At 39.7% G+C, this 230686-nt stretch carries 210 protein-coding genes, 1 pseudogene and 1 riboswitch (1 of these 212 cut by a window edge); of the genes and pseudogenes, 79 read left to right on the forward strand and 132 right to left on the reverse strand.

Going from position 1 to position 230686, the window contains the following annotated elements; genetic code table 11:
- The first annotated feature begins 299 nt into the window (after positions 1-299).
- The 3 genes from R0J88_RS02840 (at position 300) to R0J88_RS02850 (ending at position 2339) form a co-directional block, all read left to right on the forward strand.
- Positions 300-1271, forward strand: a complete 972-nt coding sequence (locus tag R0J88_RS02840; protein WP_410899021.1) for an integron integrase — start codon at positions 300-302, stop codon at positions 1269-1271.
- A 241-nt stretch (positions 1272-1512) separates the two neighbouring features.
- Positions 1513-2031, forward strand: a complete 519-nt coding sequence (gene dsbB, locus R0J88_RS02845; protein WP_138740469.1) for a disulfide bond formation protein DsbB — start codon at positions 1513-1515, stop codon at positions 2029-2031.
- A 5-nt stretch (positions 2032-2036) separates the two neighbouring features.
- Positions 2037-2339: a DUF6170 family protein gene (locus R0J88_RS02850; RefSeq protein WP_010557081.1), complete on the forward strand. Its 303-nt coding sequence runs from the start codon at positions 2037-2039 to the stop codon at positions 2337-2339.
- A gap of 10 nt (positions 2340-2349) precedes the next feature.
- On the opposite strand, the gene R0J88_RS02855 is transcribed toward R0J88_RS02850, so the two are convergent.
- Positions 2350-2646 (reverse strand): ComEA family DNA-binding protein, encoded by a 297-nt coding sequence (locus R0J88_RS02855; RefSeq protein WP_138740467.1) that lies wholly within the window; start codon positions 2644-2646, stop codon positions 2350-2352.
- 317 nt (positions 2647-2963) lie between these two features.
- Here R0J88_RS02855 and R0J88_RS02860 point away from each other — a divergent pair, with 317 nt between their 5' ends.
- Positions 2964-3278 (forward strand): YebG family protein, encoded by a 315-nt coding sequence (locus R0J88_RS02860; RefSeq protein ID WP_008127619.1) that lies wholly within the window; start codon positions 2964-2966, stop codon positions 3276-3278.
- Positions 3279-3349: 71 nt separating this feature from the next.
- Here R0J88_RS02860 and putP read toward each other — a convergent pair whose 3' ends face one another.
- On the reverse strand, positions 3350-4828 hold the full coding sequence (gene putP / locus R0J88_RS02865; RefSeq protein ID WP_010557080.1) for a sodium/proline symporter PutP: 1479 nt from the start codon (positions 4826-4828) through the stop codon (positions 3350-3352).
- Between the two features lie 332 nt (positions 4829-5160).
- On the opposite strand from putP, the gene R0J88_RS02870 reads away from it, so the two are divergent.
- On the forward strand, positions 5161-6384 hold the full coding sequence (locus tag R0J88_RS02870; RefSeq protein WP_410899022.1) for an EAL and HDOD domain-containing protein: 1224 nt from the start codon (positions 5161-5163) through the stop codon (positions 6382-6384).
- Positions 6385-6447: 63 nt separating this feature from the next.
- Here the strand turns inward: R0J88_RS02870 and R0J88_RS02875 are convergent, their stop codons facing one another.
- The 10 genes from R0J88_RS02875 to ccmA are packed head-to-tail and all read right to left on the reverse strand — an operon-like array spanning position 6448 to position 14186.
- On the reverse strand, positions 6448-7179 hold the full coding sequence (locus R0J88_RS02875) for a VacJ family lipoprotein (protein WP_008127611.1): 732 nt from the start codon (positions 7177-7179) through the stop codon (positions 6448-6450).
- A gap of 9 nt (positions 7180-7188) precedes the next feature.
- On the reverse strand, positions 7189-8439 hold the full coding sequence (ccmI, locus tag R0J88_RS02880) for a c-type cytochrome biogenesis protein CcmI (RefSeq protein WP_410899023.1): 1251 nt from the start codon (positions 8437-8439) through the stop codon (positions 7189-7191).
- Complete coding sequence (locus tag R0J88_RS02885) at positions 8440-8901, reverse strand: cytochrome c-type biogenesis protein (protein ID WP_008127607.1); 462 nt, start codon at positions 8899-8901, stop codon at positions 8440-8442. It abuts the gene before it with no gap.
- Positions 8901-9470: a DsbE family thiol:disulfide interchange protein gene (locus tag R0J88_RS02890; RefSeq protein ID WP_006791390.1), complete on the reverse strand. Its 570-nt coding sequence runs from the start codon at positions 9468-9470 to the stop codon at positions 8901-8903. The genes R0J88_RS02885 and R0J88_RS02890 overlap by 1 nt, the downstream gene beginning before the upstream one ends.
- Positions 9467-11437 (reverse strand): heme lyase CcmF/NrfE family subunit, encoded by a 1971-nt coding sequence (locus tag R0J88_RS02895; protein ID WP_010557076.1) that lies wholly within the window; start codon positions 11435-11437, stop codon positions 9467-9469. Before R0J88_RS02895 ends, R0J88_RS02890 begins: the two co-directional genes overlap by 4 nt.
- 2 nt (positions 11438-11439) lie before the next feature.
- Positions 11440-11919: a cytochrome c maturation protein CcmE gene (gene ccmE / locus R0J88_RS02900; RefSeq protein WP_006791393.1), complete on the reverse strand. Its 480-nt coding sequence runs from the start codon at positions 11917-11919 to the stop codon at positions 11440-11442.
- Positions 11916-12119, reverse strand: a complete 204-nt coding sequence (gene ccmD, locus R0J88_RS02905; RefSeq protein WP_006791394.1) for a heme exporter protein CcmD — start codon at positions 12117-12119, stop codon at positions 11916-11918. Before ccmD ends, ccmE begins: the two co-directional genes overlap by 4 nt.
- A 2-nt stretch (positions 12120-12121) precedes the next feature.
- Complete coding sequence (locus tag R0J88_RS02910) at positions 12122-12859, reverse strand: heme ABC transporter permease (protein ID WP_410899024.1); 738 nt, start codon at positions 12857-12859, stop codon at positions 12122-12124.
- The gene (gene ccmB / locus R0J88_RS02915) at positions 12859-13545 is read right to left on the reverse strand and encodes a heme exporter protein CcmB (protein ID WP_277053468.1); all 687 of its coding nucleotides are present in this window, start codon (positions 13543-13545) and stop codon (positions 12859-12861) included. The genes R0J88_RS02910 and ccmB overlap by 1 nt, the downstream gene beginning before the upstream one ends.
- On the reverse strand, positions 13545-14186 hold the full coding sequence (gene ccmA, locus R0J88_RS02920; protein WP_336624182.1) for a cytochrome c biogenesis heme-transporting ATPase CcmA: 642 nt from the start codon (positions 14184-14186) through the stop codon (positions 13545-13547). The genes ccmB and ccmA overlap by 1 nt, the downstream gene beginning before the upstream one ends.
- A 92-nt stretch (positions 14187-14278) precedes the next feature.
- Here ccmA and R0J88_RS02925 point away from each other — a divergent pair, with 92 nt between their 5' ends.
- Both R0J88_RS02925 and R0J88_RS02930 read left to right on the forward strand, forming a co-directional pair.
- On the forward strand, positions 14279-16903 hold the full coding sequence (locus R0J88_RS02925) for a flagellar hook-length control protein FliK (protein WP_410899025.1): 2625 nt from the start codon (positions 14279-14281) through the stop codon (positions 16901-16903).
- 2 nt (positions 16904-16905) lie between these two features.
- On the forward strand, positions 16906-17214 hold the full coding sequence (locus tag R0J88_RS02930; protein ID WP_008127583.1) for an EscU/YscU/HrcU family type III secretion system export apparatus switch protein: 309 nt from the start codon (positions 16906-16908) through the stop codon (positions 17212-17214).
- Positions 17215-17245: 31 nt separating this feature from the next.
- Here R0J88_RS02930 and R0J88_RS02935 read toward each other — a convergent pair whose 3' ends face one another.
- Positions 17246-17782 (reverse strand): thioesterase family protein, encoded by a 537-nt coding sequence (locus R0J88_RS02935; RefSeq protein ID WP_006791400.1) that lies wholly within the window; start codon positions 17780-17782, stop codon positions 17246-17248.
- A gap of 107 nt (positions 17783-17889) precedes the next feature.
- Here R0J88_RS02935 and R0J88_RS02940 point away from each other — a divergent pair, with 107 nt between their 5' ends.
- Positions 17890-18384 carry a hypothetical protein gene (locus R0J88_RS02940; protein WP_008127581.1) on the forward strand — a complete coding sequence of 165 codons (495 nt, stop codon included), beginning with the start codon at positions 17890-17892 and terminating at the stop codon, positions 18382-18384.
- Positions 18385-18409: 25 nt separating this feature from the next.
- Here R0J88_RS02940 and tyrR read toward each other — a convergent pair whose 3' ends face one another.
- The 4 genes from tyrR to bcsE form a co-directional block, all read right to left on the reverse strand.
- Complete coding sequence (gene tyrR / locus R0J88_RS02945; RefSeq protein WP_006791402.1) at positions 18410-19966, reverse strand: transcriptional regulator TyrR; 1557 nt, start codon at positions 19964-19966, stop codon at positions 18410-18412.
- 171 nt (positions 19967-20137) lie between these two features.
- A complete protein-coding gene (gene bcsG, locus R0J88_RS02950) occupies positions 20138-21718 on the reverse strand; it encodes a cellulose biosynthesis protein BcsG (RefSeq protein WP_410899027.1) in 1581 nt (526 codons plus the stop codon).
- On the reverse strand, positions 21715-21891 hold the full coding sequence (locus tag R0J88_RS02955) for a hypothetical protein (RefSeq protein WP_006791404.1): 177 nt from the start codon (positions 21889-21891) through the stop codon (positions 21715-21717). The genes bcsG and R0J88_RS02955 overlap by 4 nt, the downstream gene beginning before the upstream one ends.
- A 3-nt stretch (positions 21892-21894) precedes the next feature.
- Complete coding sequence (gene bcsE, locus R0J88_RS02960) at positions 21895-23511, reverse strand: cellulose biosynthesis protein BcsE (protein ID WP_006791405.1); 1617 nt, start codon at positions 23509-23511, stop codon at positions 21895-21897.
- A gap of 115 nt (positions 23512-23626) precedes the next feature.
- Between bcsE and bcsR the strand changes: the two genes are divergently transcribed.
- The 12 genes from bcsR to R0J88_RS03020 all read left to right on the forward strand — a co-directional run bounded on the left by bcsR (position 23627) and on the right by R0J88_RS03020 (position 43635).
- Positions 23627-23821, forward strand: a complete 195-nt coding sequence (gene bcsR, locus R0J88_RS02965) for a BcsR/BcsP family cellulose biosynthesis protein (protein WP_006791406.1) — start codon at positions 23627-23629, stop codon at positions 23819-23821.
- A gap of 15 nt (positions 23822-23836) precedes the next feature.
- Positions 23837-24550 (forward strand): cellulose biosynthesis protein BcsQ, encoded by a 714-nt coding sequence (bcsQ, locus tag R0J88_RS02970; RefSeq protein WP_410899028.1) that lies wholly within the window; start codon positions 23837-23839, stop codon positions 24548-24550.
- A gap of 2 nt (positions 24551-24552) precedes the next feature.
- The gene (bcsA, locus tag R0J88_RS02975) at positions 24553-27225 is read left to right on the forward strand and encodes a UDP-forming cellulose synthase catalytic subunit (protein WP_410899029.1); all 2673 of its coding nucleotides are present in this window, start codon (positions 24553-24555) and stop codon (positions 27223-27225) included.
- Positions 27218-29464 (forward strand): cellulose biosynthesis cyclic di-GMP-binding regulatory protein BcsB, encoded by a 2247-nt coding sequence (bcsB, locus tag R0J88_RS02980; protein WP_203986435.1) that lies wholly within the window; start codon positions 27218-27220, stop codon positions 29462-29464. The genes bcsA and bcsB overlap by 8 nt, the downstream gene beginning before the upstream one ends.
- Entirely contained in the window at positions 29464-30594 is a 1131-nt protein-coding gene (gene bcsZ, locus R0J88_RS02985; RefSeq protein ID WP_058429549.1) for a cellulose synthase complex periplasmic endoglucanase BcsZ, read from the forward strand. The genes bcsB and bcsZ overlap by 1 nt, the downstream gene beginning before the upstream one ends.
- On the forward strand, positions 30585-34403 hold the full coding sequence (locus R0J88_RS02990; protein ID WP_410899030.1) for a cellulose synthase subunit BcsC-related outer membrane protein: 3819 nt from the start codon (positions 30585-30587) through the stop codon (positions 34401-34403). The genes bcsZ and R0J88_RS02990 overlap by 10 nt, the downstream gene beginning before the upstream one ends.
- A 248-nt stretch (positions 34404-34651) precedes the next feature.
- Positions 34652-36136 (forward strand): peptide MFS transporter, encoded by a 1485-nt coding sequence (locus tag R0J88_RS02995; RefSeq protein ID WP_039037791.1) that lies wholly within the window; start codon positions 34652-34654, stop codon positions 36134-36136.
- Positions 36137-36311: 175 nt separating this feature from the next.
- Positions 36312-39065 carry a metallophosphoesterase gene (locus R0J88_RS03000; protein WP_410899031.1) on the forward strand — a complete coding sequence of 918 codons (2754 nt, stop codon included), beginning with the start codon at positions 36312-36314 and terminating at the stop codon, positions 39063-39065.
- A 305-nt stretch (positions 39066-39370) separates the two neighbouring features.
- Positions 39371-40417 (forward strand): 4-hydroxyphenylpyruvate dioxygenase, encoded by a 1047-nt coding sequence (hppD, locus tag R0J88_RS03005; RefSeq protein WP_006791414.1) that lies wholly within the window; start codon positions 39371-39373, stop codon positions 40415-40417.
- Positions 40418-40552: 135 nt separating this feature from the next.
- The gene (fahA, locus tag R0J88_RS03010; RefSeq protein ID WP_410899032.1) at positions 40553-41866 is read left to right on the forward strand and encodes a fumarylacetoacetase; all 1314 of its coding nucleotides are present in this window, start codon (positions 40553-40555) and stop codon (positions 41864-41866) included.
- A gap of 142 nt (positions 41867-42008) precedes the next feature.
- Positions 42009-43169: a peptidoglycan DD-metalloendopeptidase family protein gene (locus R0J88_RS03015; protein WP_410899033.1), complete on the forward strand. Its 1161-nt coding sequence runs from the start codon at positions 42009-42011 to the stop codon at positions 43167-43169.
- Positions 43159-43635, forward strand: a complete 477-nt coding sequence (locus R0J88_RS03020; protein ID WP_010557060.1) for a polymer-forming cytoskeletal protein — start codon at positions 43159-43161, stop codon at positions 43633-43635. Before R0J88_RS03015 ends, R0J88_RS03020 begins: the two co-directional genes overlap by 11 nt.
- A gap of 1 nt (position 43636) precedes the next feature.
- Here R0J88_RS03020 and R0J88_RS03025 read toward each other — a convergent pair whose 3' ends face one another.
- On the reverse strand, positions 43637-44110 hold the full coding sequence (locus tag R0J88_RS03025) for a hotdog fold domain-containing protein (RefSeq protein WP_006791419.1): 474 nt from the start codon (positions 44108-44110) through the stop codon (positions 43637-43639).
- Positions 44111-44292: 182 nt separating this feature from the next.
- Between R0J88_RS03025 and R0J88_RS03030 the strand changes: the two genes are divergently transcribed.
- The 4 genes from R0J88_RS03030 to R0J88_RS03045 all read left to right on the forward strand — a co-directional run bounded on the left by R0J88_RS03030 (position 44293) and on the right by R0J88_RS03045 (position 48775).
- A complete protein-coding gene (locus R0J88_RS03030) occupies positions 44293-45468 on the forward strand; it encodes a multidrug effflux MFS transporter (protein ID WP_410899034.1) in 1176 nt (391 codons plus the stop codon).
- A 188-nt stretch (positions 45469-45656) separates the two neighbouring features.
- Positions 45657-47507, forward strand: a complete 1851-nt coding sequence (locus tag R0J88_RS03035) for a S8 family serine peptidase (protein WP_410899035.1) — start codon at positions 45657-45659, stop codon at positions 47505-47507.
- Between the two features lie 92 nt (positions 47508-47599).
- Positions 47600-48244 carry a LysE family translocator gene (locus R0J88_RS03040; RefSeq protein ID WP_276753311.1) on the forward strand — a complete coding sequence of 215 codons (645 nt, stop codon included), beginning with the start codon at positions 47600-47602 and terminating at the stop codon, positions 48242-48244.
- Positions 48245-48310: 66 nt separating this feature from the next.
- Positions 48311-48775: a methylglyoxal synthase gene (locus R0J88_RS03045; protein WP_410899036.1), complete on the forward strand. Its 465-nt coding sequence runs from the start codon at positions 48311-48313 to the stop codon at positions 48773-48775.
- Between the two features lie 10 nt (positions 48776-48785).
- Here R0J88_RS03045 and yegD read toward each other — a convergent pair whose 3' ends face one another.
- The 6 genes from yegD to R0J88_RS03075 form a co-directional block, all read right to left on the reverse strand.
- Positions 48786-50150, reverse strand: a complete 1365-nt coding sequence (yegD, locus tag R0J88_RS03050) for a molecular chaperone (protein ID WP_410899037.1) — start codon at positions 50148-50150, stop codon at positions 48786-48788.
- 63 nt (positions 50151-50213) lie between these two features.
- Positions 50214-51056: a DNA ligase gene (locus R0J88_RS03055; RefSeq protein ID WP_410899038.1), complete on the reverse strand. Its 843-nt coding sequence runs from the start codon at positions 51054-51056 to the stop codon at positions 50214-50216.
- A 33-nt stretch (positions 51057-51089) separates the two neighbouring features.
- The gene (locus R0J88_RS03060) at positions 51090-51746 is read right to left on the reverse strand and encodes an HAD family hydrolase (protein ID WP_410899039.1); all 657 of its coding nucleotides are present in this window, start codon (positions 51744-51746) and stop codon (positions 51090-51092) included.
- Positions 51747-51809: 63 nt separating this feature from the next.
- Positions 51810-52109 (reverse strand): hypothetical protein, encoded by a 300-nt coding sequence (locus tag R0J88_RS03065; RefSeq protein ID WP_006791428.1) that lies wholly within the window; start codon positions 52107-52109, stop codon positions 51810-51812.
- Between the two features lie 114 nt (positions 52110-52223).
- Positions 52224-54509, reverse strand: a complete 2286-nt coding sequence (locus R0J88_RS03070) for a TonB-dependent receptor (protein WP_410899040.1) — start codon at positions 54507-54509, stop codon at positions 52224-52226.
- A 416-nt stretch (positions 54510-54925) separates the two neighbouring features.
- Positions 54926-55786, reverse strand: a complete 861-nt coding sequence (locus R0J88_RS03075) for a mechanosensitive ion channel family protein (RefSeq protein ID WP_006791430.1) — start codon at positions 55784-55786, stop codon at positions 54926-54928.
- A 310-nt stretch (positions 55787-56096) separates the two neighbouring features.
- Here R0J88_RS03075 and R0J88_RS03080 point away from each other — a divergent pair, with 310 nt between their 5' ends.
- The 4 genes from R0J88_RS03080 (at position 56097) to R0J88_RS03095 (ending at position 61404) form a co-directional block, all read left to right on the forward strand.
- Positions 56097-58238, forward strand: coding sequence for a M3 family metallopeptidase (locus R0J88_RS03080; RefSeq protein WP_410899041.1), 2142 nt, complete (start codon positions 56097-56099; stop codon positions 58236-58238).
- A 110-nt stretch (positions 58239-58348) separates the two neighbouring features.
- A complete protein-coding gene (locus tag R0J88_RS03085; protein ID WP_410899042.1) occupies positions 58349-59188 on the forward strand; it encodes a carboxylate/amino acid/amine transporter in 840 nt (279 codons plus the stop codon).
- A gap of 74 nt (positions 59189-59262) precedes the next feature.
- Positions 59263-60588: a glycerophosphodiester phosphodiesterase family protein gene (locus tag R0J88_RS03090; RefSeq protein WP_410899043.1), complete on the forward strand. Its 1326-nt coding sequence runs from the start codon at positions 59263-59265 to the stop codon at positions 60586-60588.
- Positions 60589-60669: 81 nt separating this feature from the next.
- On the forward strand, positions 60670-61404 hold the full coding sequence (locus R0J88_RS03095; protein ID WP_008132282.1) for a dienelactone hydrolase family protein: 735 nt from the start codon (positions 60670-60672) through the stop codon (positions 61402-61404).
- A gap of 19 nt (positions 61405-61423) precedes the next feature.
- On the opposite strand, the gene R0J88_RS03100 is transcribed toward R0J88_RS03095, so the two are convergent.
- Positions 61424-62347: a LysR family transcriptional regulator gene (locus R0J88_RS03100; protein ID WP_248519210.1), complete on the reverse strand. Its 924-nt coding sequence runs from the start codon at positions 62345-62347 to the stop codon at positions 61424-61426.
- Positions 62348-62512: 165 nt separating this feature from the next.
- On the opposite strand from R0J88_RS03100, the gene R0J88_RS03105 reads away from it, so the two are divergent.
- The 5 genes from R0J88_RS03105 to R0J88_RS03125 all read left to right on the forward strand — a co-directional run bounded on the left by R0J88_RS03105 (position 62513) and on the right by R0J88_RS03125 (position 67853).
- Positions 62513-63196, forward strand: a complete 684-nt coding sequence (locus tag R0J88_RS03105; RefSeq protein ID WP_010557046.1) for a type 1 glutamine amidotransferase domain-containing protein — start codon at positions 62513-62515, stop codon at positions 63194-63196.
- A gap of 130 nt (positions 63197-63326) precedes the next feature.
- A complete protein-coding gene (locus R0J88_RS03110) occupies positions 63327-63908 on the forward strand; it encodes a rhomboid family intramembrane serine protease (RefSeq protein ID WP_410899044.1) in 582 nt (193 codons plus the stop codon).
- A 41-nt stretch (positions 63909-63949) separates the two neighbouring features.
- The gene (gene yghU, locus R0J88_RS03115) at positions 63950-64792 is read left to right on the forward strand and encodes a glutathione-dependent disulfide-bond oxidoreductase (RefSeq protein ID WP_058429568.1); all 843 of its coding nucleotides are present in this window, start codon (positions 63950-63952) and stop codon (positions 64790-64792) included.
- A gap of 159 nt (positions 64793-64951) precedes the next feature.
- A complete protein-coding gene (locus tag R0J88_RS03120) occupies positions 64952-66253 on the forward strand; it encodes an MFS transporter (RefSeq protein WP_410899045.1) in 1302 nt (433 codons plus the stop codon).
- A 223-nt stretch (positions 66254-66476) separates the two neighbouring features.
- Positions 66477-67853, forward strand: a complete 1377-nt coding sequence (locus tag R0J88_RS03125) for an FG-GAP repeat domain-containing protein (RefSeq protein ID WP_410899046.1) — start codon at positions 66477-66479, stop codon at positions 67851-67853.
- Between the two features lie 57 nt (positions 67854-67910).
- Here R0J88_RS03125 and R0J88_RS03130 read toward each other — a convergent pair whose 3' ends face one another.
- Positions 67911-68366, reverse strand: a complete 456-nt coding sequence (locus R0J88_RS03130; protein WP_008132298.1) for a hypothetical protein — start codon at positions 68364-68366, stop codon at positions 67911-67913.
- Between the two features lie 12 nt (positions 68367-68378).
- Positions 68379-68654, reverse strand: coding sequence for an EF-hand domain-containing protein (locus tag R0J88_RS03135; protein ID WP_008132299.1), 276 nt, complete (start codon positions 68652-68654; stop codon positions 68379-68381).
- Positions 68655-68946: 292 nt separating this feature from the next.
- On the opposite strand from R0J88_RS03135, the gene R0J88_RS03140 reads away from it, so the two are divergent.
- Complete coding sequence (locus R0J88_RS03140; RefSeq protein ID WP_008132303.1) at positions 68947-69801, forward strand: PA4780 family RIO1-like protein kinase; 855 nt, start codon at positions 68947-68949, stop codon at positions 69799-69801.
- A gap of 33 nt (positions 69802-69834) precedes the next feature.
- On the opposite strand, the gene R0J88_RS03145 is transcribed toward R0J88_RS03140, so the two are convergent.
- The 4 genes from R0J88_RS03145 to R0J88_RS03160 all read right to left on the reverse strand — a co-directional run bounded on the left by R0J88_RS03145 (position 69835) and on the right by R0J88_RS03160 (position 74741).
- Positions 69835-70506 (reverse strand): response regulator, encoded by a 672-nt coding sequence (locus R0J88_RS03145; RefSeq protein ID WP_006791444.1) that lies wholly within the window; start codon positions 70504-70506, stop codon positions 69835-69837.
- A 74-nt stretch (positions 70507-70580) separates the two neighbouring features.
- Complete coding sequence (locus R0J88_RS03150) at positions 70581-72023, reverse strand: ATP-binding protein (protein ID WP_410899047.1); 1443 nt, start codon at positions 72021-72023, stop codon at positions 70581-70583.
- A 140-nt stretch (positions 72024-72163) separates the two neighbouring features.
- A complete protein-coding gene (locus tag R0J88_RS03155; protein ID WP_410899048.1) occupies positions 72164-74089 on the reverse strand; it encodes a prolyl oligopeptidase family serine peptidase in 1926 nt (641 codons plus the stop codon).
- A 43-nt stretch (positions 74090-74132) separates the two neighbouring features.
- The gene (locus R0J88_RS03160) at positions 74133-74741 is read right to left on the reverse strand and encodes a flavin reductase family protein (protein ID WP_410899049.1); all 609 of its coding nucleotides are present in this window, start codon (positions 74739-74741) and stop codon (positions 74133-74135) included.
- A gap of 184 nt (positions 74742-74925) precedes the next feature.
- On the opposite strand from R0J88_RS03160, the gene R0J88_RS03165 reads away from it, so the two are divergent.
- From R0J88_RS03165 to R0J88_RS03175, 3 genes are all read left to right on the forward strand, one after another.
- Complete coding sequence (locus tag R0J88_RS03165; RefSeq protein WP_410899050.1) at positions 74926-76455, forward strand: deoxyribodipyrimidine photo-lyase/cryptochrome family protein; 1530 nt, start codon at positions 74926-74928, stop codon at positions 76453-76455.
- A gap of 2 nt (positions 76456-76457) precedes the next feature.
- Positions 76458-76595, forward strand: coding sequence for a DUF2256 domain-containing protein (locus tag R0J88_RS03170; RefSeq protein WP_006791449.1), 138 nt, complete (start codon positions 76458-76460; stop codon positions 76593-76595).
- Positions 76596-76720: 125 nt separating this feature from the next.
- A complete protein-coding gene (locus tag R0J88_RS03175) occupies positions 76721-77158 on the forward strand; it encodes an OsmC family protein (protein WP_410899051.1) in 438 nt (145 codons plus the stop codon).
- Between the two features lie 69 nt (positions 77159-77227).
- On the opposite strand, the gene R0J88_RS03180 is transcribed toward R0J88_RS03175, so the two are convergent.
- Positions 77228-77407: a 2TM domain-containing protein gene (locus tag R0J88_RS03180; protein WP_410899052.1), complete on the reverse strand. Its 180-nt coding sequence runs from the start codon at positions 77405-77407 to the stop codon at positions 77228-77230.
- A gap of 218 nt (positions 77408-77625) precedes the next feature.
- Here R0J88_RS03180 and R0J88_RS03185 point away from each other — a divergent pair, with 218 nt between their 5' ends.
- The gene (locus tag R0J88_RS03185; protein ID WP_277053491.1) at positions 77626-78390 is read left to right on the forward strand and encodes an EAL domain-containing protein; all 765 of its coding nucleotides are present in this window, start codon (positions 77626-77628) and stop codon (positions 78388-78390) included.
- Between the two features lie 87 nt (positions 78391-78477).
- Here R0J88_RS03185 and R0J88_RS03190 read toward each other — a convergent pair whose 3' ends face one another.
- The 4 genes from R0J88_RS03190 to R0J88_RS03205 form a co-directional block, all read right to left on the reverse strand.
- Positions 78478-83805 (reverse strand): DNA repair ATPase, encoded by a 5328-nt coding sequence (locus tag R0J88_RS03190; RefSeq protein ID WP_410899053.1) that lies wholly within the window; start codon positions 83803-83805, stop codon positions 78478-78480.
- Between the two features lie 80 nt (positions 83806-83885).
- Positions 83886-85988, reverse strand: a complete 2103-nt coding sequence (locus R0J88_RS03195) for a hypothetical protein (protein ID WP_410899054.1) — start codon at positions 85986-85988, stop codon at positions 83886-83888.
- Positions 85989-86050: 62 nt separating this feature from the next.
- Entirely contained in the window at positions 86051-86686 is a 636-nt protein-coding gene (locus R0J88_RS03200) for an OB-fold-containig protein (RefSeq protein ID WP_277053492.1), read from the reverse strand.
- Between the two features lie 366 nt (positions 86687-87052).
- Positions 87053-88540 carry a dipeptidase gene (locus tag R0J88_RS03205; RefSeq protein ID WP_410899055.1) on the reverse strand — a complete coding sequence of 496 codons (1488 nt, stop codon included), beginning with the start codon at positions 88538-88540 and terminating at the stop codon, positions 87053-87055.
- 170 nt (positions 88541-88710) lie between these two features.
- Here R0J88_RS03205 and R0J88_RS03210 point away from each other — a divergent pair, with 170 nt between their 5' ends.
- Positions 88711-88878: a DUF2986 domain-containing protein gene (locus R0J88_RS03210; protein WP_410899056.1), complete on the forward strand. Its 168-nt coding sequence runs from the start codon at positions 88711-88713 to the stop codon at positions 88876-88878.
- Positions 88879-88908: 30 nt separating this feature from the next.
- Here the strand turns inward: R0J88_RS03210 and R0J88_RS03215 are convergent, their stop codons facing one another.
- From R0J88_RS03215 to R0J88_RS03225, 3 genes are all read right to left on the reverse strand, one after another.
- Positions 88909-91038, reverse strand: a complete 2130-nt coding sequence (locus R0J88_RS03215; RefSeq protein WP_410899057.1) for a TonB-dependent receptor plug domain-containing protein — start codon at positions 91036-91038, stop codon at positions 88909-88911.
- A gap of 108 nt (positions 91039-91146) precedes the next feature.
- Complete coding sequence (locus R0J88_RS03220) at positions 91147-91338, reverse strand: helix-turn-helix transcriptional regulator (protein ID WP_006791459.1); 192 nt, start codon at positions 91336-91338, stop codon at positions 91147-91149.
- Positions 91335-91763, reverse strand: a complete 429-nt coding sequence (locus R0J88_RS03225; protein WP_410899058.1) for a hypothetical protein — start codon at positions 91761-91763, stop codon at positions 91335-91337. Before R0J88_RS03225 ends, R0J88_RS03220 begins: the two co-directional genes overlap by 4 nt.
- A 242-nt stretch (positions 91764-92005) precedes the next feature.
- Between R0J88_RS03225 and R0J88_RS03230 the strand changes: the two genes are divergently transcribed.
- Both R0J88_RS03230 and R0J88_RS03235 read left to right on the forward strand, forming a co-directional pair.
- The gene (locus R0J88_RS03230) at positions 92006-93922 is read left to right on the forward strand and encodes an alpha/beta hydrolase family protein (protein ID WP_410899059.1); all 1917 of its coding nucleotides are present in this window, start codon (positions 92006-92008) and stop codon (positions 93920-93922) included.
- 298 nt (positions 93923-94220) lie between these two features.
- The gene (locus R0J88_RS03235; RefSeq protein WP_410899060.1) at positions 94221-95423 is read left to right on the forward strand and encodes an MFS transporter; all 1203 of its coding nucleotides are present in this window, start codon (positions 94221-94223) and stop codon (positions 95421-95423) included.
- A gap of 58 nt (positions 95424-95481) precedes the next feature.
- Here R0J88_RS03235 and R0J88_RS03240 read toward each other — a convergent pair whose 3' ends face one another.
- The 4 genes from R0J88_RS03240 to R0J88_RS03255 all read right to left on the reverse strand — a co-directional run bounded on the left by R0J88_RS03240 (position 95482) and on the right by R0J88_RS03255 (position 100724).
- On the reverse strand, positions 95482-96528 hold the full coding sequence (locus tag R0J88_RS03240; protein ID WP_008132337.1) for an NAD(P)-dependent alcohol dehydrogenase: 1047 nt from the start codon (positions 96526-96528) through the stop codon (positions 95482-95484).
- 135 nt (positions 96529-96663) lie between these two features.
- Entirely contained in the window at positions 96664-97377 is a 714-nt protein-coding gene (locus R0J88_RS03245) for a DUF1499 domain-containing protein (RefSeq protein WP_410899062.1), read from the reverse strand.
- An 88-nt stretch (positions 97378-97465) separates the two neighbouring features.
- A complete protein-coding gene (locus R0J88_RS03250) occupies positions 97466-98806 on the reverse strand; it encodes a DUF1501 domain-containing protein (protein ID WP_410899063.1) in 1341 nt (446 codons plus the stop codon).
- Positions 98807-98816: 10 nt separating this feature from the next.
- The gene (locus R0J88_RS03255; protein ID WP_410899064.1) at positions 98817-100724 is read right to left on the reverse strand and encodes a DUF1800 family protein; all 1908 of its coding nucleotides are present in this window, start codon (positions 100722-100724) and stop codon (positions 98817-98819) included.
- A gap of 167 nt (positions 100725-100891) precedes the next feature.
- On the opposite strand from R0J88_RS03255, the gene R0J88_RS03260 reads away from it, so the two are divergent.
- Positions 100892-101107: a hypothetical protein gene (locus R0J88_RS03260; protein WP_006791468.1), complete on the forward strand. Its 216-nt coding sequence runs from the start codon at positions 100892-100894 to the stop codon at positions 101105-101107.
- Between the two features lie 62 nt (positions 101108-101169).
- On the opposite strand, the gene R0J88_RS03265 is transcribed toward R0J88_RS03260, so the two are convergent.
- From R0J88_RS03265 to hrpB, 6 genes are all read right to left on the reverse strand, one after another.
- The gene (locus R0J88_RS03265; RefSeq protein ID WP_410899065.1) at positions 101170-102720 is read right to left on the reverse strand and encodes a diguanylate cyclase domain-containing protein; all 1551 of its coding nucleotides are present in this window, start codon (positions 102718-102720) and stop codon (positions 101170-101172) included.
- A 98-nt stretch (positions 102721-102818) separates the two neighbouring features.
- Positions 102819-103790, reverse strand: a complete 972-nt coding sequence (locus R0J88_RS03270; protein WP_008132344.1) for a sensor histidine kinase — start codon at positions 103788-103790, stop codon at positions 102819-102821.
- Positions 103783-104334 (reverse strand): heme NO-binding domain-containing protein, encoded by a 552-nt coding sequence (locus R0J88_RS03275; protein ID WP_410899066.1) that lies wholly within the window; start codon positions 104332-104334, stop codon positions 103783-103785. The genes R0J88_RS03270 and R0J88_RS03275 overlap by 8 nt, the downstream gene beginning before the upstream one ends.
- 9 nt (positions 104335-104343) lie before the next feature.
- A complete protein-coding gene (locus R0J88_RS03280; RefSeq protein ID WP_410899067.1) occupies positions 104344-105459 on the reverse strand; it encodes an HDOD domain-containing protein in 1116 nt (371 codons plus the stop codon).
- 109 nt (positions 105460-105568) lie between these two features.
- Positions 105569-106033, reverse strand: coding sequence for a nuclear transport factor 2 family protein (locus tag R0J88_RS03285; RefSeq protein WP_410899068.1), 465 nt, complete (start codon positions 106031-106033; stop codon positions 105569-105571).
- Between the two features lie 94 nt (positions 106034-106127).
- Positions 106128-108554, reverse strand: coding sequence for an ATP-dependent helicase HrpB (hrpB, locus tag R0J88_RS03290; RefSeq protein WP_410899069.1), 2427 nt, complete (start codon positions 108552-108554; stop codon positions 106128-106130).
- A gap of 273 nt (positions 108555-108827) precedes the next feature.
- Between hrpB and R0J88_RS03295 the strand changes: the two genes are divergently transcribed.
- On the forward strand, positions 108828-109025 hold the full coding sequence (locus tag R0J88_RS03295; protein ID WP_002958133.1) for a CsbD family protein: 198 nt from the start codon (positions 108828-108830) through the stop codon (positions 109023-109025).
- Between the two features lie 57 nt (positions 109026-109082).
- Here the strand turns inward: R0J88_RS03295 and R0J88_RS03300 are convergent, their stop codons facing one another.
- From R0J88_RS03300 to R0J88_RS03350, 11 genes and pseudogenes are all read right to left on the reverse strand, one after another.
- Positions 109083-110015 (reverse strand): IS3 family transposase, encoded by a 933-nt coding sequence (locus R0J88_RS03300; RefSeq protein ID WP_410899140.1) that lies wholly within the window; start codon positions 110013-110015, stop codon positions 109083-109085.
- The gene (locus tag R0J88_RS03305; RefSeq protein ID WP_410899070.1) at positions 109925-110425 is read right to left on the reverse strand and encodes a transposase; all 501 of its coding nucleotides are present in this window, start codon (positions 110423-110425) and stop codon (positions 109925-109927) included. The genes R0J88_RS03300 and R0J88_RS03305 overlap by 91 nt, the downstream gene beginning before the upstream one ends.
- A gap of 90 nt (positions 110426-110515) precedes the next feature.
- Complete coding sequence (locus R0J88_RS03310; protein WP_410899071.1) at positions 110516-112777, reverse strand: molybdopterin cofactor-binding domain-containing protein; 2262 nt, start codon at positions 112775-112777, stop codon at positions 110516-110518.
- Positions 112774-113271 (reverse strand): (2Fe-2S)-binding protein, encoded by a 498-nt coding sequence (locus R0J88_RS03315; RefSeq protein WP_024034278.1) that lies wholly within the window; start codon positions 113269-113271, stop codon positions 112774-112776. The genes R0J88_RS03310 and R0J88_RS03315 overlap by 4 nt, the downstream gene beginning before the upstream one ends.
- A gap of 196 nt (positions 113272-113467) precedes the next feature.
- Positions 113468-114163: pseudogene (locus R0J88_RS03320) on the reverse strand (aspartate/glutamate racemase family protein).
- 79 nt (positions 114164-114242) lie between these two features.
- Positions 114243-114593, reverse strand: a complete 351-nt coding sequence (locus tag R0J88_RS03325; protein ID WP_410899073.1) for a hypothetical protein — start codon at positions 114591-114593, stop codon at positions 114243-114245.
- An 80-nt stretch (positions 114594-114673) separates the two neighbouring features.
- On the reverse strand, positions 114674-115042 hold the full coding sequence (locus tag R0J88_RS03330; protein ID WP_039037748.1) for a hypothetical protein: 369 nt from the start codon (positions 115040-115042) through the stop codon (positions 114674-114676).
- 242 nt (positions 115043-115284) lie between these two features.
- A complete protein-coding gene (gene metH / locus R0J88_RS03335) occupies positions 115285-117918 on the reverse strand; it encodes a methionine synthase (protein ID WP_410899074.1) in 2634 nt (877 codons plus the stop codon).
- 10 nt (positions 117919-117928) lie between these two features.
- Positions 117929-118999: a homocysteine S-methyltransferase family protein gene (locus R0J88_RS03340; protein ID WP_305472022.1), complete on the reverse strand. Its 1071-nt coding sequence runs from the start codon at positions 118997-118999 to the stop codon at positions 117929-117931.
- Positions 118989-119936, reverse strand: a complete 948-nt coding sequence (gene metA, locus R0J88_RS03345) for a homoserine O-succinyltransferase MetA (protein WP_006791480.1) — start codon at positions 119934-119936, stop codon at positions 118989-118991. The genes R0J88_RS03340 and metA overlap by 11 nt, the downstream gene beginning before the upstream one ends.
- Before the next feature lie 175 nt (positions 119937-120111).
- A complete protein-coding gene (locus tag R0J88_RS03350) occupies positions 120112-121413 on the reverse strand; it encodes a M24 family metallopeptidase (protein WP_410899075.1) in 1302 nt (433 codons plus the stop codon).
- Positions 121414-121588: 175 nt separating this feature from the next.
- Here R0J88_RS03350 and ettA point away from each other — a divergent pair, with 175 nt between their 5' ends.
- From ettA to R0J88_RS03375, 5 genes are all read left to right on the forward strand, one after another.
- Complete coding sequence (gene ettA, locus R0J88_RS03355) at positions 121589-123262, forward strand: energy-dependent translational throttle protein EttA (protein ID WP_410899076.1); 1674 nt, start codon at positions 121589-121591, stop codon at positions 123260-123262.
- A gap of 303 nt (positions 123263-123565) precedes the next feature.
- Positions 123566-123934 carry a PilZ domain-containing protein gene (locus tag R0J88_RS03360; protein ID WP_006791483.1) on the forward strand — a complete coding sequence of 123 codons (369 nt, stop codon included), beginning with the start codon at positions 123566-123568 and terminating at the stop codon, positions 123932-123934.
- Positions 123935-123987: 53 nt separating this feature from the next.
- Positions 123988-124896 (forward strand): histone deacetylase, encoded by a 909-nt coding sequence (locus R0J88_RS03365; protein ID WP_410899077.1) that lies wholly within the window; start codon positions 123988-123990, stop codon positions 124894-124896.
- Between the two features lie 62 nt (positions 124897-124958).
- On the forward strand, positions 124959-125456 hold the full coding sequence (locus R0J88_RS03370; protein ID WP_410899078.1) for a TlpA family protein disulfide reductase: 498 nt from the start codon (positions 124959-124961) through the stop codon (positions 125454-125456).
- A gap of 90 nt (positions 125457-125546) precedes the next feature.
- Entirely contained in the window at positions 125547-126215 is a 669-nt protein-coding gene (locus R0J88_RS03375; protein ID WP_410899079.1) for a hypothetical protein, read from the forward strand.
- Positions 126216-127201: 986 nt separating this feature from the next.
- Here the strand turns inward: R0J88_RS03375 and nqrM are convergent.
- From nqrM to R0J88_RS03430, 11 genes are all read right to left on the reverse strand, one after another.
- Entirely contained in the window at positions 127202-127414 is a 213-nt protein-coding gene (nqrM, locus tag R0J88_RS03380; protein ID WP_010557000.1) for a (Na+)-NQR maturation NqrM, read from the reverse strand.
- 101 nt (positions 127415-127515) lie between these two features.
- A complete protein-coding gene (locus R0J88_RS03385) occupies positions 127516-128544 on the reverse strand; it encodes an FAD:protein FMN transferase (protein ID WP_410899080.1) in 1029 nt (342 codons plus the stop codon).
- A 113-nt stretch (positions 128545-128657) separates the two neighbouring features.
- Entirely contained in the window at positions 128658-129881 is a 1224-nt protein-coding gene (gene nqrF / locus R0J88_RS03390) for an NADH:ubiquinone reductase (Na(+)-transporting) subunit F (RefSeq protein ID WP_010556998.1), read from the reverse strand.
- Positions 129882-129898: 17 nt separating this feature from the next.
- Positions 129899-130507, reverse strand: a complete 609-nt coding sequence (nqrE, locus tag R0J88_RS03395) for an NADH:ubiquinone reductase (Na(+)-transporting) subunit E (protein WP_006791490.1) — start codon at positions 130505-130507, stop codon at positions 129899-129901.
- Between the two features lie 10 nt (positions 130508-130517).
- Positions 130518-131150 carry an NADH:ubiquinone reductase (Na(+)-transporting) subunit D gene (locus R0J88_RS03400; protein ID WP_006791491.1) on the reverse strand — a complete coding sequence of 211 codons (633 nt, stop codon included), beginning with the start codon at positions 131148-131150 and terminating at the stop codon, positions 130518-130520.
- Positions 131150-131899 (reverse strand): Na(+)-translocating NADH-quinone reductase subunit C, encoded by a 750-nt coding sequence (locus tag R0J88_RS03405; RefSeq protein ID WP_010556997.1) that lies wholly within the window; start codon positions 131897-131899, stop codon positions 131150-131152. Before R0J88_RS03405 ends, R0J88_RS03400 begins: the two co-directional genes overlap by 1 nt.
- Positions 131892-133106, reverse strand: coding sequence for an NADH:ubiquinone reductase (Na(+)-transporting) subunit B (locus tag R0J88_RS03410; protein ID WP_006791493.1), 1215 nt, complete (start codon positions 133104-133106; stop codon positions 131892-131894). The genes R0J88_RS03405 and R0J88_RS03410 overlap by 8 nt, the downstream gene beginning before the upstream one ends.
- A 1-nt stretch (position 133107) precedes the next feature.
- A complete protein-coding gene (locus tag R0J88_RS03415) occupies positions 133108-134451 on the reverse strand; it encodes a Na(+)-translocating NADH-quinone reductase subunit A (protein ID WP_410899081.1) in 1344 nt (447 codons plus the stop codon).
- 510 nt (positions 134452-134961) lie between these two features.
- On the reverse strand, positions 134962-136155 hold the full coding sequence (gene fabV, locus R0J88_RS03420; protein WP_410899082.1) for an enoyl-ACP reductase FabV: 1194 nt from the start codon (positions 136153-136155) through the stop codon (positions 134962-134964).
- 113 nt (positions 136156-136268) lie between these two features.
- The gene (locus R0J88_RS03425) at positions 136269-136580 is read right to left on the reverse strand and encodes a BolA family protein (RefSeq protein WP_006791496.1); all 312 of its coding nucleotides are present in this window, start codon (positions 136578-136580) and stop codon (positions 136269-136271) included.
- A gap of 78 nt (positions 136581-136658) precedes the next feature.
- Positions 136659-137252, reverse strand: a complete 594-nt coding sequence (locus R0J88_RS03430) for an alpha-ketoglutarate-dependent dioxygenase AlkB family protein (protein WP_410899083.1) — start codon at positions 137250-137252, stop codon at positions 136659-136661.
- Positions 137253-137294: 42 nt separating this feature from the next.
- On the opposite strand from R0J88_RS03430, the gene R0J88_RS03435 reads away from it, so the two are divergent.
- Genes R0J88_RS03435 through R0J88_RS03450 form a run of 4 tightly spaced genes read left to right on the forward strand, consistent with a single transcriptional unit; the run spans position 137295 to position 141049 of the window.
- A complete protein-coding gene (locus tag R0J88_RS03435; RefSeq protein ID WP_008129536.1) occupies positions 137295-138437 on the forward strand; it encodes a methyltransferase in 1143 nt (380 codons plus the stop codon).
- Positions 138438-138439: 2 nt separating this feature from the next.
- Positions 138440-139000 (forward strand): YajG family lipoprotein, encoded by a 561-nt coding sequence (locus R0J88_RS03440; RefSeq protein ID WP_276753218.1) that lies wholly within the window; start codon positions 138440-138442, stop codon positions 138998-139000.
- Positions 139001-139002: 2 nt separating this feature from the next.
- The gene (locus R0J88_RS03445) at positions 139003-139623 is read left to right on the forward strand and encodes a peptidylprolyl isomerase (protein ID WP_410899084.1); all 621 of its coding nucleotides are present in this window, start codon (positions 139003-139005) and stop codon (positions 139621-139623) included.
- Positions 139624-139669: 46 nt separating this feature from the next.
- Entirely contained in the window at positions 139670-141049 is a 1380-nt protein-coding gene (locus R0J88_RS03450) for an AmpG family muropeptide MFS transporter (RefSeq protein WP_006791501.1), read from the forward strand.
- Between the two features lie 74 nt (positions 141050-141123).
- Here the strand turns inward: R0J88_RS03450 and R0J88_RS03455 are convergent, their stop codons facing one another.
- Positions 141124-141363, reverse strand: a complete 240-nt coding sequence (locus R0J88_RS03455) for a helix-turn-helix domain-containing protein (RefSeq protein ID WP_006791502.1) — start codon at positions 141361-141363, stop codon at positions 141124-141126.
- A 448-nt stretch (positions 141364-141811) separates the two neighbouring features.
- Here R0J88_RS03455 and R0J88_RS03460 point away from each other — a divergent pair, with 448 nt between their 5' ends.
- Positions 141812-142000 (forward strand): hypothetical protein, encoded by a 189-nt coding sequence (locus tag R0J88_RS03460; RefSeq protein ID WP_410899085.1) that lies wholly within the window; start codon positions 141812-141814, stop codon positions 141998-142000.
- Between the two features lie 44 nt (positions 142001-142044).
- Here the strand turns inward: R0J88_RS03460 and erpA are convergent, their stop codons facing one another.
- Positions 142045-142383: an iron-sulfur cluster insertion protein ErpA gene (gene erpA / locus R0J88_RS03465; RefSeq protein ID WP_006791504.1), complete on the reverse strand. Its 339-nt coding sequence runs from the start codon at positions 142381-142383 to the stop codon at positions 142045-142047.
- A gap of 322 nt (positions 142384-142705) precedes the next feature.
- Between erpA and R0J88_RS03470 the strand changes: the two genes are divergently transcribed.
- From R0J88_RS03470 to R0J88_RS03490, 5 genes are all read left to right on the forward strand, one after another.
- Positions 142706-144388, forward strand: a complete 1683-nt coding sequence (locus R0J88_RS03470) for a chloride channel protein (protein ID WP_006791505.1) — start codon at positions 142706-142708, stop codon at positions 144386-144388.
- Positions 144389-144403: 15 nt separating this feature from the next.
- Positions 144404-144838: a CopD family protein gene (locus tag R0J88_RS03475; protein WP_006791506.1), complete on the forward strand. Its 435-nt coding sequence runs from the start codon at positions 144404-144406 to the stop codon at positions 144836-144838.
- Positions 144839-144954: 116 nt separating this feature from the next.
- A complete protein-coding gene (locus R0J88_RS03480) occupies positions 144955-145971 on the forward strand; it encodes an aspartate carbamoyltransferase (protein ID WP_006791507.1) in 1017 nt (338 codons plus the stop codon).
- A gap of 33 nt (positions 145972-146004) precedes the next feature.
- Complete coding sequence (gene hemL / locus R0J88_RS03485) at positions 146005-147285, forward strand: glutamate-1-semialdehyde 2,1-aminomutase (RefSeq protein WP_006791508.1); 1281 nt, start codon at positions 146005-146007, stop codon at positions 147283-147285.
- Between the two features lie 179 nt (positions 147286-147464).
- Positions 147465-149306 (forward strand): methyl-accepting chemotaxis protein, encoded by a 1842-nt coding sequence (locus R0J88_RS03490; protein ID WP_410899086.1) that lies wholly within the window; start codon positions 147465-147467, stop codon positions 149304-149306.
- A 56-nt stretch (positions 149307-149362) separates the two neighbouring features.
- Here the strand turns inward: R0J88_RS03490 and mrcB are convergent, their stop codons facing one another.
- The 4 genes from mrcB to R0J88_RS03510 form a co-directional block, all read right to left on the reverse strand.
- Positions 149363-151705 carry a penicillin-binding protein 1B gene (mrcB, locus tag R0J88_RS03495; protein WP_410899087.1) on the reverse strand — a complete coding sequence of 781 codons (2343 nt, stop codon included), beginning with the start codon at positions 151703-151705 and terminating at the stop codon, positions 149363-149365.
- A 143-nt stretch (positions 151706-151848) separates the two neighbouring features.
- Positions 151849-153078, reverse strand: a complete 1230-nt coding sequence (locus R0J88_RS03500) for an ammonium transporter (protein WP_006791512.1) — start codon at positions 153076-153078, stop codon at positions 151849-151851.
- A 9-nt stretch (positions 153079-153087) separates the two neighbouring features.
- Positions 153088-153426, reverse strand: a complete 339-nt coding sequence (locus R0J88_RS03505) for a P-II family nitrogen regulator (RefSeq protein ID WP_004587162.1) — start codon at positions 153424-153426, stop codon at positions 153088-153090.
- A gap of 203 nt (positions 153427-153629) precedes the next feature.
- On the reverse strand, positions 153630-154853 hold the full coding sequence (locus tag R0J88_RS03510) for a diguanylate cyclase domain-containing protein (RefSeq protein ID WP_410899088.1): 1224 nt from the start codon (positions 154851-154853) through the stop codon (positions 153630-153632).
- A gap of 391 nt (positions 154854-155244) precedes the next feature.
- On the opposite strand from R0J88_RS03510, the gene R0J88_RS03515 reads away from it, so the two are divergent.
- Positions 155245-156756, forward strand: coding sequence for a S10 family peptidase (locus tag R0J88_RS03515; protein WP_410899089.1), 1512 nt, complete (start codon positions 155245-155247; stop codon positions 156754-156756).
- A 74-nt stretch (positions 156757-156830) separates the two neighbouring features.
- On the opposite strand, the gene R0J88_RS03520 is transcribed toward R0J88_RS03515, so the two are convergent.
- Both R0J88_RS03520 and R0J88_RS03525 read right to left on the reverse strand, forming a co-directional pair.
- Positions 156831-157523, reverse strand: coding sequence for an START domain-containing protein (locus R0J88_RS03520; RefSeq protein ID WP_410899141.1), 693 nt, complete (start codon positions 157521-157523; stop codon positions 156831-156833).
- Entirely contained in the window at positions 157523-159046 is a 1524-nt protein-coding gene (locus tag R0J88_RS03525; RefSeq protein ID WP_248519165.1) for a CYTH and CHAD domain-containing protein, read from the reverse strand. The genes R0J88_RS03520 and R0J88_RS03525 overlap by 1 nt, the downstream gene beginning before the upstream one ends.
- Positions 159047-159260: 214 nt before the next feature.
- On the opposite strand from R0J88_RS03525, the gene R0J88_RS03530 reads away from it, so the two are divergent.
- Positions 159261-159869, forward strand: a complete 609-nt coding sequence (locus tag R0J88_RS03530) for a TIGR04211 family SH3 domain-containing protein (RefSeq protein WP_006791519.1) — start codon at positions 159261-159263, stop codon at positions 159867-159869.
- A 77-nt stretch (positions 159870-159946) separates the two neighbouring features.
- Here R0J88_RS03530 and R0J88_RS03535 read toward each other — a convergent pair whose 3' ends face one another.
- Both R0J88_RS03535 and R0J88_RS03540 read right to left on the reverse strand, forming a co-directional pair.
- Positions 159947-161299: a magnesium transporter gene (locus R0J88_RS03535; protein WP_010556981.1), complete on the reverse strand. Its 1353-nt coding sequence runs from the start codon at positions 161297-161299 to the stop codon at positions 159947-159949.
- 256 nt (positions 161300-161555) lie between these two features.
- Positions 161556-162038 carry a winged helix-turn-helix transcriptional regulator gene (locus tag R0J88_RS03540; protein ID WP_410899090.1) on the reverse strand — a complete coding sequence of 161 codons (483 nt, stop codon included), beginning with the start codon at positions 162036-162038 and terminating at the stop codon, positions 161556-161558.
- Between the two features lie 168 nt (positions 162039-162206).
- On the opposite strand from R0J88_RS03540, the gene putA reads away from it, so the two are divergent.
- Positions 162207-166010, forward strand: a complete 3804-nt coding sequence (putA, locus tag R0J88_RS03545) for a bifunctional proline dehydrogenase/L-glutamate gamma-semialdehyde dehydrogenase PutA (protein ID WP_410899091.1) — start codon at positions 162207-162209, stop codon at positions 166008-166010.
- 118 nt (positions 166011-166128) lie between these two features.
- Positions 166129-167322, forward strand: a complete 1194-nt coding sequence (locus tag R0J88_RS03550) for an HD-GYP domain-containing protein (protein WP_410899092.1) — start codon at positions 166129-166131, stop codon at positions 167320-167322.
- Positions 167323-167368: 46 nt separating this feature from the next.
- Here R0J88_RS03550 and R0J88_RS03555 read toward each other — a convergent pair whose 3' ends face one another.
- The 6 genes from R0J88_RS03555 to R0J88_RS03580 form a co-directional block, all read right to left on the reverse strand.
- Positions 167369-168391 carry a general secretion pathway protein GspB gene (locus R0J88_RS03555; RefSeq protein WP_410899093.1) on the reverse strand — a complete coding sequence of 341 codons (1023 nt, stop codon included), beginning with the start codon at positions 168389-168391 and terminating at the stop codon, positions 167369-167371.
- Positions 168392-168402: 11 nt separating this feature from the next.
- Positions 168403-169320 carry an ExeA family protein gene (locus R0J88_RS03560; RefSeq protein ID WP_410899094.1) on the reverse strand — a complete coding sequence of 306 codons (918 nt, stop codon included), beginning with the start codon at positions 169318-169320 and terminating at the stop codon, positions 168403-168405.
- A gap of 173 nt (positions 169321-169493) precedes the next feature.
- Positions 169494-170009, reverse strand: coding sequence for a DUF1566 domain-containing protein (locus tag R0J88_RS03565; protein WP_410899095.1), 516 nt, complete (start codon positions 170007-170009; stop codon positions 169494-169496).
- A 9-nt stretch (positions 170010-170018) separates the two neighbouring features.
- A complete protein-coding gene (locus R0J88_RS03570; protein WP_410899096.1) occupies positions 170019-171674 on the reverse strand; it encodes a PKD domain-containing protein in 1656 nt (551 codons plus the stop codon).
- Between the two features lie 67 nt (positions 171675-171741).
- Positions 171742-172074: a hypothetical protein gene (locus R0J88_RS03575; protein ID WP_410899097.1), complete on the reverse strand. Its 333-nt coding sequence runs from the start codon at positions 172072-172074 to the stop codon at positions 171742-171744.
- A 22-nt stretch (positions 172075-172096) separates the two neighbouring features.
- Positions 172097-172804, reverse strand: a complete 708-nt coding sequence (locus R0J88_RS03580; protein ID WP_410899098.1) for a DUF2982 domain-containing protein — start codon at positions 172802-172804, stop codon at positions 172097-172099.
- 247 nt (positions 172805-173051) lie between these two features.
- On the opposite strand from R0J88_RS03580, the gene R0J88_RS03585 reads away from it, so the two are divergent.
- The 3 genes from R0J88_RS03585 to msrA all read left to right on the forward strand — a co-directional run bounded on the left by R0J88_RS03585 (position 173052) and on the right by msrA (position 177825).
- Entirely contained in the window at positions 173052-174104 is a 1053-nt protein-coding gene (locus R0J88_RS03585; RefSeq protein WP_008129354.1) for an efflux RND transporter periplasmic adaptor subunit, read from the forward strand.
- Between the two features lie 3 nt (positions 174105-174107).
- Entirely contained in the window at positions 174108-177206 is a 3099-nt protein-coding gene (locus tag R0J88_RS03590) for an efflux RND transporter permease subunit (RefSeq protein ID WP_410899099.1), read from the forward strand.
- An 82-nt stretch (positions 177207-177288) separates the two neighbouring features.
- On the forward strand, positions 177289-177825 hold the full coding sequence (msrA, locus tag R0J88_RS03595) for a peptide-methionine (S)-S-oxide reductase MsrA (protein ID WP_010556971.1): 537 nt from the start codon (positions 177289-177291) through the stop codon (positions 177823-177825).
- 45 nt (positions 177826-177870) lie between these two features.
- Here msrA and R0J88_RS03600 read toward each other — a convergent pair whose 3' ends face one another.
- Together R0J88_RS03600 and R0J88_RS03605 are read right to left on the reverse strand one after the other, a co-directional pair.
- Positions 177871-179697 (reverse strand): TonB-dependent receptor domain-containing protein, encoded by a 1827-nt coding sequence (locus R0J88_RS03600; RefSeq protein WP_410899100.1) that lies wholly within the window; start codon positions 179695-179697, stop codon positions 177871-177873.
- A 32-nt stretch (positions 179698-179729) separates the two neighbouring features.
- Positions 179730-179893, reverse strand: a riboswitch (cobalamin riboswitch).
- A 178-nt stretch (positions 179894-180071) separates the two neighbouring features.
- Positions 180072-180554 (reverse strand): YajQ family cyclic di-GMP-binding protein, encoded by a 483-nt coding sequence (locus R0J88_RS03605; protein ID WP_006791536.1) that lies wholly within the window; start codon positions 180552-180554, stop codon positions 180072-180074.
- Positions 180555-180707: 153 nt separating this feature from the next.
- Between R0J88_RS03605 and R0J88_RS03610 the strand changes: the two genes are divergently transcribed.
- Entirely contained in the window at positions 180708-181058 is a 351-nt protein-coding gene (locus R0J88_RS03610) for a VanZ family protein (RefSeq protein WP_006791537.1), read from the forward strand.
- Positions 181051-181953 carry a ketopantoate reductase family protein gene (locus tag R0J88_RS03615; RefSeq protein ID WP_410899101.1) on the forward strand — a complete coding sequence of 301 codons (903 nt, stop codon included), beginning with the start codon at positions 181051-181053 and terminating at the stop codon, positions 181951-181953. Before R0J88_RS03610 ends, R0J88_RS03615 begins: the two co-directional genes overlap by 8 nt.
- A 38-nt stretch (positions 181954-181991) precedes the next feature.
- Here the strand turns inward: R0J88_RS03615 and thiI are convergent, their stop codons facing one another.
- Positions 181992-183449, reverse strand: a complete 1458-nt coding sequence (gene thiI / locus R0J88_RS03620) for a tRNA uracil 4-sulfurtransferase ThiI (RefSeq protein WP_410899102.1) — start codon at positions 183447-183449, stop codon at positions 181992-181994.
- Between the two features lie 98 nt (positions 183450-183547).
- Entirely contained in the window at positions 183548-184201 is a 654-nt protein-coding gene (locus R0J88_RS03625; RefSeq protein ID WP_006791540.1) for a TetR/AcrR family transcriptional regulator, read from the reverse strand.
- Positions 184202-184389: 188 nt separating this feature from the next.
- On the opposite strand from R0J88_RS03625, the gene coaD reads away from it, so the two are divergent.
- Positions 184390-184881: a pantetheine-phosphate adenylyltransferase gene (gene coaD / locus R0J88_RS03630; protein ID WP_138740230.1), complete on the forward strand. Its 492-nt coding sequence runs from the start codon at positions 184390-184392 to the stop codon at positions 184879-184881.
- Positions 184882-184940: 59 nt separating this feature from the next.
- Here the strand turns inward: coaD and R0J88_RS03635 are convergent, their stop codons facing one another.
- The 14 genes from R0J88_RS03635 to argC all read right to left on the reverse strand — a co-directional run bounded on the left by R0J88_RS03635 (position 184941) and on the right by argC (position 195812).
- Positions 184941-185456, reverse strand: a complete 516-nt coding sequence (locus R0J88_RS03635) for a hypothetical protein (RefSeq protein ID WP_410899103.1) — start codon at positions 185454-185456, stop codon at positions 184941-184943.
- Positions 185456-185986, reverse strand: a complete 531-nt coding sequence (locus R0J88_RS03640; protein ID WP_410899104.1) for a hypothetical protein — start codon at positions 185984-185986, stop codon at positions 185456-185458. The genes R0J88_RS03635 and R0J88_RS03640 overlap by 1 nt, the downstream gene beginning before the upstream one ends.
- The gene (locus R0J88_RS03645) at positions 185986-186492 is read right to left on the reverse strand and encodes a hypothetical protein (protein ID WP_305401168.1); all 507 of its coding nucleotides are present in this window, start codon (positions 186490-186492) and stop codon (positions 185986-185988) included. The genes R0J88_RS03640 and R0J88_RS03645 overlap by 1 nt, the downstream gene beginning before the upstream one ends.
- A gap of 13 nt (positions 186493-186505) precedes the next feature.
- Complete coding sequence (locus R0J88_RS03650; protein WP_410899105.1) at positions 186506-187048, reverse strand: hypothetical protein; 543 nt, start codon at positions 187046-187048, stop codon at positions 186506-186508.
- A complete protein-coding gene (locus R0J88_RS03655) occupies positions 187048-187578 on the reverse strand; it encodes a hypothetical protein (RefSeq protein WP_410899106.1) in 531 nt (176 codons plus the stop codon). Before R0J88_RS03655 ends, R0J88_RS03650 begins: the two co-directional genes overlap by 1 nt.
- Positions 187578-188108, reverse strand: coding sequence for a hypothetical protein (locus R0J88_RS03660; RefSeq protein ID WP_410899107.1), 531 nt, complete (start codon positions 188106-188108; stop codon positions 187578-187580). The genes R0J88_RS03655 and R0J88_RS03660 overlap by 1 nt, the downstream gene beginning before the upstream one ends.
- Positions 188108-188617, reverse strand: a complete 510-nt coding sequence (locus R0J88_RS03665) for a hypothetical protein (RefSeq protein WP_410899108.1) — start codon at positions 188615-188617, stop codon at positions 188108-188110. The genes R0J88_RS03660 and R0J88_RS03665 overlap by 1 nt, the downstream gene beginning before the upstream one ends.
- A gap of 349 nt (positions 188618-188966) precedes the next feature.
- Positions 188967-189500, reverse strand: a complete 534-nt coding sequence (locus tag R0J88_RS03670) for a hypothetical protein (RefSeq protein ID WP_410899109.1) — start codon at positions 189498-189500, stop codon at positions 188967-188969.
- A gap of 16 nt (positions 189501-189516) precedes the next feature.
- Positions 189517-189723 carry a hypothetical protein gene (locus R0J88_RS03675; RefSeq protein ID WP_010556958.1) on the reverse strand — a complete coding sequence of 69 codons (207 nt, stop codon included), beginning with the start codon at positions 189721-189723 and terminating at the stop codon, positions 189517-189519.
- 258 nt (positions 189724-189981) lie between these two features.
- Positions 189982-191847, reverse strand: coding sequence for an argininosuccinate lyase (gene argH, locus R0J88_RS03680; RefSeq protein ID WP_410899110.1), 1866 nt, complete (start codon positions 191845-191847; stop codon positions 189982-189984).
- 48 nt (positions 191848-191895) lie between these two features.
- Entirely contained in the window at positions 191896-193098 is a 1203-nt protein-coding gene (locus R0J88_RS03685) for an argininosuccinate synthase (RefSeq protein WP_286890498.1), read from the reverse strand.
- A complete protein-coding gene (locus tag R0J88_RS03690) occupies positions 193095-194027 on the reverse strand; it encodes an ornithine carbamoyltransferase (RefSeq protein ID WP_410899111.1) in 933 nt (310 codons plus the stop codon). The genes R0J88_RS03685 and R0J88_RS03690 overlap by 4 nt, the downstream gene beginning before the upstream one ends.
- Before the next feature lie 7 nt (positions 194028-194034).
- Positions 194035-194802: an acetylglutamate kinase gene (gene argB / locus R0J88_RS03695; protein ID WP_410899112.1), complete on the reverse strand. Its 768-nt coding sequence runs from the start codon at positions 194800-194802 to the stop codon at positions 194035-194037.
- Positions 194802-195812, reverse strand: a complete 1011-nt coding sequence (gene argC, locus R0J88_RS03700) for an N-acetyl-gamma-glutamyl-phosphate reductase (protein WP_410899113.1) — start codon at positions 195810-195812, stop codon at positions 194802-194804. The genes argB and argC overlap by 1 nt, the downstream gene beginning before the upstream one ends.
- A 221-nt stretch (positions 195813-196033) precedes the next feature.
- On the opposite strand from argC, the gene argE reads away from it, so the two are divergent.
- A complete protein-coding gene (gene argE / locus R0J88_RS03705; RefSeq protein ID WP_410899114.1) occupies positions 196034-197179 on the forward strand; it encodes an acetylornithine deacetylase in 1146 nt (381 codons plus the stop codon).
- Positions 197180-197232: 53 nt separating this feature from the next.
- Here the strand turns inward: argE and panP are convergent, their stop codons facing one another.
- On the reverse strand, positions 197233-198861 hold the full coding sequence (panP, locus tag R0J88_RS03710; RefSeq protein ID WP_410899115.1) for a pyridoxal-dependent aspartate 1-decarboxylase PanP: 1629 nt from the start codon (positions 198859-198861) through the stop codon (positions 197233-197235).
- A gap of 274 nt (positions 198862-199135) precedes the next feature.
- Between panP and R0J88_RS03715 the strand changes: the two genes are divergently transcribed.
- On the forward strand, positions 199136-201019 hold the full coding sequence (locus tag R0J88_RS03715; RefSeq protein WP_410899116.1) for an EAL domain-containing protein: 1884 nt from the start codon (positions 199136-199138) through the stop codon (positions 201017-201019).
- A gap of 59 nt (positions 201020-201078) precedes the next feature.
- On the opposite strand, the gene trmB is transcribed toward R0J88_RS03715, so the two are convergent.
- From trmB to folB, 8 genes are all read right to left on the reverse strand, one after another.
- Positions 201079-201747 carry a tRNA (guanine(46)-N(7))-methyltransferase TrmB gene (trmB, locus tag R0J88_RS03720; RefSeq protein ID WP_410899117.1) on the reverse strand — a complete coding sequence of 223 codons (669 nt, stop codon included), beginning with the start codon at positions 201745-201747 and terminating at the stop codon, positions 201079-201081.
- Positions 201747-202514, reverse strand: coding sequence for an ABC transporter permease (locus R0J88_RS03725; RefSeq protein WP_006791561.1), 768 nt, complete (start codon positions 202512-202514; stop codon positions 201747-201749). Before R0J88_RS03725 ends, trmB begins: the two co-directional genes overlap by 1 nt.
- Positions 202515-203444 (reverse strand): ABC transporter ATP-binding protein, encoded by a 930-nt coding sequence (locus tag R0J88_RS03730; protein ID WP_006791562.1) that lies wholly within the window; start codon positions 203442-203444, stop codon positions 202515-202517.
- Positions 203444-204064, reverse strand: coding sequence for a flavin prenyltransferase UbiX (locus R0J88_RS03735; protein WP_006791563.1), 621 nt, complete (start codon positions 204062-204064; stop codon positions 203444-203446). The genes R0J88_RS03730 and R0J88_RS03735 overlap by 1 nt, the downstream gene beginning before the upstream one ends.
- Position 204065: 1 nt before the next feature.
- Complete coding sequence (gene mpl, locus R0J88_RS03740; RefSeq protein WP_410899118.1) at positions 204066-205421, reverse strand: UDP-N-acetylmuramate:L-alanyl-gamma-D-glutamyl-meso-diaminopimelate ligase; 1356 nt, start codon at positions 205419-205421, stop codon at positions 204066-204068.
- Between the two features lie 174 nt (positions 205422-205595).
- The gene (locus R0J88_RS03745; RefSeq protein ID WP_410899119.1) at positions 205596-206396 is read right to left on the reverse strand and encodes an undecaprenyl-diphosphate phosphatase; all 801 of its coding nucleotides are present in this window, start codon (positions 206394-206396) and stop codon (positions 205596-205598) included.
- Positions 206393-206881 (reverse strand): 2-amino-4-hydroxy-6-hydroxymethyldihydropteridine diphosphokinase, encoded by a 489-nt coding sequence (gene folK, locus R0J88_RS03750; protein WP_006791566.1) that lies wholly within the window; start codon positions 206879-206881, stop codon positions 206393-206395. The genes R0J88_RS03745 and folK overlap by 4 nt, the downstream gene beginning before the upstream one ends.
- The gene (gene folB / locus R0J88_RS03755) at positions 206882-207241 is read right to left on the reverse strand and encodes a dihydroneopterin aldolase (RefSeq protein ID WP_006791567.1); all 360 of its coding nucleotides are present in this window, start codon (positions 207239-207241) and stop codon (positions 206882-206884) included.
- A 244-nt stretch (positions 207242-207485) separates the two neighbouring features.
- Between folB and plsY the strand changes: the two genes are divergently transcribed.
- The gene (gene plsY / locus R0J88_RS03760; RefSeq protein ID WP_006791568.1) at positions 207486-208097 is read left to right on the forward strand and encodes a glycerol-3-phosphate 1-O-acyltransferase PlsY; all 612 of its coding nucleotides are present in this window, start codon (positions 207486-207488) and stop codon (positions 208095-208097) included.
- 8 nt (positions 208098-208105) lie between these two features.
- Here plsY and tsaD read toward each other — a convergent pair whose 3' ends face one another.
- The 3 genes from tsaD to R0J88_RS03775 are packed head-to-tail and all read right to left on the reverse strand — an operon-like array spanning position 208106 to position 210125.
- On the reverse strand, positions 208106-209137 hold the full coding sequence (tsaD, locus tag R0J88_RS03765) for a tRNA (adenosine(37)-N6)-threonylcarbamoyltransferase complex transferase subunit TsaD (protein ID WP_410899120.1): 1032 nt from the start codon (positions 209135-209137) through the stop codon (positions 208106-208108).
- Between the two features lie 57 nt (positions 209138-209194).
- Positions 209195-209785, reverse strand: a complete 591-nt coding sequence (locus tag R0J88_RS03770; RefSeq protein ID WP_410899122.1) for a YjaG family protein — start codon at positions 209783-209785, stop codon at positions 209195-209197.
- Positions 209778-210125, reverse strand: coding sequence for a DUF2007 domain-containing protein (locus R0J88_RS03775; RefSeq protein WP_006791571.1), 348 nt, complete (start codon positions 210123-210125; stop codon positions 209778-209780). Before R0J88_RS03775 ends, R0J88_RS03770 begins: the two co-directional genes overlap by 8 nt.
- A gap of 80 nt (positions 210126-210205) precedes the next feature.
- Between R0J88_RS03775 and R0J88_RS03780 the strand changes: the two genes are divergently transcribed.
- The 3 genes from R0J88_RS03780 to R0J88_RS03790 all read left to right on the forward strand — a co-directional run bounded on the left by R0J88_RS03780 (position 210206) and on the right by R0J88_RS03790 (position 212584).
- Positions 210206-210637 carry a DUF2721 domain-containing protein gene (locus tag R0J88_RS03780; protein ID WP_006791572.1) on the forward strand — a complete coding sequence of 144 codons (432 nt, stop codon included), beginning with the start codon at positions 210206-210208 and terminating at the stop codon, positions 210635-210637.
- A 345-nt stretch (positions 210638-210982) separates the two neighbouring features.
- Positions 210983-211867: a LysR family transcriptional regulator gene (locus R0J88_RS03785; protein WP_410899123.1), complete on the forward strand. Its 885-nt coding sequence runs from the start codon at positions 210983-210985 to the stop codon at positions 211865-211867.
- Between the two features lie 96 nt (positions 211868-211963).
- Positions 211964-212584: a 2OG-Fe(II) oxygenase gene (locus R0J88_RS03790; RefSeq protein ID WP_410899124.1), complete on the forward strand. Its 621-nt coding sequence runs from the start codon at positions 211964-211966 to the stop codon at positions 212582-212584.
- A 5-nt stretch (positions 212585-212589) separates the two neighbouring features.
- On the opposite strand, the gene ubiA is transcribed toward R0J88_RS03790, so the two are convergent.
- Complete coding sequence (gene ubiA / locus R0J88_RS03795; protein ID WP_058430194.1) at positions 212590-213468, reverse strand: 4-hydroxybenzoate octaprenyltransferase; 879 nt, start codon at positions 213466-213468, stop codon at positions 212590-212592.
- The gene (locus R0J88_RS03800) at positions 213465-214004 is read right to left on the reverse strand and encodes a chorismate--pyruvate lyase family protein (RefSeq protein ID WP_006791576.1); all 540 of its coding nucleotides are present in this window, start codon (positions 214002-214004) and stop codon (positions 213465-213467) included. Before R0J88_RS03800 ends, ubiA begins: the two co-directional genes overlap by 4 nt.
- A 167-nt stretch (positions 214005-214171) precedes the next feature.
- Here R0J88_RS03800 and R0J88_RS03805 point away from each other — a divergent pair, with 167 nt between their 5' ends.
- Complete coding sequence (locus tag R0J88_RS03805; RefSeq protein ID WP_006791577.1) at positions 214172-214570, forward strand: flagellar basal body-associated protein FliL; 399 nt, start codon at positions 214172-214174, stop codon at positions 214568-214570.
- Positions 214571-214572: 2 nt separating this feature from the next.
- On the opposite strand, the gene glpG is transcribed toward R0J88_RS03805, so the two are convergent.
- The 6 genes from glpG to R0J88_RS03835 all read right to left on the reverse strand — a co-directional run bounded on the left by glpG (position 214573) and on the right by R0J88_RS03835 (position 219834).
- A complete protein-coding gene (gene glpG / locus R0J88_RS03810) occupies positions 214573-215400 on the reverse strand; it encodes a rhomboid family intramembrane serine protease GlpG (RefSeq protein WP_410899125.1) in 828 nt (275 codons plus the stop codon).
- Positions 215397-215714 carry a thiosulfate sulfurtransferase GlpE gene (gene glpE, locus R0J88_RS03815; protein ID WP_410899126.1) on the reverse strand — a complete coding sequence of 106 codons (318 nt, stop codon included), beginning with the start codon at positions 215712-215714 and terminating at the stop codon, positions 215397-215399. The genes glpG and glpE overlap by 4 nt, the downstream gene beginning before the upstream one ends.
- A 67-nt stretch (positions 215715-215781) precedes the next feature.
- The gene (tdh, locus tag R0J88_RS03820) at positions 215782-216807 is read right to left on the reverse strand and encodes an L-threonine 3-dehydrogenase (protein ID WP_006791580.1); all 1026 of its coding nucleotides are present in this window, start codon (positions 216805-216807) and stop codon (positions 215782-215784) included.
- Between the two features lie 43 nt (positions 216808-216850).
- Positions 216851-218047 carry a glycine C-acetyltransferase gene (locus tag R0J88_RS03825; protein ID WP_410899127.1) on the reverse strand — a complete coding sequence of 399 codons (1197 nt, stop codon included), beginning with the start codon at positions 218045-218047 and terminating at the stop codon, positions 216851-216853.
- A 168-nt stretch (positions 218048-218215) separates the two neighbouring features.
- Positions 218216-218776, reverse strand: coding sequence for a D-glycero-beta-D-manno-heptose 1,7-bisphosphate 7-phosphatase (gene gmhB, locus R0J88_RS03830; protein WP_410899128.1), 561 nt, complete (start codon positions 218774-218776; stop codon positions 218216-218218).
- Positions 218773-219834: a glycosyltransferase family 9 protein gene (locus R0J88_RS03835; RefSeq protein ID WP_410899129.1), complete on the reverse strand. Its 1062-nt coding sequence runs from the start codon at positions 219832-219834 to the stop codon at positions 218773-218775. The genes gmhB and R0J88_RS03835 overlap by 4 nt, the downstream gene beginning before the upstream one ends.
- Before the next feature lie 123 nt (positions 219835-219957).
- On the opposite strand from R0J88_RS03835, the gene R0J88_RS03840 reads away from it, so the two are divergent.
- A complete protein-coding gene (locus R0J88_RS03840; protein WP_410899130.1) occupies positions 219958-220680 on the forward strand; it encodes a 3-deoxy-D-manno-octulosonic acid kinase in 723 nt (240 codons plus the stop codon).
- On the opposite strand, the gene R0J88_RS03845 is transcribed toward R0J88_RS03840, so the two are convergent.
- The gene (locus R0J88_RS03845) at positions 220669-221754 is read right to left on the reverse strand and encodes a glycosyltransferase (protein WP_410899131.1); all 1086 of its coding nucleotides are present in this window, start codon (positions 221752-221754) and stop codon (positions 220669-220671) included. The genes R0J88_RS03840 and R0J88_RS03845 overlap by 12 nt on opposite strands.
- On the reverse strand, positions 221751-222824 hold the full coding sequence (locus R0J88_RS03850) for a glycosyltransferase family 1 protein (protein ID WP_410899132.1): 1074 nt from the start codon (positions 222822-222824) through the stop codon (positions 221751-221753). Before R0J88_RS03850 ends, R0J88_RS03845 begins: the two co-directional genes overlap by 4 nt.
- Positions 222825-222993: 169 nt before the next feature.
- Here R0J88_RS03850 and R0J88_RS03855 point away from each other — a divergent pair, with 169 nt between their 5' ends.
- A complete protein-coding gene (locus R0J88_RS03855; RefSeq protein WP_410899133.1) occupies positions 222994-224538 on the forward strand; it encodes a capsule assembly Wzi family protein in 1545 nt (514 codons plus the stop codon).
- A gap of 83 nt (positions 224539-224621) precedes the next feature.
- On the opposite strand, the gene hldE is transcribed toward R0J88_RS03855, so the two are convergent.
- Both hldE and R0J88_RS03865 read right to left on the reverse strand, forming a co-directional pair.
- The gene (gene hldE, locus R0J88_RS03860) at positions 224622-226061 is read right to left on the reverse strand and encodes a bifunctional D-glycero-beta-D-manno-heptose-7-phosphate kinase/D-glycero-beta-D-manno-heptose 1-phosphate adenylyltransferase HldE (protein WP_410899134.1); all 1440 of its coding nucleotides are present in this window, start codon (positions 226059-226061) and stop codon (positions 224622-224624) included.
- Positions 226061-226651, reverse strand: a complete 591-nt coding sequence (locus R0J88_RS03865) for an SIS domain-containing protein (protein ID WP_410899135.1) — start codon at positions 226649-226651, stop codon at positions 226061-226063. Before R0J88_RS03865 ends, hldE begins: the two co-directional genes overlap by 1 nt.
- A 182-nt stretch (positions 226652-226833) precedes the next feature.
- Here R0J88_RS03865 and waaA point away from each other — a divergent pair, with 182 nt between their 5' ends.
- Positions 226834-228117 carry a lipid IV(A) 3-deoxy-D-manno-octulosonic acid transferase gene (gene waaA, locus R0J88_RS03870; protein ID WP_410899136.1) on the forward strand — a complete coding sequence of 428 codons (1284 nt, stop codon included), beginning with the start codon at positions 226834-226836 and terminating at the stop codon, positions 228115-228117.
- Complete coding sequence (locus R0J88_RS03875; RefSeq protein ID WP_039037688.1) at positions 228114-228662, forward strand: DUF1415 domain-containing protein; 549 nt, start codon at positions 228114-228116, stop codon at positions 228660-228662. Before waaA ends, R0J88_RS03875 begins: the two co-directional genes overlap by 4 nt.
- Positions 228663-228692: 30 nt before the next feature.
- Here R0J88_RS03875 and R0J88_RS03880 read toward each other — a convergent pair whose 3' ends face one another.
- The 3 genes in view from R0J88_RS03880 to R0J88_RS03890 are tightly spaced (at most 10 nt apart) and all read right to left on the reverse strand, a layout consistent with a single transcriptional unit that may run on beyond the window.
- Complete coding sequence (locus tag R0J88_RS03880) at positions 228693-229022, reverse strand: YdbL family protein (protein ID WP_006791592.1); 330 nt, start codon at positions 229020-229022, stop codon at positions 228693-228695.
- A 10-nt stretch (positions 229023-229032) separates the two neighbouring features.
- Positions 229033-229230, reverse strand: coding sequence for a YnbE family lipoprotein (locus R0J88_RS03885; protein ID WP_010556932.1), 198 nt, complete (start codon positions 229228-229230; stop codon positions 229033-229035).
- A gap of 2 nt (positions 229231-229232) precedes the next feature.
- Positions 229233-230686, reverse strand: partial view of a YdbH domain-containing protein gene (locus tag R0J88_RS03890; protein WP_410899137.1) — the 3' portion only. It continues 1003 nt past the right edge of the window; the window shows 1454 of its 2457 coding nt (coding positions 1004-2457); the start codon falls outside the window, past its right edge; it ends in the stop codon at positions 229233-229235.

Here is a 230686-nt window from a genome sequence, read left to right on the forward strand (position 1 = left end):
AAATACAGAAAATGAAAGACACAAAGTAAGCATCAAAACACTTTTCATAACAATTACACCTTCAAGTAAAACATAACATGTTTATAGCGAGCTAATCGCGTGTATTTCTACCATAGCGTAGCTCGTTTTCTTATTGGTTTATTTTTAACAAACTTGCCAACTAATTGCCAGTGTTATTAAAATTCATACATGCGCGTTTTCTTCTCAGTATAAAACGAGCGACTGGGTCGTTTTCTTGACTATGCGAGCGACTGAGCTATAACTGTATATACATACAGCACCAATTCTATGGATTGAAAATGAAAACTCGTTCTGCGTATTTAAATTACATTTCGGACTATATGCTCACTCGACAGTATTCACTAAGAACTATTAATGCTTATTTGAGTTGGATCGCAAACTTTATTCACTTTCACAACAAACGCCACCCAAGCTCAATGGGAAATTCAGAAGTCGAAGCGTTTTTGGACCATATTGTATTAAAACGTAACATGTCAGCTAAAACACAAAGTGCAGCTTTAAATGCGCTAGCTTTTTTATATAAACATATTGTCAAAAATGAACTTTCGTTAAACTTGAACTTTGCTCGAAGTAAACGACAACCCAAATTACCTGTTGTAATGACACCCGATGAGGTCAAACAATTGATGATTCATCTATCTAAGCGATATTACTTAATCGTGGGGTTGATGTATGGTAGCGGCCTGCGAGTGATGGAAGCTGTGCAACTGCGAGTAAAAGACATTGATTTTGATTATAAATGTATTCAAATTTGGAACGGGAAAGGCAATAAGCATCGTATTGTTACACTTGCAACTGAGTTACTCCCGTTACTTAGAAATCAAATAATGCAAGTTGAAGAATATTTGCAATTAGATTTACAAAACGAACAATACGCAGGCGTATGGATGCCAAACGCTTTAGCTCGTAAGTATCCGTCAGCTAACAAATCACTCGCGTGGCAATACTTATTTCCTTCCTATAAATTAAGTAGTGATCCAGAAACTGGCGAGATACGGCGTCATCACTTCCATCCTACATGTGTTAGAAAAGCGGTTAAAAAGGCATTAAAGCAAACCAATATTACAAAGATTGTGACGCCTCATACCTTTCGTCATTCTTTTGCAACACACTTATTACAAAGTGGAGCAGATATAAGAACGGTGCAAGCTCAGTTAGGTCATACAGATGTTAAAACCACGCAGATTTACACTCATGTTTTACAGCAAGGGGCAAACGGTGTTGTTAGCCCATTAAGCAAAATTTTCTAGCGTAAAACCCGCCATGAGGCAAACAAATGGACAAAACACATATTTTCCAGTAGTAAGAATGTAAATCCATCAAAACCACAATATGCATAAAAACATATCACAAAGTATTTCAATATAGCCATTTAGAATACTGAAACAATATTTGGAGGATATCTATAAAACTTTTTTATATACCTCTTTTTGTTGCCGCGTACTTTTTCGTGCGTCATAATCTAACGCCTTATTTATTAGCGGACTTTTTATGAACTGGCTTGCGCAATTACCGACTCAACGAACACCTTGGCTTTTATTCACTGCGATTGTTTTTATGCTAGAAGTAACCGCATTGTTTTTTCAATATAAAATGGGGTTAGCGCCCTGCATTATGTGTATTTATCAACGTACCGCGGTGTTAGGATTACTTGGCGCGGGTATTGTTGGGTCAATTAATCCACAAAGTAAAATAATGCGTATAGTTGCTTACATTACTTGGGGAGTATCGAGCATTTGGGGGTATTTAATTGCCCGTGAGCACATAGATATGCAAACAACAACAGATCCGTTTGCGTTTAGCTGCGAGTTTGAGCCTAACTTTCCATCGTTTATGCCGCTGCATGAATGGATACCGAGCTTTTTTGAAGCCACTGGCGATTGCGGTAACATAGATTGGGAGTTTTTATCGCTCAGTATGCCGGCTTGGATGGAAATTATTTTTGGGCTATTCGCTCTAACATTTTTTATTGTATTAGGTAGTCGCTTAATACTAAAAAGAACGGTTTAATAATTATGTTTACCTTTTTTTCTAGTCAACTTAAACAGTTGCAACATTTAAAAATACGCGAGAGACAGCTTGTTATAGCACGGTCTTTATCAATGCTGTCACCTACCGACCGTGTATTACTGCGTATTATCAAAATATTGCTATTAAGCCCGTTGTTTTTAATATTTACACTTTTTGAAGGTTGGATAATCATTCCCTTTTTAATACTCGGTGGGCTTTTTTATCCGTTATTAACCGCTCCGGTCGATATAAATTTTGCCAGAAAAAACTTAGACGAAGCACTACAACAACATGAAAAGGGCGCTTAGCGCCCTTTTGCTAAAGTTTAACTTTTCCTTCTAACTTAGCCATTACTTTTTTGCCAATCCCCTTCACTTTGGCCAAGTCCTCAAGGCTTGTAAATGAACCATTTTCATCTCGGTAATTTACTATTGCTTGTGCTTTCTTTTTACCAATTCCAGGAAGTTTAGCCAACATTTTTGCATCTGCATCATTAATACTTACCGCTTCGATGGGAGCCATAGATTTGCTCACTTCAGGTAATTGCGCGTAAGAGGTAGTAATGGGTAGGATACTTAGCAAACTTGCTATAAGTAAAAGTTTAAATATTTTCATTTATTCGTCCTTATTGTCCATTTTAGAACATATTTATTTTAATTATTAGGGAAGACCATAAATGACAAACGCGAGGCTAGCCACTTTGGAAGTACCTAAATGCATCATCACTTTTATCCGAAATCCTTAAAATGCAGCTGGTACAACCAAGTGATATATTAAATAAAGTTAAGTTACCGTTTTTTGTCAAATTTAAGACACTTAAAAATTACAACTCTGCGCTTGCATATTTACTTGCAAACCTTTACTGTATATAAAAACAGTAATCTTATGGTTTTTTATAAACCACAGTGCCAAGCAAGTTTGCAGGAGAAATCATGGCTGTTGTTGTTAAATATGTTGTAGAACGAAACGGAGTCGAGCGTATGACGTTTACTACTAAGAAAGAAGCTGATGCCTATGACAAAATGCTAGACATAGCAGAATCACTTGAGCTGATGCTAGAAAAAGTAGACGTGCCACTGAGTGAGCAACAAATAGAATCGCTTGCGTTAGAAATAGCAAAAAGTAAAGACGACTTTATGTCGGTACTTAAAGGTGCCAAAGAGCCTACGACTAAAGCGGCAAGTAAAAATAAAAAATCAGATAACGTTGCATCTATTGACGATAACAACGCTAAACAAGCAAGCTAAACATTTTGCAAATAAAAAGGGAGCAACTTAGTTGCTCCCTTTTTTATAGCTTTTATAAAAACGAATATTAATTAAAGCTCTTTTTCAACTTCATCAAATAACGTTGTTATATCTGAGTTAGGCTCATTGGTTGCTAAACTTACAACTACAATAGCAATACTTGCAAGTATAAAGCCTGGGACAATTTCGTACATTACGCTACTTAAACTTTCACCGTTGATTGTGAATGGGCCATAAATCCATAGTAAAACAGTAACTGCACCCACAACCATACCTGAAAGCGCACCCGCAAAGTTCATACGTTTCCAGTAAAGGCTAAACAATACAAGCGGACCAAATGCAGCACCAAAGCCAGCCCATGCATTACTCACTAAGTCTAAAATAGAGCTGTCTCTATCGTATGCGAGGTAAATAGCAAGTATTGCAACAATCGACACACTAATGCGCCCTACTAGTACAAGCTCTGCGTCACTGGCTTCTTTACGTAAAAATGTTTTGTAAAAATCTTCCGTTAGTGAGCTTGAGCTTACTAATAGCTGAGATGAAATTGTACTCATTATTGCAGCTAATATTGCTGCAAGTAAAAAGCCAGCAATAAGTGGATGAAACAACAGCTCTGACAGGATCAAGAATATAGTTTCAGGATCATCCACAACTATATTATTTTCATAAGTGTATGCTGCACCAAAAATACCCGTACCTACTGCACCAATTGCAGCAACAATCATCCAAGACATACCAATACGACGTGCTGTTGGCATATCTTTAACACTGCGCACCGACATAAAGCGAACAATGATATGTGGTTGACCAAAGTAACCCAAGCCCCACGCCATTGCTGAAATAATACCTAGCGCAGACCCTGCGCCTATCCAACTTAGCATGTCTGGATTAACACTGTTTAGGGTTGACTGCAGTGGTTGCTCTAATAAAGAGTAAGCTACAGCGGGTACTAAAATAAGTGCAATAAACATAATACAGCCTTGCACGAAGTCAGTTAAGCTAACCGCTAAAAAGCCGCCAAAGAGTGTATACAAAACAACAACACCCGTTGTGATGTATAGCCCCATTTCGTAGCTTAAGCCAAATGAGCTCTCAAATAGTTTACCACCGGCAACAACACCTGAAGAGGTATAAAGTGTGAAGAACACAATAATTACAACAGCCGACACAACTCGGAGTAAATTTGATTTATCGTTAAATCGGTTAGAAAAGTAATCAGGGATGGTAATAGAGTCATTCGCTTTTTCAGTGTAAACCCTTAAACGCGGCGCGACTAAAAAGTAGTTTAACCATGCACCGGCAATTAAACCAAATGCAATCCATGTGCTACTTAAGCCAGTAACAAACATGGCGCCAGGTAACCCCATTAAAATCCAGCCACTCATATCTGAAGCACCCGCTGAGAGTGCTGCAACACTTGGCGACAAGTTTCTACCACCCAGCATATAACCAGAAACATCACTTGTTGACTGCTTATAGGCATATAAACCAATACCTAACATAACAACAAAATATAGTGACAATGAAATGATCATTCCTGTTTCCAAATTCGCCTCCATAAAACAATTAAAAGTAGCAGGCTTTTGATCCGAATATTGACTCTTAAAATTTTATAATAAAGTCACTATTAGGATAAAAGCATTCCTTCGGACTATATCATGCTTGTAACAAAAATCTCTATTTGTTGTATTTTCTTAGTTTAAAAATAATCATGTTGAAAACAATTGCTAAAAAAACTTTTTTACACGCAAAAAAATAGCCAAACGCTTTTATTTAATAATGATATTTTATTATTTAGTAAAATATACAGCATGCTATTTTGTATGTTTTCTAATATATTATTACAATAGCGACTGACTTGACTGACACGGATTTTTTTATGTATTTTTATGCTGCGCGCCAACCTATTTTAAATCGTGATAAAGAGCTTATTGGTTATGAGCTTTTATTTCGTGATGGCGTGGATAATGTATTTCCCAATATAGATGGTGACGAAGCAACTACACGCTTAATTGAGGGCAGTCAGTTTAACTTTGGTTTAGAAGACTTAACCGATAACAAACCCGCTTATATTAACTTTACACTAGAAACCTTACTTAAGGGTTACCCTACCCTGTTGGGTAAAGACACCATTGTTGTAGAAATACTTGAGACAATTCAACCGGGTAAACGTTTACTTGCGATTGTTAAAAATCTCAAAGACAAAGGCTACACCATCGCGCTCGATGATTACATTCACCAGCCGGTATGGCGCCACTTTTATCCGTTTATCGATATTATTAAAATCGACTTTTTAACGTGTGATTTAGCAACAATAAAAACCATTATAAAAGAGCTAAAGGCGCACCCTCATATAAAGCTTTTAGCTGAAAAAGTAGAAACGTACGAAGCATATAGCTTAGCGTTAGATCTTGGCTTTGATTATTTTCAAGGGTTTTTCTTTTCAAAACCAGAAATGGTACAAAGTAAAGCGTTACCACCATCAGAAATGGCACTTGCAGAATTACTTTACCAAACGTCAAGCGTAGAGATGGACCTAAAAAAAATCACCGATGTATTTGAGCGCGACGTAAACCTATCTTACAAACTGCTCAGATACTCAAACTCAGCAGCCTTTACACGACGAGCTGAAATAAGCACAATAAAACAAGCACTTATTGTTTTAGGTGCTCAAGAGATCAAAAAACTTCTCTCTTTGTTATTTGCTGCACAAATATCGGCTGATAAACCGGTAGAGTTAATTAGGCTATCACTTACACGCGCTCGCTTTTGTGAGCTGTTAGCTATTTCACATGGCCAAATGAAAGACACCGGCATGGCATTTTTAACCGGTATGATGTCGTTAATGGACGCTATTTTAGATGAAAGTATGCAAAGCGTGATGCAAAAGCTTCCTTTGTCTAACGATATTAAGGCAGCTCTGTTAGATAACGAGGGGTTATTAGCGCAATACTTGAACCTTGTTAAACATTACGAAAAGGCTGATTGGTCACAAGCAAACGACATTTCAACAGCACTTAATATTGCCGATAAAGTACCTGATGCGTATCACGAGGCACTTAGTTGGGTGAACGAGCAAATGAGTTTGATGGTTAATACCTAATACTTGCTAAGCAATATTATAAAAAACGCCAGCATTAAGCTGGCGTTTTTATTTTGATTTGGCTTATAAACTTTCTAAAAAGTCTTCATCAAAGTCGGCAGGCTCTTCTTTAATTGGCGGGTTACCATCGTAAAGTTCGAATAACTGACGCTGAAAATAAATATCTTTTACAAATAAATACGGGTCAAGTGAGTCATTTAAAAGCCCTTCTTGCGCCATTAATGAAGCACGCGCTTCTACCGCTTTTAACGCAAATACTAGCACCGTTTGTGGCGTAGTTAAGGCAATTTCAGGCAAAACAAAGTTGTCTACTACGTCACCGGTTAAGTTTCTTGCTGTAGTAGGCCCCATTGCAGGTAGCATTAAGTATGCACCATCACCAATGCCCCACACACCCATTGTTTGGCCAAAATCTTCATCTACTCGATTTAAACCAAGCGAGCTAGCTACATCAAAAATACCAAAAATGCCCACGGTAGAATTCACTAAAAAGCGCGCAAGGCTTACACTTGCGTTACCCGGTTTACCCTGTAGCCCCGCATTTACCATATCAACCGGTGCAGTTAGGTTATCCGTAAAGTGAACAATGCTTTGACGCACAGGCACAGGAGTCACAGCAACATAACCAACCGCTGCTGGGCGAAGTATGTAAGCGTCTAAAACATCCATATTAAAGTCATACAACGGACGGTTAATACTTTGCAGTGGATCTCTTTCATCAACTTTGCTTTCTGGTACTTGCGCACAACCGGCCAGTATCAAAAAGCTTAAAAAAGCTAAACTTTGTCTTAACATTTTTCGTCCTTAAGGTATTAATGTATCTATTTTAAGTTGGTATTCACTTACACTTTCACGCTTTAATGAGCCAGAATGCCCTTCTAATTCACCTGAACTTGGCATAACAGAGTCATCAAGCGAAATACGCGCCGATATAATAATATCTTCTGCGCTAGATAAGTTCATACCTTCAACCATGGCAGTGCTGTCGTTTAACTCAACTGTAACAGGGAATGAATATGAAGTGAGTTTTACAGCAGCAATCGGCATTGGCGAACCATTTGCCGCTTTTGCAAATACAAATAAAGTCCCCTTTTCAGGCAGTTTATTTATAAGCTCACTGGCAACATTAACGGTAACAGCAATGCTGTTGGCTTTAGTTACTGGCATTACCGAGCCTTCGCTTTGCATTTGCAGTTCAATATCTGCAATACGCTGAGATATTAAACTATAGCGAGAATCATTTTTTTCCATACTGGCTAGTAATACTTCAAAGGCGGCTTTAGCTTGAGGCCAGTCTTTTCGCTCGTAAGCAATGAGCGCTAATAACGAAATAGCATCTAAGTTAGTCGGTTCTGCGTTTAATACTTTAGACAACATACCCGCTGCACGCGTCATATTCGCTTCGCTGCCTTCAAGTAGCAAAATTTGGCTGTAACTTATTAACACCTGTTTATTATCGGGGTTCATGCGCAGTGCTTTATCAAATGACTGCTGAGCCATATCAAACTCATTCAGTGACATAGCAACACGACCAAGTAACATCCATGCCATTTCGTCATCGCCTGAACGGCTTAACTTGGTGCGTAACGCCAGTGCAAATGCTTGTAACTCGTTTTGAGTAAGCTGCTCGCCTTTTTGCATCACAGCGCGCTCGCCGTATTCGCTCAGGTTATCCATGGCATCGTGCCATGCTGAAATTTGCTGTTGACTACCCGTTAAACTGTAAAATATACCGCTTAGTGCAATAACAAATGCGCCGCCTGTAAGGGCAAAAATACGGTTGTTACCTTTGCTAATTAATGATTTTTCTGGTGAAAGCTCATTAAGCAAACGGCGTTTTAGTTCAACTATCGATTCAGAATAGTTAGCATCATCTATTCGTTGATTATCTAAATCGGTCTTTAAATCAACCAAACGTTGTTCGTAAATACTTATAAGCTCGGCATTTGCGTTGTGAGTAATTGTTTTAACACGCTCTTTTTGTAAAAAAGGCAGCATAACAAACGCCAGTGCAATCAGTGTGAGTAAAGCAAAACACGCCCACATTAAAATCATTTAACTTTGCTCCTGACGTTTATTTTGTTCAATTAGCTTATTTAAAAGTACTTCATCTTGGTTGCTCCAAGTCTGCTTTACAGACGCTTTACGCTGACGAATTACAATAAAACCAAACCCAACAATAACAATTAATACCGGCAATACCCAAAGCACCAGTGTTGCTGGTGTCACAGGTGGGTCGTAATGAACAAAGTAACCATAGCGGTCAATCATGTAGTCAATTACTTCATCTTTGGTGTTGCCTTCTTTAACTAGCTCTACCACTCTTTCACGAAGGTCTTTGGCAACTATAGCGTCAGAATCAGCAATGTTTTGATTTTGACATTTAGGGCAACGAAGTTCTTTTGTAAGCTCTTCAAAACGAACCGCTTGCTCGTCGGTATCAAATACGTAGCGATCAGTTTGCGCTAATGCACTCGTAGTTAGTAAAAGGCTGAGTGAAAACAATAGCCACTTCATTATTTTAGCTCCTGCATCATAGGTGCAAATTTAGAACGCCATACTCGTGGATTTATATCACCGGTATGGTGTAGCAAAATAGTGCCGTTTTTATCGATTAAAAATGTTTCTGGCGCACCTGAAACACCCAAATCTAACGACAGCGTTCGATGTAAATCCAAAATATTAAACTGATAAGGGTTACCCGCACGCTCAAGCATATCTTGTACTTCAGTACGTAGTGCTTGCATGTCAAACGGGCCATCAAAGTCGGCGTCGTAACCTTGCACATAATACAAGCCAATAATTTTAACGCCTTGCTCTCGCAGCTTTGTTAAGTAACCCAGCTCAGCTAAACAGGTTGGGCACCAAGTGCCCCATACATTTAGTAAATATACCTCGCCTTTTAACGCTTCGTTGGTCCATTGCTTGTTGTCTTGCATTAAATCAGGAAGCGTAAATGCAGGCATTTCATGGCCTATTCGCCCAGTTTGTATTTCGCGTGGGTTTGCAAATAAACCTTGGTATAAAAACACACACACAAAAGCAAATACTAAAAGAGGCGCTATGGCTAACAATTTACGGTTCATAACACACTCTCCGCTGCTGCTTTTCGAGCTGTTTTTGCAGATGTACGGTAACGTTTATCAAACAAAATCATAAACCCTGCAAGTGAAATTAATACACCACCAATCCATAACCAACGCACAAACGGCTTGTGGTATATGCGCAGAGACCAAGCCCCTTGGCTTAATTGCTCGCCTAGAGCAAGGTATAAATCACGTGTGAAGCCAGCATCAATGGCAGCTTCTGTCATAAATTGCATGCCAATATCGTATTTACGTTTTTCAGCGTATAAACGAGTGACTACATCATCGTTTTTTAGCACCGTAACAACACCAGCATGGCCACTGTAATTAGGTCCACGGATTGTTTTAACACCTTCAAAGCGGTAGTTGTATTGATTAAGCTGCACTATATCGCCTTTCTTCATCGATACATCACGCTCAACAGAGTACGCAGAGGTTAACGCAACACCCGCAATAACAAATGCCATACCAATGTGGCCTAGCACCATTGCCCAATAACTAACACCTAAGCGTTTTAACCCTTCTTTTAATGTGCCATGCACTGCGGCTTTAGTGTAAATGTCAATCAAGGTTGAAACAGCAACCCACACACCCAGCGTTGTTGCTAATAGCGTAAGTGGTGTCACTTCGTCGTAAGCTGAGAACAACCATACGCAAGTAATCGCCACACTGGCCAAAATACCTACAACAATTTTATTTTGCAAAAACGCCCATTTGTTTTGCTTCCAGCGTAAAAAAGGACCAATGCCCATTAAAATAGCAAATGGCACAAGTAGTATTGCAAACATTTTATTAAAGAACGGTTCACCTATAGAAATACTGCCCAAGCCCATTTCTTTGTGCACCATAGGCAATAAAGTACCCAATAATACAATTAAGGTCGCCACAACTAAAAAGATATTATTTAGCCATAATGCCACTTCGCGCGATACAAATTTGTAGCGTCCTTCGCTATGAACTTGCGATACGCGTAATGCGTAAAGCGCCAAACCACCGCCAACAACTATTCCTAAAAAGGCGAGTATAAACAGGCCTCTGTCGGGATCTGTTGCAAACGCATGAACTGATACAATAATACCTGAACGCACAATAAACGTTCCCAGCAAGCTTAACGAAAATGCTGCAATTGCCAGTAATACGGTCCACGATTTAAAAATGCCGCGCTTTTCTGTCACGCTTAGCGAATGAAGTAAAGCGGTTGCAACAAGCCAAGGCATAAGGGACGCGTTTTCTACTGGATCCCAAAACCACCAGCCACCCCAGCCAAGCTCTGCATAAGCCCACCAACTGCCAATAGTAATACCTAAGCTTAAAAAGCCCCACGCGGTCATTGTCCATGGACGTGACCATTTGGCCCACGTGTTATCAAGCTTACCTGTTAACAGTGCTGCAATAGCAAACGAAAAAGCAACCGATAGCCCAACATAACCCATGTAAAGTAATGGCGGGTGAATGATCATTCCGGGGTCTTGTAAAAGCGGATTCAAATCTCGCCCTTCTACCGGAAAATAAGGAAGTAAACGTTCAAATGGGCTTGATAATAGTAAGGTATACATCATGAAACCAACACCTAAAAAACCAAGCACGCCTAAAACACGGGCACGTAGAACCCAAGGTAATGACTTTGAGCGAGCAGCAACAACAGCAGTCCAACCTGCTTGCATCACTAACCAAAGCAATATTGCTCCTTCATGGCCGCCCCATGTCGATGTTATTTTGTAATACCATGGCAGTGTGCTACTCGAATGATACGCCACATAAGATACGGTAAAGTCGTCAGTTAAACTTGCGTAAATAAGCGCAGCAAACGAAATTAATACAAACGCAAACTGGCCAATAGCTAAAGAGGGGGCAGCACGCATTAAGCGAAGATTACCTGTATGCGCGCCCCAAAGTGGAAAAATACATAATAAAACGCTCAGCACCATGGCAAGCGTTAAAGAAAAATAACCAATTTCTGGGATCATAGCTAATTACCACTATCTAAGTTGTATTTTGGTTTTTCATGCTTAATACCTTTAACCGCTTCAGCAACTTCTGCAGGCATGTATTCTTCATCATGCTTGGCCAGTACTTCAAACGCTTCAATGACATTAGGCTCAATTAAAACACCTTGCGCAACAATACCCTGCCCCTCACGAAACAGATCAGGTAATATCCCCTGATATTTCACAGTCACTAATGGACCTGTATCAATTAATTTAAAACTCACTTCTAAGCTTTGCTCGTTTCTTTCAACAGATCCAGGTACTACCATGCCGCCAATACGAAGCTTTTGACCAATAAAAGGTTTTTCTTTGTTTGGGCCTTTGCCATCAATCAATTCGCTTGGGGTATAAAATAGGTTTATGTTTTCTTGTAAAGCATAAAGCACTAAGCCTATGGCAGAACCCAAACCAAATAAAATAGCAACAATCACTAATAAGCGTTTTTTACGTCTAGGGTTCATGATGCTTGCTCCTGCTTGGCTTGTTTTATACGCTCTTCACGCACAATTTGTTGCTCTACTGAAGCCATAATATGCTTAGTATCTCTTAAAGAGCTCACTAAAATACCCAGTAGAATAAGTGCGCATGTGCCAAATGAAAGCCATACATAAAATCCATAGCCTCCCATTGCAATAAAATCAGAAAAAGAGTCAAACTGCATAATTACCCCCTATTAAGCAACTGGCGCACCCATGGGCGATGCTTTTCACGTTGCAAAATTTCATTTTTAAGACGAATTAAAGTGACTGTGCCAACAAACGCTGCAAAGGCTAAAATATTTACCATTAATGGCCAAAACATGCTTGGGTCAACTGCATTGGTATTGAATTTAGTGATGCTGGCTCCCTGATGGAGGGTGTTCCACCACTCAACCGAAAAGTGAATGATTGGTAAATTGATCACCCCTACAATCGCTAAGATAGATGCAGCACGGCCCGCTGATTTTTTATCTTCAAAAGCGTGGTATAACGAAATTACGCCCAAATATAAAAATAATAAAATAAGCTCCGATGTGAGTCGTGCATCCCACACCCACCAAGCGCCCCACATAGGTTTACCCCATGCAGCCCCTGTTATAAGTGCTATTGCAGTCATACATGCGCCAACTGGTGCAATTGCTATAACGGCAAGTTCTGCGTTTCTGAGTTGCCATACAAGCGCAACAATGGCGGCAATGGCCATAGAGGAATATGCTCCCATTGATAAAATGGCAGAAGGAACGTGAATAAAAATGATACGGTAGCTGTCTTTTTGTTGGTAATCGGCAGGTGCAAAACCAAGCCCCCACACCCAACCAACGAGCATACTAACAACCGTAACTACGGCAAAATAAGGCAGAAACGTATTGCATAACTGGTATGCACGCTCTGCTTTAGCATAGGGATGTAACCACTTCCACATTAACTTATACTCACTTTTAAAGCTGACGATATGGCGATTGGTGCGCTAATAATAGCGATGACTAACATAGCACCAAGGATGGCAAGTTGCCCGCTATAATCCAGCGACATAACACTGGTATCGATAGCCGACGTTGCAAAAATTAGAACAGGAATATACAAAGGCAGTACGAGTAAACTCATCAAAATACCCCCTTTTTGTAGCCCAACAGTAAGCCCAGCACCTATTGCACCAATAAAACTTAATAACGGTGTACCCAATAATAACGTTAAAACAGTGGCCACCAGCGCATTACTATCTAAATTAAGTAATAACGCGAATAACGGGGTCATTAATACAAGGGGCAAACCCGTCACAACCCAATGTGCAGCCACTTTTGCAAGCACTGTAAGTGACAATGGGTACGATGAGGAAATTAACTGCTCAAGAGACCCATCATTAAAGTCATCTCTAAACAGTTTATCTAAGCCCAACATGGTAGAGAGTAAAGCTGCAACCCAAATGATACCGGGCGCCATTCTAGCAAGCAGACCGGGCTCAGGACCTATTGCTAACGGAAACAAAGAAATAACAATTAAAAAAAACAATATTGGGTTTACAATTTCTGCTCGCTGGCGAAAAGCAAGCTTTATATCTTTAGTAAAAACCGCACTGAATAGTAACCAATAAGAGTGTTGACGAGTCATCAGTGGCGGTACTCCAATGTGATTGTTTGTAAATCACTAAAGTGAGTAGTTAGGTCTTGGTGGGTAGTTAATAATATGGCGCCATTATTATTTAAATGTTGAGTAAATCGCTGCTGCAAAAACGCAACACCGCTTTTATCGAGCGCAGTAAATGGCTCGTCTAACACCCATAAATTTGCGTCGCTTAGCCAAAGTCTAACTAATGCAACTCGTCGTTGCTGGCCTGCCGACAGCATTCTAACAGGCACATCTTCAAGACCGACCAAGCCTAGTTTTGCTAAAATTGGGTAAAGGTCAGGCTCATTTGAATAACCGTTGATCCGTAACCAAAAGCGTACATTTTCAACAGCGCTCAACTGAATGTTAACACCCGTTTTGTGGCCTATAAAAAGTAAGTCGTGGGCGAACTCTTCATAGTATTTATTTATTGAGCGTTCTTGATACAAAACCTCGCCTTCATCAGGCGCAGAAAAGCCAGCGATGATACGCAATAACGATGTTTTACCAGCCCCATTAGGACCCGCTAATTGCATGATTTGACCGCTTTTAAGGCTAAAATTAAGGTCCGCAAACAAACAACGTTCTTGCTTGATGCAGGAGACGGACTTAATGTGTAACAAGATGACGATTCTCTCTGCCAAAAATTAGGCGTTAGTCTACCATAATGATAGGGTAATACGAATATTGCTTTAAAATCGATTCACTTAAAATAGAGAAAACTTGATTTAAAATAATGAATACGCCAACGCAAATAACATTATCCAATTCATTGGTTATCAATTCATCAACTAATAACCAAACCAATGAGTTACCACAAATACCAAGTGAAGTACTTGCGGCTAAAAACATTCAATTTTCAAAAGACTCTATCACGCTAGAAGTGCTGGTTAATAAGCAATGGCAAACGCTCAGATTAGGCACAAGCAATGCCCCTCAATCTTTAGATAAAATTGCTAGCGCGCGCATTCAACTAAGCGAAGACGGAAAGCAGCTATCTATTTTGCCAAATGTAGCAACAATTAAACTTAACCAGCCTGCCCAATTACAACGCTTATTAAATTTTATTAGTACCGGTGCAGAGGTTGAAAGCAAGCCACTTTCAGTTCAGCTTGCTTTAGCGCCTGCACCAAAGCTAATTATTGATAAGCTCAATGCTAGTATTGCCATAAATAAAGATGTTGCTCAGCTACTCAGCACAGAGCAACCTTTAAAACTAGCCATAAGTACCAACAGTAAAGGCGCACAAATTGATGTTATTAACCGCTTTGCTGATACCGTTCACACCCAGCCTTTAAGCCAAACAAAGCTGGTTAAAATGCTAGCAAGCTTGTTACCCAATGCACAACTACAGGCAACGCCTAAATTAGCCATTTTAACGCATCCGCAAAAATCAGGCTCTTTCACCACGAAAGTATCAAACACGCAGCTTGCTGAACTGCCTAACTCGCCTGTGAAAGTGACTGTTGCAAATCAAGCCGATAAGCTTGTAATAACAACACAAGCTCAAAGCGTAAAAGTGATGCTGAGTAACTCTTTTACTAAACCTTTTAATGAATTACTTACTGCGCAACACGCTAATTTACAAACCGCGCCAGCGCAGATTAATAACACCGCTAAAGTAAGTCCGCTGGTGAGTAGCCATAGCCCTATAAAGTCTTGGCTGCAAACTAGTTTTAGTGATTTAAAAACACGAATCAATGATGCAGTAAATTATTTTGAAAACAAATCGTTTGCAAACGAAATCAAAACTCAAATCGCACCATCACTCACTTTACAAAAACAGTTTATCGCCCCGTCCTCACTAACAAGTAGAATTAATTTAATTGAAAATGCAGGTATACAAGTTGCTAATAGTGCGCAAAAGCCAAGTACTGAACTTGTTAATATTTTACCTAAGCATTTTTCTCAATTACCCCCTATTGTGCAGTTAACACAGCTAATAAAAGCAAATGTTGCTATTTGGCAGCCTCCTAGTGCCAAAGTTATCAGTAGTCATTTGCATATACCCAATGCTAATACAACAAATACACCAGAAAATAAGCAGCCACCAATCGAAAAAGTCTCAGCCCACAGTAAAACAGAGGTAGGTACACAATCAGGCGCACTGTTAAGTGCTCAAATAAAAGCAGAACCCGCAACCAAAAATACAGAGCAAGTATTAAAAAACCAAACAGTGCAAGTTCAATCCACCTTGAGTAACGACCTACAAAAACAAACGACAATTAAAGAGTTAAATTCTCTTCCTGTTACAAAAGTGGGGTTTAGCCATGCTCAACAATCTAATGCAGATAATAAACTGGCCACACTCCCCACCCTGAAAGCCAATAGCCCAGCAACCCAACAAACACATGCTGTATCTTCTACACCAGCAAGTAACACCCTATTTAATACAGTATTTAGTAACACAACAACTATTGCCTCACCGAGCCAAATGTTGCAACCTATTGAAGCTAAGATATTAACGCCGCTTTTAAAGCTGCCACCAACGCATGATTCAACTCACACACTCACTGAAGAAAAAATTTCATTGAGCAGTCAAATAGCCGATATTCAAGTTAAAGCGACTAAGCAAACACCTGACCTCAATGCGCTGGTTAATCAAGCTTTTAATCGTATGGTATCAAGCAGCAACGTTAGCCCGACTGCCGTACAAAGAGAGATATTAGCGACGCTGCAGCCTCACAGCCTCACGCATGACACCCTGCAAAGTAGCTTTACCAAAGGGCTTGAACAGCTAGCGGTTAGTATTTTGGCGGCGCCTATTATTAACCAATCTGTAGCCCCAATTACCTTTGACTCAAAAACAGGCATTGATGCATTACTACAGGTGCTTATGCCTACGTTTAAAGCTGGTAAAGCGAGTTCAAAAATACTAGAGCAACTTCAGCAATCACAAGTGCAAGCGCTTGCTGGAGAGCTTACTCAGGTTAAAAACACGCTCACACAGGTAAGTGTTTCAACACCAAATCAGCAACCCGAAAGTAACCCGCTGGCACAGTTTTTACTTCCGATGAAATTACCGCCAGAAGCAGCCCAAACAGAAATAACACTAGGGCAATATAAAAAACCATCGGCCGATAAGCTAGAGCCTAAAAATGTCTGGTTTGTTAGATTAAATTTTGATTATGCTGATCTCGGTCAACTACAAATTACCGCCGAGCTAATGGACAAATCGCTCGATTGCCAATTATTAGCATCAAGCCAAGAAGTGAGTGCCATTGCCCACCCTCACCTTGATAACCTGCGCTCAAAACTGGCTAAACACGGCTTACAAGTTGCTGAACTAAACCTAAAACGAGGGGAGGCAACCCATGCTGCTTTTTATAAATCCCATGCAATTATTAATATTAAGGTGTAGCTATGAGTGATTCCCCTAAGAGCAAGTCGGCAATTGGCCTTTTATACGAAGCAGGAAGCACGCCTTCAGTGAGCGTTAAGGGGTTTGGGGAGTTGGCGGAAGAAATAATCGCTGCAGCAAAACAAAAAGGGATCATGATCCACGAAGATCCCGATTTAGCTAAAACCTTATCGCACCTCGAATTAGGTGAAGAGATTCCAAAAGAGCTTTATTTTGTGATTGCAGAACTGATTGCGTTTTCGTATGTATTACGTGGGCAGTTCCCACCAGGGTGGCAGGACTTTCAAGGTAAGCTAAATATAAAAGCTTAAAATTGAAAAAGGCGCAAAGCGCCTTTTTCATTTACTTTGGTAAATTAGTCATTTTTTTCTGTTCAAGCATTTCTTTCCAGTGCATTACTTCGCTGGGTAAAATAGGAGTTTTACCTTCAAAGCCAGCCACTTCAAGCATCTCTTCAATACTTATAACACCTTTTTTACTTTTAAATACGCCACGTACGTACGCAATCGCATGCAAACCACGATCAGAATGAAATTTCTGCTCAATGTAAAAATACTTATGATCCCAGCCAACTAACTTAGTGCTAATAGTGTATTTTTGCATGGGTTTAATATCACGAATGTAAGTAATAGCTGTTGCATTAACAATAGGAAACCAACGTCGTTTCATTATTTGTTTTAGCAAACCTACTCGCTCAGTCATCCACGTACGCGACAAGTCCATCATGGCCAAATAGCGCGAATTAGTTAAATGTAAATTAATATCACAATCTGTAGGAAGTGCTTTGTAATCAATATCTACCGTATCGAGTAAATCTTGATAGTGTTTATTACGCTTAATTTTAAAAAATAATAATAGGAGTCGAATATATAAGTTCACAACAAAGGTCTTACCAGCAAAATTTTACTGAGTGTATCACAAGCACTTGCTAAGACGTATGTTCTCCCTTACTCTTTATTACTCATATATATAAAAAAAAAATGCTTATGAAACCTCTACTACATATAATTACGTTTATTGGATTACTAGTACCAAGCTATTCAGCGCTAGCTGATTTTTCATTACCCGGCAAAGGCACTATTACCTACTCAACGGGTATACAAAAAGAATTTGACTTTGGTTTTGCTTGGCAACAAAAAGCTGAACAATTTAAAATTGGCGCTAAAAGCTACAATATGCAAAGTATTCCAAGTTCATACTCAGTTGCAATTACACTATCAAAAGATGAAAGCCAGGTATGGGTTCAAGAGTTTAACAATGGTTTTATTGAAGGGTTTAATTGGCAAATTGGTGAGCATACTGTGTCACTAAAAAAACAAAAGTTTAGCGACCGAGTAAAAGGCGATTATGTAATCGAGCTTAACAACCGTAGTTACTTTTTTACCCGTAACAATGCCAGTATTGTTATTAACTTTAATGAAGACGGTATAGAAACGATTGCTATTGATGGTGTTACAAAAAACATGGGGACTAAAAGCTAGTCCCCTGTTTTAATTTTAGAGTCATCTAAACTTTAACAGTTTTTCTGTTTATACCGTAGTCACGCAACTTATTTGCCACTGCGGTATGACTAAGCCCTAAGCGTTTAGCAAGTTGCCTTGAGCTTGGGTAAGCAGGGTAAAGTTTACGCAGCAACGTTGCCTCAAAACGCTTCACAGCTTGATCAAGCGAGCCTTCAAAGTCTGACTCCAAATACCCTAACTCATGTGTAAACGTAGGTAGTTGTAAATGCTCTAAACGTAACTCGCTATCATCTAACAATGAGACTGCGCGATAAATAGCATTTTCAAGTTGGCGAACATTACCCGGCCATGGATATTCTTGTAAAAAACTCAAGCACTCTTGTGATAATAACGGAATAGCATGGCCATTTTGCTGGGCATATTTTTGGATAAAATGCTCTGCCAGAGGACCCACATCGGCTTTGCGATCTCGTAATGGAGCAATTTCGAGAGTTAATACATTAATTCGGTAGTATAGGTCTTCTCTAAACACACCTTCTTGAACCATTGCGGGTAAGTCTTTTTGAGTAGCGGCTACAATACGAACATTAACTTTTACTTCGTTCTCATCGCCTACTTTTCTAAACGTTCCGTCTTGTAAAAAGCGCAAAAGTTTAGTTTGTAGCTGGGTCGACATTTCACCCACTTCATCTAAAAATACGGTACCGCCGTCAGCTTGCTCGAGTACACCACGTTTAGGCGCTGCATTTTCTTCGTAGCCTGCATAACCAAAAAGTTCAGACTCCGCTACATCATCAGGTAACGACGCGCACGAAAGCGCAATAAACGGCTTAACAGAACGGTTTGACGCATAATGACACGCTCGCGCAAGTAGCTCTTTACCTGTGCCTGTTTCACCCGTAATGAGTATGGGTGCTTCTAACTGTGCCATTTTTCGTGCTTCACGTACAACACGGCGCATAGCAGTACTAAAATTATGAATGGTGGCAAAGCTTTCTTGTCCGTAGCGCCTAAATGCACTAACTTGCTGACCTAAACGACTTTGCGACTTAATGTTAATAACCGCACCAGCTAAAACATCGCCTTCACTGCCTTGTGGCACGGCAATTGGTAAAATATCTGCAATAAAGTCTTCGCCAGCTACTTCAACCCGAGTGGTTTGGCCTAACACTTCCTTGCCCTCTAACCAACGCGTAAAGTTAAAGCCCTTTAGTAGGTTATTTATGTTAGCGCCAATAACCTCTTTTTCACTTAACTGCAGGTCTTTACACGCAGCATCGTTGCATAAACGAACCCAACCCTTAGCATCAATAGAAATAACACCATCAGGTAATGCACGTAACAAGGTATTTAATTCGTTATGCTCTCGCTCAGAAGGGAGAAATGCGGTAGTGCGCACATCATGCACACCATCAATCAGACGGATAGAAGGCATGATTTTTTGAAACTGCTCAAACTCTATTTCTGGAAAGCTCACATACATACGGCAATTGACAGAATCGACCTCAATACCTTTTAAATCAACACTGTAGTTAACTAAAATATTAAGGATTTCTTGGGCTATACCGATCCTATCAGCACAGTGAATATCTAGACGCATACATCCTCAAAGCAGGAAAAACTAAATTAGCCGAATAATACGCTAAGTCGCTTTGATAAGGTAGCTTATTGTAAACATTTTTGGACAAGTCTGCGTTTTAATTAACACATAAGAATAACAACATAAACACGCTACACAGCAGAGCTAGCCTGCTGCATAGCTAAATTACTTTTAACCTTGAGGGTAAGCAGACCATTCTTCGCCATCAAGTTGTATGTAAGGTCGTTTATTCACATACATCATGATTGTGCCCGCATTTTCAGCAACTTTTGGTGCTTTTGGCAAGTTTTCAACTAAATTGGCAATGCTGTTATTACCCCCAAAAATATTTGTCTCAAGTGTTTTTGCAACAATTTCAGATAAGGCAAAGTAACTAGTCGATTCGTTAATCATAATCTGCGAGTAGCTTTTAACGTCTGGGCCAATAAATTTAATAGCAGCTGGTACAGATACAATAGTAGGGCTTGGTATTTCACGAAGGCCAGCAAACTGTACCTTGTCACCTTTTAATGCTGCACCATGTTCGGGTACTACCATTAACATGACATTACGGCCGCGCTTTTCAAGGTTTTGAATAAAACGCTTAATATCAGATAATAAATTAGCGTGCCTGATTGGGTAACTTTCAAGGCTATTCATGCGTTTTTTATTGGCAAGCTGGTTACCATCGTGAAGGCTTGTTGTGTTGTAATACATTGCACACGGCTCACAATCTTGCGCTTCATTTTTAAGCCAACTATCTAGCACTGCACCGTCAGAATAAATAGGACTGTCATCAAAGCCGTATTGCGCTACTGGAAGTGAATCAATATTAAGTGGTTTATCGTTTAGGCCACCAAAGCGATTAACCAAACCTTTAAAGTCATCGAAGTGGCCATCGTGGTTCATCACAACGCTGCTTTGATACCCTAATTTTTCTAAATTTTTAAATAAATAACATTGCTCTGGTGCATCACTAAATAAAGCTGTTTGGCTTGTTTGCCCACAACTTGCGCGTAAAAGCCTTATAGCTGCAGGCCCACTGTAAGATGTTGCTGAGTTAAAATCTGAAAACACCACATCAAAATCATTAAACATGTCTTCAACACTAACGCCAATAGCGTTCAAGTCATCAATCGCCATTGAACAAATATTTAAAACGATGACATCGAACAGTTCGCCATTAACTTGCGAAGGAAAATGGCTAATTAAATGGCTTTGTTGTTGATAAAAGTCTGACAATTTTTGATCAGGCGTTTGGCTTTCGCGCGTGATGACTTGTGTTTGATTAATAGGCTCATTTCTAATTGTTGTATTTGTAGAGTTGGCATTTACTACTGTGCCTGGTTGTTCACCCTCTCCTTGCCATCCAATCAAAAGCAGCCCAACAATTGTAATTGTTGTAAAACGTAACCACTGAGATGTATACCAAAAACACACGGTAATAACGAATAATGCCAATAGCATATCTACACTAATTACACGTGCTAAAAGTTCAAAAAAATAGCCGAAGCTGAAATCTTGAACATTACCAGCTTGCTTTGTCAGCCTATTTATTGGCGGCAACCAAGAGTCTTGGTAAAGTATGATAATCGCAAAAATACCACCAAGTACATGTTTTAACTTTTCAAAAGTCGATTTATTAAATTTGATTGCTAAAAGTGCTGCGAGGGCTGCATTGGTTAATACATTAAAATCAATTGCGCCGTAATAAAACAAGGCAAATTTAGCTAAGAAATAAAGATTCCACGCTCCTAAACCTGATAATTTCACTGCTCATCCTTCTTTTTTTTATTCGGTGTATAAGGTTCAAGTACTTCGTGTTTAAAAGTAAGCTTGTAATAATATGTTTTTACTCTGGCCAATATTTGAGTTGCCGACATACAAAGCACAATACCGACTATAATTGCCAAAATAACGGTAATAAAAAGCTGATTAATACTCATTGGTTAAGCCTTTAATCTCATTACAAATGACACAGCATCGGGGCGCGCATCATTTGTAAACTCAGGTGTGTCTAACGACTCAGTAATCCCTTTTGACACACCGGGTTCAAACTTATAGCTATCATTCTCTGTTAACTGTTTAGAATAATCAGTAACCTGTTTACCGCTATAAAGCCGCCTTAATTGCTTACATTCTTGCTGTATATGAAAATGATCTGAAATAACATTTTGCTGCACAAAAAAGTCACTCGTTTGTAGCTTGAATAAATGCTTAATTGCATTATTTACGTCGTTCTCTCTACACGCATGCAAGTACAAATACACGGTGTTATCTGCAAGGCTAAATACATCCCCTTCACGCTTAATATGAAACAAGTGTAAAGGGTGAATGGGCTCTATGCGGGGTAATAACTCAAGCTTAACCAATACGCCGCTAACACCCAGATTAACAGCAGAGTCACTATGAACCTCTACTTGGCGCGTAAATTCATCAAAAGGTAAATAGCCTTTAGAAAACGTATTTTCTGTATATTTAAGAACGTGCTCGACAGATGGCGGTAACGGTCTAGAAAATTGAAACCCTTGAATAGATTGAATTTGAGATAATAATCGCGAAGGTTCAGAAAAGCTATACAAAATAAGGTTAACGCCTAAAGTTAAAAATAAACATTCATCTTGATGGCGAATAACGCCATCAACATTTTGTACTACCAATTTCAACCAACGACCGCAGCTTTTCCTCAGTTCAAAGCACTGTTTACCAAGCAGTGCTAAATCTGTGTAACGCGTAACAGCAAACACCAATGTTGCCGCTTTTAATTTGGGGCCTTTGTCAAACAGCTCATTATTGTCTTTTGCGGTATAATAATGCGTAGGCAATTTTGTACCGATTGGCACAGCGCTTTGCACTAACCAAACATCGTCCTCATCTGGAAAATGCGAGCCATTGAATACTTTTAGATCGTTTACAGTTCCCTCTTGTACCAAAAACTGATTATCTTCAAGCGACAGTTGAAACTGCATATCAGCAAATACACCCGTAGTGTGGTGCCAATAATCGTACTCTAAAACGCGGGTAGCGGAATCATTATCTACAAAAATTAATCCATCAAAAGATTTATTAAGCTGCCTTATTAAAAATCGATAGTGTGTTACTTCTGGACCAGATAGCAAAAATAATAAGGTAACCCCTGTTTTTTTTGCAAACTCACTGTAATCGTTCATTATTGCTTTTGTGCTAGCTTCGGTTGCTGAACTAAGTAGCTCTGTGTTGAAGTGAATAAACACTAGCGCATTTTTTAATTTTTTATACGCGCCTATCTCTTTAATTATACCTTTGTTTATTCGCTCTATTGAGTAATGCTGTGTCTCAGATGAGAGAGAAAATGGATGAACTTTACTGCGTTTGTACGCAGTATTAATTGCTGCAGAAAATGACGACTCAAAAAAAGATTCAACATCTTGAGAAACAATGTAAATATCGTTTGCGCAATTTTGGTTAATTGCATGTAAAGCAAACTCAACTACAAAATTGTCTAAAGGCGCTAAAACAGCATAACTTGAAGCCGATTTTAACTCTTTTGCAGCCGGCTCTAAACCCGTTATGTTAAAGTTATGCACTTAAAAAGCCCTCAAAAAAAATACTTTTTTACTAGTTTTACCCGCTATTCTATATATAATAGCCAAATATTGTCCACTTTTAATAAAAATAAATATTACGCTTACAAAGGTTGTGATGAACAATTTAGCTACAAAAAGCTCACAAATACTCACATCAAGTGACATAGAAAACCTAGCTCGCCGTTTTGGTGGGAAAAGTGACGACTACATAGAAATTATGAATACACAAAAAAATCAAAAAACAATTAACAAGTATGCGCTATTGAAAGAAATTGATGACGCATTAAAAACATCTAAAGAAAAAAAATAAAAAAGGTAAACTCCATTGCAAAGGATTTTTATTAAAGGTATCAAAGGCGGCGTAGGTAGCACATCAGTTGTTGCAAACTTAGCGTGCGTTTTGAAAAAATCTGATGTTGATGTGGTTGCCATAGACCTAGATGCTAAAAGTGACCTTGGTTTGCACTTTGGCCTTAAGTGGACAGCCACAAAAGGTTGGAGCAACGAGAGTACTTTTGACGATGCGTTATTGCATTTTCGCAAAGACAGCGATGGCGTTCTTTTTTTACCCCATGGCGATAACGAAGCAACGTTAGATGAAATTATAGCCACAATTAACAATTGCAAAAAGCTGGACTATAAAGAATCTGCTTGGATAATATTCGACTGCCCTTCACACATTAATATTTCTCACTACCCGTTGGAAGAAAACGATATTGTTATTGAGCTAGTCACTTGCGATGCAATTTGTCATAGCCTCATATACAAGCGCCTACAAACCCTTAAGTCAGTAGAGTCAAGTTGGAAACACTTTTTTGTTGTTAATCGTTACAACGCAGCCTCAGTGTTAGAATTTGATCTATTTTCTCTTTGGCAATCTACATTGCCATTTATGGCGCCGTTTTTTATCAACAGTGATGAAGTTATTAAAGAGGCCACAGCTAATCGTAATGTAGCCCTTAATTGCGCACCATACAGTGTAGCGAACGATGACTTTGAAACACTGGCTGGTTGGCTTGTAAGTAAGGCGGCGAACTGACGATGAGCTTTACTCTTTTTTACAAAAGGCCCATACACAGTACATTGTATATTCTTTTGAGTATATTATTCACTGATAAGCTTGTGCGTTACATTTTATTTAAATTTCATAGTTACTTTAACCAGCACAAGGTTAATGTAATTGAAGCATTTTTAATGCCCTTCATAACTTTGTTCGGTTCATTATTTGTGAACATAAAAAAGAACAAAGAAAACTTTGAGTTAGCGTTATATAACTATTATCCACACTTAAGGTTACCATATAGAACTTATATCTATTCCAATATTATACGCTTTGTTATTCAGAGCATATTTTTGCTTTTTGCTGTTCATAAACCCAAAAAAAAATCAGTGTCTATAAAAAAGCATGCTGTAAATTATTTTTATGATGGAGTCAGTTACAGCCTAAGGCAACTTCGTTGGTACGACCTTAAATTAGGCCGATTAATAAGGCGCCTTTTTTCCAAAAACAACAAGCCTAAAAAAAGTGCTTTTAAAACAATGGCCGACGCTCGTATTTGGCAGAACAAACTTATTAAATACATCGTTGTTGCACTGATATTATTCTTGCTTGCCATATTTGTTACTATTCCCTTTAGCCTTGAAGCGCAAGCGGTGTTTATTAGCTTTATTTTACTGGTTGCTTACGCGCTCAAACGCGTAAAAGGCCACATGGCCACGATTGTAATGATCACCTTATCTGTCACTACATCTTCTCGATACTTGTGGTGGCGATACACTGAAACACTTAACTGGGATGACCCTTTAGCACTTACATTAGGTGCAGGCTTGTTACTAGCAGAAACATACGCATGGATGGTACTTATCTTAGGTTTTTTTCAAACTATTAACCCACTTGAAAGAAAACCTGTCATGTTGCCAAAAAATACTGACTTATGGCCAACGGTAGATATTTACATTCCTACTTACAACGAGCCTTTAAGTGTTGTAAGGCCGACTACCCTTGCCGCTTTAAGCATAGATTGGCCAGCAGATAAACTAAAAGTCTATATTTTAGATGATGGTAAACGCCCTGAGTTTGGTGAATTTGCTAAACAAGTTGGTGCAGGTTATTTAACAAGACCAGATAATAACCATGCAAAAGCCGGTAACATGAATAGTGCTATGCGCTACACAGATGGTGACTATATTGCCATTTTTGATTGCGACCACGTACCTGCTCGTTCATTTTTGCAAATGACTATGGGACAGTTTTTAAAAGACAGTAAAGTGTGTTTAGTACAAACACCACATCATTTTTTCTCAGCAGATCCATTTGAGAGAAACTTAAATAACCACAGTCAAATTCCAAATGAAAACATGTTGTTTTACGGGCTTATTCAAGACGGAAACGATATGTGGGATGCTACGTTCTTTTGTGGTTCGTGTGCGGTACTCAAAAGAGAAGCGCTTGATGAAATAGGTGGCTTTGCTTTTGAAACCGTCACCGAGGATGCTCATACTGCACTGCGAATGCAACGCGCAGGTTATAAAACTGCCTATATAAATATTCCTCAAGCTGCTGGCCTTGCCACTGACAGTTTATCGGCTCATATTGGCCAGCGAATTCGTTGGGCACGGGGCATGGCGCAAATATTTAGGCTCGATAACCCGCTGTTAGGCAAAGGCTTGAACATCCCTCAGCGACTTTGTTACTTAAATGCTATGCTGCATTTTCTATCAGGTATTCCGCGCATTGTATTTTTAACCGCGCCCCTGGCACTTATATACTTTAATGCATACATTATTTACGCGCCATTTTTAGCTATTTTTATCTACGTTGTACCTACACTTATTCAGATAAAAGCTACTAACTCACGAATACAAGGTAAGTATCGCTATTCGTTTTGGGGCGAAGTTTACGAATCTGTGCTTGCTTGGTACATATTAAAGCCAACAACAGTTGCTTTGTTTAATCCAAACAAAGGTAAATTTAACGTTACCGAAAAAGGTGGCTTAAACGATAAAGAGCATTATGACTGGGGTATTTCTAAGCCATATTTGGTTTTACTCGCCATTAATTTAGTAGGTATGTTAATCGGTATTTTGCGCCTGTTTTTTGGCGACCCTACGCAAGTTGGTGTACTGCTGATTAGTATGGGGTGGGCGCTTTATAATATTATCATTTTGGGTGCTGCGGTTGCCGTGGCAGCAGAAGCACGCCAAGTGAGGCATTCACACCGCATTAAAGCAAACTTCCCAGCGGGAGTTCGTTTAGCAAATGGCCACACATTAAAAGTAAAAATTACAGATTACTCCGATAACGGCGTAGGAATAGAAACCGACCATGCACATGCTTGTCGTGTAAACGATAAAATAGAATTATTAATGAGCCGCGGTAATAAGCAATTTTCGTTTACTACCCATGTTTGTAATACTCGGGGTAATCAAATTGGCTTAACCATTAAAGATTTATCTCTTGAAAAACAGCGCGCGTTTATACAATGTACATTTTCACGAGCTGATGCGTGGCTTGACTGGCAAAATAACTTTAGACATGACCGCCCATCTTACAGTTTTAAAGAAGTGCAAAAAACAAGCCTCAGAGGGTTTAGTAACTTGCTATTCCACGCACCAAGAGTGCTTCAACCTATCATTCAGTTTATGACTAATTTAGTTGTATACGTAAACTCATTTACTCCAAAAAGACCAATAGTGCATAATAATTATGATTAAAAAGTTGCTTAATATATCCCTAACATTGTCGCTTATTTGTTGCGCTTACTTTGCGCATGCAATTGAGCCATTACAAAATAAATCAATGTTCATTAATGGATACCCTGAGAGCGCTCAGGTGTCGAGTTTACGCTTAGAGTTTGAAGCGTTAGGCTTTACAGGTTTTAGGCTCAACGGGGTAAATAATAACTCCCGCGTTGACTTTACAAACCGAATAGATAAATTGAGCACCAATTTAAAGCTTAACTTTTCGTATACTAACTCGCCTTCATTAATCGCGAATGTTTCGCACTTAAAAGTATACTTTAATGATAATTTAGTCACTGTTTTACCTATTAACGAACAACTTAGTATTGTAAAGAACACAGTGCAGCACAGCCTCGATCTTAACGCTAAATACATTCAAGATTACAACCAAGTCCGCTTTGAATTGGTTGGTTATTACGACCTTAGATGTCAAGACTACTTCAGCCGCACCATTTGGACAGAAATAAATAAATCAAGCAACATAACGCTCGATCAAAAGCAGCTTGCTATTGATAGTCGTTTAGAATACCTCCCAGAGCCGTTTTTTGATGAAAAGGATTACAACAAGCTTAACCTTCCATTTGTATTTGCTAAAACACCCAATACCCAAGCTATTGAGGCAGCAGCAACGCTATCGAGTTGGTTTGGAGCCCAAGCTGATTGGCGTGGATTTAATTTTCCCGTAACGTTAAATAAATCGCCTGATCAACACAGTGTGGTTTTTATTACTAATGATTCAAAACCTGATTTTTTGAAAGATTACCCAGATGTTGAAAAACCAACGATTGAAATTATTTCAAACCCATTTAATCGTTACTATAAAATGTTACTCATACTGGGCCGTGATGAAGCTGATTTAAAAACAGCGGTGACTGGCCTTGCGTTTGGCCACAAAGTAATGACTGGAAGAAGCGCAAGTATTGAAGCCATAAATCAGTTGCCACTTCGAAAAGCGTATGATGCACCACGCTGGCTTAGAAGCGATCGTCCAGTGCATTTTGACGAGCTTATTGACTACCCTACGCAGCTACAGGCGCAAGGCCTTAATAATGGTCCAGTAAAACTAAACATTCGCTTTGCACCTGATCTATTCACGTGGCGTGAAAGAGGAATACCTATTACTCTTCAGTACCGTAGCACGCCAGAATCAGAAGCCATCGACTCTCGTTTAAATATGCTAATAAACCAAGAATTTATAAGTGGCTTTTTACTCGATAAAAACAACGATCTATTACAAACAACGCAAGCGTTGTTGCCACTAGTTGCCAATACCGACACCACACAAAGCACAGAAGGCTTTTCTGTCAATGGCATTAATTTGGCTAACAGAAATGAGCTTAACTTTGACTTTAGGTTTGGTGTACTCAAAAAAGGCGAATGTGCTGTTGCACCTCCTGGCGGTGAGTTTGGTGTTATTGATGGCGATTCAAGCATTGACGTAAGTGAATTTGATCACTATATCGCATTACCAGATCTGAACGTATTTGCTAATAGTGGCTTTCCTTTTACCAAATATGCTGATTTACAACAAACACTTGTGCTTATTGATGAAAACCCAACACCAAATGCTTTAACCGTTTTATTTAACTTAACGGGTCACTTTGGCGCGATCACCGGTTACCCAACCCACAGAATGAGTGTTGCTCATTTAAATGAGGACGCTGATTTAGATGATAAAGACATACTCGTTATTGCTAAACCTAACAGTATTGCTAATGACTTAGATGAAGATGCACAAACAAATGTTTTGCTTAACAATAATCAGCGCGCAATTAAACAAGCAATTTATAATGGTGCATACGACGAACAAACGACCGATAAAGTAGAGGTTAGTATTAAAAGTAGTGGCGATATGGCTGTTATAACAGGGTTTCAATCACCGTTTGACTCAGACCGCTCTATCGTCTCGTTGAGTGCTACGACGCAAAATGCATTTACTATACTTGACGATGTTCTAATGAATTCAGAAAAATTAGCTCAAGTAAAAGGTAGTGCAGCCATTATCAACTCACAGGGTATTAAAACCATTCAAGTAGATGAGCAATACTTTGTAGGCCATATCCCAGTCCATACATTAGTGTGGTTTCACTTATCTGATCATCCATTTATTTTGGCATTACTGTCTATTTTAACGCTATTGCTGATCTCATTTATCTTATGGCGATTATTACAAGCACTAACTTACAAGCGTTTAGCTGAAGGAGACGAATAATGAAATCACTCGTTAATATGTTTTTTACTGTGATGGCACTATTTGCTTTCAATGCCAACGCACAAGTTGAACAGTGCGAACCTTGGCAGTCGTGGCAAGTGTTTAAAAATCATTTTATAAGCCAAGACGGCCGCGTTATTGACTTGGGCAGTGATCAAAGTATCACAACCTCTGAAGGCCAATCATATGCACTATTTTTTGCGCTTATTGCCAACGATAAAGCCGCTTTTGATTCTGTTTTAAATTGGACCCAAGAGCATTTATCAGAGGGCGATTTAAGTACGCGTTTACCAGCATGGAAATGGGGACTAGATAAAAACCGCGTAGGGGGGATTTTAGATTCAAACCCTGCGTCAGATTCAGACCTATGGATTGCCTACAGTTTATCGCAAGCGGCAATTTTATGGGATGAACGCCGCTATAGTATTTTAGCCGCAGTGCTTGCTCAACGTATAATCAGAGAAGAAACCGCCTACATAACGGGCCTTGGCCTTTCTTTACTACCCGCACCTGCCGGTTTTGAGTTTGACAATGAGCGCTATAAGCTAAATCCTAGCTACTCGCCGTTATTTATTTACCAGCAATTTAAAAAGCTTTATCCACATTCACCGTGGCACCAACTGCACGAAGGATCAGCTAAGTTAATTTTAGATACCGCACAGCAAGGCGTTAGCCCTGATTGGGTTATGTTTGATTCAAACCGCGGTTTTTACTACGACAGAAAAAATACAGATTTAGGTAGTTATAATGCAATTCGTGTTTACCTTTGGGCAAGTATGATGGCAAAAGATGCACCCTACAAACAAGAGCTTCTTGCTCAGTTTGCACCATTTGTGGACACTATTGAAGAGCGCGGCCATGTTCCTTTAAATACGTACGCTCAATCAGGTAAATCTGAAAAAAGAGGACCTTTGGGCTTTAACGCTGCCCTGTTGCCTTTGTTAGCAGAGCAAGGTAATGATGAGCTAGTAATGGCCATTCAGCAAAAGCTAATGATTGATAAGTCTTTTACACAAACACGTTATTACGACAGTGTATTGCATTTATTTGGTGAAAGTGCTGTTAACAAGCGCTTTAAAATAACGGCTGATGGAACGCTACAACCTACTTGGAGCACTGAATGTCGTTAAGGTTGGCCTTAGCTTGTACATTGGCACTAAGCACTAATTTAAATGCCGCAACAATAAATGATATTGATACACAATCGGTTGATTGGTTATTAAACCAAATTAGTATTGGTGAAGCGCAACAAAACAAAAGACTTGTTGAAGATAGCCTGCAAAAATTGGTTGCAATTGCCCCTACGCGAATAGAAACGCAATGTGCGCTTGCACATTACGACTTTACCAATGGCAATACAGACCAGGCAAACTTGTTATTAAGTAAGCTTGATAACCAACTAACACAACAAACACCTTGCGTAAAAAAACTCAAGGTTATGTCTCGTATTCAAGGTAAAGACAAGGCAGTAATTCAAGAAGCAAAGCTCCTTGCTCGTGCCGGTAGATATGAACAAGCACGTCAAATTTACAATAAAATATTTAATGATGTTTATCCTACTTTAAACTTTGAGCTTGAGCATTTAAGCTGGTATGCACAAGACAGCGCTCAATGGCAAGGGGTTAAAAATGGTTACAAGCAATTATTAAAACGCTATGACAACCTAGGCACTATAGAAGTTGCTTATGCCAGACATTTGCTAAGACGTAACCCACGCGATAAAGCAGCTATGCGTATTTTAAGTAAGTATGGATCGACATCGGGTTTTAGTGATGAAGTTGAAGGTATTTGGCTCTCTGCACTAAAAAATATGCCCATAAACAGTAATACTGACAAGCAATTTCAGCAATACTTTATACTTTACCCGTTTAGTAATAAGGGAGAGTTACAGTATCAAGACTTTAAAAAGAAATTAAAAGCACGCCAAAAATTATTAGCCGACCCGGCTTATCAGCTTTGGTTAAAAGGCAATAAGCTACTCGAACAAGAAAGATTAAATGCAGCAGAACCTCTTCTATTAAAAGCATTAAAAGGCCGCCCTACTGACGGCGAAATAATGAACAGCTTAGGCATACTTTACCTACAATTAGGGGAGCATGGTAAAGCCTATAACTATTTTACACGTGCACAAAAATACACTGCCGACTTTGCAGAGCGAAATACCCTTAAAAGCATGGCTAAAACAGCTAAGTTTTGGCTGTATATTCGCCAAGCAAGAGACGCTATAGACAGCAGTGAATTTAGAGTTGCCAAATTAAAACTCGATTTAGCCGCCGCATTAGAAGAGGAACCTAATACCGTACTGGCAAATCGTGGCACCTTACAATTTGCCCAAGGGCTATATTCACAAGCTGCGCTTACCTACCAAGTGGTGCTTAAAAGCGAGCCGTTAAACGAAGGCGCCCTATTTGGCTTACTCGAAATTGCAAAGCTTGAACAAAGTGAAAAAACGCTCACCTCTTTTTTTAATCGACTTTCATTTTCACAAAAAGAAATATTAAGAGCGTCATATTTAAGCTCATTAAGTAGCGTGTATAGAACTAAGGCAACAAAGCTAACTGAAGCTGGTGAATTAGAAGAGGCTGAAAAAATATTAAAAGAGGCTATTCAAGCAACACCAGAAGAGCCTTGGTTATATTACGACTTAGCGTTCATATATCAACAAAAAGGACTCACCGACAAAGCCCGCTCATTGTTTAATAATGTATTGTGGCAATTTCCGCTAAATTCACAGCTTAGGTATAGCCATGCACTGTTTTTGCGTGCTTTAGACGATTACCAAGGTGCGCTTGCTACGCTTCAGTATATTCCATTTAAATCTCGCGATGCTGACATTGTATCTCTTGAACAACAGTTACAACTTAATGAGTCTTTAGCACAAAGCGAACGTTTTATTAATTCTCAAAATAAAGCGGCTGCTATTTATCACTTAAGTGCGTTAGAAGCACAAAATTTAACGCCACCAATGAAAGCGGAGCTAGCACGAAGCTGGTTTAGCATAGAAGAACAAAACCACGCTTTAAAACTCATGCGTGACGCATTAGCTGAAGACCCCTCATTATCAGCCTATTGGCATATGTTGTATGGAGAATGGCTTTTAGCACAGGGTAATAAAGCTCAGACTACGGATTGGTTCAATCGTTATCGGCTTCCTGAAAATGCCTCTGAGAGTGAAATAGACCAGTTTGTGCAATTACAAAATGCCTATTATTCTGAGTATTTTAGTGGCAGTGATCTTATTGCGAAGCTAAATCAGCTTGATCAAAAATACCCAAGTTCATCAGCAACAACAACTGCGCTAATAAATGCAAACTTAGCACTTGATCAAAACCAATCAGCGATTATTTTATACGAACAAAAACTAAAAAATAATCAGTTAATTGAACCTCAAGCTTTAATGGCAATATCCAAAGCCTATAGAGCACTTGGGGATGATTTCCAAGCAAAAGAGGTCACACAGCTCGCCATTGAACAAAGTACAACGCAAGAAAGTTATTTTCAGCGTCAAATTATGGAATCGTTAAACGATTTTAATTACGCAGGTGATGCCCTTTACTTAGCCGAGCAACTTATTCAAAAAGCACCTAATGATTTAGAGCTTCGTTATTTAGGCGCGCAAGTTGCTGCTAACTTTAATGAAACAGAGCAAGCACAAACGTGGTACGCACAAACGCTTTCACCTAATCGTCAACTGAATGAAAAAGAACTCTACGCATCACTTTCGCGCATTAATGAAAACGACGAGTGGTATATAAACGGTGCCAAACGAGAACTACTCAGCCAACAAAACAAAAACCAAGCCTACATTGCTGTTGGTGTAAATTTTAGCGGACAAGTAAGTACTGAAAGTGAGGCTACATTGGGCGCTGGTTTAGTCCCTATTGAAGCTTACTTTCCGCTTTGGCAGGGGCAAGGCTTTGTAAAAATAGATCCTACAAGTATTAGCGCGCAAACAACACGATTTGACGAGCAATTTGCTGGCAGTCGATACGGTCAAGGCGCTTTGTGTATATTTACCTGTGGTATTGACGAGGTAAGTCCCGAGCAAGATGGCGTTGATATTGGCATTGGTTGGCAGAACGAAAACTGGCGCGTAGATATTGGTACAACACCACTGGGCTTTTTAATCGAAGACATTGTATGGGGTGTTAATTACTCTGACGACTTTGGTGACTTTGGCTATAGCATTGAGTTAGAAAAACGACCAGTAACCAGCTCAGTACTCGCCTATGCAGGCCTTGAAGACGTTAATACTGGTAAAATTTGGGGGGGTGTTCGCTCAACCGGTTTAACCGCTAATGTTTCTCATGATTTAGGCGGCGATTGGGGATTTTGGTCTAGTGCTGACTTTACATTGTATAAAGGTCAAAACGTAAAAGATAACCAGCGCTACCGCTTGATGGGCGGCACCTATTATCGTGTGATAAGCAATCAAGACCGCGAATTTACAGTGGGTGCAAGTTTATTGCATTGGGCCTATAAATTTAATTTAAGTGAAGAAACCTGGGGCCACGGCGGCTACTACAGCCCACAGAACTATATTGGGTTATCGGTTCCTTTGACCTACGATGCACGATGGGGTGATGACTTTGTATACCGCGTAAAAACAGGCGTGTCGTATTCACAAACTAAAACGCAAGCAATCGACTTTTTCCCTAACGATCCTGACCTTCAAGCAGAGGCCTTTGTTCGTCAACTTGAAACCGGTGTAGATCCGGCCTTTGATTCAGATACCAGTGCGGGCGTATCGTACAACTTAGAAGGCAGCTTTGAATACAGAATAACCCCACATTGGTTCTTTGGTGGTTATTTAGCTATCGACCGTTCTGACTTTTACGAACCTAATTTTGGCCAACTGTATATCCGTTACTACTTCAATCCTGTTTACGGGACACTCGAATTTCCGGGTACACCTATTATCCCTTATGCTGAGTTCTAACTTAGCATAAGGTGATACACCGCTCAGTACTTCCCCTCGCCTTGAGGTGTATGTATACTTGAGCGCAATTGTAGCTAGGATAAGGGTGTGTCTCTTACCTTGTGGTGTTATAGCCATACAGCAAATCATTATCTTAGATACAAATAATATACTGGTGGTCGAGCACTTTAACCTTATAAATAGGCTAACTTAGCTAAAGCAAAAAATTATAAGGCCACCACAACAATTCTTTAAGTTAGGAAGTAAATATGAGTTCAGCTCCAGATAGTGGCTGGTTTGGCCACCCTAAAGGACTTTCGACATTGTTCTTCACTGAAATGTGGGAACGAATGAGTTATTACGGTATGCGAGCTATGCTCGTATTATTCATGACAGCAAGCTTACAACAAGAAGGCCTTGGCTTTACGGTTGCATCAGCGGCTGCAATTTACGGTTTGTACACAGGTGCAGTATACTTTTTAGGCTTACCTGGCGGTTGGTTAGCAGATAGATTATTTGGCGGCCAAAAAGCGGTTTGGTACGGTGGTATTATCATTATGTGTGGCCACATTATTTTGGCCGTTCCACATGAATATTCATTTTTTATTGGTTTAATTTTTGTTGCAACAGGTACGGGCTTACTCAAGCCAAATATCAGTGCAATGGTAGGCCAGTTATACAGCGATGCTGATGAGCGTCGTGATGGCGGTTACGCTATTTATTACATGGGTATTAACTTGGGTTCTTTAATAGGCTACTACGTATGTGGTTACTTTATGGAGAACGTAGGTTGGCACTGGGCATTTGGTGCAGCAGCTGTTGGTATGGCCATTGGTTTAGTACAATACAAACTTACCCTTAATAACTTACCAGAGCACAGCGCTTTACCTGCAAACCCATTAAGCGCTAAAGGCACTTCACGTACATGGGGTGCTATCGCATTGTTTGTGGCTGTTGTCGCGGGCGTTACCATAGCAGCTATGACGGGTGCCATTATTATAAACCCTTCAGTTGTAGCCGGTTATACAGCTGTTATATTTACTGTTATATTCTTTGTGTACTTTGGTCTTATTTATTTTAAAGGCAAATTAACAGGCGAAGAAAAACAAAGAATGTGGGCACTATTTTTAGTCTGTGTTGCTTCTGCATGTTTTTGGTCTGGTTTTGAGCAAGCCGGTTCTTCATTAAACCTATTTGCCCGCGATTACACTGACCGACTTATTGGTACTTTTGAAATTCCAACTACGTGGTTTCAATCTTTAAATTCAATATTTATTATTGTTTTATCGCCATTTTTTGCTGCGCTTTGGATAAACCTATCTAAAAAAATGATATCGCCTACTTACAGCGTAAAATGTGCATTTGGCTTGATCATCATGGCCTCAGGCTTTTTAGTCATGTTTATGGCAGCACATTATGCAGCAGAAGGCTTAAAAGTAGCGCCTTACTGGTTGGTTACTACGTACTTTTTACACACAGTGGGTGAGCTTTGTTTAAGCCCTGTGGCATTAAGTGCAGTGAGTAAACTGTCGCCTCGTCGCTATACGGGCCAGTTAATGGGTGTGTTTGTTTTAACTTACTCTATTGGTAATGTTATCTCGGGCATACTTGCAGGTAACTTTGATCCAAATAACGTTCAAGAAATCCCTACCCTATACTTACAAATTGCATTATTTAGTATTGGTGTAGGTATTGTTTTAGTGCTTATGAGCTTTAAAGCGAAAATATGGGAAAAACAAGGATTAGAGACCTAATTCGGTTAATCCTTTTGTACTAATAATTATTTACTGCATATTCTAAATGTAGTAACAAATAAAAAATGCCCCCATAATTGTTATGGGGGCATTTTTATACAGCTATGCTCCCATACTTTTAACTGATATTATGCATTAATAAATTGTTAAATTAGACACCCGAGGACTGCTGTATATGTTATTGGACAAGTTATTAAAAATAGCTGCAATACCATTTTTACTCTTTATGTTAAGTGCATGCGGTGGTGCGAGTGATGCAGTAACGGTTAATCCAAATGATCCTGTTGAACCCGAGCCAACCCTACTTTCTTTAACTGCTGCTAACGGCTTAAACTCAACGTTAGATAACGGGGGTTTTGAATTAATTATCCCTGCAAATATAGCTTCATCAAATAGCGAAATCACTTACGAAAAAACGACGCTAGATGATGCCAACGCACAGTTAAACATTATCTCTGATTTACACACCCTTATACCCGACCCTGACATTTCATTTTCAGACTCCTTTACTATTAGAATAAAAATACCTGAAGACTATGTACTCGGTGGGCAATTATTCATAGCCAGACAGTTAGGTCTAAATAGTTGGGAAACGATTATTAACTCAACCGTAAGCGATGATTATGTCAGTGCACAAGTGAATCAAGTCGGCACTTATGCAATTCAAATGCAGCGTAAAGAAGCATTCGCCGATATTGGTCCAACATGTGAAGCGAGCGCAACAACACAATCGGTACGCTTTGTTCATGTAGCAGACTTACATGCTCGTTTTGGGTATCAGGAACAATACTTTAGCCGTATTAAAGCCTATTACAATCAAGTCGCCAACCAAACACCACATACCCTATTTACCAATGGTGGTGACGATTATGAAAAAGGCACGGTAGCAGAGCAACTTTCACAAGGTACAGCAACCGAAGAAGCCATTAAAGCGATGCAGTTTGACATTCGTGTTGTGGGAAACCACGACTATGCATGGGGACCAGAAAAACTACTGAGTTATTCGCAAGATGATAAAGCGATTGTGCTTGCAAGTAACACTCGCTATGAAGGGGAGCAACTTCAAGATTTTGCCGCTGTGAGTTTTGCAAAAGTGCAAGTGGGCTGTGTTACCTTAGGTGTATTTGGCATGACGTCAGTGCCATGGAATGAATTAGATGAGCCACAGCAAGACGATCCAATCCCAGATTTTATAAAACAATTTAAAATGAGCTGGGAGTGGCAACAAGTCGCACAAAGCATTGTAAACCAATACCGTGATGATGTTGATTACATGGTAATGCTAAGCCATTTAGGAGTAGGCCTAGATACAGATATGGCAACTGAGGTTGCAGGTATTGATTTAGTATTAGGGGGCCATACCCATGGCGGCGAAAGCTTTGATACACTAGAAAATGGCGCCATTGTTATTCAACCTGACTTTTATGCAAAAGGGATAACCGACTTAACACTTGAGTTTAATTTAGCTGATAAAACATCACCTGTTGTGAACTATCAAACGATTGCCACTGAAACTATTACTGAACGTGATGAACCGACAAAGCAAGCCATTGATGAAATTATGGGCCGTTACGCGCCTGATGCACAAACCGAAATAGCTATTTCAGAAAACTACCCTAGTGCAATTGAGTTAGCTGAAATAACAGCATTAGCCGCGCAACACGAAAGTTCAATCACAGCTGCACTTTTAAACCCCGAACTGGTTCAAAAGCGTTGGACACCCGGCACGCTCACACAAGAAGATTTTCACGAAGCATTTTACGTAGAAAGACAGCCTTCAAATACACCCGGTTTTAACGCAATATATAAAGTGACAGTAACAGGTACAGACTTAACATCTATGTATGCAAGCCAACCTGACTGGTTTTTACTCACACCCGAAAACATTCAAGCAACCAGCAATTATGATGTCGCTTTATTTAAAGGCGCAGCGCTTAACCCTGAATTATTTTTTAATGGTGTCACATTTTCAAACGTAGAACCCATTGCCGAAGCATGGTGGTTACTAGATCAGTACGCCCGATTTAGAACAAGCCAGTGCTTATACCTAGATACCAACAGTCAACTGTTTTCATGTACAAACGAAGAAAACATAACGGTATGGAATTTTGATAATACAGCAAGCCCACTTACAGCAGATTTTGGACCTTCAGTACTCAGTTACTTCGATCCTGAAGAAAAAGACTGGGGCCCAGAAGAAACTCAATATAAAACCACTACCGAACTCGGCATTAGTGATTTGAGTGATGGGCCGTCAGGTGTAATGGCATTTTCAAGGCATGCACCAACCGAAGGCCTACATATTAACTTAAACACACCCGCTAACGGCGATTATGCCGCCGATGGCATGGTTTCAGACTACACACTTGTAATGGATTTATACTGGCCAGCAGAAGGCCAAGATATTTACCGTGCGGTTGTTCAAGCGGATACCGTTAACTACTTAACCGACGATGCCGACATATTTATTGACCCAAGTGGTGGTTATGGTAAATCAACCAGCGACAGCGGCTATTTTGGCAATACACAACCAGACTCTTGGCATCGTGTCGCTTTAGTATTTTATACTGCACCTACCAATGGCGTATTTGAAGTGTACATAGATGGCGAACTAGTGGGTGTAAAGGAAGATGGAGAAATAAACAACCGCTGGGCACTCAAAGACGCAGTACTGCTGTTTAATGATAACAACTTTGAAACCGAGCCAGGCTACTTAAATGCCATGCTTTATGCCGGCCGTGCAATGAGCCGCGACGAAATAAAAAGCTTAGGTAATGCGCAGCAAAAACTCACTTACGAGCAAGCAACACGCGTACTTAATCAAACCATTGAACGCCATTACCAAGCTGCGCCTGAAATAAAACCAAACGTGTGGTTACAACAGCGTAGCAAGTTTTTTGGTGAACGCGTCAAAAATGTAAATAATTAATTACACTTAACCCTATTTCATACCACTTCAAGAAAGAGAGTTTAACTACTTAAACTCTCTTTTTTATTACTATAATTCATAAACTTAATCAAAAAACAGTCACTAAAACTGTTTACTTTTACAGCGTAAAAATTTTCTACTGTATTGACTCAAAACAACTTGGACACAAACGTCCTATAAAATTTACACACCACTCAATTACTAAATACCCGGCTGCTCTTCCCCTAAATCTAATTCTGGTTAATTATCTTGCCATTAACACAACAACAAATAATCACAGTGCTTACATTGTGGGAGTAATTAAAATGAGTGAAGTAACTAACTATTTAGGTTTAGTCGGTATTGAATTTACTGAATACGCCACGCCTGATGCAGATTACATGGACAAAGTATTTACTGACTTTGGCTTTTCAAAGCTTAAAAAGTTTAAAGGCAAAGACATTGTTTATTACAATCAAAACGACATTCACTTTTTACTGAACAACGAGCGTGAAGGTTTTTCAGCCGAATTTGCTAAAAGCCATGGCCCTGCAATTTGTTCAATGGGTTGGCGTGTTGAAGATGCTCAAAAAGCATTTGAAACTGCAGTAGAGCGCGGTGCAAAACCTGCAACCGATTCTACACACAAAAACCTTCCTTACCCTGCAATTTACGGTATTGGCGATAGCCTAATTTACTTTATTGACCAATTTGGCGATAAAGGCACCATTTATGAAAGTGACTTTGAAGATTTAGCAACGCAAACGGTTGTTGAAGACAAAGGCTTTAAGCGCATCGACCACCTAACTAATAATGTTTATAAAGGCACAATGGAAACATGGGCAAACTTTTATAAAGATGTGTTTGGTTTTACAGAAGTACGTTACTTTGACATTAAAGGTCAAAAAACGGCGCTAATTTCATATGCGCTTAAATCTCCATGTGGCACCTTCTCAATTCCAATCAATGAAGGTAAAGGCAACGACAACAACCAAATTGACGAATACTTAGGTGAATACAATGGCCCAGGCGTTCAACATTTAGCATTTTTAACTGATGATTTAGTTAGCTCGCTAGACAAGCTAGATAAATCAACTATTGCAACGCTCGATATTATTCCTGAATACTACGACACCATTTTCGACCGTGTGCCGTGGGTAAAAGAAGACAAAGACAAAATTCGCGAACACCAAATACTGGTTGATAGCCAAAGCGAAAATTGTTACCTACTACAAATTTTCTCTAAAAACTTATTTGGCCCAATTTTTATAGAGATGATTCAACGCGTTGATGATGGCGGTTTTGGTGAAGGTAATTTCCAAGCGTTATTTGAATCAATTGAACGCGATCAAGAGCGCCGCGGCGTTTTATAATCTTTTTGAGTAAATTAAAAGCAGCGACCTTCGCTGCTTTTTGTCGTTTTAATATTTAAAATGTATGGCTTAAAGTGCAAGTATGCTTAAATAAATACTCCATTGTTGCCATACAGTTAAACCAAAGGAAATGTAATGAGCCTAATTAACGAAACCCATGATATTAATTTAACAAGCTGGGTAGAGTCAGCGAATGTTGCCAATTGCGACTTCCCTATTCAAAACTTGCCATTTGCCGAGTTTCGTCGCAAAGGCACTAACGAAGTATTTCGTGGTGGTGTTGCGATAGGTGATCAGGTTATCGACCTTGCAAAACTAAATGAGCTAAATATATTTACAGGCGACGCTAAAATAGCACTCGATGCAGCGAGCGAGTCAACGCTAAATACATTTATGGGTTTAGGGCAGCAATACTGGTCAGCACTTCGTTTAGCCCTTTCAAAAGCATTACGCGAAGGCGCTGAATGTCAAAAAGATATTGCGAGCGTATTAATATCGCAAGCTGAAATTGAATTTTCATTACCATGTCGTATTGGTGACTACACCGACTTTTACACCTCTATTTATCATGCTACGGCAGTAGGTAGTTTATTTCGCCCTGATAACCCACTATTACCAAACTATAAATGGGTACCAATTGGTTACCATGGCCGCTCTTCATCTATTGATGTGTCTGGGCAAACATTTCACCGTCCTAAAGGACAAACTAAAGCACCCGATGCAGATGTGCCCTCGTTTGGTCCATGTAAACGCCTTGATTACGAGCTAGAGCTTGGCATTTACTTAGGTAAAGGAAATGCGCTAGGCGATGCAATTGCAATCGAAAATGCAGAAAACCATGTATTTGGTTTTTGTGTATTTAACGACTGGTCTGCCCGCGATTTACAAGCTTGGGAATACCAACCATTAGGTCCGTTTTTAGCGAAAAACTTTGCATCAACAGTGTCTCCTTGGATTGTTACAACAGAAGCACTCGCACCGTACAGAACAAGTTGGACTCGTGATGAAAACGATCCTCAACCTATGGAATATCTAGAGTCTGCCGCTAATCGCGAGCAAGGTGCATTTGATATTCAAATGGATGTAAAAATTCAAACCGAAAAAATGCGTAGCGAAGGGCACTCTCCTACCCGCGTATCTACCTCTAGCTTTAAGCACTCTTACTGGACTGTAGCTCAAATGGTAACTCACCACACAGTTAACGGGTGTAACTTTATGCCGGGTGATATGCTGGGTTCGGGTACGCAATCGGGCCCAACACATGAAGAAGCGGGTTCTTTACTTGAACTTTCTCGTGGCGGTAAAGAAAAAATAACGCTAAGCAATGGCGAACAACGCAGCTTTTTAGAAGATGGCGATAACGTTATTATGCGCGGCTGGTGTGAAAAAGAAGGCTTTGTGCGTATTGGTTTTGGTTCAGTTGAAAGCACGGTTTTAGCCGCAAAATAATCTCAATCAAACATACTTAAATGAAAGGGCTGCTTTTAAAAGCAGCCCTTTTTTATTAATTTTTGAACAGTTACAATTTTTTTCTGGCTTTTTAAGCTCAGATTGATACATTATTCCGGTTAGTAGCCAGTGTTTATATGCCATGTCAGTATTTATAAAGTCTTACAAAAAACTTTTTCCAGCTCGCCAACTCCTTATTCGTCAAAATGGCGAGGTTAAGCATGTTGTTTTAGCGCCTTGGTTACAACTTTTTGCAATAGTGCTTATTTTAGCAACACTTGTCTGGGTGAGCATTTCTAGCTTTCGTGTATACACACAAACTAACCATATCTCTGACATAGAAATAAATCAGCTTAACAAACAAGCACTATGGGAACAAAAAGTTAGCGAGCAACAACGTCTTCACGAGCAACAACTCAAACAGCTAGTAACTCTTGAACAAAAACAAGCGCTACTTCAAAGCATGATCGAATCTTTACCTGCCTCAATTAGCCAAGACGTTATTCAGTTGAGTGAAGAGCTTGAGTCACCTATTAACGAAAATAAAAACGAATTTCATGAACCTTTAGTAGATGAAGACCCGAATGCTAAGCAAGTTAATTTAGGTAAGCCTATTAGTTTTGAAACACGTTTGGCACATTTAAATGAGCAATACGAACAAAGCTTTAATTACCTAGACAAAAAAATAAACGAACGACATAACGCTATTTTAGCCATGCTTAAAGGCGCAGGCCTTGATGCCGCTTTGGAAGAACACCTAGCAATTAACTCTTTGCATATTGCTCAAGGTGGCCCGTTTGATGTATTCGATGAAACAAATATACCCGGTCATTTTTTGGCTATAGTTGATAAGTTAGTCGCGTTAAATAATCTAGAAAATTTATTAACTGAATTACCTATCACCCTGCCCTTACCCGCTGCAAAATATTATATTTCAAGTAGCTTTGGCTTACGTAAAGACCCAATGAATAACCGCCGAGCATTTCACAAAGGCGTAGACTTAGCGGGTTGGCACAAAACCGAAATTTTTGCTCCGGCCGACGCTGTGGTTCTTCGTGCAGGGCGTAATGGCGGATATGGTAACTTTATTGAACTTGAACACAAAAATGGCTTAGTAACTCGCTTTGGCCATTTAAATAAAATAAAAGTAAAAAAAGGTCAGCACATTGCCAAGCACGATGTAATTGGTTTAATGGGGAGCACTGGTAGAAGTACTAGCACTCATTTACACTACGAAGTATTGGTTAATGGCGAACAAGTCAATCCTCTAAAAATAACAAAGGCGCTTTCTCGTGTTCGGTAGAAAAAAATCAACAAGTACTAATCTAAGAAAGGTTAATCATACCCCCTCTATTATTTCTGAAGATGTGCGCCTTACTGGCACTTTAATAAGCCAAGGTGAGGTTCAACTTGATGGTCGCATAGATGGCGACATAAAAGCCGAGCAATTGGTTATAGGCTCCTCCGGTGTAGTTGAAGGAATTGTTGAAGCAGTAGGCATTGTTGTTAAAGGCACTGTTATTGGTTCTATCAATGCAAGCGAAGTAAAAATACAAAGTGGTGCTCACGTCCATGGCGACGTATTTCATGATTCATTGAGTATAGATGCTGGCGCTATAATTGAAGGCAACTTAAAGCAACGCACTGAAAAAGAGACAGTAGAGTTAACTGCTGAACCAACTGAAAAAGAAGTTAAAACACTGATTGAAGAAGATGACAGCGGCTTGTCGTTTGTAAATAAACAAGCCACGGATAAAAGCGAGCGGTAGGCTATTTTTTCTCAGTAATATACATTGTAATATCTGCAGTGAATACGAGTTCGTTGCGGGTATTATAAAGCTTTACTGGTACTACTAAATCTTCTTTATCAATCCACTGGCGTGGCAAATCAATTTCAGCAATAGCCGTAACGTCTGTATCAACCTTTGCCAAATATTGTACGGTCATTCCCTTTGGTATCCAACGATGGGTTTTTACCGGTACAGTCGCGTCAACCATCACCCCTGCACATAACTCAGCCAAATTACACTGCGCAATTGCATGAATGGTTCCAATGTGGTTATGAACACTACGACGATTTTTAACAACAGCACTACAGTGCCCTTCTCGCAGATCTAATACGTAGGGCTTCATTGAGCCAAAGTAAGGTGCTTTAAAACAAACAGCTTTAGTAAAAAGCCAATTGCCAAAGGGTAAGTTTTTAAATTTATGCCACGTTTTAACTAGTGGTGATTGATTTGCCATTTTTATTATCCAGTTACAGTTACTTTATTAACGCTAACACATCAGACCAGTTAAAAAAAGCCGTTTTAATTACGGCTTTTATTATGTGTTTAACAAAAAATACGAATGACGACGTATGCATAGGCCAAAAGCCCTTTCTTTTTTACGAGTGCCCCCCTAAAATACGCGAAAAAGGAGACTCAATGCATACACAGCCCGCAAAACCTAATCTAACTTTATTACTTATCTTAGCGTTGCTCGTTATTTTTTGCCCTATGGCTATTGATATTTATCTGCCCGCTTTTCCTACCATAGCAGAGCAATTTTTGGTGACTGAGCAACAAGTGCAGCAAACTGTTGCCATTTTTATGTTAACCGTTGGACTAGGTCAATTAATTGCAGGGCCATTAGCAGATAGATTTGGCCGAAAGCCTGTCGCATTAGTGGGTATTAGCTTATATGCAGGCTCTGCGTTACTTGCTTACTGTGCCCCTTCGTTTGAAGTATTACTTTCTGCTCGTGCATTACAAGGGTTAGGTGCATGCGCCACATTTGTTGTCGCTTTCGCTATTGTAAGAGATAAATTTGGTAGCGAACGTAGCGGCCAAATTATTACCTACTTAAATGGCATTGTGTGCTTTATTCCTGCGTTAGCGCCCATTTTAGGTGCTTGGTTAACTGTTAAGTTTGGCTGGGAAATGAACTTCTTATTTTTAACTGGGTTTGCATTGGTAGGCTTTATTGTTACGTTTTTCTTTTTTAGAGAAACACGACCAGCCGATAGCGTTTATCAGGGGCATATTCTCGATTTAAGACGCTTTATACCTATTATTTCAACGCCACTATTTTTATTTAATAGCTTGCTTTGCATGGTTACTATGTCGGTTATTTTAGTGTTTGTCACCCTCGCACCTGGCTGGATAATTACTGAGCTTGGCGGAAGCGTAGCTAATTTTACATTTTGGTTTTCACTTAATGCCGTTTTAAGCATTATTGCCAGTTTTATTATGCCACTGTACATCAAACGCCACCCCAAACGAGCTTTAAAAATAGGGTTACTGCTATTGGTTGGCTCGGGATTACTTATGCTCCTGTTTAGCCAATATAAATCAGCTTTGGCGTTAATGATCCCCATGTTTGTGGCTGCATTTGGTTTTGCACTAACTCTTGGCTCTGCAGCAGGAAGAGCATTAAGCTTGTTCCCTAAACAAGCGGGCACAGCTTCAGCGTTGCTTGGTGCAATGCAAATGAGTGGGGCAAGTTTGCTGGTATTTATTACTCAATTTTTACAGTTGCAGACCCCTATATTAATTGGCGTCCACTTTTTATTATTGATCCCTTTTAGCTATTTATTGTTTCGCAAAGCGCAGTTTTCATAACCCCCCCCCCAACAAAAATTCATCATTAATGGGTAAGTAATTTTTATTTACCCCTTTCACTGCACATTAATCACCCAACCAGAATTATTTCATTTTTATTAACAATTTACTATTGCAATCTAGGTACAACTGCTCTATCGTTGAATTAAGTTAACACGTGGTTAACAAGATAATTCTAGGATGTAAAAATGAAAAAAAATAAACTTGCCTTAGCATTAATTTTATCTGGTCTATGTACTGCAGGTAATGCAAGTGCACAAAACGATCGTTTCATAATTCAAGTCGATAACAACAAAAAAGGTGTGGTAAAAGCACTTACTAAAAAACTCGGTGGTGATATAAAAGTTGACGGTAATGGGTTTATTGCCGCTAAATTTACTGGTCACGATTTAACAAGCTTAAAAGGTTTACTAAATAACCCTCACATAAAACTTATTGAAGAAGACCAAAAACGTGTTCCTTTATCATTATTCAATGATGACGCCGGCAATGCAATGCAACAACAAATTACACCGTATGCTGTTTATCAATCTCAAGCTGATCAGGTAACATTTGACGCGAATGCGGGTATGAAAGTATGTGTTATTGACTCCGGTTTAGACAGCACAAACCCTGATTTCATATGGGGAAATATCACTGGCGATAATGACAGCGGCACAGGTAACTGGTTCGATAATGGCGGACCACACGGGACTCATGTGGCGGGTACTATAGGTGCTGCAGATAACAACTTAGGTGTTGTAGGCATGGCACCAGGCGTTGCTATGCACATAATAAAAGTGTTTAACGAATCTGGCTGGGGTTATTCATCAGACTTAGCACAAGCTGCTAACTTATGTTCTCAGGCAGGTGCAAATATTATCAGCATGAGTTTAGGTGGTGGTGGCTCAAATAGTACTGAGTCAAACGCTTTTGCTAATTTCACTAACGCTGGAGGCCTTGTAGTTGCAGCGGCAGGTAACGATGGCAATAACGTTCGTTCATATCCAGCTGGCTATCCATCAGTTATGATGGTAGGCGCAAATGATGCAGATAATCAAATTGCTGACTTTTCACAATTTCCAAGCTGCTCATCAGGTAAAGGTAGACGTGTTACAACTGACGAAACAGTATGTGTTGAAGTGACTGCTGGTGGTGTAGATACGCTTTCAACATACCCTGCTGGCATGGCATCCGCAGCAAATATGTCTGCTGACGGCACACCCTTCGCTTCATCCGCAATGGAAAATACTGGTCAAGCATCAGCATCTGCGTACTTTATGGGAACTGCACAAAATATTGATAATGGTGCTGCTGGGAAAGTATGTTTAATAGACCGTGGTGTCGTTTCTTTTTATGACAAAGTAGCAAACTGTGAAAACTCAGGTGGAATAGGCGCTGTTATCATTAACAACGAAGCTGGTATGCTTTACGCAACACTAGGCGATACAAACAATACAACAATTCCGGCTGTGGGTGCCGCATTTGAAGATCGCACTGCACTGCTTGGCAGCACAACGATTACAATAGATATTGGCGCATCAGATTATGGATTCATGAGTGGTACATCAATGGCAACGCCTGCAGTGTCGGGTATTGCTGCTCTTGTATGGTCAAATCATACTGACTGTACGGGTACAGAGATTCGTGATGCTCTAAAAGCAACTGCACAAGATCAAGGCGCAACAGGGCGTGATGATTACTTTGGACACGGTATTGTAAAAGCAGCCGATGCTGATGCCTATTTAACTGCGAATGGTTGTGCAGGTAGTGGTAATGGGGGCGGGGGCGGCGGTACCGACCCAGAGCCTGTAGGTGACATAACGCTTTCTGCTTCAGGTTATAAATCAAAAGGCACCAAGTATATTGACCTTAATTGGGCTGGCGCAGCAACAAGCCAAGTTGATGTTTACCGCAACGGAAGCAAGGTGACAAGTACAGCTAATACTAATAGCTTCACTGATACAATATCTACCAAAGGTGGCGGCACATATACCTATCAAGTATGTGAAGCTCAAAGCACAAGCGCTTGCTCTAACAACTCAACCGTTACTTTTTAATAAAACGTAACTTAAAAAAGCGGGCAACAGCCCGCTTTTTATTTACCTAGTTGCTTGATAAACTCACTCATATTTAGCAATCAATTCTAATAATGATTAATCCCGATTTTCTCTTCTCTTTTTTAATTGCTAGTTTTTTAATGGCGGTTGCCCCAGGCCCTTCGAATGCATTTTTAATGGCACAAACATTTGCAAATGGCCGCACTGCGGGTATGCAAAGTGCATTTGGTTTTGCATTAGGTGGTGTTGTGCATACCTTTTTTGCCGTAATAGGCTTAAGTGCTATTTTAAAAGCATCACCCGCTGCCTATAGTGCTGTTCAATATACAGGTGCAGCTTATTTGTGTTATTTGGGCTTTATGATGATAAAAAGCACGCTAAAAAACACGACTACTGCCACACAAACACAAAGTGAAGATAAGCCACACGTAAGCACTGCTAAAAAATCTAATGTGATGTTTCAAGCCATGATGACCGAGGTACTTAACCCTAAGGTCGCTTTATTTTTTATTGCTTTTATTCCACAGTTTGTAGACCCGAGCTTATCATCAGCCACTTTTCAGCTCGCATTTTTTGGCCTGCTATATCCTATTTTTGCTTTTCCAATAGACTGCACGTATATTTATTTTGGCGACAAAATCGCACAGTTTTTTAGGCAGCATCCAAACAGTCAACTTTGGATTGATAGAGTAACGGGAATGATATTTATTGCCCTCGCTATTAATCTACTATTATAACTTTCCTAAATTTTGCTAACAGTTGATGTAACTATGAGCATTTAGGCACAAATAAAAAGAATTAATATGGAACAAAAAACGCAATCTCTCCCTGCAAAGAAAAATATTGCCCTTGTTGCTCACGATGGCAAAAAAACCGCGCTAAAGCTTTGGTGCGACAAACATAAAAATACACTTAGCAAGCACACCTTATACGGCACAGGTACAACGGGGCATTTAATTCAAAAAAGTACAGGGCTTGATGTTGTTCAGCTTTTAAGTGGCCCAATGGGTGGCGACCAACAATTGGGCGCAAAAATAGCAGAGCATGAAATTCATGTTTTAATATTTTTTTGGGACCCTTTAGCTTCTCAGCCTCATGACCCTGATGTAAAAGCATTACTGCGCTTAGCGGCAGTGTGGAATATTCCTGTAGCGTGTAACGAGGTAAGTGCTGATATGCTGTTAAGCTCTCCTTTAATGGAAAACGAGCTTGAGCGTACCTTGCCAGATTACGAAAAATACCTCGCAACCCGACAAATAAGTCTTTAAGCCTTTTAAGTTACTTGTAAAGCATGCTGGCCCATTTCGTCAGGCCAGCAGTTACACTACCAAAATGGTCACCATTAACCATATTAATATTACCTAAGTGCTCGCTAAGTGCTGCTTTAATTAGTGGAGACTGCGCACTGCCCCCCGTTAAATAAATAACGTCTGGTGTTGTTTGTGCATCGTTTATTGCTTGTTTTGCCAAAGTGACTATTTGGCTAATATTACTTTCTACAGCTAACGATAAATCATGAACAGATAAGTTTTTACTAAGTTCAGTATCTAAAAAGCGCAAGTCACAGTTAAAGTCATGTGTTGACGAAAGGGCTATTTTTGCGGCTTCACCTTGTTGAACAAGTTGATGCCCTTGCTTATTTTGTTGTAAGTGAATTAAGCGTTTATATAGGTCTGGTGCACTTACATCTCGCAACTGTGCATTAAGTTCACGCGCCTGACTTTCACTGTAAAATTGGCTTTGCAAATTAACATCGTTAATTTTACATGCCTGCCAAAACGGCTGATTTGGCAAAGGTAATCCCGATTTAAATGTGCTGCCAAGCCCTAATAAGGGCATTAACCCATGAAAGCTCAATGCAATATCTAAATCGTTTCCGCCAACGCGTTTACCGCTGTGAGCTAAAAAGTCGTTATCGCGCTGACTATTTCCTCTAAAACTTGGACCCATTTGCACAAACGAACAATCACTGGTTCCCCCACCAATATCTATAACCAACACTTTCTGATCGTGTGTTAAATCACTTTCGTAATCGATACCTGCTGCTAGCGGTTCGTATAAAAAATTAACGTCTTTAAAGCCTGCACGTTTTGCAGCTCGCTCTAAAATACCCACAGCTTGCTGGTTCGACTGTTCACCGCCTACCGCCTGAAAGTTTACAGGGCGGCCAATAACAGTTTGAGTAAGTACTTTTTCTAAAGACTGCTCTGCGCGTTGTTTTATTTTTAAGATCATTGCCGTTGCAATGTCTTCAAAAAAGTTAATTTGGCCTTGCTTTAAACCGGTTGCACCAAAAAACGATTTGGGTGACTTAACAAAGTATCCTTCCTCAGGAAATTGAACGTATTCACTAATTGCTTCACGACCAATAAATAAGGTCTCATCTGAAGGTTGTAAATCAAGGTCTGATTTAATTCGAGGCAGTGAGTTTAAAAGGGCTTGGCGCTGAGATTTAAAATCTTGTTCATGCGCGGTTCCTTTTAAATGCTTAGCAACAAAATCAACCACCATAGCACTGTGATGCGTATAAAGTGTAGAAGGTAAGTAATGCTTGCCTTGCTCTAAAGGCACTAACTGAACATTATTATTGTTCATTACACCCATAGCACAATTTGAACTACCGTAATCAAAACCTACAAACATATACCACCACACATTACCAAAAAGGCCGCGCAATTTAGCATATTTAAGATCACTTTTAAATTGCTATATGCTTTCTCGCACTCTTAAAAAGCTAGCAAAGCGAGGAAGGCCATTTTTAGTCAACCCATGAAAACGATAGGTAACGGTGCTACCAATGGCCGGTGGGTTTTGACGTTGTGCATCGCTAAATCCTGTACCAATTGAAAATAGCTGCCCAGAGGCTGACTTAACGCGCAGCGCACCCAGCATCCCCGTGTATTTCCCTTTACCCGGCAAATGAGCTATGACAACCGCCTCAGCATCAAGGTAAGGCTTTAACTTTAACAAAGCACCACTTCGTCCACTTTTGTGTTTAGCATCAGCTAAGTGCAACACAACGCCTTCTGCACCCTGCGCAGTTATGTTATTAAAATAGTCAGAAAGCTGTTTGTTATTTTTAAATCGACGCTGTTTAACAGCTTGGATATGGGGCTGATTAATGTGTGTAACAAGTTGGGAATAATTTTTATAACGCTCGCTAAAAGCTAAGGTTTTATCTGGCATATCAAATATCTTGTAAGTGACGGCTTGCCAGTCTTTGTTATTTGGGATTTTAGTTCTTACTATACCGCTTAATGCAGCAAAGTGTTCTCGTTTAGTCCAAAGCTCGCCATCTAACCACGTATTGGGCAGGGATGCAGTAAACCAATGTGGTGCATTAATTATATTCCCTTTGCGAGTAACAAACTGTGTGCCCGTCCATATGGCTCTTACACCGTCAAATTTTTCGCTGACTAAATACGCACTAATATCATTGTGCTTTTCTTCATCATACACTTTGGCTAATAATACAGAAGGCTGAGAAGTATAAGCCGGGCAGCTAAACAAAATAACCGTAATAAATAACATCCATTTTATAGCAATCATTAGCGCATCCAAGCTAGGTAATAGTGACTTACACTATAGTTGAGATTGCACCCATTGCCAAAACTCATCAAGGTTACCCATGCAATAGGTCGCTTTGCTAAAGTCATGATCTTTGGTGTGGCTATTAGCAATAGCAACCACCCTTAAACTTGCATTATTTGCGGCGCTTACGCCTGTAAATGTATCTTCTACGGCTATCGCATTTTCTGACTTTACGTTTATTTGCTTTAAAGCGAGTAAATACGGGTCGCCTGCAGGCTTAGGGTTAATTACATCGTCTTTAGTAACAAGAGTATCAAACAGCTCATAAAACCCTAACCCTTTTAGAATTGGCATAGCTTCGCTTGTTGCACTTCCGGTGACAAGCGCCATTTTTAAGCCACTATTTTTAACCGCTTTTAGCGTTTGTTCTACATATGGCATAAGCGGTGGTAAGTTCGTTTTGACGTATTCACCAAATAATCGATATTTTTCAGCAGCTAAAAACTCAGCACTGACTGATAAATTATTCTCACTTTTAATTTCAATTGCCGCTTCTAGTGTAGGACGCCCTGAAAAACGCTGACAAAATTCATCTTCTAAATAACTTACCTCAAATGGCGCTAACAATGTGCTCCAACATACAAAATGCATCGCTTCAGAATCGACTAGCGTGCCATCCATATCAAATAAAACGGCCTGTAAGCTCATGATCTCTCCTTAAATTAAAGTGCTAAAAAAAGGTGCTAGAGCACCTTTTTTGTTTTTTCATTATTACTGCGTTAAACCCGCCGGCGGCTCACCAAAAGCTTCTTCACCGGTTTCAATATCAACTAACTCATAGCCACGGGCTTTACGAACCACCTTAAGCACAGGTTTTTCAAAAGCAGTTTTTAAGCGCTCCGAGTCATCTTTTAACTCATCAAGGGTTGTACCAAACGGTGCTGCGCCTGTTTCTGACCAGTTAGTTACTTTACCATTTAGGTTATATTCTACTTCGTGTATTTGATATTGCGCCGCTTCATCTTTTGTTGCTTCACAAAAAATCACACGGTAATTCCAAAATCCAGCCATTATATTTCTCTATCAATAAACCAATTATGCGCTACTTTAACAGCTCTAAAAGGGATCACAAAATAAAAAGCCTGCACAAGGCAGGCTTTTAAATGTAAATTTCTAATCTATTAATTAGAAAAATTTAACTTTAAATTCAGCACCAACATAACGCTCTTCATTAACAATACCCGTGTTATTGTTAAAGTCGATAGCGCCTATTGCTTGTTGCTCATCAAATAAGTTACGAACAAAACCAGCAACTTCATATTCGTAGTCACCTTCTGCCCATCTGTAACCTGCACGAAGACCAACTTCAGTTAAAGGCTTGCCTTCAAACTCTACCGATTCATATAAGAACATGTTAATTTTGCTGCGGTAAGATATATCACCGTTTGCAAAGAAATCACCATCTTCAAGCTCTTTAGTGTAACGAAGCGTAAAGTTAGAGATCCACTCTGGTGCATGCGGTAAGCTGTTACCGTCTAAAATTGCACGAGCTTCTGGACCAAAAGGACCTGCAACTTGGAAAGTTGGATCTGTCACTGTACACTGGCCACACACAGCTACAGCTAGGTCATTATCTTTAAGCTCAGTTTTGTTATAGCTTAAGTTAAATGTTGCATTAAGCTCATCACTTAATACCCACTCAGTGTCTAACTCAAAACCGTAGCCCGTGGTTTTATCTGCATTGATTAAGCGGTTAAAGTTTGCACCACCACCTACAGCAGTCAATTGCTGATCGCTCATTGTGTAGTAGAACACAGTTGCATTTACACGACCTTGTCCGTCTAGCACGTCTGATTTAATACCTGTTTCGAATGAAGTCACTGTTTCAGAATCAGCGGTTGTTACTTCATCACCAAACAAAATACGACCTTGCAAGCTTGGTGCACGGAATGTGTTAGCTACACGGCTGTACCAGTTTACGTCTTCGTTTACTTTGTAGTTAGCAGATAAATCCCAGCTCACGTGGCTATCGCTAACATCTTGCTCGATAAATAAAGCACCACCGCCAATAGGGCTTAGTGTACGATCTGCAGAGAAGTCTTTTTCATCATCAGAGTAACGAAGGCCCGCTGTTATTTTTAAATCATCAGATACAACATAATCAACCGAGCCAAATACTGCCCAAGCAGTTGTATCTTGTTGCTGTTTTACATACCCGTTTAAGGCGCCAGCATTTGGTGATGAAAACGTGTCATAGCTAAAGTTTTCAATTGTTAGCTCTTCGTCAAAGTAAAAAACACCTACTTGATAGTTTAAGTCGCCATCAAAGTTACTTGATAAACGAAGCTCTTGAGTAATTTGATCTTGCTCAGGAATACCATCAGCACTTTCTGAAGGGAAAGGAATAAAGCCAGGCCCCATGTAATCAGGAAGGAATACAGCACCGTAACCACCGTCAATATCACCACGAGAGTATATTTCAGCGCTTTCCCATGCAGAGATAGACGTTACAGTGTGGTTTTCAAGATCCCATTCAAGTCTTAGGCTCATACCTTCAGATTCTACTTGTTGAGTAGAACGAGCACCGGCATCTTGGTATACAACATCGTGCTCGTAGTTATCGACTAATTCGTTAGAACCAGACTCAATAACATTTGCACGGAACGCGATAGGTGAACCATCTAAATCACGTGTGTGATAGTTTAATAAAGCAGAAAAATCATCGCCTTCGTATAAAAACTGAATACGTGCTGCTTTTTCAGTATAACCGCCCTGTTGATCTTTAGCTTCAAAATTAGGTGCTTGGTTATCAATGTAATCATCTTTATCTTGCCATAATAATGAAACGCGAGCAGATAAACGATCTGTTAACGCACCACCTACAGCACCTTCAGTATCTACAGCGCCACGGCTACCGTATGAAACCGCACCGTAACCGTCAAACTCTTGGCTAGGTTTAACTGAGTCAAATTTAACAAGGCCTGCAGGCGTATTACGGCCAAATAAAGTACCTTGCGGACCACGTAATACTTCTACGCGTTCAACATCAAATACAGGAAAGCCTTTTAAAATCGCATTTTCTTGAACAACTTCATCAACTACTAACGATACAGGTTGAGACGCATTTAAATCGAAATCTGTGTTACCTAAACCACGTACGTAAAAACGTGGGAAAGAACGGCCAAATGAAGATTCGATAGACAAGCTTGGAATTTTTGCGTTCATAAAACGAATATCCATGCCTGCCGAGCTGTATGCATCAAGGTTATCACCTTGCAGTGCAGATACAGCTACAGGAACCTCTTGAGCATTTTCTACACGTTTACGCGCAGTAACTTGAATAACTTCTAATTGGTTATTTTTTTTAGCCGTTTCTTCTTCAGCAGCAAATGAAGAAACAGAAGTGCCAGCAGCAGATAATAGTGCGGCATTAATGATTGTCGCTATTGCAGATTTTTTAATTGCTTTCATGTCGGGTTTTAACCTTTTGTATGCACTCTTGTTCAACGGTTTTTTGTGTTGCGCAATGTATTCATTGCGGGCTCGTACAATTTTTCGCGACTTGGCTATATGCGCGCGGACCTCATTATCGAGAGTACAAAAACGAAATAATAAGGCTGAACGAACGTAAGAGATTATACCACTGTGTAATAAATTTACTGCATAAAACTTTTCAATTTCTGAAACTTTTTTGCAACATTTAACCACAAGATAGCGACTTTTTATTACTTTTTAGATGTAAAAACCCAAATATAAGGACATATGTCCTTATCAATAAAACTACAAATAAAGTAGCAGTTTTAACGTTTTAACTAAAAAACCTAACTTAGGAACAGTTTTTGCTTATGTGAAAAACCGCACTAGCCGGTTTTTTCCTCAATGCTTTATCACGTTCGTTTTAAGGCTATTTCTCCATCTATGTGAATGTCTCGTTGAGGGAACGCAATCACTACATTATTTTGCTCAAATACATCGTACAGACTAAAGCGAATATCACTGCGCACGGTTCTAAGCATGGTTTCAGATTCAGCACATACCCAAAAAACAGCGTTAAAAACTAATGAGCTATCGGCAAAGTCGTCAAATAGCACTGCCGATTTTGGTGTTTTTAAAATCGCTTTATGCTCATCAAGCACCTGTTGGATGAGCTTTTTAACTAAAACTACATCCGATCCATAAGCAACACCTACGCTTACCGACGAGCGTGCATTCCCATCAATTAACGTCCAGTTTGTTACGGTGTTTTCTAATAATTGGCTGTTGGGGATCAACATATGTACGCCATCATTTCGACGAATCCGCGTTGAACGTGTATTAATAGTTTCGACGACACCCTTGGCACTGCCTACTTCTAAAAAGTCACCTATTCGAATAGGACGCTCCCACATTAATATCCAACCGCTTATAAAGTTATTAATTATATTTTGCGCACCAAACCCCACACCTATTGCAATAGCACCCGATACAAATGCAAAAGCCGTCAATGGAATATTTAATACTTCTAGCGAGGTAAAAACTAATATGGCGATACTTAAAATAAAATAAATACGCGTAAATAAATGAACAGCATCTTGGCTTATTTTTTTGGCGAGTAAAGTTCTTTTTATTAACTTACCAATGTGTGTCACCACAAACCACATTGCAAATAAAATAAGTGGCACCTGAATTATTTTTGCCACTGTGAGTTGTATATCGTTGTAACTAAATACAACAAAAGAAAGGATTTCGTTTATTTGTTCTAAATTCATTTATTTTCCAATCAGGGGGTCTTTAATATTATTATAGAGTGAATGTGTTTTAATTAACTAACATTAGCACGCCACAATGCAATTTAACTGACTTTAAAAATTACACTTTGTTATTTTGCAGTACTTGTGCCACCAAAAAACAAACAACACAAGCTACTTTTACCTACCTAAACATCTATTTTTAGCTAATTTGCGTTTAAATCCTGCATAATCTCGATAAACTTTATTGTATATAAATCAAAATTTGGTAAGTTAAGTGGGTTTTTCGACTCGAAAAGCCTATTCCGGCTAATCTTTCTATGGAGTTATTATGCGTAAAACCCTAATCGCCACTACAATTGCTAGTGCATTATTACTATCTGCCTGTTCAGAAAATAAATCAGAAACACAAACAATGGCAAAAGAAAGCGCAGCACAAGTGCAAGACGTAAACGCAAGCAATGTGTTATTCAAACCAAGTCCTTTACAATACATGGCACCTGAGTTTGATAAATTTGGTACTAAAGATTACGAAGCTGTATTCGACGCGGGTATTGCAGAGCATACAACTCAAATTCAAGCAATTGCTAATAACCCAGAGCCAGCAACATTTAAAAACACATTAGTTGAAATGGAACTATCTGGTGAGTTATTGAACCGTGTATCAACGGCATTTTATAACTTATCGGGCTTAATTTCAGATGACGAATACCAGCGCATTAGTAAAAAAATGGCGCCAGTATTATCGGCTCACTCTGATGACATTTATTTAAACGGTGCTTTATTTGAGCGCGTTCAAACAATCTACGATAACCAAGCAGCACTAAGCGCTGAAGATCAACGCCTTGTTGACTTTTACTACAAGCAGTTTGTAAAAGCCGGTGCTAAATTAAGTGACGAAGAAAAAGCAAAAATGCGCGAAATTAACGCACAACTTGCTAACTTATCTACTGCGTTTTCGCAAAACGTTTTAAAATCGTTTAAAGAAGATGTGATTGTTGTTACTGACAAGTCTAAACTTGCAGGCCTTTCTGAGGGTGAAATTGCAGGCCTAGCAGCTGCAGCTAAAAAAGCAGGCAAAGAAGGTTACATGATCACGCTTGTGAACACCACGCAACAGCCTATTTTATCAAGCCTTGAAAACCGCGAGTTACGTGAGCAAATTTTTACTGCCTCAGCAAACCGTGCAGCACAAACAAATGGCCCTATCATCATTGAAGAAACAAACTTACGTGCACAAAAAGCAGAGCTTTTAGGCTACAAAGATTGGGCTTCGTATGTAATGACCTCGCGTATGGCGCAAACAACTGAAAATGTATACGGCATTTTAGATGACCTTGCCCCTAAAGCAGTTGAAAAAGCGAAAATTGAAGCCGCTGCTATTCAAAAAGTAATTAATGATTCGGGCGAAAACTTCGAACTTAAACCTTGGGATTGGGCATTTTACGCTGAAAAAGTACGTGCTGAAAAATACGACCTAGACCCTGCGTTAGTTAAACCTTACTTTGAAATGAGCTCAGTAATTAACGATGGTTTATTCTTTGCGATGAATAAACTATACGGTATTACGTTCAAAGAACGTCAAGACTTACCGGTTTACCACGAAGATGTAACCGTTTATGAAGTATTCAACGCTGACGGCAGTGCAATTGGTTTATTTTACATGGACCCATACGCACGTGAAGGCAAGCGTGGCGGCGCATGGATGAGTGCATACGTAAGCCAAAGCGGCTTAAAAGGCACTAAACCTGTTATTTACAACGCGCAAAATATTCCAAAGCCTGCTGAAGGCGAGCCAACGCTTATGACCTTTGACGAAGTGTCGACTATGTTCCATGAATTTGGTCATGCGGCTCACGGTTTATTCTCAGATGTTAAATACCCAAGTCTTGCAGGCACTGCAACAGCGCGTGACTTTGTTGAGTTTCCATCTCAAGCACATGAAGATTGGATGATTGAGCCTAGCGTACTTGCTAATTACGCTAGGCACTACAAAACAGGTGAGCCAATTCCACAAGCATTACTTGATAAAGTATTAGCATCGCAAAAATTCAACCAAGGTTTTGGTACGACTGAATATTTAGCGGCTGCTTTACTGGATATGGAATGGCATTCATTTGGTTCAGATAAGAAAATCAATGATGTTCAAGAGTTTGAAAACGCAGCGCTAAAAGCTCATGGTATTGATTACTACCCTGTACCACCGCGTTATAAATCAAACTACTTTAGCCATACCTTTGCCGGCGGTTACTCTGCGGGTTACTACGCCTACCTTTGGACTGAAGTATTTGCAGCCGATGCATTTGCACACATGGAAAACAACGGTGGTTTAACACGTGAAAACGGCGATAACTTCCGTAAAGAAATCTTATCAAAAGGTAATAGCCGTGACTTAATGCAAAGCTACATTGAGTTTAGAGGTCAAAAACCAACAACCGACGCACTACTTAAGCGCCGCGGTTTGGTAGAATAATAACTTAACTTATTATTTTTAATATAAAAGCCCGCTTGCGGGCTTTTATTGTTTATACCTTAATTTATAACAGATAAACTTAGCCAATTAGTTATTACACAATGATGGTTATGGGCTATTTATTTGCAGTGACCCTACTTTGGGCATTTTCGTTTAGTTTAATTGGCGTATATTTAGCTGGGCACGTTGATGCATGGTTTAGCGTATTAATCCGTGTTGCGCTAGCTACATTGGTATTTTTACCGTTTATCAAACGCCTTCCTCCCGCTACCGCAATCAGGCTTATGTTGATAGGCGCTGTGCAACTTGGGATTATGTACAGTTTTTACTACCACTCATTTTTGTTTTTAAGCGTCCCCGAAGTATTGCTTTTTACTGTTATGACGCCGCTCTATATTACTTTATTAAACGATACCCTTAACAAACAGTTTAATCCGCAATTTTTTATTGTTGCCTTAATTGCCGTGCTGGGTGCAGTAGCAATTCGTTATGAAAATCTCGACAATGACTTTTGGCTAGGGCTGTTGCTTGTGCAAGGAGCCAATTTAAGTTTTGCAACCGGTCAAGTTACTTACAAACGGTTAATGCAAGGCAGGCAGCTTGACGACAAGGTGGCATTTAGCTGGTTTTTTATTGGTGCGCTTTTTGTTGCAGGCTTATGTTACGTATTATTTGGTAACCCGAGCAAGCTGCCAAGCACAAATACACAATGGGGGATTTTAATTTATTTAGGGATAGTGGCCTCAGGCTTGGGTTATTTTTTATGGAATAAAGGCGCAACGCTTGTCAATGTTGGGGCGTTGGCGGTCATGAATAACTTACTCATCCCTGCCGGTATTATTGTTAATATTGTTATTTGGAATAGAGATGCCGATATTTTTAGGCTAAGTATTGGTGCAGCAATAATGCTTTTAGCGTTAGTGGTTAATCAGATAATGACGAAAAAATAAGTTCACTTTTCTGTCGTTTAATTGTCATTAAGAGTTACTAAGGTAGTGCAACTTTTATTTTTTAAGGATAAACAATGAAGCGTATTACCTTATCTGCCAGTTGCCTTCTAATTGTTGCACTTACCGGTTGTGACGATGAAGTTAAAGTAGTCGAAAAAGACGTTTTAGTAACTAACACTGAAGTTGAAATTGTAGAAGTACCCACGCCAGTCGTTGTAGAAGTTGCCCAAGGTAGTAATGTTCAACTAGGCACACGCCCTGATTATTTAATTAACGACATGGCGCCAAGCGAGTTAAAAACACAATTAGCATCATGCCAAGATGGCCCATTTTATACGACAGACTTTTCAATTGGGCATCGCGGTGCGCCAATGCAATACCCTGAACATACTAAAGAATCTTATATTGCAGCAGCGCGAATGGGCGCAGGTATAGTAGAGTGCGATGTAACGTTTACAAACGATAAAGAACTAGTGTGTCGCCACTCACAATGTGACTTACATACCACCACTAATATTTTAGCTATCCCAGAACTTGCCGCCAAATGCAGTGTGCCATTTACCCCAGCCAATCCAAATACCGGGACTCCCGCTTCAGCAAAGTGCTGTACAAGCGATATTAGCCTGAGCGAATTTTTAACCCTTGAAGGAAAAATGGATGGTGCGAATCCTAAAGCCACCACAGTGGCAGAATACCTTGACGGCACCCCAAATTGGCGTACCGATTTATACTCAAAAACAGGAACGCTATTAACCCATAAGCAAAGTATTGAGTTATTTAAAGAGTTGGGTGTAAAAATGACCCCAGAGCTTAAGTCGCCTCAAGTTAGCATGCCTTTTGATGGTATGAGCCAAGAACAATACGCACAAAAAATGCTTGATGAGTACACGCAATTAGATGTCCCCGCAAATCAGGTATACCCACAATCGTTTAATTTAGACGATGTAAAATATTGGATTAACACCAACCCTGAATTTGCAGATCAAAGTGTTTATTTAGATGGTCGCGATAGTGAAGCTGGTTTTGACCCGAGCAATCCAGCAACATGGCAACCAAGCATGGCTGAACTGGTTGCTGACGACGTTAAAATACTTGCGCCTCCCATTTGGATGATGCTTACCATCGATAACGATAACAATATTGTTCCTTCACAATACGCAATTGAAGCAAAAGCGGCAGGTTTGAAGCTCATAGCATGGAGCCTTGAGCGCTCAGGGCCGCTAAATGAAGGGGGTGGTTATTATTATCAGTCAATTGCTGATGTAATCAATAACGATGGCGATATGATGACTGTAGTTGATGTTTTAGCAAAACAAGTGGGTGTAATGGGTATATTTTCTGATTGGCCGGCCACGGTAAGCTACTACGCAAGCTGTAATAAAATGCCAGCCAGCATTTAAAAACGCATTTCAGCGGTCGTTTATTCTGCTGCGCTCAGTTACCATAAAGGAATTACCCAACCTTTTTAACTGAGCGCTTTTATGATCATCCAACAACATAATACCGACTTACCAACGCCAACAGGCCTAATGCGAACCACAGTGTATCGTCCACAAGCCGATGGGCAGTTTCCTGCCATTGTTTTTTATTCTGAGATTTTTCAGCAAACGGCTCCTATTGCTCGAAGTGCCGCACTTTTGGCAAGCCATGGTTTTGTTGTACTCGTGCCTGAGGTATTTCATGAGTTAAACCCTATCGGAACTGTACTTGCTTACGATGATGCAGGTAAAGACAAAGGCAATGCGGATAAGTGGAAAAAACCGCTTGAGCATCACGATAGCGACACACAAACATTAATCGATTTTGTAAAATCGCAGCAGTATTGCTCAGGTTCAGTGGGAGCGATGGGTGTATGTATTGGCGGACATTTAGCTTATAGAGCTGCACTTAATCCCCAAATTAAAGCAGCGTTTTGCTTATACGCAACGGATATTCACAGCAATACATTACCAGCTCAAGAAGGAAACAATTCATTTGAGCGCATGGCCGATATACAAGGTGAAATACATTTTATTTGGGGTAAACAAGACCCTCATGTACCACAAGAAGGCCGCAGTAAAATTTATCAGCAATGTGTAACGACAGGCATTAACTACCAGTGGCAAGAAGTTAACGCGCAACATGCCTTTATGCGTGATGAAGGTGAGCGATACGACGGTGCATTGGCAATCGCAATGTACCAACAAGCCGTGGCGCTATTTAATCGCACTTTATAAACACTTAAAAAACGTCTTACTAAGTACTTTTCAGCATACCCAGCGCGGTATGCTGCTTTACAAAGTAGGCTTTTAAATAATCAATAAATAACCTAAGTTTTTTAGAGCCTGTAGCACCTGGCGGAAACACCCCGTAAAGCTCAATATCTTTAGTTTTGTAATCGTCTAATATGATCTCTAGTAGCCCAGCTTGCACCTTTGGCCAAGCATCATATAAGGGAATACGGCCAAGACCATGCCCTGCCTCTACAAATGCCGTGCGTGCTGCCGCATTATTTGTGCTTAAACCACCTTGCATTGTAATGTCGTGCTTTTTGCCATCTTTTTGAAGCGTTAAAGTTTTACTCCCCAGCTGATACACAACCCATTTATGCGCTCTTAACTCAGCTGGCGTTTTAGGTTTACCAAAATAGTTAAAGTAATCTGAAGAACCACAAATACAGGTACTCATTGTGGTCAGTTTTGTCGCTTGTAAGTTTGAGTCACTTAACGCAACACCACGAATGGCAATATCAAAACCATTTTTTATTATATCTACTACGTCGTCGGTTAGCTGTAGGTCGATCTCAATTTTTGGATATTGGCGCTTAAACGTATTTATAGCGGGTACAATTAATTGCATGCCTACATTAACGGGGCAACTCACTTTAAGTAAACCTTGCGGCTCGCTTTTTATATTCTCTATCTGTTGATTAGCGGCATTGGCTTGCTCAGTAATAACGCGACAACGCTCGTAGTACGCTATACCGGCCTCTGTAAGTGTCATTGTGCGAGTAGAGCGGTTTAAAAGTGTAACTTCAAGCTGGGTTTCTAATTTTTTTAAGTGATAGCTTGCCACAGCGCGTGTTAAACCTAATTGCTTAGCGGCGGCTGTTAAACTTCCCTGCTCTACAATTTGTGCAAACACCACCATACTTTTTAATTGCTCGAACGACACTTTCATGGCTTTTCCGCCTAGTTAAAATTCAACCCATTCATTGTATCAATTATTAAACCAATAAAGTCAAATTTATCATCGTTGTTTAAAGTAATTTAAATGCATATAGTAATAATACGAGTTTGGTGAATACCAAATACTAATTAACTCAATTATCGAAGGAATATAGTTATGGCTAAAAAAATACTTATGGTACTTACTTCACATGCGGATCTTGGTAACACAGGTGAAAAAACCGGTTTTTGGGTTGAAGAATTTGCAGCACCTTACTATGCATTTGTCGATGCTGGCGCTGAAGTGACACTTGCATCTCCTGCTGGTGGCCAACCGCCAATTGACCCTACAAGCACACTTGCTGATTTTCAAACCGATGCAACTAAGCGTTACGATGCAGACAGCGCAGCACAAGCGCTAATGGCCAACACACATGTACTAAGTGAAGTAAACTCAAGCGATTACGACGCAGTATTTTACCCAGGCGGCCACGGCCCATTATGGGATTTAGTAGATAACACCGATTCTGTATCACTAATTGAAAGTTTTGTTAAAGAAGAAAAACCAGTTGCTGGCGTTTGTCATGCAAGTGCTGTGTTTTTAAATGTTAAAGATGCAGACGGCAACGCATTAGTAGCAGGTAAAAAAGTAACTGGTTTCACCAACAGTGAAGAAGAAGCTGTACAACTGACCGACGTAGTTCCTTTTTTAGTGGAAGACGAGCTAATCAAAAAAGGTGGCGACTACCAAAAAACTGAAGATTGGGGTGTACTTGCCCTAGAAGATGGTTTGCTGATCACGGGTCAAAACCCTGCAAGTTCAGAGCTTGCTGCTAAAAAACTATTAACTAAATTGGGTTAATAGCATTTAAATACTAAAGGCCAACGCGGCCTTAATTAAGCACAGCATTTGAGCTGTGCTTTTTATTTGCTTTTCATTACCAAATACAATTCCTATACTGGCAACTGTTTAAGGTCAATTAGGGAAATTTATGACAACCAAGCCTACGTCTCTGTCATTACTAACAACGACTCGCTTTGCTATATTTAGCATTGTCGCTGCTTGCTTTGTACTTCAAGTTATTAATAGCCTTCCTGGTATAAACCTTAATGGTTTAGGTATTTACCCGCGCAGCATACAAGGATTAATAGGCATACTTTGCGCTCCCTTTTTACACGGTAGCTGGTGGCACTTTGCCAGTAACATGCTGCCTTTTGCGGTGCTCAGCTGGCTCATTTGTCAATACAGTGTTAAACGGTTCTACTCTGTATTTATTTTCACCGCACTTTTGGGCGGGTTATTAGTCTGGGCATTTGGCCGAAGTAGCCTTCATGTTGGTTTGAGCGGCGTAATATACGGGTTGTGGGGTTTTATTCTATGCTATGGCGTTGTTAGGCGTTCGCTAAAATCAATCGTAATCGCTATCGTTGTTGCCATACTTTATAGCGGTTTTATTTGGGGCGTATTGCCGCAACGCTTTCATATTTCGTTTGAAAGCCACTTATTCGGAGCCCTAAGCGGGTTGTTTTTAGGTTATAAATTAGCAAGAGCAGATAGACAAAAAGGTTTGTAAAAAACGATTTTAAGTGAATCAATTTAACAGTGAGGTTATTTATGAGCGATACAAACGATTACACACCAGCCAAAGTGTGGACGTGGGAAAGTGAAAGTGGCGGTAAATTTGCCAGTATTAATAGACCCATAGCAGGGGCAACTCATGACAAAACCTTGCCTATTGGCGAGCATTCATTTCAACTGTACTCGCTGGCAACGCCTAATGGCCAAAAAGCCGCTATTATGTTTGAAGAACTTTTAGAGCTTGGCCTTAATGATGCGCAATACGATGCTTATCTAATTAATATTGGCGAGGGAGATCAGTTTGGTTCTGACTTTGTTGATATTAATCCAAACTCAAAAATTCCTGCGTTACTCGATCACTCAACAACACCGCCAACTCGTGTATTTGAGTCTGGCTCTATTTTACAATATTTAGGTGAAAAGTTTGACGCACTTATACCCAAAAGCCTTGTAGCAAAAACCGAGTGCCGTAATTGGTTATTTTGGCAAATGGGATCAGCTCCCTATTTAGGTGGCGGTTTTGGCCACTTTTATAGCTATGCGCCAAGTAAAATGCAATACCCCATTGACCGCTTTACTATGGAAACCAAACGCCAACTCGATGTACTTAATCAGCATTTAAGCAGTAACGACTACATGGCGGGTGATGAATATTCTATTGCCGACATTGCTATTTGGCCTTGGTATGGCTCACTTGTTTTAGGCGACTTGTACGATGCTGCTGAGTTTTTAGACGTTGCCTCTTATACGCATGTTGTTAGGTGGGCCAAACAAATCGCTGAGCGTCCAGCGGTTAAAAGAGGTCGTCGTGTTAATCGCACATGGGGGCCCGAGGAAGAACAGTTAGCCGAACGACATAGCGCAGACGACTTTAAATAAAGTGCTATAACGCACCAAAAAAACCAGCTTAAATGCTGGTTTTTTATGTCCGCTATAAATATGGCGCTACTAAAATGATCACCTCACCCTGCCTGAAAGTAGAATATTTAATCATATCAATCTAGTATAAATTTACTTACCTAAAAGCAGTGAAAAGCCGTGTTCAAACTAACAAAAGAGCAAATTTATAAGCGCCTTAACAATGAAGAAGATGCTAAAGCTTGCAAAGAAATTGATGAGTCTGCATGTAAAGAGGTGCCCGGTAACTTCATTACTTTATTACTAAGCCAGCTGTTTAGTAAGTTTGCAGACGCACTACTCAACCCCAAAGTTACGCTTCCCTGGTTAATGCACAGCTTAAACGTACCTGGCAGCTTTATAGCCTGGCTTGTGCCAATAAGGGAGTCTGGCTCTTTACTTCCGCAGTTGGCCATTGCCGATGTGATCCGCAAATTATCTGTTCGTAAATGGGTGTGGGTAATTGGCGCTATTGCGCAATCGATATGTATATTAGCCATGGTAGGCGTTGCTTTTGTATTAGAGGGAAAACAAGCAGGCTTCGCTATTTTAGGTTTGTTAATATTATTTAGTTTAGCGCGGGGCTTTAATTCAGTAGCAGCAAAAGATGTACTGGGTAAAGTAATTCCAAAAAAACAGCGAGGCAATATTAGCGGCTTAGCGGCAAGTATTGCAGGTTTGGCAACCCTAACCTTTGGGCTACTGATGTGGTTTTTTTCACAGCAGAAAGAACAAAACACAGTATTAATTGCCTTGGTATTGGGCGCAATAATGTGGATTGTGGCGGCCTTTTTTTATAGCCGCATAAATGAATACAAAGGGGCAACCGACGGTGGGAAAAACGGGCTACTGCATGCATTTACAAAACTTAAACTCCTTTACCAAGATAAGCAATTTTCCCACTTTGTTGTCACACGTGCTTTTTTATTGTGCTCAGCTTTAAGCGCGCCATTTTATATTATTTTAGCGAGTCGCCAATCGTTTGAGTTTTCGTTACTTGCAACATTTATTGCTGTATCGGGGTTAGCCAGTTTAGTGTCCGCGCCAATTTGGGGGCGATTAAGCGACCTATCAAGCCAACGAGTTTTAGTGCTTAGTGCCATGCTTGTAACTCTTAATGGCTTAACGGTATTTGTTATTGCAACCTGGTTTAACCATTTATTGAGTGCTTGGTGGCTGCTGCCTACGCTTTACTTTTTACTCTCTGTTGCTCACCAAGGTGTACGCCTTGGCCGCAAAACGTACTTAGTCGATATGGCACAAGGAAACAAGCGCACCGACTATGTTGCAGTAAGTAACACGGTTATTGGCGTGCTTTTACTCCTGTTAGGCAGCATTGGATTGCTTGAGAGCTTTTTATCTACCGCTGAACTTATTTTGCTCTACAGCCTGCTTGGGTTTTGTGGCGCCATTAGTGCATTATTTTTACCTAAAATAGAGTAACCCTAACCATACCAACTTGCACTAATACCTAAAACAACTTAGTTGATTAAACTGCACTCTGGACAATAAACCTATCTTTAGCAAATATGTTCAGCGCTTAGGTTAATTAAGCTAACTAGCATAAACATTTTATTACAATTACTTACACCCTTACGTTAGTTTTTGCCGTAGGCTGAAAACAGTCAAATATTCGCCTACTTAAAACTATACAAAGGGATTTACCATGTTAAAACCGTTTAGTGCATTACTTATATTGCTTGCGCCTAGTACTTTATTAGCGCAAACCATGTCGATTAAAACCACTGAAGGGTTAGTAACAACCGACTCGACAACATTATTTGCTTTTAACAAAGAGCTTAAGCAGCTAGAGCGCATTGATTTACTATCAGCACAAAACTCTCAGCTCGTTCTGCCTGACAATGCAATTGGTTTTGACGTGGCAACACTTGCGAATACAAATGATAAGCAAGCGCTTGTGGTAGCAAGTGACGGCATTTACAAAGCGGATAAAGAAAAACCTTCACTTTTATTTGCATATACATCAGTAATAAACCAGTTAGAAGTAACAGAGTTTGAAAAAATAAACTTTATCATTGATGCCAACAAAGATGGCCTGAGTGATATTTTGCTCCCAGACTTAAACCAAACAACCCTTTATATTCAAACTAACAACGGCCAATTTACCCCTCATACTTTTGAAAAAAAGACGCAGTTTACTGGTGACTTTTCAAAAGATGGTCTCACCCTTGAGGTTGATATTAATAACCAACCTACAATTACGGATTTTAATCACGACGGCCTAAATGACTTAGTGTTTTTAAATAAAAAAGGCGCCGATGTGCTTTACGCAAATACTAATGGTTACAACAAAGCCATGGCTGACGTTAATTTTAATATTGAGTTGGGCGAGCTTAGTAACGGTGAAAAACGCAAAATAAAGCAGCTTCTTGATATAAACAACGATGGCTATTTAGACTTTATTACCAAGCAATATAAACCAGTGGAAGGTATGGATTCGCTCGATATTGACATAGCGCATAACCTTTACTTAGGTAATAAAACAGGGTTCAGTCAAACACCTATTAAATTGTTAAATACCAGCGGCCCTAGTCAGCTTGTATTTGAAACAGACTTTAATAACGATGGCTTAATAGACCTGCAAACAATGGACTTAGACATTGGCCTTGGCACTATTGCCTCTATGGCTATGGGCGGTGGTAAAACTGACGTAGATGTAGAAATGAATATTTATAAGCAACAAACCGATGGCTCATTTGCTAGTAAATCAAGTATAGAAATTGACCTTGAGATGGAAATAAATATGAGCAATGGCGATGCAACCCCACCCTTATACATAGGCGATATAAACGGGGATGACAAAACTGATGCGGTATATAAATACAGCAAAAAAACGCTCTATGTTTACTACGGCGAAGAGAACAATTTGCTGAACAAAAAGCGTAAAAAAATAAAATTAACCCTACCTAAAAAAAGTAAAGATATTTTGTTAGTTGACATTAACCAAGACGGTAAAAAAGACTTTGTATTTAAATTTACCGAAGAAGATGGCACCAGTAAAATTAAAACCCGCTTAAACTAACCACCTACACAAAAAGCCCAGTATTACTGGGCTTTTTGTGTCAGCTTTTACACATATTTACGCTTTAATACTGAGTAACGAATCAGATTCAGACAAGCCAAACTTTTCTTGAACAGCCGATAGTATAGCGTCTTTATCTTCATCGTTTATTTGGCTTGAATACTGCTCGAGTAATTCATCAAGGTAACTTACTACATCTTCTGTATTCACTTGCTCTAGTGAATTTTGTGGCGGTGGAGGCGGTCTTTGCCCTTCAGGTCGGCCAGCATCACCAATACTTTTAGCATCAAATTCAAGCTCGCTCATTAATTCTGCTAGCTCTTTAGTGGGTGAAATACCCTGCTCTTCAAACGCAGCTTGAATGCTCTTTGCATCTTCAGAGGTTAAGTTTTCGGGATCAAATTGCGCTAGCGTTTCTTTTACAAAATCACTTTGTTCTGATGTTAGCGATACAGCTTGGCTTTTTTGCTGCGGCATAAAATTAGTAGCGTTATTGTTTATTGAATTGATCATGTAAGTTTCCTTTCAACGTTCACGACGAGGTGGTTTATGTTCACTTAATTCTTGCTCGCTGATTTCCCCATTACCGTCAGCATCAATTTCATCAAAAATAGTCTGAGCGTCACCGTGAGGTGGCTTTTTAGTATTAAATTCATCAAAACTAATTGCACCATTGCCATCGGTGTCGAGAGTTGAAAAGTCTGGCTTAGGCGGTTTGTTATTACTTCCTTTTGCAGCAATATTGGCCGAAAAAACAATGCTAAGTAATACAATCATTGCCGTTGATGTTAAATGCTTCATAGTAATAACCTTATATTTAGGGCGTGTTGATACCGTAAACTTACACCTTAAAAACGCAAAAAATGTGCAAATAATAAGGAAGTATTAAATAATTTAAAAAATTGATGTGTTCTAGGGCGTTCTGGTTGCTCAATTTACAATCAGCAGATAAGCTAACGCAAGCATGTGTAAATGCGCGTAATACTGCCCTTAATTCTCAAAGCTGATATACTGCTTGAGCATATAAAACAACTAATTACAGAGCACTTTCTTAAATAATGATTAATAACCAACTCCACTTAGCAGGCAAGCTGTGAAAACACCAAAACGCTTACAACCCCTTATCGATGACGGTTTAATTGACGAAGTACTTAGCCGACTAATGAGCGGTAAAGAAGCCGATGTATTTGTAGTTCGCTGTGGTGAACACATTCGGTGTGCAAAGGTTTATAAAGATGCTGTTAAACGCAGTTTTAAAAAAGCCGCACAATACCAAGAAGGCCGAAAAGTTCGCGGTGGTCGCCAAGCTCGCGCAATGGGAAAACGCTCAAGTTACGGGCGCCAGTTAGAAGAAGAAATTTGGCAAAATGCTGAGGTTGATGCTCTTTCTCGTTTAGCTAGAGCCGGTGTGCGTGTACCCGATACATATTTTTGTGTTGATGGTGTTTTACTTATGGAGCTTGTGTCTGACAGCGAAGGCGATGTTGCGCCGCAGCTAGGCCATGTAAGTATGAGTAAAGAGGAAGCTATAAAACAACATACACTGATGATGCATTACATTATGCTTATGCTGTGCGCGGGTATTATTCATGGAGACTTATCAGAGTTTAACGTGCTTGTTGACGATAAAGGCCCTGTGATTATTGATTTACCGCAAGCTGTAAATGCGTCTGCTAACAATAGCGCTGAAGCCATGTTTGCTCGTGACGTAAACAACATGCGTCGTTACTATAGTGAGTTTGCACCTGAGTTGTTAAATACCCAATACGCTAAAGAAATGTGGGCGCTATTTGAAGAGGCAAAACTTACACCTAATTCTATACTCACCGGTGAATTTGAAGATGACAGCGAAGAAGCAGACGTTGATTCAGTACTAGACGAGATACAAGCTGCAGCCGATGAAGAGCAAGAGCGACTAGCGCGCATTAACTTTTCAGACGAAGAATAAAACGCCAACGTTTTTGTTAATCGCTTTGTTCCCTTATTGCGGGTGTACAAAGCGATAACCTACCCCATAAACAGATTGAATCACACTCTCTGTTTTAGTTAATTCATCCAGCTTTTTACGCAATTTTTTTATGTGGCTGTCAATCGTTCTATGACTCACAATACGCTGATCGGTGTACATGGTATCCATTAAGCTATCTCGTGAATAAATTCTACTCGGGTTATTAAACAAAGGTTTAAACAACTGAAACTCAAAGTTAGTTAGCTCAATGTCGTTATCTTGGTATTTTACTTTATAGGTGGTTTCATCTAATTGCATTACCGATGTTTGTACTGCTGAAACGTTGAGACGCCTTAAAATAGCTTTTACCCGCGCAACCAACTCTGCGTAACTAAACGGTTTACAAATATAATCATCTGCGCCTAACTCAAGCCCTAGCAAGCGATCTATTTCTTCCACTTTGGCCGATACCATAATAATAGGCACATTAGAAAAACGCCTAATCGCTTTACATAATTCGATTCCGCTTTGACCTGGTAACATTACGTCTAGCAAAATAAGGCTTGGCCTATTAATTTCAAGCCATGGAAGTACGTCATTCCCATGGTGTATTTGATGAGTATTAAAATGATGATTCATTAAAAAATCACTCATTAGATTAGATAATTTTTCTTCATCTTCAACTATCAAAATGTGTTCACTCATTGGCACCTCTATTCGTAACGTAAATTCAAACCACTTAATAAAGTAGGCAATTTAAAGATTAGGTTTAAACATTGTTAAATGGTTGGCAGGCGTATAATAATAGCTAAACCACCTAGGTCCGCTTTTTCTGCGACTATCTCACCATTATGACCTTCAACTATATGTTTACAGATTGATAAACCAAGGCCTGAACCACCTTCTTGGCGGTTACGCGCACCATCAACTCGATACAGGTATTCAAACAAATGCGCTAAATGTGAAGACTCTACCCCAACCCCATTATCCTCAATACTCAGCTCAATAAATGACTGCCCTTTTTTACTTATGTTTTTAGCAGTTATTGAAATAGTCGTGCACTGAGCATAATGAACTGCATTCATTAAAATATTATCAAACAACTGCAGTAGCCGTGTTTTATCAGCCTCAACATTGGCGTATTGAGCACTATTTAATAGATAAAGTTTGATTGTATGCTGCTCAAATATAACCTGATATTTTTGCTCGATTGTATTTAACAGTATTGTTAAATCGGTTGGCTGCATGGTGTAATGCATCCCCCCTAATTCGGCACTATTTAGCATATGTAAATCATCTATTAGGCGCTTTAAATGCATCGCCTCATCATTAGCTGAACTAATATTTTTGGTATTAGGCTCACGTACCCCAAGTAACATTGCTTCAAGTTCACCCAGCAAAATACTCATTGGTGTTCTTAATTCGTGAGAAATATTAGCTAACCACCGTTTACGTACTTGCTCATCTTTAGCTAGTGTAAAGGCCAGTGTATTAAAATCTTCACTTAATTGGCCTAATTCGTCTTTTCTATCAAGAGTCAGCTTAGTAGTGAAGTGACCTTGCGTAAGCTGATGCATCCCGGTTGCTATTTTTTTTACCGGGCTTACTAAATGCCGTGATAGTAAAAAAGTTAACAGCAACGTAAATAACGCAGCAGCTATAGCAATAAACCATAAGTAGTCTGTTTGCTGTTCTAAAAAATCAAGCTCGTAGCCATCAACTAAATTATCTCTTTTTGAAACAGCTAAATAACCAATGACTATATTGTTAACAGTAATTGGCGTATTGATATAGGTGAGTTCATCGAGATAACGCCCTCTTATCGGTTGCTTATTTTTATCAAGTAACGCGTAATGAGCAATATCGTTTGGTCTGGGAGGGCCTTTCATATCAAAACGACCGCGTTCAGGTGGTGGTGGCCTCATTGACCGGCCTCTAGGACTTGGGCGCTCTGCAAATTCAGAAAATTGGCTGCTTTGTAACTCGGCTTCAACAAGGCGTCTAAAACTTTTATTGTCACGGATGACTTCGTCCCACGAGGCACTGCTTTCATATTGCTTTGCGAGCTTTGTAACAAGCGGCTCAAGTGCTTTTATTTCTTTTGCATTCACATAATCAATAACACCTTGGCCTATGCTCCATTGTATGAGCACCACCAGCCCCGCAATAATGCTAAAGGTAAAGCTAAACAAAATTAAAAAAAGTTTATTGTGAATTTTCATTGGGAAGCGTTCACCTAAAAATTAAACCGCCATTTATAACTTGGCCATATTTAAATAAGTTTAACAACTAAACGTGCAAACAATGTGCACCTACTTAAAAAATTGTACAAAAAAGGCGACCTAAGTCGCCTTTGTATTGTTTAGTTTTTTAAATGTTTATCAAAAAAATCTAAAAAAGCCTGCAGCGTTTTAACGCGATGTGCTTGATGCGATAAATAATGATCGCCATCTTCTAACTCAATATAAGTAACGTCTTTATTTTCATCGTCTAATTCATCTTCCATTTCCCGACTATGGTAAACAGGCACTACACTGTCATCACTGCCATGAACCAATAATATAGGTCGGTTAATCTGCTTTGCATACGTTACAGGAGAGTTAGCTTCTAGCATATCGTCGTCTGTACCAAACTGTTTTCTGACTATTTCTTTATTGGTAAAGTAACGCGCTTTAAAAACAAGGTGTTCTAAATCACTTACGCCTGCAAAACTGGCAGCACATTTAAATGTTTCAGGGTGCTTAACAACCGCCATTAACGCTGCATAACCACCATAACTTGCGCCACCAATACAAATTTTTTCAGGTTGTGCAATACCTTGTTCAATAAGCCAATTGGCGCCATCTTGTAAATCGTCTTGCATGGCTAAACCAAAACCCTGAATAGATTGCATTAAAAACTCATAACCATATCCGCTTGAGCCTCTAAAGTTTGGCTGTAATACAGCGTAACCATGATAAGCCAATAATGCAGTCCAATAATCAAAGTTAGCGTAATCTCGCGCCATTGGACCACCATGCGGAAATATTATAGTGGGTAATTTGTCGCCCTTTTTATACCCTACAGGCAACGTTAAATAACCTTCAATGGTTAATCCATCTCTCGCTTTGTAACTAATGCGTTCTTTACCGCCGTATACTGTTTCATCAATTTGCGGATAAGCATGAGCAAGTAAAGACAATTCATTTTTAGTTCTATCGCCAAGAAGGTACATGCCAGAGGTGCTGTCTGAGGTAAAGTAAACAATATACTTTTGTTGGTCTTCGGTGGTGCTTACAATGTCAAGATCGTACTCATCTTTAGCGAGCGATGCACGTAGCGAACGGTACAATTTATCTAAATCTGCATCCCAGTAGTTTACCCCGTCCTCTAAATGAGAATCAGTAAAGCCTGCAACCTCACCTGTTTTGCTAGAATAAAAAATAGAACCATCAAAGTCGTATTTATCATTACTGTAAATTAACTCGCGCTCTTTAGTAGTTAGGTTAAGTCTAAACAATGCATCTCGCCTGTTGTGCAAAGCCGAGATATATAAAAGGTTAGGGTTTTTATCAAACCCTAATATAGAAATACTTTGCTCACTAAATACTTCGTAATCAAATAACGTGTCCCAGTCTCCGGTCTCAGCGTTAAGTAATTCATAAGTAAATTGAGTATCGTCCATTATTTTAGCGATTCGCACATTGCCTTGTCTGTCGGAAAACCACGCTGTAACATTATTACGAGGCCTTTGTATTTGCGTTCTGCGCAATGTGGTTAGGTCTAACTCGTATACCGCAGGAGTATTAGCTATTTTAAAGTCACCCTGCACTAAAATTTTATTTTTTTGCTTAGGTAAAAAACTAACAATTTTATCGGCAAACTGTGGCTGTCTCTCGCCACGAGCGGCATTTCCCCTCATAGCCAACTTAATGCCTTTATCGTTAGTTAAGTTATAAGCATACATAAGTGTTGAAGTATATTTAGCACCACCAAATTGGTACTTTATATGGCGTGCACCAAGCAACAGAACATCATCATTCGCCCAACTATACCAGTCAAAAAATACAGTTTGGTTGTCAGACTGTAAAATAGGAGTAATAACACCTGTTTTAAAGTTTTTTACCATTAAAATTAAAGTGCCTTTGTTGTTTCTTACAAAGGCAAGGTTTTCACCATTAGGCGAAAGCTTTACTTGGCTAAAGTCTTTTAAGCCCGCAAAGGCTTCTATCGGCAATTTTTTATCTTGTTCGGCGAGAGTATTAAAGCTAATAAGAGTGATCAATGCAGCAGCAATAAGTTTACGCATCAAAAGTCCTTTTATTTTTATGTTTTTAAATCAGGTCCGTATTCTATAACTGAGGGCGCTTAAGAACAAATTTATCTTTTGTCGTACTAAAGTAATCGCCACCCATTTTCCCTACAGCCTCTAATCGAGCAGGATCAATATAACCGTTTACTAATATTTCATCATCAACACATATACCAACAATATCCAATAACATCATTTTTCCGCCACCGGCTTTTTCTGAAACCGTAATTACATCACGCAAGGTACATTCATAGCGTACTTTAGAAGCCTCTACACTTGGCGGGCTCACTAATGTACTTGGCGCCTGTTGTATATTTACTTCATCAAACTCGCTCACGTTATTGGGGTAATTGGCACAGCTTTGGTTCATTTGTTTAACTAAGTTATGGCTAACAATATTGACCACACACTCTTTAGTAGCCAGTAAATTAGTTAACGTGTCTTTGTTAGCGTGAACACGCGGATTTACCTGAGTAACACTTAATACAGGGGGATTACAGCTTGCTACGGTAAAAAATGAGTAAGGGGCAATGTTCGCAATCCCTTTTTCGCTTAACGTGCTGATCCATGCAATGGGGCGCGGGCTTATACCGCCCACTAAATATGAATATACATTGTGATCAGCATTACTAGTTAAATCTAAAAACATATTTTTCCTTATTCTTATTAAAACTAAATCGCAATTTAAAACCTTTACGTACTAACAACTTTAACTTTTTATTTTATTGCGTTTTTTGTAGCAAACAGTACCTGTTAATGAAAATACAAACGCAATAAAAAACCAAATAACGTGAACATTAATATACTAATTTAAGCTAAGAGTCGTAAATTAAATGCGTGAAAAAATAAATATAGTGTGGTTTAAACGCGATTTACGCCTAAGCGATCATCAGCCATTAAAAAGTGCGTTTGATACTGGCCTACCTACCTTACTAATTTACAACTTTGAACCACTTCTGCTTGAGGATGCACATTATAATGAACGACACTGGCGCTTTGTGTACCAGTCTATTGTTGATTTAAACTCTCAATTAGCGCGCTTTAATGCAAAGGTGTATATATTCAATGAGAACATGCAAACTCTGCTTCAAAGGCTTAATAAGCAGTTTGAAATATCATATATTTTTAGCCACCAAGAAATAGGGCTAAATAATACCTTTGAACGCGATTTAGCAATTAAAGCTTGGTGCCACCATAACCATATTAACTGGCAAGAATCGCCAACAGGCGCTGTTATTCGTGGTAAAAAAAACCGTGACAATTGGAACGAACGCTGGCAAAAAACAATGCAGGCTCCGCTTGCTATACCCAATTGGAAGAATGTTAATACCGTCAAACTTAAAAATTATAACAATCCAGAATTACCTGAAACTTACACTCAAGATGATGACAATTTTCAGCAGGGCGGCCCGCTTCATGCAAGAGAAGTTATGCAAAGTTTTTTTACCCAGCGCGGTAAAGGCTATCAAAAAGGAATATCTAGCCCTAGCTTAAGCCGCACCCATTGCTCTAGACTATCGCCATATTTAGCATGGGGAAATATAAGCCTTAGGCAAGTTTATCAAACTGCGATTGACGTTTATCATTCAAACCATCCCGATAAAAAAGGTTGGAAGCGCCCGCTTGCTGCTTTTGTATCTCGTTTGCATTGGCATTGCCACTTTATGCAAAAATTTGAAAGCGAATGCACTATGGAGTTTAAAGCATTAAACCCGGGCTATCATTCATTTCCGTATCGTACCGATAAACATGTAAAGCGTGACATTGAGCGCTGGGCGCAGGGGCAAACAGGCGTGCCTATAATAGATGCATGCATGCGCTGCTTAAAGGCCACCGGTTATATTAACTTTAGAATGCGCGCTATGTTGGTGAGCTTTGTAACACACCATTTAAATATAAGCTGGCAGCAAGCAAGCTTTCCATTAGCTAATTATTTTTTAGACTTTGAACCAGGTATTCATTATCCGCAAATTCAAATGCAGGCATCGGTTACGGGTATTAATACCATTCGCCATTACAACCCGATAAAGCAATCTGAAGATCAGGACCCAACAGGCGCCTTTATAAAAAAGTGGTGCCCTGAACTTGAAAAGCTCCCTATTGAATATTTACACGAGCCGTGGGAGCAAACACCAATGGAAGCGCTTTTTAACGATTTTAAACTGGGTGAAGATTACCCCGAGCCTATGCTTGATTTAACACTCGCCTCAAAAGACGCCCGCGAGCGATTATGGCAATACCGAGATCGTCCTGAAGTTAAACGTGCCATAGGGAAAATACTTAGAAAGCATGTTGCAATCACACCAAACACAAGCAAAGTAAAAAATAAAAACACCGCTAAAAATAACACTCAGGTTAAGTAACTATGGCGCATAAAAAACTAAACCTACCGCAAAAAATTTGCCCTATCTGTAATAAACCGTTTGCGTGGCGTAAAAAATGGCAACGAGATTGGGACAATGTCATTTATTGCTCAGAGCGGTGTAAACGAAATAAAAAGTGATTGCAATTTACTGGCGTCTATTTTGCAACATCATCTGAAATTAATGTTTTTTCGGTTTTATTTAAGCTTTTTGTAAATAACGCTTACCTAATCTGAAAAACTTACATTTAAACAAGGAGAAGATGATGACGATTAAAAAAACGGCAAACTCAACCTGGTCTGGCGATATTAAAACAGGCAAAGGCAGTATTTCAACGCAAAGTGGTGCACTTGATAAACAGCCGTACGGCTTTAATACCCGTTTTGAAGATGAGCCAGGCTCAAACCCTGAGGAGCTAGTAGGTGCCGCACACAGTGCCTGTTTTAGCATGGCGCTGTCGCTTGCATTAGGTGATGCTGGTTTTACAGCCGATAAAATTGATACCAAAGCAACGGTAAGCCTTGATGAAGTAGGCGATGGCTTTGCAGTGACGCATATAGCACTTGAAGTAAAAGCACGTATTAGTGACATAGCTAATGAGCAGTTTCAGGCCTTATGTGAGCAAACTAAAAAAGGCTGCCCTATCTCAAAGCTGCTTAATACCGAAATTTCACTTAAAGCAACACTCGATAGCGCCTCATAACCGACTCATAGTTATTTTCAATAATATGCAACTTAAGCCAAGTGAGTTTTTTACTTGGCTTTGCATTCATTAGCCAACCCTTTTTGAGTTGTTTAAATCTAATAAATCGTTAAGTAGTGCAATCCCCATACCCAACGCCGGCCATATTACCCATAAATAATTTGGCGAGGAAATTAAATTAATGACTGTTAACAATGCTAATACAGCTAAATAACGCTTTAGATTTTCAAAAAATGTTGATGTATTCATATTTACTCTCCTCTTTGTGTATAGGGTTATTTTTAAGCATAAACAAAACAAATACAGCTGTTAAAAGTCACTCAATATTATGACAAGTGTCATTAATTAGGGCTTACTTATTAGTTACTTCTTACTACTTAAAATATAAAAACTCATACTTTAACTTGTTTGTGTTAAGATCGAACTTAAACTAACCTTAAATGCTTATATTAAAAAGGCCGAACTAAATGAATGAAAAATCAACAAATTGCACAAAAGTTACCTGCAGTAACTGTGAAGATGCAAACACACTTGGGTTTGATTTTTCAATGGCGTTTCAACCGATCATAAATTGCCAAAGCAACAATATTTTTGGCTACGAGGCATTAGTGAGAGGACTAAACGGCGAATCTGCTTATTCTATTATTTCTAAGGTAAACGAAAGTAACCGCTATGCGTTTGACCAGCTTTGCCGTATTAAAGCAATTGAACTTGCAGCCAAACTAGGCATTACCTCAATGCTAAGCATTAACTTTTTACCCAACGCTATTTATAAGCCTGAGCGCTGCATACGTACTACATTAGAGGCGGCTAAAAAGTATAATTTTCCTATTAAAAACATCATGTTTGAATTTACCGAGGTAGAAAAAGTAGAAGATACTGCACATATAAAGCGTGTAGTTGATTATTACCAATCATTAGGCTTTAAAACCGCCACAGACGACTTTGGTGCAGGTTACTCTGGCTTAAATCTACTTGCTGACTTTCAAACAGATATCATTAAGCTAGATATGGCACTTATACGAGATATAAACAGCGATAAAAAACGCCAATTAATAGTAACCCACTGCTTAAATATGTTTAAAGATTTAAATATTACAGCACTGGCTGAAGGTATAGAAACAGTAGAAGAATACGTGTGGCTTAAACACGCGGGGGTTGAGCTCATGCAGGGGTATTTATTTGCAAAGCCTGGCTTTGAGTGCTTACCCAATGTGAACCTTGATTTGTAAAGTAGAGAATAATCGCACACCTTAAATTTATACAAAGCTTGATTAATGCCGCTCATTGTAAAGCGGCATTAATCTATTAAGTCTAACCTACTGCTTACCTGACCATGCCTGCACTAATTGGGTTAATTGCTGTTTTATATCATTACTAGCAATTGCCTGACTTAGGGTTTCAGTTAACACTTTAATTTCGTCCTGATTACTATTTTGTGCAATAACCTCACCTAACTGCTGCCCAAACATCGTAATTGTTTGATTAACATTGTTAGCATTGAGTGTTTTATTGAGATCGCTTAACTGAGAATGTGCGCTACTTTTCTCAATGACACTAACTAGCTCTGCAACACTGCTTTTATCTGGCGCTTGGTGTAATAAGCTTTGAAGTGTTTCATTAAGTACATTAAAGCCCTGAGAGCTATCTAAATTGGCCAAACCTTCGCCAACCGTGCCAATTGATGCATTGTAATCATAACTTAAGTTACTTTTACTAAGCTTACTTGCAATGCCCTCTAACGCCTCATGCAAATATCCCATTTGCTCAACCGCCATCATTACCGGGCTACCTGCACCATCAAGTTTATTTAACCTAACAAAGTCACCTTTAATTTGCTCATAGCGCGCTTGTTCTTGCGCTGTAGCAGTACCACGCAGTTCACCTAACTTAAGTAGATTCTCTTCAGAGCCTTTACTGAGTGTTTGAGCCTCACCTCGGTAATGATCGTAAATTAAATTCTCGAGCTCTTCGTCATTCATAGCTGCTACAACTTTTTCAGCCATTTTATTCATATTACGGTAGCTACCTTGTAGCTTGAACGGCGGCTCTGTACGGTAGTTGTTGTCTTGCGCAGCTGAAGCAATATATTGCGCATTTACTTTTAATACGGTGTCTCTAATAGTGATCAGTTTATTAATTACCGCTTTAATTTCGTTGGCCTCAGCTTGTGAGTAACCATACTCAAGCTCGTTAAGTGGTATATCTTCACCTTGGCAAATACGCACAAATTTGTATAAATCGTCCATATTTCTGTTTGCCAGCGGTGCAAGCACGGAGTTAGATGTAAGGGCATTTTCTATAAAGCTCATTGCAAACTCTTGCTCGCACCCTGCTAACTTATCACCTAAGTTATAAATATCGGCCCTGTTAGCAAGCATATCCGGTATTTTAAAGCTCTCACCCGATTCGGTATAGGGGTTACCCGCCATAACCACAGCAAACTTTTTACCACGTAAATCATACGTTTTACTTTTGCCATTCCACACGCCATCAATTCGACGCGAGCCATCACATAGCGAAATAAACTTTTGTAAAAATTCAGGGTTTGTATGCTGAATATCATCTAAATAAAGCATTACGTTATTGCCCATTTCAAAGCTTTGATTGATTTTAGCAATCTCTTTTTCGGCAGTTGCGTTAATGGCTTGAGATGGGTCAAGTGATACTTGGTCGTGCCCTATTGACGGGCAATTTACTTTTACAAATGTTAAGCCTAGGCGGTTAGCCACGTATTCAACTAACGTAGTTTTACCATAACCAGGCGGCGATATAAGTAATAGCATCCCCATTAAATCGGTGCGTTTGTTTTTACCCGCTGAGCCAATTTGTTTTGCTAAGTTATCGCCAATAATTGGAAAGTACACTTTATTAATAAGCTGGTTTCGCACAAATGAACTCAAAGGCCGCGCTTTAAACTCATCTAATTGTAAGCGCTCTTTTTGCTCAGCTAAAATTTCACTGCGTAGAGAATGGTATTGCTCAAAGGCAGGGACTTGTTCAGTAATATACTCTCGCGTGCGTGCATAAAACGACGCATAATCAACTTGAAGTGTTTGCTCACTTATTTGCTTATGCTGCCCCATTAATCCACTAACAGTGTAATCGGCATTTACATCTAAAACGCTGTATTTGAAAGAAGTAGAGGCTGTTAAATGAAGGTAATTCGCAGCTTCAGCTTGAACTTCAGCGCTAATATTACTGTGTTGTAAACAATAGGCATTTAGCCAACTTAAATAAAGTAGACCGCGCTCATCTGTGCTATTAAGTGTGGTATTAGCTTGGGTTAGCTCTTTGCTAAACCCCTTACTATTTGCATCACTATTAAACTGCTCGGCAAGGTTTTTAGCTTGCTGAGATACTATAAACAGAGGCTCATCTGCACTTTTTTGCTGCGCCAATTGCTTAATTAAATATGCTGCGCTGAGCTCACTTGATAAATTACTAAAGTGCACAAGCATACGAGGTATCGTATTTAAAAACTCGCTGATATATTCACTCAGTTGAGATGTTAAAGCGCTAATAAAGTTAATTGCACCAAAGTGCGTTTCCATCAACAATGCATTTTTTGCTTGGTGATAAAAAGTAGCCAACTGTTCTGCTGACAATTGTGCGCTGTAAAGCTGCGCTACTACCCTACAACTCACTGGGTAAATGAGTAAATCAAGGGTGCTTTTTTGATTAAGTAACGACTCTATTATTGCGCTTGCGTCATGATCGTGAATGCCCTTTTCGTAACCTTCTTGGTAACGGGGCTCTGCAAATTTTTGCACTACATTTAAAAGCGTACCGTTGTCTTTAGCTTGCTGTAATTGTGTAAATGTAAGTGCATGCTCACTATTTTCGCAGACTAATAAAATTTGCGCAGCTAAATATTCACCACGATAAATAGTGCTGTTTTCAGACACGAGCGCTTGCTGCCACAAGTGACGGCTTTGCGCTAATGTTTCAACACTTTTTGCGTCGGTAATCGGCTCAAAGTAATCGGTCCCTGTTAAATGCAGCATTAGCTGCTCATCGCGAGGCAGTAACGTTAAATCAAGTAATTGCTTATTAACACTAAATGCGTGTTTACCTATACTTACCGTATTACCGCCATCGGTAAATATATCTTGTTTATCACGTAATGAGCGAATGCCCTGATCTTTACTTGCTTTTAGTTTTGACTGAATATCATCGGCACGTATTTCGTCGCCAATATCTTTTAACTCTTGCGTAAGTGCTCGTAACTTGCTGATCATCGGATCAGCTGCAAAGTAGGTGTTTAACGCATCTAACTCAGTGAAGCTTTGCGAACGTCGATTAACGCCCTGTAAAATACGCTCTGCGGCATTTGCTAAATTAAGCGCACGTCGCTGACGCGCATCAATTAAGCTTTGCTTATGTGCTTCAAAGCTTTCGTAAACGTCGTCTCGCTTGGCTATTATTTCGCTGAGGTATTCATCAAAATCGCTAAATTGCGACTCGAGCTCTTCTAGCTGTATTAGCAAACGCGATAATTGATCGTCACACGCCTCAGGGGTTTTTGCATTATTTAATGCATTAGTAATACTTTGTGAAAATAGTTTAAAACGAGCGGCAAACTCAGCTTTAGCCTCAACACTGCCTAAGCTTTTTTGACGTATTTCTATGCCTGCTTTTGCCCTATTAACTAACGCATATACACCGCTAATATCTTCTAAAATTTGGGTGCGAATACGGCTATCGTCTATGTCTAAATCAAGCATTGTGTGGTTAAGTAAATCAAGTTCCACACTTTGTTTATCAAGCTCAGCAACATAGGTTTTGAGTTCGGTTACGCTTTCACTCTTAGCACTTAACTCTTCGAGCTCTTTTAACTTTTTATGATACGGTTCGAGTGCTGTTGATTGCTGCAAAAAAGCTGCAGTAGCCTGGCTTACACCGCTCAAATGCTCATCTACATCAGCTTGTAACTGGTTAAGCGCATCTGTGTCTATGTACTTAATATCTTCAAGGCTGATTATTTGCCCTTTTAGTACTTTTAACGCGTCTATTGCCGTAACAAATTCAGACACCGCTTTAAAGCTATCGGGGCGGACCTCTCGTGTTACTTCTGTGTACTGTTTAGTTATATCTGCAAGTGCTTGCTTAGCTTTGTTCTGTATTTCAGTTACTTTTTCAAACTCATCAAGTACTTGTTCAGCTGTCTCAAAAATACTGTGCAAGCTTTGCGCTATGTCAGCAAACTCATTTTCATTAAGCCAATGATAGCGATCAAATATATTTCGACTCAGCGATATCATATCTTCGTAGTGAAACAAACTTGGGCTTTGCTCGTTAATCGCTTTGCATACACTATATAAATCTGAAATACCGCGTACTAAATCGGGGTTACCAATTTTTCCAAAAAAACTCGTTAAAGCAGGTGCATTGGCGGCAAACTCAGCTGATACAAATGGGCTTTGCCATATTTGGATTGGGTGTACGCGTTCAGCTTGTTCGTTATCGGCTTTGAAGGTTAACGCTATGCCATCGTTGTAAATACCATAACCGTGACAGTAAATTGGGTTTTGTAAGTTTTTATCAATAATATTGTAAGCAAATAAAGCATAGCGTCCTTCGCTTGGCTCATAAAATACATACAATACATCTTCGCCATTGGGCGATTTAACTTGGCGATGAAATTCTAAATCATCAATTTGTTCTTCAAATGAGCGAGCCTGTCCCGACTGCAAATAGTAACCACCGGGGAAAATAATACCGTGGTCTTCGGGCAGCGTAACACATGCGCTACCAATGGCATCTTGACGCGTAACCTGCAAAGTGCGGCTGTTAAAAATAAAATAGCGCCACTGCTTTTCTCGGTATGGCAAAATTTTAAGTAAAATCAAGTCACCCACTTGCGCATATTCAACCTCGCTATCAGCAAGCGATTGGTTTTTATCTTCAACGGGTTCTTGATGAATACCTTCACCGGTTTCGGTGCTGTTTTCTATTTTTATGGTGAGCGTGCCACCAATGGTTTCAACAAATACGGTATCAGCAATATTTATATGACCGTGACGCCCTTCAACATGATCACTGCGGTCTGTTTCTTGCCATTCAAAATCATAATCGTGTGCGTGCTTTATATCGCGTTCACCGCGATTATCAATATAATGAATAGTGTTATCTGAGTGTATCTCCCATCTAAACACTCGTACGTCAGAGAGCTTTTCACCAATCTGAAACAACGCAAATAACTTGCCGTTTTGCTGATATAGGTGCTGCAACTTGGTTTGCTTGTAGTAAGTATAAAGCTCTTCAAAATCGCGAATAAAACGGGTATCGGTTAAAAATAAGGTTTTTTCTGGGTAGGGTTCAATCTCAAAGTGGTCCTCTTGCTGAACCAATTTGTGCACACTAAATACATCATCAATTGAGGTTTCTTTTTTCAGACCCAAAAACACGTTGTAAGCAAAAATAACCTTGTCGCCTACAATCACAATATCGCGAGGCGTACAGTTTTGCTCGGTTCGCGCACGCACGCGCCCTTTAACTTGAAGCTCTGTACTACCAAACTCGCTAATACGCTGCGAATTAACGTTATCTGTTTGCGTTTTGAGTGTTGCGCCAAAATTATTTAAGCGACGCTTAATTAAATCGTACGATCCCTGCTCTAAAGCATGTTGTGTTGAGTCCGTCATTAAACCTTTCCTGCAGTATTACTTTTGTATGTGTGATCAAAAAAGCCGTAAATAAATTACGGCTATAGATTGAGAGGGAGTTAGTCTTGCGGATCGAGTTTTATTTTCTCGTCAAGGCCGCTGCCCATATTGCCCCCTAGCATACTTAGTAATTGGCTTTTTTCAGCAGCTGTGGTGTTACTCAATTGCTTTAATAATTTACTCATATTAAGGTTTTTCATGGTTTCAGCTGAGCCGTTAGCGCCCGCTAATACTCCTTTCAAATCCTCAATTAAATTGCGATCGCCATTTAAGTGATCTTTAAATACAGTTTGTACTGTTTTGCTTTCATCTACTAAACCATCTATTGATTTACCTAAGCTAATAGCACTCATAAACTGGTTAAAGAACTGGCCATCGCCGCCCATAATATTAATATCGGCATCGCCTAGTGCTTTGCTCATCACTTGAGCTTGATGCTCTGCTATATCTTTGCCTGCCTCAATTTTAGCCAGCACTAGCTCTTTTTGCTGGTTTAGTTGCATTGTAAAGCTTTCGTAGTCACGGGCATCTTGGTCCATCGCATTTAGCGCCTGTAGTTTTTCTTCAAGACCTTTGGCCTCAGCAAGCATCTTACGCTCAAGGTTAATGGCTTCAACTTCACCTTGTTTCTCATTCGCATCAGCCATGGCTGTTTGTACTTGTGCTTGAGACAAGCCAATCTCACGGTTACCTTGCGCTTCGGCTTCTAATTTTTGACGAAGTACCTTGGCATCCACTTCACCCTGCATTGCGTTTGCTTGTGCTTTAGCTGTAATTACGTCTGCTTCAGCTAAGCCCTGTGCCGCTGTTTCAACTTGTTGTGCTTGAGCAAGTATCTTTTTAGACTCAGCTTGCTGATTAGCAATACGCAGCTCTGCATTAGCCATTGTTTCAAGTTCACGGGCTTTAAATTCAGCCGCTTGATCTTGCGCTTTTGCGGCTTCAATATCTTTAACTAGTGCTTCTTCTGCCTCCGCTTTAGCTCGGATTATAATGGCGTCTTTTTCACGTTCTGCACCTGCTAAAACCTGCACATCTTTAATACGCTCTTGCTCTTCAGCTACCGATTTTTCGACTATTACGCGATCGCGCACTACATCAGCAATTTCTTTGCGTTCTACTTCAAGTGCTTTTTCTTTGTTAATACGTAAAATTTCAGTTTCTCTTTCTCGTTCAATCACTTCTATTTCACGAGAGCGTAAAACTTTTTCTTCTTCAATACCTAGTACTCGCAGTCGGTTTTGCTCTGCAATATCAAGTTCACGCTGCTTATTTTGCTCGCTAATTCCAATTGATTCTTCAGATTGAATTCGAGCCTGCTCTGATTTTAAACGCTCTTCGTGGCGTACTTTTTCAGCTTCGGCGTGTTCACGCGCTTTAACGGTTTCAATTTCACGAACTTGACGCGACATTGCATCTTGCTTTTGGCGTTCTATTTCAAGTGATTTCTCAGTGGCTTCTTGGTTTTGTATTTCTACTTTTGCGCGCTCATCACATTTTAACTGATTGGTTAATACATTTTGCGCTGCCGTCATTTCGGTAATACGACGAATACCTTCTGCATCAAGAATATTTTGTGAATCAAGCTTTTCAATCGACGTTTGTTCTAGGTAATCAATGGCAACATCTTCAAGTGTATAGCCAGATAAGTCCTGCCCTATCACTTCTTTAATGTTGTCCCTAAATTCGTTTCGGTGAGTAAATAACTCAACAAAATCCATTCGCTTACCAACCGTTTTAAGTGCCTCTGAAAACTTAGCTTCAAATAATTCTTGCAGCGTTTCATGCTCTGATGCACGTGCACAACCTACTTGCTTTGCTACACGTAAAATATCGTCTTTGTTTTCATTAACACGAATATAAAACGTAATGGCGATATCGGCACGTATATTGTCTCTACAAATCAAGCCGCCTTTGTCTTTACGTTCAAGTACCATGCGCTTTGTTGAAATATCCATCACTTCCATTTTATGGATAACAGGGTAAACAATGCCACCGGTAGTGGTAACGTCTGGCTCACTTTTCATTTTATTTATAATGAGAGCTTGGCCTTGTTCCACTTTGCGATAAAACTTGCCAACAATTAACAAAATAGCAAAAATGACCGCTATCGCTATACCTACAAACGTTAATATAGGTAGTAAGTTATCTAAAAATTCCATGTTATGTCCTAACGTAATTATCGATTTATTATGTGTTATTTACAGCAAAAAACGGCGTTGTGTTACCAAGGTTTGGCAGTAACAATATAACAATGCTGCTTTTTTATATGCTCAAGTAATATTACCGTATCACCTGCGCTGAAGGGGTATTCATCATGAGATCTTATTTCAATGAGTTGCTCAGTGCCTTGAAAATTAACTCTGCCTTGACCAAACGTTGGCGTCACCTTTCCAGTAACAACCGTGCATTCAAGACCCAATAAGTCGCTACTGCGAGAAGTTTCTACACTTGAGAAAAAGCGTTGTAATGGTTTTGAAATAATAACTGCAATTGGTAAAGCAATAATCGCGCTTACTACCAGCATCGCTAAGCCAAACACATAAAATAAAACACCATCACCAAGTAGGTAAGCAAAAAACTTATGTGCATAAATACTAATTAGCCAGCTAAGCATAACCACTAAACTAATTGATACCGTAATAGGAATACTGCCAAAACCAAAGTTTGACGCTGAATGGGCGCTATTTGAGCTAGATGAACCGGGCTCTATGTCTAAATCAGATTCAAACATATCAATGTCAGCAAACCCTAATAAAGTGATCACCCAAAAAAGGATTACAACCAAAAGCAGGGCCGTGAAAATAATGGTAGGAAACGTAAGTGCTAAATTCAAAAAGTCCATATTACTGCTATCCATCTGTATTAATACATTTACACAGTATGATTTTTACCATTTTGAAGAGAGTTTGTTAAGTTTTTTATAATAATTAGCCAGTGGTTTATAAAGAATTGTAAATAGCTCACCTCTATTTTAATTACCTCATTATAAACCCACTATTTGTAGGCATTTTTCAACGGTCAATTTAGCTCACTTACTTTTAGATTGAAGTATTCTATCTGCACGTATGACTTTTTAACGATAGCTACTATATCACTGCAAGTTACACTGATAATAATAACTACGATCAATACAATATTCGCTTCGTGTCCCAACTTTAACAGATACAAAAAAGCCGCCTTACTAGTTAAGCAAGGCGGCTTTCATATTAAAACACTTATGAGCTTACATATTACCTAGCTCTATCATCATCGCGGTATACATGCGTAAATTAAGCTCCAATTGCTCAAGCGTAATAAATTCATGCTCAGAGTGGCCTGTATAACGTTTACCAGGCATTGATGGGCCAAACGATACGGCATTATCAAATAGTTTTGCGTTAGTGCCTCCGCCAATTGATACAAAATCGGCTTTTTCGTCGCCGGTAAAGTGCTTAAATATATCAAGTAGCTTTTGTGCATGCGGCGCATTGTCTAACAGCATAGGGTTGCCTATCACTGTATCTATACTCTCGAGTGTAATTTTATTGTTAGCTTGCCATTGATTAACGGCTGTCTCTATTTGTTGCTTTAATACACCTTCACTTTTACCAACAGGGCGACGAGCATTAACAGCTAATGTTAGCTTATTCCCGCTGCGCTCAATGACGGTTGGAGCTACGGTCATTGGGCCCATAAAGTCATGCTTATAGGCAATATCGCCAAACTGCTTACCGTGAAGATCTAGCCCTATCAGTTGATTTACAAATTTAATAAGTTGTCCATCGCTATTGTTTTCAAGTGCGATTCCATCAAATAGCTCGGCTAAATGTGCAATGGCGTTCACACCAGATTCGGGCTCAGAAGAATGGGCAGACATGCCCTTTACATTAATGGCAATGGCGTTATTTTTTTTACTAAAGTTAAATTCAACTTTATCTAGTTGCTTGGCTTTTGTTTTTAATTGGTTTACTAGTGCGTTGTTTGCATTATGCAGTACTAAGCTTGCGTCTTCTGGTATTTGGCTTTTGAAAGCACCACCAGCAAGGTCGCTTACATACACTGCTTTTTGATCTGATATGGCGTTAAATGTAGGAGAAATTAAGCTCCAACCTTTTTCAGCAACCACTACCGGGTATGATGCATCAATGGTTACTGCATACTTTGGTTGCTCGTATGTTTTCATGAACTCAGTAAGTGGGCCCCAATCAGACTCCTCAGCCAGATAAATCATCAGCTCAATGCGGTTATCAAGCTCTATACCTTTATCTTTAATCGCTTTCATGGCGTAAAGCGCAGTAGCGATAGCGCCTTTGTCATCTTCGGTACCACGGCCAACTAATTTACCTGGCTCTGAGGTATCAATAATAAAGGGGTTTTGCTTCCACTTACTCGCATTAGCTGGCTGTACATCACCGTGTGTTACCACTGTTACCTTGTCTGTTTGTTTACCCATGCCAATAAGCACAGTGTAACCGAGGTCTTGATAGTCGAACCCAAGCTCTGCAGCTTTCATTTTTAATACCGATTTAAAGTTAATAAAATCTGGGTTTTGTGGTGCGGGTATTGAATCTTTATTTACTGTAGGAAAAGCAACTAAGTTAGTTAGCGTGTGTACTTGCGCATTTTGGTAGGTATCTACAGCGTAATCGGCAACATTATCAATATTTTTATGTAACTGTGCGTGCGCGCTAAACGCGAACAAAAGAGCACTTGCTAAAGCTAACTTTTTCAAAACTTATTCCATTTAATTAATAACTAAGGGCTTTAATTATAGCGCCCGCATAGCGTTACAAATAGCGCTTTGCGGTAATTTAACAAACTATTAAGTGTAAATATTTATATGGCAGCTTTAATATGGATAGCGGTATAATAGGTGGCTTAAAATAATTGGGGTAAATCAGTGTGAATCGTCGTAAAAAAATAGTCACTAAGTTTCAAAAGAAAGACAAACGCGCTAACGCTAAATTACATAAAAGTAATAAGCCTGCGTATGTGTCAAAAGCTGATCGAGAAAAGCTTGAGCAGCAAAATTCAATAACTCAAAGCGATGATAACCAAGAGCAGGAATAACCGACTCTTGGTTATAGTTATAAAATCACATTAAAATGCGACACTCATCCCAATATTAAACGAACGCCCCTGCCCTGCGAGCTGTTCAAAACCAGTACTTTCGCCTTTTTTAAGCTGCGCAATACTCACCCCACCAAGCGGTAGTTGATAGTACTCATCAAATAAATTACTCACTTGTGCACTTAACGTTAAGTCGCCCCATGACGCTTTTGAACCTAAATTTACAATATTGTAGCTGTCGGTTTGGTTTTCTAATCGGTTGTTATCGACGCGTGTTTTAGCATCATTCCATTGCCACGATAGCGTATTTTCAAAGCGGCCGAGTTGATGGTTAATTGCAAGCTTGGTATGCAGTGGTTTTATTTGATAAAGCGGCTGGTTGGTATCATTTCGCTTTGCGCGCGTATTGGTAATATTGGCATTTAATTGCCAATTACCAAGTGCTTTAGACTCATGTATATTCGCGGTTAAATCTAATTTAACGCCATACAATACCGCATCTGTATTTGTAAATTTAAGTATATTGCGTGTCGTATTTTCTAAGCCAAATCGATTGAAAGACCTGACGAGATCTGCGTCAATGTAGTCAGATGCATTGGTATACCAAATGTTAGCACTGACCCGCCAGTCGTCGTTTTGAGCCGATTTAATATAAGTAGAGCTTATTGTATGCGCGGTTTCTACTTCTAAATTTTGGTTGCCTATATAGCCATTGCCATCACCGTACCAACCAATCATGGTGGTTGCCATATTGCTCACACCCCAGCTGTATCGCTCATACAAATTAGGTGCTCTGTTTTTGCGAGCAAGACCAAGCTGTAGCTCGTCAGTATGAGTAAGCTGATAATTAAGTAATACACTGATATCAACCACCGTGTCTGATTTATCGTGCTCTTTGCTATTAAAAGCAGCAGCGGCACTTGCGTTACTGGGCTGCATTGGCATGGCGCTCATAGTCATCATTGCCATACCTTCGTTATATGGCTGAACATCGTCAGCACGAGTATTTACATGCTCAACACGTATACCTGAATTTAACCACAACTTAGTATTTATTTGGCTCTCAAATTCTGCAAATGCTGCAATACGCTTACGCTGACCATTATTTATATTAATGTAATCGTTAGGGCCCATCATGGCGGAACCTTCAACAGCAGACCACCAATCATCAATTCGGTAATCATAAAATGCTTGCCCAAGTAATAGGCTACTATTGCTATCTAGGTTTAAACGCCATTTAATTTGCGAGCTTATATCGCGCGCATCGGTATTCATTGGCATCATGCCGGTTTTCTCAAGGCTAAAAAAGCCCATTTCGTGTTTAACATCATGCCAATTAAGTTGGGCTTCCAATTCACTGTTTTCCAATACACGCTTGTATTGGGCTGTAGCGCCATAACTTGTATTATCAGTCATATCCATATACTGATTAGCAAAGCCCTGATAAGGTATTTTTTGATGTGTAAGCTTAATAACAAACTGTTGTTTTTCGTCTCGTATTGCTGCAGATAGCGTGTGATTTTGCACGCGATACAAGGTATCTAATACCAAGTCTCCATTTCCGTCGTCGTAACTTTTGGCATCACTAAACGCACCTTGGTAATTAAAACTCAGGGTATTGCTCGCAATACGTGCTCCTACCCCCACTTTTCGCGCATTGCTTACGCTACTATATTGAGCAGATACATAGCCTGAGTGCCAGTTAAGCTCATTACTTTGGCTATACTGTGGTGAAATAGTATTTACGCTTATCACCCCTGCAATATTATCGCCACCGGCACTTACCGCTGATATACCCGCAATGACATGATAAGACGTAATTTGATTAGCAGAAACATACGAAAGTGGTGGGTTCATATGATTAGCACATGCAGCGGTTACATCTGCGCCATCTACTAATACTTTTACTCTATCGCCCATCAGGCCATTTAAAATAGGTAAGTTTGACACCCCACCCGCAGCAGAAAAGTCTACCCCTAAGTTGGTTAATAATGACTCTGCTGAGCCAAGTGCAAGATGTTTATTTTGCGAATGTCCCTGAACTTCAATAATTTCTAAGGAGGTGTCGTCTGCAAAAACTACAGGAGAAAATATACTGCTTATAAATAAAGCCAAGGGGGTTAATAAATGTGTGTTTGGAGTCGTGCTTAAATCTGCCATTTTATAATTATGCCACTGTAATAGTTGAACTAATTATAATTCGTGTAGCCATATTAAAAGCGCGACAAATTGTCGCACTTTACTCATTTTATTTTAAATACGACGGCGTTATTCATCATCAAAAATATCTTCTATTTTTAATTCAAATAACCGCGCTGCTTTAAACGCCAGCGGTAAACTGGGATCAAACTTACCTTTTTCAATTGCATTAATGGTTTGGCGCGATACATCTAATAATTCGGCTAGTTTAGCTTGTGTTAGATTTTGCTCAGCCCTGAGTACTTTTAAGCGGTTTTTCATTCTTCGCCCTCATCACAGCTATAGCGTTTGTTAAGTATATAGATGCTAATTAAATATACTGAGCCCATTAAAAACATCAAGTCAGGTATGTCAGCCCGCACGTCGATAATCCCACTTAGCTGCAAATTACTATATGCAAGCCCGCCAACCACAACCGCCCCAAGCGTAAAACCCATTGCACTTAAATGTATTTTTTGCTGTAACTCATCAAGCCCCTGTAAGTTGCGTTTATTAGCTATGATCATTGCAATGCCCACAACAACATTTACGACAATAAAAAAGCCACTCATTGCGTTATTATGATCCCAAATTAAAACCGGACCAAACGAACAAATGGCTAGCGATAGTAACCAAATAAGCGTCCACTTAGCTAAATTAGTCGTGTTTATTTTTTGACGCTGCTTTAACGTTAATTGTGTTTGCATTTTTTAACCCTCTCAAAAAGTAAAGTGTACTTTACTATACTTGTACAAAAACAACCGCAAGTCAAATAAGCTTTACATAAAGATTGGCTTTATTGACATTACAATGTGTTACAAATCTCCAGTAAAATGTATCCAGCAGCACTTCTAAAAAGATAAAAATAACAATAGAATTACGTTATTAAATATTAAGTAACAAATAGCCATGATATTTAATAAATACTCTAAAAAATTAAGGATATAAAATGTTAATTACAAGGCTTATAGTTTTATGCTTATTGTTATTAAGCTTTAACTCATATAGTAAAAATACGTTAGAAGATTTTTTTGATAAAAGCGGATACGTTCAGGTTAAAATCTCACCTAGTGGTAAATATTATTCAATCACTTACAGAGAAGATACTGAAGTAAAGCTGGTTATTCTTGAAAGGGAATCAGGGAAAACAACAGCCGCATTTGCATTTGGTGAAAATCAAAAAATACGTAATGTTACCTGGTTAAATGACGAAAGATTTATGATGTCAGTAGCTAAAACAGTTGGCTTTTTAGATACCAAAGGCGGACGCCCATATTATGTTGTTGCTAATTACGATGGTTCAAAAAGACGTGAAATTCTATTCTCAAACACGTCAGTTTTAGAAGTCATTAGCACCCTTCCAAATGATAAAGAAAACATTCTAGTCGCCAAAGGTCACTTTAATGATGACTTTGCCGTTAATGTTCATAAATTAAATATTTATAACGGGAAAATGGATTATGTAGGCGGCCAACCCAAAGACGACGTATTTGGTATAACTACCGATATTTCGGGTAACCCTAGATTGGCATTTCATTATGAAGAAGATGAAGAGCAAGAGCTTGGCAAAGGCGATTTAAGTGTTTATTTTAAGAAAAAAGTGAACAGCGATTGGCAGTCTTTAAATCTTGCTAAACTAAGCTACGAAAAAGGAGATGCGCTAGGTTTTTTAGGTATGAACCTAGAGGGTAACGAGGCCTTCTTAATGAGTGACTCGGGCAGAAAAACTACTGCTATTTACAGCCTTAACTTTGAAAATGAAGAACTTACACTTTTAGCGGCAAATGACAGTGTTAATATTACAACGCCAATATTTGGCCCTAACAGAGATGTTATAGGGGCTACGTTTGACCCTGATTACCCTCAATATCAATACTTTGATGCAAAGGGTGAAAATGCGATATTTAAAGAGCTAAGTGATACTTTTAAAAATTACCGATTACAATTTACAAGCCACTCTAAAGAAAAAGGTCTCTCTGTCTTTTCTGTAGAAGCAGACAATTCGCCAACTACTTTTTACTTGTACGATACTAAAAATAAAAAAGCGACTTTTATTGCCTCAAGTGCTCCTCAGATAGATAAAAAAAGCCTCTCTATGACTGAACCTTTTAAAATAAAAGCAAGAGATGGCGTTGAATTAAACGGCTATTTAACCATACCAAAAGGAGCTGCTGATAAAAACTTACCTGCAATTGTTTACTTGCATGGCGGCCCACATGGACCTAGAGATTTCTGGCAATACAACCCTGAAACTCAGTACATGGCTTCATTAGGTTACGCTGTGCTTCAAGTAAACTTTAGAGGGTCTGGTGGCTATGGCAGCGAATTTCAGGAAAGTGGTTATAAAAAATGGGGACGCGAAATGCAAGACGACGTCACCGATGCCACTTACTGGGCTATTAATGAAGGGATAATAGATAAAGATAAAATATGTATCTATGGTGGTAGCTACGGTGGTTACACTACGTTAATGGGCGTTATTAGAGAGCCAGACCTTTATAAGTGTGCAATTGGTTATGTGGGTGTATATTCAATTCCAGAAATGAAAGAAAGCGGCGATATCCCCACCAGAGAGTCAGGTCGAAAGTATTTAGACATGGTTCATGGTACCGACATGGAAGATATGCAAGCTCGCTCTCCTTCATTTAATGTTGATAAAATTAAAGCCAAGCTGTTTATTGCCCATGGCGAGGACGATGTAAGGGTTCCTATGGAACAATATGAAGCATTAACATCAGCGCTTGATAAAATAGGCTATCCATATGAGTCAATGGTTAGAGATGAAGGACATGGATTTCATCAACCTAAAAACATCACTGATTTCTACACAAAAATGGCTGAGTTTTTTGCAGAAAGCCTAAAATAATACGCTAATAAAATTGTGCCAGCATAAACGCTGGCACTTATATCCGCACCACTAAAAAAACAATTTTACGTAGCTTCCACTGTTTTTAATTGCATCCAACAGCTATGCCCACAAGCATTAAATAATATAAATCGTATTTATTTAACTCTATCTAATGACTTAGCCTACCGCTTCACTTAAACTAATTGCCTCAAGTTTTTCTATATTCATTTCATAAATTTTTGCATTTATAACCCATAGTGCTTTTTTGCTCTGGCGTTACTTTTTTATATTTAAACATCTAATTCAAAGGGGGTTTATGAAACCTGATGTTACATCTATACCCAATCAGCTAAATAAAACGGCTATTTTAATTGTGCTGGCGTTAGGCACCTTTATTTTAGGTTTATCTGAATTTTCGATGATGCCAATGTTGCCCCTTATAAGCGAAACATTTAGTACTACACCTTCTCAAAGTGGTTATGCTATAAGCGCGTATGCTATAGGCGTAGTGGTTGGTGCACCTGTGTTAATGCTTACAACGGCTAATATGCGAAAACGAAAAGCACTGCTGATTTTTTTAAGTTTAATGTGTGTATCAAATGGGCTTAGTGCATTGGCTACGTCGTTAGAGCAGTTAATCATATTTAGGTTTTTGAGTGGATTGCCTCATGGCGCTTATTTTGGTGCTGCCATTTTGCTTGCATCTGATATTGCGCCACAAGGTAAACGAGCCAGCTTTATGTCAAAAGTATTTATGGGATTGACCATTGCAACTATTGTTGGTGTGCCCGTTGTAACATTGGTAGGCCAAAATTTAAGTTGGCGTTACTGTTTAGCTGGTGCTGCAGCGATTGCTTTTGTTGCATTTATTTTAGTTTATAAAGTCGTGCCCAACATAGACAACGCTAAACCCTCTAACTTATTAAACGAGTTTGGTGTGCTCAAAAACAAGCTCGTATGGTCAATTTTAGGCATTGTTATTATTGGCTTTGGTGGTGTTTTTTGTATTTATACCTACATTGCTGACACCATTTTAGATGTAACAAATACAGCGCCTTATACTATCTCAGTGGCAATGGTAATGTTTGGCATTGGCTGTACACTGGGTAATTACGTTTTAGGAAAAGCTGCAGACAAGTCGGCAATAAAAACGACTGGCTTTGCGCTTGTATGCACCATTATTTTTGCATTTGCTTATGTTACGGCAAGTTATAGTATTTGGGTGCTTTATGCGGTTATTTTTTTCATCGGTTGTAGTGTCGGTTTAGCGACATTAATTCAAAGCCTACTAATGGATGTAGCACCTGAAGGTCATGCGATGATAGGCGCATTAGTTCAATGTGCATTTAATACAGCAAACGCAATTGGCCCGTGGGTAGGTGGAATCGCGATTGCCAAAGGGGCTGCGCCAAATCAAACTGGCTATGTCGCTGCGGTATTATTTTTAGGTGGCTTAGGAATGTGGTTGCTGAGCTATTTACAACTTAATAAGTCACCCAATTTAAACACAGTTAATTAATCACAACACAAAAAGAGCGACTGATAAGCCGCTCTTTTACTTTCATATCAATAAATTTTTACGAATCTAACGACGCCATATCAATGACAAAACGATAACGTACATCTGAATTTTCCATACGTTCGTATGCGGTGTTAATTTCGTCAATGTTAATCATTTCACACTCAGGCAATACATTGTTTTCACCACAAAAATCGAGCATTTGCTGAGTTTCTGCTATACCACCTATAAGTGAACCTGCAACCTGACGTCGTCCCATTAATAATGGCACTGTATTTAACTCTTCAACAGGCCCCACTTGACCAACAATAATTAATGCTCCATCTATGTCTAATAGCGGTGTATAAATTGATAGGTCGTGCTTAACAGGCACTGTATCAATGATCACATCAAATGCTGACTGCGACTCTTTCATTTCGTCATCATTTGTTGAAACCAAGTAATGTTGGGCACCAAGTTTAACAGCATCTTCTTTTTTAGATTCGCTTCGGCCAACAACAGTTACCTCAGCACCCATTGCTACGGCATTTTTTACCGCCATATGACCTAAGCCACCCAGGCCTACAACTGCAACACGGCTGCCTTTTTTAACGCCCCATTTATGTAGTGGAGAATACGTAGTAATACCTGCACATAACAACGGTGCTACGCGTGAGAGATCTAAATTCTGTGGTATTGAAAGTACAAACTCTTCACGAACTACAACATGCTTAGAATACCCGCCTTGGGTCATTTCTCCGGTTTCTCTGTCTTTACCAGCATAAGTGCCAACCATGCCCTCACGGCAAAATTGCTCTTCATTATTGTCGCACTGATCGCAGCTTTTACACGAATCAACCATACAGCCTACGCCAACGGTATCACCTTGTTTGTATTTTTTAACATCGCTACCAACCGACTTAACTTTGCCAACAATTTCATGGCCTGGCACGAGTGGGTATTTTACACCGCCCCAATCGTTTCTAACGGCGTGTAAATCTGAATGGCAAACACCGCAGTATAAAATTTCAATTTCTACATCGTTATTTCGTAAATCGCGGCGTTCAAACTCAAACTCTGTAAGCTCAGACCCTTGGCTTTTTGCTGCATATCCTACTGTTTTCATCATAACTCCATAGTTGTTTAAAAATTTAAAACGCATTGAGTATGTACTTTGAGGAGTGAATACAAACTGAAAAGCAGCCACAAAAAAGCCCAAATATTATTTGGGCTCAATCACATACTACTATTTAAGGCAGTGTTACTTAGTAAGCTCTGCGTTAATTTCGTCAATTAAAGTATTAATACGCTCGGCATTTTTACCTAAATCGCTGCGACCAACACGTGATTTACTTCTTATATCAACAAAGCGCTCAGTACCTTCATCAACAATACGAACAACAATATCGTCTTTAAAACCAAACCACGTTGTGGTGTCTGTTGCTTCTATTAAACCAAGTGATTTATTAGCGCTTACCAATTCCCAGCCTAAATTTTTAATTGCTTGCTCGGTTGCTGCAATTACATCACTTTGCGACTGTGCAAAGTTAAGGGTTGTTAGTTCAGGGTAAGCTTTACGTTGTTGTACCGCGGTTTCTTCCCCTGCGTATTCAACTGGGTTTGGTGCGTCAGCGCGAAGTGGTGCAATAGCAACAAATTTAGGCGGGTTAACTAAGTCGGTTGAAATATCATGAATTGGCGGCACATTTTTGGCTTTATTCATCATGTTAAGCGGCATAGCAATAGCAACCACAGAAAATACTACAGCAACGATAGCACTACCAAATGAAGCGGTTTTACGCATAAATATTAACTGCACTAGTAGTAAAACAAGTGCTGCACCACCCACATACACGCCGTATCTAAAACCTGTAAAAGCAAGGCCTAAATCAACCACGCCATACTTGTATAAAGGGCCAGGTAATACAACCAGTAAAAAGGCGATTAAACTCACCAAGCTGACTAAAATCTTCATTCTTGTGCTCCATTTTGTGTGTAATTGTTATTTTGTAAACAGCACTTATACTGCACGTGCTTGATTTTGGTTTACCATTAGCAACTAATTACATAAAAAAGTCCAATGTTGTGCGATCAAAGTTAGTAAGATTAGGAAAAATATCGCTCAATTCAGATGATGGAACGCCAAACCATTGCGCCAATGAGGCAAAGTATTGCTCATTTGCCACGCTTGGGATGAGCCTGCCACTGCCAACGTCTTGCGGGCCGTCTAAATGCTGCGTTAAAAATTCACCATAAATATCGCCTCCTTTAACCGCTCCTCCCATTACTAGTTGATTGCCAGCCCAACCATGATCGGTGCCATCACCATTTGAGGTCAGCGTTCTACCAAAGTCCGACATCGTAAAGGTCGTTACTTTGTCTGCCATATTTAGCTCTTGCATTGCGCTATTAAACTCGCTCAAGCTTTGCGCTAATGAATTTAACAAAAGCGGGTGGGTTTCTAATTGGTTGTCGTGGGTGTCAAACCCGCCCATTGAAACAAAAAACACTTGGCGCTGTGTTGCTAAAGTAGACTGCACACTAATTGCTTTTGCCACTGCGGCCAATTGCTGAGAAACACTAGAATCGCTGAATGGTGTTATCAGCTCTGGGGCAGTCTCTAACGCATTGTTCATAGTTTGAGTATTGTTAATAGCCGAATTAAAGCTTTTTGCATAAGCATCACTAAGCGGATGATGAGTATTGCCCATTATACGATTCATAATGTTAGTTACGTGGTCTGTGCGTGGTTGATAACCGCCAAATGCATTTATACGACTAATCCCACTTTTATTTAGTGCAAACGCTTTTGTTTGGCTGCCTGTTTGCCACAGATTAGTTCCATCTAACGACACATTGGCAGCAAACTGATCCTGCTGATTTAAGCGCTCTAACAAACGTGCTCCCCAACCACTGTTCAGCGACTGTTTTTCACGGCCATACATCCAAGATGCTTGCTGATCATTATGAGAAAATAAGTGCTTAGGTAATGCCACTGCATTATTTTTGTAATCGTTATAAGTTGTTGGCGCAAGCAAGGTACCCACCCCACCAACAAACGCTAAATTAGATTCATTAAAAACACGTTGAATAGGCGACAATGATGGATGCAACCCTACACCACCTGCAAACTGGGTTGCAGTATTTAAAGTAATTGGCGATGCAACCGCTAAATTTTGTCGGCTTTGTTCGTACAAACTACGCTGCTCACCTTCAAGGGGTACCAACATGTTGAGTGAATCGTTACCGCCGTATAAAAAAATGCATACTAGTGCTTTGTAGTCGCCTAGTTCAACTGCATTAACAGAGCCTGTAAGCGCTTGTAGTTGCAAACTAGTCAGTGCGGCTGCCGATACACCGCCTTTTAAACATAACGACAAAAATTGCCTTCTATTAATGCTCATTATGTCTCTCCTAATACTGCAAATTAAATTCAGGTGAAATAGCAATCATATAAAGTAAATACGATACCCGTTCGCGATATTGATCGTCATCAAAATAAGCATCTAAATCTAATAATGCTTGGCGTGTATCACTACTCATAGAACCTGCAAAATACAGTACGTTGTATTGATCGAGTAAGTAGTTAATCCCATTGTTTTGCAAGGTATTCATATCGTTAATGATGTAAACATAAATACCGCTTGGATTTAAATCGGTGTGCGCCTCTGCAGTACTCCACACTAAATCGGCAAAGTGTTCATTCATGGTGCCTATAATCGTTGCATCGCCGGCTATTTGTAGCTCAGGAGCCACTAATGAATTTGTTCGCAACTGAGCAGGCTGGTAGTCAGGTCTAAAAAAGTTAAACACCGAACTCGACTGCATAGGCCCTTGCCCATATCGGTCAACTAAATTCCATGTTTTGTAATAACCTTCGGGTGACCTTGCGTTTAGGTTTCGCCAAAATTGGACTGTTTTAAGAAGCGGTTCTTTTATTTTACCTTGGTAGCTTAATACACTGCCATAATGACGAGCTTCATCATCTAAATATATAGCTTTTACTACTGCTGCTAGATCACCTCGAACGCCTTCGCCATTATCATTAAATACACTGGCAATTCGCTCTACATATTGCGGCGTAGGGTTTGATGTAATTAGTCGTTGTATTAACTGCTTACAGATAAAAGGCGCTACATTTTGATGGTTAAATAAATTATCAAGCGCTAGTTGTAACGACTCTTGCGCACCATACCCTTGGGGAATAATGTCGCCGTTTAATAACATTTTTTGCTTTTGTGAATGGTACTCTTCAAATGCTTGCATGGGCGCAACATAGTCGCGACTTTTGCGCTTAAATGTTTCACTGCCTGCAAATGTCCACCCTGTAAATACACGAGCAAACCCTTCTATTTCTGCTTGGCCATACGTTGCAATAGTATTACCGTTAGCGTCTAATTTAGCGGTACCGTCTTGGTTTAGCTCATCAAGCCCGATAGTAAATAACTGCATAACCTCACGGGCATAGTTTTCATCGGGGCGAATATTAAGTGCATCATCGGCCTTTTCGTTACCCAAATGGCTAAGATAAGTGCCCATGATTGGCGATAAAGTTACCGCCTCAAGTAAATCACGAAAATTACCAAATGCATGCGTTAGCAGTAAATCGTAATAGGTCACCATGCCCTCAGGCTGAGAGCGTAAATCGTTATTGAGATCAGACACTACAAGTATTTCACTCAGCGCAAAGGCCACGCGCTGGCGTAGTTGATCGTCGCTTTGCATTACGGCTTTCCACCACGCGTCTATTCGGCTTATATACCTAAAATCTTCATCGTCATTAGTAAACACCATATAGTCACGATGATAGTTAATGGGCAATGCCAGTTGGGCATCAAGCCATTGCAGCTCACTTTGACCTTGCGCGTTTTGTATTTCTACAAGCGTTGGCCCCATGCTTCCTTGATGCAACAACCGAGCTGCAGAAAATGCATCCATGCTATTGCGGGCAAAAAAATTGACCGTTTTAACGGTAGTGGCCCCTTCGTTATCGGTCGCGGTAACATTAAACGCATACTCTGAAGGCGTGTAAGTTAGTGCATCAGCCAATTTAACGCTAACTGAGCTTGCGTTTACTGACTCACTTAACACCGTAGGCCCCGAAGTTTGTTTCCAAATTACACTTGCGATGCTGCCGTCAGCATCGCTGGCTGTTGCTTTTAGCTCAATAGTTTGGCTTTTTGTGATATCACTGGGTAAGCCCGACAGGGTTAAAGAAGGAAGTTTGTTACCATTAACGGTTGGGGTATCATCTGAGCCAGAACCACCGCAGGCACTAAGAAAAAAGACTGAACTTACTATCAAAACTAATTTATAATGCATGTTAAATCGCCATGATATTTTGGTTTAAGTAAGCAATTGCCTACTTAGTTTAATGCATTAATTGAAACACAAAATTTACATTTTTTCCTTTTATTTTTTGTAATCGAAACTTGACTAACGTTCAAAATTGCACAAACTACGGGGGTTAAACAGCCAGAGACTCATACATGAAAACAGAAATTAGTTATCGTTTTGAATCATCGCAAGTGGCCAACCGTTTTTTACATGAGTTAAAAAACTGGCCAGTGAACGATGTTAAAACACGTCTTTTTAATGGAGGGGATAGCGTAAAAGTAAGCTACGATTACGACGAAACAGGCTTCGATTATACCATTGCCGAGCTTGATGATTTAGCCGAGCAACATGGAGGAAAAGAAGTTTAGTGCAACGTAATATGTATTAAACTTTTTAGCATTAATAGTAACAATTCGCGATGCTGGTTTAATTATATTGATTTAATTAAGGCTCTGTCTCTTCCGGTGTTTTTTGCCTCGTACAGCATAACGTCTGCATCTTTAATTAATGATTTGGCTGTGATGCTTTCATTATCCATAGCCTTTGCCGTTGCAAAAGCACAGCCTACACTTATAGTTAAAACATCACTTACTTTAGAGCCTTTGTGAGGTAATTTAAGCGCATTTACATTTTTTCGTAATTGTTGAGATATTAGTTCAAATTGCTCAAACGAAAGCTGGTTAAACAGCATTATAAATTCCTCACCTCCATAACGTGCTGCTATACCATTATTTGATTGGGCAGTTTCTTTTAAAACACCACATAGTGCTTGTAAGGCACAATCTCCTTCTTGATGACCATAAAAGTCGTTGTACAACTTAAAGTAATCAACATCAATTAGCATTAATCCCAACGTTGTTTTTTGATTGTGGGCATCATGCCACTGTAATGTGTAAATTTCTTCAAAGGCACGTCGGTTATAAATTTGCGTTAACTCGTCTATTTTACTTATTTTTTCAAGTTGTTCGTTTTGTTTTTTGACCTCTTTTATTAAGGAATTAAAACCATTTATAAGTACACGCATTTCTAAAAACTGATTTTTAAAATGAAGCGGTTGAAGGTCATTTTTAAGTAACATTAAATTGATTGCCGATGCACCATTAATTAATGGTGTAATAAAAAAACGATTAACAACAAAAAAACCTATTAAAGAGGCTACAAAAAACATTATTAAAATAATAATTAAATACAAGTCAAATAACACAGGCAACCTTTGATGGTGATGCTCAATATTCATTGTCAGTAATGGGTTACCATTTATGTCTAGCAATATTCTTTGTCGCTCAGTGGCTATTCCCTCATTTTGGATTCCACCATTTAAAACAAGTAAATTTTGTGTTGCGCTATCGTCATTTATTATTGAGTAGCTAAGTTTTACTTGCGCCACTTCTGCCATCATAGCAACTTGTGATTTCCTTACTTTTTTAATAAAAACAATACTACCAACAGGCTCTCCTGTTTTATTTGTTCGTTGAATTACGTGCGATGCAAACATAACAGGACCATGCTCTGTTCTTAAAAAACCGAAGCGTTCTGACGTATTTTTTTTATAAGGTAGGATAGTACGGGTAGGTAAATGAGTATTTAGATCAAATTCTGGCAGCTCAAAGGATTCCTCCTGAATGTAATCAAAAGTATGCCCATAAACTTGTTTAAAGTTCATGTCGTAAATAAATACACCATCTATTTTGAGTGATTTAAAGGTATCGTCCACATAATTTGACTCAATATAGTCTTTATCAAAGCTCGTCATGAAATCGTAAGAGTCATCCCACACCGCATAATCGTAATTTAGGGTTTTTAAGAAAACAAACTCTCTGTTTAATGCAATTTCTAGGCTCAATAGCTCTCTATTTTGGTAGTCTTTAATGTTTTCATTTATAGTTGGTAACGTAAAAAAGTATCGATAGCTAACCAATAAACTAGTTACAAAGCACATTAAAATTAAAGTACCTATTATTACAAAAAATCTTAATGTCATTATTAGGCCCTAGGGTGTGAAGTAGCTTAATTCATTTTATAAATAGCGCTTATCTATAGTTTTTTAAGTGTGCTTGGGTTTATTCTGCGCCAATATAACTAGTTTAATGATGATTCCGGCATTAATGTTATTGGCATAGTACAGCGCATTAGCGTACCTTCGCCAAGCTCACTTTCTACCTCAATTGAACCATTATGCTCTTTTAGCACGTTATAAACGATGGCCATTCCCATCCCCGTTCCCTTCCCTACTGGTTTTGTTGTATAGAATGGTTCAAAAATATGGCTTTTAGTTTGCTCGTCCATTCCACAGCCATTATCTGCAATTTCAATATAAATATTTTTTTCGTCTGAAAATAACTTGATGACTATTTTACCTTGCTTGCCATCAACTAAATCACACGCATATTTTGCATTTAGCAGTATATTAACAAACACTTGGTTAATTGCCGATAAATTACAATAACTCAATGGCAGCTCTTCATAATCACATTCCACCTGACAACTTTTTAGCTGATTGGCGAGTAACTTAATGGCACCATTTAATGACTCAGTAATATCAGCCATAGCCAATAAGTTATTTTTCGGTCTGGCAAAGTTAAGCAAATTATTTACTATGGCAGCGATACGTTGAAGTCCCTCATGAGTGTCGCCGAGCAGTTCATCTAAATCTTCTAAAATAAAATCTATATTCGTTTCTTGGTCGAGCTTTACCAATTGTGCTTCAAGCTCCGAAGCCGAGATAGACTTATCTATAAACTGCTTAGATATCTGCATTAATGAATGAAGTGTTGGTTTAAAGTACTTAATGCTTTCTACATTACTCATTACATAAGCAAGCGGGTTATTTATTTCATGTGCTACGCCTGCCGATAACGTACCGAGTGTTGCCATTTTATCGGTTTGCATTATGGTTACCTGCTGGCTTTTTAGCATGCTCAGCTTTTCTTTTAACTCTTGATTAGCGCAAAATAACTTACGTGTTTTATCTTCAAGTAAAACTTCTAACTGATCTCTTGCCGCTTTTTCACGCAAATACGCTTTTTTGTAGTTATAGTCGTCTTCAGCCATTTAAAGCCTCATACTTCACTTCAATAACGCACTTGTCGCAGCCGTCGTGCATACATTCAACATGGTTTAAAGAAACATCAATACCGTAATGCGAAGCCGCACCATAAATAAGCCCTTCTGCGCACATACATAACTGCCTTTTAGAACGGTAATGCATTAAAATAAATCCATCTTCAATCAGTTTAGACTCTATTTCTGGTAAGTTTGGTTCATGGTATAGCTTAGCGACTTCAACATGAATGACCTTATCAATCCCCATTATTAACTCTGCAAAACTATTAAAGCCTTTCGCAACCGTTGGGTGGCTTCTGTTTAAGTGGCCAAACAAATACTCACCAAATGCTTTTAATACTTCGGGCATAGTCATCGATAGGGCTGTCGCTACATCCTGGGCTAAACCAATTACCTCTTCATCTGGGTAACTTTGTGCAGAAATATACACACGGCCATCAGGGGCGTTTTTTTCAAGTAACTCATCCCATGCCGCCATACCGCACTTTTCAATAACCAGTGCCTCTAAGCCTCTAAAAATTATGCCTTTCATGTTTTATCCTTATTTATTACTTAACCACCATTGCTCTATGTCGGGAAATAGCTCTAAGTCATCTATAAAATCAAACTCTTCAAGATTAAAGTTAAACGCATTATTGCAAAACACATGTTCAACAATCATGTGAATCACGGTTAATGATATGCTATTTTTTGAGGGTAATTCATCAATCAATTGCGCATCGACTATTTTTTGTTCAAACCCCCAAAGTGCCAGTAAATAAGCACTTAACACAAACTTAGGTACAACTTCACTATCTAAGTCGCCATGAGGATCACTCGTTATAATTAACTCACCTATTACACTTAATAACCCTACAGCACATGCGAGTAATTGAGTTTGGCGATCTTGCTTTATATATTTTGCTAACGATTGCGATAACTCTGCTTTTTTATAGCCTTTGTCTATTAAGTGATTAATTGCTTTTTGTTTATTTTTACTAAGTAACTGATGAGATAACTCTGAAAAAACCACGATTGCTCTAAGGTTTATTAAGCCAATCCTTACAATCGCTTCTTTAACACTCGAGGTAGTACTATCAAACCCCATAAAAGCCGAATTAGCAATTTGTAAAACCTTACCAGCCAGTAAAGGGTCGTGCCTAACATCTTTTTCTAAAATAGAAATATTAGGCTCATTTTTATTAAGTTCATTGAGTAGGTTTTGCGTTACCTCACCTAAAAACGGAAGCTCAGAGAGTTGCCCTAAAATAATGCGATGCTCACCGCTAATAGGAAGTGTTTTTAAAACAATAGCACTATTTATTACGCTCTCTAAATGTGACTGAGCAAAAGGCTTAACTAGGTGAAAATGGATTACATTATTTAATTGTAGCTGGTAATTCCCACTCATATCACCTGTTAATAAACACCTTAGCGCAGATGGACAGAGCTCTTTAGCTTGTTCTAAAACGTTTTTCCCCGTGGGAAGTTGCATCATCGAATCACAAAAAATAATATCAGGTAAGGCGTTGTTATTTATTTGCTGTTCAAATTGAGTAGCAACTTGAACTGTGCACACATGAGCACTGGGGCATAAACGGTTAAGCGTGCGTATTAACGCACGTAACAGCAGTTCGTCGTCATCAATAATAAGAATATTGATTTTTAAATCATGCATCTACTACACCTAAAGCTATAACGTACTAGTTTATAATTAAAGCGTAGTATATTTTTATCAATACCCCTACTTTCAAAGGCGCTAATTAATAAAAAGTAAATGCATGGTTTTATTCATGATATTTACGGATCATCGCCACTTTACCGTTTTCAACTTCTATTACTTCCATCATTACTGATGTGTACTCTATTGGCTGCTTACTTTGTGGGTGAATGCCTTTAGCGTGGTTTTTATAACGAATCGCAAAACCGCTATCGTTAAATATAAAAGTATTGAGTAGCTCACTTTCATAGTGGGTATGCGCGCCTAAGTAAAAGCTCATGCCTTTGCGCATTAGTTTTTTACCCTCGGCAGTGCGAGAGTCATCTATTTGATACGGTATGTGCTGACTGCCAACATCGTCCGTTAATAAGCTAAGGTAGGCTTCAAGCTCTTTTTCACTTGCGTTAGGCGCTTGCGTGGCGGTCATTGTGTTGTAGTAATGCTGTGCAAATTTGTTTAAGTCCAGTGCCTCTTCAGCATTAACCGAAAAGGTACTCACTAATAGCAAAGCTAATGTAAAAAGTCGTTTCATCACTTCTTCCTTGTAGTTAAAAATATTGATTTATTTATAGGTACACTATATTCATATGCTCAAAAAAAAAACAAATACTTTTAAGTTAATAAACCTACATTTTGCTTTTTACTCTATTGGTTGCCGCGCTGTTGGCTGGATCGTCGGGCCAAAAATGTTTAGGGTAACGACCCTTCATTTCTTTTTGAACATCGCGATAACTACTAGCCCAAAAGTGCGCTAGATCTTGCGTAAGTTGTAAAGAACGCTTACCTGGCGAGAGTAATTCCATAAGCAGTGGCAGCTTGCCATTTGCAAGTATTGGCGTACTTGTTAAGCCATACACTTCTTGCATGCGCACGCTAAGTTTTGCGGGGCCATCTAGCTGGTAATTAATTTTTATATTTGAGCCACTCGGTACCATTAACCTAAGCGGTAACAATGTTTTTAGGGCTGTTTGCTGTGTCCAGTCAAAACAATTTTGCAGTGCTTCAAAGTAGTTAAACTTTTTAAGCTGCTCCAGCGTTTTTATATCCTGTAAATATACGCCTAACCAATCATCAGCTGTTTTGATAAGTTGCTGCTCGCTTATTGCCGGAAACGTATCGGGCATAAACTGACTGGCTAAACTCATGCGTATTAATAATTGCTGTGCATCGGGTTGTTCATTAAATAATGCAAAGCCGTGTTTAGTAAATAAATTAAGCCACGCTTTAGTGCGCTCGGTTTTATCAAGCTTTTGCTTGCTTGGTTGGCTTGTAAGCGTAATGGCGCCGAGCTTTACTTCGTCTTGATGGATAAAGCGCGCGGTTTTTTCATCAAACTCACAGCGGGTAAGCGTAGTAAACAAGTGCGGTAAGTAATCTTGTAGCTCAAATGGGCTAAGTGCGGTGGCTGCAAAAATACGTGCGCCTTTATGGCCGCCCATGCTTGCAATAGCAAGGTAGTCATCGTTATGCCAGTAATCGGTGTTTAAATCAGCGCCCGCACCATTGGCAAGTAAGTAGCCATTACCGCGTTTTTTTGCAATGCGATCGGGGTAAGCTAATGCCACCAGCAAACCTAAATACTCGGTGTTTAGCTCACTGTTACTGTCGGTTACTTTTAAACGGCTTTGCCAGTATTTTAACTGCTGTTTAAATACTGGGTGTGGCCTTTGCTGTTGGCTATGTAGCGCCAAGCTTAGCTCGTTGGCACTGTTTATTCGGCTCTCAAGCAGCGCCACTAAATAAAGTGCTAAACGGTAAATACCAGGGAGTTCTGTCTCAAGCGCCTGCGCTTTTAAAAGCATATGCGCTAAGCGAATATCCGCCCCAAAACCCAACATGTTGCTGCCCAACTTGGTTAGCTTGCCTTTGCCGTCGATGGCTTCAAGCATAGTTAGTAAGCTCATTGCTTGTGTGCATTGCTGCGCTGTTGGCGTATCAAGCAAGGTGAGTTCGCTAATATTTGCGCCCCACTGCTTTGCTTCAAGCATAAGTTGGCTTATGTCTGAGGTGAGTATTTCGGGGCTATCGTGACTATTACGTCGCTCAAAGGTTTGCTTTGAGCCAAGCCTGTACACCACACCTGGTTCTATTCGCCCTGCACGCCCTGCACGCTGCACGGCAGAGGAGCGCGATATACTTTGTGTTGTAAGCTCCGTTACACCTGTTTTTAAGTTAAACATTGCGGCGCGGCGTTTACCGCTATCTATAACAATACGAATGCCTTCAATGGTTAAACTGGTTTCGGCTACATTGGTGGTAAGCACTATTTTGCGCATCCCCTCAGGCGCAGGAGCAATCGCCGCTTGCTGATTGGCTTTATCTTGCTCACCAAATAACGTTGCAACTAGGCAATTACTTGGCAAATCATTAAGGGCCTGTTGTACGCGTGATATTTCAAATTGCCCAGGTAAAAACACCAGCGCACTGCCGCTTTGCTCTTTTAGTGCTTGTTTTATTAAAGGTGCAATAGCATCTAACCAGCGGCTTTCATCTTTTATGGGTACATATACTTCATCTATGGGGTAGCTACGCCCGCTTGATTGTATAACCGGGCAATCAAAAAACTGCGTATAGCGCTCAGTATCAAGGGTGGCCGACATAAGTAGTATGGTTAAATCGTCGCGCAGCGCACTTTGGGTCTCTAAAGCAAAGGCCAGTGAAGTGTCGGCTGCAATTGAGCGTTCATGAAATTCATCAAATATCAGTAAATCAATGTCGCTTAATTCTGGGTCGTTTTGTAGCATGCGGGTAAGCATGCCCTCGGTGACTATTTCAAGGCGCGTATTGCTACTTACTTTGCTTTCACCGCGTACACGAAGGCCAACGCTTTGCCCAACATTTTCGTTTTGGCACTGCGCTAAGTAATTGGCAATATTGCGTGCAGCTAAGCGGCGCGGCTCCAGCATTACAATACGTTTAAAATGGCCGTCGCGCATAAGCTGTAGCGGCAACCAGGTTGATTTACCTGCACCAGGCGGTGCTTGTAATAACGTTATAGGGTTACTTTGTAATGTAGTTAGAAGTTGTTGATATATGTTTTGAACCGGCAGCACTGCTATTTACCCAAAATTGCTTTGCACGCATTGTAACAAAAACCAAAAATAAACGCGCCGCTAAAGCTGTGTGGTTATAAAGGGCATCATAATCAGAAATAATTACAGACCGCTCTGTACATTTTTTAAGGACATGCGCGCTATATTAATTACTACTGCCTCAATAAAAACATAACAGTATGATTATAAATACAAAATTTAAATTTAACTTATTGGTACACGCCTTGCTCCTTTTATAGTGAACGTTAAATAAATCTAAGTAAGGAGAAACTTATGAACAGCGATCGTATGAAAGGTAATTGGAACGAACTTAAAGGTAAGGCGCAACAAAAATGGGGCGATCTTACTGACGACGATTTAGACAAAATTGAAGGTAGCCGTACAGAGCTAGTGGGTAAAATTCAGCAGCAGTACGGTAAATCTAAAGAGGAAGCAGAGCGTGAAGTAGATGAGTTTGAAAAAACTCACTAATCGCTAACTTCTAAAAAAACCGCCATTTGAAGTGACCCCAATAAGTTGGACTCATTTCTAAGCGGCAACCAAGGCCTGATTTCGATATTGTATCGGACTCAGGCCTTTTAGTTTTAGCTTAATGCGTTCGTTGTTGTAATAATCGATGTATTCTTTGATGTTTTCAATGAGTTCATTTGCGTCCTTGAACGTCTCATTGTGATACATCTCAGTTTTTAATATGCCGAAGAAGTTTTCTGCAATGGCATTGTCTAAGCAGTTTCCTTTTCGAGACATACTTTGAATTAGCCCATGCTTTTTCAGGTGTTGTTGATATCGTTTATTTTGATATTGCCAACCTTGGTCTGAGTGGATGAGTGGTCTCTCATGCTTCAACAGCTTTGCTGTTGCGGCTTTAAGCATGTCAGTCACTAGTGGTAGCGTGACAGATGTCCTTACCTCATAGCTGACCACTTCTTGGTTAAATAGGTCTATTACCGGTGACAGGTATACCTTTTCTCCATTGACCTTAAATTCAGTGACATCGGTCACCCATTTTTGATTGGGCTTCTTTGCCGTAAATTCACGCTTGAGAACATTTTCAGCGATTCTACCGACTTCACCTTTGTAAGAGGTGTAGCGTTTAGGTCTGACTTTTGATTTCAAGCCAAGTTCGCCCATCAAGCGTTGCACGCGCTTATGATTAACCATCAAACCCATTGCTCTTAGCGTGCAAGTTACCCTACGGTAGCCGTATCGTCCTTTGTGCTTGTGATAGATATCACGTATTCTTTCGCATAAGTCAGTGTTGGAACAGGGCTGAACCAGTGTATTACGATGGTAATAATACACACTCTTGGGAAGCCCTGTGACCTTTAATAAGTGTTGTAAGCTGTATTTTGCCTTGAGCTCTTCGACAACTATAGTTTTGTCTTTGCTTTTTTCTTTCTGGCCTGAGCCAAGGCTTCTAACTTTTTTAAGACTGCGTTCTCTGCACGTAGATAATCCAATTCTTCCCTGAGCTCTTTTTCAGACATGTCTGCTGATGGTTTAGGAGTTGAAGAATGATTCGTCACGCGAGGCCTACCTTTTTTCTGTGGTTTTAGTTGGGTTATACCCCCGTGAGCATAAAGCTTTTGCCATTGAAATAAAATACCTGGGGATGATAAGTCGAAATAGGCGCTAGTATAACCCAAAGACCAATCATTAATTTCCATCGTCTCGAGCACATGAATTTTGAACTCGCCTGAATAAGGTAATTGTTTATGTATAAAACTCTTTGACCCATTAAGCAGGTAGACCTGAAACCAATAACGAATAAGCCGAGCGCTAATATTGTACTTTCTACTTAATGCTTCAGAGTTTTCCTGCTCAGCAAGTTGTGCGAGCTTTAACTTAAATATTCTTTTGTGCTTGGACATAAAAAGACCCCCAGTAATTGGATTGTCCAACTATTGGGGGTCACTTCAATTTGGCGGTTTTTTTTGTTTAATGGCTAAAAAGCACGCTAGTTACGCTTTTAATTGATTACCAATAGGCAGTTGCCTAATGCGCTTACCACAAGCGGCAAAAATAGCGTTACACAGCGCAGGGGCATAAACCGGTGTTGCGGGCTCGCCTACACCTGCTGGTGGTGCATCGCTTTGTATTATTTCTACTTCTACCTCTAAAGGTGAATCGCTCATACGCGGTACGCGGTAATCATGAAAATTACTTTGCTGTACGCGACCTTTATCAAAGGTAATACCGTCGCTAATAGCAGTGGTAATACCGTAAATAGAACCACCTTGCGTTTGGTTTTTAACGGTATCGGTGTTTACTACCGTACCCGCATCAATAGCCACCCACGATTTAATCACGTTTAAATCACCAGCGTCCGATACCTCTACCTCAACCACCGTAGCCACATAGGTTAAAAAGCTGCGGTGCGCAGCAATACCTAAGCCGCGCCCTTTTGGAAGTGTTCTCCCCCAATTTGCCATACTCGCTGCTTTTTCAATAACATGACGCAAACGGCTTGTTTCAAGTGGATAAACCGCTTTATCGCCACCGTAGTTATTATAGTTTGCGTTCTGGTTTGCAAAATCGATAGTACGCGCTGGCCCAATGGTTTCCAATAAATAATCTTTTGAGTCTTTACCCGCCTTGTGGGCAGCCTCATTTATAAATGACTGCACGGCAAACGCATGAAAAATATTTGTGACCGAGCGCATCCAGCCTATTCGGGCTTTTGCTGGTGCTTCACCTCGTTCCAGTTTCATATTGGGTGCTAAAATTGGATTATCAGTAAAACCTAGGTCTAGCTCAAAGCCACCAGGTGCAGATGCTCCCTCTTGAAAGGTAGACATAATTGGCGAAAACGCCGTGCGATGTAAGTAAGCCTCAATATTACCTTTTTCATTGAGTGAAGCTTCAATATGTTGAGCCGATACCGCATGATAAAAACTGTGCTGAATATCATCCTCTCGCGTCCACTGAACGCGAATAGGTTTTCCAGTTTTCATTGAAATGTAGGCGGCCTCTGCTGAAAAATCAGGTTTTGATTTACGCCCAAATCCGCCACCTAACATGGTGACATGCACGTTAATTTTACTCTCGTCCATACCCAGTAATGCAGCCACAGTTTTCATATCGGCTTGCGGGTTTTGCGTTGCAGCCCAAATATCTACACTGTCTTTATTGTACATTGCCGTGGCGCAAGGTGGCTCCATGGGTGCTTGAGTTAAGTGCGGCGCGTAATAGTCGGCTACAAGCTTATTGCTCGATTTAGCCAACACGCCCATGGTATCGCCTTTTTCGCGCACATGCGCTTGCGGCTCATTCACTGTTTGCAGTAACGACTTTTTAAAGTTTTCTGAATTATAATCGCCGTTTTTACCATCATCCCACACTACTTTTAGTGCTTTACGCGCCTGCCATGCAGCCCACGTATTTTTAGCAACAATAGCAATGCCGCCTTTTGGCTGAAATTGCGGCGCACCTTTTGGTACAGGCATTTCAATAACATCAACTACGCCATTAATTGCTTTAGCGGCGCTGGCATCAAACGATTTAACCACACCACCTACTACCGGCGGACGCTCAATAATAGCCACCAGCGCTTTTGGTTCGCGTACATCGGCAGCAAATGTGGCTTTACCGGTTACTAAATCGGTTAAATCTATGTGCGCCATACCGGTATTTATATAACGCCATTCTTTACGTGTTTTGAGTGTTAGCTTATCAGGCTCTGGCGGGGTAATGCCAAGCGCGAGGTCAATTAAATCTTTATAAGCCAGCGTTTTACCCGAGCTGTGGGTAACCACGTGCTGATTAGCTGTACAGGTTTGTGGGTCAACCTTCCAATACTTAGCGGCTGCGTGCTGCATCATATAACGTACGCTTGCGCCCATTTCGCGCAAGCGCTGCATGTTGTATCGAATACTGCGCGAGCCATCGGTATTTTGATCCCCATATTTAGGGTCGCCCTTACCTTGAATAACCACTACTTTGTCCCACGCAGCTTCCATTTCGTCTGCCACAATTTGGGCAATGGCGGTACGAATTTGTTGGCCCATTTCAGAGCGGTGACAGGTTATTTCAACCATGCCATCGGGGCGCAGAGCTATAAATAAGTTAGCGCGCTTTGCTTGCTCAGAGGGTTGCTCTAACATGCCAGCAAACGCTCTTGGTGCACTGCCTACAAAATAAGTGCCTAATACTAATGCGCCTATTGCGCTGGTTTTTAAAAATTCACGGCGGTTTAGGTCAAAGTACGTATTGTCGTTTTTCATACCTCTTCCCCTTGTTCATTTGGGTCAAAATACTCAACGCCCGCAATGGTTTTAGCCGCCGACTTAATCGCTTTATGAATACGCGGATACGTGCCACAACGGCAAATATTGCCCGACATATTACTCACTATTTCATCATCAGTGGGGTTCGGGTTAGCTGCTAATAAGCTTGCCGCTTGCATTATTTGCCCGCACTGACAAAAGCCACATTGCGGTACTTTATGCTCAACCCACGCTTTTTGTACAGGGTGGTCGCCTTGCTCGCTTAACCCTTCAATAGAGGTAATAGCACGCCCAGCCACAGCCGATACAGGTAATATGCACGAGCGCTGCGCTACGCCATCAATGTGTATGGTACATGCACCACATTGCGCCATACCACAGCCAAATTTAGGTCCGGTTAAATTTAATTCATCTCGAAGATACCAAAGCACCGGCGTTGACGGATCGCCTGTAAACTCATGTTTATTACCATTAACGGTAAGCGTGATCATATTTAACTCCTTGGCAAAGCGCTTTAAAGGAATTCCTTGTTGCGCGAGAACGGTTTGAATACTTGCTACTTTTTTAGCCTACCACTTAGATCAATTTTATTGAAATTTTTATCGGTAAGTGGCTGTAATAAGCTTTGATAAGTCGCTAAACGCAAAAACCGCCCTATGGCGGTTTTATGCATAAACTAAATGCTAGTTATTTAGTTAGTGCTAATTTAACCGCGGCCTGTGCATGAATTGGGGTGGTATCGTAAAGGGGCACCGTTGTATGTTGCGGCTCTACCAATAAGGCAATTTCAGTACAGCCTAAAACAATAGCCTGTGCACCTTTTTCAAACATACGCTCAATAATATTTATAAACTCAGCTCGGGCTTCATCATTAATAATACCTTGGCATAACTGATTGTAAATTATGTCGTGAACACGCGCTCGCTCATTAGGCTCGGGTATTAACACTTCAATGTTATGCCTATCGGTTAACCGCCCTTTGTAAAAGTTTTGCTCCATTGTAAATTGCGTGCCCAGCAACCCTACTCGCGTTATTTTATCGTGTTTTAACTGATCTGCGGTAGCATCGGCAATATGCAAAATAGGAATACTAATATTGCTGGCGATATGGTCAGCCACTTTGTGCATGGTGTTTGTGCAAATAAGTAAAAAATCAGCCCCACCAGCCTCTACCGATTTAGCCGCCTAGGTAAGTAACTTAGCTGTTTGTTGCCAATCACCTTGATGCTGCAGCGTTTCAATTTCGGCAAAATCAACACTCATCATAAAAACTTTGGCACTATGTAGCCCGCCCAACGCATTTTTTACACCCAAGTTTAACGCTTTGTAATAACTAGTGGTTGACTCCCAACTCATACCACCAAGCATGCCAATCGTTTTCATAAAATTGCCTTTTTAGTTTACTAAAAAAACTAAGCAGTTATCCTAAAATATCTTGATGAGCTGAGGGAGTAAGCTATAGCTATTTTTTAATGCCTCTTTCGGTTTTACAAACGATTACAATAGCGGTAATAAAGTTAAAGAAAATACCAAGAACAAACCAAAGTAAAGCACTTCGGCCTGTAGATTTAGCCCACCAAGCACTGAAAAAAGCAAAAAATAATACAGCCAATACACTACGATTAAATTCCTCTTCTAACTTTTCTGTGTCGTAAGACAAGCTCGATAACTCATTTTCTAACTCGTTGACCTTTTTAGTTAATAGCATAATTTCTTCACTTTGCTCATTTTGTGCAGTGACTGTTTCTATAGGCTGAGCGTATGCCAATAATGAGCTTGCAACCCACATCATAATGCAGAGTATAAATTTCATTTTATTCCTTTAAATTATTTTAACTTAAACAGGCAATTAACCAAATGACGTTAATTGAGGTTGAGATAAAAAACCAGTATTTAAAGCTTTTCTTTGTTTATTAAAGCTCTTTCTTTAACTGCAGATTGGCGAATAAAAAACATTATTACGCAGCCTGCAATATTCCCACCTATTAATAAATTGAGTATGGCTAAAGTAGTTATTTGATTAACTTTTCTCTTAGATACAGCCCATAAATGCCAAAAAGCATAACTACAAAGGCCAAGTACTGCCAAAACTAGCGCAAATGGATGTACACTCCCTTTTTTGAGAACAATAAATACCATTCCAGAAGCAAGAATTAGTGACAAAACGCAAAGTCCGACCAGAAAAAGCTTTACGAAAAAACCCAGAGTCGAAAAACTAAATTCATGTTTAGTTTTATTTAATTGAATAGTTTCTTTAGTCATAATATCCCTTATTAATAAAGTATAAACAGCTTATCAAATACCATTTGAGGTTCCTTCAAAATGGTTTCCATTTCCTCACCCAATAATTTCACTTAATAAACTTATTGTAAACAAGTAATTACCTAAATTTGAAAAGATATTAGATAGTGCTACGTAATAAAAAACGAGCCTAATTTGGCTCGTTTTTCTTTTACTGATAGCTGACAGCTAAAAACTAACCGCTTCACTATTCAACCACTTCGTTATGATTCCGGCTCATACCCCAAATTAGGCGATAGCCACCTTTCAGCCTCTGCGAGCGTCATATTAGTTCGCTTGGCGTAGTCTTCTACCTGATCCTTTTGCACAGCGGCTACGGCGTAGTATTTTGCCTCTGGGTGTGAGAAATACCAGCCCGAAACAGCAGCTCCTGGCCACATGGCGTATGAGCTAGTGAGCTGCATGCCAATGCGTTTTTCGGTATCGAGTAACTGCCAAATTTTCTTTTTCTCGGTGTGCTCTGGGCACGCTGGGTAACCCGGCGCTGGACGAATACCTTGGTAGTTTTCGCGAATTAGCTCATCGTTACCCAGGTTTTCATCGGGTGCGTAACCCCAATACTCTTTACGCACTTGTTCGTGCAGGTATTCAGCAAACGCTTCTGCGAGCCTGTCGGCAACCGCTTTAATCATTATTTTATTGTAGTCGTCTTGCTGTGCGTCAAACGAATTAGCTAAATCGTCTTCTTCAAGACCGCCCGTTACTGCAAACGCACCAAAGTAATCAGGTGTGCCTTTTGGCGCAATGTAGTCGGCTAAACAATAGTTAGCAAAGTCGGTTTTTTCAGTTTGCTGGCGTAAATGGCACGAGGTGCTTAACAGCTCTTTGCGGGTTTCGTCGGTGTAAATTTCTATGTCATCACCTACACGGTTTGCAGGGAATAAACCAATTACACCTAAAGGTTGCAAAGCACCTGACTTTTCGAGGTCGTCGAGCATGTCGTTAGCGTCTTTAAATAAGCTTTGTGCTTGTTCGCCAACGACTTCGTCGTCCATTATGCGCGGGTATTTACCAGCGATTGACCACGTCATAAAGTATGGGGTCCAATCTATATACTTACGTAACGTGGCTATTGATACATTTTTAAATTCGGTCACGCCCAGCTTTTTAGGCACAGGTGGCGTGTAGTTATCCCAATCAAGCTGGGCTGCGTTATCGCGAGCACGCTGTATGGTAACTGGCTTTGAGCGCGGCTTTTTGCGCGCTTGTTGCTCGCGTACTTTTACGTACTCGGCTTTAGTTTTTTCTAAAAAAGCTGGTTTTAGCTCTTTTGATAATAAACTCGATACTACGCCCACTGCACGGCTGGCGTTATTTACGTACACTACACCTTTGTCGTACTGTGGCTCAATTTTAACGGCAGTATGCGCTTTAGAGGTAGTAGCGCCGCCAATCATAAGTGGGAGCTCAAAGCCTCGGCGGGTCATTTCTTTGGCTACGTGTACCATTTCGTCAAGCGATGGGGTAATTAAACCCGAAAGGCCGATTATGTCTGCTTTTTCGTCAATGGCTGTTTGCAGTATTTTTTCGGCAGGTACCATTACACCTAAGTCGATTACTTCGTAGTTATTACATTGCAGTACTACGCCTACAATGTTTTTACCTATGTCGTGCACGTCGCCTTTTACGGTGGCCATAACCACTTTACCGTTAGTCGCGCCTTCTTCTTTTTCGGCTTCAATAAATGGGTCTAGGTAAGCCACTGCGCGCTTCATAACGCGGGCCGATTTAACAACTTGCGGTAAAAACATTTTACCTGCGCCAAATAAATCCCCTACCACGTTCATGCCATCCATTAATGGCCCTTCAATTACGTGAATAGGTTTATCGGCAGCTGCGCGGCATTCTTCTGTGTCTTCATCTATAAAGGTGGTTATACCTTTTACTAGAGCGTGTTCTAGGCGTTTTTCAACAGGCCATGTGCGCCATTCTAAATCTTCTACCCGCTCAGCTTGTGCCATACCTGAATATTTAGGTGCAAGCTCTACTAAACGCTCACCTGCACCGGGGTCGGTGTTAAGGATTACATCTTCTACGGCTTTGCGAAGTTCCTCGGGGATATCGTCGTAAACTGCAAGCTGGCCTGCGTTTACAATACCCATATCCATACCCGCTTTTATTGCGTGGTATAAAAACACCGAGTGAATGGCCTCGCGTACAGGGTTATTACCCCTAAACGAAAACGATACATTAGACACCCCGCCCGACACTTTACAGTGCGGTAAGTTTTGTTTAATGCGGCGTGTGCCTTCAATAAATTCTACGGCGTAGTTATCGTGCTCTTCTATACCGGTGGCTACGGCAAATATGTTAGGGTCGAATATAATGTCTTCTGGCGGGAAGCCAATCTCTTCTACTAATATTTTGTAGCTGCGTGCACATATTTCGTATTTTCTATCTGCGGTGTCGGCTTGGCCGTCGGTATCAAACGCCATAACAACAGCAGCTGCACCAAAACGTTTAATAATTTTAGCTTGGTGTTTAAACGGCTCCTCCCCTTCTTTAAGCGATATTGAGTTAACAATAGCCTTGCCTTGAATACATTTAAGGCCTGCTTCTATTACTTCCCATTTAGAAGAGTCGACCATAATAGGTACTTTAGAAATATCGGGTTCTGAGGCAATTAAATTTAAAAACTTAACCATGGCCGCCTTTGAGTCCAGCATGGCTTCGTCCATGTTTATATCAATAACTTGGGCGCCGTTTTCTACCTGTTCGCGGGCAACATTCAGGGCGGTCTCGTAATCTTCTTCCATGATTAGGCGTTTAAACATGGCAGAACCGGTTACGTTGGTACGCTCGCCGACATTGGTAAATACTGCAATTTGTTGGGTCATTGGCGGCTCCTTAATTTAAGTTACAGGCTTCAAGGCCTGATAAACGCATGCGAACATCAAGCTCTGGCAATGCGCGAGGTTTTACCCCTTCAAGCCCTTTAGCAAATGCACGAATATGCGCAGGCGTTGTACCACAGCAACCACCCACAATATTAATAAAGCCCGATTTGCCCCAATCTATAATCTCGGCTGCCATATCGCCCGCTTCTAGGTCGTACTCACCAAATTCGTTAGGTAAACCGGCATTTGGGTGCACTGAGGTAAATGTTTCGCATACGCGCGAAAGTTCCTCTACGTATTGGCGCAGTAAATCTGGCCCAAGGGCACAGTTAAGGCCAATTGAAATAGGCTTAATATGGCGAATAGAATTATAAAATGCTTCGGTTGTTTGCCCCGAAAGCGTACGCCCTGAGGCGTCGGTAATTGTGCCTGAGATCATTACGGGCAGTGTGCGCCCGGCTTGCTCAAATGCTTCTTCTACTGCGAATGAGGCTGCTTTTGCATTTAGGGTGTCAAATATGGTTTCAATAAGTATTAAATCAGCGCCACCTTCCATTAATGCAAGGGTAGACTCTACATACGCAGTAACCAGCTTATCAAACGTTACGTTACGGTAACCTGGGTCGTTTACATCTGGCGAGATAGAACAGGTTTTAGATGTTGGCCCTAAAACACCCGCTACATAGCGTGGTTTTTCTGGATTTTTAGCGGTGAACTCGTCACATATTGAGCGCGCAAGTTTGGCCGACTCTAAGTTTACCTCACGGCTTATACTTGCCATGTCGTAATCTTCCATCGAAATAGTGGTTGAGTTAAAGGTATTGGTTTCAATAATATCTGCACCGGCAGTTAAAAAGCCGCGATGTATATCGGTTATTAGCTCGGGTTTGGTGAGGCTTAATAAATCGTTATTACCTTTAATTAGTACGTGCCAATCTTTAAAACGCTCGCCTCGGTAGTCTTCTTCTTCAAGTTTATGAGTTTGGATCATAGTGCCCATAGCGCCGTCTAAAATTAAAATACGCTCTTTAAGCGCTTCACTTAGTTCGGCTTGTTTGTTGGCGGCTGTATTATTCGGCATAGTTGTTAGTCCTCACATCTTGGCTAACTAAATTAATATCATACGGTGTGGTTTGATACACGTAGTAATTTAACCAGTTCGAAAAAAGTAAAAAAGCATGGCTTTGCCACGTTTTTGACGGTTGCTTGCTTGCATCATCATCGGGAAAATAGTTTTCAGGTTTTGGCGCATCTGGGCTTTTTTGTAAATCACGCTCGTACTCCCCTTTTAGGGTGTCGGCATCGTATTCTGGGTGGCCTGTTATAAATACTTGGCTACCCGATTTGTTTTTTAATAAGTAAGCACCCACTCGTTCAGAGCCTGCTAATACAACGAGATCGTCACACGCATTTATTTTTTTTATATCAATGTGCCCATAACGTGAGTGTGGTACTAAAAAGGTATCATCAAAACCGCGGGTTAATGCCCCGTGTTTAAAGTGGCATTGATGAGTAAATACACCACACAGCTTATTGGGTTTTAAGTCGCGCTTTAAATTGTAGCTATGGAATAGCGCTGCATGAGCCGCCCAACACGAAAACAACGTAGAGGTAACGTGCTGCTCTGCCCAATCAATAATGACTTTAAGCTCTTCCCAGTAGGCAACATCTTCATACTCTAAATGCGCAAGCGGTGCGCCTGTAACAATAAGCGCATCGTAATTGTTATTTTTTACCTCTGAAAAATAGCGATAAAAGGTATCTAGGTGTTCTTCTGAGTTATTACTACTACGGTGAGTGTCTAGGCGCAGCAGCTCTACGTTTACTTGCAAAGGAGAATTTGCAAGTAAGCGAATAAACTGTACTTCGGTTTCTACTTTATTAGGCATTAAGTTTAATATAGCCAAACGCATTGGGCGGATTTCTTGCGTTTTTGCACGGCTTTTTGGCATTACGAATACGTTTTCTTGGCGCAAACGTGCAATTGCTGGAAGCTCATCCTTTACGGTAATTGGCATATTTTTAACTCCTACTCATAAAAACTTGTGCTAATTATGAACTGAAAGCAAAAAATATCAACCTCTAGATGTATAGATGTCTAAATGAAATTTATTCATTATTACTTAAGTATGTGGCAAGCAATGAGTCACCCCCTTAAAAAGAGGCTTAACTCACTGCATTTAAAATAATGAACTAATTATTGCTCACTAATATTAAATTTTGCTGAGGGGGAATTAAATACTCAGCGCCGTTTTTGGTAATTACAGCCATTTCTTCAACAGAAATGGTTTTAAACTCGGTGTTGTTTAAAGGCCAACTAAAAAAGCCATCAAAAGCAAACACCATTCCTTCTTTAAGTTTACGATGAGCAGCAGGCCTTACTTGGGCACTGCGAGAGCCACCTAAATTGGGCCCGGTATCGTGTGCAACATACCCTACTGGGTGGCCGGTACTCCATGGCACAGGCTCTGAGTTGTATTTATTCATTAATACGGTTTGAGCTTGATCCACGTCTATACCCCTTACGCCGGGTTTCATTGCATTAAATGCGGCAAAACCGCTATCTCGGGCATTAATCCAATATTGCTGAATGTTGGCTGGTGCAGAGGTTTCCCCTTCTTTAAGTACATAAGCAAAACGCTGAATGTCACTTACCCAGCGATTGTAGAGCTTTACGCCAAAATCAATTTGAATTACGTCGCCCGGCATAATGACTTTATTTGTAGAATGCGAATGCCCGCGATCGGGACCTGAATTTACGTTAGGATTTTGATCGGCAGCCCATGCATCGGTTACACCTTGTGCTTTCATTTTAGCTTTTAAAAATTTAGCTACATCGGCATCGGTGGTTTTACCCGGAATAATAGTTTTATAAGCCTCTATTTGCCACGTTGCTGAAAGCATTGCGGCCTCTTTCATTATTTCAACTTCAGCAGGTAACTTAATTGAAAGCCATTGATAAACAACTTCTTCGGAAGATACGAGCTTTGCTGTTTGCTTTGCGCCTAATAAGTTAGCTAATTGCTTGTATTGCGAGTGCGATAACCCATCTGCCTGTGCATTAAGATCAGAGACATTTATTGCTATACGCTCAAAGGGTTGTTTTTTTATAAACTCAGCCGCGTATTTTAACGCAGACACACTGCGTGGCACCGAGATCACTTTTTCATGTATGTTTAGCTCGTCGAGTGCTTTTGCTTCGCTTGAAGGTGAGTAGGCTACCGAATGAAACGCCCCTTTATTAAAATAAAATAAATATGCCGCTGGCGAACCTGCGTTTTCACAGCCAATATGGTCAGCCAATGGGTCGTTGTTATTTTCTCTACAAACAATAAGCCAAGCATCTACCTTAGCTGCTTTTAAAGCGTTTGGCAGGAGTTTATTTATTCTTTGTTTTCTTATTTCGGGCCAAGGAGAATCGACTGCGTTAGCTTTGGGGTTTGTGGTAAATAACGTAAGTAAAGCCAACATTGTTATTACTTTTTGTATAGTCATGGGTTTTTCTTATTTTTACTATGGTTTAAATACGTTAGCACACCCAAATAAAACTATACATTTAACGAGATAAAACGATAAAGATATATTCCCACCCGCCATTCGTTGACTGTTTCACCTCTCAACAACTACAATACAACATTAAAATTTTTTTATTATTTGAAGGCTTTCCTCCATGGTTTTACCTGATAAGTTTATTTTCTCGATGAGTCGAGTATCTAAAGTTGTGCCGCCTAAGCGTACAATTTTAAAAGATATTTCGTTGCACTTTTTTCCTGGCGCCAAAATTGGTGTGCTTGGTTTAAATGGTTCTGGTAAATCATCATTGCTACGTATTATGGCCGGTGTTGACCAAGACTTTGAAGGTGAGGCACGTCCTCAGCCTGGTACTAAAATTGGTTACTTACCACAAGAGCCAGTACTAGACGAAAGCAAAACAGTACGAGAAATAGTTGAAGAAGCTGTTGGCGAGGTAAAACACGCCCTTAATCGCCTTGACGAGGTGTACAACGAGTACGCAATGGAAGGTGCTGACTTTGACGCACTGGCTAAAGAACAAGGTGAATTAGAAGCAGTTATTCAAGCGCACGATGGCCATAATATCGATAACGTACTAGAGCGCGCTGCCGATGCACTTCGCTTACCTGAGTGGGATGCTAAAATTGAGCACCTTTCAGGTGGTGAACGCCGCCGTGTTGCTATTTGTCGTTTGTTACTCGAAAAACCAGACATGCTTATTCTTGATGAACCAACTAACCACTTGGATGCAGAGTCGGTTGCATGGTTAGAGCGCTTCTTACATGATTACGAAGGTACTGTTGTGGCAGTAACGCATGACCGTTACTTCCTTGATAATGTTGCTGGCTGGATATTAGAGCTTGACCGTGGTGAAGGTATTCCATGGGAAGGTAACTACTCTTCTTGGCTTGAACAAAAAGACGCGCGCTTGCAGCAAGAACAAAAATCTGAAAAAGCACGTCAAAAATCAATTGCGCAAGAACTTGAATGGGTGCGTTCAAACCCTAAAGGTCGTCAGGCTAAGTCTAAAGCTCGTATGGCGCAGTTTAGCGAGCTACAACAATCAGATTACCAAAAACGTAACGAAACAAACGAGCTATTTATTCCACCTGGCCCACGTTTAGGCGACCAAGTATTAGAAGTGACTAACTTACGTAAAAGCTTTGGCGACCGCGTATTAATAGACGACTTAAGCTTTACCATGCCTAAAGGCGCTATTGTGGGCATTATTGGTGCCAACGGCGCGGGTAAATCTACACTATTTAAAATGTTAAGTGGCGAAGAGCAGCCAGATAGCGGTAGTGTTAACATTGGTGAAACCGTACAACTAGCAACGGTTGATCAGTTCCGCGACGATATGGACGAAAGCAAAACAGTTTTTCAAGAAATATCTGACGGACAAGACGTTTTAAAAATTGGTAACTTTGAATTCCCAAGCCGTGCTTACGTTAGCCGTTTTAACTTTAAAGGTAACGATCAGCAAAAGTTTGTAAAAGACTTATCGGGCGGTGAGCGTAACCGTTTACACCTTGCTAAATTATTAAAAGCCGGTGGTAACGTAGTGCTACTGGATGAGCCAACCAATGACTTGGACGTTGAAACATTACGTGCACTTGAGAATGCTATTTTAGAATTCCCAGGCTGTGTAATGTGTATATCGCATGACCGTTGGTTCCTTGACCGTATTGCTACGCACATTTTAGATTACCGCGACGAAGGACAAATTAACTTTTTCGATGGTAACTATACTGAATACGAAGAGTGGCTCAAAAAGACCTACGGTGCAGAAGCTGCACAACCTAAGCGTATAAAATACAAAAAAATTGGTTAATAGCTAAATTAACTGAAATACCTTTAAAACCCTGCTTTACGCAGGGTTTTTTATGCCTTAAATAAACTATGTGTGTTTGTAGCTAGCAACTGTGTAATTTAAAGCTATGCTTATACCAATTTTATTTAAAATATTATGCATTTGATTGATGTTGAATCACTCGCTAACTAAATAAAAAATTATTTACATAGAACAACCATATGCCGTAATTTTAATGATTTTTAATGAGTTGTTTTATTCGCACTATTACTGAACACTAATTTGATGCTATTGATATTACTAAAAAAACAATAAGGCAGAGTCATGCAAGAACGTCGTCAATTTTCACGTATTTTATTTTCAACCGATGCGCACATAATTTTTCAAGAAAATGAGTACCCATGTACTTTGCTTGATATTTCATTGCACGGCGCTTTAGTCAGTAAATGTGATGTGTTAAATGATCAAATAGAAAATGATGCCATACTACGTTTTATTTTACCCGACAGCGAAATTGAAATAAAAATGGAGACAACGATTTGCCATATAGAAGCCAATCACATTGGTTTAAAGTGTAAGCATATTGATATTGATAGTATTACCTATCTAAAAAGACTCATTGAACTCAACTTAGCGGACGATGAATTACTTCACCGCGAATTAGCCATGCTTATTCACGACTCACAAAAATAGACACTTTGAGGGGAGTTGATTACCATAGGGAAAACTTTATAGCCTGTGTGAATATGACTCTAAACCCTCATTTACCGTTAGTTTACCATCCAAACTACTCGTTTAGTTTTGATCCTAAGCACCGCTTTGCAATGAGTAAGTTTGCTAATCTATACACACACGTTAAAAAACTAGGCTTAATTGGTAATAACCTCACACAACCTGTTTTAGGCTCTCCCGAGCCTTTAGAGTTAGTGCATTGCGACAACTACATTCACGATTTATGGAACAACCGCTTAGACGATAAAGCCATGCGTCGTATAGGATTACCTTGGTCAGCTCAATTAATGGCGCGCACATTTACTGCCCCGCAGGGCACATTACAAACCGCTCGCTTAGCACTAAAACACGGCATAGCCTGTCATCTAGCAGGAGGCACGCACCATGCGCACTTTGATTTTGGCTCAGGATATTGCATGGTGAACGACTTAGCCTTTACCACCCAGACCTTGATTAATAGCGGCGAAGTAACCAACGTGCTTATTTTTGATTTAGACGTACATCAAGGTGATGGCACCGCTGCTATGCTTGCGCATCAGCCCTATGCTTATACCTGTTCAATACACTGCGAAAAAAACTTCCCGTTTAGGAAATCGGCTAGCGATTTAGATATTGGCTTAGCAAATCATATGCAAGATGCCGAATACTTAGCCATTGTTGACGATACCTTAAGCTACTTACTTAAAGAACTGAACCCAAGCTTAGTACTGTACGATGCCGGTGTAGATATTTGGCAAAACGATGGCTTAGGTAAATTAGATATAAGTTGGGATGGGATAGCTAAACGCGATCATTTGGTTTTAAAACGCTGCCTTGAGCACAATATACCAGTGGCAACAGTTATTGGTGGTGGTTACGATAAAGATCATCTTCGCCTTGCACAGCGCCATGGCATTGTAGTTGAACAAGCGGCACGCTTTTAATATGAAATAAAAACTTAATATTGTCGTTCTTATTTGCTAACTAGAATAAAAACGACACCACAATGAAACACATTTTTATAGTTATAACACTTACCATTTTTAGTTTTGCGGTATTTGCAGAGCAACCTATTCAAGACTCAAACCATCCTGAACTCCCCCCCTTAACATTAAACATGGCCGATGGTACAAGTATAAAAACACAAAACCTATTAGGCGAACCTTATATTCTGCACTTTTGGGCTACATGGTGTCCTTATTGCAAAAAGTTACAACCCGCCCTTCAAAAAATACACGACATGGGCTTAAACGTAATAGCGGTAAGTTTTAAAGAAGATGATAACGCCTTCCCCGCCAAAGCATTAACCAATAGAGGCTATACATTTAAAACCGCAATACAAGCAGATAAAATTGCGACACAACTAGGAATACACGGCACACCAACTACGTTATTTATAAATGAAAAAGGCCATGTTGTTTGGGCTACTAATTCATCAGACCCAGATAATGCAAATATACATTTAAAAGCCCGGACTCTACTAAACTCAATTAAAGCTAAATAGCTTAATAATTAAGGGAGTTAATGTGTATTAAAATATGAGTTATATAAACTTTATACTACAATTTAAGCTCATAAATTGATTGGGGTTATTATGCGTTTACTATTTACTTTATTATTGCTTTTGCTAAGTACTACAGCGTTTGCTGAAGAAGAAGAAAAAGTAGAACTTCCACCATTAGACCCTAGCTACAATGCAGTTCACCCAATGGCACTTGTGAATAGAGGGTCTTCTATTTTTGCTATTAATCTTCCTTCTTATAGATCGCCACATGACTTGCAAGTTGTCTACGAAGTTAAAAATTCAAACGTTGCTTTTTTAAACTTTGCGAAAAATGCCGACATGATCACTATTAAGCCGCAAAAGTTTAATATTCAACATTTAATGCGCGGGGATGAAATAACAATTACAGCCGACATATACGAAGGTGATTACCGCCAAGGGGGCACTTTAATTTATGAAGCTAAACAACTTGAGCTTGATAAGCAACTGTACGCCAGAGAACTCAATGAGCTAAGCGAATCTTCGCAATGGCATGAGTACGATATGATTGAGCTAAATGGTACAGAGCGTATTTATGTACATAAAATTCAAAAAGCACCAAGCTTTAACCACCTAATTTTTGTGGACCTGGTTAATGCCTGTATGCAGAAAGTTCGCACATCAAAACGAGTTCCTCCTGAAAACGAACTTACTTATAAATTTATAAACTGCGGAACCTTAAAGCCTCTTTTTTACGATAGCGAAAGTTTACTTAAATAAAATAATTATGCCTAGGTATGATTGATAGGTACGAAGTTAATAAGAAAAAATGAAAGAAAAGGTATTTAAAACTGTTACATATACTGTTGATTAGTAGCTATAGGGAACAAAACTTAGCTTTGGGGCAGCAAAATAAAAACGGCTTAAACTCAACATAATTGAATTTAAGCCGTTTACACACTAATAATATCTTCACACACAATATAAAGATTCTGGTTTTAACTGCGTGGCAATTGTAGGGAAATAAAAACAACCCAAGCTAAGTCACCACCGAACTTGAGTTGCCTTTCACACTGACAATATCTTCACACACAATATAAAGATTCTGGTTTTAGATTGCGTGGCAATTGTAGGGAAATAAAAACAACCCAAGCTAAGTCACCACCGAACTTGAGTTGCCTTTCACACTGACAACATCTTCACACACAATATAAAGATTCTGGTTTTAACTGCGTGGCAATTGTAGGGAAATAAAAACAACCCAAGCTAAGTCACCACCGAGCTTGAGTTGCCTTTCACACTGACAACATCTTCACACACAATATAAAGATTCTTTGTGTTAGTTATACACTAACGAATTCTGGCCATTGCCTATAAACACATTTTACTTTGCTAAAGCTACTGATTAAGCTCTTAGCCGTCTCTATGGGTTAACTTTAGAGTTATTACTCAAATTTCACAAGCGATAAAAATAAACCTGATAGATGAAAAAAACTAAACTATAGACCTTAGTCTAATAGCCATGCTTTAAGTAACGATATATTTGCCTGTAAGGCACTCGGTAAATCTTTACTCTATTAGGCATAGAACAACTCAATGCCTCTGTATGAAACTAAGTAAACCATTATTCTTTAATGTTATTTATGACAAAACTAGTCTGTTTCTTATTAAGTAAAATGAATTTTTTAAGTTGAATGTGTATTCGTTCCCTGAACAGCAGGCACAAAAAAAGCGCTATAAAAGCGCTTTTTGTTCTAAAAAAATATTTAAATTATTTGGTTTTCTTTCCAAGCTTGCTCTTTAGCTAAGCGCTTTTTGCGCTTGTCACAAGGATCATCGCAATCACAGGCTTTATCGATGCCTACCGAGCCTAATCCACCGCAGCTGCTGGCCATCGATTTTCTTTGCACGATCATACCTACAGCCATTGCTGTAACAATTAAAATTAGTAAGCCAAAAGTAAGAAAAAAAAGTGACATTGCTTAGCCCCTATTGATCAGCAATAAATTAAGCCCAAACTATTTTTGAGCAGTTGTTATTATATACCCAACCTCTATGGAAATAAACCAGCTTTGAATACTTACAAGTAGGGTTCAAATGCAGGGCTTGAATACGTAACTAAGCCATCAGGCGATTTAGCAATTAGATAAACTGCTAAGTTATTAGCTTGTGCATAAGCTTGTGCTTTTTCCATACCCATAACTGTTAAAGCAGTTGCTAAGCCATCTGCGGTCATTGCACTTGGGTGTAATACTGTCACAGAAACTAAGTCGTGCTTAATTGGCATTCCTGTTACAGGGTCAATCAAATGGGTGTATGTTTCACCATCCATTATATAAAAGATGCGGTAATCCCCAGATGTAGCAATTCCCATTGTGCCGGGTAGTAAAATGCGGTGCACTTCACGCTTACCTGGCTCTGCGTCTGGTTGTTCTATTGCAATTACCCAGCCTTGTCCATTTGGCTTTTCGCCAGACATACGCAGCTCACCGCCAATCTCAACCATGTAATTAGTAATGCTATGGCTTTCTAGTAATTGCGCTACTTTGTCTATGCCGTACCCTTTAGCAGTTGCAGAAAATGATAGTTCTAGTCCATCAACTGTTTTTGCTAGACCTTGTTCATTTAATACAAGCTTATCTACACCAATATTTGCAACCATTGCCTGAAGCTCATCATCAGTGGGTCGTTTGGTCGGCTTTTTATCAGGGCCAAATCCCCATAAATCAATCAATGGTCCCATTGTTACATCAAGTGTATTAGTAGACTCACCGATACGAATGGATTCGCTTATAACGGCTCTGAAGTCTTCACTTATTGGCATAAATTGATTTGCTGGCAAGCGATTAAATGTATTTATCTCCGAGTCTTTAATGTATGTAGACATAGACTGGTTTACATCGACTAATACAGCATCTATTTGTTCTTGTATTTGAAGAGCAGATATTGCCTCTTGCTCGTCATAATATTTAATATGATAGGTAGTCCCCATGGTTTTACCTTCTAAATAGGTTTCCTTTGGGACCGATTCTGCGCATCCAGATAACAGTAAAGTCAGCGTAATGATAAATAAGGCGATTATGCCCTGGGGAGTATTTACTTTGTTCATAACAACCCTACTTAATAGGTTAAAAATTAATATATAAGAATAAAAAAACCTCGTAACACAGAGTGCTACGAGGCTGATATTTTAACCAAAACTAATCTGTTTTGATATGCGTGTTAGCCACCGAAATCATCTAATAAGATATTTTCGTCTTCAACACCTAAGTCTTTAAGCATATTGATAACTGCCGCGTTCATCATTGGAGGACCACACATGTAGAACTCACAATCTTCCGGCGCTTCGTGGTCTTTAAGATAGTTCTCAAATAACACGTTATGGATAAAGCCAGTATAGCCTTCCCAGTTATCTTCAGGTTGTGGATCTGAAAGCGCTGTGTGCCAAACGAAGTTATCGTTTTCAGCAGCTAGGCCGTCAAAATCTTCAACGTAGAACATTTCACGCTTAGAACGCGCACCATACCAAAAACTCATTTTACGCTTAGAATTTAAACGTTTAAGTTGGTCAAAGATATGTGAACGCATTGGTGCCATACCTGCACCACCACCTACAAATACCATTTCAGCGTCAGTTTCTTTAGCGAAGAACTCACCAAATGGACCTGAAATAGTAACCTTGTCACCTTCTTTAAGTGACCAAATGTACGATGACATTTTACCACAAGGTAGGCTTAGGTTTCTTGGCGGCGGCGTAGCGATACGCACGTTAAGCATGATGATGCCTTCTTCTTCTGGGTAGTTAGCCATAGAGTAAGCACGAATTGTTTCTTCGTCTACTTTTGACTCCAGGTCAAAGAAACCAAAATGATTCCAGTCGCCACGATACTCTTCAGGAACATCGAAATCGGCGTATTTAACATGGTGAGCTGGTGCTTCTATTTGGATGTAACCACCCGCACGGAAAGGCACTGATTCGCCATCTGGAATTTGTAGCTTAAGTTCTTTAATGAAAGTTGCTTTGTTATCGTTAGAGATAACTTCACAGTCCCATTTTTTAACACCGAAAATTGACTCTTCAAGTTCAATTTCCATGTCATTTTTAACATTTACCTGACACGCTAAACGACAACCTTCGCGGGCTTCACCTTTAGAGATGTGATCAAGTTCAGTTGGTAGAATATCGCCGCCACCTTCTTTAATGTGAACGCGACACTGACCACAAGAGCCACCGCCACCACATGCAGAAGATACGAAAATACCCGACTCAGATAGTGCACCTAATAGCTTACTACCTGCTGATGTTTTAATGGCTTTGTCTGCATCGCCATTAATACCGATGATGATATCACCGCTTGCAACTAGTTTAGACTTAGCACCAATGATGATTAAAACTAGTATTACAACGATAGCGATAAAAACACCAACGCCTAAGAAAATATCCATGATTGACCTCGCTATTATTACAGTGAAATACCAGAAAATGACATAAAGCCAAGACCCATCAAGCCAACAGTGATAAAGGTAATACCTAAACCACGTAAACCATCTGGTACGTCTGAATACTTCATTTTCTCACGGATACCTGCAAGTAATGTAATTGCAAGCGCCCAGCCCACACCAGCGCCAATACCATATACAACAGACTCGCCGAAGTTATAGTTACGCTCAACCATGAAGGCTACCGCACCAAAGATTGCACAGTTAACTGTGATCAATGGTAAGAAAATACCTAATGCGTTGTATAGTGGTGGAAAGAACTTATCTAATGCCATTTCAAGAATTTGCACTAGTGCTGCAATAACACCAATGAAAGTTAAGAAACGTAAAAAGCTAAGATCAGCTTCTGGGTAACCAAGCCACTCAAGTGAACCTGGAGCTAATACCGCGTGGTAAACCAAGTTGTTAACTGGTACAGAAATACCAAGTACAACAATAACCGCTACGCCTAGGCCAATTGATGTAGTTACTTTTTTAGACACGGCTAAAAATGTACACATACCTAGGAAGAACGCTAAAGCTAAGTTTTCAATAAAAACGGCTTTTACAAATAAACTAATATAATGTTCCACTTATCGCCCCTTACGCTTTAGCTTCTACTTGGTCTTTCTTATAAGTACGAAGTACCCAAATGAATAAACCAATGATGAAGAATGCACTCGGTGGTAAGATCAATAGACCCATAGGTTGGTACCAACCACCATTTTGTACTAATGGAATAATATCAACACCGAATAGTGAACCCTTACCGAATAGCTCACGAATGAAACCAACAGTAAGAAGAACTACAGAGTAACCTAAGCCGTTACCAATACCATCAAGGAAAGACATTAATGGTGGTGACTTCATCGCGTATGCTTCAGCACGACCCATTACGATACAGTTAGTAATAATCAGACCAACGAATACAGAAAGCTCTTTTGCCGTAGCATAAGAGAAAGCCTGCAGTACTTGGTCAACAACGATTACTAATGACGCAATAATCGTCATTTGTACGATAATACGCACTGACGATGGGATGTGATTACGAATAGTCGAGATAAAAAGGCTTGAAAATGCGGTTACCAAGGTCAATGCGATTGACATGATTAATGCGTTTTTTAAGCTAGACGTTACAGCCAACGCAGAACAAATACCGAGTACTTGAAGTGCAATTGGGTTGTTAGCGAAAACTGGCCCGAACAGGACCGCCTTCATTTCTTTAGTATCAGCCATTATTTCAATGCTCCATTACGTACTTTAGCAAGGAAAGGGCCAAAGCCGTTTTCGCCAGTCCAAAAATCAACCGCGTGATCAACACCGTTAGATGTTAATGTAGCACCTGAAAGACCATCGATTTTATGCTCATCACCGCCCGCAGTTCCTTTAACGATCTGGATTGGTAATTCTTTACCTTCCCACGTTGCAGTCCACTGTGGGTTTTGAATTTCACCACCTAGACCAGGTGTTTCGTTGTGCTTATAAAAGATGATGTCTTTAATTGTTTCACCATCGCTTTCAAGCGAAATAAAACCGTACATCAAACCCCATAAACCATAACCCTGGATAGGAAGAATAATTGCATCTGTAGAGCCATCGTCTTTTTTAGAGATGTAAACAGGTGCACGCTTAGTGATACGTTGTATACCAGCGATGTCCTTAATTCCATTCTCTTTTAAGGATTTGCTCAGCTCTGCATCATATTTGCTTTTTTCAAAGTCAAAGTCTTCTACAGGGTCTGCAAAATCACCGCTTTGCATATCAATAAAGCGTGTTTCGATTTTAGCTTCAAACGTTTCAGCAACGTTATCAACTTTGCTAATACCCGCGGCTGCTAAAATATTGCTTTGAATATCTTTTGCTTTGTTTGCTTTTTGCAAAGGGCGAAGTTGCACTGACGTTAGCGATACAATTACTGCACACACCAAACATAATGAGACAACAACAGCTAGCGTTTTGCCAATTGATTCGTTATTACTAGACATTACGTGCCAACCTCCGCTTGATATTAGCTTGCACTACAAAGTGATCGAATAATGGTGCAAACAAGTTAGCAAACAAGATTGCCAGCATGATGCCTTCAGGGTATGCAGGGTTAACAACACGGATCATGATAACCATAAAGCCAATAAGCGCACCGTATGCTAATTTACCTTTATCAGTAAATGCAGCAGATACAGGGTCAGTAGCCATAAAGAACATACCAAATGCAAAGCCACCTAGCACCATGTGCCAGTACCAAGGCATAGCAAACATTGCATTAGTTTCTGAGCCAATTGTGTTTAGTATTGATGAAGTAATCACCATACCTAGGAATACACCTAGCACAATACGCCAAGAAGCAATGCGCACGTAAATTAAGAACAAACCACCAATAAGTACAGCAAGCGTTGACGTTTCACCCATAGAACCTTGGATAAAGCCGTAGAACGCATTCCACCACATTTGCATGTTAGCGTAACCTAAGTCACCACCTAACGTACCTGCAAATGCTTGACCTAGCATTGTTGCACCAGAGAACGAGTCTACGGCAGTCCATACTGTGTCACCTGAAATTTGCGCTGGGTATGCGAAGAATAAGAACGCACGACCTGCAAGAGCAGGGTTTAAGAAGTTACGACCAGTACCACCAAATATTTCTTTCGCGATTACAACACCGAAAGTAATACCTAGTGCAACTTGCCATAAAGGAATTGTGGCAGGCAAAATTAGTGCAAATAGCACTGATGTTACGAAGAAACCTTCATTTACTTCATGCTTACGCACAGAAGCAAACAACACTTCCCAAAAACCACCAACAACAAACGTTGTTGCATAAATAGGTAGGAAGAAACACGCTCCGTAGAACATTTTTGCGCCCCAACCTGCATCGGCAGTCAAATCACCACCTAGTAGCTGGAACAAACCTACTTGCCAAATGTTAGCTAGCTCAAAACCATTACCAAGCGCCATAGCTGCTTGATGACCGATGTTGAACATACCAAAAAACATGGCAGGGAACGTCGCCATCCACACTAAAATCATCATACGTTTTAGGTCGATGTTATCGCGAACGTGAGTTGAACCTTTGTTTACATAACCTGGGGTGTAAAAAATAGTCGCGGCTGCTTCATACAGTGCGTACCATTTTTCGTGTTTTCCACCTGGTTCAAAATGCGGCTCGATATCTTCTAAGAAAGTTTTTAAACCCATTTTAGCCTTCCTTCTCGATCGTAGTTAAGCAATCGCGTAGGGCTGCGCCGTACTCGTATTTGCCAGGACAAACGAAGGTGCATAACGCTAAATCTTCTTCATCTAATTCAAGCGCACCTAATGAAATTGCACTGTCTAAATCACGAGACAATAAGTCACGTAGTAATAGCGTTGGCAAAATATCAAGTGGCATAACACGCTCGTAGCTTCCAAGTGGAACCATGGCACGTTTTGAACCACCCGTAGACGTTGTCATTTTGAATAAACGACTCGGAGTAAGGTGAGACAAGAATGTACGCGTTACAGAGAATTTATCACTACCTGGTGCAATCCAGCCAAACAATTCCTTTTCGCGACCTTCAAGTAAAACAGATACTTGAACATGGTAACGACCTAAGAATGCATGAACACCAGACGACGTAGCACCTGCAAGTACAGAACCAGAAATAACACGGTTATCACCGTCTTCTAATTCCCCTGCCACTAAGTCATCTAATGAAGCACCTAATTGTGTTTTCACTAAACGTGGATTTTTAACGCGAGGACCTGCAAGAGAAACGACACGATCTGTGTAAATTTCACCAGTAAGGAATAGGTGACCATACGCAATAACGTCTTGGTAACCGATATGCCAAACTTGCTTGCTAGCAGATACTGGGTCAAGGTTGTGAATATGAGTGCCTACAAGTCCAGCCGGATGCACACCACCAAACTCATGTACTTCTACTTGAGTAATAGATGAGCTAGGGATTTGGCTGCCAGCTTGCTTACAAACAAATACTTTTCCATCGGTCAAACGCGATACAACAGCTAAGCCAGCTTCAAACGCTTGCGCATTTTCAGCAATAATCACTGCAGGATCTGCAGCAAGAGGATTAGTGTCTATAGCGGTAACAAATATAGAGCTAGGATTTGCATCCACAGCCGCTACTTTGCTGAATGGGCGAGCACGTAGTGCTGTCCATTGACCTGACTGAATAAGTACTTCTTTAGCTTTTTCACGATCTAAGCTTGTAAGCTCAGATTCAGAGAAAGAGTCAAAGGTGATTTGCTCACTGCCGTTTACTTCAATAACAACAGATTGCAGCACACGTTTAGCACCACGATTTATTTCTTTTACAACACCAGAAGCTGGTGCGGTAAACAGGACGCCTGGGTTCTTTTTGTCTTCAAAAAGTACCTGGCCTTTTTTAACTTGGTCATCCATACGAATATGCATGGTTGGACGCATACCTATAAACTCTTCACCTAGCACGGCTACTCTTTTGACGGGTGAACCGTCGTGAATAACTTGCTGAGGTGCGCCATCTAATGGTAAATCCAGACCTTTTTTTATGTTGATCATACGCACTTGCACTACATTAACGGAAAGAAACTGAAAAATCGTACCAACCACGTCGCCATTTAAGCTACCCCAAGTTATTTCAATGTATAAAAGAAAAACTCGCTTTGGTTATTAAACAGGCAACGCGGTAAAAACTCTTCACATATTGCCTTAATTTTAACACCATTGTGGGTGACTATGCGAGTGTATTTATGAAAATTATACGACTGAAACGCTTATTTGGTTTTGTTAGCTAGATTTAATAAAATTTAAGTTAGACCAAAGTGGTAGCTTAAGCAAAGAATGAGGTTTTTTAATTGATAAAAGTCGCATGAAGCGACTTTTAAATTAGGGCATGTTGAATTTATAGGATTAAAGCTTACTGAATCTTAGGGCGGTACCTGTTTAGCAATAATACTTATTTATGGGCAATAACCACACAACATCAGTTCTGTATTACCGAAATGCCAAACAGGTTACTTAACATTTTACCAAAAAAGACAAGCAAGCCCTGACTATTCACTTAATTGATTAATCAATCATATTTGCAATTGCTTGAACTGGCTCTACATCTTGGTCGTAATCAACTGACTCAATGCCAAAACCAAATAAGCGTAAAAACTCATTGTGATAACCAACGTAATCTGTCAACTCGTCAATCGTGCTGGTATCTACTTTGTCCCATACTGCTTGGATACGTGCTTGAACATCGTCTTCAAGTTCTTTGTAGTTTTGAAATAAGTGTCCACCATCATCAAAACGCGGCGTTTCACCGTACAGGTTTTCGGTAAATAAACCATGAATTTGCTCAATGGTGCCTTCGTATGTTCCGTCCGCCTTCATTACCTTGAATAAAGCTGAAATATACAATGGCATAATTGGTATAGCAGAACTCGCTTGTGTTACAACAGCATTAAGTGATGAAACATACGCTTGACCATTTAACGCTTTAGTTGACTCTTTTATCGCAACCGTTGCACGGTCTAAGTCTTCTTTTGCTTTACCAATAGTCGCGTGCCCGTAAATTGGCCACGTTAACTCTTTACCTATGTAGGTGTAAGCTGTGGTTTTAAAGTCATCTGCTAGCACCTCAGCGTCTTGAAGGGCATTAATCCACATTTCCCAATCTTCACCACCCATTACTTTAATGGTGTTGTCGATATCGTCTTGTGTTGCTGCCTCTACAGTAATTTCGTCAATTTCACGCTTTGACGTATTTAGATTTTTTGTTGTAACTGCGTTGCCGATTGGCTTTAACGTTGATGAGTAAACTTCACCCGTATTTGGGTCAGTACGACGAGGCGACGCTAAACTGTAAATGACCAGATCAACCTTGCCTAAATCTGCTTTAATTGTATCAATTGCTTTTTGTTTTATTTCGTTTGAGAAGGCATCACCGTTGATATTTTTAGACCATAAACCGGCTTCGTCTGCCGCATTTTGAAAAGCAGCCGTATTATACCAACCTGCTGACCCTGTTTTACGCTCGGTACCTTCTTTTTCAAAGAAAATACCCAATGTTTTAGCGCCGCCACCAAATGCTGCCGTAATACGCGATGCCAAGCCGTAGCCTGTAGATGCACCAATAACTAACACATTTTTTGGTGCGTTTTTTAATGCACCTTGTTGTTTTACATAGTTAATTTGTTCTTGCACATGTTCACTACAGCCTACTGGGTGAGCGTTTGTACAAATGAATCCACGAATTTTTGGCTTAATGACCATTGATGATCCTATATCTTTTACTATAAAAATTAGCGCTAGTTTAAAGGCTAATACTTAAAACACTGATCTGATCAGTTAAATACGGTTGTAAATAACTGTCAAACCTCAATTAATCAATCTAATTTAGATCCACCTAAACAGTTTGGCGATGCTGGCGCTTCGCTGTCATGTTCAGTGTATTCGTCAGGAGTGTAAGTATGAATAGCCAATGCATGTATATGGTTTGCAAGCTCTTCTTTTAAAATTTCATTAATTTGACGATGGCGCTGCAAAAGGCGTTTACCTAAAAACTCTTCGCTTACCACAATAACCTTAAAGTGCGAATCAGTGCCTTTGCTGTGCATATGACTTTCGTTAATAACATTTAAATGCTTACACGCAATAGCATTGCTGATTTTTTCTTGGATTTGTTGCTGCATTGACATATAAAACCATTATTTATAGCTAATTTATGAACTTATCATAGCAAGCAGCCCTGCCCGTTGGCTAACTAAATTACGCAACTAGCCTTGTTTTATATACCTAAAGGTTAAACTTATTCGCGGGTGCACTAAGCTGGTTTGCTTTAAAATAGCATGCTGAAAGTCTCGCTGGCTATTGCCACTCATGACCAAACAACTACCACTGTGTAATTTTAGATCCGTTATTTTATTACTGGCCTTATCTTTTAGCTTTAATACTCGCTCTGCCCCAAGTGATATGCACACAATAGTGGGTTGCTGACCCAACTCTATTTCATCATCACTGTGCCACCCCATAGTGTCGTTGCCATCGCGATAATAGTTGACTAATAAAGAATTAAAAGGCTGCTTTAAATGTGCCTCTAACCTTTTTCGCATTGCCATTAATGTACTAGGCCAGGGTTCAGTTATTAACTTACTGCTTGAATAGCCGTATTCAATTTTATGGTCGCCAATAAAGCATTGCAGGCGTGGGATTGGTCCAGTTTTAGAGTAAACCGTGACTTCTGGCTGCTGCCACTTAAGTTTTTTTTGCAGATAATAAAATAAATCGAGGCTTTTTTGTGCGCTAAGCGCCTTTGTTTGATAAGAAAAGCCATTAGGCAACTGTTGGGGGTTGGCGTTTTGCCGTTGCATGTTAGAATTTACCTACATTAGTTTACTGATACAAAAACCACTATGACGACGCAAGCCCAGCTAGGCGATAAAACTTTTACTCTTGAACGCTTCCCTTTGGATCAAAAAAACCGCAGTTTACAAGCGTGGGATTCGGGCGATGAGTACCTTATCAATTATGTTAACGAACATCATCCTGATTGTCGCTCATTGCTTATTTTAAATGACAGCTTTGGTGCTCTTGCCTGTAGTTTTAATCAATTAACGGTTTGTTCAGTTAATGACTCGTATATTAGCCACCAAGCCGCAGCATATAATTTACAAGAGAATAAGCTGTCTACTGTGCAATTTACGCAATTGGACAGCCTCTCGGCACTTCCAGAAGACGTAGATTTAGTGTTAATCAAAATACCACGTAATGTTGGCTTTTTGCAGTTTCAATTAAGTGAGTTAAGCGAAGTTCTTGCACCAGGCACACCTGTTATTGCAGCTGGTAAAACGAAAGATATTCATAACTCAACAATTAAGGCGTTTGAACAGTTTATTGGTGAAACTAAAACAAGCTTAGCGGTGAAAAAGTCACGCCTTATTTTAAGTAGCGCAAAAGGCGGCTATAAAGCTGCTGATTACCCTGTTTCATGGCAACTTGAAGGCACCGAGTTTAATATTACAAACCATGCAAATGTATTTTCGCGTGATTCGTTAGATATTGGTGCGCGCTTCTTTTTTAACTACTTGCCGCAAACACCAAAAGCTAAACAAATTATTGATTTAGGCTGTGGTAATGGCGTAGTTGGTGTTATGACCTTAGCGCGCTGCCCTAAAGCCTCTGTAACGTTTGTTGATGAATCGTACATGGCGGTCGAGTCTGCACGACTTAACGTAGAGCAAAACATGGCAGAACGATTTGATGATTGCGAATTTATCGAAAACGATTGCCTAACCGGCTTTGAAAAAAACAGTGTAGATATGGTGCTATGTAATCCACCATTTCACCAAGCACAAGCGGTTACTGATCACATTGCTTGGCAAATGTTTAAACAAGCTAAAGACACGTTAAAAGAAGGTGGTGAGCTGCGTATTATTGGTAATCGTCATTTAGATTATCATGACAAGTTAAACCGTATGTTTGGTAACTGTAAGCTATTAGGTTCAAACAAAAAATTTGTGGTTTTAAGTTCAACTAAAAATAGTGGGGTGTTATAACAATGACAATAATAAACCGTATATTTGGCTGTGCTGCATTTTGTATTTTAGCAGGCTGTGCAAACCAACCAAGCCAAGTCATACTTAACCCGGTTTACCAAAATGGCCAAGTGAGCACTATAAATAGTAGCCTGAGCACGAGTGTTATTGATGTACGTGGCGATACTTCTACCCTGACTCTAGTTGAGTCAGACAAAACCAAAACATTTGCAAGCCAAGGTATTACAGAGTCGATTAAAAGTGCACTAGACAGTGCACTTAGTCGTAATGGCGCGAGCATTTCAAATTTAGCCACCACTCGATTTGAGCTAGATATAAATGCCTTACAAGCAGTGGTTACTGAAACCTTAGTAAGCCATAAAAGTGAAGCAAAAATTGAACTGAGTGTTCGCGTAATCCGTGCTACAAGTAATTTTACAAAAAAGTATAGCGGTAATGCAGCGCTAGAAGGCCCGCTTGGCCATGACAGGGCTAAAATAGAAGGTCAACTCAATAAGTTGACTGAACAAATGATAACCCGCATTGTGTCAGATCCTGAATTAATACAGTTTTTAGAAGGTTAACCATGAAACGACTTTTTATACTTTGTTTAGCTCTTTGTTTTAGCGCAGCAAGTTTAGCATCCCAAGAGGGCAGATTTGTACAAAAAGACAATATGTTTCCACGTGTTGAAATAGTGACATCACTAGGCAGTATTATTGTTGAGCTAGACCGTTCTCGAGCCCCTATTACAGTTAATAACTTTTTAACTTATGTATCAGATAAAAGTTATCAGGGTAGTATTTTTCATCGTGTTGAGCGCGACGAAGAAAACGAACGCGATTTTGTTATACAAGGTGGTGGGTATGATAAAGACATGGAAGGCTTACATCAAAACGATCCTATTTTTAATGAAAGCGGGAATGGTCTAAAAAATGATATGTACAGTATTGCCATGGCATACCAAGACAGACAGCCGCATTCAGGTACTCGTCAGTTTTTCTTTAATATGGATAACAATGACCATTTAAATCCTGGAAGAGACTGGGGATTTGCGGTGTTTGGTACTGTAATGGATGGATACGAAACCCTTGATAAAATTATGGCTGTTAAAACAATTTACAACGAAAAAATTGGTTATGACTTTGTGCCAGAAACACCAGTGGTCATTTTAAATATTAAAATGATTGAGCCAACACCATTATAATTAATGAGGTGCGGTATAGCTGCACCCACTCGCCAATGAAGGCCCTATGAGCAACACTCTCTCTTTCAGCGAATACTTTTCGTATTTTAAAGATAAACGTTTAATTAATGTGTTTATTTTTGGTATTAGCAGTGGTTTTCCCTGGGTATTAATTGGCTCTGTAATGTCGGCATGGCTAAAGGATGAAGGCCTGAGCCGAAGCATGATAGGCTTATTTGGTATTGTATTTGGTGCCTACAGCATCAACTTTTTGTGGTCGCCCTTAATCGATCGTACAAAACTGCCTATTTTATATAAGTGGCTAGGCCAACGCCGTAGCTGGATATTGTTTTGCCAAAGCTTTATGTTTTTAGGCACATTACTTCTTGCTGGCCTTGACCTCAAAGCTAACTTGGCGATTGCTGCAGCACTGTGTTTATTAATTGCAATTGCATCTGCTACACAAGACATTGCGATAGACGCATTTAGAATAGATACCCTAAGCGAAAGTGAATCACACAAAGCAACGGCTGCCGCAGCCATGGCCACCTCAGGATGGTGGACAGGCTACGCGTTATTGGGTGCGATTCCATTTTATATGGCAGATATTCCTTCACTCGGTTGGCCACAAGTTTACTACTTTTTAGCTGCTGTAATATTGGTATTAATGGGAGGAGTGCTATTTGCTAAAGAGCCCGCCTCTAATAGAGAAGCCGTTCACGAAGAACTAGAACGTGTTTACATTGAAAAGCTTGCTACTATTAATCAAACACCTCTCAATAAAGTCGTTGCCTGGTTGGTTGTTACAGTAATTGACCCTTTTAGAACATTTTTTGCAAAGAACGGGGTTAAAACTGCACTCGCATTACTTGCTTTTATTTTCTTATTTAAAATTGGCGAAGCGTTTTTAGGACGAATGTCGATTGTTTTTTATAAAGAAATAGGTTTCAGCAATAGCGATATAGCTACTTTTTCAAAAGTTGGCACCGCAGTGCTCACCATTGCCTTTACCTTTGTAGGCAGCTTATTTAATCAAAAATATGGCATTGTGAAAGGGTTATTTGTTAGTGGTGTAGCCATGGCTGCATCTAATTTAGCTTTTTCTGCTATTGCATTAGTGGGCCCTAACTTAGGTTTATATGCTTTTGCTATAGTAATTGATGGCTTTACACAAGCATGGTCTCTCGTTGCTATGGTCGCGTTTATATCTATGCTATGTGACAGAGCGTTTAGTGCAACACATTATGCGTTGTTGGCGTCGCTGGGGAATTTAGGAAGAACATTGCTTTCGAGTTACAGTGGGGTTGTAATTGATGATTGGCTAATGGGAAATTGGTCGTTATTTTTTGTATTAACCGCTTTAATGGTGCTCCCCTCTTTACTATTTTTGTATGCAATAAGACACAAATTGTATGAGCTTGAGAAAAACTACCATAGTAGCTATTAAGCTTAATGCATCCATGCATTAATATTTTGCTTAGCACATTTAATATGCCCCTGAATGAACTAAGCAACACACTATTAATCTACTTTAAGCAGGCTTAGTGCTTCATGTGGGTCAACTTCTAGCGCTGTACAATAACGAACAAACTCAACTACATCTAAACGGCGTTCTTGATTTTCAATTTTGCCGATAAACGAGTGAGGCGTTCCAAGCACCTGTGCAAGGCTTCTCATTGTATGGCCTTTTTCATGGCGTTTGCTTTTAAGCCATGTTGTTAACTTAGCGTTCTCTTCTGAAGAAACAGTTTTCCCCATCATTTTACATCTCCTACTAGACGATTAGACAACACCACAAAAGCAGCAGTCGTTACCATAGCTGTAGGCAAGTAAGCAGTAACTTATGTTTTAAATAGCAATCTATCGCTTCTCAAAGCACTGGTTGCTACTCACTCCCACCCACATAGCTAAAAACGACGCTTAAAATGTGGTAAAAGGTTTTTGTTATTAGAATGAAATTTTGCCCGTCTCATTCTTGGATACATTATATACTATTAACACTTTGGTTAAATAGTTAATTGCTCGCCTTAGTCAAAATCAACCCCAGTGAACATTTACAAACACTGAATATTTCAGCTAAGTTATCAAAAACATTAAAAATAATATTTTTATTATAAAAATATAAATAGGCATTTTTATAACAAATTTATTTCATGTTAATGTTATTCGTTTAATATTAGGCAATAATCAACACAAAAAAGGTTACATAATGTTCAGGCTTCTTTTTTTATTACCGATTATTTTATGTGCAGGGTGGTACTTATTCTTGCGCTATAATGGCGTGCCAATTAAGCAAGGTAAAAAAGGGTTTATGTATATTTTAGTACTATCTGCATTTGTACTGGGCTTTTTTGTATTGATGATGCAGATCACAGAGTATGCCCCCTCTAATTTATAGGCATAAAAAAAGCCGCTAATGCGGCTTTTTTTATTAGTCTGTGTTTACACACTAAAACTTGCACCACAACCACATGTGGTTGTTGCGTTCGGGTTAGATACAAAAAAGCGTGCACCTTCTAAGCCCTCAGTATAGTCAACTACACCGTCAACTAAATATTGAATACTCATAGGGTCAACCACTAGCGTTACGCCATTTTTTACAATTTCTAAATCGCCAGGATTTGCTTTTTCATCAAAAGTAAAACCGTACTGAAAGCCAGAACATCCACCACCCGTTACGTAAACACGCAGTTTTAGTTCTGGGTTTTCTTCTTCATCGATTAATTGTTTAACACGAACAGCTGCTGCATCGCTAAACTGAATTGGTAATTCTTCTGACATTTTAAAACCCTCAATATCGTAATGGCGTGATTATCTAATACCCGAGTGTTTTAATCAAGTATAGTCAATTAACGCTTTGCTCTAAGTTATACCCATAAATACATTAAAAATGACTGTATATCGCTTATATTGACTGAAAAAAAACAGCACTTTAATATGCAACTAGTGGCATGTTAAACAAGTAATTATTTTAACTAAAAAAACTTCGTTTTATTATTTGCCATAAATAGCTAATTTAAGTTAATAATTTTATAAAATCACAAGGACTTAGTGGTTGGCTTTTGCTAAAATACAGCTGAAAAATGCACTGAGGAAAAAATGCATGTGGCTGGAGCAGCTCAGGCGTCGACTCGCACAACCTAAAACATCTGTACAATTATGCCTTTTAGGCGTAGTTGCTGGGTTAATTGCTGCATTTTTTATTATTTTATTCCGCTTAACAATTCTCTTTTTTCAAAGTTTATTTTTAGAAACCCCAGACGACTTTACAACCTTGCCAACTCTTGAACGTGTTTTAATGCCTTTAATTGCAGCATTTTTAATTGCGTCATTTGCCGCTTTTACTGGTTTCAAACATTATCGGTTAGGTATTCCATTCGTTATTCATCGTATTAAACGTCATTACGGGCAAATGCCTTTATACAATACACTCAACCAATTTGTTGGGGGGGCTTTGGCATTAATCAGTGGTTTTTCGGTTGGGCGAGAAGGCCCATCGGTACATATGGGAGCAACGGGCGCCAGTATTTTAGCCGATAAACTCCACTTACCCCACAATGCCATGCGTACATTAAGCGGCTGTGGTGTTGCTGCGGGTATTGCAGCATCCTTTAACACGCCTCTTGCCGCCGTTATTTTTGTTATGGAAGTCGTGTTAAGAGAGTACAAAGTTCATATTTTTGTCCCTATTATGCTTGCTGCAGTAACAGGTGCACTTGCTACTCAGTTCGTATTTGGGGGAGGGTCAGAACTTGCACTCATAACAATTGCTCCTTTGAGTGGTTGGCACTATCCATATTTAATTTTATGCGGTATGGCACTGGGCGCTATTGCATACAGCTTTAATCAAAACTTAATGTTAATTATTAAAACATTTAAACCTTTAAGTATGTTTCCTCGTTTACTCATTGCAGGTTGTATCGCAAGTTTAATTGCTTATGCCGTTCCCCAAGCAATGGGATCTGGCATGAGCGCGATAGCTATTGCGGTGGAGTCGCCAGATAATGTGCAATTACTCACCACTATTTTAATTGCTAAATTACTAGCAACTTTATTTGCTATAGGTTTGGGTATACCGGGAGGGTTAATTGGTCCTGTTATTGGGTTAGGTGTTTTAGTTGGGACTATGATGGCGTTTTTTGCTCAGTTTATTAGCCCTGGTACTGATATTGCCGGAACTTATGGTGTATTGGGCATGGCGGGGTTAATGGCCGCCACATTACATGCACCACTTGCAGCGTTAACAACAGTAATGGAGCTTACATCGTCGCCAGAAATAATTGTCCCAGCCATGCTTGTGATAACAACAGCTTATGTAACCGCATTACAAGTGTTTGGTAATCGCTCTATATTTTTGCAGCAACTTGATTTTCAGGGACTTCCCTATCATGTTTCCCCTGCCACAGAGGCGCTGCAAAAGGTGGGAATTATGGATGATATGGATGAAAACTTTAAATTGCTTTTTTCAAACGACAAAGAGCAAATAAAAAATACACTCGATGCCATGGACAGCCAAACGCCATTGATTGTGTTTGACGAAGAAAACGGGTATCGACTTGCAGAATACGATTTAAGCTTAATGTCTGATCAAGCAATCAACCTGAACTATGTAAACTTACAAGGTATTAGCAGTCAAGCAACGTTAGCTGATGCCTTTGATATACTAAAAGATAAGCGCAGTGGCGCTTTATATGTATACAACCTGTTAGATAATCAACAAATAATGGGGCTGTTACGTTGGGATCAAATTCATCATATTTTAACCATCCGTAACAGCTTACTATAAATAATAAGGGTTATTATGAGCGCATTACTGATTTATAAAACGCTGCATATATTTTTTATGATTGCATGGTTTGCAGGCATTTTTTACTTACCACGGTTATTTGTTTACCACGCAATGAGCCAAGAGCGTGCATGTAACTCTATGCTAAAAGTAATGGAACGCAGGCTCCTTTATTTTGTAACGCCATTTGCTATTTTAACGGCTGTTTTTGGTGTACTAACGATTGTGGAATATGGCCGTGAATGGTTTAAATACAGTATGTGGCTGCACTATAAACTAGTGCTAGTTATAATTTTATATTTATACCACGCGTACTGCTTTAAATTACTAGCCGACTTTAAACACGACAGAAATACTAAAACAGATCGTTTTTACCGAATTTTTAATGAATTACCTGTTATTGCATTACTTATTATAGTTGCACTGGCAGTAATTAAACCGAGCCTTTGAGTTATTTGGTATAAAAAATACCGCATTAATTACACACGACTTAAAATCTAATATGCGCGATTGCGTGCCCCATATTATGGATTATCGCGCCCTTTTGAAAAACTAGGAATAACCCCATGTTAAGTTTCCAAGGTGAACATATTCTGTCTGTTAATCAGTTAGACAGAGACTGCATTGAACGTATTTTTGCAGTAGCAAAAAAGATGGAGCCTTATGCTAAAAAGCAAAAGCAAACAACGGTGCTTGAGGGCGCCATTTTAGCTAATTTGTTTTTTGAACCCAGCACACGTACGCGCGTTAGTTTTGGTACCGCGTTTAACCTGCTTGGTGGAGGCGTGCGTGAAACAACAGGCATGCAAAGTTCAGCTCTTGCTAAAGGTGAATCTTTATACGATACAGCCCGTGTTATTTCAGCCTATGCAGACGCGGTAGCTATGCGCCACCCAGACGCAGGCTCGGTTAGTGAATTTGCCGAAGGCTGTACCGTACCTGTAATTAATGGAGGTGACGGCCCAAATGAACACCCCACTCAAGCACTGCTAGATTTACTTACTATTGAACGTGAATTACACCGCTTTGATCAAAACATTGATGGTATGCACATCGCTTTGGTTGGCGATTTAAAATACGGTCGAACTGTTCATTCGCTATCAAAACTATTGTGTCATTACAAAAACGTTAAATTTTCAATGGTGGCACCCGATGGCTTGCAAATGCCAACCAGTATTTTAGATGCAGTAGAAAATGCTGGTCATAAAATAGAACTAGTGAACAAAATGGAAGGTAACTTAGCGGCCGATATCGTGTATCAAACACGTATTCAAGAAGAACGCTTTCCATCTCAAGAAGAAGCAAATAAATACCGTGGCGGATTTAGAATTAGCCAGTCAATTTATAACGCTCACTGTAAGCCTAATTCAGTGCTTATGCATCCGCTTCCTCGTGATAGTCGTACTGAAGCTAACGAGCTTGATAACGACTTAAACAGCAACGACAATTTAGCTATATTTCGCCAAGTACAAAACGGCGTATTAATTCGTATGGCATTGTTTGCTTTGACACTCGGCGTAGAAAACAAAGTTGAGCAATATGAAGTAGACGTGCCTTGGTTTAGCCGTAAACGCGACAGCTAACCCTTTTTTAAGTGACAATTTATAGGATTTTTCATGACAATTAGCCAAGACTTATTTGAACGCGCTCAAACCTCTATTCCTGGTGGCGTAAACTCACCAGTGCGCGCTTTTAATGGCGTAGGTGGCACACCATTATTTATCACAAAAGCAGAAGGTGCATTCACCTTTGATGCCGATGGTAATCGCTATATCGATTACGTAGGTTCGTGGGGCCCAATGATCATGGGCCACAATCACCCTGCTATAAAAAAAGCGGTTCATGAAGCAGTTGAGAACGGCCTTAGCTATGGCGCGCCAACTGAAGCTGAAATTTTAATGGCTGAGAAAGTAAAAGCGCTTGTACCATCAATTGAAAAAGTACGCATGGTTAGCTCAGGTACCGAAGCAACTATGAGCGCAATTCGCCTAGCGCGTGGTTTTACTAATCGTGACAAAATTCTTAAATTTGAAGGCTGTTACCACGGCCATGCCGACTCACTTTTAGTTAAAGCGGGCTCAGGTGCATTAACTATGGGCGTGCCTAATTCACCAGGTATTCCTGAAGACTTTGCTAAACACACATTAACAGTATCGTTTAATAACATTGAAGAAGTGAAAGCTATTTTTGAAAAATACGCTGACGAAATTGCCTGTATTATCGTTGAACCGGTAGCGGGTAACATGAACTGTATTCCACCTGTTGAAGGCTTTTTAGAGGGCCTGCGCGCAGTATGTGATGAATACAAATCGGTGCTTATATTTGATGAAGTAATGACCGGTTTTCGTGTAGCTCTTGGTGGTGCACAAGCGTATTACAACATAAAACCTGACCTAACATGTTTAGGTAAAGTAATAGGCGGCGGCATGCCGGTAGGCGCATTTGGCGGCAAAACTGAAATTATGGATTACATTGCTCCTGTTGGCCCAGTATATCAAGCCGGAACACTGTCTGGTAATCCAATAGCTATGGCTGCAGGTTTAAAATCATTAGAGCTATTAAGTGAGCCTGGATTACACGACAAACTAGAAGCTATTTCAAAAGCAATATGTGAAGGCTTTGAAGCAGGCGCAAAAAAAGCAGGTATCGCACTTACAACAAACTACGCGGGCGGCATGTATGGCTTTTTCTTTACTGATGCTGAAAAGGTAACCACATACAAACAAGCGACTGAGTGTGACCTAGAGCGTTTTAAACGCTTTTTCCATCTTATGCTTGAAGAAGGCGTATACCTTGCGCCATCAGCATTTGAAGCTGGTTTTGTATGTGCTGCGCACACGGAACAGGAAGTACAAGAAACTATAGCTGCAGCAGAGCGCTGTTTCGCAAAACTTTAATCGCAAGCATTGCCTAAACGGGGTTTATATACCTACTTTTAAAACAGGCAATCAATACTAAAGATTGAAAAAGCCCTTTAAGGGCTTTTTTTATTTGTAAATATATATAATTGAATGATAATTAAGCATAACAAGGTCTACTTATTTTCACCCTACTTTATTAAATACAAGAGAGTCTTATGTCTGGATTACGGCAGTTAGCTGCGCCTGCAATGCGCTTAATGGCGAATCTAAAATACAAAACTAAAATAAGCATCACGTTTGGCATTCTCTTGATCCCACTAGCACTAAGCATGTTTTTTTTGGTGTCGTTATTGAGTAAAAGTATTGATGTGTCGAAAATGGAACAGCAAGGTTTAAAAGGCTATCGGGCAATACTTACCAATCAAATACAAGGGACAACCGATAAAAATATAGATGTGGCACGCTCGCTGGGCTTTAAAATTAAAGACAGCGAAGTAGACGATGTCCTTGAACTTATGTCTATTCAATCTAACTTAGCGCTAGATAGCGAACTTGCCAGCGCCTATTTAAATCGTGCATTGGTAACCCGTGTCCCTGCTTTTATCACTCAAATAAACCTAACTGCCGTGAGCGCAAATACAGTACTGAACAATAACCAATTTACACCAGATACCTTTATTGCACTTTCAAACCTAAGTAAATCGTTACCCCAATTTGAGCAGCAACTTTTAAAAACACTAGCTATTGCAACGTCAGCGGATAAATCGGTAAATAAAGCGCTTTCTCCCACTTTAAATGAACTACAAAAATCAGTCTCAGCATTTAAGAACGCGATAGATAAAAAGCTACTAGAACCCGACGATATAGAGTTAACTCAGCGTGAATTTTCAGCACTCACTGACGAGGTTCAAAAAAATATTAGCACTTTAATCAACATCAGTATTCCAACTCTAGAATCCTTAATTAGTAATAAAATACAAACCCAGCAGTGGACCCGAAACACCGTATTAGTTGCCTCAATAGTGAGTTTATTATTTGCACTTTATTTAATGGTTGGGTTTTATTTTGCAGTCGTTGATACCATAAGTCGCTTCACTAAAGCAGCCACTAAAGCGGCTAACGGTGACTTAAAAGCAACCCTTAACTCAATCGGGAATGACGAAATGAGCGTTATTGCTGAGCAATACAACGCCCTACTCAATGCCTTTTCACATCTACTTTCAGATGTTAAAGCCAGCACCAAAGAGTTATGCGATGCCACTCAGTCTCTTTCGCATGCCAGCAGTCAAACCAGTGACGACGTAATAAAACAGCAAACACGGGTAAATGCAATTAGCCATGCATTAAGCGATATGGCGCAAACTGCACATACAATTGAAGAATCGGCTCATCAAGCAACCCTCACCGCTCAAAATGCCGCAGAGCATGTAAAAGAAGGGTCGAGCAATACCATGGAGCTTGCTCAATATATGCAAGATTTAAAAATGGAGTTTACCGAAAGCCAACAAGCACTCGACCGACTAGCCCAAGATAGCCAAGAAATAAGCAAAGTCAGTAAAGGGATCAGTGAAATTGCCGACCAAACAAACTTATTAGCGCTAAATGCAGCAATTGAAGCGGCCAGAGCCGGTGAACACGGACGAGGTTTTGCGGTAGTCGCAGATGAGGTAAGAACACTTGCGTTACGTACTCAAACACAAACACAAGAAATTCACCAAATTATCAGCTCTCTGCAAAAAGCATCTGACGATACACAAGTTAAAATGCGTTCAAGCGTTGAAAAAATGGAGTTATCTGTTGAAGCCGCAAACCAAACAAATACGGTACTGCAAAGTGCGGAAAGTAGTATGGGTGATATAAAGCATCAAGGCGAGGTAATCGCTGAACGAGTTAAACAACAAGCCAATGCGACAACTCAGGCTCTAAATGACTCGCAAGAAGTTAATAACTTGGCTGACCATACACTCGTCTCAGCACAATCAACGCTGCAAGACGCGGAGCAGCTCTCACGCTTATCGAACGACTTAACAACGTCAATGCGCTTTTTTAAATCTTAGTTATTAATATCTATAAACAACACAGCCGCTAAATAGCGGCTGTGTTGTTTGGGTTGTCATTTTATACAGCGCGGCCTTGGCTCAAATTCACTCACTCTTAATGGAAGCTGTATCACTTTGCCACATCCTGGCGGAGCTTGTTTACCTGTGTGTTCGTTTACAAAAGCCCAACGAATTGAAGTTGGACGAGTATCAGCAATAGCTTGTGGGTTAAGTGGTTTTAAATAACGAATATAAGCCTCAAGTGCCCCTACGCTGCCAGTTAAACCTGTGCTTTTATTATCATCGCGGCCAAGCCATGCAACAGTTACCGTATTTTGATCAAATCCAGCAAACCAGCTGTCGCGCAAATCGTTGCTGGTGCCTGTTTTGCCAGCTAATTGAATAGACGGAAAGTGTAAGTTTAACCGCCTTGCTGTCCCGTCTTTTGTTACACGCTTCATTGCATATTTGGTCATGTACACAGAAGCTTCATCAAAACGAGGCTCTGCACTCACCTGATGTTTATATAGCACGTTACCTACCGAGTCGGTAAGTGCTGATATAGACGTCAACTTCTTATATTCGCCATCATTTGCTATGGTGGTGTAAAGCTGGGCAACATCAAAACTAGATAACTCTAAAGCACCTAAGAGTAAAGACGGGTATTCATCTATTTGATCTTCCACTCCGAGTGATTTAAGCGTGTTTGCAACTTTATCCACTCCTATATCTAAGCCTAAATTAACAGCAGGTATATTAATACTATTACTAAATGCTTGATAAAGCGGGATTGCACCACGGTATTGGCGATCAAAATTTTCAGGCTGCCATACATTACCTTCTTCGTTTGTTACCTGTAACGGCGAATCATCAAGTAATGTGGCTAAATTATAATTTGATGATTGTAGTGCCGTTAAATAAACTGCGGGCTTAACCAAGGACCCTATATTTCTTTTTGTATCCAGTACTCTATTAAAGCCTGAATATCGAACGTCACGCCCTGCTACAAGGGCCGATACGCCACCTTTATCTGAATTCACAGAGATCATAGCAACTTCAAGCTTATCTGTTTTAGGGCGTTTCTCTAAATACGGTAAGCTTTTCTCAACCGAATTTTCCATTGCTGTTTGTTTTTGTAAATCAAAGTAAGTAAACACCCTAACCCCAGCATCTAGTATTTGCTGGTCGGGTAGTAATTTATTTAATTCACGGTTCACCAGTTCTAAATACCCTGGGTATGATTTTTGTAAACTTTCTTTCATTGGCGCAATATCTATTGAGCGCTTAAGGGATGCTCGGTATTCTTTTGTGCTTATTAATTTATTTTCCACCATGAGGCGAAGTACTAAATCGCGACGCTCCATAGTGCGCTCTTTGTAGCGGCGAGGATTGTAATAAGACGGCCCTTTCACCATAGCTACTAGCAACGCTATTTGGTCGTATTCAAGCTCATCTACTGGTTTTGAAAAATAAAACTCAGACGCCAAGCCCATGCCATGCACGCCTTGGTTATAAGATTGACCTAAATAAACCTCGTTTAAGTAGGCCTCTAATATTTGGTCTTTTGAGTAACGATAATCAAGAATAAGCGCAATAAACGCCTCATTGATTTTTCGCAGCAGCGAACGTTCACGGGTTAAATATATATTTTTAGCGAGTTGCTGCGTTAATGTACTACCGCCTTGGACTGTTCGCCCTGCTCTAATATTGGTATACAAAGCGCGTAAAATAGAAAAAACAGAGACACCGTGGTGCTCATAAAAATTACGGTCTTCCACTACTAGCAAAGTGTCTTTTAACATAGCAGGGAACTTATCAAGGGGAACAAATTCCCTATCTTGCTTCGAATCGTTACCAATGCGGGCTATTTGAACAGGCTCTAATCGAGCGTTGTTCAAGCGCCTACCAAATTTATCTTTTACAGAGGCTACCTTTTGCCCTGCAAAACGCAGTTCAACAACCTTAGACTCCTCCAGCCCATCATAAAATTCAAACTCACGCCGATAAATTTTAATGCTATCGGCCGTTTTTACGTATTGGCCGGTCCGGCTGAGCCTATTAACAGATGAATAATTTAGACGTTCGAGTTCAAATTCCACTTCTTGACTTGATAAGAATTGCCCTGGGTAAAACTGCATTGCACGCGCATACACTTGAGCGGGGAGTTGCCATTTATTTCCTTCAAATACACGTGTGGTTTTTGAATCTAAATAAATAATGTACATGGCCATAGCAATAAAAACAGCCAAACTCAGCTTCCAAAAAACTGACCATGTTTTTCTCATAAATGAGCGTTTAACAACAGTAGTTGCCGTTTTTTTTGTAGATTTGGGTTTAGCTTTACGTGGCGAACTGCTTGCTTTCGTTGCACGTTTAGAAGGTGTTTTACTACTAGGTGTTTTTTTATTATCAGCCATGTAAGTGTAATGTGTTCCAACGGTTTATTTACAAAGGGGAGCTTAGCATATTGGCCATAACCCTAACACCTGAAAAATTAACCTTCCCTGAAACGAAAAAAGCTCTACCTAAAGTAGAGCTTTGATGAACACACTATATAAATTTAGTTATTACGAACAGATACAAACTCAGGGTAAGCTTCTACACCACAGTCGTGCTGATCCATACCGTTTAGCTCTTCTTCTTCTGTAACACGTATACCCATTGTGTATTTTAATATAGCCCACACAATAAGTGATGCTACAAAAACAAATGCCAAGATAGTTACTAAACCGATTAACTGATTGATAACGCTTGCATCACCGTTTGAAAGTGGAACCAGCATAATACCTAATGCACCACATACACCGTGTACAGAAATAGCACCTACTGGGTCATCAATCTTAATTTTATCTAAAGCTATAATGCTAAATACAACTAATGAACCACCTAGTAAGCCTAGTAAACAAGCCATTAATGGAGAAGGTGAAAGAGGGTCTGCGGTAATAACAACTAAGCCCGCTAACGCACCGTTAAGTACCATTGTTAAATCTGCTTTGCCCCATAATACTTTACATACAAATAGTGCTGCAATTGCACCCATTGCCGCAGCCGCGTTAGTGTTAAGTAAGATTTGACCTACAGCCGTTGCGTTTTCTTTATCAGATAGTAATAACTGCGAACCACCGTTAAAACCAAACCAACCCATCCACAAAATAAATGTACCTAAAGTAGCAAGCGGTAAGTTAGAACCTGGAATTGGGTAAACTTCACCATTTTTACCGTATTTACCTTTACGGGCACCTAGTAAAATTACACCAGCGAGTGCTGCTGCTGCACCTGCCCCATGAACAATGGCAGAACCTGCAAAATCAACAAAACCCATTTCAGACAAGAAACCACCGCCCCATGTCCAGTAACCTTCCATTGGGTAGATAAAGCCAGTTAAAACAACAGTAAATGCTAAGAAAGCCCATAGCTTCATTCGTTCAGCAACCGCACCCGATACAATTGACATGGCTGTTGCAACGAAAACTACTTGGAAGAAAAAATCAGACTCTAAAGAGTGGTCGGCATCAGCTGCTTGCGTACCAATTAACGCACCCAGTGATGGCATGATTCCGCCCTCAGCGTTGTCTACATACATGATGTTGTAGCCAACTAACAAAAACATGGTACATGCTATTGAATAAAGCGCGATGTTTTTAGTTAAAATTTCAGTGGTGTTTTTAGAGCGAACTAAGCCTGCTTCCAACATGGCAAAACCTGCTGCCATCCACATTACCAATATACCCGATATTAAAAAGTAAAATGTATCGAGTGAAAATTTAAGTTCTACGATTGTATTTTCCATAAGCCCCTCTTAAATTGCCTCTTCGTCAAGTTCGCCAGTACGGATACGAACAATTTGATCTAAGTCGTACACAAAAATTTTGCCGTCACCAATTTTGCCTGTTGATGCAATTTTAGTGATAGCTTCAACTACGCGTTGGCAATTTTCTGTACGAGTTGCAATTTCAAGTTTGATCTTTGGAATAAAATCGACTTGGTACTCTGCACCACGATATAACTCTGTATGACCTCGTTGACGTCCAAAACCTTTAACATCAACTACAGTCATCCCCTCAATTCCTAAATCAGCGAGTGCTTCACGCACATCATCTAATTTAAATGGTTTTATGATTGCACTAATCATTTTCATAGCGGCCCCCTCGGACTCTTTATTGTTATCCTGTTGGGTTACATAATCCAACCTTTGTGCCACTATTTAATCTAATTTAAAAACAACAACTTAATTAATACACTTTGCTTTACCACAAAAAAAACGCACCATTTAGGTGCGATTTTTTAACAACTTAGCTACATTGGTGCACATGTCACACTGCACCAAAATTTAACACGTATTTATCCTATGCAATTTCTACCTTTACTTTTTGCTTCATATAACGCCTTGTCGGCAACACGCATCGCATCTTTTAAATTGGTATTTTGAAACTCTGCAAGCCCAATACTCGCTGTTATCGTGCATGGCTTGTCACTGATAGAAAAATCGTAACTCGCCATTTTTTTTCTAAATGCTTCAAGGTACTCGTGAGCTCTCGCTAAATCTATGTCAGGTAACACAATGGCAAACTCTTCTCCACCGACTCTTGCTACCGTAAATTTTGCAAAGGTTGAGCGAATAAGTGAGCCAACCTGTTTAAGCGCCTGATCGCCCCCTTCGTGACCAAATGTATCGTTTATACTTTTGAAAAAGTCCACGTCGAGTAAAGCAAGCGTATTATTTTGATTTTTATTTTTTAATAACTTTTCAGCATATTGATAAAAATAACGTCGATTGTATAAACCGGTTAAGTGATCTCTAAAAGCACTTTCTTTGATATCTGCAATCAGTGATAACTGCTCCATTGTTTGCAACACCCTGCAATGAAACTCTTCATTCATAAAGGGTTTAGTCAAAAAGTCGTTTGCGCCATATTTTATAAAGCGTGCTGATAAACCGTGCTTGCCCGCTCCAGATAAACCAATTACAGCTAAATCGTCTCGTCCTCTAAAATTACGAACTGCTTTAACTAGTTCAAAACCATCCATTGTTGGCATGGCGTAATCGGTCATAAGCAGCTTTATGTCTGGATCAGCTTTTAATATTTCAAGTGCTTGCTGCCCGTCATTCGCGGTGCTTACATCAAACAATTGCTTTTCGAGCATTTGCTTCATTAACGAACGACTCAACATAGAATCGTCCGCAATTAATGCCTTACAACCTTGGTTTCTTAAAAGTTGAGAAACCAACTTAACGGCATAATGATAAGAATCACGGTTATCTTTTATAACGTAATCTACCACACCATCTTCTAGCATTTGCTGACGTTTGTACTCGTCTATTTTTGATGTAAGCACAACCGTAGGAATTGCTTTAGAAAGCGTATATTTGGCAACTTCGCCATTTGGGGCATCGGGGAGAGTCAGGTCAACAAGCGCTAATGAATAGTCGAACTTTTCTACGTGATCCTGACATTCAGCTAATGACCAGGCAAAATCGACGGCAACATCTAAATACTGGGCAGTTAAGTGGCGTAAAACCTGTTGGACTACTTTACTGTCTTCAACCACTAATACTCTTTGCATAGACCTTCTCTTTGTTCTCATTATTTTTGCAGCATCTGCTGCAAATACAAAATAATAAAACTTACTGGTACCACACTTTAAGCAGCAAAAATAAGTAAATAAAAAACATCCCAGAGTCATTGTTATTTAACACTTTAAATATTAAAGCACATTCCATTTACCAGCTTGTAAATCAATAACCGTAATAAAAACAAACTTGCTGGCAAATATACCCGATTTTAATTCTTAGCTAAATAATTAAACAAAAATTTACACCATAAATAATTGATTATTTTACTTATCGGGTTATGTTAATTAACTCAACCATTAATATCGGCAGCTAGTCTCATTACTTTTGTTATTTAGCTTATTTTTATCTTTAATAGGTTATCAACTATAATAAGGACACCTCATGAAGCTTAGTCGTATTTTACCAATCACGGTTTTTGCATTAATGCTCAGCCCGCTTGCTGATGCTAATAATCAGCGCCGTATTGATGTAGACAGTAAAGTAGTCACCCAACACAAAGCTAAAATTAATGGCCAACGCTTTAATTATACGGTTGCCACAGGCACTCAACCCGTATGGGACGACAAAGGTGATGCCGTTGCTACGCTTCAATACACGTATTACACGCGCGATAAAGTTGAAGATAGAGCCAAACGCCCATTGCTCATTTCTTTTAATGGTGGCCCTGGCTCAGCCTCAGTTTGGATGCACTTAGCCTACACAGGCCCTCGCGTATTAAAAATTGATGATGAAGGCTACCCTATTCAACCCTATGGTGTTAAAGACAACCCGTACTCTGTGCTTGATGTTGCCGACATTGTTTACGTAAACCCAGTAAATACAGGCTATTCGCGAGTTATTGAAAACGAAAAAGGCGAAATGCTTTCGAAAGCTCAACAAAAAGACATGTTTTTTGGCGTTAACGCCGACATTAAATACCTTGGCGAGTGGTTAAATACTTTTGTAAACAGAACAGAACGTTGGCGCTCTCCAAAGTTTTTAATTGGCGAAAGTTATGGCACAACACGCGTATCAGGCCTTGCACATGAATTACAAAATAGCCAATGGATGTATATCAACGGTGTTGTATTAGTGTCACCAACAGACATTGGTATCAAACGCGAAGGCCCAGTTAAAGCGGCAAATCGCTTGCCGTACTTTGCAGCCACAGCGTGGTATCACAAAGCACTAAACGCCGACTTACAAGCAAAAGACTTAGATGAACTCCTTCCTGAAGTTGAGCAGTTTACTTTAAATGAACTAATACCAGCATTAGCAAAGGGCGGTTTTTTAGCGCAAGACGAAAAGCGTCGTATTATTAAAAAAATGGCTGAGTATGCAGGCCTTTCAGAAACCTTTGTCGATCAAAACAACCTCGATATCCCTACACAATTCTTCTGGAAGGAATTATTGCGTGACCGAGGACAAACAGTCGGCCGTTTAGACTCTCGCTACCTAGGTATAGACAAACGCGATGCTGGTGACTCACCTGACTACTGGGCAGAGCTGACTTCATGGTTGCACTCATTTACGCCTGCGATTAATTACTACCTACGCGAGGAGTTAAACTATAAAACCGACATCAAATATAACTTATTTGGTAACGTTCATCCTTGGGATAGAAGTGGCAATAATACCGGTGAAAACCTTCGTCTTGCGATGGCTCAAAACCCTTACTTGAATGTAATGGTACAGGCGGGTTATTACGATGGTGCAACTAATTACTTTGATGCCAAATACACAATGTGGCAATTAGACCCAAGTGGAAAAATGAAAGACCGTCTAAGCTTTAAAGGCTACAGAAGTGGGCACATGATGTATCTTCGCCACGCTGATTTAGAAAGCTCAAATAACGACTTAAGGGAGTTTATACAAAACTCACTACCTAAAGAATCTAGAGCAGCCAAATATTAAAATATTGATCAACCACCTATAAATGGCTTACCTGAGTCATTTATAGGTGAACACCCTTCCAGTTTTGCAATAACTTATTTAACGGTTAGTTCGCGTAAATTACAACTTCCAACTTTAATAACCGGTTCGATTGCGGTGTAGCTTTTAGTTTCTAACATTGTGCGTAAATTAACGAGCGTTTTAAAGGTACTTTTAAGCCCCACTTTATTGTATAGCCACGTTGGTATATTTCCCCCTGGTAAAGCATAAACCTGATACTCAACATTTAAATCTTCGCCCTTTTGTGTAAGTAACCAATGTGCATTTAGCGTTTTTATTCTAACTACCCGCTTAGTTAACGGTAACTCTTCAGGACGCGATTCAATAGAAAGCTTAGTTTGCTGAGGAGATAATCTTGAATAACACGAATAGGTAACGGCATCACGGTTTGCCACAGGCCAAGGGGAGTCGATATAGCTATAAACGAGGTTTTCTGAAGGGCTTAAAGCTTTAATTACACGTACCTTAGACGTGTTTTCAAGCCAGCTTGAAGCAATACGCGTATCACTTAATAGATCTAAAAAGTCATTGGCTGTTACATCTTCAATATTAAGCTGACCTTTTACAATAAACGTATCATCAGAGAATTGCTGATATTCAATGCTTACTCCTTGCTCGTTTTTATATAAAAACCAACTGGGCTCAGAGTAAGCGTTAAAGCTTAACAAAATAATTAATAAACTAATGCACTTTTGCATAGGGGTTAATTTGCAAAAGTGCTTTATCATCATTTTTGCCAATAAGGCGCTATGTCATAAGAAGCAAGTCTACTTTGCTCCATTGCACTGACTAAATATTCAGACTTTTGCTCAAGCCAAGATTGAATTTTTGCAAGTTGCTCATCGTCTTGGCCTGCGCATAATTGCTTTAAGTACTCAAGGGTACTGAGTTCATAAACACCATGCGAAATATCTAACCACGGCAACCTAAACTCAAGACGCTCTTCTTTATCGAACATCGATCCTAAGCAGTTACCACTTAGCAAGCTGTTTTCAAGCTGCATTCGTAAATTAAGGTAGTCAACTACACCTAGCGTTTGCTCTTTAGGCAATAATTGATGCAGGTTTTTCCAGTCTTTATTAAACAATCTTTCAGCAATAGAAGACACTGGATTTTCTGCAGCTTGGAGCTCTACCTGCCCCCAATCTTTTCGCCATTGCTTGTCAATCAACCACGTTGTTAACGAGAGCAATAAACGATTGTAACGAGCACTATGAAAAAGCGCATTAATGTCATCAATACTAGGCTGCAGCTCTTTTAAATCGTTAATAACTTGCGCCAAAGCTGGCGCCGCATTTATTTTTTTATAAAATGCATGGCGTTTTGACGTATAAGTTTTTAACTGAATTGCATTTTCTACCCATGCTAACTCACTCAAAAGCCACTTAAGCTCAGTACGAAGCTGTTCAGTACTGTCCTTAGAGACTATATCGTCAAACAACCAAAAGGTATGACGAATTAAACTAATACCATCAGTTACCCTTTTTAAGGTTTTTAAACTCGGTTTATCGAAGTAACACTGTTCATGCTTTTGCACAAACCGAATACCAAAGTTCATTGCTTCTTTTAAAGCGCTTTCTTGGGTTGCAGAGCGAGGAAGCTTAACAAAGCCAATCGACTTACTAGGCTTAAGCGGATTGTCGTCGGCTAAACGGTAGCCACGTGCTGCTTTTGAATACAAACCGAGTCGGATACAGTTTTGGCTAACTAAGATATCAGCCAAAGCAAACAGCTCATTGCGGCTGCCTTCAATTAATTCTATTTCCAACTCGCTGATCATCTCAACTTGCCCAGAGGCTGCGATTTCGCCTTTATCAAGCACCACTTCAATTTTTGCACCAGCTTGCGTTTCAATTAACCACGTACGGCGAATAAAGTTAGTGCTGAAAATAGGATACAAATTTTGTGAAATTGCATCTACTTGCATGCCATGTGGCCAAATATCAGCACTAAACGCCATTAAATTAGGGCGGCTGGAATCAATAGGTAAGTTATATTCTGGGCGCTGATGAAGGCCACCTACAACTTCGCCGGCAAGCTTGATAGTTTGTTCGCACTGATTGTCAGAACAACGGGTTCTAAAGCCAATATCAAGTGCTCGTAGTTCACGGCTTGGCGTATCATAATAGGCATTTTGCAAACTACGGGATGGTTTATTTATAACCGTTTTAGCAAATTGAGTAATTAGTGAGGGGATCAGTGGGACAACGGCATCTGATACCAAAAATTTCAGTTCTATCTCAGTATCCATTCGGTCTGCGGATTACCTTTAAAAAAAATAAGTAGTCAAAATAAACAAAGCGCTCTAACAATGCAAATTTTTTAGGCTTATTAAGTGCTTTAATCATGTCAGGGTTACAATATCAGCCTTGCTTTTAAAAGGCTAAATCCCTACTATCTTGCATTATATGTGAATTAAAAAACCATGTTCATAACGGACTCAGTAAGAACAACAAGGTAGATAAATGCTAAAACATTGTTTATTCGGGCTACTTTTAACAGCCACTACGTTTATAAGCTACGCACAAGATGAAGCACAAACAGCGAGCTCATCAGATGCAAATACCGCTTACGTTATTGATAATTTGTATACATTTATGCGTTCAGGCGCGAGCAAAAATTATCGACTACTTGGCTCTGTAGACGCAGGAACAAAAATAACCGTACTATCTAGCGAAGAAAACGGCTTTATTAAAATAAAAGACGATAAAGACCGCGAAGGTTGGATTGAAACTAAATTTATTTCTACTACACCTGGGTTACATCAACAATACCAAGTTTTAAGCAGCGAAATGAGCACCATGCAGGAAAATTTACGCCTTGCTCAAATAGAACTACCGCAGCTACAAAAACAAAACCAAACTTTAACCGATCAAAACCTGCAATTATCTGCGCAAATTACAAGCCTGCAAACAACACTCGCGCAAGAGCGCACGCAAAAAGAAGCCGCCAGTTCAAAAGAAAAACGCCAACTACTAACCTATGGCGGTGCGATTGCATTTTTGGGTCTGTTTTTGGGAATTATTTTAACCATTGTTTTGTCGCGCCGTAAGCGTTACGAAGGTTGGGCATGAATAAATAAAATGAAAATTGTTTAATAAAAAAGCCGCTACTTGCGGCTTTTTTATGGGTTTTTATTCGGCTAGAAAGTTTAAAGCAACAACAAACTACCTAAACCTAAAAAGGTCACAAACCCAACAATGTCGGTAACCGTAGTTAAAATAACAGAGCCTGATAACGCTGGATCTATTTTCATTTTGTCTAAAATCGATGGTATTACAACTCCCGCGAGCGAGGCCGCTACTAAGTTTAATAAAATAGCGACTGTAATCGTTACACTTAACATCAAATCGTTAAACCATAAGTAGGTAAGCAAGCCAATTACAAATGCCCACACTAAACCGTTAACAGCCCCGACTCTTAGTTCTTTTTTAAGTAACGCATTGCGGTTTGAATCAGTCACCTGCCCCAAAGCCAAACCACGCACGATAACGGTTAATGTTTGGCTACCCGCAATTCCCCCCATTGAGGCTACAACCGGCATAAGTACCGCTAAAGCAACCACTTGTTCTATAGTGGCGCCAAATAAACCAATAAACCACGATGCTAAAAATGCAGTGGCCAAGTTTATACCTAGCCAAATACCACGGTTTTTGGCACTTTTTCGCACACTGGCAAATAAATCTTCGTCCTCTCGTAAACCACCGGCCTTTGCGGTGGCTTCATCGGTTATTTCTTGGCGAAGTTCGTAAGCAGAGGCAATTGTTAATCGCCCTAATAATTTATTATCTGAATTTACAACCGGCATAGCCATTTGCTCAGAGTGAATCACCACTTCAGCAGCTTCATATAAATCATCGTCTGCATGCAACGATGAAAAATCATGATTTGCTAGTGTCATTAAATTATCGTTATCGTGTGCTTTGATAAGATCGTTAATGGCCACTTCACCAATCAAACTGCCTTTGCGGGTCACTAAATAAATGACTTCACTGTATTGCGGTACACCTTTAAATAAAAGCTTTTTTGCGCCACCAGCTGTTAACTTGTCAGACACTTTTAATATATCAAAACCTAGCCAGTGACCGAGTTGTTCTGGTGGGTATTGCTGTGCTAAATCGTACTGCTTGGTTTGCGCTTCATCTAATTGCTTTTTTGCATAGTCGACAAACCGCTCAGGTATAACTTCTTCTAATTCGAGTAGCTCTTCTACATTTACTTCATCAAGTAATTTAAATGCATCACTGTCATCAAGTGTTTGCAGTAACCATAAACAACTGTCAGGGCTTAAATTTACAAAAATTTCATGCTGTGTATCTTCGTCAAGCAATTGCCAAATTTCGAGTCGCTGCTCTTTGGGTATTGCTTCAAACAATAACGATAGATGCTCTGTAGAAAGTGTGCTTTGTGCGTCGATCAACAGTTTATTCTTACGTTCTGTGGTGTCGCATTGCAGTAAGTCGTTTATGAGCTGTGGAAGCTGATCTACCGGATACTCAATCATTAAAAAAACCTTAAAATTAAAAAGCACATTATTTACAGTTTACCTTCTCAATTAAAAATTGCAGGAAAAACCGTACTTTATTAAAGATGTGCATGCTATTTTTCGCATTGTATGGGCAAAGCAAAGACGGTACTAATTATTTTTATATAAATTAAAAATATGAAATTAAGGTATTAGAAAACATAAAGGGAAAGAAGTTGAGAAACTATGAATACTAAAGTACACAACCATTATGTATGTTCTAAGATGAGTGAGATTAAATTTCGATTAATAACCCTTCATCTTTTTTTACTTTTTCAATAACCATATAAGTATGGTGTGTGCCTACACCGGGGATATCAACTAAGTCTCCCAACACTTGTCTGTACTCTTCCATATTAGATACACGTATTTTTAATAAGTAATCGTAACCGCCTGCGACCATGTCACATTCTACAACTTGATCTATCCTTAATATGTGTTCTTTAAATACTTTAAATACAGCAGTATTTGAGGTAACCAACGACACTTGAACATGAGCCACTAAGCTTTGGTTTAACTTAGCTTCGCTTAATTTAGCATAATAACCCTCAATATAGCCTTCTTGCTCTAATCGCTTTACGCGATCAAGGCATGGGCTTGGGCTTAAATTAACCTGTTTTGCTAAGTTAACGTTAGAAATTCTGCCGTTTTTTTGCAAAACGTCTAAAATTGCTAAATCAATGCGATCTAGCATGCGTAATCTATTTGGATTTGTCATACAGAATTTTATGCGGATAAGTTAAATTTATGCCCTGTAAATTATCGTAAATCGACAAATTTAACCAGCATATTCTGCTGAATTTTATTTAGAATGCACTCTCAATATCACTGGTATTTTATTGGTAATTAAATTTACTTTAAATCTTAACACTGCTAAGGGTTGCTTATGTTATTCAACGGCGATTTAACAACTGACTGTCCTATAAGACAAAAAATCCGTGACTTTTACCGCATAGACGAAAATGCGGTTATCGATCATATTTTACCGCTTGCAGAAGTAGGCGTTAAAGCACGAAGCCGTGCTTGGGAAAGAGCTCGCCAAATTGTTTTAAATATTCGTAAAGAACAAGATGGTCAAGGCGGTGTAGATGCGCTACTTAATGAGTTTTCGCTTTCAAGTGAAGAAGGCGTCGTGTTAATGTGTTTAGCCGAAGCGCTGCTTCGCGTACCAGACAAAGAAACCCAAGAAGCCCTTATTCGCGACAAGTTAGCAAAAGGTGATTGGAGCTCTCATTTAGGTAGTAGCGACTCTTTATTTGTAAATGCATCATCTTGGGGTCTATTAGTAACCGGTAAAATGGTTAACTACACAGATAAAACCAAAGACCAACAGTTTGGTATGCTTAAAAAGACCATTGGTCGTTTAGGTGAGCCAGTTATTCGCAAGTCTGTGAACTTTGCAATGAAAATTATGGGCAAGCAATTCGTTATGGGTCGTACCATAAACGAAGCAATTGAACGTGCTGCCGATACAGAGCAAAAAGGCTATGTATACTCTTACGATATGCTTGGAGAAGGCGCACGCACAAGTAAAGATGCTAAACGCTACTTTGACAGCTATATGAATGCAATACACTCAATTGGTAAAGCGGCAAATGGCCGTGGTCCTATTAAAAGTCCGGGTATTTCTGTAAAACTTTCAGCTATTCATCCGCGCTATGAGTTCACTCATAGAGACCGAGTAATGTCAGAAATTGTACCTAAGCTAAAAGAGCTTGCTCTGGCTGCAAAGCAGTACGATATTGGTTTTACAGTAGATGCTGAAGAAGCTGACCGTTTAGATATTTCACTGGATATCATCGAAGCCGTATTTAGCGATAAAGATTTGGATGGCTGGCAAGGGTTTGGCTTAGCTGTTCAAGCGTATCAAAAACGTGCGATTTTCGTTATTGAATGGCTAACAGAGCTTGCTACGCGTGTAGGTCGTAAACTAATGGTGCGCTTGGTTAAAGGTGCCTATTGGGATACTGAAATTAAAACTACACAGCAAGATGGTTTAGATCACTACCCTGTATTTACCCGAAAAGCCACAACCGACGTATCATACAAAGCCTGTGCAATTAAAATGCTAGAAGCACGCGATGTACTATACCCGCAGTTTGCAACCCACAACGCATACACAGCAGCAACTATTTTAGAAGTTGCTAAAGGCGATAACACAGGGTTTGAATTCCAGCGTTTACACGGTATGGGTGAATCGTTATTTGACCAGATTGTAACTGAAGAAAAAATTCAATGTCGTGTATACGCTCCCGTTGGCCAGCACGAAGACCTATTGGCCTATCTTGTTAGACGTTTGCTAGAAAATGGTGCAAATTCATCGTTTGTAAATGCCATAGTTGATACCTCTAAGCCGGTCGAAGCACTGCTGCCAGATCCGGTAGAAACGCTGCAAGGGCTTCGCAACAAATACAATACGCAAATTAAAATGCCAATTGATTTATACGGCGAAGAACGCGCCAACTCTAAAGGCATGGACTTAACCGATATAAACGTTATCACCCCGTTTAAAGAAAACCTAGACAACTGGTTTAACGAGCACCTAATAGATCAAAGCCAAGTCCCTGATGGATCACTTGCTGTTAAAAACCCTGCAAACCATAAAGAAATTATCGGCCATGTAAAACTACAAAGCAGCGATGAAATGAAAACACTGCTTGCTAATGCAGAAGCTGCGTTTGAGCCATGGTCGCAAACACCGGTTAAAGACCGCGCTAATTTATTACGCCGCATTGCTGATATTTTAGAGCGTCATCACGACGAGCTCGTTGCTATTTGTATTAAAGAAGCGGGTAAGGTAGCACAAGATGGCATAGACGAAGTACGTGAAGCAGTCGACTTTTGTCGTTACTACGCTGCACGAGCCGAAGAACTCTCAGAAGATGAGCGCTTTGAAGCACGGGGTGTAATTCTGTGTATTAGTCCATGGAACTTCCCACTCGCTATATTCTTAGGCCAAGTGGCTGCTGCCATTGTTACGGGTAACACTGTTATTGCAAAACCGGCTGAACAAACAAGCTTAATTGCACTGCGTACCATTGAACTTATGCTATCGGTTGGCTTACCTGAGCACGTTGTGCAACCTGTTATTGCACGCGGTAGTGAAGTGGGTAAAACAATTGTTCCTGATGAACGTATTCAAGCGGTTATGTTTACAGGTTCAACTGAAACCGGCACACTAATTTCTCAAACGCTTGCAGCACGAAACGATATACAAGTGCCATTAATCGCCGAAACAGGTGGTCAAAACTGTATGATTGTTGACTCAACAGCACTGCCTGAGCAGGTTGTTGATGATGTTATAAGTTCTGGTTTCCAAAGCGCTGGTCAACGCTGTTCAGCACTGCGTGTATTGTTTATTCAAGAAGACGTAGCCGACGGCATCATTGAAATGATTAAAGGTGCCTTGGCTGAATTACATATTGGTGATCCGTCATTGTTATCTACTGATGTAGGGCCTGTAATCGATGAAAAAGCACTTAAAAACTTAACCGAACATGTTGAGTACTTAAAAGGCAACGCAACACTTCATTACGAATGTAAAATTCCGGACAACAGTGAAAATGGTGCGTACTTCTTTGCTCCTCGTTTGTACGAAATAAAAGACCTTTCTGTACTTAAGCGCGAAGTATTTGGTCCATGTGTTCATATTATTCGCTTCAAAGCGAATCAACTTGATGACGTAATTGATCAAATAAACAATACAGGTTACGGCTTAACAATGGGTGTGCATTCACGTATTGAAGAGCGTTGCGAGTACCTTGCTAAAATGTCTCGTGCAGGTAATGTATACGTAAACCGTAATATGATTGGCGCAATTGTTGGTGTGCAGCCATTTGGTGGCCGAGGTCTATCGGGCACGGGCCCTAAAGCCGGTGGCCCTAACTACCTACAGCGTTTGGTGAAAGAAAAAGCATCACCAGAAAACGTGCAAATGACAAACCTCACCCCAGATGAGCTTGACTTACACCACTACAGCGGTGCAAATGCCCAAGTAGAAAAGCTAATGGCTAATTCAATGCGCGATGAAAAAATTTGGCGAGCAACCCCGCTAAACGATCGTGTATCTGCTGTTCGTCAGCTACTAGCCAAAATTGCTACGGTTGAAATTATTGATGACCTTGCTGACGATTTAGCTTTAACGCTAGCAGATGCGCGTGCACAGCTTAATCGCCTCGAAAAGCATATGCGTAAATTTACAACGCTGCCTGGGCCTACGGGTGAGTCTAATACTCTTCATCTAGAAGCACGCGGCTGTGTTGTTTGTTATGCCGATAAGAGCACGTCTTTTAACTTTTGGGCGTTATCTATCATTACAGCCTTGGCCGCGGGTAATACGGTAATTACAGTTGCCTCTGAAATGTTTTACGAAGAAGCCGAAGCATTCAGAGAGAAGTTTATTGCTACAGGTGTTGCCGAAGGGGTGTTTCAAGTAGCCAAGCCTAATCAGTTACAAGCTATTTTGGCCCACCCTCATTTAGCCGGCGCAGTTGTTGCAGCGCGTTCATCTCGTTTAGGTTACTTCAGCCAACAACTTGCGCAACGTAAAGGCGCTATATTACCGGTGATCAGTTCTGAGTATTACGACACATTAATCAAACGTCTTATCACTGAAAAAACAATTAGTGTAGATACAACGGCATCGGGTGGAAATACATCCTTGATGACTTTAGTTGAAGATGATGATTAATTAAGCTAGTACTAATTACTTAATATGTATATAAAAGGCACCTTTAGGTGCCTTTTATCTATTTATAACGCGTAAAGTTTGTTACATTTAATACAGATTTGTTAGTTAAGCAGTAAAATTGAAAAAGCTCCCTGTTTCTAAATTACTCCCCGGAATGTTTGTGCAAAACGTTACAAAACAAACGGGCAGAGTAAAAATAAAAAGCCAAGGCTGGGTAAAAACCCAAACCAGTATTGATAAGCTAATTAAAGCGGGTATTTTAGAGGTCGAAATCGACCCAGATAAAACACTCACCGAAACAGTACCTGAAAAAGAACAAACCAAAGTACCTGCCACAAAAATAAAACGCGACCCTTGGCAAAAAACGCATAGTGCAGCTCAAGAAATGAATAAAGCTAAAAAGCTTTATGACGAAGCTAAAACACTGCAAGTAAAAGCATTTAAAGATATAAAGTCTGGCCTGAACATCGATATTGCTCCATTTAGAGAGCTTGCTAATGGGTTTATGGATTCAGTTTTTAGAAACCAAGATGCCCTAGCCTGCCTTACGCAAATGCGCCAAAAAGATGCATATTTGCTTGAGCACTCCATTAACGTATCTATTTTAATGGGTATTTTTGCAAAACACCTTAATATTGAAAAAGATATCATCGTTGAGCTTACAACGGGGGCCTTACTTCATGATATTGGTAAAATAAAAACGCCAGATGAAGTCCTCAATAAACCTGGGCGCTTAACCGAAGCCGAATTTGAAATAATGAAGCAGCATGCGGTTTACTCTAAACAAATTTTAGAGGAGTCAGGTTTAACTGGTATTGCTGTAGATATTGCAGGCATGCATCATGAACGCATAGACGGAACTGGTTACCCTTTTGCCAAAAAAGGAAGTGAAATAAGCCAGTATGTCCGCATGGCTTCTATTGTAGATGTATATGACGCCCTCACAGCAGAGCGAGTTTATAAATCGGGCATGGAACCCATCAAGGCATTTAAAATATTAAAAGATGGCTGCCCAGATAGCTTTGACGGCGCTTTACTAACTAAGTTTATTCAGTGTATTGGAATTCACCCTGTGGGCACATTAGTAAAGCTTTCAAGCCAAAAAGTCGGGCTTGTGACAGAAAGTAATCCCGCGATGCCATTAAAGCCGATTGTTAAAACCTTTTATAGTGCAAAGCACAGCCGTTATACAGAAGTGCTCGATATTGATTTGTCGAACAAGCGAATTGAAGACTCACTCGAAACAACCGTAAAAGCCGGCGATTTCAACATTGATTTAGAGCGTTTTTACAAAAACTCTGTATTACCTTAAATAGTAAAAATAAGCTCAATGTTACTCATTGAGCTTATACTTTTTGTTACTCTGGCCAATCCTGCAAGGCTTTTAAACTAAACTCGTAACCGTCAAAATCTATTACGCTTTGCTCAGGTGTAATTTCTTTTACCATTAATGCACCAATGCTCTCACCTTCGTGAAGCTCTCGCCCATTTAACTTTATCCAGCGTTTATCTGCACTTGATGAATAAATATGTGCTTGATACTTTATGCTAGGTAGCATGGCTTGTAGGCCATCTGGTAACAATTCGATAGGCTCTACCCGAGATGACGATTTAGAGGCCTGAGTTACCTCATAATCTTGGTTCTTATCGACATCTTGCACTGCCTGCGCAAACGCATTTTTAAGTGTAGTTGGCACAGCATCAAGCTCAGGGTCACTTTTAGGTTCAGCTTGCGTTACACCACTAATTGGCTTACCCAACACTTTATATTTACTCATATCAATAGTTGCTGACGACGTACTTTGAGTTTGTTCAAAACCGCCTTGGTTATAAGTTAACTGTGTATTTGAATTAAGTTGACCTTGGTTTGGCTGATTATAATTTTGCGTATTTACAAGCGAAGGTTGATTAAAAGTTTGTTGAATGCCACTGGCTGCAACTGTTGATGGCATTGGAATATACTGCCCAGTTGGCGTTAACAACATTTGCTGAATACCCGTTGGTGTTTGCACGTGCACTAACTGCCCTTCAATAGTCGCTGTATTGCTTGGCGCTTTTTCAGGTTTAGGCTTTACATTCACCTCAGCTTGTTCAGTGGCAGGTAATGCTGCTGTCTGTAACTCAGTCGATACTTGTTCATTACTTTGAGTGCTAACTACATTTGAGGGTTCAACAGAGCCAGGTGATTGGACCCATTTACCAAAAGTAAATCCGGCCGCCACCGTTACAAAGGCAACCAAGCTGCCCCCCAAAACAAAGGCTATACGGCGGTAGCGAGCGAGTGCTTGTTGCTGTTTTAACTGCTCCGACTGTAAATCGTATTGCTCGGCGCTCATATCAGCTTGTTGAGATTGCTTTAACGCATCTAATAAATAAGACATAAATCACCTAACTATAAAATAAAGGAAAGCCCAATACCTGCGGCAAACAAAACACCAAAAGCAAAGCAATAAATTAAAATCGATGGCGACTGCTCAGGCTTATTCGTTGTTGCAACAAAGTCAGAAGGTAGTGACTCTTGCGCAGATTGTTTAACAATTTCAGCATCAACAACAAGTTGCTGCTTCGAAAAAGTCCCCACTAAAGCTCGTTCACACACTAGATTCATCAAGCGAGGTATACCGCCTGTCATTTTATGAACCATCTGCATTGCATCAATCGAAAACAATCCTTTATCGCACCCAGCAATGTGTAACCGGTGCTTGATATACGCCACTGTTTGGCCTTGTGTTAAAGGTAATAAGTGATAACGCGCGGTGATCCGTTGAGCAAGCTGCCTTAACTCATTACGTTTTAGTAAATCTTGAAGTTCTGGCTGACCTACAAGCACGATTTGCAATAGCTTTTTGTGGTCGGTTTCTATATTAGTCAATAAACGAAGTTGCTCAAGCACATTGGGGGCTAGAAGCTGTGCCTCGTCAATAATTAAAATAGTATGGCCACCCGCCTTGTTATTACTCTCTAAGTGTTTTTTTATTATATCGGTTAAACTTTTAAGCGTCGCATTTTGTGCGTCATAACTAATTTTCAATTCATCGCAAATACTGGCTAACAACTCAAGTTCTGACAGTGCAGGATTATGAATCATCGCTACTTGTGTATTTTCAGGTAATTGCTCTAGCATGCTGCGGGTAATTGTTGTTTTTCCGGTGCCTACTTCGCCCGTTAGTAATACAAAACCACCGTCCTCACCCAATCCATAGGTTAAGTGTGCTAAGGCTTCTTTGTGGCGCTCGCTTAAAAATAAATAATGAGGGTTAGGCGAAATCGAAAAAGGTTTTTCGTTCAGGCCAAAATAGCTTAAATACACCGCGATGTTCCTTCGTAATTAAATCACCGCCTATAATGGCAAAAAAACGCGCACAGTAACATCGTTGTGGGCGCTTTATTGTTGAAATAAAGTAAATTTATGTAAAAACAAAAAAGCGCAGCTACAGAAGTGACCTTCAATAACTACGCTTTTTAATCAAACTTATTTGGTCTTTATTTTTCGTAGCGAACTAGGCGTAAATAAACATCACTGGTTTTAGAGCGTAAACTATTTAGCCCGCTGTCAAACTGATACACCCAGGCCGAACTCATATTGCTAACACCCGATGTGCTAGACCAATAGTTTTGAGATTTAGTGCCTAAAAAAACAACTTCATTTATGCTTGGCTCTGTACAACTGTGCTCTAAAATACTGGCTAGCTCTTTAATATTAGGCACCTGCCAATCATCATAATTTGCAGTTGTATCGTTAGTCGCGCCTCGTAAAGCTTCTTGCCACGTCACTGCAGGCGTAGACCCTTCGCACAGTAATGTTTCTGTATTATAGGTTTGAGAATAACTACAACGCTGCCACATTAGGCCAGTTTCAGTGTCAGATACTGTACCATCGGCATTAACGGTAAACCTATCGGTTGGGGTTGTTGTGTCAGCACCGCCATAACATGTTTGCGCAGCAACATTAAAACTAAAGCCAAAAACTATAAACGTATTTAATAATTTTAATTTCATAACGCCCTCCTATCGGCTTCTGACTAAACGAACATACGCGTTGTTTTCTTTTGGATAGGCAAGATCATTACCATTGCTCATATCAATAATATAAGCTTGCGATAAACTGGTGCCATCTGCTGCAGTTTGAGATGTCCAATAAGGTAAATTAACATTATCGATAGCACCCGCTTCTGGCATATTTGGAAAGAAAGCTAAGTCAATTAAAACGCTTTGCCCTTGTTTCCCATAATCAATTAACCCCAAAAGCTCTGTATACGTGGGTACTCGCCAATTTGTTCCCCCACAAAAATCGATAGCATTAACTTCATTTATATAGGTTTGTAGGCCACAGCTTGTGTCGTTAGGGCATGTTGTATTTGCTGTGCTGTCTGCATCGGTAGTTGTGTCGCCAATGTCCCAGTAATAGCTGTTTTGTGCATCCCGTAACGTTGTGTTTGGTAAGGTACCAGACGAAGGTGATTTAACTTCCCAAACAAGCCCTGTTACGTTGTCACGAATACAGCTAAAGTCTTCACTTGAGTCATCAACTTCATCGGCAAACTGATTAAGTTTTGTATAATCAAACGCGAGATTTCCAATGCCTGCTTTATCTATGCGGTTAGCAAAGCTATCTCGACCGAGCTCTGCGTCTTGCTCAGGAAAGTCATCACTGCCACAATTTATGCGCTGCGTATTGTTGTAACATTCTCCCATACCACTATCGTTTATCAGACCAAGCGCCTTTGGCGTTATATCAATAAACACAGTATCTGTATCGGTTCGTCCTTTCGAATCGGTAACGGTTACTTCAAAGCTAAGCGTGGTATTGGTGTCCACATCGGAGGCAAAAAAGCTAGATACACACTGTTTGCTATTGCTGAGTGTTTCGGCATTTCCGGTTAATTGTTGCCATTCACACTGGTATGTATCAGTAACTGTTTCGCTATTGCTTGCATCTAATGTTACCTGATCAAATTCTTCAACATTTTGATCATCCCCTGCATTTGCCGCAACCAATTCATTGGTTTTATTAAGGCTCATCGTGAATTGAGTACTGGCTTCACCACCCTCATCGTCTGTAACCGTTAAACGCCAAAGCAATGTCGTGTTTGCTTCTAATAAAGGGTGAGTAAAGCTTAATGTTGAATCATCAAAACTGGAAATATCTAAGTCAGGGCCTGATATAAGTTCCCAAAAATAGCTATTAACCATCCCATTTTCATCCGGATCACTGGAATCAACGCCGCTCAGTATAATGGTATCTTGGTATACAGAAGGGAGTGTATCTGGTGCTGTTTGTGTTATTACAGCAATAGGGAGCTGATTATTAGAGCTAACCGAAATTAAAACGTCGTCACTTACTGTGCTATTGCCAGTGCTTTGATAGCTGACCCTTAGTACAATTTCACTGTCTGCTTTAACATCAGGTGCCGTAAGTGTTTGCTCTGCGCCTTCAAGTGGAAAGCCGTCTATACTTGGCCCACTTACTTGCTGCCACGTAAAAGTACCGTCGGCAGGAGAGCCTTGGGCGGTAATTGTAAAATCAATTTTTTCGATTACTTGTATGTCTGGACCAGCATTCACAGAGGATTCAATATTTGTGGTACTGTCACCACCGCCGCCACCGCCGCATGCTGTAATAAAAATGCAGGAAAAAAGAGGGATTAACGCTAACGCTTTCATTCGTAGCACCTTGTGTGTCAAATAATTACCATGAGGTAATCACAAGCAAAAAAGGTGCCACTAAAGCTTACATGTAGGCGTCTTGATGGATACGAACGAACAATTTAGTGCCAACTTTGCTGTAATCAACTTTATATTCACGACCATCTAACGACTGAATAAATACTAACTGTTTTTCTTCACCAAATACTTCAGCGCTGGTTATATATACCATTTCTAGGTAACGGTCTTTTGCGTCGCGTCTATTTTTTGGTAGCTCCTCTTTAAACGGCTCTAATCCGTTTTGAGTCACTTTAATTCGTGGCTGATTTTCAGCGTTAACAATCACTAAATCAAGTTTTTTGTCTTTATGTATTATGGTATTACGACCACTTTTTAAAAAGGCTCTTTCTTGGCTCATTGTCTTTTCCTACAGTCGCAGTTTAATCTTTAAGCTGCGACGCTATAAACTGATGTGGCTCGCGCTTCCACTTATTTAAATTAGCGCTAAAAGCCCAAATATCTGTATCTAGTACACTGGCAGGTAGTAATAAATCATACCCTGTTAGCAGCTTGAGGTGCTTAGTTCTGTTTGCAAACATTGCTATTAAACCATTATAGCTAATTCCGCGCGCAGATCGATGTTGTGTATCTTCTACTAACCATTCTGATGGGCAATTGCCATTTTTGCAATGATTTTGAACAACCTGCATAAAAAAATGTCGTTGTTCTATAAGTAATTTACCCGCAATTCTAGGAGTTATACTCATTAAAAACTCATCAATATCATTTAGCTTTAGCCCAACCGCGTTTAGCTCTAAGTACTCAAGGCCTTTTTCTACTTTTGGAACACCACAAGAATGAAAGTTTTTATAAGATAAACACCAGCCCCCATATTTATGCCTATATTCAATAGCAGACTCGCTCAAAATTAAGCTGTAATAAGGTTCTTGGGTTTTTAAAAAACCCACAAAAGTAGCCCCAATGCAGGCACTGACTAAAAAAATTTCAACAATGCTAATAGTGCCTGATTTTAGTAAATTAAATGCCATAATAAATACTAAGCCAATAGCGCCTACTATCAATATTTCAATGCCATTGCGTGCACCTTTCGCACGGTAATTAATACGCTTTTTAGTATGTTTATCCATATTGATAAAAAACCATATAAAATATAAACATAATAATAGCCCATAAAATCACTTTTCTGGCTGTCATACAGGTCTTACAAGATGTTTTAAAATTCATATATTTATCGCTTTAATTAAACAAAAACCGGTACACCTCTTTAATATTACTTACTTTTACGCTTAACGCACAAAATTATGAGACACATAACAGACTTTATCCGGTCTTATTTCGTACAATACTTATAATTAATTTTCAGGTATGAAAACGATGTACTCTAGACAATCAGGCAAAGCTCTTTTTCCATTCATTATTACACTACTTTTAATATTTAGTGTTTATTTATACTTACCCTCTAGCCATGGCGAACAAGCTAATTTTTCTAACATGTCTACACAGGTTTCTGCACATACAGTAACTTCGCAAGAAAACGCTGTAATGATAGAAGCAATTGGTAGCGCACGCGCAAATCAAGCTATTTATATCAAAAGCGCACAAAACGACTACGTTACCGACATATTTTTCAAAGATGGTGACTTAGTGAGTAAAGGTCAAAAACTTGTGCAACTGCAAAGCAGACAAGAAGAATTGGCCGTTGAAGAACTCAGTATCAATTTACAAGAAGAAAAGCGTCAGCTTAACCGCCTTACAGAACTATCACGTACACAATCTACAGCAAAATCGCTTTTAGAAGAGCAGTTATCTGTTGTAGACGCGACCAAGTCACAATTAGAAAGTGCTAAAACAACGTTAAGCGAAATGACCATTCGTGCACCTTTTTCAGGTTTATTAGGAAAACGCGAAATATCTATAGGCGCTTATGTTAATAATGCAACCATACTCACTACCCTTGATGATATTAGTATTATAAAAGTAGACTTTAAAGTTCCTGAAAAATATTTAGCGCAACTAGCCATTGGCATGAAAGTATTAACGCAAAATGACGCTTACCCTGGCCAAACATTTACAGGCAAAGTCACGCATATTAGTTCGCGTATTGACGCTGTTACACGCAGCATTGAAGTGACCGCTAGTTTTGCCAATAAGTCTGGCTTATTACGCCCAGGCATGCTGCTAAATACCGCACTTGAGTTAAGTACAAGCCAAGCACTTATGGTGCCAGAAAAGGCCGTTATACCACTGCAAGATAAACACTATGTGTTTAAAATTACAGATGGCGTAGCCAACAAAATAGAAGTACATGTTGCAAGCAGAAATAACGGTTGGGTAGCTATTGATGAAGGCTTAACCGATGGCCAGCAAATTATTACTGAAGGGCTGATTAAAATTCGCTCGGGCAGTAAAGTTAGCGTTAAGGGGTAATACGTGAAAATTACCGACACTAGCGTTAAACGCCCCGTTTTTGCGATTGTAATTAACTTATTGCTACTAACCTTTGGTTTAGTAGCATTTAGCATGTTACCGCTACGCGAATACCCTGACATTGAAACTCCGATTGTAAATATTAGCACCTCATATACCGGGGCATCAGCGGAGATAATCGAAACTAAAATAACCCAAGTTATCGAAAACCGTATATCGGGTATTGAGGGTATTAAAAGTATTAATTCGTCGAGCCGTAATGGTCGCTCAAACATTACTATTGAATTTAATATTAGCCGCGATATAGATGCAGCATCTAACGATGTACGTGAACGTGTTGCACGTGCACTCGACAGCCTACCTGAGCAAGTTCGTCCGCCTGAGGTATCTAAATCAAACAGTGATGAAAGCCCTATTGCATGGTTTGTACTTAATAGTGAAACCATGGACTCATTACAGCTTTCTGATTATGCACAGCGCTTTATTGTTGACCGCTTAGCCGTTGTGGATGGCGTATCTAATGTGCGAATTGGCGGCGAGCGTCAATACGCTATGAAAATTTGGTTAAACCGCCAAGCAATGGCTGCGCGCGGCATAACTTCAAGCGACATAGAAAACACTCTGCGCACAGAAAATGTTGAGTTACCTGCTGGTGAAATTGAATCAATTGATCGCGACTTTACGGTACGTACGGCCCGAAGCTACAAAGATCAGCGCGACTTTAAAAATTTAGTTATTAAACGTGGTGAAGATGGCTATTTAGTTCGCCTTGGCGAAGTAGCTGATGTTCAACTAGAGGCCGCCGACGACGAAAGTTTGTTCCGTGGTAACGGCCGCAACATGATTGGCCTGGGTATTGTAAAACAAGCTAAAGCAAACACATTAACCGTGGTAGACAACGCACGTAGTGAGCTTGAAAAAATCAAACGAAACCTACCTGAAGGCACAACAATTCAAGACAGTTACGACTCGTCTGTATTCATTAAAGAATCGATTAGCGAAGTATATAGCACGCTTGCCATTTCAATGGGCTTAGTTGTTTTAGTGATATTTTTGTTTTTAGGCAACATTCGTGCAACGCTTATTCCTGCTGTTACTGTACCGGTAGCCTTGGTAGGTAGCTTTATGTTTTTGCTCGCTATGGGGTATTCTATCAACTTACTAACCCTACTTGCGTTAGTTCTTGCTATTGGCTTGGTTGTTGATGACGCCATAGTAATGCTTGAAAACATTCACCGTCGCATAGAGCTTGGTGAGCCACCATTGCTTGCAGCGTACAGAGGCGCACGAGAAGTAGGTTTTGCAATTGTAGCAACAACATTGGTGCTTATTTCGGTGTTTGTTCCTTTAGTATTTATGGATGGCCGAATAGGCGCGTTATTCACCGAATTTGCAATGGCTGTAAGCGCAGCGGTTTTTTTCTCAAGTGTGACCGCGCTTACGCTTGCACCAGCATTGTGTTCAAAAGTTCTAAAAAGCGCCGACAAGCCTAATAAATTCAGCCAATGGATGGACCGCCAGTTTACTAAATTAGAGCGCAGTTACCGTCATTCACTTTCAACAAATATGACCAAAAAATGGGGCTTGTTAGTCAGCTTAGTTTTAGCGGGTTTTGTGAGTTATTCACTTTTACTGCAAGTGCCATCAGAGCTAACACCTAAAGAAGACCGCGGCACCTTTTTCATTATGATGAGCGGGCCTGAGGGTGCTAGCTACGAAAATAATGCCGCCAATATGGCAAAAATTGAAGAACGCCTTATGCCTTACTCTGAGTCTGGCGAGCTAAGCCGTGTGCTTGTTCGTGTTCCTGGCTGGGGCGGTAGCGGCGGTGTTGCTATTGTTGGTATGGCTGATTGGGACAAACGCAAGCGCTCTACGTGGGAAGTAATGGATGAAATTAGTGGCAAAATGCGCGAAGTCACCGATGTACGTGCGTTTGCTATTATGCGCAGAGGTATTGGCGGTGGCGGTTCATCTCGCCCTATTGAATTTGTTCTACAAGGTAATGATTATGCTCAGCTTGCCGATTGGCGTGACCGCATTATCAAACGTGCAGAACAAAACCCAGGCCTTGTTAGAATCGATCATGATTACAAAGAAACATTCCCACAGTTTTTAGTAAGCATTGATAAAAATAAAGCGGCCGATTTAGGAGTGTCTGTGTCTGATGTTGGTCGTACACTCGAGACCATGCTGGGTCAGCGTCGTGTGACAACCTTTATAGATAGAGGTGAAGAATACGATGTCATTTTGAAAGGTACTAAAGAAGACTTTAATAACCCGACCGATATTTCAAATATATACCTTAAATCACGCAGTGGTGAGCTTGTTCCGCTAGACAGCCTAATTAGCTTAAAAGAAGAAGCAACGGCCTCACGCTTAAACCGTTACAACCGTATGCGCTCAATAACCTTAAGCGCAAACTTAGCCGATGGTTACACACTCGAACAAGCACTTAACTTTTTAAACAATGTTGCCGCAGAGGAAAATGATATTGACGGCGCAATAGACTACAAAGGTGAATCTCAGCTTTATTACGAAGGCGCATCAGCAATGACCTACGCATTTGTATTAGCGCTAACAGTCACCTTTTTGGTATTGGCAGCGCAATTTGAAAGCTTTATGCACCCATTTGTAATTATGCTAACAGTACCGCTTGGTTTAATGGGCGCGATGTTTGGCCTTTGGTCTACCGGACTTACGCTTAATATTTACAGCCAAATTGGTATTGTTATGCTCATAGGGTTAAGCGCTAAAAATGGGATACTCATTGTTGAATTTACCAACCAATTACGCGACAAAGGTGTAGAATTTAGCGAAGCAATATTACAAGCGGCTACACAACGTTTACGCCCAATAATAATGACATCGCTAACAACGGTTATGAGCTCAGTGCCATTGGTATTAGCATCAGGCCCTGGCGCTGAAAGCCGTATGGTAATTGGTGTTGTGGTATTTACCGGGGTTATTGTTTCAACGCTACTTACTTTATTTGTTGTGCCAGCAGCGTATTATGCGCTTGCTCGTAACACACAATCGCCTGAATATTTACAACAAAAACTTAATAAACAAGCAGCCGAAAAACCGCTTGAAGAGATCTAAGCAAGCTAACGCGTCGTAACCTTGTTGTTATGGCGCTAAGCTTTAAGCTTTGCGTGACCTTTGTCAAATATTAGGAATAATTATGAGTTCAACAACGCAAGTAGCAACCTTTGGTGGTGGCTGTTTTTGGTGTATTGACGCAGCATTTAGGCGTGTAAATGGCGTGTCTGATGTAAGCTCGGGTTATACCGGTGGCAATACTGACAATCCAACATACAAATCAGTATGCAGTGGTACAACGGGCCATGCCGAAGTAGTAAAAGTTGAATTTGATAGCACTATTGTAAGCTTTGAAACATTGCTCGCTATGTTTTTTACACTGCACGATGCTACGCAATTAAATCGCCAAGGTAACGATATTGGCACACAATACCGAAGTGTTGTTTATTACCATAATGACGAACAACTTGCGCTTACTAACACTATGATTGAACAGCTACAAACCCATGTTAGTGAGCCTATTGTTACCGAAGTCAGCCCGGTGACAACTTACTACCCTGCTGAGCACTATCATCAAGATTACTACAACGAAAACCCACAACAGGGTTATTGCAGTATGTTAATCGCACCAAAATTACATAAGTTTGAAACCGTATTTAAAGAGTTTTTAGCTGAGTAAAAACACAAAAAAGCCCGGTAAAACCGGGCTTTTTATTTAGATTATTTAAAACTGGTAATCTATGCCAGCAAAAAAGCGGCGCTCTGGCGTGTTGTAGTAATACACCTGCCCTGTTGTAAAGTCAGCGTTAGAATCAACTGCGTTGTATTCCTTATCGAATACGTTTTCTATACGAAGCGACACCGTAATTTCATCATTTACTTGGTAATTGCCTGCTAAATTCCAAAGCGTATACGAGCCCAATTGCGAAACCGCTCCTGCTCGCTCACCGCGATATTGCATTGCAAGGCTTGTATCAAATGCACCAAACTGTTTTGCAAGCTCCCAATTAAAGGTTCGTTTGGCAACGTTTCTAAGCGCTTCGCCTGTTTCTTTATCTTCGGCACTTAGGTAAGCAAAATTCACATTACTATCAAAACCCAAAATTTGATTGGCTAAACTAAATTCAACACCTTCATATTGGGCCTCATTAATATTGGTGAGTGCAAAATTAGCGTCATAATCAATTTTATCTTCAATTTCATTTCTAAAAATAGCGACATCGACACGTACAGTATCAAAGTCGACGTTTAAGCCAAGCTCACGATTCACTGACATTTCAGGTTGAAGATTAGCATTGCCGTAAAGTGGAAAATATAAATCATTAAAGGTAGGTGCTTTAAAGCCCGTGCTTTGGCTTATTCTAAATGTAGCGTTTTCGGATAAGTGATAGCCAGCTGCCGCTGTGTACGTTGTTTCATGACCAAATTGCTCATCGTCATCTTGACGAACGGTTAAATTAGCAAGCAACTCGTCCGCATCGTAATATGCGCCAACAAATACCGCTAATACATCACGTTCCTCTACTTCAAACATGGTTGAGCTTTGTGATACGTCATCATTGTACCAATTAATACCACCACTAATGTTTAACGTGTCGTTTAAGCGGTATTGACCGTTATAGTCAATTTGTGATCGCTTAGTAACAAAGGTACTTGTTGTTGGCCCTTGAGAAAAATCAACATAACGGTTGTCTGAATCATCCGTTGCAAATGCTATATCAAGGCTGTGAGTTTGATTTTTATAGTCTTTATTCCAACCAGCCGAAAGCTGGTAATTTTTAAAACCCCCTCGCTCAATCGTACTATCGGCAGGACTAAAGCGGCTGTCGTAATCAGCAAAGCCTTCGCTGTATTGCCCTAGTAACTTAAAGTTACCGAAATGTGTGTCGGTATAGTTTACTTTAAAGCCAAGGTTTTTGTTTTCAAAACCGTCTTCATCGGGAGCAACACCTTGGAGTACATCAAAGTTGTCTGTTTTTTCAAATCCTGCATTAAAAGCCGTTGTTACATCGCCTGCTTTTACAGAGCCAGCAATCTGGTAGTCTTGGTACGCGTCAGATCCAAACGTAGCGCTAACCGAAAGGTTATCTGACTCCCGAGTAATAATATTAATAACACCTGCTAACGCATCAGAGCCATAAATAGCAGCACGTGAACCTTTAATTATTTCTATGCGTTCAATACTGTTTAATGGCACATTACTTAATGCTTTTTGACCAAGCGTTGCCGAACCAGTGCGTACACCGTCTATTAAAATGAGCGTATCACCTGACCCTGTACCTCGCAATGAAACACCGGCATTTTGGCCAAAACCGCCGTTAGGGTTAACCTGAAACCCAACTTGAGTGGTTAGTAGCGTTGGTAAGTCGCGAACATTACTGGTTTCAATGTCATTACGAGTTATAACATTTACACTCGCTAATACATTAGTAATTGATTGTTCAAACTTATTAGCGGTTACCGTAATGGTTTCGATTGATTGCTCTGCAGCAGATACAGATAGTGACAGCGCAGCAGTAATTGCAACGCCAAGAGTTGTTTTTTTTAACATGAAGTTCCCCTTCTTTGCCCACCGCAAAGAACTAAGTAAGATTACATCAAGGCCGGTCTCCGGACTCAGTAAATACATAGCTTTATGTATTACTTTACCGTTGCGGGGGCAGTGTTGGGATTGTAGTCATCATGAAAACGCACCAACTTCCCGATTATCTTATTAAAAAAATCAAACCATTGAAAAGATTAATAAGCACCTTGAAAATAGGCCGCTATTGTGAGGAGTTTAATAAAAAATGTCAACGGACGTCTATACAGCTAAAAAGCGAATCAATTAAAAACAAAAACTATGTAGCGTTTATAAAAAAAGCCAAATAACCTGCGCGGCTATTTGGCTTTTTATTTATAAAGCGCCCAAAAAGGCTTTTATAATTAATCGCGGAAGTTTTTAAACTGAAATGGCTGACCTAAATCGGCAGTACGCACCACTTGCATAGCAGCTTGTAAGTCATCACGCTTTTTACCCGTTACGCGTACTTCCTCGCCTTGAATAGCCGCTTGCACTTTTACTTTAGAATCTTTAATGGCTTTTACTACTTTTTTAGCCACATCTTTTTCAATACCTTGCTTTAGCGCAACGTTACGAAATACATTTTTACCTGCACGGCTAATATCTTGCAACTCTAAGCTCGCTACATCCATACCACGCTTAGAAACTTTACCCGCTAAAATATCAAACAATTGCATAACCTGTGAATCAGCTTCAGCTTTAAGTTTAATTGTTTTGTCGTTTAGCTCAATAGATGCATCAACACCTCTAAAGTCAAAGCGAGTCTCAAGTTCACGGTTTGCGTTATCAACCGCATTTTGTGCTTCGTTCATTTCTACTTCAGATACAATATCAAATGAAGGCATTGGTTTTCTCCTAACTATTCAATCTTAATTTTTATGACGCAATTATAACGCTAAAACTATAAATCTTTACATTTTTCTGCATCTTGTTCAGGTGCGATACTCATTTAGTTTGATATACTCAAGTTTCTTTTTTAAGCGACTCTAGGATTTTACGTGACAAGGCGTGTTTACCAAGCTGTTTTTTTGCTCAGCATCGTGGCGTTTACTTTTTTATTTGCCAAAGAAATAAAAGGCGCAGCTAACCTATTTCCACACATTGATAAAGTAGCCCATTTTGGGATTTTTTTTGTGCTTGCCATTATTATGGATAAAGCGTTTAAGCTTCCCTTATACGCACAAATTTTGTTATTGGCCGGTTACGGCGCATCAATTGAAATAATGCAAGACGCACTCCCCTACAGGCAGGCCTCTATTGGCGATTTTATAGCTGATTTTGCTGGTGCTGCTAGTTACTTTTTACTAAGAGTTATTTTTACACCTCGAAAAAAGAATCCCTATGACTAATATTTTAATTGTAGGCGATGGCGCTATTGGCTTGTTACTAAGCCACTTTTTAAGTCACAAAAATAATGTTCATGTTTTAACACGCAAACCAACCTGCAATACGCGTTTTTATAGCCGTAAAAATGCCCCGTCACATAACATTAATGCACGCTTTATTAATTTAAGCGATCTGGCGCAACAACCTAATTATGATGTTGTTATTTTTACAGTTAAAGCTTTTCAGGTCCAAGATGCGTTTTCACAAATAAAACCTTATCTTGCTGCAAATTCAATATTAGTCGTTTCTCATAATGGAATGGGAAATATTGAAGAGCTTATTCCTCAGCTGAACACTCAGCAAGCACTATACTTTTTAACCACCAGCATGGCCGGATTTAAGTCTACCCAGTACATAGTGCAACATACCGGTGAAGGGCAAAGCGTGATTGGTGGCTGTAATAAACTTGCAGCTAAAAATCCACAATTTATATCACCACTACTTCAAGCAATTCCTAATTTAAAAATGGTCAATAACATTGAGCAACTTCGCTTTGAAAAGCTGTTGGTTAATGTGGCTATTAACCCACTAACTGCACTTCACAATATAAAAAACGGCCAATTGCGTGCCCCTGCATTTAGCGCAACGATAATGAGTTTACTCTATGAGGGCTGCAGGGTTGCTAACGCAAAAGGGTTGAATATTGCTTTAGCTGATGCGTTAAATAACGCTTACACCGTAATGTCGCTTACCGCTGAAAATTATTCTTCAATGCAGCAAGATATTGCTAATAACAGGCCAACAGAAATAATGGCTATTTGTGGGTATATTAGCGAGCAAGGCAAACGTTACAACATCAAAACCCCAACTAATAATGAGTTACTTGCTAAAATTCAGGCAAAAAAAAGCGTGGTTTAAACCACGCTTTATAAACTATTAACGTATTTACTTACCCTTTAAGGACGATACACTTTTACCGTTGTAAAGCCTTGCTCGTGTAAAATAAGCGCTTGCAACTGGCTCATTACACCTCTATCGCAATACAGGTAATAATCTTTATCTTTTGGTAGGTCGCCAAATTTAGTAGCTAAGCGGAAAAACGGTAAGTGGATTACTTCAATACCTTCAATTTCAAGCGGCGCGGCGTCCTCTTCTTCTGGTGAACGAATATCAACAACCACAGAGCCAGGCGGTAAATCGGCAACCGACTCAGCCTCTTTAAGCTCTTGCTTAGCTTCTACGTCGATATCACGAACATCCATAACACGCGCGTTATCTATAACGGTATCAAGTACATCAAAGTCGAACTTTTCTTCTTCGCCTTTAATCACGTCTATTTTTGCTTTTACCGTTGGCTTTTTAGATATAACACCACAGTATTCTGGCATAGTTTCGGCCATTTCAGCGGTACCGATTTGGCGCGCAATGTTTATAATCTCTTGCTTATCATGCTGAATTAGCGGGCGTAAAATAAGGGTTTCGGTTACGCGGTCAATCACACTTAAATTAGCCAACGTTTGGCTAGATACCTGCCCTATACTCTCACCCGTTACAAGCGCTTGAATATTTAGCTTTTCGGCCACTGCGCTACCGGCACGCATCATCATACGCTTGAGTACAACGCCCATTTGGCTGTTCTCAACGTTTTCTAAAATTTCGGCAACAACAGGTTCAAAGTCGACCGTAATAAATTTTACTTTATGAGTAGAGCTGTATTTTTTCCATAAAAAGTAACTCGCTTGTTTAACGCCAATTTCGTGGGCAGCACCACCTAAATTAAAGAACAAAAAGTGCGTACGCGCGCCTTTTCGTATCATTTGGTAGCTAGCAACACCTGAGTCAAACCCACCCGACATTAACGACAGCACATCTTCTTGAGTTGGCAAAGGGAAGCCCGCCATACCCAAATGTGTTTGCGTTACAATGTAGGCTTTGTCATCTTTTACTTCTAGACGAATAGTCACCTCTGGGCGGCTAAGTTTTACGCGGGCACCTTCAACGTGTTGGTTTAAACCACCACCAACGTAACGCTCTAAATCAGTTGAAGTAAAGTCGTGTTGGCCTATACGTTTTGCACGTACACAAAATGTTTTACCCGCAATTGTGTGGCCAATTAACTCAAAGGTTTTTTGATAAATTTCGTCCAACGTACTAAATTCGACTTCGGTCACTTCAATAAATTGCACTATACCTGGAATGCGTTGCAAACCATCAATAAAGTCTAACCGAGTTTGCGAGTCAGTTAATTTAGTGACAACTGAAATGTTATCCCAGTTGTTTCTTACTTGTACTTTTTCGTCAATACGACGCAATACAATTTTAATGTTATTTTCTAACACTTTAGTAAAGCGTTTACGAACCGAGCGGCTTTTGATAGCTATTTCGGGGTGTAGTTTGACGATAAATTTAAGCATAGTTCACTCTTAGACTGCGGGAATTCGCGCTCCCAGGCATTTGGCGCGCGATTATAGCAAAAATTTTAACGTCTAGGAAACAGCCAATAAATGAAGCGTTATGCTACTGCCGGTGCTTGCTGTGCAAGTGCCGTGTACTTTTCGCGAAGTTGGTTCATCTGTACGCTGCTTTTTTCTGTACTGTAAGCCCTAAATAAAGCCAATACTTTTAAAATACCATAATAAATATCTTGCTCAGCCAACGAGCCACTGGGTCTTCGTGCTTTTATGTAAGGGGTCCAAAAGCTAACAGTGAGTTTAAGTGTGTGGGCTAATTCGGTCACGTCTTGTTCGTCAATGGCGATCATGCCTTTATCGCGCAATCCCAAAATAACGTTACGAACTTGCTCTAATAACTCAAGCTGAAAATCAATATACGCTTGTTTTAAGTCGGTATCTCTAGAGAGGATATCGCCAAGGTTGTCGTAAAAAAAGTGAAAACGCCACATAAGTTCAAATAGCGAGTCGAGATAAGCAGTTAAATGACTAAATGCATCGTCGTCTTTATCAATAGGCTTAAAATGTGTACTTAAGTGATCACGGTAAAGCGCAAAAATATGGCGAATAATATCTTCTTTATTTTTAAAGTGATAATAAAGATTACCCGGACTCATCCCTAAGCTCGATGCAATATGGTTCGTTGTGATTGCACGCTCACCATTTTCATTAAACAACGAAATACTGGTGTGTATTATTTTTTCCTTGGTATTCATATGCTAATACTCAAATAGTCTATTGGCTACATTACACTCAAATTTGGATAGGCAGTATAAACAAAATTAACAATTAAAACACGCCCTAAACAACGCTTAAAATTACCGCTAATGGCAGCACTAGCAACTGGGCTGATTTGTTCTGTAAACACTGTTAAACTGCTACAAAATTATAATTTGTGAACCTTATGAACGTTACTGCAATTTACCCCGGCACTTTTGATCCACTTACTAATGGGCATACAGACCTAATACAGCGTGCTGCCAAAATGTTTGATACTGTTTTGGTTGCTGTTGCTAATAACCCAAGTAAACAGCCATGTTTTAACCTTGAAGAACGTGTTGCGCTAGCAAACACAATATTAAGCCACCTAGATAACGTAAAAGTTATTGGTTTTTCTGGATTACTGGCCGATTTAGCACGCGATCACAACGCACACGTACTTATTCGCGGTATAAGGGCGGTGTCTGACTTTGATTATGAATTTCAATTAGCCAACATGAATCGCCGCCTAAACCCCGATCTTGAAAGTGTATTTTTAACACCGGCTGAAAAAAATTCTTTTATTTCATCTACTTTAGTTAAAGAAGTGGCGCGTCATCAGGGTGATGTAAGCGAATTTGTAGACCCTATTATTGTAAAAGCACTCAAAGAAAAAGTAGGCTGCAATACTAATTAAGCCTAGTGAGTGCTTTACCAAAGCAAAAAATATAGGGGTATTAAGCCTCTAATAATACATTAAGCACGTGTGGTTAGTTTTTTAGTTAACCACACCAGTTTTAACAAATCTTTATTAGTAACAAGTACGACAGCCATTGTTATATCAACAAGCGGCATCACTAACCCGTAAACTCCCCATAACCACCAATAACCGAAATATGGGTTTACTATAAAATCAACATGCATTGCCAGAAAAAGCGTGGCGTTAATAGACAACCCCCCTACCAAGTAGTAAAAGCTGACAGGGATCACTTTTCCTAGGCTGTAACGCCAAATAATAAAAGTCGCAATCGTAACCGCATCAAAAATAAATAACTGTAAATGCCTAAGTGGTGTATACATATCTATGTATAAACACAAAGTATACGAAACCATCATAATGAATGAGAGTTGAGTTCGGCTATTATCGGTTTTATTAATAGCCGCAGACAAGTTATATAAAAAGGTGAAAACAAATAGCCACGTTATAAAAATACCAAAAGGTTCAGCTATTGAAACCATCATCCAAAAGTAATCTTCCAAAAAACTACCCATTAAACAGAAACCTGTTTTTTACGATTGAGTACACTGTTTTTTAATTTAACCAAGCCTAAAATATCTTTATTGATAATAAGTACTAAAGCCATTGTTATATCAACAAGCGGCATCACCAACCCGTAAACTCCCCATAACCACCAATACCCATCATATAGCTTTACAATTGATTCAATATATACCGCCATAAAAAGTGTCGCATTTATAGTGAGGCCTACTATTAAGTAATAAAAACTAATTGGTATGATTTTACCAAAGCACAGTCGCCAAATAAAAATAACGATAATGGTTGCGACATCAAAGGCAAATAACTGTAAATGAACTGATGGCGTATATACATCTATGTACAAACTCAACGAATACGAAATCATCATAATGAATGACAGTTGAGTGCGGCTATTGTCTGATTTATTAATGGCCGCAGACAAATTATATAAAAATGTGAAAACAAATAGCCATGTAATGAGTATGCCAAAGGGCTCAGCAATTTCAGCGAGGTTAAAAAAGTTGTTCTCCAAAAAACTACCCATTACCTAGCCACCGGTACTTTTCGATTCAACACAACATTTTTCAATTTAACCAAGCCTAAAATATCTTTATTGATAATAAGTACTAAAGCCATTATGAAATCAACAATAAGTGTTGAGATACCGTAAACCATCCACAACCACCAATACCCGAAATTTGGATTTATAATACTATCAATATGCATGGCCATAAAAAGCGATGCATTAATACACAGCCCTACGATTAAATAATAAAAGCTAACAGGGATAAATTTACCTAAGCACAGCCGCCAAATAAAAATAACAGCAATGGTGACGACATCAAAGGCAAATAATTGAAGATAAGGCGCTGGAGTATAAGCGTCTATGTATAAACTCAACGTATAAGAAACCATCATAATGAATGACAGTTGAGTGCGGCTATTATCAGGTTTATTAATCGCTGCAGAAAGGTTATATAAAAAAGTAAAAACAAATAACCACGTAATAATTATACCTATGAGCTCGCTTATTGCAGCGAGACTCCACATAAAATCCACCAAACTACACTTTCCTTATTTCACCGGCTTTATTTTTACGATTTATTACTGTATTTTTGAACTTAACTAACCCTAAAATATCTTTATTGACAATAAGTACTACAGCCATGGTTAAATCAACAAGTGGTACCACTAATCCGTATACCCCCCATAACCACCAATATCCATCATAAGGCTGTATTATTGTATCAATATGCATAGCCATAAAAAATATTGCATTAGTAGTGAGCCCTACGATTAAATAATAAAAGCCAATTGAAATTATTTTACCAAAGTACTTCCGCCAAATAAAAATAACTATAATGGTAGCGACATCAAAGGCAAATAGTTGCAAGTAAACTGATGGCGTATATGCATATATATACAGTGTCAACGTATAGGAAATCATCATAATGAATGACAATTGAGTTCGGCTATTATCAGGTTTATTAATAGCCGCAGATAAATTATATAGAAAAGTAAAAACAAATAGCCACGTAATAAAAATACCGAGTAGATCACCAATTTCAGCTAGGCTTAAAAAAATACTTTCCAAAAAACTGCCCATTATCTAGCTGCCGGTGTTTTACGATTCAAGACAACACTTTTCAATTTAACCAACCCTAAAATATCTTTATTGGCAATAAGTACTAAAGCCATTATGGAATCAACAATAGGTGCTGAAAAGCTATAAAGCATCCATAACCACCAAAATTCATGTGTTGGATTTACTATAGTATCGATATGCATGGCCATAAAAAGCGATGCGTTAATACAGAGCCCTACTATTAAATAATAAAAACCAATAGGGATCACTTTACCTAAGCACAGCCGCCAAATAAAAATAACGGCAATAGTGACCACATCAAAGGCAAATAATTTTAGGAACAGGAATGATGTATACATGTCAATGAACAAACTCAACGTATAAGAAACCATCATAATTAATGACAGTTGAGTACGGCTATTGTCTGATTTATTAATGGCCGTAGACAGATTATATAAAAATGCAAAAACAAATAAACATGTGATAGGTATACCTAAAAGATTGCTAATTGCAGCGAGGCTCCAAAAGAAGTCCTCCAAAAAACTACCCATTACCTAGCCACCGGTGTTTTACGATTCAACACAAAATTTTTCAATTTAACCAACCCTAAAATATCTTTATTAACAATAAGTACTACTGCCATTGTGAAATCAACAATAAGTGTTGAAAAGCCATAAAGCATCCACAACCACCAAAATTCGTAATTTGAGCTTACTGTTCGATCAATATGCATGGCCATAAAAAGCGCTGCATTAATACACAGCCCTGCTATTAAATAATAAAAGCCTACAGGGATGACTTTACCTAAGCACAGCCGCCAAATAAAAATAACGGCAATAGTGACTACATCAAAGGCAAATAATTGTAGGTACCGTAATGGTGTGTATATGTTTATGTACAAACTCAACGTATAAGAAACCATCATAATGAATGACAGCTGAGTGCGGCTATTGTCAGGTTTATTAATAGCAGCAGACAAGTTATATAAAAATGTAAAAACAAATAACCATGTAATAAGTATGCCTAAGAGCTCGCTAATTTCAGCAAGACTCCAAAATAAGTCTTCCAAAAAACTATCCATTACCTAGCCACCGGTGCTTTTAAATTCAACACAACATATTTCAATTTAACCAAACGCAAGAAATCTTTTTTAATGAAAAAAACAGCAACCATGGCAAAGTCGTTAAAGTTGACTAGCCAAGAATACACTATTGTAAAAAGCCAAGGTTCGTAGTTATTATAAATTACGGTATCTAAGTGCATTCCTAAAAATAGGATAGCATTCACTGAGAGCCCCGTTAATAAATAGGCGGGTATAAGCCTCTCTTTAATAAATAAATTAAGTACCACTAGGGCAAAAATAGTAGCTATATCAAAATAAAAAAAATCGAGGTACTGAATTGTTTGAATATTTATAAAAAGGCTTGATAGATATGAAACCGTCATCACTAGAGATAACCAAACACGCTTTTTGTCAGGTGTATTAATGCTAGAAACTAATGAGTACAAAAAGGCCATTAAAAAACCCCACTGTACCAATGCTCCAATATAAAAACTTACATCAGGACTTAACATCAGGTCATCTAACATAATAATCGCTAATGTAATAAGAGCAGGTCATTCTGGTCGGTAAGTGCACGTTTAATTTGATAGGTTTGCATATGTTTGAAACCAATCTGAATAAAAAAGTCATTAAAAATACCCATTATAAAAATGCACTAATGTACATAGATAATTGGGGCTAGTTTTAAAGCGTTTCATGATTTAGTTGTTTACCAAGTTTTAGGAGTATGCTTTTATTTTACAGTCTAAAGCTGAGTGACATGTGGCTTAATACTTTATAATAGCTGGTAGTCGTACCGTAGTCACTTTGAGTAAAGTTACCGCACTTTAATTTATGCTTTGACGTTTTTCATCGCAAAAATAAAATAATTTTAAGCTAGGGCATTTTTGAATTAGCGCTTGGATTTAGTAAAGTGCAGGTTGCATTTTTAAGCTTATGCAGCCCTAAAATATCTCTATCAACTATCAAAGCTACAATCATTGTAATATCAACTAGGTTTACAGTGTATAAGAATGCCTCCCACAACCACCAATGTTGTTTGTTTTCATAAATGTATATATCGATATGCATTAACGCAAAGAAGACGGTATTGATACTGAGACCTATTATTAAATATAAAAATGATTGGGTAGTTTTTTTTACTATTTTATATAAGCACAGAAGAGCGGTAATTGTAGCTATATCATATAAGGCGAAATTTAAGTAGAGTGAATTTTTTAGGGAAAGCCAAGTAAAAAAGTAATCTGATAAGGTGTATGAACACATCATAACAAAAGAACTTAGTAAGAGGGTTGTTCCTCTTTTCACATCCAGTGAATAAACAAATGCATTAAAAAAAAAAGCCATTAAAAATCCCCACATAAAAAAAGCAGAGAGTGAAAACAGCCCAAATAAATTTTGTAAGAACATCTAACGCCTTAAATTATCACTTTGGTTTTTTAGGAACTAATTCTGGTAACAAAATGGCAGAACGGCTTAAATCAGCACTCGCTGCACTCAAACCTTCTTGCGAGAAACTCACTGTATCAGATTGTAGGGTTTTAGTGCTAGTAGTTTGTTGAGCCAAAGGCTGTAATTGTTGTGTTTTGTTGTATGCTTGCATTTGCACTTGGCTATTAGCTGAAATTTGCATGTAATTGATCCTTATAAAAGTTTAAATTTAATTGGCGTAAAACTAAATCACACCATTGTGTAGGTATATGCACTACTCATGGCGGTAGTTGCTATTTATAACCTCATAGCTATTTGCAAGCTATGTACCAACTTTTGTTTAAATTTTATTTTTAAGTAAATTACTAGGAATTGACACAATCAAAACACCTCCGACCAGACAAACTCAGGCATAAAAAAACGCACAGGGGTAACCGTACGTTTTTTGTATCCAGGGAGTTTAAGCCACGAATTTACACGGGATCGCCGCTTTGTTACTTGGCTTTAAAATGTATTCCATTGCTACTTCGTCGCAGTTTTCTTTACGAAGGCACAATTCACAATCTTTCATCACTTTTTCAGGCAGGCTGTCTTTACTGCAAAAAGCAAAATCTTGTTTTTCAAAAAAGTCTGGCACGCGAGTAAGCACAATTACGCGATTAAGTGCCAATTTTTTGGCTTTTATTAGCAAATGGTCAACTAATTGCCGCCCTTGCCCAGTCACCGCACTTTGCGGATCAATACCCAAAGAGCGTATCTCTGCAAGGCCGGTATCGTATATATACAGCGATGCACAGCCCGACACCTTGCCGTCTATTTCGGTTACAGCAAATTCATTAATTGAATGCACCATGTCACTTTTAGCACGCGGCAAATTTTCGCCGACGGTTGCCCAATGTTGAATAAGTTTTGCAATTGATTCAACGTCGTCTAGGTTGGCATCACGAACCGTTATCTGCTGTTTTTTTTTGGCTGCTTTAATTGCGCTAGTGACTTGCTCAATAGAGGTACCGCCAATTGCTTGACGCGCTTTAATACAGGCGTCTATTTCAAGTACCGGATAAACATCGTCTTCAAACACATCATTTACTGATTTATATTGTTCAAGTGAGAGCTCCTCAAGGGTTTTATCTTCACTTATTGCAAGCTGCACCAGCACACCTACAATATGATGCCCCTCTCTAAAAGGTACCCCCTTAGCAACTAAGTAATCAGCCAGCTCGGTTGCATTTGCATGGCCACCTTTTGCCGCTGCCAATGTACGCTCACCTTTTACTTTTACGCCTTTAATACACGCTTGTGCCATATGAATACACGCAAGCCATGTTGGCATCGCATCAAAAATGCCTTCTTTGTCTTCTTGCATATCTTTATTGTAAGCAAGAGGGAGTGCTTTAAGGGTCATCATCATGGCGCTAAAAGCACCAAATACACGGCCTGTTTTACCACGAATAAGCTCAAGTGCATCTGGGTTCTTTTTTTGCGGCATTAAAGACGAGCCAGACGTAACATTGTCGGCAAGCTCAATAAAGCCCGCTTCACCTGAGTTATAAAAAATTAAATCTTCAGACATACGCGATAAATGAATCATTGAAATTGAAGCACAACTTAATAACTCAACAACAAAATCACGGTCTGAAACGCCATCAAGGCTATTTTTAGTTGCACCTGTAAAGCCTAAGCCTTGTGCAAGTGTTTGGCGGTCAATTGGGTAAGCAGTGCCAGCCAACGCGCCACTGCCTAGCGGACAATAGTTCATACGGGCTTTAGCGTCTTGCAAACGGCTTTCGTCGCGTTCTAGCATTTCAACATATGCCATGCACCAGTGGCTAAATAATACGGGTTGTGCACGTTGTAAATGGGTATAACCTGGTAAAATAGTCCCCAGTTCACGTTCGGCTAACGCAACAAATTCAGCTTTTAATTGGGCAATGGCTTTTAAAATATGATCGGCAGTATCACGGCACCATAATCTAAAGTCGGTGGCTACTTGGTCATTACGACTTCGGCCTGTGTGTAACTTTTTAGCTAGATCACCCACTTTCTCAATTAGAGCCGCTTCAACGTGCGAATGAATATCTTCAGCACCTGAGGTAGCTACAGCGGTTGGATCTGCTTTTACCTCTTCGAGTAACTCGTATAATGCCGATACTAATTCTTTGTGCTCATCGTTTGATAACACGTTAACTTGTTCAAGTGCGCCAGCCCATGCCACAGAGCCAATAATATCTTGCTCTGCTAATTGGTAGTCAAATGGAAGAGAGTCGTTAAATTGCTTAAACGCCTCGTCTGGACCCGTAGAAAAACGTCCGCCCCATAATGCCATGAAATATCTCCAAACCCTGTAATGCCCCTTTTACAAGGGGCGTAAAATTTACTTTTTAGACAACGCCGAAATTCTGCTTGAAAGCGAGAACAAACGAATAAAGCCTTCAGCATGTGATTGGTCATACACATCATCTTCGCCAAAGGTTGCAAAGTCTTCGCTGTATAGGCTGTTAGGTGATTTTTTCTGAACCGCAGTCACTTGGCCTTTATAAAGCTTAAGTACCACTTCACCCGTTGCTAATGTGGACAGTGCCTCAGCGCCCGCTAAAATAGAGTCTTTAAGTGGCGTAAACCAACGTCCGTCGTACACTAAGTGCGAAAATTCGCCGCCTAATACTTCTTTCCACTTACGGCTTGATTTATCAAGTACCAGTTCGTCTATTGCTTGAAGCGCCGCCATTATCACGGTACCACCTGGGGTTTCGTAACAACCGCGAGATTTCATACCGACTAAACGGTTTTCTACTATATCAACACGGCCAACACCATGCGGTGATGCAATGTCGTTTAATTTAACTAAACAATCATAAGGTTTAAGCTCTTCACCATTTACGGCAACCACTTCACCTTCAACTACTTTTAATGTTACAAGTTCGGCTTTATCTGGGGCTTGCTCTGGAGAGTTAGTCCAGGTCCAAACTTGATCGCTAGGCTCACACCATGGATCTTCAAGCTCGCCGCCTTCGTGCGAAATATGCCATGCGTTTGCATCACGGCTGTAAATTTTTGTTGCTGAAGCAGAGCACGGAATATCACGCTCGGCTAAGTAATCTAGTAGTGATTCACGGCTTGATAAGTCCCACTCACGCCATGGCGCAATAACTTTTAAATCGGGTGCAAGCGCTGCAAAACACGATTCAAAACGTACTTGGTCGTTACCTTTACCCGTACAACCATGTGAAAGTGCATCAGCCCCTACTTTGCGTGCAATTTCTACTTGCGCCTTAGCAATAATTGGGCGCGCCATAGAGGTACCAAGTAAATACGTACCTTCGTAAATAGAACCCGTTTTAAGCGTTGGGTAAATGTAGTCACTTACCATTTCATCTTTTAAGTCAACTACGTAACATTCAGATGCGCCTGATGCGATGGCTTTTTCTTCAACGCCTTCAAGCTCTTCTGCGCCTTGGCCTACATCGGCAACAAACGCGATTACTTCACAGCCGTAGTTCTCTTTTAACCATGGCACGATAGCCGATGTATCTAGACCACCTGAATAGGCTAAAACGACTTTTTTAATTGAACTCATAGGTGTTCCTTAACAAAATTTGGATTTAGTAATGTAACTAGCAGAGCATTTTGCGCATGCATGCGATTTTCTGCTTGTTGAATAATTTTTGATGCTGGGCCGTCCATTACCTCAGAGGTAATTTCAAACTCACGGTGTGCCGGTTGGCAATGTAATACCGTAGTCGCCCCTGTTTGATCTAGCAATGCTTGGTTTAGCTGATAAGGCATATATTTTTCTTTTACTTGCTCAAGCGGGGTATCGTCCCCCATTGAAACCCATGTATCGGCGTAAACAACGTTTGCACCAACCGCCGCTTCTACACGGTCACTCACCATTACTGATGCGCCATTCATAGCTGCTATTTGCTCAGCCTTTTTAAGAATTTGCGAATCAGGCGAACACCCTTTTGGTGTAACAGCAACAAAATCAGTACCGAGTGTTGCCGCTAATAGCATTAATGAATGGGTAACGTTATTACCTTCACCCAAATAAGCGACTTTAAGCTCGCTTACATCGCCATGTACTTCTTGAAGCGTTAAAAAGTCTGCCAATGCTTGGCATGGGTGATATAAATCACACAAACTATTAACTACAGGTACACTCGAGTACTCACCTAAGGTGGTTAACGTACTGTGCTGGTTTACACGCGCTACAATACCATCAGCCCATGTAGAAATATTAAGCGCGAAGTCTTTTACTGATTCACGTGCGCCCATAGCGCCATTTTGCTGGTCTAAATATACAGCGTGACCACCTAAACGGTTAATGCCAATATCAAACGATAAACGCGTACGTAAGCTCTGTTTTTCAAATAGTGTAACCACTGATTTGCCCGCTAATACTTGGCTGTATTTCTCGGGATTTGCTTTTAAATCACGCGCTAGCTTTAATAATTTAAGTGCGCCTTGTTGGTCTAACTCTAGACCGGTTAAAAAATTCTCTAACATGGTAACCCTATGGTGTAATCTTCGTTCCGACATGCTCGCCGTTTAGCAAAGCAGTTAAATTTTCTGGCTTTTGCCAGCTGGAAATATACACACCGCGTCGTAAGTGTAGGGCAGCGTGAAGACTGGTCTTAACTTTGACCTCCATCCCGCCCACAATTACTCCCTCTGCAATTAAAGTCTCAATGTGTTTTGTGTCAAGGTTATGTAACGGCTGCTTATTAGCGTCAAGCACGGCCTCTACGTCAGTCATAAAAATAAGTTCTGCATTTAAATTATTTGCGATAGCTGCTGCTGCCTCGTCAGCATTAACGTTGTACCAAAGTCCTTGTTCATCAAAACCTATAGAGCTAACAATAGGTAGGCGCCCAATTTTTATTAAATCGTTAATAATAGAGTCGTTGTTGCTTTCGCACTTACCTACTAAACACAATGCTTTGAGCTTTTGCGATGCGGTTACGCCTGCTTCGTAAAGGCTTAAACCCACAGGTTTGTGGCCAGCAGCAATAGCTTGAGCCATTAGCTGCTTGTTTGCACAGCCTGCAAGTGCACCAACTATGTGGGGCATTTGTTCTGCCGGGCTAATACGTAAACCTTGATGCTTAGCACTAACAAAACCGGCTTCTTTTAACCATGTATCGACTAATGCCCCGCCACCATGCACAATTACAAAGTTATGACTTGGCTGATTAGACAACACATCAAATAACGCATGAGCAGCATTTTCAGTATTGAGTACAGCGCCGCCAAGCTTTATAACCCACGTTTTTTTAGCCATTAAAACGCTCCTTTTAAGCCTGTGGTGTGGTCTAAATTCATTGATAAATTTATACACTGCAGGGCTTGCCCTGCAGCACCTTTTAATAAATTATCAATGGCTGCCATAACAATGAGTTGAGAGCCTTGCTGCTGCCAACCAATATCAACATAAGGCTGCTTTGCAACTCCCTTAATTGACGGGATCTTACTACCTAATAAGCGGATTAAAGGCTCGTTTTCAAGCACGCTGAAGGCCTTAGCCACTTGCTCACTTGTAACATTAGGTTTTAGTTGCACGTAAATGGTTTCTAAAATACCGCGAGCAAAGTTACCTAAATGAGGTGTAAATAAAACCTGATGACCAAGGTGTTGCTCTATTTCTGGTCCGTGGCGATGATTAAATAAACCATATGGCGCTAGCGATACTTCACAAAAATGAGTACCGACACTGGCTTTTCGCCCTGCGCCAGTTACACCCGACACTGCATTAATAATAATTCTGTCGTCGCTTAACAAACCTGCTTGCTGAAGTGGCTTTAGCGCATTCAGCGCCGCAGTAGGGTAACAACCCGCAACAGCCACTAAATTTGCATTTGCAATTTCGTTGCTATTCCATTCAGCTAAACCGTATGCCGATTCATTTAATAGCTCAGGGTGCTTATGTTCAAAGCCGTAATAAGTAACGTAATCATCATTGCTTGCAAGGCGGTAACCACCAGACAAGTCAAATACCTTTTTACCCATTGCTAAAAATTGCGGGGCTAAATCTACACTTACTTTATGATCGGTACACAAGCATATGTAATCTGCATTCGCGTTAATGTCGTTGAACGCTGAGTCAGTAAGAGGAAGTAAAGGAATATCAAGTAAGCCTAAGTGTTCTGGGTATAAATCACTCAGTAATTTATTTTTGTCTAGGCTACCTTCAGATACATAACAACCTGATAAAGTTAAACTTGGGTGTTTAGCAATAAGGCTTGCTAGTTCTGCGCCGCTGTAACCACTTGCGCCAATAATCGTTACATTCATTATTTGCTCACTATCTTAAAATCTATTACTACTTATTTATGTGTTCGCTTACACTAGCTTAGATGCTAAGTAAGTCTTTTTTGTTAATGAATTTTGATTATCGTCGCATTATCTTCATTGTGTTACTTAATATATTTATGCTTAAAAAGTGAATTGATATTCATAATAAATACTTTTATATTGTTATGCAATTAAATTGAATAGTTATTTTGGAATTTTTTATGTCTTTGCCTTCGTTTATTTCTATGTACCAGCAATTAATTGCAGCCCCGTCTATCAGTGCAATTGAAGACAGCGAATGCATGAGTAATAAAAACGTTATCGAGTTACTTGCCCACTGGTGTGAAACGCTCGGTTTTACCTGTGAAATAATAGAACTTGAAGGTAAAAAAGGGCGTTATAACTTATTAGCAAAACGTGGCATTGGCGATGGCGGTTTAATGCTTGCTGGGCATACCGACACAGTGCCGTTTGATGATAGCCGCTGGAATCATGATCCGTTTAAATTAACAGAACTCGACAACAAACTGTATGGGCTAGGCAGTATTGATATGAAAGGATTTTTTGCTTTCGTATTACAAGCTATAAGCGAACTAGATGAAAGACTACAAACACAGCCTATTTTAATACTTGCTACCGCCGATGAAGAAACAACAATGGCAGGCGCACAGCAAATTTGCAAACATCCTAACTTAAAGCCAGCACGCTGTATTATTGGTGAACCCACTGATATGACTCCGGTATTTACACACAAGGGCCATATGAGTACAGCTATAAGAGTCGTAGGACGCTCAGGGCATAGCTCAGATCCCGAACGTGGTCTAAACGCCATTGAAGTTATGCATAAAGTGACTTCAAAATTACTGATCTTAAAAGAGCAATTAAAGAATAAGTATTCACTAAGCCACTTTGAAATACCTTATCCTACTTTAAATTTAGGTAATATTCATGGTGGTGACAACGCAAATAGAATATGTGGTTGTTGTGAAATGCATATCGATATGCGCCCATTGCCAGGGCTTAGCGTGCAAGAGCTACAAGCACTGCTGCTAGATGCAACAAAAGAGATTAACGAACAATACCCTAACTCAGTGAGTGTAATTGACCTGCACGACCCAATACCGGCATTTACAGGCCATACCGACAGTGCGCTAGTTCAACTTGCAGAAAAAATAGCAGGCCAAAAAGCCATTGCTGTTAATTACTGTACAGAAGCACCTTTTATTCAGCAACTGGGTTGTGAAACCATAGTTATGGGGCCGGGTTCAATTAACCAAGCGCATCAACCTGACGAATTTTTAGCTATGGAAAAAATAAAGCCTTCACAGCACATCATTAGCAATATTATAAAAGCCTGTTGCTTTTAACTAAGCAATAAAAAAGACGCTTGTTAGCGTCTTTTTTATAAATGCGGCATTTACTATTTCATGTATTTGCTTAAATACTTTTTAAATACAGGGTCTGTTTTAGCAAGCTCTTTTTGCTCAGCTAATATCTCTTTTAAAATCACACCCGAGGTAAGCGGGTTAGCCAGTACAACCCTAAACACAACCGTAGGTTGATTATCGTATTGAGCTGGGGTCAAACGTGTACGCGACACAAACGAACGACCTGACTCACGCTGGCGTTTTTGCATACTGGCTGTAAAACGATTTAGTGAGGCAAAAATATCAATCCGTGTTTTTTCATCAGCCTCAGCAATCGCTTGTTTTATTTGTTTTGGCACATAACGATAAGTGAGCAAGCACAGTTCAGGTTCTGAAATAAGCTCAAAATCTTCATCTGCTTTGATTAAATCAGCAAAATATTTTGCTTTTTTAATACTTCTATCTATTAGCATTTCATAGCCTTTACGGCCAATAACACGTAAGCAAGCATGCACTAACATAGCCATACCAGGGCGGCTACCTTCGAGTGTGTGGCTACCTAAATCTTTAGAGCCCTTACGCAATATATATTCAGCATGGTGTTCTATTGCATCGGTTGCAGCGGGGTCTTTAAATAACACTAAACCTGCGCCCATCGGGACATACATTTGTTTGTGGGCATCAATTGTAATTGAGTCTGCTCGCTCAATACCATTCAACAAAGGACGGTACGTGTTCGATAACAACGTTGCCCCACCCCATGCTGCATCAACATGAAAATGACAGTTAATCTCTTGCGCTAAATCAGCCATTTCGTTAAGCGGATCAATATTGCCGGTTTCGGTTGTACCTGCAACACCAATAATCGCCATTACTTTAATGCCTTTGGACTCAAGCTCGCGGGCTTTGTCTCGCATGGCAGTTACATCGACCTTGTTGTCATCCGTTGTTTTAATACCAATTAAGTTGTCGCGCCCTATCCCTAATAAATCAACCGATTTCCCTAATGAATAATGACCACGTTCTGAAATTAATACCGCTAAGCCTTTGTATCCATAATGCAGCATACCAGCCACTAGCCCTTGGGCTGCAATACCGGTAAATTCACCATCGGCTTTTAACAAACGATTTCGAGCAATCCAAAGCGCAGTAATGTTTGCAACCGTGCCACCAGAGCAAAATGCACCTAATGAAGTTTTAGCGCTGTGCATCCATTTAGAGTAGAACGCATCATTTTGGCCATAGACTAAATGATGCATCATACCTAACACCTGACGCTCAAGTGGAGTAAATGCCTTAGATGTCTCAATTTTTACTAGATTTTGATTTAGTCCCACCATCAACTTTGACAGTGGCAGTAAAAAATGCGGTAAAGCTGATGTCATATGACCAATAAAACTTGGTGCAGCCGTATGCACAGAATGCGCAACAAGTTGCTCCATTATGTCTTGAGCATAAGCAGATACAAACGTTGGGTTTTCTGGGATCACCGCAGCTTGAAAGTCTTTTTCAATTTCATGTAATGGTTTTTCGATTGCCGCTATATTTTCGTTTAAAAAACCTGCTAAATTACTCGATATTTCAAGCTCAATTTTGCTTAAAGTTGAGTCAGGCGCTTCAGGTACAGTAAATATACGCTTGAGGCTTTCTTTAGAGGCGACGGCACAACGCTTTTGATCCATCTTAATACCTAGTGTGTGTTGCTAAAACACCTGTTTAACTAGTAAAAACGCCCAAATATGGCGGTAAGTTAAGCAATAGTGTTTCTAAATAATTGCGCTAACTGTACTGCAATATAAGTAAAATGTCTCGTTAAAACCCTTAAAAGCAACACCACGCATGACAAAAAAGTGTTAATTTAATTAAAATTTTATTTAATCTAATAAATACTAATTATTTATTGGGCAATTTTGTATTTTAAGTATAATCATTAAAACAATAAAAAAGGGACAGGCAATGCTTAAGGGAAGAGTGAAAGTAAGCTGGTTTGTGGCTGGTTTTGCTTCATTTTTAGTCAGTTTAATGGTCTATATTTACTACACCTACCACACAACCCGCGCTGAAATTATGGAATCTGTTGATGCGCGCCTTCTTAATGCCGCAGCCAGTGTTAAGCATATACTCGGTGATGACTACCTAAATACCATGAATCAAAACGGTCAAATTAATTTTTTTGACTATGAAGTCAAAAGCAGGCAGCTTTCTGAGTTTGCACAAGCGCTTGATGTGGCATATGTATATGCAATGATATTAAAAAACAACCGCGTATACTTTACTGCATCTAGCTATACGCAAGACGATATGAACAATGGCAAAATAACGCAATATTTAGATTTATACCCAGAAGCAACCGATCTCAACATAAGCGCTTTTTACTCCACTGAGCCGGTATTTGAAGTATCGGCCGATCAATGGGGACACTTTAAAACTATATTTATCCCTTTTGTTGACGATACAACAGGTAAAACTTACCTTACTGGCGCTGATATAACGATTCTTGATCTTAACCAAAAGCTAAGCGAAAGCGTCTCTAAAGCAGCTGCTATGGCAAGCTTCTTCTTTTTTATAGCTGTACTCGTTGCCGCTATTTATGTTTACTTACTTAAGCGCTCATTAGCAACAGACTCCAGTACTGGGTTTGAAAACCACATTGCGTTGGAATACTTACTTAAAAAAAGTAACAGTCATCATATGCAGTTAGCCGTTGTCTGGGTGAATGAAATTGAAGATATAAATAGCTTTTACGGCACCGAAATCGGCGACAAAGTAATGAAAAACTTGCTTATGCATTTTAAGAGCCGCTGTTCTGCCAACTGTCATTTATACCGCTTAGCCACCAATAAATTGGTGCTACTATCACCTAAAGAAACACCTTATGAAGAGCTGAACGATTTAATCGAAACCTATAATGCCAATACGCCTTTATTAACTGATCCATTTATATACATCACATTATGTGCAGGTATTGCGACGGGTAATAAATCACTATTACTTGAAAATGCTCATATTGCTGCACTACAAGCAAAGCAAGGTAGGCACACAGTCATTAATTATTCTAAAGCACTTCACGATGTTAAAACTCAATATCAATACAATGTAGAAATGGCCAAAGAAGTGCATGATGCATTTGATAACAACCGTATTGTGCCCTACTTTCAGCCAATAATAGATACCAAAACAAACCAGATAGTGCAGTACGAATGTTTGGCACGAATGGTTACCGCAAGCGGAGAGATTTTAAAACCCGATGCGTTTTTAAATGTAGTTACTCGCTCCAGAATGGACGGGTTATTAACCCGCACTATATTTTCACAATGCATTAGCCGCTTTAGAAAAACAAACATTTGTTGGAGCTTAAATATAACAGCGCAAGACATGTTAGATCCAAGCTTAAATGAATTCATCACAAACGAGCTTAAGCGCTATCCGCACCCAAGCAATATCACTTTAGAGTTAATAGAAACTCAAGCGATTGCAAATTATTCTGAAGTTAAAGCATTTATTTCTATGGTTAAAAGTAAAGGGGTTAAGGTAATAATTGATGACTTTGGTAGCGGTTATTCAAATATTTCAAATGTTCTAAAACTTGAAGTTGACGGTATTAAGTTAGATGGCGGATTAATAAAACAGATAATACACGATAACGACATTTACTTATTTATTGAGCATATAGCGGCATTTGCTAACCAATTAGATTTACAGCTAATTGCTGAATCTGTAGAAAACGCAGCCACCGTAAATGCGTTAGAAAAAGCAAATGTGACGCTAATGCAGGGTAACCATTTTGCCCAACCTACGCCACAATTTGCTACACCAGAAAATGCTGAATTAGTCAGTTAATTAACCAAACGTTAGTGATAAAGATATTTTGAGTCGATAGAAAAACGCTTAAACATAACTTAAGTTAAATCAATAACAAGCCGGTGACTTTGCTGACCACTGGCCCAATATTTTCGCTCAAACGGGGTGATTGCATCGTCGCTGTGATAAGACTGCACTTCGCAAATATGGCTGGTTAGTTCAAGCGCCCTTGCAAATTCTTTAACATATATGTCCCAGTTACTGCGTACTTCTAATAAGCCACCTAACTTAACAATATAAGGAAATATAGCTGCACCGTGCCATCTGCGTTGAATATGTTTAGATTTAGGCCATGGATTTGGATACAACAAATAGTGGTGGCTTGGCTGCCAATTTGCTGCAACTGCTAAGCGCCAAAAATCATTTAAATCAGCCTGTACCAAAATATACTGACCTCTGTCGCTTTGCTTATATTGAACGTCGTGTTTATCAAGCCTATGCGACGACTTATCAATCCCGACCACAAGAGCATCTGGATGAAGCTTAGCTAAGTTAGCAGTACTTTCACCTACACCACAGCAAGAGTCTAAAATAAGAGGGCCATTAAATGCCTTAACCTTTTCATTAACCTCATCAAATGCCGCTTGCGTGTGTGCTGCAATAGGCTTTTTAAACTCGGCGTTTAAATGCTTATTTACTATTTCATCAAGCTTTTCGTGAATACCGGCCTGATTAGATACAATACTTCGAGAATTTGCATCACTCATTAATGTCTTAGCCCCACACCTTTTTTGATTAATGTAAGCGCAACAGTAAATAGCACGGTAATAAACACTAAAATAACACCTAATGCGACGGTTAAATCAACATCCGATACACCTAAAAACCCGTACCTAAATGCGTTAACCATATAGATGATAGGGTTGATTTGCGATACATTTTGCCAAAACTCAGGTAGCAAGGTAATTGAATAAAATACGCCACCCAAGTACGTTAGCGGAGTAAGTATAAATGTGGGAATAATACTAATGTCATCAAAGCTATTAGCGTAAATAGCGTTAATTAAACCACCTAGCGCAAACACCGCCGAGGTTAAAATCACCGTTGCCATAATTACAAATATATTGTGTATTTGAATATCAACAAACAACAGCGATACACAGGTAACAATAAAGCCCACCATCATGCCGCGAGTCATACCACCGCCCATATAGCCTAGTACTATAATGTAATTAGGCACTGGCGCAACAAGCAGCTCTTCTATACTTTTTTGAAATTTAGTCGAGTAAAAACTAGAAGCCACATTAGAATATGAGTTTGTAATAACCGACATCATTATTAAGCCCGGTACAATAAACTCCATATAACTAAACCCACCCATTTCACCAATGCGCGAGCCTATGAGGTTACCAAAAATAACAAAATACAAACTCATTGTTATGGCAGGTGGTACTAGAGTTTGCACCCAAATACGTAGAAAACGAATACACTCTTTAATCCATATACTTTTTAGCGCTACGCCATATTTAAACATTTATTCGCCCCGCCCTTGCTCTAGTAATCCTACAAATAGCTCTTCTAATCGATTGGCCTTATTACGCATACTTAATACAGTATTGCCTTGCTCTGTAAGCGCACTAAACACTGCATTTAAGCCCTGTGATTTAGCCACTTCAACCTCAATAGTGTGATCGTCCGTCATGGTAAATTTATAACCTTGCAACGTGACTGGCTTAGCTGGCATTTTTAAATCAAGTACAAACGTTTCTTTATCAAGCTTTGCAAGCAGTGCTTTTATCGTCGTGTTTTCAACAATGCGACCGGTATCGATAATGGCAATGTTTTTACACAACAGTTCTGCTTCTTCTAAGTAATGGGTAGTTAAAATAATCGTTACGCCTTGTTCATTAATTTTGCGTAAAAACTCCCACATAGAGCGTCGTAACTCTATATCTACACCCGCTGTTGGTTCATCAAGTATAAGTAGCTTTGGCTCGTGCATCAGTGCGCGTGCAATCATTAAACGACGCTTCATACCGCCTGATAAAGTACGCGCTTGTTTATCTTTTTTCTCAAGCAAACCAAGCTGGGCTAAATATTTATCAGCACGCTTATGTGCCTCGCTACGCGGTACACCGTAATAACCTGCTTGGTTTACTAATATTTGGGTCAACGTTTCAAATTGGCTGAAGTTAAATTCTTGTGGTACTAAGCCTAAATGCGCCTTGGCAGCTTCAAGATGGGTATCTATATCGTAACCAAATACCTCCACTTTACCTTCAGTTTTATTGACCAAAGACGAAATAACACCAATCGTTGTTGATTTACCTGCGCCATTTGGCCCAAGTAATGCAAAAAAGTCGCCCTCGTCTACTTGTAAATCAACACCTTTAACAGCCTCTACGCCGTTTTTGTATACCTTGGTAAGGCCTTCAATATTTAATGCAATACTTTGCTTACTCATTACTTACCCTCACCATAACCCCAACGTTTTGTTAGTGTATGCTCAATGTTTAAATGATCTAAAATGCGAGCCACCATAAAATCGACTAAATCTTCTATGCTTTGCGGCTTATGATAAAAGCCCGGCGCTGCAGGCATAATGGTAACGCCCAAACGCGATAGCTTTAACATGTTCTCTAAATGAATCTCGCTAAAAGGCGTTTCACGCGGCACTAAAATAAGCTGGCCACGTTCTTTAATCACTACATCGGCCGCACGTTCTAGTAAATTATCAGATGCGCCTACAGCAATCGCCGATACTGACCCCGCACTACATGGACACACAACCATTTTTTTAGGCGCTGCAGAGCCAGAGGCTACAGGACTAAACCAGTTATCTTTACCAAATACTTGTAATTGTTGTGGCTGTGCATCAAATAGCGTATTTAACTGCTCAGTGGCTTTATCTTCATTTGCCGAGAGCTTTATGTTTGACTCAGTATCAAGCACAACTCGGGCTGCGCTCGAAATAAGTACATACACTTGGTATTGCTGCTCTAGTAACACTTCAAGCAGCTTTAAACCATATGGTGCGCCAGAGGCACCGCTGAACGCTAAGGTGATTTTATCTTTAAATTGCAAATTATTCTCCGCTGAATTTATCAGCCAAACCATCTACTAGTTGCTGATGAAGGCCGTTAAAACCGCCATTACTCATAATTAAAATATGTTGATCAGGCTGCACATTTTCAAGCACCGTATTTATAATAGCTTGCGTACTATTAAAGCACTGCATGCCCGCTTTTTGAGCTTGCTCGTTAAGCGACCAGCCTAAGTTATCTGGTTCAAACAAAAGTACGTCATCAGCATCAGTTAATGAAGCAAGAAGCGTATGCTGATGTACACCCATTTTCATGGTGTTTGAGCGAGGCTCTAAAATAGCAATAATTTTTTCATCGCCGACTTTAGCGCGTAAACCCGCCAAGGTTGTTTTAATCGCTGTTGGGTGATGAGCAAAATCGTCATAAACCTTAATACTGTTTATGTCGGCCTTGAGTTCCATTCGCCTTTTCGGACTTATAAACTCGGCAAGTGCCTCAATACTGTGGCTAACCGCAATCCCTACATGGCGCGCTGCAGCAATTGCCATAATCGCATTTTTAACATTATGTTCGCCAATTGCGCCCCAATTAACCGTACCTTGCCGTTCATTATTCAAAAGTACTTTAAACTCACTGCCATCGGGTTTAATTAGTTCGTAACCCCAATCAATGCCTAGCGTTTCGCTTTCACTCCATAACCCTTGCGATATAACGTCTTCAAGTGCTTTGTCTTGTTTTGGCCAAATTACTTTACCGCTGTGAGGTAGTGTACGCATTAAGTGGTGAAATTGTTTTTTAATTGCGTTTAAATCATCAAAAATATCGGCGTGATCAAACTCTAAATTATTCAAAATTAATGTACGCGGTAAGTAATGGACAAACTTGCTGCGCTTATCAAAAAAAGCGGTATCGTATTCATCTGCCTCAATAACAAAAAAAGGGGTTTCACCTACCTTTGCCGACACACCAAAATTTTGCACTATGCCGCCAATTAAAAACCCCGGGTTTAAACCAGCATATTCTAATATCCAGGCAAGCATACTCGCTGTGGTTGTTTTACCATGCGTACCAGCTACCGCAAGCACCCACGAGTTTTGCAATAAGTTATGCTTTAACCACTCTGGGCCGGAGGTATAAGGTAAGCTCTTGTCTAACACATATTCAACACACGGATTACCTCGGCTCATCGCATTACCAATTACTACCATATCGGGTTTTGGCTCTAATTGAGATACGTCGTAACCTTGAGTGAGCTCAATACCAAGTTCTTCAAGCTGGGTGCTCATAGGTGGGTAAACGTTTTGGTCTGAACCTGTTACTTTATGGCCAAGCGACTTAGCAATAGCTGCAATACCACCCATAAACGTACCGCAAATGCCCAAAATATGAATATGCATATACTTTCCTTAAACCGTATGCTCACTTTGCAGCTGTGCAAAGTTTAATGGCGCTATAATGCCAAATTTCGCGCTTACTTACCATTATATGTAGGCATTTTACTAATGCTTAAAGTCATTATCACAAACAAAAAAGCCTTCTAAATTAGAAGGCTTTTTGCAAAGTAAATTAAATTACATACTTAAAAAAACAATTAAACCCAAGCCTAAAACTAACCGGTAAATTACAAAAGGTAACATTCCCATTCGTTCAATCACTTTTAAAAATAAATAAATACACGCATAGGCAGATAAAAAAGACAGTACCACACCTAGTAGCAATGTACCCCAATCAACAACGTGGTCACCCAATGCAAGTTCTATTGTGTAATAAAGCCCCATCATTGAAATTACAGGAATAGCGAGTAAAAACGAAAAACGCGCTGCACTTTGCTTATTCATGCCTAGCATTAAACCCGCTGTCATTGTAATACCTGAACGAGAGGTACCCGGGATCATAGCAACGGCTTGCGCCAAGCCAATCATTAAAGCCGACTTCCAATTAAGTTGATAAATTGTTTTAACTTGTTTCCCTTTAGCATCAGCGTACCAAAGCAATAGGCCAAAAATAATCGTCGTGGCTGCAATGACCCATGCACTTCGAAGGTATAACTCAACAAAATCCTTAAGTAACAAACCAAATACAGCAGCAGGTATTGTCCCTAAAATAATCCACCAGCCGAGTTTACTGTCGTCTGTTTTACCTTGTGTGCCAAACGATTTAAACCACGCACTGAGAATGTCAGCCACCTCTTTACGAAAATAAATAACAACCGCTATTAATGTCCCTACATGCACTGCAACATCAAAAGCAAGTCCTTGGTCTTCCCACCCTAATATTTGTGAGGGTAAAATTAAATGTGCCGAGCTAGATATGGGTAAAAACTCAGTAAAACCTTGAATTAGCGCTAAAATTATTATTTCTAAAATACTCATGGGTTAGAAAACTCCACCTTCCATAGTTTTTGTTGAGGGTTATTATATGCATTCCATAATTGAGCAATTGTTTGCTTAGCTACAGGGTGATAAAAACCGGGGGCAACCTCACTGAGAGGCTGTAATACAAATGCATTCTTAGTTATTTCGTCACGTGGTAATTGCGCGGGGCTATCGCAAATAACATCGTCGTAAAACAATAAATCTAAATCAAGGGTTCTTGGGCTGAACTTTTTATCGTTCGGTGTGCGACCATTATCACGCTCTATTTTTTTTAGTAATGCACACACTTCAGCTAACGGCTTGTCTGTTTTTGCCCCAACGACCGAATTATAAAAGTTATTACCTACGAAACCGACAGCTTCGCTTTCAAAAACAGACGAGTGCTCTATATTCGTAAAATGCGTTTTAAGTGCTTTTAAGGCACTTTGCATATAGTGCTCTTTGTTAATATTTGACCCAAGGCTAATAAATATTTGCGCCATTTAAACGCTTGCCTTATTACGTGTTATTTCTACTCCAACAGTTTGCGCTTGCGCAACTGCAGCAGGTTTACTCACTCTTATTTTAACTTGTGTTGTATTAAACTCAGTTAAAATAATGTCTGCTAATTGTTCAACAAGTGTTTCAAGTAACTCAACAGGTTTAGCTGTACTATGCGCAATGACACGCTCGCTTACTTTTGCGTAATCAAGGGCTAAATTAATGTCATCATTTGCGGCGGCTGGTTTAATATCACTTAGCATTTCAATATCAAAATAAAGGCTCTGTTTACTTTCTTTTTCAAAGTCGTACACTCCAATAATAGTGTCGACGTGCAATTGAGATATAAATACCTTATCCATTGATACTCCAAAAGACCAGCAACTGTTCTAACCACATAAACTAATTATAAATTAATATTGTATATGCTTTAAACAGTGTTTAAATATGTAAAAATTCCTTCTACAATAGCAAAATAACGCGTTTAGCTAAATTTGGTAGAAGTATATTAATTTTCACGATAAATTTTGCCGCCAATAATAGCCCAAAAACGATGTTAATTGCATTAAATGTAATGGGTATAACGATAAAAATATAAGGAACTATGTGTTAGCTATTTTGATGTTTGTTTTAGCGTACCTACTTGGGTCGATTTCATCGGCTATCTTAGTGTCGCGTCTATTTAAACTTCAAGATCCCCGCACACATGGCTCAAATAATCCAGGCGCAACTAATGTTTACCGCTTAGGTGGCGCTTTTCCTGCTGTTTTAGTTCTTGTTTTTGATATTTTAAAAGGCACGATACCCGTGTGGGGGGCTTATTTTTTACAACTTGAGCCTTTGGTACTTGGCTTAGTTGCCGTTGGCGCCTGTTTAGGCCACATGTACCCTGTATTTTTTAATTTTAAAGGAGGTAAAGCCGTTGCAACAGCATTTGGGGCTTTACTCCCAATAGGTTTATCCCTAGCTGGGTTATTAATTACTACTTGGCTAATTATAGTCGCAGTGAGTCGCTATTCTTCTCTTGCCGCCCTAGTCACGGTTTTACTCGCACCGCTTTATACGTGGTTAATTAAGCCACTCTATACGCTGCCAGTGGTTTTTATTACGGTGCTTATTATTTTTCGCCATCGAACAAACATAGTGAGACTATTTGCTGGTGAAGAACCAAAAGTGGGAGCTAAAAAAGCCCCCACTGATGAAAACAAACCAACATAACCAAGTACTTAAATAGGCTCGAGGCTGTCTATTGGCCACCGAGGCTTAGTTTTCATATCAAGGGTTGCAAACTGCCCTGCTTTTAAACGTTGCATACCGGCATAAGCAATCATTGCACCGTTATCAGTACAAAACTCCGTACGCGGATAATACACTTCGCCCTTCATACCCTGCATGACTCTTTCGAGCTGAAGCCTAAGCTGGGTATTTGCACTTACACCGCCCGCAATCACTAAACGCTTGATACCTGTTTGCTTTAGCGCTCGCTTACATTTAATAACCAAGGTATCAATAACAGCGGTTTGAAATGCATGCGCAATATCAGCTTTAGTTTGCTCGTCATCGTCATTTTCATTTTCATTTTCATTTTCACGAATGGTAATCGACGCCGCAGTTTTTAATCCACTAAAACTAAAATCAAGCCCGGGTTTATCTGTCATTGGGCGAGGAAAGATAAATCGCTTTGGAATACCTTGCTCTGCTAATTTTGCTAAGCGGGGACCACCCGGGTAATCAAGACCTAATAACTTAGCTGTTTTGTCAAAGGCTTCACCTGCAGCGTCATCAACAGACTCGCCCAATACTTCGTATTGGCCAATTCCTTCAACTTTTACCATCATGGTGTGGCCACCAGAAACAAGTAAAGCAATAAACGGAAACTCTGGCACCTTGTCTTCAAGCATGGGAGCAAGTAGATGCCCCTCCATATGATGAACCGCAACAGCAGGGATCTCCCATCCGTAAGCCAATGAGCGACCAATTGAAGTACCCACTAATAGCGCCCCAACTAAACCAGGGCCGGCTGTATAAGCAATACCATCTAAGTCTTCAGGACCACAACCCGCTTGAGCAAAAGCTGCATCAATAAGCGGAAGCGTTTTACGAACATGATCGCGTGACGCCAGCTCGGGAACCACGCCACCGTAGTCAGCATGTACTTTTACTTGGCTATATAACTGATGAGCTAATAAGCCTTTCTCGTCATCATATATTGCTATACCTGTTTCATCACATGACGATTCAATGCCTAAAATTCGCACTGTACTTCTCCTGCTTTTTTATCACTACTTAACCAAAGTTCAAGTTACTTAATTTGTTTATAACGCCAAACCAATATTTGTTTGACCATCAACAATAGCAAATTTTTTCAGCGCCTTTACACTTTCTGAAGTAATACGCCCCATACTTTCAACAAAGTCAATAAGCTCGGCTAGCACTTCAATTTCGTACTGCATTAAAGGGTGCTCCCTAACAGCCGTGTTGTCTGCAATTTCACCTTCAACTGTCATCTGGTATTCAATAAAGCGCGCAACGGTTGCTTGCGAAATTTTACTAACACTTACAAACTCTTTATCGTCTTGTGCCATTAAACCATGCATCAAGCTCAGTAATGACGTTGCCGCATCAATAGCTGGGTATGTACCAAACATATCAAAATCAGCGAGTTCTGGAACATTAGGTTCCACTTTTTCAACTTGCTTTTCTAAGTCAATCTTACTTTTTGGCAGTAAGATTTTTTCCCAACAAACATTAAGCGCATTACGAAGTAACGTTTCATCACCAAACCCCGTAGCCTCACTAAATAAGCCATAATTTGGCAACATACGTTCAATTAGCGCACTTGCTAATACCGCTTTTTGTAAATAGTTTAGCTCTCTAATACGCTGAAAATTATTTGCTTTAGTCATTCTTTAACGTCTCACATGACCAACAAAAATCAAATGTTGATCCATTATGCTCATTACAGTTAGGACAAACCCAATCTGGAGCGGATTGTTTTACTTGCTGATAGTTTACCAATATTTGTCGCGCATGGCGCTCTTTTATCGCATAAACCTGTATACTCACTTGCGCCTGATCGAAAGGAATTTCCCCAAGTGCACCTTGAAGCATTTCTCCTACAACTTTACACTCTATTCCACCCGCTTGAATTAACCCCTTAACAATATTAGCCTCTAACGTGTTGGCTGCCTTATAAATTGTTATCCAATTAAAAGCACTATCTGTTGTGTTTTTATAAGTTTGCAATATCGACCTCGATTATTTTGTGTGTACAATACCTAAAGGTATTGAGAAATTTATTAAACAATATTCAAAAAGGCGCAAGCATGACACTTACAACTCCGGGTCTACTTTTTCCAGCTATATCTTTGTTACTTCTTGCTTATACAAACCGATTTTTAGTACTTGCGCAATTAATAAGAGAGTTAAATGCCAGAGAAGGCGAGTCAATTCGCCCTGTGGTGGTTGCGCAAATTACCAATTTAAGAAAGCGCATAAAGCTCATAAGAACCATGCAAGTTTACGGTGTAGGCTCTTTTTTATTATGTACCTTGTCTATGTTTGCTCTTTTTATTGAGTTTAATACCACAGGAATTATTTTATTTGGCGTAAGCCTAACCTGTTTAAGTTTATCTTTACTAACGTCTTTATTTGAAATTCATATTTCATGTGATGCAATAGAAATTGAACTTCAAAATATTGAAAACAAACCATTAAGTAACAGAGCAAACAAAAACTTTGATAATAAAACAAGCTAAAAGACTAAAATTCGTGCAGATATTTTAATTATTGCTTAATCAACGCCCTACTTTGTGGCATACTTTTTCATTAATTAGCATAATAAATTTACCTAATATTTTTATTTATAGATTTATACCTGCTTTTTAGTATTAACTTTGCCAGATAAGGATGTTAGGTGAATAAAAAATTATTAGTCTTTAGTCTAAAGGTTAATACTTTTTAACATCTTTACACTTTTATTATTGTGCAAACAGATATATTGTGTAGTTTATCTTTTTAAATTTACATATATTTATTAATAGTTTAGACAGAAAATTGATGTATTAGTACATCACAACTTACTTATAAAAAGGGACTATAAAGTGAGATTTGACCAATTAGAACAATTTGTAGCACTGGGTGTGTTACGCCACTTCAGACAAGCCGCAGAAAAAACAAAAATTAGTACTTCTGCACTTACCCGCAGTATTCAGACCCTAGAAGATGAAATGGGCTATGAGTTAGTTACGCGCTCAACCCGCTCAGTAAAACTAACTCCTGAAGGCGAATTATTTTTAGATTACGCCAAAGATACACTTAGCGAATTAGAAAACACCAAAAAACGCCTATTTCAATCTGTTCATGGCAATGCCGATGAAAAACTCATTATTGGTTACACTAATAAAGCGAGTAACATTGTGCCTATTTCATGCGGTCAATTTTTAGCGCAATACCCACATGTAAAAATCGAAATGCAATTGCAAGAACAGCATGAGTTAACACGCAAGCTTCAGGAAGGTGAAATAGACATTAGCGTTTATTCTCAAGCTGTAAATAGTATTGGTAGTGATATTCATTTGCCTGATCAGCTTATTTTATTTGTATCTAAGCATCACCCGCTTGCCCAAAAAAATGACATAAGCAAACACCAACTAGACTCCTATTCAGCCTTTGGTTGTTTCTCTCAATCAAAACAAGTTCAAAGCATGCTGAACGAGGCCATTGATTCTTTAAATAAATCATCAACTATCAAAATGGGCAGTATTGAACAGGTTATCTCTGGCATTATTAAATCTGATAGTTTTGCAATCGCCAGCATTGAGCATGCAAACACTGTGGCAGAACACACCGATCTTGTTCAGTTAAAAACAAATAAAGATTTAAGCCATGAGCAACTAATTGTTCAGACAAACCAACAAACCACAGTTACGGAGCACTTAGCACATTTGCTTTCACTTATTAAAAAAGCAGCCACAACCCTGAATTAATTCAGCGTTCTTTTTTGAGACAGGTGCGACATAAAACAATAGCTTTTTACTCTTTTTCGGCTAAACTGGCGCACCTTCAAAAAAAGAACCTCCTAAATGATCAACTTTTCAACCGATGGCCCGTTTTATAACGATATTGAAAGCCGCGGTTATACAGTTATTCCCAATGCCTTAAACAAAGAATTAATAGCTGATTTAATGGCTGATTGTTATCGCATAAATCCGCATTTTAGCCATGCTGGTATTGGTCGCTTAAATCATTTACAAATTGACGATAATATTCGAAAAGATAAAACTTATTGGTTTGATGGTTCGTCCCAAGCACAATTAGCCTACCTAGCTGTTATGGAAAGTATTCGCACAACGCTCAATCGCACTTTTTTTATGGGTCTGTTTGATTACGAATGTCACTACGCAAAATACACTCACGGTGATTTTTATAAAAAACATGTCGATGCATTTAAAGGACGATCTAATAGAGTATTTACTAGCGTTTTATACTTAAACACGCCCAATGAGGGCGGTGAGCTTGTTATTTATAAGCCTAAAAGCAAAGTGGTTGAAGTGAGCATTTCGCCAGAAGCGGGGACATTAGTTTTATTTGAAAGCGAACGCTTTGTTCACGAAGTATTACCAGCAGTAGATAATCGGTATTCAATTGCTGGCTGGTTTAGAAAAAACGCATCCATTAGCGGAATAGTTGATCCACCTCGTTAATATAGCTAAATGTTAATGGGGTACGAGAGCAATAGACCAATAAAAATAGCCATACCAACATAATGATTATTTAAAAAAGCTTTAAAGCATGCGTCTCTATCACGTTTTAAAATTAATACTTGTTGGTAAACGAGTAATGCTGTGGCTATAAGTAATCCAGCCCAAAAAGCCATGTTTAACTGATTAATAAACCCAATATAAGCAACAAGTGCGATAAATAGAGCATTTAATATAAAAATGATATGGCGGTCAAAGCGACCAAATAAAATAGCGGTAGATTTAACACCAATTTTCACATCATCATCTCTATCGACCATGGCATACATGGTATCGTACGCAACCGTCCAGCATACATTTGCAGCAAACAGCAACCAAGCCTGTAGAGGTAGTGCATCAATAGATGCCATATAAGCCATAGGAATTGCCCAACCAAATGCTGCACCCAGCACGACTTGTGGCAACTGGGTATATCGCTTCATAAACGGATAGCAAAATGCGAGCGCAAGTGCACCAACAGACAATACAATAGTGTTAACGCTCAGCATTAAAACCAAAATAAACGCTAAAGTGATCAGTAATAAAAATAGACTTAGCGCTTCGCCGCTTGCGACAGTACCAGATGCAAGAGGACGTTGGGCTGTGCGTTTTACAGAACCATCTATTTTTCTATCTGCAAAATCATTTATCACGCAGCCTGCACTACGCATTACTACAACCCCCAAAGTAAACACTATAAAATTAATTAAGCTCGGCATCCCACTATTTGCGAGCCATAAAGCCCAATAGGTTGGCCATAAAAGCAATAAAGTACCTATGGGCTTATCAACACGCATAAGCTGTAAATAATAAGAAAAATGTTTTGCTTTTAAACCTGCTAATTTCATGAGTAAAGGTACGCCCCAGGTAAAAATACTTCCGCCACCAAAAATTGGTAATCATTTAACGAAAACACGCTACGCCTGCCTAATAGAGTTTGAGTTGGTAAATTTAGCTGGGTAACCAAATTCTGTAATGAATGTTTGCTATCAAAACGCGCAATTTCAATATTTTGACGAACAAGCTCAGGTTGTTGAAAAATAACATCGCCTAAAGGGCGCTCCCCCATATTATGAAGCGAGTTGTGCGTTTGGTTATTTGGCAGCCAACTTTGAGCGTAAACCATGGGGTTATTATCGCACAACAGAAGCACCTCTCGGTTTAACGCCGATGACGTTTTACAGCCTAGTAATTGCTGTTGTTCATGACTTAAATTAAACGCCTGTTCGCTGAGTACTTTTACACTAAAAGAGGTTGCTTTACTTTTTAGCTTAGCGGTTAAAGAATGCGGCTCAAAAAGCCATTCTTGCTCTGTAGGTGTTAAGTCATCGGTTTGTATATCCGATAGCCAGTTAGCTGATAAAGATAAAGGAAAAGTTGTCACAATAACTCAATAAAATATAATCCAAGCAAATGATAACATTGCCTAAGCATTTGAAAAAGTGCCTATTCACCAACCTAAGTAACTAATATAAATAATTGCTTGGCGCTGTTTATTACCTATTATTAAGTATAAACTATTTACAACAGGTTTTCGGAAACGCTTTAAATATGAAAAAAATAGTATACGTAGGTCTTCTTACATTAATTATGAGTTTAGTGAGCCTAAGTGCCCGTGCAGAGTCAACGGTTGGTTATTTTGGTTTTGAACCTGACATAATTACTAATTATATTGGCGCATCAAGTAAAAAAATGGGTTACGTGCGCGTTACCGTTGACCTAATGCTTAGTAACAATTCAGACATAGCCATTGTTGAACATCATACCCCTTTATTAAGAGATGCTATTGTAGAGATTTTTTCGAAAGAGCCAGAAGAAAAAATAAAGTCATTGACTGGTCGAGAAGAAATTCGCGCAAAATGTATAGAAAAATTAAAAAGCCTGTTAAAAGAAGAAACAGGCCAAGAAATTATACGTGAAGTACTATTTACAAAGTATTTGTACCACTAAATTCAACTATTTGTATGCTTTTTAGTAAACAGTTGAGCGGTGTAGGCAAACGCCATTCCGCTCACTAGCCCCCCTAAATGTGCCCAATTAGCCATTCCAATAAACAACACATCAGCAAAACCAAGTACTAACCAAACAAGCATAAAACCTATAATTGAGGTACTCACCAATGCGGGTTTTTCTGGATTTAAAAAGCTATGGATCCAGCAATACCCCAGTAAGCCGTATACCACGCCACTTAGCCCACCAAAATTAGGCCCAACAATTAAATATTGCGCCCAACTACTAATTAAAGCAGTAATAAAAAACAGGCCAATTAAGCTCAATTTTCCGCATTGTTTTTCAATATTGTCACCAAGCGATATCCACCAAATTAAGTTAAACACAATATGTATAGCACTAAAGTGAACCAAGGCTGGCGTAAACCACGTCAATGGGTATGAGGGGTTAAACTGTAATGCAGAATAAATGCTCTCGAAACCACCCTGTAAAAATGCAACATAAATAACAATACTGAGTACACTTACCGATTGATTAAGCCAACTCAGCGCTTTGAACCGCGCTTTAAGGTTAAGCGATTGCCCTTGGTATTTTAAAGGTGATTGCGTACTACCTACACTCCAAGAAGCTTGCTGGTAACGAGGATGGCCTGGGTTTTGAGTAAACTCAGCCCAAAGCGGCTGTACCTGATGAAAATGCTCTTCGGATACGCTAATAATAACGTGGCTACCATCAGTTGAATGTAAGTGCCCGTCTAAACCTTGGCTTTTTAAATAATCTATAAAGCCTTGTGCGGCACGCGGGTTATTTAAACTGCCAAGCTCTATCATCGTTCAACTTTCTCGCTGTAGGCCGCTTCCCAGGCTGTAAAGCCACCATCCATGCTATATACATCCTCAAAACCTTGCTCAACTAAGTAACTAGCAGCACCTTGCGAACTCATGCCGTGGTAACAAACAATAATAATGGGCTGATCAAACTCTTTTTCCATCATAAACTGGGCAATATTTGCGTTCGATAGTGCTTCGGACCCCGGAATATGACCTGCTTGATATGAGTTAGGATCGCGTATATCTGCAATTACTACGTCTGCTTTGTCTAATAACTCATGCGTTTGCGCAATAGATATATGTTTAAATGCCATTGAACTCTCTTTAATAAATAAAATAAAAAAGGCGGCCATAGCCGCCCTTCTTGCAATTTTTTTGGAATTAATCCCAGTTTAAAATTACTTTTCCTGACTGACCTGAAATCATCATATCAAAGCCAGCTTGGAAGTCATCTACAGAATATTGATGTGTAATGATTGGGCTTAAATTAAGACCTGACTGTATTAAACTTGCCATTTTGTACCAGGTTTCAAACATTTCGCGACCATAAATACCTTTAATCACTAAACCTTTAAAAATAACTTGGTTCCAATCTACTGCCATGTCTGATGGTGGAATACCGAGCATGGCAATTTTGCCACCATGGTTCATATTATTAAGCATTGAATTAAATGCACTTGGCACACCCGACATTTCAAGACCAATATCAAAGCCTTCTGTCATGCCTAGATCGGTCATAACATCTTCAAGCTTTTCATTTGCAACATTCACCGCGCGAGTTGCGCCCATTTTGCGGGCAAGCTCTAATCGGTACTCGTTAACATCAGTAATTACTACATGACGCGCGCCTACATGTTTTGCAACAGCTGCAGCCATAATACCTATAGGACCGGCACCAGTAATTAGTACATCTTCTCCTACTAGATCAAACGAAAGGGCTGTGTGTACAGCATTGCCAAATGGGTCAAATATAGAGGCTAATTCGTCAGATATGTTGTCTGGAATTTTAAATGCATTAAATGCAGGGATCACCAAGTACTCAGCAAACGCGCCTTCGCGATTAACACCAACTCCTGTGGTGTTACGGCATAAATGCACACGCCCAGCACGACAATTTCGACAATGCCCACAGGTAATATGACCTTCGCCAGATACCCGATCACCCACTGAAAAGCCGCGAACTTCTTGACCCATATCAACCACTTCACCAACGTATTCATGGCCAACAACCATAGGTGTAGGAATTGTTTTACTCGCCCACTCGTCCCATTTATAAATATGAACGTCGGTGCCACAAATCGCTGTTTTACGTATTTTAATTAACAGATCGTTATGGCCCACTTCAGGCTTAGGTGCATCTGTCATCCAGATACCCGGTTCTGCTTTTAATTTAGATAATGCTTTCATAATTTACGCTCACAAAAACCAAGTCATTTCTTAGTTTTAAAAATTAAATAACGCCCATTTCTTTACCAATGCGGGTAAAGGCTGCAATAGCTGTATCTAGCTGCTCTATACTGTGCGCTGCTGATATTTGCGTACGAATACGTGCTTGGCCTTTTGGTACAACAGGGAATGAAAAACCAGTCACATAAATACCTTCTGCAAGTAATTTATCAGCCATAAGTGAGGCCACTTTAGCGTCACCTAGCATCACAGGAATGATGGCATGATCTTTACCTGCGCAGGTAAAGCCTGCCGCTTCCATTTGCTCACGGAAATATTTAGCATTAGACCAAAGCTTAGCGCGAAGCTCGCCACCATTTTCAAGCATCTCTAGTACTTTAATTGATGCAGTTACAATTGAAGGTGCTAATGAATTTGAGAATAAGTAAGGGCGCGAACGCTGACGTAACCACTCAACAATTTCTTTTTTACCTGAAGTGTAACCACCTGATGCGCCGCCCAGGGCTTTACCCAATGTACCAGTAATTATATCTACACGGTCAAGTACGTTACAGTATTCAGGTGTACCCTTACCATTTTCGCCAACAAAGCCTACAGCGTGAGAGTCATCAACCATAACAAGCGCATCGTACTTATCAGCTAAATCGCACACAGCTTCTAAGTTACAAATTACGCCATCCATAGAGAACACGCCATCGGTGGCAATTAACTTTGTTTTAGCGCCCGCTTCGTCTGCGGCAATTAATTGCTTTTCTAGATCAGCCATGTCGTTATTTGCATAGCGAAAACGCTTAGCTTTACATAAACGAACGCCATCAATAATCGAAGCATGGTTAAGTGAATCAGAGATAATCGCATCTTCTGCATCTAAAATAGTTTCAAACAAGCCTGTATTAGCATCAAAACAAGAAGAGTATAAAATGGTGTCTTCGGTTTCTAAAAATGCACTAATTTTTTGCTCAAGTGTTTTGTGAATGTCTTGCGTACCACAGATGAAACGCACAGAGGCCACACCAAAACCGTGGTCGTCTAAACCGCCTTGCGCTGCTTTAATTAACTCAGGGCTATTTGCTAGACCTAAGTAGTTGTTAGCACAAAAGTTAATAACTTTATCGCCAGATGCTACTTCAATTTGAGCTTGTTGCTGCGAGGTAATTATACGCTCGCTTTTATAAAGGCCTTGGGCTTTAACGTCTTCAATTTGCTCTTGTAATTGGCTAAAAAAAGCAGATGCTCTCATCTGTAGTCTCCATTTAATTGAACGGGTAAACAACAACGTTGATGCCACTGTTTATGATGGTGTATATTGTAAAAGTTTAACGAGAAAAATGCACGGTTTGCAGTTCGTCGCAAACGCGCTCAATGTAAGGAATATGTGCCAGTTTACACGCTTAAATAAAGCGTGTTTTTATAACGGTAAACGTTTAGTTAAATCATCTATTGAATCAATCACTAAATCAGCATGTTGCTTTGCGCTTTCGTCAAAGCTTTGCCCCGACCGCACTAATACTTGGGTTGCAATACCGGCTTTTTGAGCTGCTTGCATGTCACTGAGCTTATCACCAACCATAATACTCTGCTCAGGATCGATATTATGCTCCTTAATGCCTTGCAGCAACATGCCTGGGGCTGGCTTTCTGCAATCACATTGCTTTAAATATTCTGGTAAAGCCTTTTTAGGGTGATGAGGACAAAAATAAACATCGGCAATTTCAATGTTGTGGTTACTAAATTGCGTTTTCATCCACTGGGTGAGCGCTAAAAAATCAGCTTCGGTATAATAACCACGCCCAATACCTGATTGGTTAGTCACTACTATAATTTTGTAGCCTGCATCATAAAACTTTTTACAGGTGCTAAAAATGCCCTTAATAAATTCAAACTTTTCACTTTGATATACATAGCCGTGGTCTACATTTACCACGCCGTCACGGTCTAAAAAAAGCGCTTTATGTAGTTTCATACTCATTCAAGCCCCTCTTTGTTCACAACATGGTCAAACATTGTTTTTACGCTATCTGTCGTTATTTGGCTCATTAAATCATCCCCTTTAACTCGGGTACCCCAGGGGACTTGCTGCGCAGTTTTACCCGTTTGCTCAAGTAAATTTTGATGATAAACCTCTACCACATAATCTTGATATAAATAAGGGCCAGTGCGTGCAGGGTTCGAGTGAGCATATAAACCAACAACTGGTGTGCCAACCGTTACTGCCATATGAGCAGGGCCAGTATCGGGGGCAAGGACTAAATCAGCTCTTTTTAAAACACATAGCAGCTCTTTAAGCTTTGTTTTACCAACTAAATTTAAAATTGGGCTATTGCTATGTTTTATAATGTTATTCGCTAAATTTACTTCAAGCCCAGTAGGCCCGCCGGTTAAAGCAACATTAAAACCTTGCTCGTGCGCGTAGTCAGCAAGTACAGCATAACGTTCAGGCAACCAGTTTCGCTGAGCTTTACTAGCCGCTGGCGAAATTACAAATAGCTTGTTGGCTAAATACTCTTGCCCTAGTAACTCATCTGCTTTGTTTTGATCTTGTGCGTTGTAAGGCATTTGCCATGTAGGTAAATAATCTTTAACACCAATTGCACCCGCAAACCCTTTGAACCCCTCTAGCACATGCGCTTCTTTTTGTGGGGCTATACGTTTATTTATAAACAAACTGTGTAGTTCTTTTGAGCGTGCCCAATCAAAGCCTATTTTTACTTTTGCAGGTATACAGCGTGCTACAAAGCCTGCTCTTAATGCCACCTGCATATTAAGAAGCACGTCAAACTGCTTACCATTAAAGGTGTTTTTTAATTTTTTAAGCGCAGCCTTACCTTCTTTTTTATCAAAGATCACCAGCTCTACGCCTGGTAAATCAGCAAGTAACATAGCCTCTACTTTACCCATTACCCAGGTTATTTTTGCATTAGGGTGCGCTTTTTGAATTGCTTGAACAGCACTAACAGCATGACATACATCACCAATAGCAGAGAGTCTTAAAATACAAATAGAGGAGTAGTTAGGCACTTGAGTCACGCATTCCGTTAGGCTTTAAATAGTATGCTGGGATCTTAAATTATACTAGCGTTAATGCAAGCACTTATCCTGCGCCATAAAACACGTTAATATATACCTATTATTGAATTATTTTAACGAGCTATGTTTAAAACACTAACGCAAGGCAAGCACACTATTTTAAGCCATCCAGATTATTTTAACATTGTTGATATAAGCTGGTTTGATGCAACTTATTGGCAAAAACAAAATAAAATAGTAGGCGCTAAAAAAGGCCGCGCTACAGCATGGTTTTTTAAACATGATGATTTAACTGCTGTACTTAGGCATTATTGGCGTGGCGGTTTGGTTGGTAAGGTATTGAGCGATCAATACCTTTATCCTGGCCTTGAAAGCACCCGTGTGTATAAAGAATTTAGCTTAATGGTAAAGCTTATTGAGCTTGGCCTAAATGTGCCAAAGCCCATCGCAGCTAAAGTATCTCAAAGTGGTTTGATTTACCGCGGCGATATAATTACACAAGCGGTTAGCGGCGCTAAAAGCCTGCTCGACGTTCTAATTGAGCGCCCTTTAAATAGTAGTGAGCTTGAAAGCATAGCTAACACTATTGCGCTATTTCATAACAAAGGGGTGTATCACGCCGATTTAAATATAAATAATATTTTATTTAATGAAGACGGCGACGTATATATTATCGACTTTGATCGCGGGGAGTTAAAAGTACCTAACCCGCAATGGCAACAAAATAATATGGCGCGCTTAAAGCGTTCATTCTCAAAAGAGCAAGGCCGTAATAGCGTCTTTAATTGGCAAAGCAATGATTGGGCAACGTTAAATGCCCTTTATAGCCAAAAACTATCTGCGTAGAGCCAAATACCGCTGAGCTACTAGCTTAGCATCCACTTTTTGCAAAATATCGGCGCTTTCCACACTCGGCTTATTTGCTAAAACGTGTTTTATTTTAGCCGATAGCTCTTCGCTATTTCCTATAGGTACTAAGTAATTAGCCAGCTCGCTTGTTAATATTTCGCTAGGCCCAAACGTACAATTAGTACTTACTACCGGCGTGCCAACAGCTAACGCCTCAATTAATACTGTTGGCAACCCTTCAAAGTCAGAGCTCAACACCAATGCTTCAGCCTGCTTAATCCAATTATACGGGTTTTGTTCAAACCCAGGGACAATTAGTTGCTCTGCGATGCCATACTCTTTTGCAAGCTTAAGTGCCTTGGCTGGCTTGTTACATAAAAGCACTAATTTGTATTTTTTATCAAGCTTGGCGAATGCCGAAAATAAAATATCGTGACGTTTTTGTTTCGCTAAGCGTCCTACATGAATCAAATAAGGCGACTGCGGAATAGCTATATTAACGTCATCAGATTGGCGTTTTATTTCGGCTAAATTAAAGGGGTTATAAATAGTGGTTATTGCACTTGGCGTAATTAAATCGCCTTGAGTGATTTCTTGCTCTACACCTTTAGATACACAAACAAGTGACTTACCATTTAAGTTTTGCTTTGATTTTTTAAGATAGCGATAAGAGAACGGACCTAACTTTTTTTGCCTAGCAAGCTCTGAATTTACTGAGTTATGCACAACAAAATGTACATTTTTAACCGTGCTTTTAGCGAGTAAATTATTGCTTCTATCAAGGTTTGAAAGTACTAAATCTATAGTACCTATATCTCTTTGCTTGTTGTTAAACCAGGCTTCTAACTTCGCAACGCTTTTATTTATTTTCCAAAAGCGATCGACTTTTGAAGCTCTATCAGGAAATAAACTATCGACATTAATGCATTCAGGGATGTCATACTCAATAGTGCTTGCAATTGACAATAAAGTAACGTGATGCTCAAGTTCAACAAGTTGCTCAGCTAAAGTAAGCATAACTTTTTCTGCACCACCGCCAACAAGGGAGTCAATAACAATCACAATGTTCATGCACGGCTTCCTGCAAGCATATTTTTTACCGCACTTGTAATTACGCTATAGCTCTGAGGGCTCTCTAATTTACGATATTTAGCCAAGAGAGGCTTATAGTGCCTATCATCTATTACGTATTCAATTTTAGACACTATATCATCAGGATTAAGGCTTGCTTTGATGGCTACGCCGGCATTAACACAATTTTCTAGGCGGGTATGTTGGTCTTTTGAAATAGCACAAGCTATCACAGGAGTTTGCAATGCAATAGCCTGCAACAAAGTATCACCAGCACTCAATAAAGCTAACTTTGCTTGACTCAATAAAGCTAAAAAATCAGTTCCCTCTAAACTTGTTAAACAAATAATCTCGCTTGTTTTTGGTAATATTTTTGTATAATTAGAACCAAACACGACCACTGTTTTTAAACCCGTTTTTTTACCCGCTTTGAGCGCGGTATCGAAATAGGTATCTGCACAATTTAAATTATTAAATGTATGCCCACCAGAACCTGCATTTACTAGTAAGTAATTATTCTCTTCAAGCCCGTACTTGTTCAACACTTGCTTTTTTTGCTCCTCTGAAGCGTGTGCAACAAAAGGCCCAACATTGCGTGGATGAGCAAGGGGAAACATGTCTAGCTTTGTAGTTTCCACCCAACTTAAAGGCGCAATACAATAGTCTGGCTGTACAACCCAATGTACATCAATTAAATTTGCACGATTGAGCTTTAACCCTTTTGCGCGCTTTTTTTCATGTTGAGAAATAAAAACAACTTTAGCACCCACCTCTTTTGCCGCTTTCATATGTGCTGCGCGCCCAGCACAATCAAAAACAACAACGTCGGGGTTATATGCAGTGATAAAGTCACACACTAATGCAACTTCTTTGGTTGCTGAGCTCTCAAGTAAAGTGGTGTCAAAGGGGCAAACATCGGCGTAAGTTGTGTGCTTGTTTAAAATAAAATGAATATCAAGCATCCCAGCAAACTCAGCGAGCAACCCATTAGCCAACAACAACGAGCGCATATATTCACCAATTCCTTCTGGTGACGATACTGGAATAAATAAAAGTCGTTTGTTGCTCATTGCATTCTCAATTTCCTATTTGATCTTTAGTATATCAATCAGGCCTTTGTTACGATAGATAGGTTACATTTTTATACATTTAATTGACCCTATAAATTTGAATATTTACTGCAATAACATACTTAGATTGGTAAACTTGCCAGCAATTTTAATCACAAGGACCTGAACTTTGCGACACAGAATTTTTATTCTTTCAACATTATTTAGTGCTATCAGTTTATCTGTTAATGCTGAACCATGGGTTAAACCAGATGACTACGGACTAAAAGCTGACATACAACAGCTAGCCGACGCCGGTATTATTTTAGCGCCGGTAACAACATACCCATTAATGTGGAAGAGCTTTATTAATGATGTTAACAGTATGCCCATCGAGCAATTATCTCCAAGCTTGCAAGACGCATTACTGCGTGTAAAGCATCGTTATAAATCTGAAAACGCAAGTTCACATAGTGTGCAATTATCAGCTTATGCAGCCACAGATCCAATACATACAACGAGCTTTGGCGCGACCAACACTCAAAAATCAGCGCTTTCGGCAGCGTATGCCTACCTAGGTGATAATTTTGCCGCCAAAGTTGCACTAAGCTCCAGAAAAGACGGTAAAAAATGCCTCATTAGCGGAAAAACTAGCGATGACATTGTAAAAGATGAGCAAGCATTAACTGATTGTGACGATACCTCACTTGATGATAGTTACGTAGCCTATAGACTAGGTAATTGGATATTTAGAGGCGGTGCTGTTGAGCAGTTTTGGGGTCCTGGTATCGACAATAGCCTTATAATGTCTGGCAATGCAAAGCCGCTTCCCGCTTTAAGTATTACGCGTGAACAAAGCACCGCCTTTGAAACACCTTGGTTAAGCTGGATAGGCCAATGGAGTTTTACAGCACAAATGGCAAAGCTTGAATCAACCAGAGTGATTCCTGATGCATTACTGTGGAGTAGCCGCTTAAATATACGTCCACTGCAACAATTAGAAATTGCAGTAAGTTGGTCGGCGCAGTGGGCAGGTGAAGGTCAGCCAAGTTCTGCTGGTGATTTTATTGATGTCATTACAGGGCAAACCACTTGTATCAATGGTAATGAAAATTGCGACAGTCAGCTAGAGTCTAAAATTGGAAATCAACTTGCAGGGCTCGATATTCGCTGGTCTGACACATTGTTTAGCCACCCATACGCCATTTATGCAAGCACCATAGGTGAGGATGCCAGCTCACAATTTAAACCTGCTGACCGAGCTTACTTATTTGGTGCCCAAACGACCCAGCGTATTTATGATCAAAATGTATTAGTGAATGTAGAATACATAGATACGGGTGTTTCGTGTGGTGAATCAGTTGAAGAGAATTGTTATTACGAGCATTCAGATTATAAATCAGGTTACCGCTACCATGGCCGCACCATAGGCTCAACGTTTGATAATGACGCACAATCGGTTGTATTAACCTTATTAGGGCAACTTTCAAACGGTGATGACTGGCAAGTAAAACTACGTAGCGTTGATTACAACAGCGATAATAGTGATTGGTATCCTAATAACCCTGACCTAGGCAATACAATTACTAAAACGAGCTATAACTCAAAACAGGTTGAACTGCGTTACAGGCAACTTGCAATGGGTGGACGTTTAACATTAGGTGCTTTTGCATCTAAAAATGACGATGCAGAAAATGACACATCTGCCTTTGCTAAATACGAATATAACTTTTAGCCAGTATTTTAAATACACTTTATTCAGGCTTTAAATAGGGATGAAAGCAACACTTTTATCCCTTTTTTATTCGCAAAATATACTTATTGCTTTATTTTGCTAATCACTTTTGACGTTGAACAGCCATCTAAAAATGTCAGCACTTCTACTTTTCCGCCATGGCGCAGGACATGATCGGCCCCTGCTATTTGCTCTACAGTATAATCGCCACCTTTTACTAAAATATCAGGGCTAATTTGCTCGATTAATTTAGCGGGTGTGTCGTTTTCCTCAGCTCTGCCAAAGGGAATCACCCAATCAACAGAGGCAAGTGCACTTAATACCATTGCGCGCTCATCAAGCGGGTTTATCGGGCGCTCGGGGCCTTTTAAGCGAGTGATTGAATCATCATTATTTAGCCCAACAACGAGTCTATCTCCGCGCGCTTTAGCTTGTGCCAAATAGCGCACGTGACCTGCGTGTAAAATATCAAAACAACCATTGGTAAATACAATGGTTTCGCCGTTTTGCTTTGCAAACTCAATATGCTGCAGTACATCATCAAACGGAGTTTGGTAGTGTTCTCCATTGGTATGTAAGTATTGGCCTAATTTTTGGCTTAACTCTTCTGGTGACACTGTAGCTGCCCCCAGTTTACTTACTACAATGCCTGCGGCTAAATTTGCAATTTCTACCGCATCTTTAGGGGCCATTCCTGCACCAAGCATTACAGCTAGCGTTGCAATTACGGTATCGCCTGCGCCAGTTACATCGCTCACTTCTAATTGCTGCGCTGCAAAGTCATGTTTTTCATCGGCACTAATTAATGACATACCTTGCTCTGATCGCGTCAGTAGCATAGCTTTAATACCATTTTTACTAATAAGCTCACGAGCACTTTGCGCTAAAATGTCCTCAGAGCCCGTTTTACCGCCTGCTAAATTAAATTCATGCAAGTTAGGCGTAATGTAATCTGCGCCCTCGTACAAATGTAAGTCTGGCGATTTAGGATCTATAAGTACAGTTTTACCCGCCGCTTTAGCAACGCTAACCATTTCTTTAATCAAGCTCAGCGAGCCTTTGCTGTAATCAGAAAATACCACAAAGTCGTATTCATCTAGCACAAGCTCTAAGCGATTTAATAACAGTTGGCTATGCTGCTCGCTAAAGGTTTCTTCTAAATCAAGGCGTACAAGTTGTTGATGGCGGCTAATAACGCGCATTTTAGAAATAGTTGGTAAATCACATACACTCACAAGTTGTGAACTTATTTTTTCACCTTTTAAAATTGTTTCTAAAATTTGTCCGCTTTCATCTTCCCCAATTAAGCCAAGTAGCCCTACTTTGGCATCAAGCCTAGCAATGTTTTTAGCAACATTGGCGGCGCCACCGGCTTTGTCTTCAAACTTGCTTACCTTAACAACAGGTACTGGCGCTTCTGGCGAGATACGCCCAGTGTCACCGTACCAGTAGCGATCAAGCATTACATCGCCCACCACTAAAATACGCGCTTTAGATAAGTTTTTTAATAGCGATAAATCCATTACTGCTGCTCCGCAACAACCATATCTATGGCTTCACATAACCAGTGGCCAATAAACATGTGCGCTTCTTGAATTCGTGCTGTTTCATCGTTTTTGATAATAATTGGCAGCTTAGCAATGTCTTTTACTTTTCCGCCATCACGGCCTGTTAATGCAACTGTAAATGCGCCAATTTTATTAGCCGCTTCAAGTGCTAAATTAATATTTGCACTGGTACCTGAGGTTGTTAAACCAATCACTAAATCTTCTGGTTTACAAAGCGCCTGAACTTGGCGTTCAAACACGGTATCAAAATGGAAGTCGTTACTGTGCGCAGTCAGAATTGACGTATCGGTTGTGAGTGCCATAGACGCAAGCGGTCCACGCTCTAATTTATAACGTACTACAAATTCGGCCGCCAAATGCTGAGCATCCGCTGCACTTCCGCCGTTACCAAACCAAATAACCTTACCACCAGCTTGTAATGCACTATGGCATACTTCTAATAACTGCATAGACTCTTGATGATAAGCCTCCATCGTTTCAAATAAGGCTTGATGACGGTTTAAACTTTCAACGTAGCTTGTTGCCACAGAATCGATAATTGACATGAAAAATTCCTCTAGGAACTGAAATGGCAGGAAAAAATTAAATCCATTATTCCACAGTTTTATTTAGTTGTGTGTATTTTATAGGAATATAGCTGAACTGGAACATAATTTAGTGCTTCACATGTTCAGAAATTATCACTTTCGCGTTAAACTAAGGGCACTTACCTCAATAAAAGTTCAGTATGGCACGCATTTTTTACTCATTCGCTTTAATTTTAATTAGCCCGCTGATTGTATTTTACTTATATGTATTAAGAGGTAAAAAAAACAAAGGCTACCGCGCACACTTTAAAGAGCGTTTTGGCTTTGTGAGCAAAAGCTTATTTACAAGCAAAGGCAAACCGTTAGTTGTGCACTGCGCCTCTGTAGGTGAAGTACTTGCAGCTGCACCACTTATTAAAGCGCTGCAAAAACAACACCCACAGCTTAATATACTTATTACCTGCAATACCCCTACAGGTCGCGAGCAAATAATTAATCAGTTTAAAAATACCGTGGCGTGTAGTTATTTACCTATGGACTTCCCGTTTTCGACCGACCGATTTTTAAAACGTATAAACCCACAAGCACTATGCATATTAGAAACCGAGCTTTGGCCAAACTTAATGGCAATAAGCCATAAAAAGAATATTCCGGTACTGGTACTTAATGCTCGCTTGAGCGAAAAATCGCAACAGGGGTATCAAAAGGTTGCCAAGCTAACGCAAATAATTATGCGCTCAATCACGGTACTTGCAAGTCACAATAAAAAAGATGCCGAGCGGTTTATTGAGCTCGGTTTAACCTCCTCAAAAAGCCATGTTACAGGCTCAATTAAGTTTGATATAAGCCCAAGCAATGAGCAACTAACTAAAGTAGCAAATCTTAAAGCCGAATATAAAACCCAAGAGCGTTTTGTATGGGTGGCAGGTTCTACTCACCCACTTGAACACGAAATGATATTAAATGCCCACCAGCAACTATTAAAAAAACACCCTAATTCGCTTTTAGTTATTGCCCCTAGACACCCTGAGCAGTTTGATAAAGTAGCCGATACGTTAGCTCAAAGCACGCTTAGCTTTAGTCGTCGCAGCAACAATAACTATCAAAACGAGCAAGTACTATTAGCTGATACTCTTGGCGAGCTGCAATGTTTATATGGGGCTGGTAATGTAAGTTATGTAGGCGGCAGTTTAATTCGCCGCGGCGGGCATAACCCACTTGAAGCGGCTGCTTTTTCGGTCGGTGTTATAACTGGCCCACATACGTATAATTTCGATCATATCTACCCTGAGCTTATAAAATTAAAAGGCGCTGTGGCTATTGAAAACACTGATGAGCTTGCTACACAATTAATTAACTTAAGCCAAAACACTAAAGCTTGCCAAACTTTAGGGAATAAAGCGCAGCAGTGCGTATTAAAAAACCAAGGCGCCATTAAAAAAACATTAACCATAATTAATCAGTATTTAGAGCCACAAGCATGACCAATTTAGCTATTACTCAAACCCGTGAGTGGGTATCGTCTGTTATTGTAAAATATAACTTTTGCCCATTTGCCCGCAAAGAAGTGGAGAACAACTGCATTCATTATGTACTTAGTCCAGCAGTAAAAATTGATGATGCGGTAATGGATATGCTTGAGCAATGCACACAGCTTAATCAAAATCCAGAGCGCGAAACCACATTAATACTGTTTGATAACGGCTTTAGCGATTTTGAAGACTTTTTAGATTTAGTTGATTTAGCCAATGCGCTACTGGTTGCACAAGGCTTTGAAGGTAAATATCAAATTGCTAATTTTCATCCCGATTACGTGTTTGCCGACAGCGACGAAGATGATGCCGCAAATTACACAAACCGAGCTCCCTACCCTACATTGCATTTAATACGCGAATTAAGTATGAGCGAAGCGCTTGATAACTATAACGAGCCTGAATCTATACCAGAGCACAATATAAAACTTGCAAGGCGCAAAGGATTCGACTTTTGGCAGCAACTTTTAGAAGGCATAAAAAAACCGAGCGCATAACGGCTCGGCTTTTAAGTATTAAATTCAATGTTACTTTTTAACCCAGCTGCCATTTACTTCAACATAATGACCACTTTGGGTTTTTTCGATTGTTTTAGCCGCTGCGAGTGCTTCTACTTGGGCGAGCGATAAATTGTTCTTTTTAGCTAGTTTTAAATACTGAGCTTTACGCTTTGCGTTAATTTCTTCAACAACGGCTTTAGCTTCGCTATTTTGTACTACTAAGCCTAAATAACCCGAACTGTTCTCACCCACTAATCCTTGGCTTTTAGCATCATCTAAACTAATCGCCCACGCCGAAAACGACATACACACTGCACCAATTAAAGTGGCAATACTTAATTTATTTTTTATAGTCATCATTTAGCTCCTAAAATAATTCGCTGTCGTCACTGAACAGGGTATCGAGTTCTTTATCTACCTTTACACGAATTTCGTGATCAACCTTTACATTGAGGTTGATAGTTATTGGCTCTTTAGCTGCTACTTCTACCCTGTGTGTACATGCGCTCAATGCGCTGATAGCAGCAAGGGCTATGATTGCCTTAATGCTTAACGAATTTTTCATCATTAGTTTCCTTTTTGAGAATATTGCTGCTCAACTTTTTGTGTTATTTCGTCACTTAATCTTAGCGCTCTTAGTAGCGTAAACACGTTTTCTTCGTGATTATAATTAAAATTAACTTGCTGCTGTTGTGGCTCATTAAAGCCTTGTAAATTAACACCTAAATTTAACCAACCATCACTGTTAAGTGCTACTGTACTATTAAGTTTTTGTATATCAAGGTTTTTAAGTAAGCTCAGTACAGGCTGTAATTCTTGCTGCTGTTGCATAACAGAGTCAAACGCTGTGTTATTGCTAATAATAAGCTTACCTTCACCTTGGTTTAATAAGTTGCCGTTTGTAACCTCTACGCCACTGTCACTAAAATGAAGTGGCAGCCACCCTTTTAATCGGCCCGTTAAGGTAATTCCCGACTTATCATCAAGGGTAATGAGTTTACTCGCATCAATATCTTTAAAAGTAACATTGGCTGTTTGCTGCGATTTTAAAAGCGTGTATTTATCTAATTCAAAAACTCCATCAAACACATTACCGCTTATATCAAATGCTTGCGCGCTGTTATTAACCACTTTTATTTTACCGTTGATATTATTAACTACTGCGCCAGCTCTTAATTCATTGAGGTTAAAGGTAGTTGGCTCAACATTAAGCTGCCCTGAATCATATTGCCCACTAAGTTGCGTACTAAACTGGTTAACTAAGTAATCGTTATAAAGCGCGCTGGTATCATCAATAGTTAAATTAAAATTGGCTTTTTGTAAATTCACATCACCACTAATACGCCCACCAAACTCGCCCTGAGTGAGTTGAGCTAACGGTTCAAATTGGCTAACGAGTGAATTTAACGAAAGCACACTTTGCTGCGGTATAATCACTTCAAACGGATGCGCTACCTTTGAAACATGGTGATTGGCCACCAGCTCAACACCATTTACAAACACGTGATGAGACGCTTTAAGCGCGCGACTTTGCAGCCCGGTTGACGTTACGTTTATTGTATTTAAATCGACATTTGGGCTTGTCAGTGTATTTATTTGGGTGTTTGCATTTAAGTGAGCAAATAACTCTCCCACACCTAAGTTTGCCCTTGCACTGAGGGTGTTATTAATACCGGTGAGTTTATACTCGTTGTATTGCACGCTTTTAAGCTTACTTTTAAGCGTTACTTTTGCATCGAGCTTTTCATTCATGCTTGCTTCAAGGTTACCTGTGTAGCCGTTAAAAGCGCTGCCATAAGCAGCTGCGCTATCAAAGCTAAACTCAATACGTGCGTTTCCAACGGGCTTAAAGTCAATAAATTGAATAACTGTAAAATCCCCTTTGGCTTTAATATTATTAGCCTCAGCCGGTAAAAATTCAGGCAAAGAGGTAAGCGCAATATCGTAATTACCACTTAATTGAGAGTTTTTAAGCTGCGCACTTAGCGTTATAGCGTCTATTTCATCCGTATGTAGCTGTG

Source organism: Pseudoalteromonas sp. SIMBA_162, from assembly GCF_046535955.1.
Taxonomy (GTDB): domain Bacteria; phylum Pseudomonadota; class Gammaproteobacteria; order Enterobacterales; family Alteromonadaceae; genus Pseudoalteromonas; species Pseudoalteromonas marina.

Excerpts from the sequence above, each read along its gene's own strand:
- R0J88_RS02840 (WP_410899021.1), top strand. The coding sequence starts at position 300 with ATGAAAACTCGTTCTGCGTATTTAAATTACATTTCGGACTATATGCTC.
- dsbB (WP_138740469.1), top strand. The coding sequence starts at position 1,513 with ATGAACTGGCTTGCGCAATTACCGACTCAACGAACACCTTGGCTTTTA.
- R0J88_RS02850 (WP_010557081.1), top strand. The coding sequence starts at position 2,037 with ATGTTTACCTTTTTTTCTAGTCAACTTAAACAGTTGCAACATTTAAAA.
- R0J88_RS02855 (WP_138740467.1), bottom strand. The coding sequence starts at position 2,646 with ATGAAAATATTTAAACTTTTACTTATAGCAAGTTTGCTAAGTATCCTA.
- R0J88_RS02860 (WP_008127619.1), top strand. The coding sequence starts at position 2,964 with ATGGCTGTTGTTGTTAAATATGTTGTAGAACGAAACGGAGTCGAGCGT.
- R0J88_RS02870 (WP_410899022.1), top strand. The coding sequence starts at position 5,161 with ATGTATTTTTATGCTGCGCGCCAACCTATTTTAAATCGTGATAAAGAG.
- R0J88_RS02875 (WP_008127611.1), bottom strand. The coding sequence starts at position 7,179 with ATGTTAAGACAAAGTTTAGCTTTTTTAAGCTTTTTGATACTGGCCGGT.
- ccmI (WP_410899023.1), bottom strand. The coding sequence starts at position 8,439 with ATGATTTTAATGTGGGCGTGTTTTGCTTTACTCACACTGATTGCACTG.
- R0J88_RS02885 (WP_008127607.1), bottom strand. The coding sequence starts at position 8,901 with ATGAAGTGGCTATTGTTTTCACTCAGCCTTTTACTAACTACGAGTGCA.
- R0J88_RS02890 (WP_006791390.1), bottom strand. The coding sequence starts at position 9,470 with ATGAACCGTAAATTGTTAGCCATAGCGCCTCTTTTAGTATTTGCTTTT.
- R0J88_RS02895 (WP_010557076.1), bottom strand. The coding sequence starts at position 11,437 with ATGATCCCAGAAATTGGTTATTTTTCTTTAACGCTTGCCATGGTGCTG.
- ccmE (WP_006791393.1), bottom strand. The coding sequence starts at position 11,919 with ATGAACCCTAGACGTAAAAAACGCTTATTAGTGATTGTTGCTATTTTA.
- ccmD (WP_006791394.1), bottom strand. The coding sequence starts at position 12,119 with ATGCAGTTTGACTCTTTTTCTGATTTTATTGCAATGGGAGGCTATGGA.
- R0J88_RS02910 (WP_410899024.1), bottom strand. The coding sequence starts at position 12,859 with ATGTGGAAGTGGTTACATCCCTATGCTAAAGCAGAGCGTGCATACCAG.
- ccmB (WP_277053468.1), bottom strand. The coding sequence starts at position 13,545 with ATGACTCGTCAACACTCTTATTGGTTACTATTCAGTGCGGTTTTTACT.
- R0J88_RS02925 (WP_410899025.1), top strand. The coding sequence starts at position 14,279 with ATGAATACGCCAACGCAAATAACATTATCCAATTCATTGGTTATCAAT.
- R0J88_RS02930 (WP_008127583.1), top strand. The coding sequence starts at position 16,906 with ATGAGTGATTCCCCTAAGAGCAAGTCGGCAATTGGCCTTTTATACGAA.
- R0J88_RS02940 (WP_008127581.1), top strand. The coding sequence starts at position 17,890 with ATGAAACCTCTACTACATATAATTACGTTTATTGGATTACTAGTACCA.
- tyrR (WP_006791402.1), bottom strand. The coding sequence starts at position 19,966 with ATGCGTCTAGATATTCACTGTGCTGATAGGATCGGTATAGCCCAAGAA.
- R0J88_RS02955 (WP_006791404.1), bottom strand. The coding sequence starts at position 21,891 with ATGAGTATTAATCAGCTTTTTATTACCGTTATTTTGGCAATTATAGTC.
- bcsR (WP_006791406.1), top strand. The coding sequence starts at position 23,627 with ATGAACAATTTAGCTACAAAAAGCTCACAAATACTCACATCAAGTGAC.
- bcsA (WP_410899029.1), top strand. The coding sequence starts at position 24,553 with ATGAGCTTTACTCTTTTTTACAAAAGGCCCATACACAGTACATTGTAT.
- bcsB (WP_203986435.1), top strand. The coding sequence starts at position 27,218 with ATGATTAAAAAGTTGCTTAATATATCCCTAACATTGTCGCTTATTTGT.
- bcsZ (WP_058429549.1), top strand. The coding sequence starts at position 29,464 with ATGAAATCACTCGTTAATATGTTTTTTACTGTGATGGCACTATTTGCT.
- R0J88_RS02990 (WP_410899030.1), top strand. The coding sequence starts at position 30,585 with ATGTCGTTAAGGTTGGCCTTAGCTTGTACATTGGCACTAAGCACTAAT.
- R0J88_RS02995 (WP_039037791.1), top strand. The coding sequence starts at position 34,652 with ATGAGTTCAGCTCCAGATAGTGGCTGGTTTGGCCACCCTAAAGGACTT.
- R0J88_RS03000 (WP_410899031.1), top strand. The coding sequence starts at position 36,312 with ATGTTATTGGACAAGTTATTAAAAATAGCTGCAATACCATTTTTACTC.
- hppD (WP_006791414.1), top strand. The coding sequence starts at position 39,371 with ATGAGTGAAGTAACTAACTATTTAGGTTTAGTCGGTATTGAATTTACT.
- fahA (WP_410899032.1), top strand. The coding sequence starts at position 40,553 with ATGAGCCTAATTAACGAAACCCATGATATTAATTTAACAAGCTGGGTA.
- R0J88_RS03015 (WP_410899033.1), top strand. The coding sequence starts at position 42,009 with ATGTCAGTATTTATAAAGTCTTACAAAAAACTTTTTCCAGCTCGCCAA.
- R0J88_RS03025 (WP_006791419.1), bottom strand. The coding sequence starts at position 44,110 with ATGGCAAATCAATCACCACTAGTTAAAACGTGGCATAAATTTAAAAAC.
- R0J88_RS03030 (WP_410899034.1), top strand. The coding sequence starts at position 44,293 with ATGCATACACAGCCCGCAAAACCTAATCTAACTTTATTACTTATCTTA.
- R0J88_RS03035 (WP_410899035.1), top strand. The coding sequence starts at position 45,657 with ATGAAAAAAAATAAACTTGCCTTAGCATTAATTTTATCTGGTCTATGT.
- R0J88_RS03040 (WP_276753311.1), top strand. The coding sequence starts at position 47,600 with ATGATTAATCCCGATTTTCTCTTCTCTTTTTTAATTGCTAGTTTTTTA.
- R0J88_RS03045 (WP_410899036.1), top strand. The coding sequence starts at position 48,311 with ATGGAACAAAAAACGCAATCTCTCCCTGCAAAGAAAAATATTGCCCTT.
- yegD (WP_410899037.1), bottom strand. The coding sequence starts at position 50,150 with ATGTTTGTAGGTTTTGATTACGGTAGTTCAAATTGTGCTATGGGTGTA.
- R0J88_RS03055 (WP_410899038.1), bottom strand. The coding sequence starts at position 51,056 with ATGATTGCTATAAAATGGATGTTATTTATTACGGTTATTTTGTTTAGC.
- R0J88_RS03060 (WP_410899039.1), bottom strand. The coding sequence starts at position 51,746 with ATGAGCTTACAGGCCGTTTTATTTGATATGGATGGCACGCTAGTCGAT.
- R0J88_RS03065 (WP_006791428.1), bottom strand. The coding sequence starts at position 52,109 with ATGGCTGGATTTTGGAATTACCGTGTGATTTTTTGTGAAGCAACAAAA.
- R0J88_RS03070 (WP_410899040.1), bottom strand. The coding sequence starts at position 54,509 with ATGAAAGCAATTAAAAAATCTGCAATAGCGACAATCATTAATGCCGCA.
- R0J88_RS03075 (WP_006791430.1), bottom strand. The coding sequence starts at position 55,786 with ATGAATTTAGAACAAATAAACGAAATCCTTTCTTTTGTTGTATTTAGT.
- R0J88_RS03080 (WP_410899041.1), top strand. The coding sequence starts at position 56,097 with ATGCGTAAAACCCTAATCGCCACTACAATTGCTAGTGCATTATTACTA.
- R0J88_RS03085 (WP_410899042.1), top strand. The coding sequence starts at position 58,349 with ATGGGCTATTTATTTGCAGTGACCCTACTTTGGGCATTTTCGTTTAGT.
- R0J88_RS03090 (WP_410899043.1), top strand. The coding sequence starts at position 59,263 with ATGAAGCGTATTACCTTATCTGCCAGTTGCCTTCTAATTGTTGCACTT.
- R0J88_RS03095 (WP_008132282.1), top strand. The coding sequence starts at position 60,670 with ATGATCATCCAACAACATAATACCGACTTACCAACGCCAACAGGCCTA.
- R0J88_RS03100 (WP_248519210.1), bottom strand. The coding sequence starts at position 62,347 with ATGAAAGTGTCGTTCGAGCAATTAAAAAGTATGGTGGTGTTTGCACAA.
- R0J88_RS03105 (WP_010557046.1), top strand. The coding sequence starts at position 62,513 with ATGGCTAAAAAAATACTTATGGTACTTACTTCACATGCGGATCTTGGT.
- R0J88_RS03110 (WP_410899044.1), top strand. The coding sequence starts at position 63,327 with ATGACAACCAAGCCTACGTCTCTGTCATTACTAACAACGACTCGCTTT.
- yghU (WP_058429568.1), top strand. The coding sequence starts at position 63,950 with ATGAGCGATACAAACGATTACACACCAGCCAAAGTGTGGACGTGGGAA.
- R0J88_RS03125 (WP_410899046.1), top strand. The coding sequence starts at position 66,477 with ATGTTAAAACCGTTTAGTGCATTACTTATATTGCTTGCGCCTAGTACT.
- R0J88_RS03130 (WP_008132298.1), bottom strand. The coding sequence starts at position 68,366 with ATGATCAATTCAATAAACAATAACGCTACTAATTTTATGCCGCAGCAA.
- R0J88_RS03135 (WP_008132299.1), bottom strand. The coding sequence starts at position 68,654 with ATGAAGCATTTAACATCAACGGCAATGATTGTATTACTTAGCATTGTT.
- R0J88_RS03145 (WP_006791444.1), bottom strand. The coding sequence starts at position 70,506 with ATGAGTGAACACATTTTGATAGTTGAAGATGAAGAAAAATTATCTAAT.
- R0J88_RS03150 (WP_410899047.1), bottom strand. The coding sequence starts at position 72,023 with ATGAAAATTCACAATAAACTTTTTTTAATTTTGTTTAGCTTTACCTTT.
- R0J88_RS03155 (WP_410899048.1), bottom strand. The coding sequence starts at position 74,089 with ATGCGTAAACTTATTGCTGCTGCATTGATCACTCTTATTAGCTTTAAT.
- R0J88_RS03160 (WP_410899049.1), bottom strand. The coding sequence starts at position 74,741 with ATGTTTTTAGATTTAACTAGTAATGCTGATCACAATGTATATTCATAT.
- R0J88_RS03165 (WP_410899050.1), top strand. The coding sequence starts at position 74,926 with ATGCGTGAAAAAATAAATATAGTGTGGTTTAAACGCGATTTACGCCTA.
- R0J88_RS03170 (WP_006791449.1), top strand. The coding sequence starts at position 76,458 with ATGGCGCATAAAAAACTAAACCTACCGCAAAAAATTTGCCCTATCTGT.
- R0J88_RS03175 (WP_410899051.1), top strand. The coding sequence starts at position 76,721 with ATGACGATTAAAAAAACGGCAAACTCAACCTGGTCTGGCGATATTAAA.
- R0J88_RS03180 (WP_410899052.1), bottom strand. The coding sequence starts at position 77,407 with ATGAATACATCAACATTTTTTGAAAATCTAAAGCGTTATTTAGCTGTA.
- R0J88_RS03185 (WP_277053491.1), top strand. The coding sequence starts at position 77,626 with ATGAATGAAAAATCAACAAATTGCACAAAAGTTACCTGCAGTAACTGT.
- R0J88_RS03190 (WP_410899053.1), bottom strand. The coding sequence starts at position 83,805 with ATGACGGACTCAACACAACATGCTTTAGAGCAGGGATCGTACGATTTA.
- R0J88_RS03195 (WP_410899054.1), bottom strand. The coding sequence starts at position 85,988 with ATGGAATTTTTAGATAACTTACTACCTATATTAACGTTTGTAGGTATA.
- R0J88_RS03200 (WP_277053492.1), bottom strand. The coding sequence starts at position 86,686 with ATGGATAGCAGTAATATGGACTTTTTGAATTTAGCACTTACGTTTCCT.
- R0J88_RS03215 (WP_410899057.1), bottom strand. The coding sequence starts at position 91,038 with ATGGCAGATTTAAGCACGACTCCAAACACACATTTATTAACCCCCTTG.
- R0J88_RS03220 (WP_006791459.1), bottom strand. The coding sequence starts at position 91,338 with ATGAAAAACCGCTTAAAAGTACTCAGGGCTGAGCAAAATCTAACACAA.
- R0J88_RS03225 (WP_410899058.1), bottom strand. The coding sequence starts at position 91,763 with ATGCAAACACAATTAACGTTAAAGCAGCGTCAAAAAATAAACACGACT.
- R0J88_RS03230 (WP_410899059.1), top strand. The coding sequence starts at position 92,006 with ATGTTAATTACAAGGCTTATAGTTTTATGCTTATTGTTATTAAGCTTT.
- R0J88_RS03235 (WP_410899060.1), top strand. The coding sequence starts at position 94,221 with ATGAAACCTGATGTTACATCTATACCCAATCAGCTAAATAAAACGGCT.
- R0J88_RS03240 (WP_008132337.1), bottom strand. The coding sequence starts at position 96,528 with ATGAAAACAGTAGGATATGCAGCAAAAAGCCAAGGGTCTGAGCTTACA.
- R0J88_RS03245 (WP_410899062.1), bottom strand. The coding sequence starts at position 97,377 with ATGAAGATTTTAGTCAGCTTGGTGAGTTTAATCGCCTTTTTACTGGTT.
- R0J88_RS03250 (WP_410899063.1), bottom strand. The coding sequence starts at position 98,806 with ATGAGCATTAATAGAAGGCAATTTTTGTCGTTATGTTTAAAAGGCGGT.
- R0J88_RS03255 (WP_410899064.1), bottom strand. The coding sequence starts at position 100,724 with ATGCATTATAAATTAGTTTTGATAGTAAGTTCAGTCTTTTTTCTTAGT.
- R0J88_RS03260 (WP_006791468.1), top strand. The coding sequence starts at position 100,892 with ATGAAAACAGAAATTAGTTATCGTTTTGAATCATCGCAAGTGGCCAAC.
- R0J88_RS03265 (WP_410899065.1), bottom strand. The coding sequence starts at position 102,720 with ATGACATTAAGATTTTTTGTAATAATAGGTACTTTAATTTTAATGTGC.
- R0J88_RS03270 (WP_008132344.1), bottom strand. The coding sequence starts at position 103,790 with ATGGCTGAAGACGACTATAACTACAAAAAAGCGTATTTGCGTGAAAAA.
- R0J88_RS03275 (WP_410899066.1), bottom strand. The coding sequence starts at position 104,334 with ATGAAAGGCATAATTTTTAGAGGCTTAGAGGCACTGGTTATTGAAAAG.
- R0J88_RS03280 (WP_410899067.1), bottom strand. The coding sequence starts at position 105,459 with ATGCATGATTTAAAAATCAATATTCTTATTATTGATGACGACGAACTG.
- R0J88_RS03285 (WP_410899068.1), bottom strand. The coding sequence starts at position 106,033 with ATGAAACGACTTTTTACATTAGCTTTGCTATTAGTGAGTACCTTTTCG.
- R0J88_RS03295 (WP_002958133.1), top strand. The coding sequence starts at position 108,828 with ATGAACAGCGATCGTATGAAAGGTAATTGGAACGAACTTAAAGGTAAG.
- R0J88_RS03305 (WP_410899070.1), bottom strand. The coding sequence starts at position 110,425 with ATGTCCAAGCACAAAAGAATATTTAAGTTAAAGCTCGCACAACTTGCT.
- R0J88_RS03310 (WP_410899071.1), bottom strand. The coding sequence starts at position 112,777 with ATGAAAAACGACAATACGTACTTTGACCTAAACCGCCGTGAATTTTTA.
- R0J88_RS03315 (WP_024034278.1), bottom strand. The coding sequence starts at position 113,271 with ATGATCACGCTTACCGTTAATGGTAATAAACATGAGTTTACAGGCGAT.
- R0J88_RS03325 (WP_410899073.1), bottom strand. The coding sequence starts at position 114,593 with ATGAAATTTATACTCTGCATTATGATGTGGGTTGCAAGCTCATTATTG.
- R0J88_RS03330 (WP_039037748.1), bottom strand. The coding sequence starts at position 115,042 with ATGACTAAAGAAACTATTCAATTAAATAAAACTAAACATGAATTTAGT.
- metH (WP_410899074.1), bottom strand. The coding sequence starts at position 117,918 with ATGACCCAACAAATTGCAGTATTTACCAATGTCGGCGAGCGTACCAAC.
- R0J88_RS03340 (WP_305472022.1), bottom strand. The coding sequence starts at position 118,999 with ATGCCGAATAATACAGCCGCCAACAAACAAGCCGAACTAAGTGAAGCG.
- metA (WP_006791480.1), bottom strand. The coding sequence starts at position 119,936 with ATGCCAATTACCGTAAAGGATGAGCTTCCAGCAATTGCACGTTTGCGC.
- R0J88_RS03350 (WP_410899075.1), bottom strand. The coding sequence starts at position 121,413 with ATGACTATACAAAAAGTAATAACAATGTTGGCTTTACTTACGTTATTT.
- ettA (WP_410899076.1), top strand. The coding sequence starts at position 121,589 with ATGGTTTTACCTGATAAGTTTATTTTCTCGATGAGTCGAGTATCTAAA.
- R0J88_RS03360 (WP_006791483.1), top strand. The coding sequence starts at position 123,566 with ATGCAAGAACGTCGTCAATTTTCACGTATTTTATTTTCAACCGATGCG.
- R0J88_RS03365 (WP_410899077.1), top strand. The coding sequence starts at position 123,988 with ATGACTCTAAACCCTCATTTACCGTTAGTTTACCATCCAAACTACTCG.
- R0J88_RS03370 (WP_410899078.1), top strand. The coding sequence starts at position 124,959 with ATGAAACACATTTTTATAGTTATAACACTTACCATTTTTAGTTTTGCG.
- R0J88_RS03375 (WP_410899079.1), top strand. The coding sequence starts at position 125,547 with ATGCGTTTACTATTTACTTTATTATTGCTTTTGCTAAGTACTACAGCG.
- nqrM (WP_010557000.1), bottom strand. The coding sequence starts at position 127,414 with ATGTCACTTTTTTTTCTTACTTTTGGCTTACTAATTTTAATTGTTACA.
- R0J88_RS03385 (WP_410899080.1), bottom strand. The coding sequence starts at position 128,544 with ATGAACAAAGTAAATACTCCCCAGGGCATAATCGCCTTATTTATCATT.
- nqrF (WP_010556998.1), bottom strand. The coding sequence starts at position 129,881 with ATGGATATTTTCTTAGGCGTTGGTGTTTTTATCGCTATCGTTGTAATA.
- R0J88_RS03400 (WP_006791491.1), bottom strand. The coding sequence starts at position 131,150 with ATGGCTGATACTAAAGAAATGAAGGCGGTCCTGTTCGGGCCAGTTTTC.
- R0J88_RS03405 (WP_010556997.1), bottom strand. The coding sequence starts at position 131,899 with ATGTCTAGTAATAACGAATCAATTGGCAAAACGCTAGCTGTTGTTGTC.
- R0J88_RS03410 (WP_006791493.1), bottom strand. The coding sequence starts at position 133,106 with ATGGGTTTAAAAACTTTCTTAGAAGATATCGAGCCGCATTTTGAACCA.
- R0J88_RS03415 (WP_410899081.1), bottom strand. The coding sequence starts at position 134,451 with ATGATCAACATAAAAAAAGGTCTGGATTTACCATTAGATGGCGCACCT.
- fabV (WP_410899082.1), bottom strand. The coding sequence starts at position 136,155 with ATGGTCATTAAGCCAAAAATTCGTGGATTCATTTGTACAAACGCTCAC.
- R0J88_RS03425 (WP_006791496.1), bottom strand. The coding sequence starts at position 136,580 with ATGTCAATGCAGCAACAAATCCAAGAAAAAATCAGCAATGCTATTGCG.
- R0J88_RS03430 (WP_410899083.1), bottom strand. The coding sequence starts at position 137,252 with ATGCAACGGCAAAACGCCAACCCCCAACAGTTGCCTAATGGCTTTTCT.
- R0J88_RS03435 (WP_008129536.1), top strand. The coding sequence starts at position 137,295 with ATGACGACGCAAGCCCAGCTAGGCGATAAAACTTTTACTCTTGAACGC.
- R0J88_RS03440 (WP_276753218.1), top strand. The coding sequence starts at position 138,440 with ATGACAATAATAAACCGTATATTTGGCTGTGCTGCATTTTGTATTTTA.
- R0J88_RS03445 (WP_410899084.1), top strand. The coding sequence starts at position 139,003 with ATGAAACGACTTTTTATACTTTGTTTAGCTCTTTGTTTTAGCGCAGCA.
- R0J88_RS03450 (WP_006791501.1), top strand. The coding sequence starts at position 139,670 with ATGAGCAACACTCTCTCTTTCAGCGAATACTTTTCGTATTTTAAAGAT.
- R0J88_RS03455 (WP_006791502.1), bottom strand. The coding sequence starts at position 141,363 with ATGATGGGGAAAACTGTTTCTTCAGAAGAGAACGCTAAGTTAACAACA.
- R0J88_RS03460 (WP_410899085.1), top strand. The coding sequence starts at position 141,812 with ATGTTCAGGCTTCTTTTTTTATTACCGATTATTTTATGTGCAGGGTGG.
- erpA (WP_006791504.1), bottom strand. The coding sequence starts at position 142,383 with ATGTCAGAAGAATTACCAATTCAGTTTAGCGATGCAGCAGCTGTTCGT.
- R0J88_RS03470 (WP_006791505.1), top strand. The coding sequence starts at position 142,706 with ATGTGGCTGGAGCAGCTCAGGCGTCGACTCGCACAACCTAAAACATCT.
- R0J88_RS03475 (WP_006791506.1), top strand. The coding sequence starts at position 144,404 with ATGAGCGCATTACTGATTTATAAAACGCTGCATATATTTTTTATGATT.
- R0J88_RS03480 (WP_006791507.1), top strand. The coding sequence starts at position 144,955 with ATGTTAAGTTTCCAAGGTGAACATATTCTGTCTGTTAATCAGTTAGAC.
- hemL (WP_006791508.1), top strand. The coding sequence starts at position 146,005 with ATGACAATTAGCCAAGACTTATTTGAACGCGCTCAAACCTCTATTCCT.
- R0J88_RS03490 (WP_410899086.1), top strand. The coding sequence starts at position 147,465 with ATGTCTGGATTACGGCAGTTAGCTGCGCCTGCAATGCGCTTAATGGCG.
- mrcB (WP_410899087.1), bottom strand. The coding sequence starts at position 151,705 with ATGGCTGATAATAAAAAAACACCTAGTAGTAAAACACCTTCTAAACGT.
- R0J88_RS03500 (WP_006791512.1), bottom strand. The coding sequence starts at position 153,078 with ATGGAAAATACAATCGTAGAACTTAAATTTTCACTCGATACATTTTAC.
- R0J88_RS03505 (WP_004587162.1), bottom strand. The coding sequence starts at position 153,426 with ATGAAAATGATTAGTGCAATCATAAAACCATTTAAATTAGATGATGTG.
- R0J88_RS03510 (WP_410899088.1), bottom strand. The coding sequence starts at position 154,853 with ATGCAAAGAGTATTAGTGGTTGAAGACAGTAAAGTAGTCCAACAGGTT.
- R0J88_RS03515 (WP_410899089.1), top strand. The coding sequence starts at position 155,245 with ATGAAGCTTAGTCGTATTTTACCAATCACGGTTTTTGCATTAATGCTC.
- R0J88_RS03520 (WP_410899141.1), bottom strand. The coding sequence starts at position 157,523 with ATGATAAAGCACTTTTGCAAATTAACCCCTATGCAAAAGTGCATTAGT.
- R0J88_RS03525 (WP_248519165.1), bottom strand. The coding sequence starts at position 159,046 with ATGGATACTGAGATAGAACTGAAATTTTTGGTATCAGATGCCGTTGTC.
- R0J88_RS03530 (WP_006791519.1), top strand. The coding sequence starts at position 159,261 with ATGCTAAAACATTGTTTATTCGGGCTACTTTTAACAGCCACTACGTTT.
- R0J88_RS03535 (WP_010556981.1), bottom strand. The coding sequence starts at position 161,299 with ATGATTGAGTATCCGGTAGATCAGCTTCCACAGCTCATAAACGACTTA.
- R0J88_RS03540 (WP_410899090.1), bottom strand. The coding sequence starts at position 162,038 with ATGACAAATCCAAATAGATTACGCATGCTAGATCGCATTGATTTAGCA.
- putA (WP_410899091.1), top strand. The coding sequence starts at position 162,207 with ATGTTATTCAACGGCGATTTAACAACTGACTGTCCTATAAGACAAAAA.
- R0J88_RS03555 (WP_410899093.1), bottom strand. The coding sequence starts at position 168,391 with ATGTCTTATTTATTAGATGCGTTAAAGCAATCTCAACAAGCTGATATG.
- R0J88_RS03565 (WP_410899095.1), bottom strand. The coding sequence starts at position 170,009 with ATGAAATTAAAATTATTAAATACGTTTATAGTTTTTGGCTTTAGTTTT.
- R0J88_RS03570 (WP_410899096.1), bottom strand. The coding sequence starts at position 171,674 with ATGAAAGCGTTAGCGTTAATCCCTCTTTTTTCCTGCATTTTTATTACA.
- R0J88_RS03575 (WP_410899097.1), bottom strand. The coding sequence starts at position 172,074 with ATGAGCCAAGAAAGAGCCTTTTTAAAAAGTGGTCGTAATACCATAATA.
- R0J88_RS03580 (WP_410899098.1), bottom strand. The coding sequence starts at position 172,804 with ATGGATAAACATACTAAAAAGCGTATTAATTACCGTGCGAAAGGTGCA.
- R0J88_RS03585 (WP_008129354.1), top strand. The coding sequence starts at position 173,052 with ATGTACTCTAGACAATCAGGCAAAGCTCTTTTTCCATTCATTATTACA.
- msrA (WP_010556971.1), top strand. The coding sequence starts at position 177,289 with ATGAGTTCAACAACGCAAGTAGCAACCTTTGGTGGTGGCTGTTTTTGG.
- R0J88_RS03600 (WP_410899100.1), bottom strand. The coding sequence starts at position 179,697 with ATGTTAAAAAAAACAACTCTTGGCGTTGCAATTACTGCTGCGCTGTCA.
- R0J88_RS03605 (WP_006791536.1), bottom strand. The coding sequence starts at position 180,554 with ATGCCTTCATTTGATATTGTATCTGAAGTAGAAATGAACGAAGCACAA.
- R0J88_RS03615 (WP_410899101.1), top strand. The coding sequence starts at position 181,051 with ATGACTAATATTTTAATTGTAGGCGATGGCGCTATTGGCTTGTTACTA.
- thiI (WP_410899102.1), bottom strand. The coding sequence starts at position 183,449 with ATGCTTAAATTTATCGTCAAACTACACCCCGAAATAGCTATCAAAAGC.
- R0J88_RS03625 (WP_006791540.1), bottom strand. The coding sequence starts at position 184,201 with ATGAATACCAAGGAAAAAATAATACACACCAGTATTTCGTTGTTTAAT.
- coaD (WP_138740230.1), top strand. The coding sequence starts at position 184,390 with ATGAACGTTACTGCAATTTACCCCGGCACTTTTGATCCACTTACTAAT.
- R0J88_RS03635 (WP_410899103.1), bottom strand. The coding sequence starts at position 185,456 with ATGGGTAGTTTTTTGGAAGATTACTTTTGGATGATGGTTTCAATAGCT.
- R0J88_RS03640 (WP_410899104.1), bottom strand. The coding sequence starts at position 185,986 with ATGGGTAGTTTTTTGGAGAACAACTTTTTTAACCTCGCTGAAATTGCT.
- R0J88_RS03645 (WP_305401168.1), bottom strand. The coding sequence starts at position 186,492 with ATGTGGAGTCTCGCTGCAATAAGCGAGCTCATAGGTATAATTATTACG.
- R0J88_RS03650 (WP_410899105.1), bottom strand. The coding sequence starts at position 187,048 with ATGGGCAGTTTTTTGGAAAGTATTTTTTTAAGCCTAGCTGAAATTGGT.
- R0J88_RS03655 (WP_410899106.1), bottom strand. The coding sequence starts at position 187,578 with ATGGGTAGTTTTTTGGAGGACTTCTTTTGGAGCCTCGCTGCAATTAGC.
- R0J88_RS03660 (WP_410899107.1), bottom strand. The coding sequence starts at position 188,108 with ATGGATAGTTTTTTGGAAGACTTATTTTGGAGTCTTGCTGAAATTAGC.
- R0J88_RS03665 (WP_410899108.1), bottom strand. The coding sequence starts at position 188,617 with ATGTTAGATGACCTGATGTTAAGTCCTGATGTAAGTTTTTATATTGGA.
- R0J88_RS03670 (WP_410899109.1), bottom strand. The coding sequence starts at position 189,500 with ATGTTCTTACAAAATTTATTTGGGCTGTTTTCACTCTCTGCTTTTTTT.
- R0J88_RS03675 (WP_010556958.1), bottom strand. The coding sequence starts at position 189,723 with ATGCAAATTTCAGCTAATAGCCAAGTGCAAATGCAAGCATACAACAAA.
- argH (WP_410899110.1), bottom strand. The coding sequence starts at position 191,847 with ATGGCATTATGGGGCGGACGTTTTTCTACGGGTCCAGACGAGGCGTTT.
- R0J88_RS03685 (WP_286890498.1), bottom strand. The coding sequence starts at position 193,098 with ATGAGTTCAATTAAAAAAGTCGTTTTAGCCTATTCAGGTGGTCTAGAT.
- R0J88_RS03690 (WP_410899111.1), bottom strand. The coding sequence starts at position 194,027 with ATGTTAGAGAATTTTTTAACCGGTCTAGAGTTAGACCAACAAGGCGCA.
- argB (WP_410899112.1), bottom strand. The coding sequence starts at position 194,802 with ATGGCTAAAAAAACGTGGGTTATAAAGCTTGGCGGCGCTGTACTCAAT.
- argC (WP_410899113.1), bottom strand. The coding sequence starts at position 195,812 with ATGAATGTAACGATTATTGGCGCAAGTGGTTACAGCGGCGCAGAACTA.
- argE (WP_410899114.1), top strand. The coding sequence starts at position 196,034 with ATGTCTTTGCCTTCGTTTATTTCTATGTACCAGCAATTAATTGCAGCC.
- panP (WP_410899115.1), bottom strand. The coding sequence starts at position 198,861 with ATGGATCAAAAGCGTTGTGCCGTCGCCTCTAAAGAAAGCCTCAAGCGT.
- R0J88_RS03715 (WP_410899116.1), top strand. The coding sequence starts at position 199,136 with ATGCTTAAGGGAAGAGTGAAAGTAAGCTGGTTTGTGGCTGGTTTTGCT.
- trmB (WP_410899117.1), bottom strand. The coding sequence starts at position 201,747 with ATGAGTGATGCAAATTCTCGAAGTATTGTATCTAATCAGGCCGGTATT.
- R0J88_RS03725 (WP_006791561.1), bottom strand. The coding sequence starts at position 202,514 with ATGTTTAAATATGGCGTAGCGCTAAAAAGTATATGGATTAAAGAGTGT.
- R0J88_RS03730 (WP_006791562.1), bottom strand. The coding sequence starts at position 203,444 with ATGAGTAAGCAAAGTATTGCATTAAATATTGAAGGCCTTACCAAGGTA.
- mpl (WP_410899118.1), bottom strand. The coding sequence starts at position 205,421 with ATGCATATTCATATTTTGGGCATTTGCGGTACGTTTATGGGTGGTATT.
- R0J88_RS03745 (WP_410899119.1), bottom strand. The coding sequence starts at position 206,396 with ATGAGTATTTTAGAAATAATAATTTTAGCGCTAATTCAAGGTTTTACT.
- folK (WP_006791566.1), bottom strand. The coding sequence starts at position 206,881 with ATGGCGCAAATATTTATTAGCCTTGGGTCAAATATTAACAAAGAGCAC.
- folB (WP_006791567.1), bottom strand. The coding sequence starts at position 207,241 with ATGGATAAGGTATTTATATCTCAATTGCACGTCGACACTATTATTGGA.
- R0J88_RS03770 (WP_410899122.1), bottom strand. The coding sequence starts at position 209,785 with ATGACTAAAGCAAATAATTTTCAGCGTATTAGAGAGCTAAACTATTTA.
- R0J88_RS03780 (WP_006791572.1), top strand. The coding sequence starts at position 210,206 with ATGACACTTACAACTCCGGGTCTACTTTTTCCAGCTATATCTTTGTTA.
- R0J88_RS03790 (WP_410899124.1), top strand. The coding sequence starts at position 211,964 with ATGATCAACTTTTCAACCGATGGCCCGTTTTATAACGATATTGAAAGC.
- ubiA (WP_058430194.1), bottom strand. The coding sequence starts at position 213,468 with ATGAAATTAGCAGGTTTAAAAGCAAAACATTTTTCTTATTATTTACAG.
- R0J88_RS03805 (WP_006791577.1), top strand. The coding sequence starts at position 214,172 with ATGAAAAAAATAGTATACGTAGGTCTTCTTACATTAATTATGAGTTTA.
- glpG (WP_410899125.1), bottom strand. The coding sequence starts at position 215,400 with ATGATAGAGCTTGGCAGTTTAAATAACCCGCGTGCCGCACAAGGCTTT.
- glpE (WP_410899126.1), bottom strand. The coding sequence starts at position 215,714 with ATGGCATTTAAACATATATCTATTGCGCAAACGCATGAGTTATTAGAC.
- tdh (WP_006791580.1), bottom strand. The coding sequence starts at position 216,807 with ATGAAAGCATTATCTAAATTAAAAGCAGAACCGGGTATCTGGATGACA.
- R0J88_RS03825 (WP_410899127.1), bottom strand. The coding sequence starts at position 218,047 with ATGAGAGCATCTGCTTTTTTTAGCCAATTACAAGAGCAAATTGAAGAC.
- gmhB (WP_410899128.1), bottom strand. The coding sequence starts at position 218,776 with ATGAGTATGAAACTACATAAAGCGCTTTTTTTAGACCGTGACGGCGTG.
- R0J88_RS03840 (WP_410899130.1), top strand. The coding sequence starts at position 219,958 with ATGTTTAAAACACTAACGCAAGGCAAGCACACTATTTTAAGCCATCCA.
- R0J88_RS03845 (WP_410899131.1), bottom strand. The coding sequence starts at position 221,754 with ATGAACATTGTGATTGTTATTGACTCCCTTGTTGGCGGTGGTGCAGAA.
- R0J88_RS03850 (WP_410899132.1), bottom strand. The coding sequence starts at position 222,824 with ATGAGCAACAAACGACTTTTATTTATTCCAGTATCGTCACCAGAAGGA.
- hldE (WP_410899134.1), bottom strand. The coding sequence starts at position 226,061 with ATGGATTTATCGCTATTAAAAAACTTATCTAAAGCGCGTATTTTAGTG.
- R0J88_RS03865 (WP_410899135.1), bottom strand. The coding sequence starts at position 226,651 with ATGTCAATTATCGATTCTGTGGCAACAAGCTACGTTGAAAGTTTAAAC.
- waaA (WP_410899136.1), top strand. The coding sequence starts at position 226,834 with ATGGCACGCATTTTTTACTCATTCGCTTTAATTTTAATTAGCCCGCTG.
- R0J88_RS03875 (WP_039037688.1), top strand. The coding sequence starts at position 228,114 with ATGACCAATTTAGCTATTACTCAAACCCGTGAGTGGGTATCGTCTGTT.
- R0J88_RS03880 (WP_006791592.1), bottom strand. The coding sequence starts at position 229,022 with ATGACTATAAAAAATAAATTAAGTATTGCCACTTTAATTGGTGCAGTG.
- R0J88_RS03885 (WP_010556932.1), bottom strand. The coding sequence starts at position 229,230 with ATGAAAAATTCGTTAAGCATTAAGGCAATCATAGCCCTTGCTGCTATC.